Source organism: Faecalibacterium langellae (genome assembly GCF_002549775.1).
GTDB classification, from domain to species: Bacteria; Bacillota; Clostridia; order Oscillospirales; family Ruminococcaceae; genus Faecalibacterium; species Faecalibacterium langellae.
The window spans coordinates 741818-972503 of record NZ_NMTR01000021.1 but is presented as its reverse complement, the minus strand read 5'-3'; the positions used below and the strand labels follow the sequence as shown (position 1 = coordinate 972503).

213 protein-coding genes, 4 tRNA genes, 2 other RNA genes, 1 pseudogene and 1 riboswitch (2 of these 221 cut by a window edge) are annotated in these 230686 nt (G+C 59.2%); of the genes and pseudogenes, 128 read left to right on the top strand and 92 right to left on the bottom strand.

Annotated elements, in window-relative coordinates; genetic code table 11:
• A protein-coding gene (locus CGS49_RS13100) for an excinuclease ABC subunit UvrA (RefSeq protein WP_097802228.1) crosses the window boundary here: on the top strand, window positions 1-43 show its 3' portion. It extends 2438 nt beyond the left edge of the window; 43 of the gene's 2481 nt are visible here — the last part of the coding sequence; its start codon lies beyond the left edge, outside the window; the stop codon is at window positions 41-43.
• Between the two features lie 133 nt (window positions 44-176).
• Here the strand turns inward: CGS49_RS13100 and CGS49_RS13095 are convergent, their stop codons facing one another.
• The 3 genes from CGS49_RS13095 to CGS49_RS13085 all read right to left on the bottom strand — a co-directional run bounded on the left by CGS49_RS13095 (window position 177) and on the right by CGS49_RS13085 (window position 4956).
• Window positions 177-2597 (bottom strand): autotransporter outer membrane beta-barrel domain-containing protein, encoded by a 2421-nt coding sequence (locus CGS49_RS13095; protein WP_097802227.1) that lies wholly within the window; start codon window positions 2595-2597, stop codon window positions 177-179.
• 206 nt (window positions 2598-2803) lie between these two features.
• The gene (locus CGS49_RS13090) at window positions 2804-3892 is read right to left on the bottom strand and encodes a sugar kinase (protein WP_097802226.1); all 1089 of its coding nucleotides are present in this window, start codon (window positions 3890-3892) and stop codon (window positions 2804-2806) included.
• A gap of 143 nt (window positions 3893-4035) precedes the next feature.
• Window positions 4036-4956 (bottom strand): radical SAM protein, encoded by a 921-nt coding sequence (locus CGS49_RS13085; RefSeq protein WP_097802225.1) that lies wholly within the window; start codon window positions 4954-4956, stop codon window positions 4036-4038.
• 153 nt (window positions 4957-5109) lie between these two features.
• On the opposite strand from CGS49_RS13085, the gene CGS49_RS13080 reads away from it, so the two are divergent.
• The 3 genes from CGS49_RS13080 to CGS49_RS13070 all read left to right on the top strand — a co-directional run bounded on the left by CGS49_RS13080 (window position 5110) and on the right by CGS49_RS13070 (window position 9548).
• A complete protein-coding gene (locus tag CGS49_RS13080; protein ID WP_097802224.1) occupies window positions 5110-7128 on the top strand; it encodes a fructose-1,6-bisphosphatase in 2019 nt (672 codons plus the stop codon).
• A 274-nt stretch (window positions 7129-7402) separates the two neighbouring features.
• Complete coding sequence (gene murA / locus CGS49_RS13075; RefSeq protein ID WP_097802223.1) at window positions 7403-8686, top strand: UDP-N-acetylglucosamine 1-carboxyvinyltransferase; 1284 nt, start codon at window positions 7403-7405, stop codon at window positions 8684-8686.
• A 73-nt stretch (window positions 8687-8759) separates the two neighbouring features.
• Window positions 8760-9548, top strand: coding sequence for an MBL fold metallo-hydrolase (locus CGS49_RS13070; RefSeq protein ID WP_097802222.1), 789 nt, complete (start codon window positions 8760-8762; stop codon window positions 9546-9548).
• A gap of 38 nt (window positions 9549-9586) precedes the next feature.
• Here the strand turns inward: CGS49_RS13070 and CGS49_RS13065 are convergent, their stop codons facing one another.
• The 7 genes from CGS49_RS13065 to CGS49_RS13035 form a co-directional block, all read right to left on the bottom strand.
• Window positions 9587-10564 (bottom strand): ATP-binding protein, encoded by a 978-nt coding sequence (locus CGS49_RS13065; RefSeq protein ID WP_097802221.1) that lies wholly within the window; start codon window positions 10562-10564, stop codon window positions 9587-9589.
• A 9-nt stretch (window positions 10565-10573) separates the two neighbouring features.
• On the bottom strand, window positions 10574-11488 hold the full coding sequence (locus CGS49_RS13060) for a DnaD domain-containing protein (protein WP_097802220.1): 915 nt from the start codon (window positions 11486-11488) through the stop codon (window positions 10574-10576).
• Window positions 11489-11492: 4 nt separating this feature from the next.
• Window positions 11493-11858 carry a hypothetical protein gene (locus tag CGS49_RS13055; RefSeq protein WP_097802219.1) on the bottom strand — a complete coding sequence of 122 codons (366 nt, stop codon included), beginning with the start codon at window positions 11856-11858 and terminating at the stop codon, window positions 11493-11495.
• Between the two features lie 138 nt (window positions 11859-11996).
• Entirely contained in the window at window positions 11997-12251 is a 255-nt protein-coding gene (locus tag CGS49_RS13050; protein WP_097802218.1) for a type II toxin-antitoxin system RelE family toxin, read from the bottom strand.
• Window positions 12248-12460 (bottom strand): hypothetical protein, encoded by a 213-nt coding sequence (locus CGS49_RS13045; protein ID WP_097802217.1) that lies wholly within the window; start codon window positions 12458-12460, stop codon window positions 12248-12250. The genes CGS49_RS13050 and CGS49_RS13045 overlap by 4 nt, the downstream gene beginning before the upstream one ends.
• A 157-nt stretch (window positions 12461-12617) precedes the next feature.
• Window positions 12618-12693, bottom strand: a tRNA-Gly gene (locus CGS49_RS13040).
• Window positions 12694-12745: 52 nt separating this feature from the next.
• On the bottom strand, window positions 12746-14314 hold the full coding sequence (locus CGS49_RS13035) for a peptide ABC transporter substrate-binding protein (RefSeq protein ID WP_097802216.1): 1569 nt from the start codon (window positions 14312-14314) through the stop codon (window positions 12746-12748).
• Window positions 14315-14571: 257 nt separating this feature from the next.
• On the opposite strand from CGS49_RS13035, the gene murD reads away from it, so the two are divergent.
• The 4 genes from murD to CGS49_RS13015 all read left to right on the top strand — a co-directional run bounded on the left by murD (window position 14572) and on the right by CGS49_RS13015 (window position 19256).
• Window positions 14572-15975: a UDP-N-acetylmuramoyl-L-alanine--D-glutamate ligase gene (gene murD / locus CGS49_RS13030; protein WP_097802215.1), complete on the top strand. Its 1404-nt coding sequence runs from the start codon at window positions 14572-14574 to the stop codon at window positions 15973-15975.
• Entirely contained in the window at window positions 15972-16727 is a 756-nt protein-coding gene (locus CGS49_RS13025) for a GNAT family N-acetyltransferase (protein WP_097802214.1), read from the top strand. The genes murD and CGS49_RS13025 overlap by 4 nt, the downstream gene beginning before the upstream one ends.
• A gap of 12 nt (window positions 16728-16739) precedes the next feature.
• Complete coding sequence (locus CGS49_RS13020; RefSeq protein WP_097802213.1) at window positions 16740-18008, top strand: methionine gamma-lyase family protein; 1269 nt, start codon at window positions 16740-16742, stop codon at window positions 18006-18008.
• Window positions 18009-18077: 69 nt separating this feature from the next.
• Window positions 18078-19256, top strand: coding sequence for a pyridoxal phosphate-dependent aminotransferase (locus CGS49_RS13015; protein ID WP_097802212.1), 1179 nt, complete (start codon window positions 18078-18080; stop codon window positions 19254-19256).
• 233 nt (window positions 19257-19489) lie between these two features.
• Here CGS49_RS13015 and CGS49_RS13010 read toward each other — a convergent pair whose 3' ends face one another.
• The 4 genes from CGS49_RS13010 to proC all read right to left on the bottom strand — a co-directional run bounded on the left by CGS49_RS13010 (window position 19490) and on the right by proC (window position 23199).
• Entirely contained in the window at window positions 19490-19936 is a 447-nt protein-coding gene (locus CGS49_RS13010; RefSeq protein WP_097802211.1) for a methylglyoxal synthase, read from the bottom strand.
• 406 nt (window positions 19937-20342) lie between these two features.
• Window positions 20343-21605 (bottom strand): glutamate-5-semialdehyde dehydrogenase, encoded by a 1263-nt coding sequence (locus CGS49_RS13005; protein WP_097802210.1) that lies wholly within the window; start codon window positions 21603-21605, stop codon window positions 20343-20345.
• A gap of 3 nt (window positions 21606-21608) precedes the next feature.
• The gene (proB, locus tag CGS49_RS13000; protein ID WP_097802209.1) at window positions 21609-22385 is read right to left on the bottom strand and encodes a glutamate 5-kinase; all 777 of its coding nucleotides are present in this window, start codon (window positions 22383-22385) and stop codon (window positions 21609-21611) included.
• A 7-nt stretch (window positions 22386-22392) separates the two neighbouring features.
• Window positions 22393-23199, bottom strand: a complete 807-nt coding sequence (gene proC, locus CGS49_RS12995; protein WP_097802208.1) for a pyrroline-5-carboxylate reductase — start codon at window positions 23197-23199, stop codon at window positions 22393-22395.
• Between the two features lie 145 nt (window positions 23200-23344).
• Between proC and CGS49_RS14245 the strand changes: the two genes are divergently transcribed.
• The 3 genes from CGS49_RS14245 to CGS49_RS12985 all read left to right on the top strand — a co-directional run bounded on the left by CGS49_RS14245 (window position 23345) and on the right by CGS49_RS12985 (window position 25765).
• Window positions 23345-23521: a hypothetical protein gene (locus CGS49_RS14245; protein ID WP_179859083.1), complete on the top strand. Its 177-nt coding sequence runs from the start codon at window positions 23345-23347 to the stop codon at window positions 23519-23521.
• Between the two features lie 73 nt (window positions 23522-23594).
• Window positions 23595-24176, top strand: coding sequence for a TetR-like C-terminal domain-containing protein (locus CGS49_RS12990; protein WP_097802277.1), 582 nt, complete (start codon window positions 23595-23597; stop codon window positions 24174-24176).
• Window positions 24177-24331: 155 nt separating this feature from the next.
• Window positions 24332-25765 carry a radical SAM/SPASM domain-containing protein gene (locus tag CGS49_RS12985; RefSeq protein WP_097802207.1) on the top strand — a complete coding sequence of 478 codons (1434 nt, stop codon included), beginning with the start codon at window positions 24332-24334 and terminating at the stop codon, window positions 25763-25765.
• 130 nt (window positions 25766-25895) lie between these two features.
• Here the strand turns inward: CGS49_RS12985 and CGS49_RS12980 are convergent, their stop codons facing one another.
• Together CGS49_RS12980 and CGS49_RS12975 are read right to left on the bottom strand one after the other, a co-directional pair.
• A complete protein-coding gene (locus CGS49_RS12980) occupies window positions 25896-27155 on the bottom strand; it encodes an AI-2E family transporter (RefSeq protein ID WP_179859082.1) in 1260 nt (419 codons plus the stop codon).
• Between the two features lie 48 nt (window positions 27156-27203).
• Entirely contained in the window at window positions 27204-28550 is a 1347-nt protein-coding gene (locus tag CGS49_RS12975) for a butyryl-CoA:acetate CoA-transferase (RefSeq protein ID WP_097802205.1), read from the bottom strand.
• 509 nt (window positions 28551-29059) lie between these two features.
• Here CGS49_RS12975 and coaD point away from each other — a divergent pair.
• From coaD to guaA, 21 genes are all read left to right on the top strand, one after another.
• Complete coding sequence (gene coaD, locus CGS49_RS12970) at window positions 29060-29566, top strand: pantetheine-phosphate adenylyltransferase (RefSeq protein ID WP_097802204.1); 507 nt, start codon at window positions 29060-29062, stop codon at window positions 29564-29566.
• Between the two features lie 77 nt (window positions 29567-29643).
• A complete protein-coding gene (locus tag CGS49_RS12965; RefSeq protein ID WP_097802203.1) occupies window positions 29644-30861 on the top strand; it encodes an acetyl-CoA C-acetyltransferase in 1218 nt (405 codons plus the stop codon).
• Window positions 30862-30983: 122 nt separating this feature from the next.
• Window positions 30984-31769 carry an enoyl-CoA hydratase-related protein gene (locus CGS49_RS12960; protein WP_097774828.1) on the top strand — a complete coding sequence of 262 codons (786 nt, stop codon included), beginning with the start codon at window positions 30984-30986 and terminating at the stop codon, window positions 31767-31769.
• Window positions 31770-31811: 42 nt separating this feature from the next.
• Complete coding sequence (locus CGS49_RS12955; RefSeq protein WP_005940172.1) at window positions 31812-32684, top strand: 3-hydroxyacyl-CoA dehydrogenase family protein; 873 nt, start codon at window positions 31812-31814, stop codon at window positions 32682-32684.
• 105 nt (window positions 32685-32789) lie between these two features.
• Window positions 32790-33965, top strand: a complete 1176-nt coding sequence (locus CGS49_RS12950; RefSeq protein WP_005940174.1) for an acyl-CoA dehydrogenase family protein — start codon at window positions 32790-32792, stop codon at window positions 33963-33965.
• A 17-nt stretch (window positions 33966-33982) separates the two neighbouring features.
• Entirely contained in the window at window positions 33983-34777 is a 795-nt protein-coding gene (gene acrB, locus CGS49_RS12945) for an acryloyl-CoA reductase electron transfer subunit gamma (RefSeq protein WP_097802202.1), read from the top strand.
• 21 nt (window positions 34778-34798) lie between these two features.
• Complete coding sequence (gene acrA, locus CGS49_RS12940) at window positions 34799-35893, top strand: acryloyl-CoA reductase electron transfer subunit beta (RefSeq protein ID WP_097802201.1); 1095 nt, start codon at window positions 34799-34801, stop codon at window positions 35891-35893.
• Between the two features lie 205 nt (window positions 35894-36098).
• Window positions 36099-38051 carry an aconitate hydratase gene (locus tag CGS49_RS12935; RefSeq protein WP_097802200.1) on the top strand — a complete coding sequence of 651 codons (1953 nt, stop codon included), beginning with the start codon at window positions 36099-36101 and terminating at the stop codon, window positions 38049-38051.
• A 179-nt stretch (window positions 38052-38230) separates the two neighbouring features.
• On the top strand, window positions 38231-38851 hold the full coding sequence (locus CGS49_RS12930; RefSeq protein ID WP_097802199.1) for an IMPACT family protein: 621 nt from the start codon (window positions 38231-38233) through the stop codon (window positions 38849-38851).
• Window positions 38852-39014: 163 nt separating this feature from the next.
• Entirely contained in the window at window positions 39015-40013 is a 999-nt protein-coding gene (locus tag CGS49_RS12925) for a deoxyguanosinetriphosphate triphosphohydrolase (protein WP_097802198.1), read from the top strand.
• 26 nt (window positions 40014-40039) lie between these two features.
• Complete coding sequence (gene dnaG / locus CGS49_RS12920) at window positions 40040-41815, top strand: DNA primase (RefSeq protein ID WP_097802197.1); 1776 nt, start codon at window positions 40040-40042, stop codon at window positions 41813-41815.
• 49 nt (window positions 41816-41864) lie between these two features.
• Window positions 41865-42944, top strand: a complete 1080-nt coding sequence (gene rpoD, locus CGS49_RS12915; protein WP_097802196.1) for an RNA polymerase sigma factor RpoD — start codon at window positions 41865-41867, stop codon at window positions 42942-42944.
• 566 nt (window positions 42945-43510) lie between these two features.
• Window positions 43511-47353 carry a DNA-directed RNA polymerase subunit beta gene (gene rpoB / locus CGS49_RS12910; RefSeq protein ID WP_097802195.1) on the top strand — a complete coding sequence of 1281 codons (3843 nt, stop codon included), beginning with the start codon at window positions 43511-43513 and terminating at the stop codon, window positions 47351-47353.
• A gap of 132 nt (window positions 47354-47485) precedes the next feature.
• A complete protein-coding gene (gene rpoC, locus CGS49_RS12905; RefSeq protein WP_097802194.1) occupies window positions 47486-51058 on the top strand; it encodes a DNA-directed RNA polymerase subunit beta' in 3573 nt (1190 codons plus the stop codon).
• Between the two features lie 278 nt (window positions 51059-51336).
• Window positions 51337-51765 carry a 30S ribosomal protein S12 gene (rpsL, locus tag CGS49_RS12900; RefSeq protein ID WP_097802193.1) on the top strand — a complete coding sequence of 143 codons (429 nt, stop codon included), beginning with the start codon at window positions 51337-51339 and terminating at the stop codon, window positions 51763-51765.
• 165 nt (window positions 51766-51930) lie between these two features.
• Window positions 51931-52401, top strand: a complete 471-nt coding sequence (rpsG, locus tag CGS49_RS12895) for a 30S ribosomal protein S7 (RefSeq protein WP_005930552.1) — start codon at window positions 51931-51933, stop codon at window positions 52399-52401.
• A gap of 24 nt (window positions 52402-52425) precedes the next feature.
• On the top strand, window positions 52426-54552 hold the full coding sequence (gene fusA, locus CGS49_RS12890) for an elongation factor G (protein WP_097802192.1): 2127 nt from the start codon (window positions 52426-52428) through the stop codon (window positions 54550-54552).
• A gap of 174 nt (window positions 54553-54726) precedes the next feature.
• Window positions 54727-55929, top strand: coding sequence for an elongation factor Tu (gene tuf / locus CGS49_RS12885; RefSeq protein ID WP_097802191.1), 1203 nt, complete (start codon window positions 54727-54729; stop codon window positions 55927-55929).
• Between the two features lie 218 nt (window positions 55930-56147).
• Window positions 56148-56531 (top strand): MmcQ/YjbR family DNA-binding protein, encoded by a 384-nt coding sequence (locus CGS49_RS12880; protein WP_097802190.1) that lies wholly within the window; start codon window positions 56148-56150, stop codon window positions 56529-56531.
• The gene (locus CGS49_RS12875) at window positions 56521-57150 is read left to right on the top strand and encodes a GyrI-like domain-containing protein (protein WP_097802189.1); all 630 of its coding nucleotides are present in this window, start codon (window positions 56521-56523) and stop codon (window positions 57148-57150) included. The genes CGS49_RS12880 and CGS49_RS12875 overlap by 11 nt, the downstream gene beginning before the upstream one ends.
• Window positions 57151-57250: 100 nt before the next feature.
• Window positions 57251-58798 carry a glutamine-hydrolyzing GMP synthase gene (gene guaA / locus CGS49_RS12870; protein WP_097802188.1) on the top strand — a complete coding sequence of 516 codons (1548 nt, stop codon included), beginning with the start codon at window positions 57251-57253 and terminating at the stop codon, window positions 58796-58798.
• Between the two features lie 114 nt (window positions 58799-58912).
• On the opposite strand, the gene CGS49_RS12865 is transcribed toward guaA, so the two are convergent.
• The 8 genes from CGS49_RS12865 to CGS49_RS12830 all read right to left on the bottom strand — a co-directional run bounded on the left by CGS49_RS12865 (window position 58913) and on the right by CGS49_RS12830 (window position 69205).
• Entirely contained in the window at window positions 58913-59668 is a 756-nt protein-coding gene (locus CGS49_RS12865; RefSeq protein ID WP_097802187.1) for a carboxymuconolactone decarboxylase family protein, read from the bottom strand.
• A 132-nt stretch (window positions 59669-59800) separates the two neighbouring features.
• Complete coding sequence (locus tag CGS49_RS12860; protein ID WP_097802186.1) at window positions 59801-60478, bottom strand: TenA family protein; 678 nt, start codon at window positions 60476-60478, stop codon at window positions 59801-59803.
• A complete protein-coding gene (gene thiD / locus CGS49_RS12855; RefSeq protein ID WP_097802185.1) occupies window positions 60471-61271 on the bottom strand; it encodes a bifunctional hydroxymethylpyrimidine kinase/phosphomethylpyrimidine kinase in 801 nt (266 codons plus the stop codon). Before thiD ends, CGS49_RS12860 begins: the two co-directional genes overlap by 8 nt.
• A 308-nt stretch (window positions 61272-61579) precedes the next feature.
• Window positions 61580-63223, bottom strand: coding sequence for a CTP synthase (pyrG, locus tag CGS49_RS12850; protein ID WP_097802184.1), 1644 nt, complete (start codon window positions 63221-63223; stop codon window positions 61580-61582).
• A gap of 51 nt (window positions 63224-63274) precedes the next feature.
• Entirely contained in the window at window positions 63275-63853 is a 579-nt protein-coding gene (locus tag CGS49_RS12845; protein WP_097802183.1) for an ANTAR domain-containing response regulator, read from the bottom strand.
• A 39-nt stretch (window positions 63854-63892) separates the two neighbouring features.
• A complete protein-coding gene (locus CGS49_RS12840; RefSeq protein WP_097802182.1) occupies window positions 63893-65212 on the bottom strand; it encodes a glutamine synthetase family protein in 1320 nt (439 codons plus the stop codon).
• A 148-nt stretch (window positions 65213-65360) separates the two neighbouring features.
• Window positions 65361-67448: a glutamine synthetase III family protein gene (locus tag CGS49_RS12835; protein ID WP_097802181.1), complete on the bottom strand. Its 2088-nt coding sequence runs from the start codon at window positions 67446-67448 to the stop codon at window positions 65361-65363.
• 527 nt (window positions 67449-67975) lie between these two features.
• Window positions 67976-69205, bottom strand: coding sequence for a class I SAM-dependent rRNA methyltransferase (locus CGS49_RS12830; protein ID WP_097802180.1), 1230 nt, complete (start codon window positions 69203-69205; stop codon window positions 67976-67978).
• Window positions 69206-69329: 124 nt separating this feature from the next.
• Here CGS49_RS12830 and CGS49_RS12825 point away from each other — a divergent pair, with 124 nt between their 5' ends.
• The 11 genes from CGS49_RS12825 to CGS49_RS12775 all read left to right on the top strand — a co-directional run bounded on the left by CGS49_RS12825 (window position 69330) and on the right by CGS49_RS12775 (window position 79511).
• Window positions 69330-69818, top strand: a complete 489-nt coding sequence (locus CGS49_RS12825; RefSeq protein ID WP_097802179.1) for a CYTH domain-containing protein — start codon at window positions 69330-69332, stop codon at window positions 69816-69818.
• Window positions 69815-70447 (top strand): rhomboid family intramembrane serine protease, encoded by a 633-nt coding sequence (locus tag CGS49_RS12820; protein WP_097802178.1) that lies wholly within the window; start codon window positions 69815-69817, stop codon window positions 70445-70447. The genes CGS49_RS12825 and CGS49_RS12820 overlap by 4 nt, the downstream gene beginning before the upstream one ends.
• 478 nt (window positions 70448-70925) lie before the next feature.
• A complete protein-coding gene (gene trpE, locus CGS49_RS12815) occupies window positions 70926-72398 on the top strand; it encodes an anthranilate synthase component I (RefSeq protein WP_097802177.1) in 1473 nt (490 codons plus the stop codon).
• Entirely contained in the window at window positions 72395-72961 is a 567-nt protein-coding gene (locus tag CGS49_RS12810) for an anthranilate synthase component II (RefSeq protein ID WP_097802176.1), read from the top strand. The genes trpE and CGS49_RS12810 overlap by 4 nt, the downstream gene beginning before the upstream one ends.
• 2 nt (window positions 72962-72963) lie before the next feature.
• A complete protein-coding gene (trpD, locus tag CGS49_RS12805; RefSeq protein WP_097802175.1) occupies window positions 72964-73995 on the top strand; it encodes an anthranilate phosphoribosyltransferase in 1032 nt (343 codons plus the stop codon).
• Window positions 73992-74774, top strand: a complete 783-nt coding sequence (gene trpC, locus CGS49_RS12800; protein ID WP_097802174.1) for an indole-3-glycerol phosphate synthase TrpC — start codon at window positions 73992-73994, stop codon at window positions 74772-74774. The genes trpD and trpC overlap by 4 nt, the downstream gene beginning before the upstream one ends.
• A 1-nt stretch (window position 74775) precedes the next feature.
• Complete coding sequence (locus CGS49_RS12795) at window positions 74776-75384, top strand: phosphoribosylanthranilate isomerase (RefSeq protein ID WP_097802173.1); 609 nt, start codon at window positions 74776-74778, stop codon at window positions 75382-75384.
• Window positions 75385-75402: 18 nt separating this feature from the next.
• Entirely contained in the window at window positions 75403-76593 is a 1191-nt protein-coding gene (gene trpB, locus CGS49_RS12790; RefSeq protein WP_097802172.1) for a tryptophan synthase subunit beta, read from the top strand.
• Window positions 76586-77359, top strand: coding sequence for a tryptophan synthase subunit alpha (gene trpA / locus CGS49_RS12785; RefSeq protein ID WP_097802171.1), 774 nt, complete (start codon window positions 76586-76588; stop codon window positions 77357-77359). Before trpB ends, trpA begins: the two co-directional genes overlap by 8 nt.
• Window positions 77360-77645: 286 nt before the next feature.
• A complete protein-coding gene (locus tag CGS49_RS12780; RefSeq protein ID WP_097802170.1) occupies window positions 77646-79028 on the top strand; it encodes an ABC transporter ATP-binding protein in 1383 nt (460 codons plus the stop codon).
• A 141-nt stretch (window positions 79029-79169) separates the two neighbouring features.
• Window positions 79170-79511, top strand: a complete 342-nt coding sequence (locus tag CGS49_RS12775) for a NifB/NifX family molybdenum-iron cluster-binding protein (protein WP_097802169.1) — start codon at window positions 79170-79172, stop codon at window positions 79509-79511.
• A gap of 62 nt (window positions 79512-79573) precedes the next feature.
• Here the strand turns inward: CGS49_RS12775 and CGS49_RS12770 are convergent, their stop codons facing one another.
• Genes CGS49_RS12770 through CGS49_RS12760 form a run of 3 tightly spaced genes read right to left on the bottom strand, consistent with a single transcriptional unit; the run spans window position 79574 to window position 81640 of the window.
• Window positions 79574-80428 carry a bifunctional 5,10-methylenetetrahydrofolate dehydrogenase/5,10-methenyltetrahydrofolate cyclohydrolase gene (locus tag CGS49_RS12770; protein ID WP_097802168.1) on the bottom strand — a complete coding sequence of 285 codons (855 nt, stop codon included), beginning with the start codon at window positions 80426-80428 and terminating at the stop codon, window positions 79574-79576.
• Window positions 80429-80441: 13 nt separating this feature from the next.
• Window positions 80442-81077, bottom strand: a complete 636-nt coding sequence (locus tag CGS49_RS12765) for a cyclodeaminase/cyclohydrolase family protein (RefSeq protein WP_097802167.1) — start codon at window positions 81075-81077, stop codon at window positions 80442-80444.
• The gene (locus CGS49_RS12760; protein WP_097802166.1) at window positions 81068-81640 is read right to left on the bottom strand and encodes a 5-formyltetrahydrofolate cyclo-ligase; all 573 of its coding nucleotides are present in this window, start codon (window positions 81638-81640) and stop codon (window positions 81068-81070) included. Before CGS49_RS12760 ends, CGS49_RS12765 begins: the two co-directional genes overlap by 10 nt.
• Before the next feature lie 238 nt (window positions 81641-81878).
• Here CGS49_RS12760 and glyA point away from each other — a divergent pair, with 238 nt between their 5' ends.
• Window positions 81879-83132, top strand: coding sequence for a serine hydroxymethyltransferase (gene glyA / locus CGS49_RS12755; protein WP_097802165.1), 1254 nt, complete (start codon window positions 81879-81881; stop codon window positions 83130-83132).
• 136 nt (window positions 83133-83268) lie between these two features.
• Here glyA and CGS49_RS12750 read toward each other — a convergent pair whose 3' ends face one another.
• Window positions 83269-83685, bottom strand: coding sequence for a YbaN family protein (locus CGS49_RS12750; RefSeq protein ID WP_097802164.1), 417 nt, complete (start codon window positions 83683-83685; stop codon window positions 83269-83271).
• A 223-nt stretch (window positions 83686-83908) separates the two neighbouring features.
• Between CGS49_RS12750 and CGS49_RS12745 the strand changes: the two genes are divergently transcribed.
• The 4 genes from CGS49_RS12745 to CGS49_RS12730 all read left to right on the top strand — a co-directional run bounded on the left by CGS49_RS12745 (window position 83909) and on the right by CGS49_RS12730 (window position 86805).
• Complete coding sequence (locus tag CGS49_RS12745; protein WP_097802163.1) at window positions 83909-84424, top strand: cob(I)yrinic acid a,c-diamide adenosyltransferase; 516 nt, start codon at window positions 83909-83911, stop codon at window positions 84422-84424.
• Between the two features lie 271 nt (window positions 84425-84695).
• Window positions 84696-84956 carry a heavy-metal-associated domain-containing protein gene (locus tag CGS49_RS12740; RefSeq protein ID WP_097802162.1) on the top strand — a complete coding sequence of 87 codons (261 nt, stop codon included), beginning with the start codon at window positions 84696-84698 and terminating at the stop codon, window positions 84954-84956.
• Window positions 84957-84986: 30 nt separating this feature from the next.
• Window positions 84987-85949: a ketopantoate reductase family protein gene (locus tag CGS49_RS12735; RefSeq protein WP_097802161.1), complete on the top strand. Its 963-nt coding sequence runs from the start codon at window positions 84987-84989 to the stop codon at window positions 85947-85949.
• A gap of 88 nt (window positions 85950-86037) precedes the next feature.
• The gene (locus tag CGS49_RS12730) at window positions 86038-86805 is read left to right on the top strand and encodes an alpha/beta fold hydrolase (RefSeq protein ID WP_097802160.1); all 768 of its coding nucleotides are present in this window, start codon (window positions 86038-86040) and stop codon (window positions 86803-86805) included.
• A 52-nt stretch (window positions 86806-86857) separates the two neighbouring features.
• On the opposite strand, the gene CGS49_RS12725 is transcribed toward CGS49_RS12730, so the two are convergent.
• The 3 genes from CGS49_RS12725 to CGS49_RS12710 form a co-directional block, all read right to left on the bottom strand.
• Window positions 86858-89350, bottom strand: a complete 2493-nt coding sequence (locus CGS49_RS12725) for an ATP-dependent DNA helicase (protein ID WP_097802159.1) — start codon at window positions 89348-89350, stop codon at window positions 86858-86860.
• 657 nt (window positions 89351-90007) lie between these two features.
• Window positions 90008-91093: a hypothetical protein gene (locus CGS49_RS12715; protein WP_097802157.1), complete on the bottom strand. Its 1086-nt coding sequence runs from the start codon at window positions 91091-91093 to the stop codon at window positions 90008-90010.
• A gap of 59 nt (window positions 91094-91152) precedes the next feature.
• Window positions 91153-91728 carry a uracil-DNA glycosylase gene (locus CGS49_RS12710; RefSeq protein WP_097802156.1) on the bottom strand — a complete coding sequence of 192 codons (576 nt, stop codon included), beginning with the start codon at window positions 91726-91728 and terminating at the stop codon, window positions 91153-91155.
• Window positions 91729-91924: 196 nt separating this feature from the next.
• On the opposite strand from CGS49_RS12710, the gene pta reads away from it, so the two are divergent.
• From pta to ssrA, 7 genes are all read left to right on the top strand, one after another.
• Window positions 91925-92950 (top strand): phosphate acetyltransferase, encoded by a 1026-nt coding sequence (gene pta, locus CGS49_RS12705; RefSeq protein WP_097802155.1) that lies wholly within the window; start codon window positions 91925-91927, stop codon window positions 92948-92950.
• 272 nt (window positions 92951-93222) lie between these two features.
• Window positions 93223-93321: signal recognition particle sRNA small type (ffs, locus tag CGS49_RS12700), an RNA gene on the top strand.
• A 78-nt stretch (window positions 93322-93399) separates the two neighbouring features.
• Complete coding sequence (gene dnaX, locus CGS49_RS12695) at window positions 93400-95310, top strand: DNA polymerase III subunit gamma/tau (RefSeq protein WP_097802154.1); 1911 nt, start codon at window positions 93400-93402, stop codon at window positions 95308-95310.
• A gap of 21 nt (window positions 95311-95331) precedes the next feature.
• Window positions 95332-95670 carry a YbaB/EbfC family nucleoid-associated protein gene (locus tag CGS49_RS12690; RefSeq protein ID WP_097802153.1) on the top strand — a complete coding sequence of 113 codons (339 nt, stop codon included), beginning with the start codon at window positions 95332-95334 and terminating at the stop codon, window positions 95668-95670.
• 19 nt (window positions 95671-95689) lie between these two features.
• Window positions 95690-96289 (top strand): recombination mediator RecR, encoded by a 600-nt coding sequence (gene recR, locus CGS49_RS12685; RefSeq protein ID WP_097802152.1) that lies wholly within the window; start codon window positions 95690-95692, stop codon window positions 96287-96289.
• Window positions 96290-96391: 102 nt separating this feature from the next.
• A complete protein-coding gene (smpB, locus tag CGS49_RS12680; protein ID WP_005941729.1) occupies window positions 96392-96874 on the top strand; it encodes an SsrA-binding protein SmpB in 483 nt (160 codons plus the stop codon).
• Between the two features lie 64 nt (window positions 96875-96938).
• Window positions 96939-97289: a transfer-messenger RNA gene (gene ssrA, locus CGS49_RS12675) on the top strand.
• A 296-nt stretch (window positions 97290-97585) separates the two neighbouring features.
• Here the strand turns inward: ssrA and gdhA are convergent.
• Entirely contained in the window at window positions 97586-98938 is a 1353-nt protein-coding gene (gene gdhA / locus CGS49_RS12670; RefSeq protein ID WP_097802151.1) for an NADP-specific glutamate dehydrogenase, read from the bottom strand.
• A 36-nt stretch (window positions 98939-98974) separates the two neighbouring features.
• On the opposite strand from gdhA, the gene CGS49_RS14060 reads away from it, so the two are divergent.
• Window positions 98975-99169 (top strand): hypothetical protein, encoded by a 195-nt coding sequence (locus CGS49_RS14060; RefSeq protein WP_143405869.1) that lies wholly within the window; start codon window positions 98975-98977, stop codon window positions 99167-99169.
• Window positions 99170-99365: 196 nt separating this feature from the next.
• Here CGS49_RS14060 and CGS49_RS12665 read toward each other — a convergent pair whose 3' ends face one another.
• Window positions 99366-100199 carry an Mrp/NBP35 family ATP-binding protein gene (locus tag CGS49_RS12665; protein WP_179859081.1) on the bottom strand — a complete coding sequence of 278 codons (834 nt, stop codon included), beginning with the start codon at window positions 100197-100199 and terminating at the stop codon, window positions 99366-99368.
• A 202-nt stretch (window positions 100200-100401) separates the two neighbouring features.
• Between CGS49_RS12665 and CGS49_RS12660 the strand changes: the two genes are divergently transcribed.
• The 4 genes from CGS49_RS12660 (at window position 100402) to CGS49_RS12645 (ending at window position 105746) form a co-directional block, all read left to right on the top strand.
• Entirely contained in the window at window positions 100402-101985 is a 1584-nt protein-coding gene (locus CGS49_RS12660; protein WP_097802150.1) for an oligosaccharide flippase family protein, read from the top strand.
• Between the two features lie 108 nt (window positions 101986-102093).
• The gene (locus tag CGS49_RS12655) at window positions 102094-103992 is read left to right on the top strand and encodes a polysaccharide biosynthesis protein (RefSeq protein WP_097802149.1); all 1899 of its coding nucleotides are present in this window, start codon (window positions 102094-102096) and stop codon (window positions 103990-103992) included.
• A gap of 44 nt (window positions 103993-104036) precedes the next feature.
• Entirely contained in the window at window positions 104037-105323 is a 1287-nt protein-coding gene (locus tag CGS49_RS12650; RefSeq protein WP_097802148.1) for a diaminopimelate decarboxylase, read from the top strand.
• 24 nt (window positions 105324-105347) lie between these two features.
• Entirely contained in the window at window positions 105348-105746 is a 399-nt protein-coding gene (locus CGS49_RS12645) for a hypothetical protein (protein WP_097802147.1), read from the top strand.
• 46 nt (window positions 105747-105792) lie between these two features.
• Here CGS49_RS12645 and CGS49_RS12640 read toward each other — a convergent pair whose 3' ends face one another.
• From CGS49_RS12640 to CGS49_RS12630, 3 genes are read right to left on the bottom strand one after another with little or no spacing between them, the layout of a single operon-like run.
• Window positions 105793-106413: a CatA-like O-acetyltransferase gene (locus CGS49_RS12640; protein ID WP_097802146.1), complete on the bottom strand. Its 621-nt coding sequence runs from the start codon at window positions 106411-106413 to the stop codon at window positions 105793-105795.
• Window positions 106414-106419: 6 nt separating this feature from the next.
• Entirely contained in the window at window positions 106420-106794 is a 375-nt protein-coding gene (locus CGS49_RS12635; protein ID WP_097802145.1) for a PAS domain-containing protein, read from the bottom strand.
• Between the two features lie 4 nt (window positions 106795-106798).
• Complete coding sequence (locus tag CGS49_RS12630) at window positions 106799-107806, bottom strand: RluA family pseudouridine synthase (RefSeq protein WP_097802144.1); 1008 nt, start codon at window positions 107804-107806, stop codon at window positions 106799-106801.
• Between the two features lie 149 nt (window positions 107807-107955).
• On the opposite strand from CGS49_RS12630, the gene CGS49_RS12625 reads away from it, so the two are divergent.
• The 6 genes from CGS49_RS12625 (at window position 107956) to CGS49_RS12595 (ending at window position 115789) form a co-directional block, all read left to right on the top strand.
• Window positions 107956-108675, top strand: coding sequence for a JAB domain-containing protein (locus CGS49_RS12625; protein ID WP_097802143.1), 720 nt, complete (start codon window positions 107956-107958; stop codon window positions 108673-108675).
• Window positions 108676-108786: 111 nt separating this feature from the next.
• Complete coding sequence (gene uvrB, locus CGS49_RS12620; RefSeq protein ID WP_097802142.1) at window positions 108787-110844, top strand: excinuclease ABC subunit UvrB; 2058 nt, start codon at window positions 108787-108789, stop codon at window positions 110842-110844.
• Window positions 110831-113692, top strand: a complete 2862-nt coding sequence (gene uvrA / locus CGS49_RS12615; protein WP_097802141.1) for an excinuclease ABC subunit UvrA — start codon at window positions 110831-110833, stop codon at window positions 113690-113692. Before uvrB ends, uvrA begins: the two co-directional genes overlap by 14 nt.
• A 137-nt stretch (window positions 113693-113829) precedes the next feature.
• Window positions 113830-113907: transfer RNA gene (locus CGS49_RS12610), tRNA-Pro, on the top strand.
• 514 nt (window positions 113908-114421) lie between these two features.
• Window positions 114422-115117, top strand: a complete 696-nt coding sequence (locus CGS49_RS12600; RefSeq protein WP_143405868.1) for an alpha/beta hydrolase fold domain-containing protein — start codon at window positions 114422-114424, stop codon at window positions 115115-115117.
• Window positions 115118-115408: 291 nt separating this feature from the next.
• Window positions 115409-115789 (top strand): SIR2 family NAD-dependent protein deacylase, encoded by a 381-nt coding sequence (locus CGS49_RS12595; RefSeq protein ID WP_207653405.1) that lies wholly within the window; start codon window positions 115409-115411, stop codon window positions 115787-115789.
• 317 nt (window positions 115790-116106) lie between these two features.
• Here the strand turns inward: CGS49_RS12595 and CGS49_RS12590 are convergent, their stop codons facing one another.
• From CGS49_RS12590 to CGS49_RS12540, 11 genes are all read right to left on the bottom strand, one after another.
• Window positions 116107-116292 carry a hypothetical protein gene (locus tag CGS49_RS12590; protein ID WP_097802138.1) on the bottom strand — a complete coding sequence of 62 codons (186 nt, stop codon included), beginning with the start codon at window positions 116290-116292 and terminating at the stop codon, window positions 116107-116109.
• Window positions 116293-116294: 2 nt separating this feature from the next.
• Window positions 116295-116609: a hypothetical protein gene (locus tag CGS49_RS12585; RefSeq protein WP_179859080.1), complete on the bottom strand. Its 315-nt coding sequence runs from the start codon at window positions 116607-116609 to the stop codon at window positions 116295-116297.
• 55 nt (window positions 116610-116664) lie between these two features.
• Entirely contained in the window at window positions 116665-117330 is a 666-nt protein-coding gene (locus tag CGS49_RS12580; RefSeq protein WP_242975468.1) for an alpha/beta hydrolase, read from the bottom strand.
• 86 nt (window positions 117331-117416) lie between these two features.
• A complete protein-coding gene (locus CGS49_RS12575; protein ID WP_097802136.1) occupies window positions 117417-118157 on the bottom strand; it encodes an N-acetyltransferase in 741 nt (246 codons plus the stop codon).
• Between the two features lie 18 nt (window positions 118158-118175).
• The gene (locus tag CGS49_RS12570) at window positions 118176-118349 is read right to left on the bottom strand and encodes a cysteine-rich KTR domain-containing protein (RefSeq protein ID WP_097802135.1); all 174 of its coding nucleotides are present in this window, start codon (window positions 118347-118349) and stop codon (window positions 118176-118178) included.
• A complete protein-coding gene (locus tag CGS49_RS12565) occupies window positions 118342-118791 on the bottom strand; it encodes a hypothetical protein (protein WP_097802134.1) in 450 nt (149 codons plus the stop codon). The genes CGS49_RS12570 and CGS49_RS12565 overlap by 8 nt, the downstream gene beginning before the upstream one ends.
• A 10-nt stretch (window positions 118792-118801) precedes the next feature.
• On the bottom strand, window positions 118802-119239 hold the full coding sequence (locus tag CGS49_RS12560) for a LytTR family DNA-binding domain-containing protein (protein WP_097802133.1): 438 nt from the start codon (window positions 119237-119239) through the stop codon (window positions 118802-118804).
• A gap of 197 nt (window positions 119240-119436) precedes the next feature.
• Window positions 119437-119880 carry a helix-turn-helix domain-containing protein gene (locus CGS49_RS12555; protein ID WP_097802132.1) on the bottom strand — a complete coding sequence of 148 codons (444 nt, stop codon included), beginning with the start codon at window positions 119878-119880 and terminating at the stop codon, window positions 119437-119439.
• Complete coding sequence (locus CGS49_RS12550; RefSeq protein ID WP_097802131.1) at window positions 119867-120958, bottom strand: acyltransferase family protein; 1092 nt, start codon at window positions 120956-120958, stop codon at window positions 119867-119869. The genes CGS49_RS12555 and CGS49_RS12550 overlap by 14 nt, the downstream gene beginning before the upstream one ends.
• A gap of 126 nt (window positions 120959-121084) precedes the next feature.
• The gene (locus tag CGS49_RS12545) at window positions 121085-121984 is read right to left on the bottom strand and encodes a D-isomer specific 2-hydroxyacid dehydrogenase family protein (protein ID WP_097802130.1); all 900 of its coding nucleotides are present in this window, start codon (window positions 121982-121984) and stop codon (window positions 121085-121087) included.
• Window positions 121985-121999: 15 nt separating this feature from the next.
• A complete protein-coding gene (locus CGS49_RS12540; protein WP_097802129.1) occupies window positions 122000-122800 on the bottom strand; it encodes an aspartate dehydrogenase domain-containing protein in 801 nt (266 codons plus the stop codon).
• A gap of 119 nt (window positions 122801-122919) precedes the next feature.
• Here CGS49_RS12540 and CGS49_RS12535 point away from each other — a divergent pair, with 119 nt between their 5' ends.
• Both CGS49_RS12535 and CGS49_RS12530 read left to right on the top strand, forming a co-directional pair.
• Window positions 122920-123492, top strand: a complete 573-nt coding sequence (locus tag CGS49_RS12535) for a chromate transporter (RefSeq protein ID WP_097802128.1) — start codon at window positions 122920-122922, stop codon at window positions 123490-123492.
• Window positions 123489-124061: a chromate transporter gene (locus CGS49_RS12530; RefSeq protein ID WP_097802127.1), complete on the top strand. Its 573-nt coding sequence runs from the start codon at window positions 123489-123491 to the stop codon at window positions 124059-124061. The genes CGS49_RS12535 and CGS49_RS12530 overlap by 4 nt, the downstream gene beginning before the upstream one ends.
• 21 nt (window positions 124062-124082) lie before the next feature.
• On the opposite strand, the gene CGS49_RS12525 is transcribed toward CGS49_RS12530, so the two are convergent.
• Window positions 124083-124538, bottom strand: a complete 456-nt coding sequence (locus CGS49_RS12525; protein WP_097802126.1) for a MerR family transcriptional regulator — start codon at window positions 124536-124538, stop codon at window positions 124083-124085.
• 136 nt (window positions 124539-124674) lie between these two features.
• On the opposite strand from CGS49_RS12525, the gene CGS49_RS12520 reads away from it, so the two are divergent.
• On the top strand, window positions 124675-125208 hold the full coding sequence (locus CGS49_RS12520; protein ID WP_097802125.1) for an LOG family protein: 534 nt from the start codon (window positions 124675-124677) through the stop codon (window positions 125206-125208).
• Window positions 125209-125315: 107 nt separating this feature from the next.
• Here the strand turns inward: CGS49_RS12520 and CGS49_RS12515 are convergent, their stop codons facing one another.
• Entirely contained in the window at window positions 125316-125585 is a 270-nt protein-coding gene (locus CGS49_RS12515) for a hypothetical protein (protein WP_097802124.1), read from the bottom strand.
• 351 nt (window positions 125586-125936) lie between these two features.
• On the opposite strand from CGS49_RS12515, the gene CGS49_RS12510 reads away from it, so the two are divergent.
• The gene (locus CGS49_RS12510; RefSeq protein WP_242975467.1) at window positions 125937-126689 is read left to right on the top strand and encodes a ZIP family metal transporter; all 753 of its coding nucleotides are present in this window, start codon (window positions 125937-125939) and stop codon (window positions 126687-126689) included.
• 272 nt (window positions 126690-126961) lie between these two features.
• Entirely contained in the window at window positions 126962-128476 is a 1515-nt protein-coding gene (locus tag CGS49_RS12505; protein WP_097802123.1) for an alanine/glycine:cation symporter family protein, read from the top strand.
• 56 nt (window positions 128477-128532) lie between these two features.
• On the opposite strand, the gene CGS49_RS12500 is transcribed toward CGS49_RS12505, so the two are convergent.
• Complete coding sequence (locus CGS49_RS12500) at window positions 128533-129615, bottom strand: mechanosensitive ion channel family protein (RefSeq protein ID WP_097802122.1); 1083 nt, start codon at window positions 129613-129615, stop codon at window positions 128533-128535.
• A gap of 168 nt (window positions 129616-129783) precedes the next feature.
• A riboswitch (FMN riboswitch) is annotated at window positions 129784-129904 on the top strand.
• Window positions 129905-130055: 151 nt separating this feature from the next.
• Here CGS49_RS12500 and CGS49_RS12495 point away from each other — a divergent pair.
• Window positions 130056-130655, top strand: a complete 600-nt coding sequence (locus tag CGS49_RS12495; protein ID WP_097802121.1) for an ECF transporter S component — start codon at window positions 130056-130058, stop codon at window positions 130653-130655.
• A 343-nt stretch (window positions 130656-130998) separates the two neighbouring features.
• Here CGS49_RS12495 and CGS49_RS12490 read toward each other — a convergent pair whose 3' ends face one another.
• Window positions 130999-132417 (bottom strand): MATE family efflux transporter, encoded by a 1419-nt coding sequence (locus CGS49_RS12490; RefSeq protein WP_097802120.1) that lies wholly within the window; start codon window positions 132415-132417, stop codon window positions 130999-131001.
• Window positions 132418-132583: 166 nt separating this feature from the next.
• Here CGS49_RS12490 and CGS49_RS12485 point away from each other — a divergent pair, with 166 nt between their 5' ends.
• Entirely contained in the window at window positions 132584-133537 is a 954-nt protein-coding gene (locus CGS49_RS12485; RefSeq protein ID WP_097802119.1) for an MraY family glycosyltransferase, read from the top strand.
• Window positions 133538-133614: 77 nt separating this feature from the next.
• On the opposite strand, the gene CGS49_RS12480 is transcribed toward CGS49_RS12485, so the two are convergent.
• Complete coding sequence (locus tag CGS49_RS12480) at window positions 133615-135561, bottom strand: glycerophosphodiester phosphodiesterase (protein ID WP_242975466.1); 1947 nt, start codon at window positions 135559-135561, stop codon at window positions 133615-133617.
• Between the two features lie 382 nt (window positions 135562-135943).
• Between CGS49_RS12480 and CGS49_RS12475 the strand changes: the two genes are divergently transcribed.
• From CGS49_RS12475 to CGS49_RS12380, 21 genes are all read left to right on the top strand, one after another.
• A complete protein-coding gene (locus CGS49_RS12475; RefSeq protein WP_097802118.1) occupies window positions 135944-137263 on the top strand; it encodes a carboxyl transferase domain-containing protein in 1320 nt (439 codons plus the stop codon).
• Window positions 137264-137313: 50 nt separating this feature from the next.
• Entirely contained in the window at window positions 137314-137694 is a 381-nt protein-coding gene (locus tag CGS49_RS12470) for a biotin/lipoyl-containing protein (RefSeq protein WP_097802117.1), read from the top strand.
• Window positions 137695-137710: 16 nt separating this feature from the next.
• The gene (locus tag CGS49_RS12465; protein ID WP_097802116.1) at window positions 137711-139114 is read left to right on the top strand and encodes an oxaloacetate decarboxylase subunit alpha; all 1404 of its coding nucleotides are present in this window, start codon (window positions 137711-137713) and stop codon (window positions 139112-139114) included.
• 162 nt (window positions 139115-139276) lie between these two features.
• Entirely contained in the window at window positions 139277-139618 is a 342-nt protein-coding gene (locus CGS49_RS12460; protein ID WP_097802115.1) for a transposase family protein, read from the top strand.
• A gap of 223 nt (window positions 139619-139841) precedes the next feature.
• Window positions 139842-140720, top strand: a complete 879-nt coding sequence (locus CGS49_RS12455) for a YicC/YloC family endoribonuclease (protein WP_097802114.1) — start codon at window positions 139842-139844, stop codon at window positions 140718-140720.
• 24 nt (window positions 140721-140744) lie between these two features.
• Complete coding sequence (remA, locus tag CGS49_RS12450; protein ID WP_097802113.1) at window positions 140745-141023, top strand: extracellular matrix/biofilm regulator RemA; 279 nt, start codon at window positions 140745-140747, stop codon at window positions 141021-141023.
• Window positions 141013-141585 carry a guanylate kinase gene (gene gmk / locus CGS49_RS12445; protein WP_097802112.1) on the top strand — a complete coding sequence of 191 codons (573 nt, stop codon included), beginning with the start codon at window positions 141013-141015 and terminating at the stop codon, window positions 141583-141585. The genes remA and gmk overlap by 11 nt, the downstream gene beginning before the upstream one ends.
• A 21-nt stretch (window positions 141586-141606) precedes the next feature.
• Window positions 141607-143868 carry a replication restart helicase PriA gene (gene priA, locus CGS49_RS12440; protein ID WP_097802111.1) on the top strand — a complete coding sequence of 754 codons (2262 nt, stop codon included), beginning with the start codon at window positions 141607-141609 and terminating at the stop codon, window positions 143866-143868.
• Between the two features lie 16 nt (window positions 143869-143884).
• Window positions 143885-144421, top strand: coding sequence for a peptide deformylase (gene def / locus CGS49_RS12435; RefSeq protein WP_097802110.1), 537 nt, complete (start codon window positions 143885-143887; stop codon window positions 144419-144421).
• Window positions 144421-145341 (top strand): methionyl-tRNA formyltransferase, encoded by a 921-nt coding sequence (gene fmt, locus CGS49_RS12430; RefSeq protein WP_097802109.1) that lies wholly within the window; start codon window positions 144421-144423, stop codon window positions 145339-145341. The genes def and fmt overlap by 1 nt, the downstream gene beginning before the upstream one ends.
• Window positions 145341-146663 (top strand): 16S rRNA (cytosine(967)-C(5))-methyltransferase RsmB, encoded by a 1323-nt coding sequence (gene rsmB / locus CGS49_RS12425; RefSeq protein ID WP_097802108.1) that lies wholly within the window; start codon window positions 145341-145343, stop codon window positions 146661-146663. The genes fmt and rsmB overlap by 1 nt, the downstream gene beginning before the upstream one ends.
• Before the next feature lie 50 nt (window positions 146664-146713).
• On the top strand, window positions 146714-147754 hold the full coding sequence (rlmN, locus tag CGS49_RS12420; RefSeq protein WP_097802107.1) for a dual-specificity RNA methyltransferase RlmN: 1041 nt from the start codon (window positions 146714-146716) through the stop codon (window positions 147752-147754).
• A 15-nt stretch (window positions 147755-147769) separates the two neighbouring features.
• A complete protein-coding gene (locus CGS49_RS12415) occupies window positions 147770-148522 on the top strand; it encodes a Stp1/IreP family PP2C-type Ser/Thr phosphatase (RefSeq protein ID WP_097802106.1) in 753 nt (250 codons plus the stop codon).
• On the top strand, window positions 148515-150413 hold the full coding sequence (gene pknB / locus CGS49_RS12410; RefSeq protein ID WP_097802105.1) for a Stk1 family PASTA domain-containing Ser/Thr kinase: 1899 nt from the start codon (window positions 148515-148517) through the stop codon (window positions 150411-150413). The genes CGS49_RS12415 and pknB overlap by 8 nt, the downstream gene beginning before the upstream one ends.
• An 11-nt stretch (window positions 150414-150424) precedes the next feature.
• Entirely contained in the window at window positions 150425-151303 is an 879-nt protein-coding gene (rsgA, locus tag CGS49_RS12405; RefSeq protein ID WP_097802104.1) for a ribosome small subunit-dependent GTPase A, read from the top strand.
• Window positions 151304-151321: 18 nt separating this feature from the next.
• Entirely contained in the window at window positions 151322-151963 is a 642-nt protein-coding gene (locus CGS49_RS12400) for a thiamine diphosphokinase (protein WP_097802103.1), read from the top strand.
• Window positions 151964-152313: 350 nt separating this feature from the next.
• Entirely contained in the window at window positions 152314-152466 is a 153-nt protein-coding gene (locus CGS49_RS14240; protein ID WP_179859079.1) for a hypothetical protein, read from the top strand.
• The gene (locus CGS49_RS12395) at window positions 152448-153818 is read left to right on the top strand and encodes a sodium-dependent transporter (protein WP_097802102.1); all 1371 of its coding nucleotides are present in this window, start codon (window positions 152448-152450) and stop codon (window positions 153816-153818) included. The genes CGS49_RS14240 and CGS49_RS12395 overlap by 19 nt, the downstream gene beginning before the upstream one ends.
• Before the next feature lie 136 nt (window positions 153819-153954).
• Window positions 153955-154677 carry a LytR/AlgR family response regulator transcription factor gene (locus CGS49_RS12390; RefSeq protein WP_097802101.1) on the top strand — a complete coding sequence of 241 codons (723 nt, stop codon included), beginning with the start codon at window positions 153955-153957 and terminating at the stop codon, window positions 154675-154677.
• Complete coding sequence (locus tag CGS49_RS12385; protein ID WP_097802100.1) at window positions 154670-155971, top strand: sensor histidine kinase; 1302 nt, start codon at window positions 154670-154672, stop codon at window positions 155969-155971. Before CGS49_RS12390 ends, CGS49_RS12385 begins: the two co-directional genes overlap by 8 nt.
• Before the next feature lie 674 nt (window positions 155972-156645).
• On the top strand, window positions 156646-158526 hold the full coding sequence (locus tag CGS49_RS12380; RefSeq protein WP_097802099.1) for an autotransporter outer membrane beta-barrel domain-containing protein: 1881 nt from the start codon (window positions 156646-156648) through the stop codon (window positions 158524-158526).
• A gap of 101 nt (window positions 158527-158627) precedes the next feature.
• Here the strand turns inward: CGS49_RS12380 and CGS49_RS12375 are convergent, their stop codons facing one another.
• From CGS49_RS12375 to CGS49_RS12365, 3 genes are read right to left on the bottom strand one after another with little or no spacing between them, the layout of a single operon-like run.
• Window positions 158628-159065 (bottom strand): aspartate carbamoyltransferase regulatory subunit, encoded by a 438-nt coding sequence (locus tag CGS49_RS12375; RefSeq protein WP_097802098.1) that lies wholly within the window; start codon window positions 159063-159065, stop codon window positions 158628-158630.
• Between the two features lies 1 nt (window position 159066).
• On the bottom strand, window positions 159067-160008 hold the full coding sequence (gene pyrB / locus CGS49_RS12370; RefSeq protein ID WP_097802097.1) for an aspartate carbamoyltransferase: 942 nt from the start codon (window positions 160006-160008) through the stop codon (window positions 159067-159069).
• A 16-nt stretch (window positions 160009-160024) separates the two neighbouring features.
• Window positions 160025-160780: a GntR family transcriptional regulator gene (locus CGS49_RS12365; protein WP_097802096.1), complete on the bottom strand. Its 756-nt coding sequence runs from the start codon at window positions 160778-160780 to the stop codon at window positions 160025-160027.
• Window positions 160781-160989: 209 nt separating this feature from the next.
• Between CGS49_RS12365 and CGS49_RS12360 the strand changes: the two genes are divergently transcribed.
• Window positions 160990-161538, top strand: a complete 549-nt coding sequence (locus tag CGS49_RS12360) for a GNAT family N-acetyltransferase (RefSeq protein ID WP_097802095.1) — start codon at window positions 160990-160992, stop codon at window positions 161536-161538.
• Window positions 161539-161682: 144 nt separating this feature from the next.
• Here CGS49_RS12360 and CGS49_RS12355 read toward each other — a convergent pair whose 3' ends face one another.
• Together CGS49_RS12355 and CGS49_RS12350 are read right to left on the bottom strand one after the other, a co-directional pair.
• Window positions 161683-163050, bottom strand: a complete 1368-nt coding sequence (locus CGS49_RS12355; RefSeq protein ID WP_097802094.1) for an MATE family efflux transporter — start codon at window positions 163048-163050, stop codon at window positions 161683-161685.
• A 155-nt stretch (window positions 163051-163205) separates the two neighbouring features.
• Window positions 163206-165221 (bottom strand): glycoside hydrolase family 31 protein, encoded by a 2016-nt coding sequence (locus CGS49_RS12350; RefSeq protein ID WP_097802093.1) that lies wholly within the window; start codon window positions 165219-165221, stop codon window positions 163206-163208.
• Window positions 165222-165481: 260 nt separating this feature from the next.
• Between CGS49_RS12350 and CGS49_RS12345 the strand changes: the two genes are divergently transcribed.
• The 3 genes from CGS49_RS12345 to spoIVA all read left to right on the top strand — a co-directional run bounded on the left by CGS49_RS12345 (window position 165482) and on the right by spoIVA (window position 169470).
• On the top strand, window positions 165482-166090 hold the full coding sequence (locus tag CGS49_RS12345) for a sugar transferase (protein WP_097802092.1): 609 nt from the start codon (window positions 165482-165484) through the stop codon (window positions 166088-166090).
• A 258-nt stretch (window positions 166091-166348) separates the two neighbouring features.
• Window positions 166349-167683 (top strand): aspartate--tRNA(Asn) ligase, encoded by a 1335-nt coding sequence (aspS, locus tag CGS49_RS12340; protein ID WP_097802091.1) that lies wholly within the window; start codon window positions 166349-166351, stop codon window positions 167681-167683.
• A gap of 296 nt (window positions 167684-167979) precedes the next feature.
• Window positions 167980-169470, top strand: coding sequence for a stage IV sporulation protein A (gene spoIVA, locus CGS49_RS12335; protein WP_097802090.1), 1491 nt, complete (start codon window positions 167980-167982; stop codon window positions 169468-169470).
• Window positions 169471-169740: 270 nt separating this feature from the next.
• On the opposite strand, the gene CGS49_RS12330 is transcribed toward spoIVA, so the two are convergent.
• Both CGS49_RS12330 and CGS49_RS12325 read right to left on the bottom strand, forming a co-directional pair.
• Window positions 169741-170292 carry a DUF4364 family protein gene (locus CGS49_RS12330; RefSeq protein ID WP_097802089.1) on the bottom strand — a complete coding sequence of 184 codons (552 nt, stop codon included), beginning with the start codon at window positions 170290-170292 and terminating at the stop codon, window positions 169741-169743.
• 51 nt (window positions 170293-170343) lie between these two features.
• A complete protein-coding gene (locus CGS49_RS12325) occupies window positions 170344-171279 on the bottom strand; it encodes a S1 RNA-binding domain-containing protein (RefSeq protein ID WP_097802088.1) in 936 nt (311 codons plus the stop codon).
• Window positions 171280-171473: 194 nt separating this feature from the next.
• On the opposite strand from CGS49_RS12325, the gene CGS49_RS12320 reads away from it, so the two are divergent.
• From CGS49_RS12320 to CGS49_RS12290, 7 genes are all read left to right on the top strand, one after another.
• Complete coding sequence (locus tag CGS49_RS12320) at window positions 171474-171662, top strand: DUF951 domain-containing protein (RefSeq protein ID WP_097802087.1); 189 nt, start codon at window positions 171474-171476, stop codon at window positions 171660-171662.
• Between the two features lie 50 nt (window positions 171663-171712).
• Window positions 171713-172795 carry a peptide chain release factor 1 gene (prfA, locus tag CGS49_RS12315; protein ID WP_097802086.1) on the top strand — a complete coding sequence of 361 codons (1083 nt, stop codon included), beginning with the start codon at window positions 171713-171715 and terminating at the stop codon, window positions 172793-172795.
• Window positions 172796-172888: 93 nt separating this feature from the next.
• Complete coding sequence (locus CGS49_RS12310) at window positions 172889-173917, top strand: L-threonylcarbamoyladenylate synthase (protein WP_097802085.1); 1029 nt, start codon at window positions 172889-172891, stop codon at window positions 173915-173917.
• Window positions 173914-174531, top strand: coding sequence for a dephospho-CoA kinase (gene coaE / locus CGS49_RS12305; RefSeq protein WP_097802084.1), 618 nt, complete (start codon window positions 173914-173916; stop codon window positions 174529-174531). Before CGS49_RS12310 ends, coaE begins: the two co-directional genes overlap by 4 nt.
• Window positions 174528-175199 (top strand): lytic transglycosylase domain-containing protein, encoded by a 672-nt coding sequence (locus CGS49_RS12300; protein WP_097802083.1) that lies wholly within the window; start codon window positions 174528-174530, stop codon window positions 175197-175199. The genes coaE and CGS49_RS12300 overlap by 4 nt, the downstream gene beginning before the upstream one ends.
• Before the next feature lie 16 nt (window positions 175200-175215).
• The gene (locus CGS49_RS12295) at window positions 175216-176619 is read left to right on the top strand and encodes an aminopeptidase (protein ID WP_097802082.1); all 1404 of its coding nucleotides are present in this window, start codon (window positions 175216-175218) and stop codon (window positions 176617-176619) included.
• A 116-nt stretch (window positions 176620-176735) separates the two neighbouring features.
• Window positions 176736-177581: a MerR family transcriptional regulator gene (locus tag CGS49_RS12290; RefSeq protein ID WP_097802081.1), complete on the top strand. Its 846-nt coding sequence runs from the start codon at window positions 176736-176738 to the stop codon at window positions 177579-177581.
• A gap of 14 nt (window positions 177582-177595) precedes the next feature.
• On the opposite strand, the gene CGS49_RS12285 is transcribed toward CGS49_RS12290, so the two are convergent.
• Window positions 177596-178441, bottom strand: coding sequence for a polysaccharide deacetylase family protein (locus tag CGS49_RS12285; protein WP_097802080.1), 846 nt, complete (start codon window positions 178439-178441; stop codon window positions 177596-177598).
• Between the two features lie 187 nt (window positions 178442-178628).
• Here CGS49_RS12285 and CGS49_RS12280 point away from each other — a divergent pair.
• A tRNA-Leu gene (locus tag CGS49_RS12280) sits at window positions 178629-178712 on the top strand.
• 175 nt (window positions 178713-178887) lie between these two features.
• Window positions 178888-179103, top strand: a complete 216-nt coding sequence (locus CGS49_RS12275) for a hypothetical protein (protein ID WP_143405867.1) — start codon at window positions 178888-178890, stop codon at window positions 179101-179103.
• A 43-nt stretch (window positions 179104-179146) separates the two neighbouring features.
• On the opposite strand, the gene CGS49_RS12270 is transcribed toward CGS49_RS12275, so the two are convergent.
• A tRNA-Leu gene (locus CGS49_RS12270) sits at window positions 179147-179228 on the bottom strand.
• 133 nt (window positions 179229-179361) lie between these two features.
• Between CGS49_RS12270 and spoIVB the strand changes: the two genes are divergently transcribed.
• The 9 genes from spoIVB (at window position 179362) to CGS49_RS12225 (ending at window position 190168) form a co-directional block, all read left to right on the top strand.
• Window positions 179362-180585: a SpoIVB peptidase gene (gene spoIVB, locus CGS49_RS12265; RefSeq protein WP_097802078.1), complete on the top strand. Its 1224-nt coding sequence runs from the start codon at window positions 179362-179364 to the stop codon at window positions 180583-180585.
• Between the two features lie 130 nt (window positions 180586-180715).
• Window positions 180716-181474, top strand: a complete 759-nt coding sequence (gene spo0A / locus CGS49_RS12260) for a sporulation transcription factor Spo0A (protein WP_179859077.1) — start codon at window positions 180716-180718, stop codon at window positions 181472-181474.
• 316 nt (window positions 181475-181790) lie between these two features.
• Window positions 181791-182786 (top strand): glycosyltransferase family 2 protein, encoded by a 996-nt coding sequence (locus CGS49_RS12255; protein ID WP_242975464.1) that lies wholly within the window; start codon window positions 181791-181793, stop codon window positions 182784-182786.
• Window positions 182761-184218 (top strand): lipopolysaccharide biosynthesis protein, encoded by a 1458-nt coding sequence (locus CGS49_RS12250; RefSeq protein WP_097802076.1) that lies wholly within the window; start codon window positions 182761-182763, stop codon window positions 184216-184218. The genes CGS49_RS12255 and CGS49_RS12250 overlap by 26 nt, the downstream gene beginning before the upstream one ends.
• A 25-nt stretch (window positions 184219-184243) precedes the next feature.
• Window positions 184244-185455 (top strand): ATP-grasp domain-containing protein, encoded by a 1212-nt coding sequence (locus CGS49_RS12245; RefSeq protein ID WP_179859076.1) that lies wholly within the window; start codon window positions 184244-184246, stop codon window positions 185453-185455.
• Window positions 185448-185942: a GNAT family N-acetyltransferase gene (locus tag CGS49_RS12240; RefSeq protein ID WP_097802074.1), complete on the top strand. Its 495-nt coding sequence runs from the start codon at window positions 185448-185450 to the stop codon at window positions 185940-185942. Before CGS49_RS12245 ends, CGS49_RS12240 begins: the two co-directional genes overlap by 8 nt.
• Window positions 185935-187044 (top strand): DegT/DnrJ/EryC1/StrS family aminotransferase, encoded by a 1110-nt coding sequence (locus CGS49_RS12235; RefSeq protein ID WP_097802073.1) that lies wholly within the window; start codon window positions 185935-185937, stop codon window positions 187042-187044. The genes CGS49_RS12240 and CGS49_RS12235 overlap by 8 nt, the downstream gene beginning before the upstream one ends.
• A 434-nt stretch (window positions 187045-187478) precedes the next feature.
• On the top strand, window positions 187479-188576 hold the full coding sequence (gene uxuA / locus CGS49_RS12230; protein ID WP_097802072.1) for a mannonate dehydratase: 1098 nt from the start codon (window positions 187479-187481) through the stop codon (window positions 188574-188576).
• A gap of 5 nt (window positions 188577-188581) precedes the next feature.
• The gene (locus CGS49_RS12225) at window positions 188582-190168 is read left to right on the top strand and encodes a mannitol dehydrogenase family protein (RefSeq protein ID WP_097802071.1); all 1587 of its coding nucleotides are present in this window, start codon (window positions 188582-188584) and stop codon (window positions 190166-190168) included.
• Window positions 190169-190329: 161 nt separating this feature from the next.
• On the opposite strand, the gene CGS49_RS12220 is transcribed toward CGS49_RS12225, so the two are convergent.
• The 6 genes from CGS49_RS12220 to asd form a co-directional block, all read right to left on the bottom strand.
• Window positions 190330-191127: a PTS sugar transporter subunit IIA gene (locus tag CGS49_RS12220; RefSeq protein ID WP_179859075.1), complete on the bottom strand. Its 798-nt coding sequence runs from the start codon at window positions 191125-191127 to the stop codon at window positions 190330-190332.
• Window positions 191128-191243: 116 nt separating this feature from the next.
• Window positions 191244-191711 (bottom strand): ACT domain-containing protein, encoded by a 468-nt coding sequence (locus CGS49_RS12215; protein ID WP_097802069.1) that lies wholly within the window; start codon window positions 191709-191711, stop codon window positions 191244-191246.
• A 128-nt stretch (window positions 191712-191839) separates the two neighbouring features.
• Entirely contained in the window at window positions 191840-193147 is a 1308-nt protein-coding gene (locus CGS49_RS12210; protein ID WP_097802068.1) for a CapA family protein, read from the bottom strand.
• A gap of 44 nt (window positions 193148-193191) precedes the next feature.
• Complete coding sequence (gene dapB, locus CGS49_RS12205) at window positions 193192-193950, bottom strand: 4-hydroxy-tetrahydrodipicolinate reductase (protein ID WP_097802067.1); 759 nt, start codon at window positions 193948-193950, stop codon at window positions 193192-193194.
• Between the two features lie 94 nt (window positions 193951-194044).
• On the bottom strand, window positions 194045-194938 hold the full coding sequence (dapA, locus tag CGS49_RS12200) for a 4-hydroxy-tetrahydrodipicolinate synthase (protein ID WP_097802066.1): 894 nt from the start codon (window positions 194936-194938) through the stop codon (window positions 194045-194047).
• Window positions 194939-194980: 42 nt separating this feature from the next.
• Window positions 194981-196063 (bottom strand): aspartate-semialdehyde dehydrogenase, encoded by a 1083-nt coding sequence (gene asd, locus CGS49_RS12195; protein ID WP_097802065.1) that lies wholly within the window; start codon window positions 196061-196063, stop codon window positions 194981-194983.
• A 170-nt stretch (window positions 196064-196233) separates the two neighbouring features.
• On the opposite strand from asd, the gene queA reads away from it, so the two are divergent.
• From queA to CGS49_RS12160, 7 genes are all read left to right on the top strand, one after another.
• Window positions 196234-197262 (top strand): tRNA preQ1(34) S-adenosylmethionine ribosyltransferase-isomerase QueA, encoded by a 1029-nt coding sequence (gene queA, locus CGS49_RS12190; RefSeq protein ID WP_097802064.1) that lies wholly within the window; start codon window positions 196234-196236, stop codon window positions 197260-197262.
• A gap of 128 nt (window positions 197263-197390) precedes the next feature.
• Complete coding sequence (tgt, locus tag CGS49_RS12185; protein ID WP_097802063.1) at window positions 197391-198536, top strand: tRNA guanosine(34) transglycosylase Tgt; 1146 nt, start codon at window positions 197391-197393, stop codon at window positions 198534-198536.
• Between the two features lie 73 nt (window positions 198537-198609).
• Window positions 198610-198927: a preprotein translocase subunit YajC gene (yajC, locus tag CGS49_RS12180; protein ID WP_097802062.1), complete on the top strand. Its 318-nt coding sequence runs from the start codon at window positions 198610-198612 to the stop codon at window positions 198925-198927.
• Window positions 198928-198994: 67 nt separating this feature from the next.
• The gene (locus CGS49_RS12175) at window positions 198995-199390 is read left to right on the top strand and encodes a TIGR04086 family membrane protein (protein ID WP_179859074.1); all 396 of its coding nucleotides are present in this window, start codon (window positions 198995-198997) and stop codon (window positions 199388-199390) included.
• A 152-nt stretch (window positions 199391-199542) separates the two neighbouring features.
• Window positions 199543-200187 (top strand): hypothetical protein, encoded by a 645-nt coding sequence (locus tag CGS49_RS12170; protein WP_143405865.1) that lies wholly within the window; start codon window positions 199543-199545, stop codon window positions 200185-200187.
• An 86-nt stretch (window positions 200188-200273) separates the two neighbouring features.
• Window positions 200274-201686 (top strand): DNA repair protein RadA, encoded by a 1413-nt coding sequence (gene radA, locus CGS49_RS12165; RefSeq protein WP_097802059.1) that lies wholly within the window; start codon window positions 200274-200276, stop codon window positions 201684-201686.
• Window positions 201687-201695: 9 nt separating this feature from the next.
• A complete protein-coding gene (locus tag CGS49_RS12160) occupies window positions 201696-202940 on the top strand; it encodes a tyrosine-type recombinase/integrase (RefSeq protein ID WP_242975463.1) in 1245 nt (414 codons plus the stop codon).
• A 594-nt stretch (window positions 202941-203534) separates the two neighbouring features.
• Here CGS49_RS12160 and CGS49_RS12150 read toward each other — a convergent pair.
• From CGS49_RS12150 to CGS49_RS12125, 6 genes are all read right to left on the bottom strand, one after another.
• The gene (locus tag CGS49_RS12150; RefSeq protein ID WP_097802057.1) at window positions 203535-204383 is read right to left on the bottom strand and encodes an N-acetylmuramoyl-L-alanine amidase family protein; all 849 of its coding nucleotides are present in this window, start codon (window positions 204381-204383) and stop codon (window positions 203535-203537) included.
• Between the two features lie 123 nt (window positions 204384-204506).
• Complete coding sequence (locus CGS49_RS12145) at window positions 204507-206918, bottom strand: endonuclease MutS2 (protein WP_097802056.1); 2412 nt, start codon at window positions 206916-206918, stop codon at window positions 204507-204509.
• 16 nt (window positions 206919-206934) lie between these two features.
• Window positions 206935-207681 (bottom strand): DNA repair protein RecO, encoded by a 747-nt coding sequence (gene recO / locus CGS49_RS12140; protein ID WP_097802055.1) that lies wholly within the window; start codon window positions 207679-207681, stop codon window positions 206935-206937.
• Window positions 207682-207862: 181 nt separating this feature from the next.
• Window positions 207863-208801 carry a GTPase Era gene (gene era / locus CGS49_RS12135; RefSeq protein ID WP_242975462.1) on the bottom strand — a complete coding sequence of 313 codons (939 nt, stop codon included), beginning with the start codon at window positions 208799-208801 and terminating at the stop codon, window positions 207863-207865.
• Window positions 208802-208860: 59 nt separating this feature from the next.
• Window positions 208861-209352, bottom strand: a complete 492-nt coding sequence (gene ybeY / locus CGS49_RS12130) for an rRNA maturation RNase YbeY (RefSeq protein ID WP_097802054.1) — start codon at window positions 209350-209352, stop codon at window positions 208861-208863.
• Between the two features lie 55 nt (window positions 209353-209407).
• On the bottom strand, window positions 209408-210367 hold the full coding sequence (locus CGS49_RS12125) for a PhoH family protein (protein ID WP_097802053.1): 960 nt from the start codon (window positions 210365-210367) through the stop codon (window positions 209408-209410).
• Window positions 210368-210680: 313 nt separating this feature from the next.
• Between CGS49_RS12125 and CGS49_RS12120 the strand changes: the two genes are divergently transcribed.
• The 4 genes and pseudogenes from CGS49_RS12120 to CGS49_RS12110 all read left to right on the top strand — a co-directional run bounded on the left by CGS49_RS12120 (window position 210681) and on the right by CGS49_RS12110 (window position 211862).
• Window positions 210681-210995, top strand: a complete 315-nt coding sequence (locus CGS49_RS12120) for a PadR family transcriptional regulator (RefSeq protein WP_097802052.1) — start codon at window positions 210681-210683, stop codon at window positions 210993-210995.
• A pseudogene (locus CGS49_RS14620) lies at window positions 210995-211165 on the top strand (DUF2812 domain-containing protein); the annotation flags it as partial. The gene CGS49_RS12120 and the pseudogene CGS49_RS14620, both read left to right, overlap by 1 nt.
• Before the next feature lie 61 nt (window positions 211166-211226).
• Window positions 211227-211496, top strand: a complete 270-nt coding sequence (locus CGS49_RS14495) for a DUF2812 domain-containing protein (protein WP_242975475.1) — start codon at window positions 211227-211229, stop codon at window positions 211494-211496.
• Between the two features lie 171 nt (window positions 211497-211667).
• Complete coding sequence (locus CGS49_RS12110) at window positions 211668-211862, top strand: DUF3873 family protein (protein ID WP_097802051.1); 195 nt, start codon at window positions 211668-211670, stop codon at window positions 211860-211862.
• Between the two features lie 80 nt (window positions 211863-211942).
• Here the strand turns inward: CGS49_RS12110 and yqeB are convergent, their stop codons facing one another.
• From yqeB to CGS49_RS12060, 10 genes are read right to left on the bottom strand one after another with little or no spacing between them, the layout of a single operon-like run.
• Window positions 211943-212758, bottom strand: coding sequence for a selenium-dependent molybdenum cofactor biosynthesis protein YqeB (gene yqeB, locus CGS49_RS12105; RefSeq protein ID WP_097802050.1), 816 nt, complete (start codon window positions 212756-212758; stop codon window positions 211943-211945).
• Window positions 212755-213810 (bottom strand): XdhC family protein, encoded by a 1056-nt coding sequence (locus CGS49_RS12100; protein WP_097802049.1) that lies wholly within the window; start codon window positions 213808-213810, stop codon window positions 212755-212757. The genes yqeB and CGS49_RS12100 overlap by 4 nt, the downstream gene beginning before the upstream one ends.
• A 19-nt stretch (window positions 213811-213829) precedes the next feature.
• On the bottom strand, window positions 213830-214060 hold the full coding sequence (locus CGS49_RS12095) for a putative Se/S carrier protein (RefSeq protein WP_097802048.1): 231 nt from the start codon (window positions 214058-214060) through the stop codon (window positions 213830-213832).
• A gap of 1 nt (window position 214061) precedes the next feature.
• A complete protein-coding gene (locus CGS49_RS12090; protein ID WP_097802047.1) occupies window positions 214062-215201 on the bottom strand; it encodes an aminotransferase class V-fold PLP-dependent enzyme in 1140 nt (379 codons plus the stop codon).
• Entirely contained in the window at window positions 215198-215806 is a 609-nt protein-coding gene (yedF, locus tag CGS49_RS12085) for a sulfurtransferase-like selenium metabolism protein YedF (RefSeq protein WP_343215873.1), read from the bottom strand. Before yedF ends, CGS49_RS12090 begins: the two co-directional genes overlap by 4 nt.
• A gap of 15 nt (window positions 215807-215821) precedes the next feature.
• On the bottom strand, window positions 215822-216856 hold the full coding sequence (gene selD, locus CGS49_RS12080) for a selenide, water dikinase SelD (protein ID WP_097802046.1): 1035 nt from the start codon (window positions 216854-216856) through the stop codon (window positions 215822-215824).
• Window positions 216853-217560: a selenium cofactor biosynthesis protein YqeC gene (yqeC, locus tag CGS49_RS12075; RefSeq protein ID WP_097802045.1), complete on the bottom strand. Its 708-nt coding sequence runs from the start codon at window positions 217558-217560 to the stop codon at window positions 216853-216855. Before yqeC ends, selD begins: the two co-directional genes overlap by 4 nt.
• Window positions 217557-219848 (bottom strand): xanthine dehydrogenase family protein molybdopterin-binding subunit, encoded by a 2292-nt coding sequence (locus CGS49_RS12070; protein WP_097802044.1) that lies wholly within the window; start codon window positions 219846-219848, stop codon window positions 217557-217559. The genes yqeC and CGS49_RS12070 overlap by 4 nt, the downstream gene beginning before the upstream one ends.
• Window positions 219845-220315 carry a (2Fe-2S)-binding protein gene (locus CGS49_RS12065; RefSeq protein ID WP_097802043.1) on the bottom strand — a complete coding sequence of 157 codons (471 nt, stop codon included), beginning with the start codon at window positions 220313-220315 and terminating at the stop codon, window positions 219845-219847. The genes CGS49_RS12070 and CGS49_RS12065 overlap by 4 nt, the downstream gene beginning before the upstream one ends.
• A complete protein-coding gene (locus CGS49_RS12060) occupies window positions 220316-221119 on the bottom strand; it encodes an FAD binding domain-containing protein (RefSeq protein ID WP_097802042.1) in 804 nt (267 codons plus the stop codon).
• Window positions 221120-221238: 119 nt separating this feature from the next.
• Between CGS49_RS12060 and CGS49_RS12055 the strand changes: the two genes are divergently transcribed.
• Window positions 221239-221898 carry a nucleotidyltransferase family protein gene (locus CGS49_RS12055; protein ID WP_242975461.1) on the top strand — a complete coding sequence of 220 codons (660 nt, stop codon included), beginning with the start codon at window positions 221239-221241 and terminating at the stop codon, window positions 221896-221898.
• A 3-nt stretch (window positions 221899-221901) separates the two neighbouring features.
• Here CGS49_RS12055 and CGS49_RS12050 read toward each other — a convergent pair whose 3' ends face one another.
• The 9 genes from CGS49_RS12050 to CGS49_RS12010 all read right to left on the bottom strand — a co-directional run.
• Window positions 221902-223251, bottom strand: a complete 1350-nt coding sequence (locus CGS49_RS12050; protein ID WP_242975472.1) for a uracil-xanthine permease family protein — start codon at window positions 223249-223251, stop codon at window positions 221902-221904.
• A gap of 319 nt (window positions 223252-223570) precedes the next feature.
• Window positions 223571-224413 carry an SDR family oxidoreductase gene (locus CGS49_RS12045; protein ID WP_097802040.1) on the bottom strand — a complete coding sequence of 281 codons (843 nt, stop codon included), beginning with the start codon at window positions 224411-224413 and terminating at the stop codon, window positions 223571-223573.
• 97 nt (window positions 224414-224510) lie between these two features.
• Window positions 224511-224816, bottom strand: coding sequence for an AzlD domain-containing protein (locus CGS49_RS12040; protein ID WP_097802039.1), 306 nt, complete (start codon window positions 224814-224816; stop codon window positions 224511-224513).
• Entirely contained in the window at window positions 224806-225591 is a 786-nt protein-coding gene (locus tag CGS49_RS12035; RefSeq protein WP_097802038.1) for an AzlC family ABC transporter permease, read from the bottom strand. The genes CGS49_RS12040 and CGS49_RS12035 overlap by 11 nt, the downstream gene beginning before the upstream one ends.
• A 136-nt stretch (window positions 225592-225727) precedes the next feature.
• Window positions 225728-227248 (bottom strand): DUF3794 and LysM peptidoglycan-binding domain-containing protein, encoded by a 1521-nt coding sequence (locus CGS49_RS12030; protein ID WP_097802037.1) that lies wholly within the window; start codon window positions 227246-227248, stop codon window positions 225728-225730.
• A 111-nt stretch (window positions 227249-227359) separates the two neighbouring features.
• Complete coding sequence (locus CGS49_RS12025; protein ID WP_097802036.1) at window positions 227360-228775, bottom strand: Orn/Lys/Arg family decarboxylase; 1416 nt, start codon at window positions 228773-228775, stop codon at window positions 227360-227362.
• On the bottom strand, window positions 228772-230223 hold the full coding sequence (gene scfB, locus CGS49_RS12020; protein WP_179859073.1) for a thioether cross-link-forming SCIFF peptide maturase: 1452 nt from the start codon (window positions 230221-230223) through the stop codon (window positions 228772-228774). The genes CGS49_RS12025 and scfB overlap by 4 nt, the downstream gene beginning before the upstream one ends.
• A 67-nt stretch (window positions 230224-230290) precedes the next feature.
• Window positions 230291-230437 (bottom strand): six-cysteine ranthipeptide SCIFF, encoded by a 147-nt coding sequence (gene scfA / locus CGS49_RS12015; protein WP_005926683.1) that lies wholly within the window; start codon window positions 230435-230437, stop codon window positions 230291-230293.
• A gap of 129 nt (window positions 230438-230566) precedes the next feature.
• On the bottom strand, window positions 230567-230686 hold the final stretch of the coding sequence (locus tag CGS49_RS12010; RefSeq protein ID WP_097802034.1) for a DUF2508 domain-containing protein. The gene runs 168 nt beyond the window's last position; only the last 120 of its 288 coding nucleotides appear in the window; its start codon lies off the right edge, out of view — the gene reads right to left on this strand; the stop codon is at window positions 230567-230569.

Below are 230686 nucleotides of genomic sequence, written 5' to 3'. Positions count from 1 at the left end.
GGTGAAGCAGGACCCGGAGAGCATCACGGGACGGTATATCTGAATCAGACAAGCAAAAACGGACAGCTGTGCAGGCAATGCAGGGCTGTCCGTTTTGTTTGCGGCCGCAGCAAAAATCCCCGCCGGGGAGAACACCCGACGGGGATCAGAGCGCGCGTAAGAGGGAAAGGGGGCGCTTACAGCAGCTCGTTGTGCACGGTGCCGCCCACGGTCAGGGTGGGCACATCGCCGGTGTGAAGGAGCTGGGCTTCGTCGTCCTCGCCGCCCAGAGCCAGCAGAGCGGAAAGACTCAGGGTGGTGGTCTTAAGGTTGGTCACAAAAGTGATGCTCTCCGCGCCGGAAGCCTGCAGCTCGCGCAGCACGGGCAGCGGCGCAATGAGGGTGGCGGTGTCCAGGCCGTCGCGGCGGGCATCCACGATGTAATTGCCGCTCTCGGTGCGGGTCTCAAAGGTCACATCTGCGCCGTTGGCATCCACCACGCGCAGGTGCAGGGCAGCGGGCACGGCAGCGGCGGTGGTGTCATTGCTGGGGGTGTCGGGCTGGTCCGGCTCCGGCTGGGGGATGGTGCGCTGCAGGTGGCAGATGGTGCACTCCTCATAGGTGCCGTCTTCGCTGGTGACCCACTCGTGCTTCATGGCGTCAAAGGTGGAACCGGCCGGGATGGGCAGCTCAAGGTCTTCCACACCCGCATCATTGCAGTGCCAGATGATGGTACTGTCGGTGCGGGAAGCAATGGTGTACACGTGGTCGCCGCGCACATAACGGAACGGCTCACCGGTCACAGTAACAGAGCCGTCTTCGTTCTGAACCACAGCAGAATGGTTGTAGTAGACGATCCCGCTGTCTTCTGAGACAACGAGTCGATCGGAGCGCGCTATGTTATACTCCGAGTCACCGGGTTCATAAACAGAAAACGTTTCGCCATCGGAAATGTAGTAGTTCTTTATGAGCTCAGAAGAAATATCGAAGGAAGAACCGTTTTTACTGCTTCCGCTTCCGCCCACCGCGGTCAGACTGCCGGAAACCAGATGCACGTCGTTATTGCGTTCGTTATAGTAATTGGCGTTGTTATAGTAACCGCCGCCGCCGGTCGCAGTTCCGCTTTCGGACACTGCATTGCCGCCTGCCACGGTGACTGCACTGTCCGAGATCGTTATTTTGCCGGAGTTGCGATCGATTCCCCTGCCGCCGGTCGCGTTGCCGGAGCCGGAAGCCTGCGCATTCCCGCCCTGCGCAAGGAGAGTGACGTGATCGATCTGGTAGCTGTCAGCGGCAGTACCTATAATATTAGCACCTGTGCCGCCAGTAGCATTTTTTCCGCTACTGCTGCTGTTTCCACCGATCGCAGAAATATGGCTGTCAGAAATGTTGGATTTCAGACCATCGTAATTGCCAATACCGAGGCCGAGACCGCCGCTGGAGTAGTCGTCAGTGGAGTTGTTCACACTTCCACCGGTCGCAGAAAGAGAAGACCCGGTCATGTTGAGGACATCTGCAGACAGGCCGGTTCCGCCGTAGGATAATGAGCCGCCGACATCGCCGCCGACGGCAGTGATGGAAGTGTCAATGATTGACAGATCTTTGGCGTAGATCCCGTCGGAGCTAACATAGCCAGAGTCTTTGGAATATCCCCCTTTGGCGGTCAGAGATCCACCGTCCTTGTCAGCATCGGTGAGGGTGAGGGTTCCGTCGAGGAGCCCGCTGTGCAGGCCGGCGAGAGAGCCGTGTGCAGAATCATACGTGCTGCTGCCGCTGATCAGCTCATTTTTGCCGTCCAGCTCCAGCGTCACGTCGCCGGTGCCGGAGATGTTCATGGCGTCTTCCTTCGAGGTGCCCGCATCCACCTTCAGGTTCCGCAGGATGATGTTCAGCGCATCTTTATAATTGTTGACGATCTTGACCACGTTCTCCACCACCGAGCTGACGACCGACGTGTTCTCCTCGGCCGGGGCTTCGTAGGTGACGGTCTCGTCTTCGGGGTCGGCGGCTTTTTCGGCCGGTGCGGCGGCTTCCGGCGCGGGTTCGGGCTTCGTCACCTGCACATCGGGGTCCACGGTGTAATCGCCGTATTCGATCACGGTGCCGTCCTCGGTCTCGGTGACGGTGCGCTCCGGCTCGGCGGGGGTGTCCTCAGCTTCGTCGCCGGTATCCACGGCCGGGGCAGACAGCTCCAGCGTTGCGGGCTCAGCGGCCGCATCCTCTGCGTCGGCATCGTCCGCTGCGGCATCTTCGGTGCCCTCTGCGTCAGCGGTTTCGGGCGCTTCAGCTTCGTCAGCCGGGGCTGCATCTTCTTCGGCCGGGGCTTCCTCGTCCTCGGTCTCCGCCGGTGCGGGTTCGGCGGCGTCGTTCTGGGAGGCAGGTGCCTGGGTGTTGTCGCCGGTGATGATGATATCATCCGTGCCGTCGCCGTCGTCCTCCACCTTCTGGCCGCCCACCTGGATGGTCTTGCTGCCGTCTGCATCCACAGTGATGTTCACACTGCCCTGGCTGACATCACAGATGTAGGCCGCCGTGACGGCGGGGGCTGCCGCAGACAGCGCCATGCTCAGAGCCAGCGTTGCGGCGGCCGTTCGTTTGAGTGTTTTTCGCAACCGCATAAGAAAAAACCTCCTGTGTGTTCAATGTCTGGATGCTCCTGAATTTTAGCGGAATGGACAAAAAACGGGGGCACCTCTTAAAACATTTTAGCATAGGGGGGGGGGGCAAAATCAAGAGAAACGTGAAAAAAAGTAAAGAAAAACACGAAGAATCGCGCAAAAAACGCCTCCCGGGCTTTCCGGGAGGCGTCGGCGCGTATAAGGGTTTACCGCTTGATATCGTAGTTCATGTTCATCAGGTTGCGGATGGAGCTCACATCGTCGGTGATGTTGGCATCGCCGTGGATGGTATGCTTGATGGCGCTGCTTGCCACCGCAAAGTTGATCATGTCCATGGCGCGGTAGTTGTGCAGCATGGCGTAGATCAGGCCGCTGGCAAAGGCGTCGCCGCCGCCCACGCGGTCAAGGATGTTAAAGGTGAACAGCTTGCTCTCGAAGGTGTGGCCGTCGTACCACATAAAGGCCTTCAGGCTGTTCTCGCTGCCGCTGTGGGCGTAGCGCACATGGCGGGCGATGCACTTGAGGTTCGGGTAGCGCTCAATGAAGTGCTGGAAAATCTCGTCCTGCTGCTCGTAGCTGGGCTGCAGGGGCACGCCGTCCTTCCAGTCGCCCTTGCTGTGGTCGTTCTCGTCCTTCCACAGGTGGTAGGGCTCGATGCCCAGCAGCACGTCCACATAGGGCAGGCACTCGGTGCAGAAGTCGCGGGCTTCCTCCCAGGTCCACAGGGTGGAGCGGAAGTTGCCGTCGAAGCTGACGGTCAGACCCTTCTTCTTGGCCACCTTGAGCATATCCAGAATGAGGGTACGGCAGTTGGGGGCCAGTGCCGGGGTAATGCCGCTCAGGTGCAGCCAGTCGAAGCCGTCCAGCAGGGCGTCCAGGTCCACCTGCGAGAAATCGTACTCGGTGATGGCGCTGTGCTTGCGGTCGTAGATGACCTTGGAAGCGCGGATGCCGTAGCCGGTCTCGAGGTAGTAAGTACCCAGACGGTTGGAAGGGGTCTCGTCCGGCTCGGTGAGGATCATGGGCGTGCAGTGCACATCGTTGGAGCGCAGCCAGCGCACCGCGCTCTTGCCCAGACTGTTGTTGGGCACCACGCTGAAGAAGGTGCTGTCCACGCCCAGGTTTGCCAGCGCCAGCGCAATGTTGGCCTCGCTGCCGCCATAGCTGGCCTCAAAGCTGGACGCCATGCGGATCTTTTCATAGTTCGGCGGGGTGAGACGCAGCATGATCTCGCCGCAGGTGATGAACTTCTGCCCGTTGGGTTCGCTGCCAAGGATGGGATTGTAGTGTTCCATAACGCTCCTCCTGAATATTGATAAGCTCACGAGCTCTGTTAACACATCGTTGTATCCATTATAATCCGCCGCAGCCGGGATTGCAAGCACTTGCGCGGAAATGCAAGAGAAAATAATCGCCCTTTTTTGGAAGATTTGACGAATTATACCCCCGTCAAATCAAAGCTGGGCGTATATTCCTCCTTCGCGCTGCTTTTCTGCTGCATATACCCCTGCACAAGCCCCTTGTCCATGGCGTAGTTCACCACTCGGCGGTACTCGTAGGTGGTGATGCGCCGCCCGATTCCGTGCTCTGCGGCCTTGTAGAAAGGGGTATACTGGCTCATGACGCTGGGCAAGAAGCACCCCGGGTCGGCGTCGTTCCAGGCGGCCATCTGGTCCAGCACCGCAAAGCTGTCGTCCACATGGCCCGGCAGGGCAAGGTGCCGCAGGATGACGCCCCGCTGCAGGATGCCGTCTGCGTTGAACACCGGGTGCCCGGCCTGCGCCATCATGGCTTCAATGGCGGGCTTTGCCTGCGCGAAGTAGTCCGGCGCGGAGGAAAGCTCGGCCGAGAGGGCAGAGGACACATACTTTAGATCGGCCAGCCAGATGTCGATGTACCCGCGCCATGCTTCCACGCTTTCCACCGTCTCGTAGCCGCCGGTGTTGCACACGATGGGCAGGCGCAGGCCCTTTTCCCGGGCAATGTCCAGCGCGGCGATGATCCATGGCCGCCACTGGCCGGGCGTGACCAGATTGATGTTGTGGGCACCCTGCGCCTGTAAGCTGAGAAAAATCTCGGCCAGGTGTTCCACGGTGATCTCTTTGCCCAGCCCTTCGGCGCTGATGGGGTAGTTCTGACAGAAGCAGCACTTGAGCGTGCAGCCGGAGAAGAACACCGTGCCGCTGCCCTTTGTGCCGCTGATGCAGGGCTCCTCCCAGTAGTGCAGGGCCGCGCGGGCGGCTTTCAGGGTGCCGCCTGCCCCGCAGAAACCGGTGCGCCCGGCGGCACGGTCAGCCCCGCACCGGCGCGGGCAGAGGGTGCAGTGGGTGGGAATGGAAACGAAATCGCTTTTCGGCATAATATCCAAAGTCCTTTGCAGAAAGTTTGCCAGCCCCAGTATACCACTTTTCGCCCCGGACGTGCTATACTATAGAATAAGGAAAAAATAATACATGAAACGCAACATCTTTGCAAGGCCCGGCGGCGGGCCGCAGGCAGAGCGCTGTTGGCGATGGAGGAGACCATGCGCACCGAGACCGACGAGATTCGTGACAACCTGAAATACCTGACCCTGCTCTCGCGGGATTACCCATCGCAGGCGGCAGCGGCCAGCGAGATCATCAGCACGCAGGCCCTGCTCAAGCTGCCCAAGGGCACGGAACACTTCATGAGCGACCTGCACGGCGAAAACGAAGCTTTTGTGCACATCCTGAACTCGGCCTCCGGCGTCATCCGCGAAAAGGTGGATCAGGTGCTGGGCGAGGCTGTGCCGGAACACACCCGCGCTGAACTGGCCACCCTGATCTATTACCCGAATGAAAAACTGCCCCAGCTCAAGGCCCGCTGTGCCGACGAAGAAGTGCTGGACCAGTGGTATACCGAAACGCTGCTGCGGCTCATTGACATCTGCCGTCTGGTGTCCTCCAAACACACCCGGGAGCATGTGCGCAAGTGCCTGCCCGCCAGCTGCGGCTACATTCTGGACGAGCTGCTCCACGCCCATTTCGAGGACCACGACAAGGACCTGTACTATGGTCAGATCGTGGGCAGCATCATTGAAAACGGCCGTGCCGACCGCTTCATCGTGCGGCTGTGTGAGCTCATCAAGCACCTGGCTGTGGACAAGCTGCACATCGTGGGCGATCTGTTCGACCGCGGGCCGCGCCCGGATATCATCCTCGATCTGCTCATGCGCCACCATAACGTGGACATCCAGTGGGGCAACCACGACGTGGTGTGGATGGGCGCGGCGGCCGGCAGCCCCATCTGCATCTGCACCGTGCTCAAGACCACGCTGGCCTACCACAACCACGGCATGATCGAGGATTGCTACGGCATCAACCTGCGCCACTTGCAGCGTATGGCCGAGCAGTATTACGGCGAGGACGACCTTTCCATCTGGATGCCCCACACCGACGCTGCCCGCGGCCCCTATACAAAAGGAATGCTGCACCGCTGTGCCGTGATGCACAAGGCCATCAGCATCCTGATGTTCAAGCTGGAGTGTCAGGTCATCGACCGCAACCCGGACTTCCAGATGCAGGGCCGCGACTACCTGCGCCGCATCGACTGGGAAAAGCACACCGTGAAGATCGGGGAGAAGGAGTACCCCCTGCGGGATGCATCCTTCCCCACGGTGGACCCCGCCGACCCGGCGGCGCTGAACGCGGACGAGCAGCTGGTGCTGCGCAAACTGGTGAGCTCTTTCCGCCAGAGCGAAAAGCTGCAGCAGCATGTGGAGTTCCTGTACGCCAAGGGCAGCGTGTACCACATTGAAAACGGCAACCTGCTCTACCACGGGGCTGTGCCCATGACCAGCCGGGGTGCCTTTGCCATGGAGCGATTCGAGGGCCATCGCTACTCCGGCCGGGCCCTCATGGACTACTGCGACGCCCGTGCCCGCCGGGGCTACTATGCGCCCGAGGGCAGCGCCGCCCGCCAGAGCGGACAGGACTTTTTGTGGTATCTGTGGTGCGGCAAGCTTTCGCCGCTGTTCGGCCGCAGCGCCATGACCACCTTTGAACGGCTCTATGTGGAGGACAGCTCCACCCACACCGAAGTGAAGGACCCCTATTATACCTGGTACAACGACGAGGCTGTCTGCCGACGCATCCTTGCCGAGTTCGGCTTGCCGGGCTCGAGCCACATCGTCAACGGCCATGTGCCCGTGCGCGAAAAGAACGGCGAGAGCCCCATCAAGGGCGGCGGGCGTCTGGTGGTGATCGACGGCGGTTTCTGCCGCGCCTACCACGAAAAGACCGGCATCGCGGGATACACGCTGGTGTATTCCAGCCGCACCATGTCCCTGCGCACCCACCAGCCCTTTGAGAGCGCTGAAAAGGCCGTGAAGGAGAACCTGGACATCATCTCGCAGAAAAACATTCTGGAAACGGAAAATCATCGCATCCTCGTGGAGGACACAGACGAAGGCGAAGTGCTGCGGGAGCGGGTGCACGACCTCAAACAGCTGGTGACGGCCTACCAGCTGGGCTGGATCACCGAGACCCGGTGCGAGGATCATGTGTGGTAAAGTGCGACGGCAGCGTGATTTTTTGCCCGTTTTTCTGTAAAATTTCTGAAAAAGAAATCAAATTTTCCGAATAATCGTCGTGATTATGGGCAAAACAGAAAATAATGAAACTTTACCAAACGGGACTTTGCTTTTTTGTGAAAGTTGTGTATAATAAGATAGCTGTAACTGCGCGGCACTGTTTGCTGTGCCCGCGCGGCAGCCAACGTAAAAATGCTTTCACGAACCTTAACAGGCCTGCTGCGACCGGGCCTTTGACAAGGAGATCATAAAATTGGAGAAATTTGTTATTACGGGCGGCAAGCCCCTGCACGGCGAAGTTACCATCTCGGGTGCAAAAAATGCGGCGGTGGGCATTCTGCCGGCCACCATTCTGGCTGCGGATGTCTGCGTGATCGAGAATCTGCCGGACATCAGTGATGTGGCGGTGAGCCTGAAGATCCTCAGCGTGCTGGGTGCACAGATCAAGATGCTGAACCGCAACACCTACGAGATCGACACCACCCACCTCACCGGTACCAATGTGCCGGACGATCTGTCCCGCCAGATGCGCGCCAGCTATTACTTCCTGGGCGCACTGCTGTCCCGCTTTGGCAAGGCACAGGTGGCCATGCCTGGCGGCTGCAATCTGGGCCCCCGCCCCATCGACCAGCACCTGAAGGTGTTCAGCGCACTGGGTGCAGAGGACAGCGTGGACTACGGCATGATCACCGTGCGCGCCAAGGAGCTGAACGGTGCCCACATCTTCTTTGATAAGGTCAGCGTGGGCGCGACCATGAACGGCATGCTCTCCGCTGTGATGGCAAAGGGTCAGACCATTCTGGAAAACTGCGCCAAGGAGCCCCATGTGGTGGACCTGGCAAACTTTTTGAACATGTGCGGTGCCGACGTGCGCGGCGCAGGCACCGATGTCATCAAGGTGCGCGGCGTGGAAAAGATGCACGGCTGCACCTACAGCATCATCCCGGACCAGATCGAGGCCGGCAGCTACATGGTGGCAGCCGCGGCCACCGGCGGTGACGTGCTGGTGAAGAACGTCACCCCGAAGCACCTGGAGCCCATCACCGCAAAGCTGCGCCGTGCGGGCGTGGAAGTGGAAGAATTCGACGATGCTGTGCGCGTGCGCCGCACCGGCGACCTGCTGCCGCTGAAGATCAACACCATGCCGCACCCGGGCTTCCCCACCGACATGCAGCCCCTGATGGGCGTGCTGCTGAGCGTGGCGAAGGGCACCAGCACCATCACCGAGAGCGTGTGGGACAATCGCTTCCGCTATGTGGACGAGCTGCGCAAGATGGGCGCCAATGTGCAGGTGGACGGTCAGGTTGCCGTGTTTGAGGGCGTGGACAAGCTCACGCCCGCGCCGCTGCGTGCGCTGGACCTGCGTGCCGGTGCCGCCATGGTGGTGGCGGGCCTGATGGCCGACGGCACCAGCGAGATCGAGGAGATCGGCCACATTGAGCGCGGCTACGAGAACATCGTGGAGAAGCTGCAGGCTCTGGGTGCGGACATCAAGAAGGTGGACCGCACCCCCGCAGCGCTGGAACAGGCACTGTAAACCGTTCATAACAAAAACAAACAGCCTGCTGCATCACGCGGTAGGCTGTTTTTGAGTACATCAGAGGTCCTTCATGGCAGAATTCATCTCGTTATATTCCGGTTCCTCCGGCAACTGCAGCGTGGTGCGCTGCGGGCAGCGGTATCTCATCGTAGACATGGGCAAGGGGGTGCGCACCACTTCGGCGGCGCTCAAGGCGCTGGACCTTGCCATCAGCGACTGCGACGGCATTCTTGTCACCCATGAGCACAGCGACCATGTGAAGGGGCTTTCCACCTTCCTCAAAAAGAACCCGCTGCCGGTGTACGGTGCGGCGGCTACGCTGGATTTTCTGGACGCCAACGGCATCGTGCCCGCCGCCTGCGAGCTGAACACGCTGGAGGGCAGGGAAGAAGACGTGGGTGCCTTTGGGGTGCAGAGCTTCCCCACCAGCCACGATGTGCCCTGTGTGGGCTACCGCATCCACACCCCGGACGGCAAGACCATGACCATCGCCACCGACCTGGGCGTGCTGACCCCGCCGGTGCACGAGGCGCTTTCCGGCTGCGACCTTGTGGCGCTGGAAAGCAACTACGACCTGCACATGCTGCGCACCGGGCCGTACCCGTACTATCTGCGCAGCCGCATCGAGAGCACCCGGGGGCATCTCTCCAACGACGAGTGCTCGGCAAAACTGCTGGAACTCATTCAGGAAGGCTGCAAGCGGTTCGCCCTGTGCCACCTCTCGCAGGAGAACAATACACCGGCATTGGCGCTGCAGACCGTGTTCAACACGCTGGGCGCAGCGGGCGTTGTGCCGGAAAAGGACTGCGTGGTGCAGGCCCAGCGGCGCAACGAGATCAGCCCGGTATTGGAGTTCTGAGTAAAAGAAAAAGCAGCGCGTATGCGCTGCTTTTTCTTTTACTCATTTGCCTTTTGGGTGCGAATGTCGTCGCCCGCAAACAGGCAGGGGACGAAAGCGGAAAGGCGGCTGGAAATTTTTTCGGTATACAGCTTTTCCAGCAGGGCACCGTCGGTGATGTTGGTGGTGACGATGGTGGGCAGCTTTGCGCCCAGACGGTTGTTGAGCAGGCTGTACAGGCTGCTGATGAGGAAGGCTGAGTTGAACTCCGAGCCGAGATCATCCAGAATGAGCAGGTCGGCATTTGCGGCAGTCTGCAGCAGCGTTTCTTCCTCGTCGGCCGGGTCGGAGCCGAAGTGCAGGCCTTCGAGCTTGGAGAAAAAGTCCGGGCTGGAAACGTAGATCACGTCATAGCCTTTTTCCAGCACGATGCCTGCAATGGCAAGGGCGGCGTGGGTCTTGCCGAGGCCCGCGTTGCCAAAGAGCATCAGGCTCTCGCTGTGGTGGTCAAAATCTTCTGCGTAGCTGCGCAGATCGGCCAGCAGGTCGGCCATGTATGGACGGATGGCACCGCCCACCTTATCGTCGGTGCGGCTGGGGTAGTAGCGCAGTTCCATGGTGTCGAAGCTGGAAATGGACAGGCTGGACAGCGCTTCGATCTCCCTGCGGCGCAGCTGCTGCATCACCTTGTGGACGCATTCGCAGGTGCGGCCGTTCACGCTGCCGGTGTCTTGACATTTCGGGCAGGTAAAGTGCGGTTCCAGCGCGTCGGCGGGGCGGCCGCTCTCGGCCAGCAGGGCGGTCAGTTTCTGGCGGGCGTCGGCCAGGGCGGCGGCGGCTTCGGTGCGGTCTTTGCCCGCAGCCCCGGCCAGTGCACAGCGGATGCCCCGGATGCGCACTTCTTCTTCCGCGTGGCGCAGGGCGGGCACAGCGGCTTCGGCCTGGGCGCGGGCGTCCTCGGCGCGGGCGCGAGCCATCTGCCGCCGGGCGGCTACGGTACGCAGGGCTTCCTGATACAGTTCATTTTTGGTACGCATGGCTTCTCCTTATTCCGGCTTCTTTTTCAGCGGGCGGCGGCGGGCGGCGTTCTTGAGGAAGTCGTTGCCGCTGGGGGCCTCGCGGTCCACTCGGATGTTCCGGCTGGCCCCTGCGGCGGCCACCGGGGCACGCACATCGTGCACGGTGCGCAGCCCCTTGGCGTTCCAGGTCTTGAGGATGCTGTTCCAGTACCACAGGTCGCGCTTCGGCCCAGCCTGCACGGCGGCTTCCTGCACCATGGCGTCGTCGTAGCCGTATACCTCGTACCAGCGGGCAATGGCCTTGCGCCCGCCGAGGGTCAGCTCGGTCTCCGGGATGCCCAGCAGGCCGCTGACGTACTGCTCGCGGCTCTGGCGCAGGGCCAGCAGCTGCAGGTGGGCGTCGGCCTGCTCGCCGGTCTCCACGCCCTCGGCACGCCAGACTTTCAACTCGTGCAGCACCGAAGCCATGGTGCGCTTGCCCCGGCCCGCCATGTAGGCCACGCAGAGCATGACCGTCTCGGGCGCGTAGCCCTCCTGCACATAGAGATTGACCAGCTTTTCCATCTCGCCGTGGGTCAGGGCGCGGCCAAACCCGGCCTGTGCGCAGTCGATGAGGCTGGAGATCATGGGGTCGGTGCGGCTGGCGGCGGCGATCTCGGCCCAGGTCATGGGTGCGGGGGCACTGGGCTCCTCGCCCGGGGCGGCATTTTCTTCATATTTTTCCAGCAGCCCTGCGCCCGCCCAGAAGGAAAGGGCGCTCTCGGCACTGATGCGGCTGCGCAGCTTGAGGTCTGCACAGATCTTTTCCGGGTCGGTGATGCCGGTGGCCAGCACATACAGCGCCACCCGCACATTGTATTCCTCGGCGATGCCCAGCTTGGAAAACACCAGCTGCGGCACGGCGATGGTGTCGCCCTTGAGCTCTTTCAAACGATAGATCATTCTTTTATTCCTCTGCTTGTTCTTCGGCGGGCGGCTCCCACGGGTCACAGTCCATCATGTCCGGGCAGTGCTTCCAGCGGTCCGGCTCGGCGTTGAAGGCGTCCTGCAGGCACTGGGCGGCAGCGGCGCGGCCCTCGTCGGTCAGCGGGAACACCTGCTGCATCCGCAGGGCTGGGTCGGTCTTTTCCAGCGTCCAGGGGTCCGGCCAGTAGTCCACGGTGAGGATGGCTTCGTCCTTGATGGCACCCTCGCCGCCGTCCGGGTCGGGCACGCTGCGCTTGCCCGGGGTGAGCCGGTAGCGCAGGCCGTATTCGTTGCCGCTGTAAGTGTTTTTGCATTTGAAGTAATGCAGCAGGGGAACAAAGATCATGATGCAGAAGGTCCTTTCCGGCAAAAGGCATGGCCCTTTGCGCAATCAATTCTATTATAAGGCCACCGGGCCAAAATGCAACTGCTTTTGTGAGGACGAGGGCAAAAAAAGAGCACCCGACAGGGGCGCTCCTGAAAATCAATAGCGGTTATAGATCTGCCCACGGTTGCCGATGTCGATCACACAGACGACCAACTTGCCGTGATCGACCGTATAAATGATCCGGTAAGAGCCGACGCGTAGACGGAACAATTCAGCGTGACCTTTCAGCTGCTTGATATCACCGCGCTCCGGCAGTGCATGGATGGCTTCCATGATTCGGCGCTGCTGCTCCTCGGGCTGCTTTTTGAGAAACTTGACCACTGCTTTTTCATACAGGATCGTATAACTCATAAAGCAATGCCGAGTTCCTTGCAGACCTCGTCCTCGGTGTAAGTCTGGCCCCGCTCCGGGTCGTTGAGATAATGCTGATAAAGTTGCTCGCAGTAAGCATCATCGGCATCTTCATCTGCAGTCAGGCCCTGTACATAGGCGAGGACATAACCCAGTTTATAGGCAGGTACTTCGTCCAGAAGCTGAATGATGCGCTCTCTGTCACTCATAAAAACACCTCCCAAACGATGCTTGAACTCTACGCTCATTGTATTGTAATTTGCGCGGGATGTCAATATAAAAATCGTGAAATTTGCGATGCTTCGTCATGAATAGGTAAAAATAAAAAACGGCAGGACGTCTGACAACAACGTTCTGCCGTTCATTTGGAGCAGGGTACGGGACCCGAACCCGCCGCCTGCTGCTTGGGAAGCAGCCGCTCTACCGGATGAGCTAACCCTGCATTGCTCATTTATTGTAGCAAAGCAGGGCGGGCTTGTCAAGAGCGAAACGGGTCAGTTCTTCTCGGCAAAGGTCACATCCACCACCGGCGTGAAGGGGTCGAACACCAGCCCGGAGATGCCGTCCGCGATCAGCAGGCGCTTTTGCTGGGCCAGCAGCGGCACCACGGTGCAGCCGTCCAGCAGCTGGCGCTCACACTGGGCAAGCAGCGCACAGCGGGAACTGCCGGTCTGGGCGGCGCTCTCCGAAAGCAGCTGGTCGTAAAGCGGGTCGTCGCAGCCGGTCAGGGAAGTCTCCCCGCCGAACTGCTGCAGCATCTGGTACACGCTGCCGCCCTCGGCCTGGATGGGGGCCAGTGCAATGGTGTAATTGCCGGCGGCAAGGCGCTTGGCGAACTCCTCCTGCGGCACTTCCTCAATGGAGAAGAACAGGGAGCAGTCCTTCTGCCAGGCACCGTTGATCTGCTCGGCCAGTTCAGTCAGGCCCGCTTCCTTCGGCACCAGCAGCGTCACGCCGGAAAAGTCCGAGCTGGCCATGCCCTGCCGGGCGTTCAGGTAAAGCGTGCGCGGGTCGGTGATGGTGGGCAGCGGGTCACCCGCAAAGGTGCGGTAGTCGATGCCGTCCACGGTCAGCCTTGTGGGCACAAGGCCCTCGGCGGCGGTGTACAGGCCGGAAGACGGCACCGTGACCGTCTCCCGCGCGATGCCCGCCAGCGCCTGCCGCAGCTCGGTGTTGGAGAACACGCTGCCCTCGGTGCTGTTGAACAGCAGTGACCATGTGGTGTCGGAGTAGCTCACCGACTGCAGCGCGGTGGCCTCGCCGGTGTCGTCCAGCGCGGCGGAGCACTTTTCGTCCGCGATGAGCTGGGCCGCGCTCTTGCCGGAATTGCTGGTGTTCTGCACCAGACGCAGGCTGCCGATCTGGGGCGCGGAAACGTCCCGGCGCAAAAACAGGCCGCTGGCCGTCCAGTTGTAGAGGTAAAAGCTGCCGCTGGAAAGGGTGGTCTTGGCGGTCAAGCCGTAGGTGCCCCGGGTGCTGTCGAAAAATTCCTCGTCGCAGGGCATGGCACCGGGCAGGGTGAGCTTGGCAAGGAAGTTGTCGTCCTTTTCACTCAGGCGGAACACCAGTGTCAGCGGGCCGCTGGCCGAGACGCCCAGAGTGCTTGCGTCGGCTTCGCCTGCCAGCACAGCGGCACTGTTTTCAAGGGCAGAAAACTCCACGGCATAAGGGGAATTCGTCTGCGGCTGGAAGATGCGCCGGAAGGCAAATACGAAGTCCTCAGCAGTGATGGCGTAGTCGGTGGAAGCGCCCTTGACGGCCCGGTAGGTCAGGCCGTCCTTCAGCTGGAAGGTGTAGGTCTTTCCGTCCGGCGAGACGGTCCAGCTCTCGGCCAGATCGGGCACGATCTCGCCGTCGGAATTCTTGCGCACAAGGCCGCTGTAAAGGTTCTCGCAGGCAATGACGTCCGACGCGGCCGACGCCACCTGTGGGTCGAGATTTGTGGGAATGGTATCCACGAACCATGTAAAGCTGGCGGCACTGGAACTGCCGCCGCAGCCCGTGAGGGAAAACAGAAACGCAGCAGCAAGCACCGCTGCGGTAAAACGGAAGAAACGCTTCAAAAGAGATGACCTCGTTCTATGGTGATGTTCAAAGACAGACGTTTCTTGTATACAAAAAGCGCTCTGCTTCGACAAGTGTAGCAGAAACGGCGGCAAAATACAATTGAAGAATTATGAATTTGCCGCGCTTTTTGGTGCAAAAGGGCTGTTTTCCGTTGCCAATTGCGAATAAATGGACTATAATGGTACAGTGAAACATCTCAGCACCCACGGGTGCGTTACATATGACCAATACTACGCAAGGAGGAACTGTTTTTATGCAGAAGGATCAGCAGAAGCTTGTCGATCTGATCAAAGGCAAGAAGGTGGCCTTCATCGGTGCCGGTGTCAGCCACAAGACCCTCATCAAGGAGTTCGTGGAGCTGGGGGCACACGTCACCCTGTGCGACCAGAAAAAGAGCGTGGAGGACTTCGGCGACTACGCTGCCACCATCAAGGAGCTGGGCATCGGCCTGAGCCTGGGCGAAAATTATCTGGACGGCTTCAAGGGCCAGGACATCATCATGCGCACCCCGGGTTTTGTGGGCTACTTTGAAAAGCCCCTGCAGGATGCCATGGCCGCTGGTACCATGGTCACCAGCGAGGTAGAACTGTTCTTCGATTTCTGCCCCTGCGAGATCGTGGCTGTAACCGGCTCCGACGGTAAGACCACCACTACCACCCTGATCTCCAAGTTCTACGAGGCCGCAGGCCGCAAGGTGCATCTGGGCGGCAACATCGGCGCGGCCCTGCTGCCCATGCTGCCCGAGGTGGCCCCGGATGACGTGGCTGTGGTGGAGCTGTCCAGCTTCCAGCTCATCAGCATGCACTCCAGCCCCAACATTGCAGTCGTGACCAACGTCACCCCGAACCATCTGGACCACCACAAGGACATGCAGGAGTACATCGACGCCAAGCGCAACATCCTGCTGTACCAGAAGCAGCCCTGCCGCGCCGTGCTGGGCTATGAGAACGAGATCAGCCGCAGCATGCAGAAGGACTGCAAGGGCAAGCAGGTGTGGTTCACCCGCCTGCACGACACCGACAACGGTGCCTTCCTGCGCAAGGAGGACAACATGCTCTGCATGGCCGAGGACGGCGTTGTGACCCCGTTCCTGGCCCAGAAGGACGTGAAGCTGCGCGGCCTGCACAACATCGAGAACCTGCTGGCTGCTGCCGCTGCCGTGTGGGGCGAGGTGCCCGTGGAAGCCATCCAGAAGGTGGGCAGCACCTTCACCGGCGTGGAGCACCGCATCGAGCCGGTGCGCACGCTGGACGGTGTGCTGTACTACAACGACTCCATCGGCACCAGCCCGACGCGTACCATCGCCGGTCTGCGCAGTTTCAACCAGAAGGTCATCCTCATCGCGGGCGGCTACGACAAGCACATCCCCTATGAGCCCCTCGCACCGGAAGTGGTGGCTCACGTGAAGAACCTCGTGCTGATGGGCGCTACCGGTCCCCGCATTGAAAAGGCTGTGCGTGAGGACCCCGGTTTTAACGAAGCCGAACTGCCCATCCAGCACGCTGACAACATGCAGCATGCCGTGGAGCTGGCCCGCGCCTGCGCAAAACCCGGCGACATCATCATCCTGTCCCCGGCCAGCGCGTCCTTTGACCTGTACCCCAACTTTGAGGTGCGCGGCCGCGAGTTCAAGAAGATCGTCAACGAGCTGAAGTGATCGCGCAGGTCAACACGAAAGAACGCCGTGCCCGCTTTGCAAACGCCTGCCGGGGCAAACCGGTGCTGGGGGCAACGCTGCCGCTGGACCTCGCGCTGTTCGGCAAAAGCCAGCCCTGGCGGTTCTACGCCGGGCCCACGCTGGCGCTGGAACTGAGCGGCAGTATGGCATGGCTTGCCGGACACGCAAACCCCGAAGAACTGGCCAGCTTTCTGGCCTTCTGCGGGTGCGAGAGCGTGATTCTGGACGAAGCGGAATGCCTGCCGCCAAACGGCTGGCAGAAAGCCGAAATGCTGACGGTGTTCGGCCTTGCCCCCGGCAGGACGCTGCCGCTGCCCGCAGCAGACGAAGCTCTCTGGGAGCAGCTGACCCTTGACCGGGAGCCGCCTGCCATGGCGGTGGCCCGGGCGCTCTACCCGGCGGATACTGCCCGGCAGGAGGATTTTTACTCCGAACTGTGCTCGAAGCGCGCCCGCGGCAAAGCCCTTGCATGGACGCTGCAGCGGGGGAGCGAGACGGTCTGCACTGTGGGTGCCTATGCCCTCGCCAACGGGCAGGCCTACATGGCCTGCGGGCAGACGGACCGGCCTTTGCGCGGCAAAGGCATCGGTGGGCGCCTCATCGTCCGGATGGCAAATGAGCTTGCTGCAGAAGGGTACCGCCCGGTTTTTCTCTGCAGTCCGGAACGAGTGCACTTTTATACCCGGCTGGGATTTGCAAAGCTGGGGGAGTATGCAAAATATAACAATTAAGGAACCACTATAATGTCAATTCTGAACCACTTTTTCGATTACAAACCCGAAGTTCTGGCGCTGGACGAAAAGGCCATGGAACTGTGCCAGCCCTACTTCCGCCATATGGAGGAGATCCGCGATTTTAACCAGCTCAAAATGCTGAAAGCTTTCGCGGACACCCAGATGTCCTCCACCGATATGCTGGGCACCACCGGCTACGGCCTGTGGGATACCGGCCGCGCAAAACTCGAGCAGATCTTTGCCGAGGTGATGGGGGCCGAGGATGCCCTCGTGCGCAGCCAGTTCCAGAGCGGCACCCACACGCTGGCCGTGGCCCTGTTCGGTCTGCTGCGGGCAGGGGATACCCTGCTGGCCGCCACCGGCCGCCCCTACGATACGCTGGAAGGCGTCATTGGTCTGGACGGCAAGGGCAAGGGTACCGGCACCCTGATGGATTACGGCGTGAAGTATGACGAAGCACCCCTCAAGGCCGACTTCACCCCGGATTACGACCTCATTGCCAAAAAGGCACCCGGGGCCAAGGTGTGCCACATCCAGCGCAGCCGCGGCTACCTGCAGCGCAATGCCTTTGATCTGGATACCATCAAAAAGATCACCGACACCGCCCGCGCCGCCAACCCGGAGATTATCATCTTCGTGGACAACTGCTATGGCGAGTTCACCCAGACGCAGGAACCGTGTCAGGTGGGTGCGGATATCGCAGTGGGCAGTCTCATCAAGAACCCCGGCGGCGGCATTGCCCCCACCGGCGGCTACATCGTGGGCCGCAAGGACCTTGTGGAGCTGTGCGCCTACCGCCTGAATGCTCCGGGTTTGGGCAAGGAGCTGGGCTGCACGCTGGAAACGCCCCGTGATATGTATCTGGGCTTCTACTACGCCCCGGGCGTGGTGTGCGAGGCCATCAAGACTGCCATTTACGCCCAGTGCATGCTGGAACTGCTGGGCAAGAACCCGGTGCCCCGTTACTGCGACGACCACAACGACATCGTGACCTGCTTTGACGCCGGCACCGCCGATGCCCTGATCGGCTTCTGTCAGGGCATTCAGGCGGCCAGCCCGGTGGACAGCTATGCCGCCCCGGAACCTTCCCCGGAGCCGGGCTACACCGATGAAGTGGTCATGGCAAGCGGCAGCTTTACGCAGGGCAGCACCATCGAGCTTTCCTGTGACGGCCCGCTGCGTGAGCCCTACACCTGCTACCTGCAGGGCGGCCTGAACTTCGCCGCCAGCCGTGCAGGCGTGCTGCTGGCCATCCAGAAAGCGTATTTTAAGGATTGAGTCAAGCCGATCAGCTCTCCCCGGTGCGGGAGAGCTTTTTGCGTAAAACAGTAGAAAAGGGGAAAGTATATGCCTGTTTTAAGTGGCCGTGTGGGTACGTTTACAGATTCCGTCATCCGCCGCATGACCCGCATCAATAATCAGTACGATTCCATCAACCTTTCGCAGGGCTTCCCGGACTTTGACCCGCCCCAGCAGCTGCTGGATGCGCTGGCAAAGACCGCCTACAACGGCCCCCACCAGTACGCCGTGACCTTCGGCGCGCAGAACTTCCGTGAGGCACTGGCGAAAAAGACCAGCCCTGCCCTGCACCACGAGGTGGATCCCAACACCGAGGTCTGCGTGACCTGCGGCGGTACCGAAGCCATGATGGCAGCCATGATGACCATCTGCAACCCCGGCGACAAGGTGATGATCTTCTCGCCGTTTTACGAGAACTACGGGGCCGACGCCATTCTTTCCGGGGCAGAGCCCATTTATATCCCGCTGGTTCCGCCGACTTATGAGTTTGATATTTCTCTTATCGAGAAAGGCTTTGCCGAGGGCGCCAAGGCACTGATCCTGTGCAACCCCTCCAACCCCTGCGGCAAGGTGTTCCGCCGGGACGAGCTGGAAGCCATTGCAAAGCTGGCGATCCAATACGACGCCTTTGTGGTGACCGATGAAGTGTATGAGCACATCATCTATGCGCCCGCTGAGCACATCTGCATGGCCAGCCTGCCCGGTATGTTCGAGCACACCATCACCTGCAATTCGTTGTCCAAGACCTACTCTATCACCGGCTGGCGTCTGGGCTACCTCATCGGACCCGCCGAGGTCATCGAGGGTGCCCGCAAGGTGCACGACTTCCTCACCGTGGGCGCGGCAGCACCCCTGCAGGAGGCTGCTGTGGCCGGGCTGCAGCTGCCGGAAAGCTACTATAAGGAACTGCAGGCCATCTACACCGCAAAGCGCGACCACTTCCTGGCCGGGCTGGACCGGGTAGGGCTGAAGCACAATATCCCGCAGGGTACCTATTTCGTGATGATCGACATCTCGGACTTCCTGGCTCTGCCGCAGTTCAAGGGCTGGACCGACCTCGAGTTCTGCGAGTGGATGATCAAAGAGATCGGCGTAGCTGCCGTGCCGGGTTCCAGCTTCTTCCGGGAGCCGGTGAACCATCTCATCCGCATGCACTTTGCCCGCGGCACCGACGTGCTGGACGAAGCCATCCACCGGCTGGAAAAGCTGGCAGACCTGCTGAAATAAAAGTGGGCTCGCCCTCTCCGTCATTGCTTACGCAATGCCACCTCTCCCAGAGGGAGAGGCAAGAACGTAACGGTTAGGCTTTTGGCTTTTCCCATGGGAGAGCCGTCGAGCAAAAGCGAGACTGAGAGGGCGAGGACGCTTACAATAAAACATTGTAACAACACAACAGCGCCGCAGGAGATTCTTGTCTCCTGCGGCGCTGTTTCTTTCCCTTACTTCTCTATACACAAAACTCAGGCCGTTACGCGGCGGGGCATGGCTGCGGGCATCGGCTCCACGAGAGCCGGATGCATCCCTTCGCGGTAATCCAGGTCGCCCTGATCCATGCCGCGCAGCAGGACCTCGGCAGTTGCAATGTTGGTGGCGATGGGCACGCTGTGCATATCGCACAGGCGGAGCAGGTTCTGCTCGGTGATGCTGGCGGCATCTGCCTTCAGCGGGTCGCGGAAGAACAGCACCAGGTCCACTTCGTCGCAGGCAACGCGGGAGGTGATCTGCTGTACGCCGCCCAGTTTGCCGGAGAGATAGCAGTGCACGGGCAGGCCGGTCGCCTGTGCCAGCATCCGTCCGGTGGTGCCGGTGGCAATGACGGTATTTCTGGACAAAATGGCGCTGTAAGCAGTGCAGAACTGCAGCGCAAGCTCTTTGCGGGAATCGTGTGCAAGAATGGCGATGGTCATAATGCTCTCTCCTTTGTTCTCAGTATAGTGTTGTGAGCGGCGGACGGTTTTATACGATTGAATGAAAAGCAGGTGAAATCGTTATCAAATTTTCCGATATAGTTTTACCGCACCGATATAGGGCTTGTCAAGAGGTTTTTTGGCATTTTTACCGTGTAAAACCGGGAAAGTAATACTTTAACTTTGTGATAAATGCAGAATTGTTGGATACAATCCTCCATGCAACAGAGCAAGATTTTATAAAAAAGTGAAAACATGATCCAAAAATTGTTTTTCGGATGAATACAACTTGCACGCGAAAAACAAAAAAGCAGACCGAAGCGGGCTGCATCGGTCTGCAGGAGAAAAAACTTTTCAAAAAATTGTATCAAGAAAGGAACAAATGGACAAATGACGCACGCGCCGGTCAGCGAATCTGTCCGTTGCCGTGGATGACGTACTTGTAGCTGCACAGTTCTTCCAGCCCCATGGGGCCCCGGGCGTGCAGCTTCTGGGTGGAGATGCCCATTTCGCAGCCCAGGCCGAACTCGCCGCCATCGGTGAAACGGGTGGAGCAGTTGACATAGACGGCGGCGCTGTCCACAGCTGTCGTGAACAGATCGGCGTGGGCAGGCGTCCGGGTCAGGATGGCTTCGCTGTGACCGGTGGAGTGCTCGGCGATGTGGCCGATGGCATCTTCTACACTGTCCACCACCTTGATGGCCAGGATGTAATCCAGAAACTCGGTGTCGAAGTCCTTCGGCCCGGCCGGGGTGCCCGGGATGAGGGCCGCAGCGCGCGCATCCAGCCGCAGTTCCACCGGGTGCAGGCCCCGGGCCGCGCGGTCCGGGCCGAGACGCTGCGCGAGACGCGGCAAAAACTCCGCCGCGATGGCAGAATGCACCAGACACACTTCCTCGGCGTTGCACACACTGGGGCGGCTGGCCTTGGCGTTCTCGATGATGTCCAGCGCCTTGTTCAGATCGGCAGTGTCGTCCACGTACACATGGCAGATGCCGGTGCCGGTCTGGATGCAGGGGACTTTGGCGTTCTCCACACAGGCGCGGATGAGCCCGGCACCGCCGCGGGGGATCAGCAGGTCCACATAGCCCACAGCGGTCATCAAGGCGTTGGCCGAAGCGTGGGTGGTGTCCTCGATCAGGCACACCGCTGTTTCGGGCAGACCGGCCTTGCGCAGGCCCTGTCGCAGAGCGGTGACGATGGCGTGGGCACTGCGCCAGGCTTCCTTGCCGCAGCGCAGGATGCAGGCGTTGCCGCTCTTGATGGCGAGGGCTGCGGCGTCGCTGGTCACGTTGGGACGGCTCTCGTAGATGATGGCGATGACGCCCATGGGCACGGCGGTCTTTTCGATGACCAGGCCGTTGGGCCGCTCCACCCGGCGCAGCACCTTGCCCACCGGGTCGGGCAGGGCAGCCACTTCCCGGATGCCCTGGGCCATGGCCTCGATGCGCTGTTTGGTCAGGGCCAGCCGATCCAGCATCACATCGCTGATGTGTCCTTTGGCGGCAGCCATATCCTCGGCGTTGGCGGCGAGGATAGCGGCCTGATTCTGTGCCTCGCACAAAGCGTCTGCCATGCCCAGCAGGGCGGTGTTGCGTGCGGCGTTGGAAGCAAGTGCCAGCGCACCTTTGGCGCTGCGGGCGGCTTCCAAAATTTGCTGTGTTGTCATAGGTCAGACCTCCTTATGGCCTGCAAAACGGGTGCCTGCGGGCTTGCCTGCAGCGATGTCGTACAAAAGCTCCGGGTGTGCGCCGTTGGCGATGACCATGTCTGCGCCGCTGCCGGTCACCATGCGGGCGGCACGCAGTTTGGTGGCCATGCCGCCGGTGCCGAGGGCCGAACCGGCCCCATCGGCCAGCGCCATCACCTCAGGGGTGATCTCCTCCACCAGTGGGATGAGCTTTGCATCCGGGTGGGTGTGAGGATTGGCCGTGTACAGGCCGTCGATGTCGCTCAGCAGCACCAAAAGGTCTGCCTTGGCGCAGCAGGCCACGATGGCGGCCAGCGTGTCGTTGTCGCCGATGGAGGTGATCTCGTCGGTGGCAACGGTGTCGTTCTCATTGATGATGGGCAGGGCACCCAGCTCCAGCAGGCGGGACAGGGTGTTCTGGAAGTTCACGCGCCGCTCGGTGTGCTCCACGTCCACGCCGGTGAGCAAGATCTGCGCCACAGTGTGGTTGTAGGCGTTGAACAGCCGGTCGTAGGTGTACATCAGCTCACACTGACCCACAGCGGCACAGGCCTGCTTGGTGGTGGTGTCCTTGGGGCGGGCAGGCAGCGACAGCTTGCCCACGCCCATGCCGATGGCACCGGAGGATACCAGAATGACCTCGTGGCCCTCGTTTTTCAGGTCGCTGAGCACTTTGACCAGCTGTTCGGTGTGGCGGATGTTCAGCCGCCCGGTGGCGTATGCCAGGGTAGAAGTGCCTACTTTCACAACGATGCGCATGTTTCCGTTAACCCTTTCCCATTTCCTTCGTTTTATTGTACGACGCGATCACTGCGTCCATCACGGCACCCCGCAGGCCGTGCTCCTCCAGCACGCGGACGCCCTGAATGGTGCTGCCGCCGGGGCTGCACACGGCGTCCTTGAGCTCGCCGGGGTGTTTGCCGCTTTCCAGCACCAGCTTTGCGCTGCCCAGCACCATCTGGGCGGCATATTCCTGTGCTTTGGCACGGGGCAGGCCGCAGGCCACGCCGCCGTCGGCCAGTGCCTCAATGAACTGATACACCCATGCCGGGCCGCAGCCGGAAACGCAGCTGGCCGCGTCGATGAGGCTTTCCGGCACAGCGTCCAGACGGCCTGCCGGGGCCATGATCTTCAAAAATTCCTGTTCTTCCTCGGCGGTGACGTTGGCGGAGCAATACTGGATCATGCCTTCGCCCACCGAAGCCGGAGTGTTGGGCATGATGCGGATGACCGGGAAATCTTCACCGGCCATCTCCTGGATGCGGGCGATGGAAAGGCCTGCCGCCATGCTGCACAGCACGAAGCGCTCCGGGCGCTCGTCCAGCGTGAACTTGAGCGGCTGGAGCAGCGCTTCCATCATCTGGGGCTTTACGGCCAGAAAAATCAGATCGCACCCCCCGGCCACTTCGGCGTTGGTGGCTGTTTTGCAGCCCAGCTCCTTGGCAAGGGCCTGCGCCTTGGCCGCGGTACGGTTTGCCAGAAAGACCTTCTTCGGGTCAACGGCCTTGCACACGGCGCGGGCGATGGCACCGCCCATGTTGCCGCAGCCCAGAAAACCAATGGTATCCATCATAAATCATACCCTCCCTTATGGCAGGCATTTCACGTCTGCTTGCTCCCATTCTAAGCGCATGGAGGGGTAAAATCAAGGGCCTTTGCTGCATTTTTGCTCAGGCTCGTGGAATTGACGATTCCGGGGCCGGAAGGAAAGGCTTTATTTGGCTGAAGTGCCCTTTGCGGCGGCGGAAAACAGCATGGCAGCCATACCGATGCCGTATGGCACACTTCACGGAGGAACCCGACGTTTTGCGATGCAGGGTGGAAAATCTTACAAAGAATTCAAAAAACAGCCCAAAAGGACACTTGAAATACTGTGCACTTTTGCGGTAAAATAAGATATGGACAATCTTCTCACGGGATTCAACCGCACACGGCAGGGAGACACTCTGCCGGGAAAGGATGGTTTTTGTGTCACAGACAACCAAACGGGCACTGGAGGCATCGCTGAAAAAGCTGCTGCTGGAAAAGCCCCTGAACAAGATCACGATCAATGATATCACCGAGGACTGCGGCGTGAACCGCATGACCTTCTACTACCATTTCAAGGATATCTACGACCTGGTGGACTGGATTCTCGTGGAGGATGCCGCGAAGGCGCTGGAAGGCCGCCAGAGCTTTGAGACCTGGACGGAAGCTTTTCTGGACATTTTGCACCAGATCCAGGAGAACAAGGTGCTGGTGCTGAACGTATACCGCTCAGTGGGGCGGGAGCAGGTGGAACAGTACCTTTATAAAATGTTGGACCCGATGCTGAAGGACTTTGCCGACCGCGAGTGCCGCGATATCACCGTGCAGGACGATGACAAGCAGTTCGTGGTGGATTTCTACAAATACGCGCTGGTGGGCGTGGTGCTGGAATGGGTGCGCCGGGACATGAAGACCGACCCGGCGGTGATCGTGGAACGTATGGGGCGGATGCTGCAGGGCGATATGCGCCGGGCGCTGTGCCGTCTGGCCAGCAACAAAATACACATGGTGCAGGAGAACTGAACGAAGGCCTGCGCGGCAAAATTTTATCATAATCTGCGCCGTGATGGGTTTTCCATCACGGTGCTTTTTCTGTTTATGGCAGGTTTGCCTTAAAAATGGTATGATGTCAGCAATAAAAAAGGATTTCCGAACATATCGCTTGGAGGAAAAGGATAATGAATACTTCGATTGAGAATCTGACACATAAAATGCAGCGCGCCGCCGTCGGCAAGATGGTGGACGTGGTGCTTTCTCATGCCGATAAAGATCGTCAGAAGACCATGGGCCAGCTGGTGGACGTGGCAAAGCAGTTCTACGGCGGGGCCTTCAGCGATGAGACCTACGAGCACGCAAAGCAGACCCTGACCGACCCGGACAGCAAGTGGTCCAAACTGATCAACTGCGTGCTGGACCAGACCGACCCCAACGTGGCCCGCACCATGGCGCTGAACCTGGGCTACGAGGCCTTCTTCCGCGGCACCAAGATGATCCGCGAGAACCGCATCAAGTACCAGTGCAACATCCCCTGGCTGATCCTGTTCGACCCCACCAGCGCCTGCAACATGCACTGCGTGGGCTGCTGGGCCGGTGAGTACGGCCATAAGAACAACCTCAGCTTTGATGATATGGACAAGATCATCACCCAGGGCAAGGAGCTGGGCGTGTATCTGTACATGCTGACCGGCGGCGAGCCGCTGGTGCGCAAGGCCGATATCCTCAAGCTGGCCGAGAAGCACAACGATGTGCAGTTTGCCATCTACACCAACTCCACCCTCATCGACGAGCCCTTCTGCAAAGAGGTGGTGCGTCTGGGCAACATCGCCTTTATGCTGTCCATCGAGGGCACCCCGGAGACCAACGACGCCCGCCGCGGCGACGGCCACTATGCCGCTGTCATGCACGCCATGGACCTGCTCAAGGAGCACGGCATCGTGTTCGGCACCTCCATCTGCTACACCCGCGACAACATCGAGGCCGTCACCAACGACGAGTTCATGCGTTTCCTGTGCGAGAAGGGGGCTCACTTTGGCTTCTACTTCCACTACATGCCGGTGGGCAACGATGCGGCGCCGGAGCTGATGCCCACCCCGGAGCAGCGCCAGTACATGATCAAGCGCATCCGCTACCTGCGTTCCTCTGAGTGTGATATCCCGTTCTACCCCATGGACTTCCAGAACGACGGCGAGTTCGTGGGCGGCTGCATTGCCGGCGGCCGCAACTACTTCCACATCAACTCGGCCGGTGACGCAGAGCCCTGCGTGTTCATCCACTACTCCAATGCCAACATCCACGACCAGAGCATTCTGGAGATCCTGCACAGCCCGCTGTTCATGGCTTACCACAACGGCCAGCCCTTCAACAAGAACCACCTGCGTCCCTGCCCGATGCTGGAGAACCCCGAGCTGCTGCAGAAGATGGTGCACGAGACCGGTGCCCACAGCACCGACCTGCAGTCCCCCGAGACGGTGGAGCACCTGTGCGAGAAGTGCAAGAGCTACGCCGCCAACTGGCAGCCCACCGCCGACGAGATCTGGTCCCACACCAAGATCCGTGAGAGCCGCTACGAGAACTATAAGGACTGGAAGCCCTCGCAGCCCATTGAAAAGTAATCAGCAAGGCATCATATAGACAAGGCAAAGGCCCCGCGCTCGAAAGAGTGCGGGGCCTTTGTACGCCGCGAATGCGATACACAATAGAAAAGCCCCGCGCCTTTTTGGGCACGGGGCAGGGAAGATACGGTTACGGTTTCTCAGCGGGCGGTTCCGGGGCAGCGGGTGCTGCGGCCGGAACATCGTCGTCCGGGTCGCCAAACTTGTCATGATAGGTGCTGAGCAGGTCCAGCTCATCGTTGCGGCGCAGGCCGTGGATGACCAGCTTTTTGATCACATCGTAGATGACGGCGAACAGCGGCACGCCCACGATCATGCCCACAAAGCCCCACAGGCCGCCGAACAGCAGGATGGCGAACAGTACCCAGAAGCTGGAAAGGCCGGTGGTGTTGCCCAGGATTTTGGGGCCGATGATGTTGCCGTCCAATTGCTGCAAAACCAGCACGAACAGCACGAACCACAGCGCTTTGATGGGGTCCTGGATGAGGATGAGCAATGTGGCCGGGATGGCACCGATGAACGGGCCGAAGAAGGGGATGACGTTGGTCACACCAATGATGACCGACACCAGCAGTGCACTGGGGAACTTGAAGATCGAGCAGCCAATGTAGCACAGCACGCCGATGATGGCGGAATCCATGATCTTACCGTTGATAAAGCCGCCGAACATCCGGTCAGCGTACTTCACTTCCTCGGTGATCAGCTGCGCCCAGCGGGGGCGGACGATGCTGTGCAGCACCAGCTTGCCCTGCTGCACGAACCGCTTGCGGCTGGCCAGCATATACACCGCCACGATGATGCCGATGATCAGGTTCTTGGCCACCGTCACTACGTTCAGCACACCAATGGCTGCGCCGCTCACAATGTTCTGCATGGAGGGCAGCAGGGTGTTCTTGATCCATGTGTCCAGATTGGTGGTCATGGTATTGTAGGCGGAGTTCAGCAGGCTCATGATGGTTTCGTTGTTTTCAATAAACTCCACATGGTTTGCCCACTGCACGAACTTTGCAAAGTTGCGCTGCGCAGTGTAGTACAGGGAGGTCACGCTGGTAATGAGCTGCGGCACGATCATCATGACCAGCGCGTAGATCAGCAGCAGACCAAACAGGATGGTGAGTGCTACGGACAGAACGTTGATGAGCCCTTTCATCTTTTCCGGGATGAACCGGCGCAGAAAGCCTTCAATGGTGTTGCACACCGGCTTGAGCAGGTATGCGATGACGGCACCGTAGATGAAGGGCATCAGGATGCTTGTCAGCGTCGAGATAGCGTCGCCGAAGCCGTCAAAGCGGTAGATCAGGAAGAAAAAGATGATGCTCAGGGAGATCGCTCCGAACCCGGCCAGCATCGCGTACAGATAGGGTTTGATGTGCGGTTTTTTGTCCATCATGACAAACTCCATTCCTGCCGCGGGAAGCAGGAATCCCCGCGACACTGATTAAACTTTGTTGCTCCTGCGCCAGATATGCATCTTTTCGGCTTCCTTGATCAGGTCCTCACGGAAGTCGGGATGTGCCACATTGATGAGGGCTTCGGCCTTTTCCCAGGTGGTCAGGCCCTTCAGGTTCACGCAGCCGTACTCGGTGCACAGATAGTGGATGTTGGCACGGGTGTCGGTGACGACGCTGCCATTCTCCAGGGTGGGACGGATGCGGCTCTCCAGCTGGCCGGTCTTCTTATTAAAGAAGGTAGAAGACAGGCAGATGAAGCTCTTGCCGCCCTTGGAAAGGTAGGCACCCAGCACGAAGTCCAGCTGGCCGCCTGCACCGGAGATCTGCTTGATGCCGGCAGTCTCGGCGTTCACCTGGCCGAACAGGTCGATGTCCACGGCATTGTTGATGGAGATGAAGTTGTCCAGTGCGGAGATGCTGCGGATATCGTTGGTGTAGTCCACGGGGGCGGACATGCACTCCGGGTTATCGTTCAGATAGTCGTACATCTTCTGGGTGCCGGCACCGAAGGCGTAGACCTGGCGGCCCTTGTCCAGCTGCTTGCGGGCACCGGTGATCTTGCCGGCTTTGGCGATGTCCACGAAGGCGTCCACGTACATCTCGGTGTGCACGCCCAGGTCTTTCAGGTCGCTCTGGGCGATCAGGCTGCCGATGGCGTTGGGCATACCGCCGATGCCCAGCTGCAGGCAGGCACCGTTGGGGATCTGCGGAACGATCAGGTTTGCCACCTTCAGATCGACCTCAGTGGCAGCACCGGGTGCGGCCATCTGGCCGATGGGCGGGTTGTCGCCCTCCACGATGCCGGTGACCTGGGAGATGTGGATGCAGTTCTCCATGCCGCCGAGGCAGCGGGGCATGTTCTTGTTGACTTCCACGATAATCTTCTTGGCCTTCTCGCACACGGCACCCAGGTGCGAGGCGCTGGGGCCGAAGTTGAAGTAGCCGTGCTCGTCCATGGGGGTCACCTGGAACACTGCCACATCCAGCGGATCCGGGCTCTCGCGGTAGTAGCGAGGCAGCTCAGAGTAGCGGATGGGGCTGTAGAAGGAGAAGCCCTGTGCAATGGCCTTGCGCTCAATGCCGCCCATGTGCCAGCTGTTCCAGGTCATGTGGGCAGCGGGGTCGTCGATCTGGAAGATCGCGGGCACCCACATCAGGATGCCGCCGCGGAAGTTGACGTTCTCCAGCTCCGGCAGGCGCTTTGCAAGCTCGGCGTCCACGGCAACGGGGGTATTCACAGCCCAGCCGTAGTCCACCCAGTCACCGCTTTTGACCAGAGCGGCAGCCTGCGCGGCGGTCATCTTCTTCTGAGCATACAGTTCCGTAAAATCCATTATAAACCATCCTCTCCTATAATAACATAAAGGAATTGTAAATTTATCATTTACCCTTCCTGTTCGGACAAATCTTTGCAGGATGTTTACCATCTGTTGGCATTTCCAACACAAGGCTGACACAGCCGGATGCTATCCTGAACACAGCCGGGGAAGGCCGGGGACCAGCAGCAGACCTGCGTAACTTAGTTATAACATTAACAATGTGCAGAATCAATAGTTTATCGTGAAAATTTTGGCCGACTGGCAATATGGACAAAATTTGTAGCTTTTTTGGACAATTGTTTGGTACGACTAAAACAAAAATCTTTGCAAAAAGACTTGATAAAATTTTGACGATGTGGTTTACTTATAGCGTAGCAAGCAGCTGCCAGGCAGTGCGGCGTCGATTGTTTAAAAATTAACGATAAGACGCGCTCCAAAACGGCAAGGCTTGCACCCAGAACTGGAAAGTGCTATCATGGCAGAACCAAAATGCGCTTTTCACAGCGCTCAAGGAGGAAACGCCGATGGCAACAGCAGTCTACCCGGGTTCGTTCGACCCGGTCACCAAAGGGCACCTTGATATCATCAAGCGTGCCGCGAAGATCAACGATCACCTGATCGTTGCGGTGCTCATCAACAGTGCAAAACACCCCCTGTTCACCGTAGAGGAGCGGGTGGCCATGCTGCAGGAGTGCTGCAAGGGCATCTCGAACGTCAGCGTGGAGAGCTTTGACGGCCTGACCGTGGAGTTCGCCAAAAAGAAACACGCTTCCGTGATGGTGCGGGGCCTGCGGGCGGTCACTGACTTCGAAAATGAGATCCAGCTGGCGCAGACCAACCACGCACTGATGCCCGGCATCGAGACCATGTTCCTGGCCACCAGCATCAAGTGGAGCTACCTCTCCTCCACCATTGTAAAAGAGGCAGCGTACTACGGCAGCGACATCAGCAAGTTCGTGACGCCCAACGTGGAAAAGGCCGTCAACGAAAAGTATGCGCTGATCCGGCAGGGGAAAGACCCCGAAATCTAATTTGCAGAAACGCCCACAGGCGTTTTGATAAAATGGCTTACGAAAAGTAACAATACACAATTCAGGAGGCTATTCACATGAAAAAGATCGTTATCGCATCTGCATGCCGTACCGCTATTGGCAAGTTCGGCGGCACCCTGGCAAACGTTCCCGCAGCTGAGCTGGGCTCCATCGTCATCAAGGAAGCTCTGAACCGCGCAAACGTCAAACCTGAGCAGGTTGATCATGTTTACATGGGCTGCGTTATCCAGGCTGGTCTGGGCCAGAACGTTGCTCGTCAGGCTTCCCTGAAGGCTGGCCTGCCCATCGAGACCCCGGCTGTCACCGTCAACGTGGTGTGCGGTTCCGGTCTGAACTGCGTGAACATGGCTGCCCAGATGATCGAGGCCGGCGATGCCGACATCGTGGTCGCAGGCGGCATGGAGAACATGGATATGGCTCCCTTCGCAATGATGAAGGGCCGCTACGGCTACCGCATGGGTTCTCCCATGGGCAAGAGCGAGCTGGTCGATACCATGGTCAACGACGCTCTGTGGGATGCATGCGGCTTCAACAAGCACATGGGCATGACCGCTGAGAACGTCTGCACCAACGAGACCTACCAGAAGAAGTACGGCTACAGCCCCATCACCCGTGAGCAGCTGGACGAGTTCTCCTACAACAGCCAGGTCAAGGCTGACAAGGCCATCAAGGACGGCGCTTTCAAGGAAGAGATCGTTCCTGTTGTGATCAAGGGCAAGAAGGGCGACACCGTGTTTGATACCGATGAAGGCCCCCGTCTGACCCCGGTCGAGAAGCTGGGCACCCTGAAGCCCGCTTTCACCAAGGACGGCATTGTGACCGCCGGCAACTCTTCCGCCATCAATGACGGCGCTGCTGCTCTGGTCATCATGAGCGAGGAGAAGGCAAAGGAGCTGGGCGTGAAGCCTCTGGCTACCTGGGTCGCCGGTGCTCTGGCAGGCGTTGAGCCCGAAGTCATGGGCCTGGGCCCCATCGCCGCTACCAAGAAGGTCATGGCAAAGACCGGCCTGACTGTTGCTGACATGGATCTGATCGAGGCCAACGAGGCATTTGCTGCTCAGTCTGTGGCTGTCAGCCAGGCTCTGAACTTTGATATGAGCAAGGTGAACGTCAACGGCGGCGCAATTGCTCTGGGCCACCCGGTCGGCGCTTCCGGCGCTCGTATCCTGGTCACCCTGCTGTATGCTATGAAGCATCGCGGTGCACACAAGGGCCTGGCTACCCTGTGCATCGGCGGCGGCATGGGCTGCGCTACCATCGTTGAGATGGACTAAGTTCCACCTCTTGGAATCCTGACTGAATGACAGACCCGGACGGGGAAGGGAACCGGAGAGCCTTTCCTCCGTCCGGGGGCTGTTTGTGATAATTGATAAGATTTGAATAGGAGGTTTTCACAATGGCATTTGTAAAAACCGAGGTGCAGGGTGCAGTTGAGATCATTACCATCGACCGCCCCAAGGCACTGAATGCCCTGAATCCCGAAGTTCTGGCAGACCTGAAGGCAGCTTTTGAGGCTGTGGATCAGGAGACTGTCCGCTGCATCGTTCTGACCGGCGAAGGCGATAAGAGCTTCGTGGCAGGTGCAGATATCGGTTCCATGAGCACCATGACCAAGGCAGAGGGTGAGGCCTTCGGCAAGCTGGGCAATGATGTGTTCCTGATGATCGAGAGCTTCCCCATCCCCGTTATTGCAGCCGTGAACGGCTTTGCACTGGGCGGCGGCAACGAGCTGGCTATGAGCTGCGACATCCGCATCTGCTCTGACAACGCTGTGTTCGGCCAGCCGGAAGTGGGTCTGGGCATCACCCCGGGCTTCGGCGGCACCCAGCGTCTGGCACGTCTGGTCGGCATGGGTATGGCAAAGCAGCTGGTCTACTCTGCACTGAACATCAAGGCGGACGAGGCTCTGCGTATTGGTCTGGTGAACGCTGTGTATCCTCAGGCTGAACTGATGGAGAACGTGCTGAAGCTGGCCGGCAAGATCGCAAAGAATGCACCCATCGCTGTACGCAACTGCAAGAAGGCAATCAACGGCGGCATCAGCCTGCCCATCGAGAAGGCTGTTGAGGTCGAGGAAAAGCTGTTCGGCAGCTGCTTCGAGACCCACGACCAGAAGGAAGGCATGGCCTGCTTCCTGAGCCGTGAGAAGCCGAAGCCCAAGGCAGTGTTCACCAACAACTAATCCATTACTACATAATTTTTGATATTAAAGGAGAGGTTTCCTATGAAGATCGGTGTTATCGGCGCTGGCACCATGGGCCAGGGCATCGCAAAGGCATTTGCACAGGTTGAGGGCAACACCGTTGCTCTGTGCGACATCAAGCAGGAGTGGGCCGAGAATGGTCTGGCAAAGATCAAGAAGGGCTACGAGAAGCTGGTTGCCAAGGGAAAGATGACGCAGGAAAAGGCAGACGCTATCGTTGCTGCCATCACCCCGGGCCTGAAGGAAGACCTGTGCGCTGACTGCGATCTGGTCGTTGAGGCTGCTTTTGAGGATATGAAGGTCAAGCAGACCACCTTCGGCGAGCTGGATAAGATCTGCAAGCCCGAGTGCATCTTCGCTTCCAACACTTCTTCTCTGTCCATCACCGAGATCGGCAAGGGCGTTAGCCGTCCGCTGGTCGGCATGCACTTCTTTAACCCCGCAGACCGCATGAAGCTGATCGAGGTCATCGCAGGCTGCAACACTCCCGCTGAGACCGTTGAGAAGATCAAGGAGATCTCTGTTGCCATCGGCAAGCAGCCGGTTCAGGTCAATGAGGCTGCAGGCTTCGTTGTCAACCGCATCCTGATCCCCATGATCAACGAAGCAGCCTTCATCAAGATGGAAGGCGTTTCCGATATCGCCGGCATTGACACTGCCATGAAGCTGGGTGCCAACCACCCCATGGGTCCCCTGGAGCTGGGCGACTTCATCGGCCTGGATATCTGCCTGGCCATCATGGATGTGCTGTACAAGGAGACCGGCGACAGCAAGTACCGTGCCTGCCCGCTGATCCGTAAGATGGTCCGTGGCGGCAACCTGGGCTGCAAGAGCGGCAAGGGCTTCTACGTTTACAACGCAGACCGCACCAAGACCCCTGTTGACCAGCTGTAAATTCTGATAAACGTTTCTCCCGACCGTGAAAAAAGCGGCCGGGAGGAATTTGTTTGCACCGGGCAATTCCGGTAAATGAAAAAGACCCGTTAGGAGGATATAGCGATGGATTTTACTCTGTCCAAGCAGCAGCAGATGGTACAGAAAATGTACCGCGAGTTTGCTGAGAACGAAGTCAAGCCCCTGGCAAAGAAGGTTGATGCGGAAGAGTACTTCCCCAAAGAGACCGTCGAAAAGATGGGCAAGCTCGGCATGATGGGCATTTATTTCCCGACTGAGGTCGGCGGTGCAGGCGGCGATGTGCTGTCCTACGTCATGGCAGTGGAAGAGCTGAGCAAGGTCTGCGGCACCACCGGTGTCATCGTCTCTGCTCACACCAGCCTGTGTGCTGCTCCTATTTATGAAAATGGTACTCCCGAGCAGAAGGCAAAGTATCTGCCGAAGCTGTGCAGCGGTGAGTGGCTGGGTGCTTTCGGCCTGACTGAGCCGGGTGCCGGCACCGATGCACAGGGTCAGCAGACCTTTGCAAAGCAGGACCCCGAGACCGGTGATTGGATCCTGAACGGTTCCAAGATCTTCATCACCAACGCCGGCTACGCAAACGTCTTTATCGTTATTGCTGTCACCGATATCGTGCCCGACAAGAAGGGCCGTCCCACCAAGCAGTGCTCCGCCTTTATCGTGGAGCGCACCGACCCGGGTTTCTCCGTCGGTAAGGCTGAGGACAAGATGGGCATCCGCGGTTCTTCCACCTGCGAGCTGATCTTTGAGGACTGCCGCATCCCTGCTGACCGTATGCTGGGTGTGCGTGGCCGCGGCTTCCAGCTGGCTATGGCTACTCTGGACGGTGGCCGTATCGGTATCGCATCTCAGGCTCTGGGCATTGCCGAGGGCGCTCTGGAAGAGACCGTTGCTTACGTCAAGGAGCGCAAGCAGTTCGGCCGCAGCATTTCCGCATTCCAGAACACCCAGTTCGAGCTGGCTGAGATGAAGGCACGCGTTGAGGCTGCAAAGTATCTGGTCTACGCTGCTGCTCTGAAGAAGCAGGAAGCAATGGATGGCAAGAAGGTCCGCTACAGCGTCGAGGCTGCTCAGGCCAAGCTGATCGCAGCCCGCACCGCCAGCGACGTGACCCGCCGCTGCCTGCAGCTGTTCGGCGGTTACGGCTACACCCGTGATTACCCCATCGAGCGCATGATGCGTGATGCCAAGATCACTGAGATCTACGAGGGCACCAGCGAAGTGCAGATGATGGTCATTTCCGGCGCGCTGCTGAAGTAAGGGAGGCAAGAGTTACAATGAAAGCAATTGTTTGTGTAAAGCAGGTTCCTGATACCTCCGGCAAGGTCGCCGTTAAGGCAGATGGCACTCTGGATCGTGCATCCATGGCCACCATCACCAACCCCGATGACCTGAACGCTCTGGAGGCTGCTCTGAAGCTGAAGGACGCTACCGGCTGCGAAGTCGTTGTCGTCACCATGGGCCCCCCGCCGGCAGAGGGCATGCTGCGTGAGCTGCTGGCCCGCGGCGCGGATAAGGCTGTTCTGGTCTCCGGCCGTGAGTTCGGCGGTTCCGATACCTTTGCAACCAGCCAGATCCTGGCTGCTGCCGTCAATAAGATCGGCGTCGGCCCCGAGGACGTTGTGTTCTGCGGCCGTCAGGCAATCGATGGCGATACCGCACAGGTCGGCCCCCAGATCGCTGAGAAGCTGCATCTGCCGCAGGTCACCTACGTTGCCGACATCCAGAAGGACGGCAACACCCTGACTGTGAAGCGTATGCTGGAAGACGGCTACATGATGGTCAAGGTGCAGACTCCCTGCCTGCTGACCTGCATCAAGGAGCTGAACCAGCCCCGTTACATGAGCGTGAACGGCATCTTCACCTGCTACGACAAGCCGATGGAAGTGTTCGATTACAACGCACTGAAGGACGATCCGCTGATCGAGGTCGATACCATTGGTCTGAAGGGTTCTCCGACGAATGTCTTCAAGTCCTTCACTCCTCCGCAGAAGGGCGCAGGCACCATGCTGAAGGGCGACGATGTCGCTGCCCAGCTGGCTGGTATCCTGGCCAAGAAGCACCTGATCTGATGAAAGGAGCATAGGATTACAATGGCTGATTTTAACGAATACAAGGGCGTTTGGGTCTTCTGCGAGCAGCGCCAGGGCGCACTGATGCCCACCGATTTTGAGCTGGTGAGCGAGGCCCGCAAGCTGGCTGACGAGCTGGGCTGCGAGGTCACCGGCCTGCTGCTGGGCGACAATGTGGAAGGCATTGCCAAGGAGCTGGGCGGCTATGGCGCTGATAAGGTCATGGTCTGCGACAGCCCTCTGCTGAAGGATTACACCACCGATGCATACGCCAAGGTCGTGTGCGACATGGTCAACGAGTACAAGCCCGAAGTCCTGCTGATCGGTGCGACCAACATCGGCCGTGATCTGGGCCCCCGCTGCGCAGCTCGTCTGCACACCGGCCTGACCGCTGATGCTACCCATCTGGACATCGACACTGCAAAGTACATTGATTTCCTGAAGGAGAGCTCCACCATCGACCTGTCCAAGCAGAAGTTCGATATGGAAGACCGCAACCTGAAGATGACCCGTCCCGCTTTCGGCGGCCACCTGATGGCTACCATCATCTGCCCCCGCTTCCGTCCCCAGATGTCCACCGTGCGTCCCGGCGTTATGAAGAAGGCTCCCTTCGATCAGGCCAAGGCCGATGCCTGCCAGATCGTGAAGCCCGCCTTCGCCCTGACTGCTGACGACATCAAGACCGAAGTGCTGAGCGTGGAGAAGGCCGCTGAGAAGCTGGTCGATCTGATCGGCGCAGACGTGATCGTCTCCGTGGGCCGCGGCATCAGCAAGGATGTCAACAAGGGCATCGAGCTGGCTGAGCAGCTGGCTGCCGCTCTGGGCGGCGGCGTCGTAGGTGCATCCCGTGCCGTCACCGATGCAGGCTGGATGAGCGCTGACCATCAGGTTGGTCAGACCGGCAAGACCGTGCATCCCAAGATCTACGTGGCTCTGGGTATTTCCGGTGCTATCCAGCACACCGCTGGTATGCAGGATTCCGAGTGCATCATTGCCGTGAACAAGAATGAGAGCGCACCCATCTTCGGTGTGGCCGATTACGGCATCGTGGGCGACCTGTTCAAGGTCGTGCCCGAGCTCATCAAGCAGATCGAGGCAGCCAAGGCTGCTCAGTGATCGCCTGACGCGGCGTCTTTTCAATAGCATAGCCTGAATTGTGGGAGGGCGGTTCTTCGGAGCCGCTCTCCTTTTTTGTGTGCGGCAAACCCGAACCGGGGCTTGCATTCGGCAGAAAGCGGCGGTAGGATAAAGGGGCAAAGAATGCTCAAAGGAGGGGAACGGATTGGAACAGTAGAAACAGCGGCCGAAGCAGGGCCGCTCGCTGACCCGGAAGATCATCGAAGCGCATTATGTGAAGGGCAGTCTGACGCCCGGGGAAGAAGTTTTTCTCCGGGTAGACCAGACCCTGACCCACGATATCAACGCGGTGATGACCTATCTGGCCTTTGAGGCCATCGGTCTGCCCCGAGTGCGCACGGAATGCAGTGTGAGCTACCTGGACCACAACCTGCTCTACATCGACCATAAAACGCCGGACGACCACATCTATCTGCAGTCGGCTGCGCGGAAGTACGGCGTGTGGGTCTCGCGGCCGGGCAACGGCATCTGCCATGCAGTGCATGCGGCCCGCTTTGGCGTGCCGGGCAAGATCTGCATGGGTGGCGACAGCCACACGCCCCACGGCGGAGCCATCGGAATGCTCTGCATCGGTGTGGGCGGCATGGACGTAGCCACAGCCATGACCGGTGTGCCCATGCGGCTGAAGATGCCAAAGGTGGTCAACGTCCGGCTCACCGGCAGCCTGCGGCCCGGCGTCAATGCGAAGGAAGTCATTCTAGAACTGCTGCGCCGGGTGAGCATCAAGGGCGGCCTGGGCAAGGTGTATGAGTATACCGGCCCCGGCGTGGAAACGCTGGAGGTGCCGCAGCGCGCCACCATCGCCAACATGGGTGCCGAGATGGGCGCGACCAGCTCCATTTTTCCGGCAGACGCACAGGTGAAAAAGTTTTTGACCGCACAGCACCGGGCCGATGCCTACACGGAACTGCTGCCGGACCCGGATGTGGTGTACGATGAAGTGATCGAGCTGGATCTGTCTGCGCTGGAACCGCTGGCGGCCTGCCCGCATCAGCCGGACAACGTGAAGCCGCTGCGGCTGGTGGAAAAGCAGCCGGTGCAGCAGGTGTTCATTGGCAGCTGCACCAACACCAGCTATGCGGATGTGGCAAGGGCGGCGCTGGTGTTCCGGGGACATCACGTCAACGAGAATGTCAGCTGTACCTGCGGCATCGCGTCCCGCCAGACCTACCGGGAATTGATGCGGGACGGCTACATTGATATGCTGCTGGCGGCCGGGGTGCGGATGCTGGAGATCGCCTGCGGACCATGCTGTGCCATCGGGCAGACACCGGCCACTAACGGCATCGCGGTGCGCACCTCGAACCGCAACTTCAAAGGCCGCGCGGGCAACCCCAACGCGAAAATTTATCTGGTCAGCCCGGAAAGCGCGGCGGCCACGGCCATCTGCGGAACCTTTGCCTCGGCCGAGGATGTGATGGGCCCGGATGTGGCACAGCTTGCAGCGATCCATGAGCCGGAACAGTATCTGGTGGATGACTCCATGCTTTTGCCGCCGCTGCCGTCGGAAGAAGCCGCCCGGGTGGAACTCGTGCGCGGGCCGAACATTCAGCCGCTGCCCGTGCCGGAAGCGCCGGCAGACCATCTGGAAGCGCCGGTCAGCCTGAAAGCCGGGGACAATGTTTCTACCGACGACATCACCCCGGCCAGTGCCGAATTTTCCAGCATGCGGTCCAACATCCCGCTGATGAGCCGTTACTGCTACCATCGCTACGACCCGGGCTTTGCCGAACGGGCCAAAGCGATGGGCAGAAGCATCATCGCGGGCGGCGAGAACTATGGGCAGGGCTCATCCCGCGAACATGCAGCCATCAACCCGATGTACTTGGGTGTGAAGTGCGTCCTTGCCAAAAGCATCGCCCGCATCCACAAGGGAAACCTGGTGAACCATGGCATCGTGCCGATGCTGTTTGCCGACCCGGCCGATTATGACCGCATCGGGCAGGAAGATGTACTGGAGATCGAGCACTTCCGGGCGCAGATCGCCGCCCGCCGGGTGACGGTGCGGGACAAGACCCGGGGCTTTGCGTTTGAAGCGGTGCTGGACCTGACCGACAGCGAGGTGCAGGTGGTGCTGTGCGGCGGGCAGCTGCGCTATCTGAAGCAGCAGCTTGCAAAGGAAACAACGGAAAACTGACCGGCTCCAAAACGCTTCTGCGCCGGACGCCGAGAAAATCATACGCTGCAATAAGCAATGAGAAGAAACAGCCGGAAAGGGAAGCTGGGAAAGCATAGCCCCCTTCCGGCTGTTATTTGCCTTGCACAAATGGTGATTTATGTTATACTTATTCTGAATAAGATGCAGGAGGAACCACTGTGGAGGATTACCGCACCATCCGGGGCACGGCCACCGGAGAATATGAGGAGAAAAAGAGCCGCTTCATCGCGTCGCTCTCGTTTGCCGACAGCGAGGAAGCTGCCGTTGCGTTCCTGGAGCAGGTGCGCGCGGCCAACCGCACGGCGCGGCACAACGTGTATGCCTACCGCCTGCGGGAGGGCAACCGGGAGCGCTATTCCGATGACGGCGAACCGGCCAAGACGGCAGGCACCCCGGCGCTGGAGGTGCTGCAGCACAGCGGCCTGACCGACCTGATCGTGGTGGTGACCCGCTACTTTGGCGGGGTGCTGCTGGGCACCGGCGGCCTTGTGCGCGCCTACACCACGGCCACGGCCCGGGCACTGGAAAATGCCGAGGTGGTCACGGTGCGCAGCGTGGTGGAGCTGCAGGTCACGGTGGATTATTCGCTGTACGAGCGTGCTTCGCTGCTGATCGACGCAGCGGGCGCAAAGCAGGCGGCCCCGCAGTTCACCGACCGGGTGACCCTGTGCTGGCAGATGCCGGAGCACACCGAGGGCCCGCTGCTGGAACAGCTGCGGGAGCTGACCCGGGGCAGCGCACAGGTGACGGTGTCGGACCCGTTCTATGCGCCGTTCTGAGCGGCAAACTGAAAAAGCAAGCATTTTTTTGTGAAACGACAGACTGTTTCCCCCTTCGACAGACCGGATGTGCTACAATTGCCGCGGGCGCAGCAATTGGGATCGGCTGTGCCGAAATTGCGCGGAAGGGAAGGGGGGAATGCGGACGAAGGGAGGAACCTGCATGAATGTACGACAGCGGACCGAGGAGATCGAACACCTGACCTTTGCGGACTGGGCGACCTTCAGCGACGCCAGCCGGGGCCGTGCGGTGCCGGAGGAACAGGACCCTATCCGGCCTGTGTTCCAGCGGGACCGCGACCGGGTGCTGCACTGCAAGGCATTCCGCAGGCTCAAGCAGAAGACGCAGGTGTTCCTCTCGCCGGAAGGCGACCTTTACCGCACCCGGCTCACCCACACGCTGGAAGTTTCGCAGATCGCCCGTACCATTGCCCGGGCGCTGCGGCTGAACGAAGACCTGACCGAGGCCATCAGCCTGGCCCACGATCTGGGCCACACGCCCTTCGGCCACGCGGGCGAGCGGGCCCTGAACGAGCTGTGCCCGGGCGGCTTCAAGCACTACATGCAAAGCCTGCGGGTGGTGGACAAGCTGGAAAAGGAAGGCGAGGGCCTCAACCTGACCTGGGAGGTGCGCAACGGCATCGTGACCCACACCAAGGGCACCTGGGCGGCTACCCCGGAAGGGCGCATCGTGCGCATGGCAGACCAGATCGCCTACGTCAACCACGACATCGAGGACGCGGTGCGTGCCGGTGTGCTGGACCCGGCGATCCTGCCAAAGGACTGCACGGCCGTGCTGGGCCAGACGAAATCTGCCCGCATCACCACCATGATCAACAGCATCCTGAAAAACAGCGACAGGGATGTGAAGGTGGGCGCGGAGGAGAACGAAGCCTTCCTGGCCCTGCGGGATTTCATGTACGCTACCGTGTATGTGGACAAGACCGCAAAGCGGGAGGAGCAGAAGGTGGATAAGGTGATCGGGGAGCTGTACGATTACTACCTGAACCACATCGACCGGATGTCCAACTTCTACGTTCAGCTGGCGTACCAAGAGGGCCGGGAGCGCGCCGTCACCGATTATATCAGCGGCATGAGCGACGAATTTGCCATCCGCACCTTTGAACAGCTTTTTGTGCCGCAGAAGTGGCATGTCCTGTAAAATAGGAAAGGTCGTTTGAAAGATCCATGATCCCACACGAATACATTGAAGAACTGACCCGCCGCACCGACATCGTGGAGCTGGTGGGCAGCTATGTGCAGCTCAAGCGTAAGGGGCGGCTGTACGGCGGGCTGTGCCCGTTCCACAGCGAGAAAACGCCCTCGTTCTACGTCTACCCGGACACCCAGAGCTTTTACTGCTTTGGCTGCGGCGCAGGCGGCGATGCCATCGGCTTTGTGCGCAAGATCAACAGCATCGACTACACGGAAGCCGTCAAGATGCTGGCGGCCCGGGCCGGAATGCCGGAACCCCAGGACGACGACAAGACCGGCCGGATGCGCAGCCGCATCCTCTCCATGAACAAGGAAGCGGCCCGCTTCTTCCACGCCTGCCTGAACTCCACCGTGGAGGAAGCCCGGCAGGCCCGGGCCTACTGGCGGCGCCGCGGGCTGGACGACAAGACCATCGTCCGGTTCGGGCTGGGCTATGCGCCCGACGACGGCCAGGCGCTGTACCAGTACCTGCGCGACAAGGGCTACAACCGGCAGGAGCTGGACGCCAGCGGCCTGTTCAAGCGCAGCCAGTCCGGCCGCGTCTACTGCCTGTTCTGGCGGCGGGTGATGACCCCCATCTTTGACCTGCGCGGCAACATCATCGCGTTTGGCGGCCGCGTGATGGACGACTCCAAGCCGAAGTACGTCAACAGCCCGGAAACGCTGGTGTACCACAAATCCGGGACGGTGTTTGCGCTGCAGATCGCAAAGCGCAGCGCGTCCCGGCGGTTCGTGCTGTGCGAGGGCTACATGGATGTCATCAGCATGCACCAGGCGGGCATCGACACGGCGGTGTGCGCCTGCGGCACGGCCCTGACGCCGGATCAGGTGCGGCTCATCAGCGAGTATGCGGACGAAGTCATCCTGAGCTACGACTCGGATGAAGCGGGCCAGAAGGCCACCCTGCGCTCGCTGGAGATGTTCCGCAACAGCCCGGTGAAGGTGGGCGTGTTGCAGATCCCCGGCGCGAAGGACCCGGACGAGTACATCAAAAAGTATGGAGCTGAGCGCTTCAAGGCTTTGCTGGACGGCGTGGGCAACGCGCTGGATTTCCGGCTCAAACGCCTGCGGGACAAATATGATCTGGCGCAGGATGCCCAGCGGCTGGAATATGTGAAGGACGCCGTGGACATGCTGGCCGAGCGTTCCAGCCCCACCGAGCAGGAGGTGTATGCGGGCCGTCTGGCCGAGGAGACCAACATCTCGAAAACGGCGATCATGACCCAGCTGGCCGCCGCCGTGAAAAAGGCGGGCAGCAAGCGCCGGTGGGAGAAAAACAACGCGGTGCTGCGCTCCGGCGAGATGGACCAGATCAAACTGCCCTACAGTGTGGGCGGGGGCAAGGCGCTGGGCATTGCCAGCGCGCAGCAGCGGCTGCTGGCGGCCATTTTGCGGGAGCCGCACTATCTGGACCTGGTCAAGGACCAGCTGCCTGCGGAACGGTTCATCCAGCCGCAGCAGAAAGAACTTTACGAGGCCATGCTTCGCTGCAGGCAGGAGGGCATCGAGATCAGCCTGACCACCCTGCACGCCTTTGTCAGCGAGGAAGCCTTGAATGAATTGAGCCACCTTGCGGCACAATACAGCGACGTGAACTGCACGCCGGATGATATCCGGCTGTATCTGGACCGCATTGCCCGGGGGATGCCCCTGGCCCAGAAGGCGGCGGAAATGTCCGACGAACAGCTGAACGATTTTATCCAGTCGATGCGCGAAAAAAAGCAGGGAAATCTGCCGCAAGAAGAATGATCCCGGCTTTCCCCTCCGGCTGGAGCAGGAGAGGAAAGGAGCAGGGATCATGCAGAAATTGTCGCAGACAGAAGAACTGGCCCGGGAGCTGGCGGCGCACGCCCGGCGGCACACCGTGACGCCGGAGCAGCTCAGCCGTGCCATGGACGAACGGGACTTTGACGTGGCGCAGCTGGACGAACTGTACACCGCGCTGGAGGCCCGGGGCGTGCATCTGGCGGAAGCCGACGACGAGCTGCTGCCGCTGGACGAGGGGCAGATCGGCAAGCTGGAGCACGAGCTTTCGGCCGAGGGCGTGGCGCTGGACGACCCGGTGAAGACCTATTTGAAGGAGATCGGCCGGGTGCCGCTGCTGACGGCGGAGCAGGAAGCCGACCTTGCCCGAGCCGCGCAGGCCGGGGACGAACAGGCCCGCCGCGCCCTGAGCGAGGCGAACCTGCGGCTGGTGGTGTCGGTGGCAAAGCGCTATGTGGGCCGGGGACTGCCGTTCCTGGACCTCATCCAGGAGGGGAACCTCGGCCTGATGAAGGCAGCGGAGAAGTTTGAGCCGGAGCGCGGCTTCAAGTTCTCCACCTATGCCACCTGGTGGATCCGGCAGGCCATCACCCGGGCCATCGCGGATCAGGGCAGGACCATCCGCATCCCGGTGCATCTGGTGGAGAGCATCAACCGGGTGAAAAAGGCGGCGGGTGAGCTGCTGCGCAAAAACGGCAGGGAGCCCACCGCAGAGGAAATCGCCGTGCAGCTGGAGATGGAGCCGGACCGCATCCGGGAGCTGCTGCAGCTGGCGCAGGACCCCATCAGTCTGGAAACACCGGTGGGCGAGGAAGAAGACGCCCATCTGGAGGACTTCATCCAGGATGAGGAAGCAGGCGTCCCGGTGGACGAAGCCGGGCGGCAGCTGCTGCGCCGGGAACTGCTGAACGTGCTCAAGAGCCTGACGCCCCGGGAGGAGCGGGTCATCACCCTGCGGTTCGGGCTGGAAGACGGCCGCGCCCGCACGCTGGAAGAACTGGGGAAGGAGTTCAACGTGACGCGGGAGCGGGTGCGGCAGATCGAAGCAAAGGCCCTGCGCAAGCTGCGGCACCCCAGCCGGGCAAAGCGCCTGCGGGATTATCTGGATGAGTGAACGATTTTAATTGCCGCCGTGTGCGCTCTGGCAATCAATAGCGGAAAATTTATTTTTTATATTTGCAGCTCAGAAAAGCCTGCGGGCTTTTCTGAGCTGCTTTTTCACGAGAAGGGGCTGTAGGGGACAACGGCATATCCGGCCTGCGGGCTGTGGATGCCGGCAGAAAAGTCATACTCCAAAACACAAGAGCAAAGATAGACAAATTGCACAAGGCGATTATGAACAGGAACGTGCAAAATAAAAAAATCAAGCCCTAAAACAGCAATATACTACACGCTTCCGGGCGTGCGAAAATGAACGGAAAAATAAATTTATTTTGGTGAAAATCTGAAAAATGGCTTGACAGCAAGACTTTTAGGGTGTATACTGCATTAGTATCACATAATGGACTAGTGCGCCAAAAAGGGGAGTACGCAGGCGGCAGCTGGAAGGGTCAAACCGGAAAGTTTGTGAAAAACGCCGAAACGCTCCCTTCGACGCGGGTCGAATTATGTGTGTCTGCTCAAATTTGACCCGTGTATACGACATCCCGTAGAGTATAAAAGTAAGGAGTGGTTGATTTTATGATGAAAGTCAAGCCCGTCAAGCTCGGCAAAACCGAGCGCATGAGCTTCTCCCACATCGACGAAGTCATCAGTATGCCGAACCTGATCGAGGTTCAGAAGAACTCGTATCAGTGGTTCCTGGACGAAGGCCTGAAAGAGGTCTTCCACGACATCGGCACCATTGAGGACTACACCGGCAATCTGGCACTGAGCTTTGTGGACTTCCGCCTGGACAAGGAGCCGAAGTACAGCATCAAGGAGTGCAAAGAGCGCGACGTGACCTATGCGGCTCCCCTGCGCGTCACCGCCCGTCTGCTGAACAAGGAGACCGGTGAGGTGAAGGATCAGGAGATCTTCATGGGCGATTTCCCGCTGATGACCGATGCCGGCACCTTTGTGATCAACGGTGCAGAGCGCGCCATCGTCAGCCAGCTGGTCCGTTCTCCCGGCGTTTTCTACGGCGATGCCAAGGATAAGGTGGGTAACGACCTGTACAGCGCCACCATGAACCCCAACCGCGGTGCATGGCTGGAGTACGAGACCGATGCTTCCAACGTGTTCTATGTCCGCATTGATAAGAACCGCAAGCTGCCCGTCACCGTGTTGTGCCGTGCACTGGGCCTTTCCACCAACGAGGACATCCTGAACTTCTTCGGCGACGACGAGCGCATCCTCGCCACCCTGGAGAAGGATACCACCAAGAACCAGGACGAAGGCCTGCTGGAAGTTTACCGCAAGCTGCGCCCGGGCGAGCCTCCCACGGTGGAGTCCGCTACCAGCCAGATCAACATGCTGTTCTTCGACCCGCACCGTTACGACCTGTCTCGTTTCGGCCGCTACAAGATGAACAAGAAGCTGTCTCTGGCCCGCCGCATCACCGGCCATGTGGCCGCTGAGAATGTGGTGGCTCCGCTGACCGGCGAGCTGCTGATCGAGGCCGGTGCCAAGATCACCCGCGAGATGGCCGAGAAGGCGGACAACGCCGGTGTGAATCTGGTCGTGCTGAAGATCGAGGATTCTCTGAAGGAGGAGGCCAAGAAGGTCAAGGTCATCACCAATGGCTGTGTGGATGCACAGGGCTTCTTCTCCTTCGACGTGAAGGAGTGTGGCATCAACGAGCGCTGCTCCTTCGACGAGATCAAGAAGATCCTGGACACCACCTCGGACGTGGAAGAACAGAAGGAAATGCTGCGCCGCAACCACGACCAGCTGATCGGCCGCACCGTCACCGTCGCCGACATCCTGTCTTCCATCAACTACCTGAACGGCCTGGGCCACGGCATCGGCACCACCGATGATATCGACCACCTGGGCAACCGCCGCATCCGCAGCGTCGGTGAGCTGCTGCAGAACCAGTTCCGCATCGGCTTCTCCCGCATGGAGCGCGTCATCCGTGAGCGCATGACCCTGCAGAGCCAGGACCAGAGCGTCATCACTCCGCAGGCCCTGATCAACATCCGCCCTGTGGTGGCTGCCATCAAGGAGTTCTTCGGTTCTTCTCCGCTGTCCCAGTTCATGGACCAGAACAACCCCCTGGCGGAGTTGACCCACAAGCGCCGTCTGTCTGCTCTGGGCCCCGGCGGTCTGAGCCGTGACCGCGCAGGTTTCGAGGTCCGCGACGTTCACTACAGCCACTACGGCCGTATGTGCCCCATCGAGACTCCTGAAGGCCCCAACATCGGTCTGATCTCCTATCTGGCATCTTACGCCAAGATCAACGAGTACGGCTTCGTGGAAGCTCCGTACCGCAAGGTGAAGAAGACCTACGACGAGAACGGCCGTCTGATCGACCAGGTCGTTACCGACGAGGTCGAATATATGACCGCAGATGTCGAGGATGAATACGTCGTCGCACAGGCCAACGAGCCGCTGGACGAAGGCAAGCACTTCATCCGTCCCCGCGTTTCTGCCCGCCGCCGCGACGAGATCCTGGAAATCGACGCAGAGAAAGTCGATTACATGGACGTTTCTCCGCGAATGATGGTCTCTGTCGCTACCGCCTGCATCCCCTTCCTGGAGAACGATGACTGTAACCGTGCTCTGATGGGTTCCAACATGCAGCGCCAGGCAGTGCCTCTGATGGTCACCCAGCAGCCCATCGTGGCTACCGGTATGGAGTACAAGGCAGCTACCGACTCCGGCACCGCTGTTCTGGCCAAGAACGACGGTATCGTTGAGAAGATGGATGCCGACCATGTTGTTGTCCGCAACAACAAGGGTGAGCTGGAGGATTATCCTCTGGTCAAGTTTGCCCGCTCCAACGCAGGCACCTGCATCAACCAGCGCCCCATCGTCGAAGTGGGCGAGACCGTCAAGGCCGGTCAGGTGCTGGCCGACGGCCCTGCAATGCGCAACGGCGAGATCTCTCTGGGCAAGAACGCTCTGATCGGCTTCATGACCTGGGAAGGCTACAACTACGAGGACGCCGTCCTGCTGAACGAGAAGATCGTCCGCGAGGATGTGTACACCTCCATTCATATTGAAGAATACGAGACCGAGTCCCGCGACACCAAGCTGGGACCCGAGGAGATCACCCGCGACATCCCCAACGTTTCGGAGGATGCGCTGAAGGATCTGGACGAGCGCGGCATCATCCGCATCGGTGCCGAGGTCAAGAGCGGTGATATCCTGGTCGGCAAGGTCACCCCGAAGGGCGAAACCGAGCTGACCGCCGAGGAGCGCCTGCTGCGCGCCATCTTCGGCGAGAAGGCACGCGAAGTGCGTGATACCTCTCTGCGTGTGCCCCATGGCGCATACGGCATCATCGTGGACGTCAAGGTGTTCACCCCGGAGAACAGCGACGAGCTGCAGCCCGGCGTGCGCGAGGTCGTCCGCTGCTATATCGCCCAGAAGCGCAAGATCAGCGTCGGTGATAAGATGGCAGGCCGTCACGGCAACAAGGGTGTCGTTTCCCGCATTCTGCCGCAGGAGGACATGCCCTACCTGCCCGACGGCACCCCGCTGGATATCGTGCTGAACCCCCTGGGCGTTCCTTCCCGTATGAACATCGGTCAGGTGCTGGAAGTCAACCTGGGCTACGCTGCCAAGGCATGCGGCATCAAGGTCATGACCCCCGTCTTCGACTCCGCCCGTGAGAACGATATCGGCGATACCTTCGATACCGCCCGCGAGATGTGGCACGGCGAGAATGCGCCTGCCTATCCCACCAAGCTGCCCAAGATCATGGGCGAGAAGGGCCACATCATCGACTTCTCCAAGATCGAGCTGGACCGCGACGGCAAGACCACCGTTTACGACGGCCGTACCGGTGAGAAGTTCGACAACCGCGTTACCGTCGGTTATATGTACTACCTGAAGCTGCATCACCTGGTCGATGATAAGATCCATGCACGTTCCACCGGCCCCTACTCTCTGGTCACCCAGCAGCCTCTGGGCGGCAAGGCCCAGTTCGGCGGCCAGCGCTTCGGCGAAATGGAAGTCTGGGCACTGGAAGCTTACGGTGCTGCTTACACCCTGCAGGAGATCCTGACCGTCAAGTCCGATGACGTCGAGGGCCGTGTCAAGACCTACGAGGCCATCGTCAAGGGCGAGCCCATCCCGCAGCCCGGCATCCCCGAGTCCTTCCGCGTCATGCTGAAGGAGCTGCAGTCCCTGGGTCTGGACGTCGTGGTCCAGGACAAGGACGGCAACGAGATCGACATGCGCCAGAACTTCGACGACGAGGAGACCGGCTTCGACATGCGCGATGTGGCCGGCACTGAGACCGTCGTGCAGGAGAGCGAGCTGCTCAACGATTACAACATTAAGGACGCCGATGCCGGTTTCGATGATCCTTCCGTGCTGGAGGACGATAACTCCGGTGCCGAGGCTCCGGCTTCTTCCGACGAAGTGGATTTCTGATCCAGATGAATAAACACAGGTCTTTCTGCCCCTGTCCCGCGTGCTGCGGCAGGGGAGAGGACGCTGTGATCTGAGAAAAGAAAAGCCGCCTGTATCATCGAGACAACTAGAGATTAAGAAAGGGTTCGTTTCATGGAAAACAACGTTTTCGATTCCATCAAGATCGGCCTTGCCTCCCCGGAGCAGATCCGTGAATGGAGCTACGGCGAGGTCAAAAAGCCCGAGACCATCAACTACCGCACCCTGAAGCCGGAGCGCGACGGCCTGTACTGCGAGCGCATTTTTGGACCCACCAAGGACTGGGAGTGCCACTGCGGCAAGTACAAGCGCATCCGCTACAAGGGCAAGATCTGTGACCGCTGCGGCGTCGAGGTCACCAAGGCCAAGGTCCGCCGTGAGCGCATGGGCCACATCGAGCTGGCCGCTCCCGTCAGCCACATCTGGTACTTCAAGGGCATCCCCAGCCGCATCGGCCTGATGCTGGACATCAGCCCCCGCCTGCTGGAGAAGGTGCTGTACTTTGCAAGCTATATCGTTACCGATCCCGGCCGCACCCGTCTGGAAAAGAAGCAGCTGCTGACCGAGAGCGAGTACCGCGAGATGCGTGAGCACTACGGCGACGAGTTCGAAGCCGCCATGGGCGCCGAGGCCATCCAGGACCTGCTGAAGGAGATCGACCTGGATCAGCTGAGCGCTGAGCTGACCGCCGAGGTGGAGAAGTCCTCCGGCCAGAAGCGCGTGCGCATCCTGAAGCGTCTGGAAGTGGTCGAGGCATTCCGCATTTCCGGCAACCGCCCCGAGTGGATGGTCATGGACGTGCTGCCCGTGCTGCCGCCTGACCTGCGCCCCATGGTCCAGCTGGACGGCGGCCGTTTCGCCACCTCCGACCTGAACGACCTGTACCGCCGCGTCATCAACCGCAACAACCGTCTGCGCCGTCTGCTGGAGCTGGGTGCTCCGGACATCATCGTGCGCAACGAGAAGCGTATGCTGCAGGAGGCTGTGGACAGCCTGATCGACAACGGCCGCCGTGGCCGCCCGGTCACCGGCCCCAACAACCGTGCCCTCAAGAGCCTGTCCGACATGCTGAAGGGCAAGCAGGGCCGCTTCCGTCAGAACCTGCTGGGCAAGCGTGTTGATTACTCCGGCCGTTCCGTTATCGTCGTCGGCCCTGAGCTGAAGATGGACCAGTGCGGTCTGCCCAAGGAGATGGCACTGGAACTGTTCAAGCCCTTTGTCATGAAGGATCTGGTGGAGAAGGGCATCGCCAACAACATCAAGTCCGCCCGCAAGATGGTCGAGCGCGCAAAGCCCGAAGTCTGGGACAGCCTGGAGACCGTCATCAAGGGTCACCCCGTTCTGCTGAACCGTGCACCTACCCTGCACCGTCTGGGCATTCAGGCCTTCAACCCGGTGCTGGTGGAAGGCCGTGCCATCAAGCTGCACCCGCTGGCATGTACCGCATTCAACGCCGACTTCGACGGCGACCAGATGGCAGTCCATCTGCCCCTGGGCGAGGATGCCTGCCGTGAGGCCAAGATGCTGATGCTGGCTTCCGGCAACCTGCTGAAGCCTTCTGACGGCGCACCCGTCACCGTGCCCACCCAGGATATGATCCTGGGCAGCTACTACCTGACCACCGTTCGTGAGAACGACGAGGGCGCAGGCAAGATCTTCCGCGATGAGAACGAAGCCCTGATGGCTTACGCTGAGCACATCGTCACCCTGCACGCACCCATCAAGGTGCGCCGCACCATGACCATTGACGGCGTGGAGCGCACCGGTCTGGTGGATGCCACCGTCGGCCGCATCATCTTCAATAACCCCGTTCCCCAGAATCTGGGTTATATCGACCGTACCGATCCCGAGCACTGGCTGGAGTACGAGGTCAGCTTCCGCGTGACCAAGAAGACCCTGCCCGACATCATCTCCCGCTGCATGACCCGCAACGGCACCCGCAAGTGCGCAAAGATGCTGGACGCCATCAAGGCACAGGGCTACAAGTACTCCACCCTGTCCGCGATCTCCGTCGCTGTGTGCGACGCCGTGATCCCGCCGCAGAAGCAGGAGCTGATCGCTGAGGCGGACCAGCAGATCGCCAAGGTCGGCAAGCTGTTCAACCGTGGTCTGATCTCCGACAACGAGCGTTACAACCAGACCATCGCCATCTGGCAGGCAACCACCGATAAGGTCTCCAAGGCTCTGGCAGACAACCTGCCCAAGGACAACGAGATCTATATGATGGCGGACTCCGGTGCCCGTGGTTCTATGAACCAGATCAAGCAGCTGGCCGGTATGCGCGGCCTGCTGGCAAACACCGCCGGTCACACCATCGAGATGCCCATTCGTGCGAACTACCGCGAAGGTCTGAATATTCTGGAATATTTCGTCTCTGCCCGTGGTGCTCGTAAGGGTCTGGCCGATACCGCTCTGCGTACCGCTGACTCCGGTTACCTGACCCGCCGCATGGTCGATGTCTCTCAGAGCGTCATCGTGCGCGAGATCGACTGCGGCACCACCGACGGCCTGTGGGTCTCTGAGATCCACGAGGGCAAGGAGAAGATCGAGAGCTTCCGTGAGCGTCTGATCGGCCGCTTCGCTGTGGGCGATGTGGTCAACCCCGTCACCGGCAAGGTCATCGTGCCCGAAGGCAAGATGATCGACCTGTACGATGCCAACGAGATCGAGGCCGCAGGCATCACCCGCCTGAAGATCCGCAGCCTGCTGACCTGCCGTGCAAAGACCGGCGTCTGCGCACGCTGCTACGGTTCCGATATGGCCAACGGTGAGCCGGTCCGTCTGGGCGAGTCTGTCGGCGTTATCGCTGCAGAGTCCATCGGCGAGCCCGGTACTCAGCTGACCATGCGTACCTTCCATACCGGCGGTATCGCATCGGCTGAAGATATCACCCAGGGTCTTCCCCGTGTTGAGGAGCTGTTCGAGAGCCGCCGTCCCAAGAGCATGGCCATCATGAGCGAGATCTCCGGTGTCGTTTCTCAGGACGATACCAAGAAGAACGTCGTCATCAAGGTGACCGGCAAGGACGACAACGGTGCCGAGGTCGTCAAGAGCTACTCCATCCCGTTCACCCAGCATTCCCGCGTGATGCCGGGCGACCGTGTGGAGAAGGGCGACATCATCACCCGCGAAGGTGTTCTGTATCCGCAGGATATCCTGGCCATCAAGGGCCTGGAAGACGTGCAGAACTACCTCATCAACGAGGTCCAGAAGGTCTACCGTCTGCAGGGCGTTGAGATCAACGATAAGCATATCGAAGTCATCGTCCGTCAGATGTGCAACAAGGTCCGCGTGACCGACTCCGGTTCTTCCGACCTGATCGGCGGCGCTCTGGCAAGCCGTCTGGAAGTGGAGAACATCAACGCCGATCTGCAGAAGCGCATCGACGCCGGTGAGGAAGGCCTGAAGCTGGTCGAGTATCAGCAGGTGCTGCTGGGCATCACCAAGGCTGCTCTGGCCAACGACTCCTTCCTGTCCGCTGCATCCTTCCAGGAGACCACCCGCGTGCTGACCGAAGCCGCCATCAAGGGCAAGGTCGATCCGCTGGCCGGCCTGAAGGAGAACGTCATCATCGGTAAGCTGATCCCCGCCGGTACCGGTCTGCCGGAAGTCCGTGAGGATCTGAAGAACCGTGAGGCTGAGCGCGACGCTGAGATCGCTGCCGAACTGGCAGCTGCCGCACAGTAAGCGCAGGACTCCCTTTCTGAAATAAAACTATGAGCCGCTCTGTGGGCATCCGCCTGCAGGGTGGCTTTTTGCGTGTGCGCAAGAGCCTTCCCCCAAGGGGAAAGCCATATAAAACGCCGCAAAAAATTTCTGCGAATAAAACAAAAAAATCTTGAGAAAACTGTTGACATTGCAGTCCAAAGCGAGTATTATATAACTGTTGCGCGTCCCTCATGGGGATAGTGCGGCAAAAAAGTCGGAAAAAGTCCGATGTTCATCATTAAGAAAGGAGAAACAAAATGCCTACTTTTAACCAGCTTGTACGCAAGGGCCGTCAGGTTCTGGCTACCAAGAGCACCGCTCCCGCACTGCTGAAGAACTACAATTCTCAGAAGAAACAGTATTCTGATCTGAACAGCCCCCAGAAGCGTGGTGTCTGCACTGCTGTTCGTACCATGACCCCCAAGAAGCCCAACTCTGCTCTGCGTAAGGTTGCTCGTGTCCGCCTCACGAATGGTATCGAGGTCACCTCTTACATTCCCGGTATCGGCCATAACCTGCAGGAGCACTCCGTCGTGCTGATCCGTGGCGGCCGTGTTAAGGACCTGCCCGGTGTGCGTTACCACATCATCCGTGGTACCCTGGATACTCAGGGTGTGGCAGGCCGTAATCAGGCCCGCTCCAAGTACGGCGCAAAGCGTCCTAAGGCCGGTGCTGCAAAGAAGTAATTGAGGAACGAACCGCCATAAACGGCTTTCCATTATATAAATAACAAGTCCGCTTGCAAAAAGCGGAGGGCAACAGTTTATGTAAAGGTCAGCTCTTTGTGACACAACGGGAGTTTTATTACTTTCGAGTACCGATGATATCATTCTGTGAAGGAGGGAAGAAAGATGCCTAGAAGAGGTAACATTGCTAAGCGCGATGTCTTAGCTGATCCTATTTACAATTCCAAGATGGTCACTCGTCTGGTCAACAGCGTGATGCTGGATGGCAAGAAGGGCGTCGCTCAGAAGATCGTTTATGAAGCTTTCTCCATGATTCAGGAGAAGACTGGCAACGATCCTCTGGAGACTTTCGAGAAGGCGATGGAGAACATCATGCCCAGCCTCGAGTGCAAGACCCGCCGCGTCGGCGGTGCTAACTACCAGGTCCCCCTGGAAGTCAGCCCGGCTCGCCGTGAGACCCTGGGCCTGCGCTGGCTGACTGCCTACAGCCGCAGCCGTGGTGAGAAGACCATGGCTCAGCGTCTGGCTGCTGAAATCATGGATGCTGCCAACAACACCGGCAACGCCGTGAAGAAGCGTGAGGATACTCACAAGATGGCAGAAGCTAACAAGGCTTTCGCTCATTTCCGTTATTGATCTGTTCTGTAGGAGGTTAATTTCATGGCTACACCCAGAGAAGTTTCTCTTCAGATGACGAGAAATATCGGCATTATGGCCCACATCGATGCTGGTAAGACTACGACTACCGAGCGTATTCTGTACTACACCGGCATCAACCACAAGATCGGCGAAGTTCATGATGGCGGCGCTACCATGGACTGGATGGTTCAGGAGCAGGAGCGTGGTATCACCATCACTTCCGCTGCTACCACCTGCTACTGGAGCCACTCTGAGACCCAGAAGGATCCGGTCGCATTCAAGAAGAACCGTCACCGCATCAACATCATCGACACCCCGGGCCACGTGGACTTCACTGTTGAGGTCCAGCGTTCCCTGCGCGTTCTGGACGGTTCTGTGACCGTTCTGGCTGCTAAGGGCGGTGTCGAGCCGCAGTCTGAGACCGTCTGGCGTCAGGCTGACGAGTACAAGGTCCCCCGTATGGTGTACGTCAACAAGATGGATACCATGGGTGCTGACTTCTTCCGCTGCATCAAGATGCTGCACGATCGTCTGCATGCCAACGGCGTGGCCATTCAGCTGCCCATCGGTCAGGAGGATACCTTCCGTGGTATCGTTGACCTGGTCGATATGAACGCTGAGGTCTACTACGATGACATGGGCAACGACATGCGCACCGAGCCTATCCCTGAGGATATGGTCGAGCAGGCCGAGGAGTACCGTAACATCCTGGTCGAGGCTGTTGCCGAGAACGACGAGGAACTGATGGAGAAGTACCTCGAGGGTGAGGAGATCACCCGTGAGGAGTTGAAGAAGGCTATCCGCAAGGAGACCATCGCAAACACCCTGGTTCCCGTTGTCTGTGGTTCTTCCTACAAGAACCGCGGCGTGCAGAAGCTGCTGGACGCTATCGTTGACTATATGCCCGCTCCTACCGATGTCCCTGACATCAAGGGCGTGAACCCCGAGACTGAGGAGGAGGAGACCCGTCCGTCTTCTGACGACGCTCCCTTCGCAGCTCTGGCCTTCAAGATCGCTACCGACCCGTTCGTTGGTAAGCTGGCATACTTCCGTGTTTACTCCGGTAAGGTTGAGGCTGGTACTACCGTCTACAACTCCGTGAAGGACAACAAGGAGCGTATGGGCCGCATCCTGCAGATGCACTCCAACCACCGCAAGGATATCGACTGCTGCTATGCAGGTGATATCGCTGCTGTTGTCGGTCTGAAGAACACCACCACTGGTGATACCCTGTGTGATGAGAATCATCCCATCATTCTGGAGTCCATGAAGTTCCCCGAGCCCGTTATCCGCGTTGCTATCGAGCCCAAGACCAAGGCCGGCAACGAGAAGATGGGCATCGCGCTGGCTAAGCTGGCCGAGGAGGACCCGACCTTCAAGACCTACACCGATGAGGAGACCGGCCAGACCATCATTGCTGGTATGGGCGAGCTGCACCTGGAGATCATCGTTGACCGTCTGCTGCGTGAGTTCAAGGTTGAGGCAAACGTGGGTGCACCCCAGGTTGCTTACCGTGAGACCATCCGCAAAGAGGCCAACCAGGAGACCAAGTACGCACGTCAGTCCGGTGGTAAGGGCCAGTACGGTCACGTTAAGATCAAGATCGAGCCCAACGAGCCCGGCAAGGGTTACGAGTTCGTCAACGCCATCGTGGGCGGCGCGATCCCGAAGGAATACATCCCGGCTATCGACAACGGTATCCAGGGTGCTATGAAGTCCGGCGTCCTGGCTGGCTATCCTGTTGTTGATGTCAAGGTCACCCTGTGGGATGGTTCTTATCATGAGGTCGACTCCTCTGAAATGGCCTTCTCCATCGCTGGTTCTATGGCATTCAAGGATGCTATGCGCAAGGCTGATCCCATCATCACTGAGCCTATCATGAAGGTTGCAGTTATCGTCCCCGATGAGTATCTGGGCGATGTTATCGGCGACCTGAATGCACGCCGTGGTCAGATCCAGGGCATGGAGGCTATGGCCGGCACCCAGCGTGTCAACGCATTTGTGCCTCTGGCTCAGATGTTCGGCTATGCTACCGACCTGCGTTCCAAGACCCAGGGCCGTGGCCAGTACGTCATGGAGCCGTCTCACTACGAGCCGGTGCCCAAGAACATTGCTGACCAGATCATTGCTGGCCGCACCAAGGCTTGATCGCCTTAAATTTAAAATGAATTTTGCCGGGGTAGTGTAACTCCGGCAAAATTTCCTGTAAAAGCACTTGATTTTACAGGGCAAATTTAGTAGAATAGCCTTGCAATGCAATGTCTGCATCCGCAGGGTTGTTGTAACCAAATATCAAAACCGAAATTAAGGGAGGATATTCCAATGGCTGAAAAGGCAAAGTTCGACCGTTCTAAGCCGCATGTGAACATCGGCACCATCGGTCACGTTGACCACGGCAAGACCACTCTGACCGCTGCTATCACCAAGTACCTGGCACTGAAGGGTGACGCAGAGTTCATGGACTATGCCAACATCGATAAGGCTCCCGAGGAGCGCGCTCGTGGTATCACGATCAACTCCGCTCACGTTGAGTACCAGACCGAGAAGCGCCACTACGCTCACGTTGACTGCCCGGGCCATGCTGACTACGTTAAGAACATGATCACCGGTGCTGCTCAGATGGACGGCGCTATTCTGGTCGTTGCTGCTACCGATGGTCCCATGCCCCAGACCCGTGAGCACATCCTGCTGGCTCGTCAGGTCGGCGTGCCCTATATCGTTGTGTTCATGAACAAGTGCGATATGGTCGACGACGAAGAGCTGCTGGATCTGGTCGAGATGGAGATCCGTGAGCTGCTGACCGAGTACGACTTCCCGGGCGACGACACCCCGATCATTCGTGGTTCCGCTCTGAAGGCTCTGGAGGCTCCCAACGATCCCGAGGATCCTGCTTACGCTTGCATCAAGGAGCTGATGGATGCTGTTGACTCCTACATCCCCAACCCGGATCGTGAGGAGGACAAGCCCTTCCTGATGCCCATCGAGGATGTCATGACCATTTCTGGCCGTGGTACCGTTGCTACCGGTCGTGTTGAGCGTGGTATCGCCAAGGTTGGCGACGCTATGGAGATCGTCGGCATCAAGCCCGATCGTCTGAGCACCACCATCACCGGTCTGGAGATGTTCCGTAAGTCTCTGGACTTCGCTGAGGCTGGCGATAACATCGGCGCTCTGCTGCGTGGTGTTGATCGTACCCAGATCGAGCGTGGCCAGGTTCTGGCTAAGCCCGGTTCCGTGCACCCCCACAAGATCTTCGAGTCTCAGGTGTACGTTCTGACCAAGGACGAAGGCGGCCGTCACACCCCGTTCTTCTCCAACTATCGTCCTCAGTTCTACTTCCGCACCACCGACGTGACCGGTATCATCACTCTGCCCGAAGGCACCGAGATGTGCATGCCCGGCGATAACGTCATGATGCACGTTGAGCTGCTGACCCCTGTCGCTATGGAAGAAGGCCTGCGTTTCGCTATCCGTGAGGGTGGCCGTACCGTTGGTTCTGGCGTTGTCGGCAAGATCATTGAGTGATTTTGACCCTTCGCGCCTTTCCTAAGGCTAAAGGTTAAATTTACGAGAGTCCTTCCCGTTCCGGAGAGCGGGAAGGACTCTTTTTGTTTTATCATCCTCTGTCCGTATGGGCAGGGGATTTTTTGATGGCATACTAACAACTTATTGTTTACAAAATAATGTTGTTGTGATATACTGGGAATTGGGAGAGCGAATCTTGTTGGATGGAGGAATCGTAGATGAAATATCCTTGGATCGATGAATATTTGCTGGCAAAACCCAGTGTGACAAAGGACTTGCAGGCAGAATGGAACGGGATTCGCTATCAGATCGGTGGTAAACTGTTTGCAGCCATCTGTCTGGATGATGCGACCGGAAAGGCCGTCTACATTACCCTCAAACTCGACCCGGCAGAAGGGGAGTTCCTGCGCCGACAGTATGAGGACATCATTCCGGGCTACTACATGAATAAGGTGCATTGGAACTCGATCAAAGCGGATGGAAGCGTTCCAGACGACCTGCTGCGGGAAATGCTGGAGAAGTCCTATCAGCTGGTGCTGAGCGGTTTCAGCAAAAAGAAGCAGAAAGAACTTCTGGAAGGGGAAAAGAACGATGCCGTTTGATTATAAGAAAGAGTATAAGGCGTTTTACCTCCCGCCGAAAAAGCCGCATCTCATAACAGTGCCGCCCATGAATTTCGTGGCGGTGCGCGGCAAAGGCGACCCGAACGACCCGGCAGGGGAGTATCAGGCGGCCATGGAGGTGCTGTACGGTATTGCGTTCACCATCAAGATGAGCTATAAGGGAAGCCATAAGATCGACGGCTATTTTGAGTATGTGGTGCCGCCGCTGGAAGGTTTGTGGCGGCAGCAGGGCGTGGAAGGCGTGGACTACGCTCATAAGGAAAATTTCGAGTGGGTATCCATGATCCGCCTGCCGGAGTTCGTCACCCGGGAAGAATTCGACTGGGCCGTACAGGAAGCGACGCGCAAAAAGAAAAAGGATTTCTCCAGGGCGGAATTCTTCGCCTACGACGAGGGGCTCTGCGTGCAGTGTTTACATGTGGGTGCTTACGATGACGAGCCGGAGACGCTGGCACAGATGGATGCCTTTGCGGCCGAGCAGGGTTGTGTGCTGGACTTCTCGGAAACACGCCGCCATCATGAAATTTATCTGGGTGACCCGCGTCGAACCGCTCCGGAAAAGCTGAAAACCGTGCTGCGGCATCCGATTCGAAAATAAAAACAGGAAAATTCACAAATGATGTCGCTTTTATTTGTCAGATGTGCTATACTAAATCTATCTATAGAAAACACATTGAGTGAAAAGGGAGGAGAACATCATGCAGCATGAAACTGTCATCGTGCTGGACTTTGGCGGCCAGTACAATCAGCTGATCGCGCGCCGTGTCCGCGAGAATAATGTCTACTGTGAAATCTATTCCTATAAAACCGATCTGTCGGTCATCAAGGCGAAGAACCCCAAGGGCATCATCTTCACCGGCGGCCCCAACAGCGTCTATCTGGAGGATTCCCCCACGATCGACCCCGAGATCTTCAACTGGGGCGTGCCTGTGCTGGGCATCTGCTACGGCAGCCAGCTGATGATGCATCTGCTGGGCGGTCACGTCTGCCGCGCACCGGAGCGCGAGTACGGCAAGACTGAGGTCTTTGTGGACAACAGCAGCAAGATGTTTGCGGATGTTCAGCCTTCTACGATCTGCTGGATGAGCCACAATGACTACATCGAGCAGGCTGCGCCCGGCTTCAAGATCACGGCCCACACGGTCAACTGCCCGGTGGCAGCGGCAGAGAACGCTGAGAAGGGCCTGTATGCGATCCAGTTCCACCCGGAAGTGCTGCACACTGCCGAGGGCAAGAAGATGCTGCACAACTTCGTGTACAACGTCTGCGGCTGCACCGGCGACTGGAAGATGGACTCCTTCGTGGAGAACAACGTCAAGGCTCTGCGCGAGGAGATCGGCGACGGCAAGGTGTTGTGTGCACTGTCCGGCGGCGTGGATTCTTCCGTGCTGGCCGCCATGCTGGCAAAGGCCGTGGGCAAGCAGCTGACCTGCGTGTTCGTGGACCACGGCCTGCTGCGCAAGAACGAGAAGGAAGAAGTCTGCGCGGTGTTCGGCCCCGGCAACCCGAACTTTGATATCAACTTTGTCTGCGTGGATGCCCGTGAGCGCTACTTCAGCAAGCTGGCAGGCGTCACCGAGCCGGAGCGCAAGCGCAAGATCATCGGCGAGGAGTTCATCCGCGTGTTCGAGGAAGAAGCCAAGAAGATCGGCAAGGTCGATTTTTTGGCACAGGGCACCATTTATCCTGACGTGGTCGAGAGCGGTCTGGGCGGCGAGTCCACCGTCATCAAGAGCCACCACAATGTCGGCGGCCTGCCCGACACCGTGGACTTCAAGGAGCTGGTGGAGCCCCTGCGCAACCTGTTCAAGGATGAGGTGCGTCAGGTCGGCCGCGAACTGGGCCTGCCGGAATATCTGGTCAGCCGTCAGCCGTTCCCCGGCCCGGGCCTGGGTATTCGTATCATCGGCGAAGTGACCCCCGAGAAGGTCGCCATCGTGCAGGATGCCGACGCCATCTGGCGTGAGGAGATCGCGAAGGCCGGTCTGGATAAGGAGATCAACCAGTACTACGCAGCCCTGACTAATATGCGCAGCGTGGGCGTTATGGGCGACGAGCGCACCTACGACTATGCTGTGGCTCTGCGCGCTGTCACTACCACCGATTTCATGACCGCTGAGAGCTATAACATGCCCTGGGATGTTCTGGGCACGGTCACCAGCCGCATCGTCAATGAGGTCAAGCACGTCAACCGCGTGTTCTACGATTGCACCGGTAAGCCGCCGGCAACGATTGAGCTCGAGTAACCCCTGAACAACCCCTTACTACAAAACAAACCGCCCCACTGAAAGCGTCTTACTTTCAGCGGGGCGGTTTTCTGCATTTATTTGCCAGCCGACAGGGGAGGGCAGGCGTGCAGCTTACTTCAGCTTGCTGTACTCCTCATCGGTGACGGGCTCGCACCACTCGTTGGAGCACTCGGTGCCGGGCACCTCGACGGCGAGGTGGGAGAACCAGCTGTCTGGGGCGGCACCGTGCCAGTGCTTGACCTCGGCGGGGATGTTGATGCAGTCGCCGGGGTTCAGCTCCACGGTGGGCTTGCCTTCCTCCTGGTAGTAGCCGCGGCCGGCCACGCAGATGAGGATCTGGCCGCCGCCGGTCTTTGCATGATGGATGTGCCAGTTGTTGCGGCAGCCCGGTTCAAAGGTCACGTTGTGGATGCCCACCTGCTGGGTGGAGATGGGGGCCAGATAGCTCTGGCCGATAAAATACTTCGCATAGGCCACGTTGGGCTCGCCGATGGGGAACACCATGGACGCCTGGTGCTTTGCCCGGGCGCTGCCGTCCTCCGGCTCCACCGCCCAGATCTCCTTTGCCATGTTGAACACGGCCCAGCCCTTGGGCCAGCCGACGTAAAACGCAACGTGGGTGATGATGGCGGCGATCTCCTTCTGGGTCACGCCGTGGTTCTTGGCGTTCTGCAGGTGATACTTCAGCGAGGAATCGGTCACGCCGGAAGACATCAGCGCAACCACGGTGAGGATGCTGCGGGTCTTCAGGTCGATGGCATCATCGTTCCAGTTCTCGCCAAAGAGAACGTCGTCGTTGTAGTGAGCAAATGCCGGTGCGAATGCGCCCAGCGCATCGCGGCCAGCGGTCTGTACGATCTTTTCCATAAAAGCTGCCTCCTGTGACGATGGGCCGATCCCGGGCGGGCCGGAACCGGTCGATTTTCAACAGCTTTATTGTAGTACTTGAAGTTTACTTTAAGTCAAGGGCTTTTGGCAATTTTTTGCGGTTTTGATGGTTCAGAGGTCGCTGCGCGGCTGGTTCGCCATGCGCCAGAAGCCCAGCTCAAACTCCGAGCAGGCCTTGAAGATCTCGCGGCAGCGGGCAGCGCGCTCCGGCGAAAGGCCGGCGCAGGCTTTTTCCGCGTAGTCAGCCCAGGCTTGGCAGGCGTCGCCGTAGCCGTCGGAGGCGTAGTCCTTCACCAGCGGACCAAACACCGTATCCAGCACACCGGGCGAGCGCTTCAGAAGCCGCCGGAAGATCCAGAAATAGCTCAGCATGCAGGGCAGCACGGCTGCAATGCACTCGGCTTCGCCCTCACCGTTCTTTGTGGCCTCGATCATGTAATCGGTGTAGGCGCGGTTTGCAGGGCGCTGCGGCAGGCTCTGGATGTCGTCGTCGGTCAGGCCGTAGCGCTTGAGATACTGAAGGCGGGCTACATCCTCGTTCTCGTTCACAAAGGAGAGCAGGGAGTAGTAGTTGCGCATGGCAGCCATGGTCTGCGCCTTGGTCATACCCCAGGCAAACACCCGGGCGTATTCCCGCAGGTACAGGCTGTCATCCACGATGTAGCCCTTGAAACAGTCCTCGTCCAGCGTGCCGGCCTCCAGCCCGCGCAGAAAGTCCGAATCCAGGCACTGCTGCCAGATGGGCAGGCTCTCCTGCACCAGTGCATCCACAAAAGGCGTCTTACTCACGAACGAACTCTCCTTTCAGAGCAAACATGTGGTCCATCGGGCCGGAGCCGTGGCCCAGGTCCAGCATGGCAGACAGGCAGCCGGAAATGTAGGCCTTGGCACGCTCCACCGAGGTGTCCAGATCATAGCCCTTGGCCAGGTTGGACGCAATGGCGCTGGAAAGGGTGCAGCCGGTGCCGTGGGTGTTGGGGTTCGCAATGCGCTTGCCGTGGAACCACTTGCCACAGCCGTCCCGCCACAGCAGGTCGTCGGCGTCGTTGATCTGGTGGCCGCCCTTGCACAGCACAGCGCAGCCGTACTTCTCGCTGATGCGCTTGGCCGCAGCTTCCATCCCGGCGGCGTCGGTGATGGTCATGCCGGAGAGGATCTCTGCCTCCGGGATGTTCGGGGTGAGCACCTCGGCCATGGGCAGCAGCTTTTCGGTCAGAGCCTGCACGGCGTCGTCCCGCAGCAGCTTGGAGCCGGAGGTGGCCACCATCACGGGGTCCACCACGATATGCTTTGCATCGTAAGCCTTGAGCTTTTCGGCAATGACGCCGATCAGCTCCGCCGAGGACACCATGCCGATCTTGACGGCATCGGGGTAGATATCGGTGAAGATGGCGTCGATCTGCTCGCCCAGGAACTTCGGGGTGGTCTCAAAGATATCGGTGACGCCGGTGGTGTTCTGGGCCGTGAGGGCGGTGATGGCGCTCATGGCAAACACGCCGTTGGCGGTCATGGTCTTGATATCGGCCTGGATGCCTGCGCCGCCGCTGGAATCGCTGCCGGCAATGGTCAATGCTGTTTTCATCTGTCACAACTTCCTTTGTATAAAAATAAAAGATGCGGACATGCCCGTAAAGACATGCCCGCACCTTTGGTGTTCAAAGCTGCAGCGGTATTTCCCTACGTTGGCATGATCCAAATCAGGTCACAGGTCTGGGCGACACAGCCCACTCTCAGCCTGCTTTGGCAGACTCCCTTATTTACCGCTCTCAGCATACCACAATCCGGCCGGATTTGCAAGGCTTGGCGGGCAATGCAGGGGGCCGAAAGCCCGGATGAACGCCGGGCAAAAAAAGAATGCCATGCGTTTCGGCATGGCACTCTTTTCACGGATCACATGTGCAGCAGGCTGCGCTGCTCGCTGGCGCGGAACTTCAGAGCTGCGGCGATGAAACCCTTGAACAGGGGGTGCGCGTGGTTCGGGCGGCTCTTGAACTCGGGGTGGAACTGGGCACCCAGATGGAAGTCGCGGCCGGGCAGCTCCACGGTCTCCACCAGACGGCCGTCCGGGCTGGTGCCGGAAATGACCAGTCCGGCGTTTTCCATCTCCTGACGGAAGTCGTTGTTGAACTCGTAACGGTGGCGGTGGCGCTCCCAGATCTCGGCCTCACCGTAGCACTCGGCCATTTTGGTGCCGGGCTTGACGGCGCAGGGATACTTGCCCAGACGCATGGTGCCGCCCTTGGGGATGTTGCCCTGCTGGTCCGGCATCAGGGAGATGACGTTGTGGGCACCGTCCGGCGTGAACTCGCTGGAGTTGGCGTCCTTGTAGCCCAGCACACCGCGGGCAAACTCCATCACCATGATCTGCATGCCCAGGCAGATGCCAAAGTAGGGCACATGGTTCTCGCGGGCGTACTGTGCGGCCTGGATCATGCCCTCAATGCCGCGGTCGCCAAAGCCGCCGGGCACGATGATGCCGTCCACGTCCGCAAAGGCTTCCTTGCAGGCGGCCTGATCGGTCAGGTCCTCGCTTTCCACCCAGCGGATCTCCACCTGGCTGTCGTTCTCAAACCCGGCGTGGTACAGGCTTTCCATCACGGAGAGGTAAGCATCGTGCAGCTTGACGTACTTGCCCACCAGTGCAATGCTGCAGGTCTTGCTGCGGGTGGCAATGCGGCTCACCACCTGCTTCCACTCGGTCAGGTCGGCAGGGGGCACGTCCAGCTTCAGCTTCTTCACAACCACGTCGTCCAGACCGTTGGTGTGCAGCATCAGCGGGCACTGGTAGAGGCTGGGCATGGTCAGGTTCTCAATGACGCACTCCGGCTTTACGTTGCAGAAGGTGCTGATCTTGCGGCGGATCTCGCCGCCCACGCTGCCGTCGGCACGCAGGATGATGATATCCGGGTTCACGCCCATGCCCTGCAGCTCCTTGACCGAGTGCTGGGCAGGCTTGGATTTGTACTCGTCCGAGCCGGAAATGTAAGGCACCAGCACCACATGGATGAAGCAGCAGTTGTCCCGGCCCTGCTCCAGGCCCACCTGACGGATGGCCTCCAGGAAGGGCTGGCTCTCGATATCGCCGGTGGTGCCGCCGATCTCGGTGATGACCACATCGGCTTCGGTGGAGGAAGCCAGATTGTAGATGTAGCTCTTGATCTCGTTGGTGATGTGGGGGATGATCTGCACGGTCTGGCCGAGGTAAGCGCCCTGGCGCTCCTTGTTCAGCACGTTCCAGTACACCTTGCCGGTGGTCAGGTTGGAATATTTGTTCAGGTTTTCGTCGATGAAGCGCTCATAGTGGCCCAGGTCCAGGTCGGTCTCGGTGCCGTCGTCGGTGACGAACACCTCACCGTGCTGCAGGGGGCTCATGGTGCCGGGGTCCACGTTCACATAGGGGTCCAGCTTCTGGCTGGCCACCTTCAGGCCGCGGCACTTCAGCAGGCGGCCCAGCGAAGCAGCCGTGATGCCCTTGCCAAGGCCCGACACGACGCCGCCGGTGACGAAAATAAATTTGGTCTGTTTTTCTGCCATAAAATGTCCTCCTCTATTTTTTCCTTTTTGAGGTTCTTTCCCAATCCAATATTATACACCCATGTCCTCATAATTTTCAAGGATTTCCTGGGCAATTTCGGTGCGGTCACGGCGGGTGTCCATGGCCTGCTTTTCAATATAACGGTGCGCTTCGGCCTCGGTCATCTGTTCGTGCTCCACAAGGCAGCATTTTGCCCGGCTCACCAGCCGCACCTGCGCGATCTTTTCCTGCAGGCGGGCATTCTCCTGCCGGGCGCGCTGCAACCGGTGGTTGCTGGCTTCCGCCATGTGCATCACCTGCATGAAGAACGCCGTGTTGAAGGGCTTTGACAGCAGCAGCACGCCCTGATCGCTCAGGGGGCCCATCAGCTGGTCGGCCTGTGCTGCTTTGACCAGAAACACCACACCGGCATCCGTTTTCTCTACGGCATTGATGCACACTTCGTGCCCGAATTCATCGGGCAGGGGAGAGTTGACCACGATCAGCTCAAAGTCCGATTCGGTCATGCGCCGCCGGGCTTCGGCTCCGCTTGGAATGATCACCGGGCGGCTGTAGCCCATCTCGGTCAGCCGCGCGGAGATGTACTCGTTGGAGCTTGCACCGGCGCTTACGATCAGTGCACGTCCCATTTCCTTCGCTCCTTTCTCCTATACGCTTTTGGATAGGGGTCAGATGGCGTTGAAATAATGGACGCGCTCATACTCGGCGGGGTCGGCAGCGTTTTTCAGAGCTTCGCAGCGCTTGAGTTCCTCGGTGAAGTAGCGGGCGGCCAGCTCATCCGGCAGCACCCGGTGCAAAAATTCGCTTTCCTGTGCGGCCTGCACGGCCTCCTCCAGGCTGGCAGGCAGGGTCTCAAGGCCCAGGCCTTCCGCCTCGGCGGGGTGGAACAGGTTGCGGTTCACAGGTGCCTGCAGCACCATGCGGTTCTCGATGCCGTCCAGCCCGGCGGCCAGCACCAGGCCGATGGCCAGATACGGGTTGCAGGCGGGGTCCGGGCTGCGCAGCTCCATGCGGCAGTTGTCGCCCTTCACCTGCGGGATGCGCACCAGCTGGCTGCGGTTCTGGCGGCTCCAGCTCACATAGCGGGGTGCTTCGTCGCAACCAAAGCGCTGGTAGCTGTTGGGCAGAGGATTGGTGAACACGGTCAGCTCCCGGCTGTGGGCCAGCACACCGGCCATGAAGCTGCCTGCGATGCTGTCCGGGGCAATATCGCCTTCGAACAGGTTGCGGCCGTCCATGTAGAGCGACAGATTGATGTGCAGGCCGCTGCCCGCCTGGTCCGGCAGGGGCTTGGGCAGAAAGCTGGCGTGCAGGCCGCTGCGCATGGCAATGGCGCGCACGATCTGCTTGAACATCATCACATTGTCGGCGGTCTTGAGGGGACCTGCATGGTGGCAGTCGATCTCGTTCTGGCCGTTGCCGCTCTCGTGGTGGCTGTGCTGGGGGCTCATGCCCATCTGCTCCATGGTCAGGCAGATGTCGCGGCGGATGTTTTCACCTGCGTCCAGCGGGGCCACGTCAAAGTAGCCGCCGAAGTCGATGGGGATGCGGGTGGGGCGGCCTCGGTCGTCGTTCTCGAACAGATAGAACTCGCACTCGGCACCCACGTTGCAGGTGAGGCCCAGCTTTTTGAACTTGCGGTTCATGCTGCGCAGAAAGCCGCGGCAGTTGCCGCCGAAGGCCGCGCCGTCCGGCTTTTCCACATCGCAGAAGAACTGCATCACCCGGCCCTCGGTGGGCCGCCAGGGCAGGATGGTCACGGTGGACAGGTCCGGCCGCAGCACAAGGTCGCTTTCTTCCACATGCATGAAACCGGCGATGGAGCTGCCGTCGAAGCAGACACCGTCTTCCAGGGCCTTGGGCAGGTCGCTGGCCAGCACGGCAATGTTCTTCTGGGTGCCAAAGATATCGCAGAAGGCGAAACGGACGAATTTGACGTTGTTGTCCTCCACGAAATCCAGGATGTCCTGTTGGGTCGAATAACTCATAAGAATTTCCCTTTCAAATAAAAACGCCTAAAGGCCTGCCCTCAGAATGGGAGCAGGTCTTTAGGCTGGTGTAAGAAATAGGAAAAGGAGAATGGCAAATTTTAGATTCCGCAGCCTACGGATGCTATTCGGTTACGCTGTTTTGCGATCAGACGTAGTAGAGCATCTTGCTGTAGCTGGGCAGAGGCCAATAATCCTCGCCGCAGATGGTCTCGGCATCGTCGGCCGCGGCACGCAGGGCGTCCATGGCGGGCAGCACGTTGTCGTGGAAGGCAACGGCCTTGTCAGCCTCGCTGGGCAGGGCCTTGGTGGCATCCACGGCATCCTGCAGGGTGTCGATGGCATCGCTCATGGCGTCGGCGTCGGCGGAGAGCTTGGTCAGGGTCTTGGTCTCGCTGCGCACGCTGATGTTCTCGCTGACGGCCAGCTTGGAGGCGGCGGTGTTGGCCAGCTCGCTCATGTAGGAGTTGACGGCAGGCAGCAGCTGCTTGCGGGCCATCTCCAGCATGGTCAGGGCTTCGATGTTGATGATCTTGGAGTAGTGCTCCATCTCAACTTCGTAACGGCTCTCCATCTCCACCTTGGTCAGCACGCCGAACTCCTCCATCAGCTGGATGTTCTTCGGTGCGATCAGAGCGGGCAGGGCAGCCGGGGTGTTCTTCTTGTTGGGCAGACCGCGCTTTGCAGCTTCTTCCTCCCACTCGGCGGTGTAGCCGTTGCCGTTGAAGATGACGCGGCGGTGGTCGCGGATGGTGCGCTTGACCAGAGCAATCACGGCACTGGTAAAGTCCTCAGCGCCCTCCAGCTCGTCGGCGTAGCCCTTCAGTTCCTTGGCGACAGCGGTGTTCAGGATGGTGTTGGCGTCGCTCAGGTTCTCAGCAGAGCCGGGCATACGGAACTCGAACTTGTTGCCGGTGAAGGCGAAGGGAGAAGTGCGGTTGCGGTCGGTGGTATCCTTGCTGAACTTGGGCAGGACATCAACGCCCAGATCCATCTTCATCTTGACGGGGCCTGCGTAGGGAGAATCGGAGGCAATGGCGTCGATGACGGCTTCCAGCTCCTCGCCCACGAAGATGGAGATGATGGCCGGAGGTGCCTCGTTGGCACCCAGACGGTGATCGTTGCCGGGAGTGGCAACGGAGGTGCGCAGCAGATCGGCGTACTCGTCCACAGCCTTGATGACAGCAGCCAGGAACACCAGGAACTGCAGGTTCTCCATGGGGGTGTCGCCCGGGTCGAGCAGGTTCTCGTGGGTGGTGGACATGGACCAGTTGTTGTGCTTGCCGCTGCCGTTGACGCCCTCGAAAGGCTTCTCATGCTGCAGGCAGACCAGACCGTACTTGGGAGCGATCTTCTTCATCATCTCCATCGTCAGCAGGTTGTGGTCGATGGCAACGTTGGTGGTGTCAAAGATGGGGGCCAGCTCATGCTGGCAGGGAGCAACTTCGTTGTGCTTGGTCTTGGCGGGAATGCCCAGCTTCCACAGCTCCTCGTCCAGATCCTTCATAAACTCGGAGACCTCGGGACGAATCACGCCGAAGTAGTGTTCTTCCAGCTCCTGACCCTTGGCAGAGGGAGCACCGAACAGGGTGCGGCCGGTGAGGATCAGATCCTGACGGGCCTCGTAATCTTCCTTCTTAATGAGGAAGTACTCCTGCTCGGGGCCGACGGTGGTGGAGACGTAATCCACATCCTTGCCGAACAGCTTCAGGATACGAATTGCCTGATTGGACAGTGCGTTCATGGAACGCAGCAGCGGGGTCTTCTTATCCAGAGCCTCGCCGGTGTAGCTGACGAATGCGGTGGGGATACACAGCACGTCATCCTTCACGAATGCGTAGCTGGTGGGGTCCCATGCAGTGTAGCCGCGGGCTTCGCAGGTGGCACGCAGGCCGCCGGAGGGGAAGGAGGAAGCATCGGGCTCGCCGCGCACCAGCTCCTTGCCGGAGAACTCCATGATGGCAGTGCCGTCGCCCACGGGGGAGACGAAGCCGTCGTGCTTCTCACTGGTGATGCCGGTCAGCGGCTGGAACCAGTGGGTGTAGTGGGTGGCACCCAGCTCCATGGCCCAGCGCTTCATCACGCTGGCCACGACGTTTGCCACTTCGATATCCAGAGGAGCGCCCTTGTGCAGGGTGTTCTTCAGGCTCTTATAAGTAGCGCTCGGCAGGCGCTCCTTCATCACATGTTCGTTAAAGACCTTGCTGCCGTAGATTTCCATAACATTTGCTGCCATAAATCCTACTCCTTACTTGATCTTATTTTCTTTCCCTTCCGTCTACGTTTGGTTTGCCGCAATGCCGCACCCCAAAGCACGAAAGCCTTTCTAACAAAAACGGCGCTGCGAGTCAGGAGGTGACCCACAGCGCCGTTGCTGTCTATGGTTTGATTATAGTCTCTGCCAGGCAAAAACGCAATTGACAAATCTGACGATTCTGCACAAACAGGCTCTCGGATTTTTGGCGCTTCTGAGCTTGGTATGACTTTTGAGGAAGAAGAGACCATTTGAAATGGCCGCCGTTTCACTCTGGCCATATTCAGAGGAATCTTTCTTTTTTATTTTGAGGTTCAAGAAAAATCTGCGGATTTTTCTGAACCTCTTTTTCACAAGAAAGGTCGAAGCGAAAAGATGCATTTCTCCGCAAGGGCCCTTCTCGTGAAAATGTGTTTGGAGCGTCCCGCAGGACGCTCCAAACACGAAAGTATAAAATAAAATTACCTTAATGAATTGCAGAGCGAAGCGGAGCAATTTTTAAATCGTCGTCAAATAACCTGAAAGAGGAAGAACTTTAGATAATTCGTCTCCGGCACGCCCCACAGGATGGGGTGGTCCGGTGCCTGCTGCTTCACTTCGATCTGCCGCAGCTGGCGGTGTGCATCCTTTGCAGCGGCCCGCAGCATCTTGATGAACAGCTCCTCGGTGGCAAAGTGGGAGCAGCTGGCCGTGGCCAGATATCCGCCGCGGGGCAGCAGCTTCATGGCGCGGTAGTTGATCTCCTTGTAGCCGCGCATGGCGTTCTCCACGGTGCGGCGCGCCTTGGTGAAGGCCGGCGGGTCGAGGATGATGAAGTCGTAGGGGTGCCCCTCTTTCTCCAGGCGGGGCAGCAGCTCAAAGGTGTCCTCACAGAGAAAGTCCATATTGGTCAGACCGTTGCGCTGGGCATTGCGCTGGGCCATGGCAATGGCCTCGGCGCTGATGTCGGCGGCGGTCACGCGGGCAGCACCGCCCTTGGCGGCATTCAGCGCAAAGCTGCCGGTATGGGTAAAGCAGTCCAGCACGGTGTGCCCGGCGGCAATGCGTGCCACGGCCCGGCGGTTATACTTCTGGTCCAGGAAGAAACCGGTCTTTTGGCCGTTCTCAAAATCCACATGGTAGTAGACGCCATTTTCGCAAATTTCGGTCTGGGTGCTTGCCGGATGAGTCTCACCGGGCAGCTCAAACCAGCCCTTGTTCTGTTCCAGCCCTTCCTTGGCGCGCAGGGCTTCGTCGTTGCGCTCGTAGATGCCGTCAATGGTCTGACCGTCAGCGCGCAGCACATCCGCCAGAATAGGGAACAGCACGGGTTTTAACTTTTCCATGCCCACGCTCAACGTCTGGGTGACGAGGATATTGCTGAACCGGTCCACGGTCAGGCCCGGGAACTGGTCTGCTTCGCCAAAAATGACGCGGCAGGCGGAAAGGTCGGCGGGTTCCAGCACAGTTTTGCGGTAGTTCCATGCATATTCCACCCGACGGCGCCAGAAGGCGGCGTCAAAGGTATCGTTGGCGTTGCGGGAGATCAGCCGCACGCGAATTTTGCTCTTGAGCGAGACGAAACCGGTGCCGAGGTAGGAACCTTTTGTGCTGACCACATCGGCCAGCGTGCCGTTTTCGGGTTCGGTCTCCGGGGCAGCGAGGATGTCGTTCTCGTACACCCAGGGGTGGCCGCCTACCAGCAGGCCCTCGGCGTGTTTGTTGACGGTATAGATGGGGTAAGTGCGTTCTGCTTTCATGGATACTCCTTATATAAGTAGAAAAGTGAAAATACTTCAATGCAAATCTACCCTTTATAATAGCATAAAATCATGGTATTATAAATAAGAAATGCCAAAATTCCGCACGAAAGAGGGAAGCATCATGGAAATTGAACGCAAATGGATGGTGAAGGGCTGGCCGGAAGGTTTGCCGCTGAAGGAAGAATTTGCCATGCGGCAGGGGTATATCAGCGTGCGGCCCACCGTGCGCATCCGGGAAGAAGCGCTCACCGGCGGCAAAACGGACTATATCCTCTGCTTCAAGTCCGGCGGCGGTCTTGCCCGTGAGGAGATCGAGCGCAGCATCGACAAAGCGCTGTTTGACGATCTGGAACACAAGATCATCGGCAAGCCCCTCATCCCGAAGCTGCGCCGCAGCTACATGCTGCCGGACGGCATGGTGCTGGAAGTGAACCATGTGGACGAAGGGCAGCCGACGGAGTTCTGGTATGCCGAGGTGGAGTACCCCACCGTGGAAGCGGCGCTGGCCTGGCAGCCGGACAGCTGCGGCCTTGGGGACTACCTCAACGATGAAGTGACGAACCAGCCCGGCCAGAGTATGGGCGAATACTGGGTGGAGACGAGAGGATGAAAAAAGTAAAACTCAAACTGGAACTGCAATACAACTCCCCGGTCATCCTCACCTTTTTCCTGCTGTCACTTCTGGTGCTGTTCCTCGACCGGTGGACTGGCGGCTGGACCACCATGCACCTGTTCTGCGTCTACCGCTCGTCCCTCAAAGACCCGCTGTTTTATATCCGGCTGTTCGGCCATGTGCTGGGCCATGCCAACTGGGACCACTTTCTGAACAACATGCTGCTGCTTCTGGTCATCGGCCCGCCTATGGAAGAAAAGTACGGCAGCAAGCCACTTTTGTGCGGCATGGTGCTCACGGCGCTGGTCACCGGCGTGCTGCAGTGTGTGCAGTTCCCGCGCTCGGGGCTGCTGGGCGCGTCCGGCATCGTGTTCATGCTCATCATGCTGTCGTCGCTGGCGGGATTCTCCGGCGGCATCCCGGTCACCATGCTGCTGGTGGCGGCGCTGTACTTCGGCCAGCAGGTGTATGACATCATTTTTGTGCACGACAATGTGGCAAACTTCATGCACATCGTGGGCGGCCTTTGCGGCACGGCATTCGGCTATTACAGCGCCCTGCACAGCCGCCGCAAACCGGCCAAGGCGGTCAGGTTTACCAGCTCGAACCGCCGCCGGAAACACTGAACCTACCGTGAACATGGGTTGAATTTGAAAAATTTCGCGGCAGGGTATTGACAAACGAAAATTTCGTGGTTTAATATAGCCAAATTTAATACACTAAACCGTTGAAGCGGAGATAACGGCGAACCATGCCTGTACAGAGAGCCTGCGCAGCTGAGAAGCAGACCGGAAACAGTTCGTCAAGGAAAGTGTGACTTTGCGTCACTTTTTCCCGAAATGGACCGCTGAGGGTGCAGGGAACTGCGGTGCTTTCACCGCACAGTATTCTGCAACGTGGGGGCATACGTCAGTTGCCGGGGATGTGTTGGCATCTCGTCAAGTGCATGGGGTCATGCCCATGAAGTCAGGGTGGCACCGCGGATATTGTTTTAACTTTATTCGTCCCGGACAGAAGAAGGTTTCTTCTGCCTGGGGCGTTTTTCTTTTCCTCCTTCGGCAGAACGAGCCGGGGGAGTTTTTGTTTTACCGGGAGGGAAAAGCCATGAAGATACGGCCCACACTGGACGAAGTAAAAACCATTGCATTGGCAGGCGGGTATGATGTGCTGCCGGTCAGCTGCGAGATTCTGGCAGACATCTGCACGCCCATTGAAGCGCTGAAAATTCTGAAGAACGTCTCCACTCACTGCTACCTGCTGGAAAGCGCCCAGCCCAGCGAAAAGTGGGGACGCTACACCTTCCTGGGCCTTGACCCCAAAATGGAGATCACCTGCCAGAATGGCCGGATGAAAGCCGGAGAGCTCACCTTTGCAACGCAGAACCCCTCGCAGACGCTGCGGGAAATTCTGGCGCAGTACAAGAGCCCGCGCTTCGCCTATCTGCCGCCCTTCACCGGGGGCCTTGTGGGATATTTCTCCTACGATTACCTCGGCTACAGCGAACCCAAAGCCCGCACAAACGCGCAGGACACCGAGAACTTCAAGGACGTGGACCTGATGCTGTTCGACCAGGTCATTGCCTTCGACAACCTGCGGCAGAAGATCGTGCTGATCGTAAATATGCCGCTGCAGCGGGACGCACTGGAAACGAACTACAACAAAGCCATCCTGCGGCTGAACCAGCTGGCACAGCTGCTGCAGACCGGCACCCCGAAGCAGGAACCGGCGGGCAGGCTGCTGGGCGAAGCAAAGCCCCTGTTTGACAAAGATGCCTACTGCGCAATGGTGGAAAAGGCAAAGCACGCCATCCATGAGGGTGAAATATTTCAGATCGTGCTTTCCAACCGGCTGGCGGCACCCTTCGAGGGCAGCCTGCTGGGTGCCTACCGGATGCTGCGCACCATCAATCCTTCGCCGTACATGTTCTATTTTTCCGGCACGGACGTGGAAGTGGCCGGTGCTTCGCCGGAAACGCTGGTCAAACTGGAGGACGGCGTGCCGCACACCTTCCCGCTGGCAGGCACCCGCCCCCGCGGCAGGACCGACACGGAGGACAAGGCGCTGGAAGCGGAGCTGCTGGCGGACGAAAAGGAACTGGCAGAGCACAATATGCTGGTAGACCTTGGTCGCAACGATCTGGGCAAGGTGAGCCGCTTCGGCACCGTGGAGGTGGAAAAGCTGCACTCCATCGAGCGGTATTCCCATGTGATGCACATCGGCTCCACCGTGCGCGGTCAGCTGCGGTCGGAATGCGATGCACTGGACGCCATCGAAGCAGTGCTTCCGGCAGGCACTCTTTCCGGTGCACCCAAAATACGCGCCTGCCAGCTGATCGGAGAACTGGAAAACAACAAGCGCGGCATCTACGGCGGGGCCATTGGCTACATCGACTTCACTGGCAACATGGACACCTGCATCGCCATCCGCATCGCCTACAAGAAAAACGGACAGGTGTTCGTCCGCAGTGGTGCCGGCATCGTGGCGGACTCGGTGCCCGAGAAGGAATATCAGGAGTGCATCAACAAGGCGCAGGCCGTGGTCAGCGCACTCCGTCAGGCACAGGAGGAAGGGGTATGACGCTGCTGATCGACAACTACGACAGCTTTTCCTATAACCTCTACCAGTTGGTGGGCGAGCTGGACCCCGGCATCCGGGTCATCCGCAACGATGAGCTGACCTTGGACGAGATCCGCGCTTTGCACCCGGCGCACATCATCCTTTCGCCGGGGCCCGGCAGACCGGAGGATGCGGGCATCACGCTGGAAGCTGCCCACACACTGGGCAAAGAGATTCCCACGCTGGGCGTCTGCCTTGGGCATCAGGCTATCTGCGCGGCCTTTGGGGCTACGGTCACCTACGCAAAGCAGCTCATGCACGGCAAGCAGTCCGAGGTGGAATTTGACCCCGCGTGCCCGCTGTTCCGCGGCTGCGAAGCCCCGCTGCTGGTGGCGCGGTATCACTCGCTGGCGGCAGACCCCGCCACCCTGCCGCCGGAACTTAAAATCACGGCCCGCACCGCCGACGGCGAGGTGATGGCGGTGCAGCACACGAAATACCCCATCTACGGGGTGCAGTTCCACCCGGAATCCATCCTGACCCCGCAGGGTCGGCTGATTTTAAAGAATTTTATGGAGGGTTAAAAATGATCAAGGAAGCCATTGTAAAGATCGTCAATAAGCAGGATCTGACCTACGACGAAGCCTATGCCGTGATGAACGAGATCATGAGCGGCGAGACCACACCCACCCAGAATGCAGCTTTTCTGGCAGCGCTTTCCACCAAGAGCGCCAAGGCTGAGACCACAGATGAGATCGCAGGCTGCGCCGCCGCCATGCGCGACCACGCCACCAAGGTGGACACGGGCATGGACATCTTTGAAATCGTGGGCACCGGCGGCGACAATGCTCACAGCTTCAACATCTCCACCACATCGGCGCTGGTGGCGGCGGCAGGCGGCATGAAGGTGGCAAAGCACGGCAACCGGGCGGCTTCTTCCCAGTGCGGTACCGCCGACTGTCTGGAAGCGCTGGGCGTGAATATCCAGCAAAGCCCCGCCCGCTGTGTGGAGTTGCTGAACGAAGTGGGCATCTGCTTCTTCTTCGCCCAGAAGTACCACACCTCCATGAAGTACGTCGGTCCCATCCGCAAGGAGCTGGGCTTCCGCACCGTGTTCAACATCCTTGGACCGCTGACGAACCCCGGCTCGCCCGCCATGCAGCTGCTGGGCGTCTACGATGAATACCTTGTGGAGCCGCTGGCACAGGTGCTCATCAGCCTGGGCGTCAAGCGCGGTATGGTGGTCTACGGCAAGGATAAGCTGGACGAAATTTCCCTCAGCGCGCCCACCAAAGTCTGCGAGATCAAAGACGGCTGGTACAAGTGCTACACCATCACGCCGGAGCAGTTCGGCCTTGCACGCTGCGAAAAAGCCGACCTCGTGGGCGGTGCCCCGGCGGAGAATGCCGCCATCACCCGTGCCATTCTGGCAGGCGAGAAGGACCCGAAGCGGGATGCCGTTCTGCTGAACGCGGGTGCATCCCTCTACATCGGCGGCAAGGCCGACACCATGGCCGATGGCATTGCACTGGCCGCTCAGCTCATCGACAGCGGCAAGGCCGCCGCTGTGCTGGAAAAGTTCATTGAGGTGAGCAACCGCCCGGAGGAGACCGCATGAACATCTTAGACCAGCTGGCCGCACACGCCCGGCAGCGGGTGGAAACGGCAAAGCAGCAATTGCCGCCCGCCGAAGTGAAACGGCAGGCGCTGGCCCTGCCGATGGGCGGCTTCCGCTTCGAAAAAGCGCTGGCAAAGCCGGGCCTTGCCTTCATCTGCGAGTGCAAAAAGGCGTCGCCCTCCAAGGGGCTGATCGCACCGGATTTTCCGTACCTGCAAATTGCGAAGGAGTACCAGGCCGCCGGGGCGGACGCCATTTCGGTGCTGACCGAACCGAAGTGGTTCCTCGGCAGCGACACCTATTTAAAAGAAATTGCATCCGCCGTCTCCACGCCCTGCCTGCGCAAGGACTTCACGGTGGATGAATACATGATCTATGAAGCAAAGCTTCTGGGCGCTTCGGCGGTGCTGCTCATTTGTGCGATCCTCGATGATGCGCAGCTCAAGGAATACCTCGCCATCTGCGACACACTGGGCCTTTCCGCACTGGTAGAGGCCCACGACGATGCCGAAGTGGAACGGGCGCTCAAAGCCGGGGCGCGCATCCTCGGTGTGAACAACCGCAACCTGAAGGACTTCACGGTGGACACGGCCAACAGCCGCCGCCTGCGCGCCCGCATCCCGAAGGATGTGCTCTTTGTCTCGGAAAGCGGCGTGAAGACCGCCGAGGATGTGGCCCAGCTGGCTGCCATCGGCGCGGACGCGGTGCTCATTGGTGAGACGCTCATGCGGGCCCCGGACAAGACCGCGAAGCTGCAGGAATTGAAAGGGCTGTTGTAAGATGACCAGGATCAAACTGTGCGGCCTGACCCGCCCGGAGGATATCGCGGCGGCAAATGCGCTGCAGCCGGAATACATCGGCTTTGTGTTTGCGGCCAAGAGCAAACGGGCGGTTTCCCGGGAAATGGCGGCTGCATTGAAAGCCCAGCTTTCACCCCAAATTCAGGCTGTGGGCGTGTTCGTGAACGAAGCGCCAGAAACGGTGGCGGGCCTGCTGAATGATGGAATCCTCGACCTCGCCCAGCTCCACGGGCAGGAGGACGAAACCTACATCCAATGCCTGCGAAAATTGACAAACAAACCGCTGATTCAGGCCTTCCGTGTGACGGATGTCGCAAGCCTTGCAAATGCTCAAAAAAGCCCGGCAGACCTCATTCTGCTGGACTCCGGCGCAGGCGGAACCGGCACGGCTTTTGACTGGACCGTTTTGGACAAATTCAGCCGCCTTTATTTCCTTGCCGGAGGGCTTGGCCCGGACACCGTAGGGAACGCCGTAAAGCGGTTTCACCCTTATGCGGTGGACGTGAGCTCCGGCATTGAAACGGCAGGGAAGAAGGACCCCGCAAAAATGGCGGCATTCGTGGCCGCCGTGCGAAAAAACGACAAATGACGAAAGGAATGAAACGCCATGACGAACCCCAACGGACGCTTTGGCATCCACGGCGGACAGTACATCCCCGAAACGCTGATGAATGCCGTGATCGAATTGGAGGAAGCCTACAACCATTATAAAGATGACCCGGAGTTCAACCGCGAACTCACCGAGCTGCTCAACGAATACGCAGGCCGCCCCAGCCGCCTGTACTACGCCAAGAAGATGACCGAGGACCTGGGCGGTGCAAAAGTTTACCTCAAGCGCGAAGACCTGAACCACACCGGTGCACATAAGATCAACAACGTCCTCGGGCAGGCACTGCTGGCGAAGAAGATGGGCAAGACCCGGCTCATCGCCGAGACCGGCGCGGGCCAGCACGGCGTGGCCACGGCCACCGCCGCCGCCCTGCTGGGCATGGAGTGCGTGGTGTTCATGGGAGAGGAAGACATCAAACGGCAGGCCCTGAACGTCTACCGGATGCGCCTGCTGGGTGCCGAGGTTATCCCCGTTACCAGCGGCACCGGCACCCTGAAGGACGCCGTGTCCGAAGCCATGCGCGAGTGGACCGGCCGCATCAGCGATACCCACTACTGCCTTGGCTCGGTGATGGGGCCGCACCCGTTCCCCACCATCGTGCGCGACTTCCAGGCCGTCATCTCCAAAGAAATCAAAGAGCAGATGCTGGAAAAGGAAGGCCGCCTGCCGGACGCTGTCATTGCCTGCGTGGGCGGCGGCTCCAACGCCATCGGCAGTTTCTACAATTTCATCGAGGATAAGAGCGTGCGTCTCATCGGCTGCGAAGCAGCAGGCCGCGGCATCGACACCTTTGAGACGGCTGCCACCATCAACACGGGGCGTCTGGGCATTTTCCACGGTATGAAGTCCTATTTCTGCCAGGATGAATACGGCCAGATCGCACCGGTCTACTCCATTTCGGCGGGTCTTGATTACCCCGGCATCGGCCCGGAGCACGCATGGCTGCACGACATCGGCCGCGCCGAATATGTAGCAATTACCGACGATGAAGCCGTGAACGCCTTTGAGTATCTGGCACGCACCGAGGGCATCATCCCGGCCATTGAGTCGGCCCATGCGGTGGCCCACGCCATCAAGCTGGCACCCACCATGGACAAAGACAAGATCATCGTCATCACCATTTCCGGCCGCGGCGACAAGGATTGCGCCGCCATCGCCCGCTACAGAGGGGAGGATCTTCATGAGTAACATTGCAAAGGCCTTTGCTGGTGGCAAGGCATTTATCCCGTTCATCACCTGCGGTGACCCCGATCTGGCCACCACCGCCGCAGCCGTCCGTGCCATGGCGGCAAACGGTGCCGACCTCATTGAGCTGGGCATCCCCTTCTCCGACCCCACCGCCGAGGGCCCGGTCATTCAGGGCGCGAACATCCGGGCGCTGAAGGCAGGCACCACTACCGATAAGGTATTCGATTTCGTCCGCGAGGTGCGCAGGGATGTGACCATCCCCATGGTGTTCATGACCTACGCAAACGTGGTGTTCTCCTACGGGGCCGAGAAGTTCATCTCCACCTGTGCAGAGATCGGCATCGACGGCCTGATTTTGCCCGACCTGCCCTATGAGGAAAAGGACGAATTTCTGCCCATCTGCCGCAAATATGGCGTAGACCTCATCTCGATGATCGCGCCCACCTCCGAAAACCGCATTGCCATGATCGCCAAAGAGGCCGAGGGCTTTTTGTACATCGTGTCCAGTCTGGGTGTCACCGGCACCCGCAGCGAGATCAAAACCGACCTTGCGTCCATCGTGAAGGTGGTGCGGGAGAATACCAAAACGCCCTGCGCCATCGGTTTTGGCATCTCCACCCCGGAGCAGGCCACCACGATGGCCGGCATCGCCGATGGTGCCATCGTGGGTTCGGCCATCATCAAGCTGCTGGAACAGTACGGCACCGACGCCCCGGAACACATTGGTGCCTATGTGAAAAGCATGAAGGACGCCATCCGCGCATAAACCGCTTCTGCTTTTTTGAAGAAATAGAAAACTGTACACCTTCTCTGCGCACCCGGCAGAGAGGGTGTTTTTTGCTGTGTGCCCGGCGGCCAAAACTTGAAAACCAATTGGAGCAGAATGGACCGTTCCGGGCTGGAAAAAGAAGGAGGGGCCCGGTATAATAAAAGCGGCCGAAAGGCTTTTTTCGGGCTAATAAAGTTAGTGCAAACTAATCTTTTTGAGCGAAAAGCCGGACGGAACGAAATACATCGGGAGGAAACCTCATGAAACAAAAAAGTCGAGCTGGATGAGCGCCCTGTTCGCCTACGCAAAAAATGCAAAAGGGGAGCTGGGACTGTCCGTTGTGCTGTCAGTCGTCAGCATCCTTCTGGGGCTGGTGCCGTTTTTCTGCATGTACCGGGTCATCTGTCTGTTCGCTGCGGGCACGGCCGCGAAGGCTGCCGTCATCAGCTGGTGCGCGTGGTCGCTGGCAGCGTATGCGGGCAAGGTGCTGTGCTTCACCCTTTCCACCGGCATCTCTCACCACGCGGCCTACAATATTCTGGAGGGGCTGCGCTTGCGGCTGGTGGAGCGTTTTCTCCATGCACCGCTGGGCGAGGTGCAAAAGCACTCCATCGGCGAGATCAAGAGCATTCTCGTGGACAAGATCGAGAACATCGAGCCGCCGCTGGCCCACATGATCCCGGAAGGCGCGGGCCACATCGTGCTGCCCATCGTCAGCTTTATTGCGCTGTTTGCCATCGACTGGCGGCTGGCGCTGGCGGCGCTGGCCGTGATGCTGTCCATGTCCATGGTGGGGTCGCTGGCCAAGCTGGAAGTGTTCTCCGAGAACATGCGGCAGGTGAAAGCCACCGTGGAAAGCCTGGAAGCGTTCCTCGAAATGCCCGCCCTGCCGGAACCGGCCCAGCCTGCCGCTTTGCAGGGCACCGGTGTGGAGCTGAAAAACGTTCATTTTTCCTATTCGGCAGACGGCCCGGAGGTGCTGCACGGCATCGACCTGACCCTGCCGCAGGGCAGCTTCACGGCGCTGGTGGGCCCCTCCGGCGGCGGCAAATCCACTGTGGCAAAGCTAATCGCCCGGTTCTGGGATGTGACGCAAGGCTCCATCACCATCGGCGGGGTGGATGTGCGCCAGATGCCGCTTGCCCAGCTTTCCGGCCTTGTCAGCTTTGTGACGCAGGATAACTACCTGTTCCACTGCTCGCTGCTGGAAAACATCCGCCTGGGCAACCCCGCTGCCACGGATGAGCAGGTGAAGACCGCTGCCCGGGCCGCCCAGTGCGAGGAGTTCATTGCAAAGCTGCCGCAGGGCTACGACACCCCGGCGGGCGAAGCCGGCAAACGGCTCTCCGGCGGCGAAAAGCAGCGCATCAGCATTGCCCGCGCCATGCTGAAAGATGCACCCATCGTCATTCTGGATGAAGCCACCGCCAACGTGGACCCCGAGAACGAGGACCGTCTGCAGAAGGCCATTGAAGCTCTGACCCGCGACAAGACCATCATCATGATCGCGCACCGGCTCAAGACCGTGTGCCACGCTGACCAGATCCTGGTGGTCGACCACGGCCGCATCGTCCAGCAGGGCACCCATGAGCAGCTGATTGGTCAGCCCGGCATCTACGCCGCCTTTGTGGGCGGCCGCAAGCAGGCCGAAGGCTGGAAGCTGTAACCCTGCACCCCGGCGGAAAAACGCAAAAACGGCCGACCGTTTTCTCTTGAGACGGTCGGCCGTTTGCTGTGTGCAGAGCGCTTGCATTGCCGTGCGGATTGTGGTACAGTGGGGGAGAAACACCGGAAAAGGAGCATCATTATGAAAATCGCAGTCAATTACGAGAACGGCCAGATCTTCCAGCATTTTGGCCAGACGAAGACCTTCAAGGTCTATACCGTGGAGAACAACGCCGTCACCGGCACCGAGCTGGTGCCCGGCGCACCGGAGGGCCACCACGCCTTGGGCCGTCAGCTGGCCGCCATGCAGGTGGACGTGGTCATCTGCGGCAGCCTGGGCATGCCTATGCTGGAGCTGCTGCAGGGTGCGGGCATCAAGGTCTGCGGCAACGTCACCGGCAGCGCCGACGCGGCCGTGCAGGCCTATCTGGACGGCACGCTGGTGTCCAGCACCAAGGCTCATGCCTGCGGCTGCCACCACTGAGCAACGCACAAAAAGAGGCGGTTCCCCGCAAAAGGGAACCGCCTCTTTTCATATTGTGTATGTTACAGCCCGGCCTTTTTCGCAGCGGCCTGCACCACATGGCCCACCAGCACCGAGGTGGTCACGGTGCCCACACCGCCGGGCACCGGGGTGATGGCGTCCACCACCGGCTCCGCTTCGGCAAACTTTACGTCACCGCAGAGCTTGCCCTCCTCGTTGACATGGATGCCCACATCCACGACGGTCTGGCCTTTGCGCAGGCAGTCGGCACCCACCGCGCCCATCTTGCCCATGGCCACCACCACCACGTCCGCTTCCCGGCAGAGGGCGGGCAGGTTCTGGGTGCGGGAGTTGCAGAGGGTCACGGTGGCATTCTCGCGGTCCAGCATCATGGCGGCAGGCTTGCCCACCACCAGGCTGCGGCCCACAACCACGGCGCGCTTGCCGGAGAGGGGAACGCTATAATACTTCAAAATTTCGAGACACGCCTGTGCCGTGCAGGGCGCATAGCCGAGGTCGGTGTTGGTGAACACACCGGCCAGCGAACCGTCGGTGATGCCGTCGATGTCCTTTTCCGGGGCAAGGGCCGCGCGCACGGTGCGGTCGTCGAACTGCTTGGGCAGCGGGCGGAACAAAAGGCACCCGTGGATGGCGTCATCGGCGTTCACTTCAGCGATGACCTTCAGCAGGTCGTCCTGCGAAGCGTCGGCGGGCAGCAGGAACTGCTTCACCTCCACGCCCACCTTGCCGCAGCGGGTCATGACGCCGCGCTCATAGGAGAGGTCGTCTTCACGCTCGCCCACACGCACCACAGCCAGCGTGGGCACCACGCCCTTTGCCTTGAGCTGTTCGCACAATGCGGCGTTGCGTTCGTTCATGGCGGCCACCACCGGCGCGCCCTTCAAAATCGTTGCCATAATCGTTTCTCCTTTATTTACTGCGGAGTTTTTCGTTGACATAATGGAACGCTTCGTCTGCATAAGAAGTCCCTGCGTCCAGTAACTGCTCTGCTGTGTGTTCCAACGCTGTGGCAAATTCCCGATTGGTCATCAACTTTGTGTTGACAAAAACATTCAGGCTTGCAGCCTGTAGGGCGGCTTTGCACAACACTGCGGCACAGCCTGCATCCGAGATGGCCATTGTACTGCCATCAACAGCGTAGGAATATGCAAGCGTGATGCCCTCCAGGCATTTCTGCATGATCTTGATCGGGACGAGCGCGGCCCGAGTCAAAGCTGTTTCCATAACGCGCTCTTTGTCGGCGGCCTGTTCCGGCGTGTCCTTCGGCAGGCCGTAGGCGGCGGCCAGCGGCGCAAAGGCCTCCGCATCTTCCTGCACCAGTGCTTCCAGCTCTTTGCGCAGGGTCTCGGCCTTGGCGTTCAGGGCCTGGATCTTTTCCTCCACGGCGGCATACTTCTTTTTGCCGGTGGTCAGATTGCCCACCATGTTGCCCAGGGCGACGCCTGCCGCGCCCACCAGCGCGGCTGTTCCGCCGCCGCCCGGTGTGGGTGCTTTGCTGGCCAGCTCTGCCAGGAACTGGCTGCAAGTTCGTTCCATCATTTCCATGTGTAGATACCCCTCTCTGTTGCATAGGCGTCCAGCCGCTGGTCGTGCTCGTCCACGGCGGCGCGGTCCACCCGCTGCACCTCAAATGCAATGCCGATCTTCGCCGCGTTTTTGCAGCGGGGCAGATACCGATCGTAGTAGCCCTTGCCCATGCCCACCCGGCGGCAGTCCGCGTCAAAGGCGGTGCAGGGCACGAGCACAAGGTCCAGCGCTTCCGGTTCCAGCAGCTCCGACCGCTCCGGCACCGGCGTGCGGATGCCGTAAAGCCCCGTCTCCCAGCCGTCCGGGCCGGGCACGGCGGCCGTGAGCGAATATCCCTCGCCGCACACCGGGTAGGCGAGCACTTTGCCCTGCCGCAGTGCTTCCTCAGCAAAGGAGGCAAGGTCGGCTTCGGCCCCGAAGGCCGCATACAATAAGATGGTGCGGGCCTTCTGCACGGCATCCAGCTGCCAGAGGTTCGCGCACAGGGCGGCATTGGCGGCGGCCCGCACCTCGGGCGAAAGGGCCTTGCGGGCGGCGCGGCCTGCTTTGCGTTGGGCCTGCTTTTCTTCACTGACCGTCACTGGAGAACACCTCGCTTCATCTCTGACCGGGCAACCTTGAAAAATATACAAAAACGACACTGCATTTTTATACAAGTATAATAAACACTTCAGGCAAAAAAAGCAAGCCTTTTGGCGAAAAGAGGATTGAAGGTTTTGCAGCTTTCTGCTATGATAAGAGAAAGCAATTGCGGTTCAGTGCGCGGGAGCCGGGTGCTTGAAAAGACGATCTGTCTGTATCAAGAGAGGGGTAATTAGAATGTACAACGAAATGATGGATACCATCGGCCTGGTCAACAGCGTGGACCCGGAACTGGGCGCGGCCATGGACCGTGAGCTGACCCGTCAGCGCCAGAACATTGAGCTGATTGCCAGCGAGAACATCGTCTCTCCGGCTGTCATGGCCGCGATGGGCAGCATCCTGACCAACAAGTATGCCGAGGGCCTGCCCGGCAAGCGCTACTACGGCGGCTGCGTCTATGTGGACGAGGTGGAGAACATCGCCATCCAGCGCGCCTGCAAGCTGTTCGGTGCCAAGTATGCCAATGTGCAGCCCCACTCCGGCGCACAGGCCAACCTGGCCGTCTACTTTGCACTGCTGGACCTGGGCGATACCGTCATGGGCATGGACCTTTCTCAGGGCGGCCATCTGACCCACGGTTCTCCGGTGAACATGTCCGGCAAGAACTACCACTTCGTCTCCTACGGCGTCAATGCCGACGGCGTCATCGACTATGTGGAGCTGGAAAAGCAGGTGAAGAAGGTGCGCCCCAAGCTGATCGTGGCCGGTGCATCCGCTTACCCCCGCGCCATCGACTTTGAGAAGATCGCCGAGATCGCCCACGGCTACGGCGCCTACCTGATGGTGGATATGGCCCATATCGCCGGTCTGGTGGCAGGCGGCCAGCACCAGAGCCCCGTGCCCTATGCCGATGTGGTGACCACCACCACCCACAAGACTCTGCGCGGCCCCCGCGGCGGCCTGATCCTGACCAACAACCCGGTCATCGCAAAGCGCATCAACTCCGCGGTGTTCCCCGGCACCCAGGGCGGCCCGCTGGAGCACGTCATCGCGGCAAAGGCCGTCTGCTTCGGCGAGGCGCTCAAGCCCGAGTTCAAGGAATATGCCCGCAAGATCGTTGAGAACGCACAGGCTATGGCCGCTGAGCTGCAGGCCCGGGGCGTCAAGCTGGTGTCCGGCGGCACCGACAATCACCTGATGCTGATCGACCTGCGCGACGAGGAGTGCACCGGCAAGGAGCTGGAAGCCCGTCTGGACAGCGTGCATATCACCGCCAACAAGAACACCGTGCCCGGTGAGACCCGCAGCCCGTTCGTCACCTCCGGCGTGCGTCTGGGCACCCCGGCCGTTACCACCCGCGGTATGGGCCCCGCGGAGATGAAGGTCATTGCGGACTGCATCGCGGACTGCATCTGGCACTACGACGAGAAGAAGGACGAGATCAGCGACCGTGTGCTGAAGCTGACCCACGACTTCCCGCTGTACGAGTAAAAATAATTCTTATATAGAGAAAAGCACCTGCAACGCTGAAACGCTGCGGGTGCTTTTTGCTTGGACCCTCTCAGTCATCGCTGTGCGATGCCGGCTCTCCCTTCGGGGGAACTGGCGCGGAGCGCCTGAGAGGGTTTTAATCTTCCAGTGCTTCCGCCATGGCTTCGTCGGCTTCCTGCTGGGTGATGGTCTGCACCTTGAAGCCGAAGTAGAAGATGTGTCCCACCCAGACCACCAGCATGATGGCGCGCCCCACGGGCACCTTGTCCATCAGGATGAAGCCCGGCACCATGATGGCGGTCACGGTGCCGATGAGCAGGCACTTGGCCTTTTTGGTCATGCCGCGGCGGCGGAAATAGCTGCCGATGTACTTTTTATACACGGTGGTGTGGATGAACCAGTCGTGCAGCCGTTCCGAACTGTTGGCAAAGCAGAAGGCCGTGAGCAGGTAGAACGGCACCGTGGGCAGGATGGGCAGCACGATGCCGATGGTGCCGAGGGCAAGGCTGACGCAGCCGAGCGCGATGAAAAAGGCTTTTTTGAGGTGATGCATAACAGGTGTCCTTTCTGTGGTTGGCAAAAATGGGCAGATGAAAATGTTAGAATATACTAACTTTCTGGCAAAAAGAAACGCCGCTCCAACGGAAACGGTGAGTTCGCTTTTACAAACTTTGCACAGTGTATCATAAAAAAGCGTCGTTTGTCAAGCGGCAGGCATTGTTTTTGGCCGCAGGGCGTGGTAGGATAAAACAAAACGATGCGGAGGGGGAAACAAGATGGAACAGATGGGACTTTTGCATCTGTACTACGGCGACGGCAAGGGCAAGACCACGGCCGCCATGGGCCTTGCGCTGCGGGCGCTGGGCAGCGGGAAACGGGTGGTCATCATACAGTTTTTAAAGGGCGGCCGCAGCGGGGAAATCCCGCTTTTGGAACAGCTGGGCGCAAAGGTGTACCGGGGCAAGGCCGGGCAGAAATTTGTTTCCCAAATGAACGAAGCCGAAAAGGCCGCCACCCGCGCGCTGCAGGACGCAAACCTTGCGGCAGCCATGGCAGAACCGGCCGACCTGCTCATCCTCGACGAGGCGGGCAGTGCCTGGGAACTGGACATGGTGGACCCGGAACTTTTACAGCGGGCAGTGCGGGAGCGCCCGGCCGGGCAGGAGTGCGTGCTGACGGCCCACGCGCCTGTGCAGTGGATGCTGGACGCGGCGGATTACGTCACCGAGATGAAGTGCCGCCGCCACCCGTACCAGAAAGGCATTGCAGCCCGGCAGGGCATCGAATACTGACCTTTTCCGAAACGGAAGTGTGGATCCTGCGCATCTGCAATAAACACCGGGACGGGGTATTTTTTGCCTTGCATTTAGCCCACCGGTGTGATATGATAAGTGCAAGAAACCATGCGTGCATTTTTTGAGCAGACCCGCCATAAAAACAGGGAATCGCTCCGCACCGCTGCCGGGGCTGGCCCTGACAGCGTTTTGTTTGAAGCGGCGGTTAGCACTCCCTAACAAACCGGCGCAGGCCGTGCAGTGCATGTAGACACTGGAGGGGAATAAAATGATTGAAACAACTGTATATGTAGATGGTATGATGTGCGGCATGTGCGAGAGCCATGTCAACGATGCTGTGCGCAAGGCCTTCCCGGAGGCGAAGAAGGTGTCTTCTTCCCACACCAAGGGCCAGACGGTCATCCAGTCGGAGCAGGAGCTGGACGAGCAGAAGCTGCGCGACGCCATCAATGCCACCGGCTATGAAGTGAAGGGCGTGAAAAGCGCTCCTTATGAAAAGAAGGGCTTTTTCTCCTTTTTGAAAAAGTAACCCCGGAAAACGACCGAAGGAGGCAATGGTATGAGGATCCTGGTTTACGGTGCGGGCGTTTTGGGCTGCGAGCTGGCTCATGCGCTGATCCAGAACAAAAAGAACGTTGTCACGCTGCTTGCGCGCGGTGAGTGGAAGGAAATGATCGACCAGAAGGGCCTGACCATCCGCCACTGGGTGCAGCGGAAAACCACGGTGGACCGTGTGCAGACCATCGACACCCTGGCCCCGGACGACTGCTATGACCTTGTGTTCGTGGTGATGCAGGCAGGCCAGCTGCCCCAGGTGCTGCCCATCCTCAAGGAGAACAAGAGCTCCTACTTTGTGTTCGTGGGCAACGATCCGCAGGCAAAGCAGGTGCTGGAAGCCATGCAGCGCCCGGCGGATAAGGTGGCGTTCGGTTTCCAGAACACCGCAGGACGCCGCGAACACGACCGCGTGGTCAGCGTCTATGCCAGCGCAGGCATGACGGTGGGCGGGGCCACGGCACCGCTTTCCGGTGCCTTCCGCACCCGGCTCAAGACCGCTTTTGACGGTGTGAAGTACAGGCTGAGCTTCTACGGCGATATGGACGAATGGCTCAAGTGCCATGCGGCCTTCATCCTGCCGATCTGTTACGTCTGCTACGCCTGCAACGGCGATCTGCGCCGTGCCACCAAGCAGCAGCGCGGTGCGATCCTGGATGCCGCCTATGAGGCCTGCGAAATGCTCAAGGCCATCGGCATCCCGGTGAACGATGCAGACAACACCGAGAACTTCAAGCCTGGCACCGCGGGCCGCCGCCAGATGGAAGCCATGCTCTTTGTCATGGCCAAAACGCCGCTGGGCCGTCTGTGTGCTTCCGACCATGCGATGCACGCCGTGGGCGAGATGCATTACCTGGACGATGCCTTTGAGGCCATGCGCAAGCAGGCGGGTACGGCCATGCCCATGTGGGAGAAACTCCGCAGCGAAATGCCCTCCTGGGACGCTCTGCAGAAGACGAACGGATAACAAGACCCGGCGCAGGCAGAAACCTTCTGTCTGCGCCATTTTGCGGCATGAAGTTTGTATAAACAAACAATGAAAACAGGAGGAGATCATGAAGGTATATTCTCTGGGAAACAAGGCGGGCCCCACCCTGATGCTGCTGCCCGGTACCTGCTGCCACTGGAAAAGCAATTTTGCGCCGGTGCTGCCGCTGTTGGAGCCGCATTTTCACGTCCTGTGCGTCTCCTACGACGGCTTTGATGAGACAGAACCGGACACCACTTTCCCCACGATGGAGGAGGAAGCGGCAAAGATCGAAGCCTACATCAACGAGAACCTGGGCGGCCATCTCCACGCGGCCTACGGCTGCAGCCTGGGCGGCAGTTTCGTGGGCCTGCTGGCGGCACGGCAGAACATCCGGCTGGAGATCGGCATCCTCGGCAGTTCAGACCTGGACCAGGCATCTCCGTTTGTTGCAAAGCTGGAAACGGACATTGCCCTGCCGCTGATCTACCCGGTGGTGCGGGACGGCAGATTCAAGTCGAAGCTGCTGAACAAAAAGATGGAGAAGCGCAAGCAGGAAATGCCGGGCTATGTGGACAAGTTCATGGAGATCATGGGCGGTGCCCGGCCTTATGTTTCGCTGCAGAGCTGCAAAAACCAGTTTTACTCGGACATGATCACCCCGCTGCCGGACCACTGGGACGGCCCCACGGCCATCCACATTTTCTATGCCCTGAAAATGGGCGAGAAGTACCGCGCGCGGTATGCGCAGCACTACGCTCACCCGATCATCCATGAGCAGGATATGCAGCACGAAGAATTGCTGGCCTGCCACCCGGAGCAGTGGGCAGCACTCGTCAAAGAGATCTGCCTGTAAAAACCAGAAGGAACCAGAAAGGCCGATGCAGCTGCATCGGCCTTTTGTCGTATCAATTCTGCCAGAAATGATGCAGCTGTTGTTCCAGCTCGTCATTGCTGCGCAGATAACGGATGTGCCGCCAGTGGGGCGGGAACAGCCGGGCGTATTCCGGCAGGGCGAACCGGTCGTCCAAAAGCAGCACCACGCCCTTGTCTTCCGGCGTGCGGATGACCCGCCCGGCTGCCTGCAGCACCTTGTTCATGCCGGGGAAGCGGTAAGCGTAGTCAAAACCGCAGCCATTCTGTTCGTCATAGTAGCGGCGCAGCATCTCCTGCCGGGGGTTCACCTGGGGCAGGCCCACGCCCACGATGGCGCAGCCGATGAGCCGGTCCCCGGCCAGGTCCACACCCTCGCCGAACACACCGCCCAGCACCCCGAACCCCAGCAGAGTTTCTTTGGGGTCCGGCACAAATGCGGCGAGAAACTCTGCCCGTGCGGCATCGTCGGCTTTGCTCTCCTGCGCAAGGGTGCGGATGCCTGGATACCGTGCCGCAAAGTCCTCGCGCACCTGCCGCAGGTAGGCATAGCTGGGGAAAAAGGCCAGATAGTTGCCGGTTTTGCTCAGCGCCAGTCGGGCCAGAGCGTCCGAAACCGCCTGCACGCTGGCGTCCCGGTCGCGGTAGCGGGTGGAGATATTCGGCAGGCAATACAACCCGAGATTTTCTGCCGGAAATGGGCTTTCCAGCGCCACGGCCCGGGCGTCCGGGCAGCCCAGCACACCCCGGTAATAGCCCGGCGGGGCGAGGGTGGCGCTGAACAGCGCGGCGCTGCGCCCGGCGGCAAGGCTGGCGTCCACAAAGGGTGCCGGGTCCAGGCAGAGCAGGTGAAGGGTCAGGTCACTGCCGTAGGCGGAAAGCTGGGTGACAAAGTGGCTGTCGTAGCGTTCGGCGGCGCGGGTGATGTCCTGCACGGCAAAATAGAGGTCCAGCAGCTGGGCATGGGCGTCCGCATCCGGGTTTGCTTCCAGCCAGTCCTGCAAAGGGGCCTGCACAGCCCGCAGCGGCGTGAGCAATGCGGCGGGCAATTCCCGGAGAAACACTGTGCCTTCCCGGGCAAAGATCGGCTCCGGCAGTTCCAGTGCGGGCGCATCGGCGGGTCCGGGCAGAAGGCTGGTCTGGGCGGCTTCTTCCGGCGCGGTTTCCAGTGCAGCACGCCGGGGTGCCAGCTTTCCGCAGAGTTTTCGCGCCTCCAGAAAGGCCTTGTCAGCCTTGCTCAGGGCGGTTTTCAGGGAACTTTTGCCCTTGCCGAGGGCGCGCTTTGCGTCGGTCAGGCTGCTTTTGGAAAAGCTGGCGGAGTACATCGCCCGGGCACGGTCCGGCAGGTTGTGCGCCTCGTCAATGAGGAACAGCCAGTCGCCGGAAGCATCAAAGAACCGCTTCAGATGCACCACCGGGTCGAACAGGTAGTTGTAGTCGCCAATGACCACATCGCACCACTCGCTCAGATCCAGCCCCAGCTCAAACGGGCACACCGAGAACTGCCGGGCGGTGTCGGCCAGAGCGGCACGGTCAAAGCTGCCGGGGCCGTCCAGCAGGGCGGCCAGCACGTCCTTCACCCGGCTGTAGTAACCATTGGCGAAGGGGCACATCTCCGGCAGACAGGCCGGGCGGCCTTCGGCGTCCGGGTGCAGGCAGACCTTTTCCTTGGCGGTCAGGGTCACGCTGCGCAGCGCAAGGCCGGGGTCCGCTGCCCGCAGCCGGGCGATGGCGTCCTCGGCGGCGGCCTGGGTCGTGTTGCGGGCGGTGAGGTAAAAGAGCTTTTCGCCGCTGCCTTCGCCCATGGACCGCAGGGCGGGAAAGATGGCGCTCATGGTCTTGCCGATTCCGGTGGGTGCCTGGCAGAACAGCCGGGTGCCGCCCTTGTGGTCGGCGTCCTTTCCGGCGCGGCAGGCGCGGTATACTTCGCCCGCCAGTGCCCGCTGGCCGGGGCGGTATTCAGCAAACGGAAACCGCAGTGCGGAAAGGCTTTCGGCCCGCCGGACACTCCAGTCCAACTGGCGCTGCGCCCAGGGGGCATATTGCTGCAAGAGCCCGCGCAGGAAGGTGTCCAGTTCTTCCCGGGAAAAGTGCCGCACGAAGCGGATGATCTGGTCGGTGTCGATCTGATAATAGGTCAGCCGCACGTTGATTTTGGAAAGGCTTTGCTGGTCGGAATAAATGGCGGCATACACCATGCCCTGCGCCCAGTGGCAGGGGTTCATCTCCTCGGTGATCTCCTCAAAGGGGACGGCCGTGGTCTTGATCTCGTCGATGGTCACGGGGCCGCCCTCGTCCGTAAAAATACCGTCGGCCCGGCCTTCCAGCGTGAAAGCAATGCCGTCCGCTTCCCGTTCGGCAGAGAGGAACACCTCGGCTTCGTAGCCCTCTCCGGCGGCTTTCTGCAGCCTGCGGTGGATGCGGGCACCTTCCAGCGCGCGGTCAAACCCTGCAAAACGGCTGTCGATGCTGCCGGTGTGCAGCAGAAATTCCACCAGCTGCCGGATGGGAAGATGGATGGCGGGCATAGAGTTCACTTCCTTTTAGATGAAAATGCTTCTTGTGCAGAGTGCAGTCGCGTAGGGCAGGTCTGATGGCTTTTATGAGAAACATCTCCGCCGGATATGTTCTCTTTTGCCGCACAAAAGAGAACCAGAAAGGACGGCGGTGCCCGGAGGGCATGAAAGCCCCAGTGGGGCTTTTAAGCCGCAGACCGGTTTGCGGAGCAAATGCTGCGTGTTCAGCGCAGCAAGGTCACAGCGATTTCGACGCGCTGGATCCGACGGGTTGCGGCCCCCTAGGTCTGCTTCGTGCCTTGGGCGGCACTCGCATCCTGCAGGCCGCTGCCCCAACAGCTCCTCCCTGTATCCGCCACTGGCGGCGGTCGTCGCCGTTGCAAACAAGGGGCTGCTCGCCCTTGATAATCCCAAGGCAGAGGTCGAAACGAAAAAATGCCAGCCGCTTCGCTCAACGCATTTTTTCGCTTCTCCGATTCAAAAGCCCCTCAGTCGCTGCGCGACAGCTCCCCGCAGGGGAGCGGGTGCAGCAGATACCTCTGTCTCCGTCACGACCCCACCCGTGAAAATGCGTTTGGAGCGCCCCGCAGGGCGCGACAAACGCGAATATAAAAATAATTTTTCCACTGATTATGGCCAGAGCGCACGCGGTGGCCATTTCAAATAGTGTTACTCCAGCCCAAACAACCCGGCACATTCTTTGGCGGCTTCATCTACCTTTGCAAAATCCACCGCCGCACGGTAATAGGTCTCCAGTTCGTCGTGGCAGCTCTTGGCCTGGGCCATCAGGGCGCAGGCCTGCTCCAGCAGCTCGGCGGCGGCGCGCTCGTTGAACCGCAGCCGTGCGCGGTAGGCGGCAAGATTCTCCCGGTCCAGGAAGCGGGTGCAGCGCACGGCCTGCACACCGGGCAGCTGTACCGGGTGCCACCGGTTGTCGGTGAGGAAGGCCAGCCGCAGTTCCGGGATGAGGATGTGGTCGATCTTATCCTCCGGGTGCATGGCGCAGGGGCAGGTGATGATGTGGTGGCCGCGGGCCAGCGCTTCGGCGCGGATCAGCTCCAGCAGCAGGCGGGAAACGGCCCCGTAGTCGTCGCGGAACACCACGAACTTGTCGGCCAGTGCCTGGGCGGTGCCCTGGTAGAACACTTCGCCCTTCGGCGTGATGGCCGAAAGCAGCCGCAGTTCTTCGCTGCCAAAGGTCTCGGTGCGGGGCAGCACCCGGGCACACAGGCGCTTGACGTAGCGGCGCACTTTTTCAAAGTTTGCACTGCAGGCTTCGGCCCGGCGGCTGTCCAGCAGCAAACTCCCGGCCGAAGCGATATACCGCGCCGCCCGGCTGCGCAGCATGGCGTTGCGGGCGAACAGGGCCCTCACATCGTCGGCGTGGGGGTGCAGTGCCTCGGCGTCGATGGTGTGGTACAAGCTCACCACCACCTCGTCCGCGCCGGGGGCATCCGGCTCCATCACATGGGGCGCAGTGGCGTCCACGATGGCCTTGTGCCGCGCGGGCAGGATGACGCCGTCCAGGCTGTCGGGGTCGCTGGCGCAGTGGACGCGCTCCACGGTCTCGCCCTGCTGTTCGGCGGTGCGGGCCAGCCGCTTCATCAGGGTGGATTTGCCGCAGCCGGGGCCGCTTTTGATCAGGTACATCTGCATCCCGGGTTCACGGCGCAGCGGCTCAAAATAGCCCTTGAACCCGGCGGGCGTGGTCGCGCCCAGGAAAAAATCCACGGAAACAGGTCTTGCGTTTTCCATAGTGTCACACCTCTCTTTTGCTTTAGAGTATGCAAAAGAGAGGTGTTTGGTTCCGTATTTCAATCGCCCTGGTAGGTGTGCTCGCACACAGTACCGATCGTGTCCCGCAGGGCGGCAAAGTCTGAAAAGGCGGCGGGCTTGTTCTGCGGCTGGCGCAGCAGGGCGGCCGGATGGAAGGTGCCCATGAACAGGATGCCGCCTTTCTCAAAGAACTGCCCGTGCTCCCGAGTGACGGAAAAATCCGGTTTGATCATCCGCTGGGCGGCGATGCGGCCCAGGCACACGACGATCTTCGGCTTCAGCAGGCGGAACTGCTCCCGCAGCCAGGGCATGCAGGCTTCGCTTTCTTCGGGCCGGGGGTCGCGGTTCTGGGGCGGGCGGCACTTGACGATGTTGGCAATGTAGCAGTTCCGGCTGCGGTCCAGATCAATGGCGAACAGGTACTTGTCCAGCAGCTGGCCGCTGCGGCCCACGAAAGGCAGGCCCTGCTCGTCCTCGCTCTGGCCCGGGCCCTCGCCCACAAAGAGGACCTCGGCGTTCTGCGCGCCCTGCCCAAACACCACATTCGTGCGGGTTTGGCACAGCTCACACTTCGTGCAGGCAAGGCATTCTGTTTTTAATGTATCCCAATCCATGGCGGTCGATCTCCCTCAGAAACAGTATGATATTTTATTCACAAATGAAAGCGCTTTTTCTCTTAAAATAATAGCACAAAAAGCCAATTTTGTCTTGAACTTTTTGCCGTCTGTGCTAGAATAAAAGAGAAAGGCATCCTTGTGTCCAACACGCGCGGGGTGCGAATTTTGGAAAGTAAATTCGGAGGTAATCACAATGGCTGATATGTTTGCGCCGCTGGTAGCACAGCTGAAGGCAAATCCCAAGACGATCGTTTTCACCGAGGGCAATGATCCCCGCATCCTGGAGGCTGCTGCAAAGCTGCTGGCTGAGGGCGTGCTGAAGGTCGTCATGGTGGGCAACGAGGCTGAGTGCAAGGCTGCTGCTGCCGCCGGTAACTTTGATATTTCCGCTGCCGAGATCATCGACCCCGAGAACTACGCCGGCTTCGATGAGATGGTCAACACCATGGTGGAGCTGCGCAAGGGCAAGCAGACCGCTGAGGAGTGCACCGCTCTGCTGAAGAAGTCCAACTACTTCGGCACCATGCTGGTGAAGATGGGCAAGGCCGACTGCCTGCTGGGCGGCGCTACCTACTCCACCGCCGACACCATCCGCCCCGCTCTGCAGCTGGTCAAGACCAAGAAGGGCGCACATCTGGTGAGCTCCTGCTTCATTCTGGACCGTGACTGCGGCGAGGAAGGCCTGAAGCGCATTGCCATGGGCGACTGCGCCGTCAACATCGACTACACCGATACCATTGATAAGGCTACCGGCGAGGTCAAGGTCGCTGCTTCCGCAAAGCTGGCTGAGGTCGCCATCGAGACCGCCAAGACCGCAAAGCTGTTCGGCATCGACCCGAAGGTGGCTGTGCTGAGCTTCTCCACCAAGGGCTCCGGCAAGGGCGGCACCGTCGCTCTGAGCCACGATGCTGTCATCAAGGCACAGGAGATGGACCCCGAGCTGGCTGTGGACGGTGAGCTGCAGTTTGACGCTGCCGTTGCTCCCGAGGTCGCACAGGTCAAGTGCAAGGGCAGCAAGGTCGCTGGCCAGGCCAACACCTTCATCTTCCCCAACATCGAGGCCGGCAACATCGGCTATAAGATCGCACAGCGTCTGGGCGGCTATGCTGCTTACGGCCCCATCCTGCAGGGCCTGAACGCTCCCATCAACGACCTGTCCCGTGGCTGCAACGCCGACGAGGTCTACAAGATGAGCCTGATCACTGCCTGCCAGTCCTGATTGGTCCTTCATATAATTAAATAATGCCTTGAGAGCGGAATGGCTGTGGTCATTCCGCTCTTGCTTTTTCTGTGAAAACTGCGTAATTCGCGGCATGCGGGCCGCGAATTACGCTAAAATAAAAATAAAATGACCGCTGTTATTATCAGAGCGAAGCGGAGATGATTCCAAATCGTTTTGCCCCTCTTGCAATCTGCCCCCATTTATGGTACAATATTCTGGCATTCAGAAGAATGTGTCGGACAGCGCCTGCTGCGTGGTTCGGCATACGGATGCGGGTCCTGTACGATGGATTCGCTGTGAACCAGGTCAGGTGGGGAACCAAGCAGCCTTAAGCAGTGCGTTCGTGCGTTTCAGTCAGCCTGCATCCGTATGCCGAGTTACGCAAGGCGGGGACAAAACCCCGTCAAGCGCTGTCCTTTTTATTTTGCCGGAAAGGGGAGAGGACTATGTATCGCGCCTTATACCGCAAGTGGAGACCCCAGCGCTTTGAGGACGTGGTGGGCCAGCGTGCCATCGTCACGGCCCTGAAGAACCAGATCACGGCAAACCGCGTGGGCCACGCCTATCTGTTCACCGGCGTGCGCGGCACCGGCAAGACCACCTGCGCAAAAATTTTCGCCAAGGCGGTCAACTGTCTGCATCCGGTCAACGGCGACCCCTGCGGCGAATGCGAAATTTGCAAGGGCATCGACAACGGCAGCATCCTCGATGTGGTGGAGATGGACGCGGCTTCCAACAACGGCGTGGATGACATCCGCGACCTGCGCGACGAAACCGCCTACACCCCCAGTGCCTGTCGATATAAGGTATACATCATCGACGAGGTGCACATGCTGTCCACAGCGGCCTTCAACGCCCTGCTGAAGACGCTGGAAGAACCGCCTGCTCATGTCATCTTCATTCTGGCCACGACCGAAATTCAGAAGGTGCCCGCCACCATTCTTTCGCGCTGTCAGCGGTACGACTTCACCCGCATCGGGCCGGAGGATATCGCCCGCCGGGTGGAATATATTGCGGGGGAGGAAAAGCTGGAACTGACCCCGGACGGTGCGGAGCTCATTGCCCGCCTGGCCGACGGTGCCCTGCGCGATGCGCTGTCCATTCTGGACACCTGTGCCGGTGTCACGGCAAAGATCGACGCCGACGTGGTGCGCCGTATGGCGGGCGTCACCGACCGCAGCTACCTGTTCCACATTTCGGACGCGCTGGAAGCGCAGGACGGTGCCACGGCGCTGGCCGAGCTGGCCCAGCTGCGCCAGCAGTCGGTGGATGTGAAGCGCCTGACCGAGGAACTCATTGCCCATTACCGCGCCCTGATGCTGGCGGCACTGCCCGGCGGGCAGGCGCTGCTCTCTGGTGTCTCTCCGGAAGAAGAAGCGCTTTATCTGGAAAAAGGCCCGCAGCTGGGCCAGCGGGAGGCCATCCGGGCAATCCGCACGCTGGGCAATGCGCTGGAACATATGACCCGCGGCAGCGACCAGCGCATTGAGCTGGAGCTGGCGCTGTTCAGCCTGTCTGAGCCGCCGCTGCAGCCGGTGTATCAGGCTGCACCCGTGCAGACAGCAGCAGCGCCTGCGCCGCGTCCTGCGGCCCCGCAGCCTTTTGCGGCGGCCCCGGTGCAGCCCTTTGCCCGTGCACCGGCAGCCGAGACGGCACAGCCGGTGCCTGCGGCAGAGCCGGTGGTGCAGCCTGCAGCGAAGGCAGAACCGTCTCAGGTGCAGACGCAGGCAGCCCCCGCTGCTGCGCCGGTGAAAGAGCCCTCTGCACAGGCAGAGCTCGCTCCCGCCCCGGCCGACGATGTGCCCCCTATGCCCGAGGAGCCGCCGCTGCAGGCAGAGGCCGCCCCGCCCTGGGACGAACCTGCCGCGCAGAGCCCACCGTCCGCAGAATCTGCCGAACCGCCCGCGCAGCTCCCGCAGGAGCCGGAACCGGCGGCCAGACCGGAACCTGTGCCCGTGCCGGAAAACCCGGCAGACCCGGTGCTGAACAAGCCTCGCAAGGTGGCGCAGGAGGGGGTCAACCCCTTCCCGTATTGGGAAAAGGTGGTGCAGCAGCTGCAGGAAAAGGACCCCATGCTCTACACCTACCTGCGCAAGTCCAAAGCCTACTTCGACGGCACCCGCGTGCTGATCGACGGCGGCAAGACCTTCCGGGATTTCATCCGCGCCAACAAGGACAGCCAGCGGCTGATCAAAAAGCTTATCAAGGATGTGTCCGGCGTGGCGGTGCCCATCGGCCCTTATGAGCCCAAGAACACTGCAAAGCACACTTCCAACGCCGAGCAGTCGCTCCACGCGCTGGAAAAACTGGGCCTGGAAGTGACCATTGAAGATACCGAACGAAAAAAGAAATCGTAACGAATAAAAGGAGAACCAATTATGAAAGCAAGAATGCCCGCAGGCTACGGCCGCCCCGATATGAACGCCCTCATGCGCCAGGCACAGAAGATGCAGGACGATATGAAGGCAAAACAGGCCGAGCTGGAAGCCGCCGAGTACACCGGCAGCGCTGCTGGTGAGATGGTCACCGTGAAGATGAACGGCAAGCACGAGGTGCTGTCCATCACCATCAAGCCCGAGGCTGTGGACCCCGACGACATCGAAATGCTGGAAGATATGGTGGCGGCTGCCATCAACGCCACCGTCAAGCAGGTGGACGAGACGGCCGAAGCCGAGATGGGCAAGCTGACCGGCGGCCTGAATATCCCGGGTCTCTGATCCGGCAGGAGGGACGAACATGGGTTATACGGCTGCCCCGCTGGAACGGCTGATCGAAGAATTCAGCAAATTCAAGGGCATCGGGGCCAAAAATGCCACCCGCATGGCGTACCAGGTGATGAGCATGACCGACGAGGAAGCGCAGAAGCTGGCCGAGGCCATTCAGGGCGCCCATACGCGCATCCACCGCTGCCGCATCTGCCAGAACTACACCGAGGCGGACGTCTGCCCCATCTGTTCCAGCGCAAAGCGGGACGATTCGGTGATCTGCGTGGTGGAAAAGCCCCGCGATGTGCAGGTGTTTGAGCGCACCCGCGAGTACAATGGCCTGTACCATGTGCTGCACGGCCTGATGGACCCCATCAACGGCGTCACGGCCGAGCACATCTGCGTCAAGGAACTGCTGGCCCGCCTGCACGGTGACAAGGTGAAAGAGGTCATCATGGCCATGAACCCCACGGTGGAGGGCGAGGCTACGGCGATGTACCTGGCAAAGCTCATCAAGCCTCTGGGCATCAAGACCACCCGTCTGGCCCAGGGCCTGCCCGTGGGCGGAAACCTGGAATACGTGGACGAAAACACCCTTTACCGGGCACTTTCGGACCGCGCAGAGCTGTAAACTGGGAACAATTTACAGTTTTTTCAAAAAATCCTCTTGAAAATCAGAGGAAACATGGTATACTGATACAACAAACCGGAATGGAGAAAGGAGGCGCGCACCATGGCACCCACCAAAGAGCGTCCGGCGACCAAAACCATCGCCACCAACCGTGAAGCGCGCCATGAATACTTCGTTCTGGAAGCGCTGGAGACCGGCGTGGAGCTGAAAGGCACCGAGGTGAAAAGCCTGCGTGCCGGCGGCGTGAACCTGAAGGACAGCTGGGTCGATATCGAAGACGGCGAGCTGCTCGTGAAGGGAATGCACATCAGCCCTTACGACCACGGCAACATGTTCAATCAGGACCCCATGCGGGTGCGGCGTCTGCTGGCCCACAAGAGCGAGATCCGGCGGCTGCACCAGCAGTGCAAGCTGCAGGGCTACACCCTTGTGCCGCTTTCGCTCTACTTCAAGCATGGCCGCGTCAAGATGGAAGTGGGACTTTGCAAGGGCAAAAAGCTCTACGACAAGCGTGCCGACGCCGCACAGCGCGACGCCAAGCGCTCCATCGACCGCGCAATGAAATCCAACGGCAAATACTATTGATCCTTTCAGACTGCGTCTCAACGCAAAACCAAAGCTTTCCGCACGCTTTCGGGCGTGCTTTTATGGGGGCGTAAAGGTTTCGACGGGGGGAGCAAGGTCTGGGCAGCGGGTAGCAGTGGGGGAACTGCTCTATAACTCCTCCGAAAAAATTAACTGACAACAACAATTATCAGTTGCTCGCAGCCTGAGTGCTGCGCGTTCCGCCCACTCTTGTGTCGTGTGGGGCCGGGGCGTCCTTTAGACACAGCACCTGAACGGACCTAAGCTTTGCGGACCGGCAGGAACTCATGAAGCTACCAAAGCGCTAGCCTGACGATCGGCGTGGCGCGGCGGGAATGTTGTAGATCGCCTGCACCCGGAGACACCTGCACTGAGCTCTTTTCGGACATGGGTTCGACTCCCATCGCCTCCACCAACCGCAACGCGGTAGAACCCGCAGAATTCGACGAAGACTCGCCGGATTCTGCGGGATTTTTGTTTTTAGAGGAGTCGGAGAACGGTACAAAAATGTGGTCGGCGTCGTCGGTGCCGGAGGTGCAGAAGTTGAAGCAGACGGTAGCCCACGCTTCACAACGCAACAGTCCCCCACGGCCTTACCGACTGCGGGGGACTGCTTTTATCTTTTACATTAAAACAGAGCGCACAAACAAAACGAGGGCCGACCCTGCACATAACAGGATCGGCCCTCGCGGTTTAACTCACCAGAAAATCTTAGTAGGTGATGCCCTGTGCCATCATGGCGGTAGCAACCTTCAGGAAGCCAGCGCAGTTTGCACCGACCATCAGGTTGCCCTCGGAACCGGCAGCCACAGATGCGTCATAGGAAGCGTGGAAGATGCCCTCCATGATGCCCTTCAGCTTGGCATCCACTTCCTCGAAGGTCCAGCTCAGGCGCTCGGAGTTCTGGCTCATCTCCAGACCGGAGGTAGCCACGCCGCCGGCGTTGGAAGCCTTTGCGGGTCCGTACAGAACGCCGTTGGACAGGTAGACCTCGATTGCCTCGGGAGTGCTGGGCATGTTAGCGCCCTCGCACACGACAGTGCAGCCGCCCTTCACCAGAGCCTCAGCGGACTCCTTGTTGATCTCGTTCTGGGTTGCGCAGGGCAGGGCGATGTCGCAGGGGACAGTCCAGACCTTGGTGCAATCAGCCACATAGGTAGCACCAGCGTGGGTCTCGGCGTACTCCTTGATACGGCCGCGGCGGACTTCCTTCAGATCCTTGACGTAGGCCAGATCGATGCCGTTGGGGTCGTAGACGTAGCCGTTGGAGTCGGACATGGTCACGACCTTGGCACCCAGCTGGGTGGCCTTCTCGCAGGCGTAGATGGCTACGTTGCCGGAACCGGAGATGACCACGGTCTTGCCCTGGAAGCTGTCGTTGCGCATGCACTTCAGAGCCTCAGCGGTGAAGTAGCACAGGCCGTAGCCGGTAGCCTCGGTGCGGGCCAGAGAACCGCCGAAGGTCAGGCCCTTGCCGGTGAGCATGCCGCCCTGGAAGCTGTTGGTCAGGCGCTTGTACTGGCCGAACATATAGCCGACCTCACGGCCGCCGACACCGATATCACCGGCGGGGCAGTCCACGAACTGGCCGATGTGGCGGTACAGCTCGGTCATGAAGCTCTGGCAGAAGCGCATCACTTCCATGTCGCTCTTGCCGTGGGGGTCGAAGTCAGAGCCGCCCTTGCCGCCGCCCATGGGCAGGGTGGTCAGGCTGTTCTTAAAGGTCTGCTCAAAGCCGAGGAACTTCAGGATGCCCTGATTGACAGAGGGATGGAAGCGCAGGCCGCCCTTGTAGGGGCCGATGGCGCTGTTGAACTGCACACGGTAGCCGCGGTTCACCTGAACCTTGCCCTGATCGTCAACCCAGGGTACACGGAAGGTGATGATGCGCTCCGGCTCGACCAGACGCTCGATCAGAGCGGCCTTCTCGTACTCGGGGTGCTTCTCCACAACGGGCTGGATGCTCTCCAGAACCTCGCGCACAGCCTGCAGGAACTCAGGCTCGTTGGCATTGCGCTTTTCCAGACCTTCGTAAACGCGCTTCAGGTATTCATTCGTCAGCATAGTAGAATACTCCTTTTCCCAATTACTCTATAAAATTTGAAAAAGACGAAACCGCCCGGCCCGCCGCACAGCGGACGCGCTGCTAAAACGCTTTGGGACGATTCCGGATTTCCATTCTTACACACCGGCCTGCTTATGGCTGCAGACCGCTTTATTATTATAAAGCATTTCTGTGGGTTTGACAATAGCGAGAAAGCAGAAAATGCTTCAAAAAAACAGATGAAAAGTTGAGACCGCTTCACAAAACGAAAAATAAAAGAGAAAAACGGCACAGAACCTTGTTTTTTAAAGCGCTGGCAGAACAAAAGAAATACGGAAAAGAACGTCTTTTCTCCATTTTGCTGCATTCTGCAGGCGCAGAAAGCCATATTTTCTGCAAACAAAAAGCCCTGCACCGCGCAAACGGCACAGGGCAGAGAAACGATTTTTACTTCTTCAGCAGCTTTTCGCAGGCATCTGCGGCACCTTCCAGATACTCGCCGCCGTAGGTCTCAATCATGCCGGCATCGGAAAGAGCCGCCAGCTGCGGGTCGATGGGGCACTTGGCCAGCACGGGCAGGCCGTGCTTCGCTGCCACCTCGTCCACATGGCTGTTGCCGAACACGCTGATCTTCTTGCCGCAGTCCGGGCAGACGATGTAGCTCATGTTCTCCACGATGCCCAGCATGGGCACCTTCATCATCTCGGCCATGTTCACAGCCTTTGCCACAATCATGCTTACCAGCTCCTGCGGGCTTGCCACCACAACGATGCCATCCACCGGCAGGCTCTGGAACACGGTCAGGGGCACATCACCGGTGCCCGGGGGCATATCCACGAACAGGAAGTCCACGTCCTTCCACACCACATCGGTCCAGAACTGCTTGACCGCGCCGGCAATGACCGGGCCGCGCCACACAACGGGGTCCTCCTCGTTCTCCACCAGCAGGTTGATGCTCATTACATCAATGCCCATGCGGCTCTGGATGGGCCAGCAGCCCTTGTCGTCGGCCATGGCACGGCCATGGATGCCGAACAGCTTCGGGATGGACGGGCCGGTGATGTCCGCGTCCAGGATACCGCAGTGGTAGCCGCGGCGGGCCATGGCACAAGCCAGCAGGGCGCTGGTCATGCTCTTGCCGACACCGCCCTTGCCGGACACCACGCCGATGACCTTTTTCACACTGCTGTTGGGGTTCGGGGCGTCGTGCTGGGGCGCTGCATTGCGGGAAGAACATGCTGCTCCGCAACTGGAGCAGTCATGGGTACATTCTTCGCTCATTCTCTTTTTGCGCACGGCGGGAAGAAAGGCCCTTTGCCGTGTGCTTCCTCCTTGATAGTATACGGCCGGGGAAGGCCGCCCCCTTACTATACCATAAAAATGTACGGGAAACAACCCGCCGCGCCGCTTTGCTTTTGCAGAGCATATCCCACGCGGCCGTTTCATATGCTGGAACCGGAACATTCTGGGCAGGAGGTGCGCCATGCGGCAGAGCTATTTGAAGAATGCGGCACTGCTCACCGGAGCGGATGTGGTGCTGCGGCTGGCAGGGCTCGGCCTGCGCATCTGGCTGGCAAACGCGCTGGGCGGCGAGGGCATGGGCCTGTATCAGCTGGTTCTAGCGGTGTATTCGCTGTTCGTCACGCTGGCCACGGCGGGTGTGTCGGTGGCGGCAACGCGGCTCATGGCGGAGGAGCTCAGCACGCCGGAACACAGCGGCAGCGCCCGGGGGATGCTGCGACGCTTGCTGGCGGCCGGGCTGGCGCTGGGGTTTGCGGCAACTGCGGCACAGCTGGCCACGGCTGGCCTTGCGGCAAAATGGTGGCTGGGTGATGTACGCGCCGCCGGTGCACTGCAGGCCTCGGCACTGGGCATGCCCTGGATGGCGGTGTCGGCGGTGCTGCGCGGCTTTTTTCTGGCCCGGCGGCGGGTGACGCCCAATGTGCTCAGCCAGCTGGCCGAGCAGGCGGTGCGCATTGCGCTGGTGGTGCTGGCCCTCACCCGCACGGCAGGGGCAGATGTGGGGCTGCGCTGCACGCTGGTGCTGGCTTCCACGGCAGCCAGCGAGGCGGTTTCTTCCGTGTTGATGCTGCTGTTTTACCGGCAGGAAGCCCGGCGCTGCTTTGCCGGGCAGAAGGCCGTCCGCCCTGCCGACCCGGGCCGCCGCCTGTGGGACATCCTGTGGCCGGTGGAAGGCGGCAGGGCACTGGCCAGCGCCCTGCACACGGCTGAGAACATGCTGGTGCCCGCCTGCCTTGCGGTCTATCTGGCCGGGGCGGGCGGGCGCAGCGCGGCACTGGAGCAGTATGGTGAGCTGAAAGGCATGGCCCTGCCGCTGCTGACCTTTCCCTTCGGGCTGCTGGGCAGCCTTTCGGTGCTGCTGATGCCGGAGATCACCCAGGCGCACATTCTGGGCCAGACAAAAAGGCTCAACGCGCTTCTGGACCGGATGCTGCGGCTCACCGGCTACTTCTCCGCGCTGGCCGGGGCACTGTTCTGGGTGTGGGGCCGTCCGGCAGCACAGCTGCTGTACCAGAGCGCGGACGCCGGGTTTTACCTGGAAACGCTGGCCCCGGCCATGCCGCTGATGTATCTGGAAAGCATGGTGGACGGGGCCATGAAGGGGGTGGGGGAGCAGAAGGCGGCCTTCCGCTACAGCGTGTGGGACTCCATCCTGCGCATCGCGGGGGTAGTGCTTTTGCTGCCGCGCTTTGGCATGAAAGGCTTTCTGGCGGTGATCCTGCTCTCCAGCCTGTACACCTGCACGGCCAACACCGGACGGCTGCTGTTTTCCAGCGGGACGCCCCACGCGTTCTTCCGCTGGCTGGGGGCACCGGCACTGGCGGCGGTGCTGGCGGCTGCGGCGGGTGTGGGCCTGCGGACCGTTCTTGCCGACCCGCTGACCGCCGAACTGCCGCTTCAGCTGGCGGTCCTTGCGGCAGGCGGCAGCGGCATGGCAGCCGTGTTTCTGCTGGCGGCCTGGCCGCTGGGGCTGGGCAAAGAGCTGTGCAGCATTTTCCACGGACGGGAAAAACGTAAAATTTCTGGACACGGTGTGCAATTGTGAGTATAATACAGGAGTGGGAGCATATCGTCTCCCTGCAGCCGGACCGGGTCCGGCAAAAATAGCGGCGCAGGAAGTGTGCCTGCGCTGAGGGAAAAAGAGGACTTTTTCGTGAAAGAGAAAACCAAGAACACGCCGCAGGTGCTGGCACGCCGGGCGGTGCTGGTGCTGCTGGATGCGCTGATCGTGGCGTTCAGCTTCTACTTTGCGCTGCTGCTGCGCGCCGATGGTGCGGTGGAGGCCGCCTGGTGGCCCCACAACCGTGCCATCCTGTATGCGAACCTGCCCTGGATCGTGGCGGTGTATGTGGCCTGCTTTCTGGCGGGCGGACTGTATTCGGTGCTGTGGAAGTACGCCGGCGAGCGCGATCTTCTCCGTCTGGCGGGAATGATCGCGGTGCCCACCGGCATCGTGTATGCGGTCAACCGCCTGTGCATCCACGGCGTGCTGTTCAATTCCGCCAACTGCATGGCGGCAGTGCTCATCTTTCTGCTGGTGGGCGGCAGCCGTCTGGCGTGGCGGTTGTTTTTGAACCACCCGCTGGGCGAACGCCTGCGCAGGGTCCCGGCCAAGGACCCCAACCGCCCCGTGATGATCGTGGGTGCAGGCGAGGCCGGTGCCTGGGCCATCAATGTGTGCAAATCCAACAAGGAATACGGCCACGCGGTGGTGGCGGTGGACGATGACCCCGCCAAGCGGAACCAGACCATTCACGGCGTGCCGGTCAAGGGCACGCTGGAGGAGATCCCGGAGCTGTGTAAGCGCTACGGCATCCACAGCATCATCATTGCCATCCCCACCCTGAAGGGCAGCCGCCTGAACCATGTCATCGACCTGTGCGTCAGCACCCACTGTGCGGTGCAGGTGCTCAGCGACCCGCAGCTGGTGGGCACCGGTGCACCGCAGCAGGGAGCCTTCCGGGAACTGAACCCGGCAGACTTCCTCTCTCGCGACGAGGTGACGCTGGATACCGACAAGATCTCCGGCTACCTCACCGGCAAGACGGTGCTGGTGACCGGCGGCGGCGGTTCCATCGGCAGTGAGCTGTGCCGCCAGGTGATGCGCTTCCACCCCGGCAAGCTGCTCATTTTTGATATCTATGAGAACTGCGCCTATGAGCTGCTCATGGAGCTGCAGCAGAAGTACGGCCGGGATATCCCGGTGACGGTGCTCATCGGTTCCATCCGTGACAAAAAGCGTCTGGACGAAGTTTTTGAGACCTACCATCCCACGGTGGTGTTCCATGCGGCGGCCCACAAGCATGTGCCGCTGATGGAAGTCAGCCCGGCCGAGGCCGTGAAGAACAACGTGCTGGGCACCAAGAACCTGCTGGTGAGCGCCAGCGAGCACGGCGTGGAGCGGCTGGTACAGCTGTCCACGGATAAGGCTGTCAACCCAACCAGCGTCATGGGCTGCACCAAGCGCATCTGCGAGATGCTCATCCAGACCTTTGCGGGCAACACCGACATGAAGTGCGTGGCCGTGCGCTTCGGCAATGTGCTGGGCAGCCATGGCAGCGTTATCCCGCTGTTTGAGGCCCAGATCAAAAAGGGCGGCCCCGTCACCCTGACCGACCCCAATATCGAGCGCTACTTCATGACCATCCCGGAGGCAGCCCAGCTGGTGCTGCAGGCGGGTGCCCTGGCCGAAAGCGGCAACATCTATGTGCTGGACATGGGCGAGCCGGTCAAGATCATGGACCTGGCCAAGCAGCTCATCCGCTTTTACGGCTATGAGCCGGACGTGAACATGGAGATCAAGATCGTGGGCCTGCGCCCGGGCGAGAAGCTCTACGAAGAACTGATGATGGATGAGGAGCAGGACAAGATGCGCCGCACCCAGCACAACAAGATCTTCGTGGCAAGTCCGCGCACCATCGACCTGGCCGAGTTCTACGAGCAGCTGCAGGCGCTGGAAGCCGCCGCTGCCCACAACGATGAAGGCGTGGTGCAGCAGCTGGCGAAGATGATCCCCACCTTCACGCCGACACGACAGAATCTGAAGCTGTAATGCGGTAATGGGCCGCGTGCATATAAAATGAGAGGGATGTAACTATGGAAAAGAAACCGTTTCTGACCGAGGAAATGGCGCAGGCGATCATTGAGGATGTGCCCACGCCCTTCCATGTTTACGACGAAAAAGGCATCCGCGAGAATGCTCGCCGCATCAACAAGGCGTTCAGCTGGAACAAGGGTTTCAAGGAGTATTTTGCCGTCAAGGCTCTGCCGAACCCCGTCATCCTGCAGATCCTCAAGGAAGAAGGCTGCGGCGTGGATTGCTCGTCCCTGACCGAGCTCATGCTCAGCGAGGCCTGCGGCTTCACCGGCAGCGACATCATGTTCTCCTCCAACCAGACCCCTGTGGAGGATATGAAGAAGGCCTATGAGCTGGGCGCTTACATCAACTTGGATGACGCCACCATGGTGGAATTCCTGGAGCGTGTGGCCGGTGTGCCCGAGAATATCTTCTGCCGCTATAACCCGGGCGGCACCTTCAGCCTGGGCGAGAGCGAGGAGGGCTTCCAGGTCATGGACAAGCCCGGTGATGCCAAGTACGGCATGACCGAGGAGCAGATGATCGAGAGCTATAAGAAGCTGGCGGCCAAGGGCGCCAAGAACTTTGGTATCCATGCCTTCCTGGCTTCCAACACCATCTCCGACGAATACTATCCCGAGCTGGCCGGTATCCTGTTCCAGATGGCTGTCCGTGTGCAGAAGGCCACCGGTGTGCACATCGGCTACATCAACCTGTCTGGCGGCGTGGGCATCCCGTACCGCCCCGAGCAGACCGAGAACGACATCATGGCCATCGGTGAGGGTGTGCGCAAGAAATTTGAGGAGATCCTCGTCCCCGCAGGCATGGGCGATGTGGCCATCTTCACCGAGATGGGCCGCTTCACCACCGGCCCCTACGGCGCACTGGTGGCCACTGCCATCCACGAGAAGCACATTTATAAGGAGTACATCGGTCTGGACGCCTGCGCGGCCAACCTGATGCGCCCGGCTATGTACGGCGCTTACCATCACATCACCGTGCTGGGCAAGGAGAATGCCCCCTGCGACCACATGTACGATGTGGTGGGCGGTCTGTGCGAGAACAACGACAAGTTTGCCATCGACCGCATGCTGCCGAAGATCGACATCGGCGATATCGTCTATATCCACGACACCGGTGCACACGGTTCTGCCATGGGCTACAACTACAACGGCAAGCTGCGCAGCGCCGAAGTGCTGCTGTGCGAGGACGGCAGCCATCGCCTGATCCGCCGTGCCGAGACCCCGCGTGACTATTTTGCAACGCTGGACTTCCTGCCTTTCATGAAGCCGTTCTTTGAGGATTAACCGACAACACACGAGGTACCACCGATGTTTTTTGGCTTTCAGCTCACCCTTGGCCTGATGATGGTCTTTTACGGCTACTCGGTCATGAAAAATCCCCGTGTCTGGGGCGATCAGGGCCGCCGTGCCGTCAAGGCCGAACACTTTGAGGAATACTGCCGCCAGAATGGCCTGTTCTTTCTAAAGGCGGGCTGCGTGGTAGCGGTGATCGGCGCGCTGGATGCCCTTGTCACGCTGGATGCCCTGTTGTATGCGCTGCTCTACATCTTCGGCCTGGCCTTTGCGTTCTACCCGCTCACCCGCTGGTGCAAAGCCAACGAGGGCTTCACCTGGCCCTGGCCCCACGTCCAGAGCGAGAAAAAGCGCATCAAAGAGCTGCGCAAAAATCAGGGATCCCAGGAAGCGCAGGAACAGGATAAAAAGTAACACATAACAAAAAAATCTGCCGTACAATGTGCGGCAGATTTTTTGTTTATAATGCATCAATATTCGCTTGCAGATGTTTGTAAAACAGCCCCAGGTGGTACCCATCAATGAACCGGTGGTTCACCTCAAGGCTCATGCCCAGTGTTTCGCGGCCATTTTCCGGGACATATTTGCCCCAGGTGATGCGGGGGATGTTGTCGTCCTTATCAAAATCCCGCTCGTTGGTGCAGCCGGTCAGGTCGAACCACGGGGTGCAGGAAATGTAGATGAGGTCATCCGGCTCACCGCTCTGGTCCAGAAAGGTTTTCTGCGCGTCACTTTTGGCTTTGGCCGCCCGGCAGAATTCGTCCAGCGTGCCGGTCTTCGGCAGGGTGACGATGTGGAACTGCTCGCTGCTGAGTTTCCGGTCGGTCAGGCTGGGGATGCGTTCATCCAGCAGCCACACTTCACCCGCCCGGATGGTATAGCGGAAGTTCTCCACGGCATTCACGGCGTCGGTCACCAGATATCCGAGGGCATAATAGAAGGAGATGCCGTGGGCCTTCGCGTAGGCGTGGAGGTTCGTCACGTCCACCCGGAAGGTGACGCTGTAAAACGGCTGCGACACCCCGGAAAAGAACCGGAACAGCTCTGCCCGGGGCCAGGTGGAAAGGTCGATCTTCTGCATGAAATCTTACTCCATATCGTACCGCTTCATGGTCTCCCGCGTGCGGGACTCGTGCTTCTCGTAGTAGCCGATGAGGGTACCGTCGTCGTCCCGCAGAGCCACCATGTAGACGTCCCGGTCATGCTTTTCATCGTAGTGGGTAAAGATGAGGTTGTGGCTCTTGTCGGCGGCAAACCAGTCCACCACCTTCTGGATGGCGGCCACAGACTGCGGGTTGTGGCAGTTCATCAGGCTGCGGCCCAGCAGGGAAGCGCCGCCGTATTTGGCGTAGTCCCGGATGGCCGAGGGGTTCATATAAAGGATGGTGTGGTTCAGGTCGCAGATGACCACATGCTCACGGTCCTGCTCGATGATGCTTTTGAAGTAGGCGTTCAGTTCCATGGTATTATTCTCCTTTGGCAGGTTCAGTCTTGTTTTTGTCCAGCGCATCAAACTGCTTCACGATCTGCGGGTCCTTCAGCTTGATGACTTTGCCGGAGAGGTAATGCAGGGTGTTTTCCTCCGGGATATCGAGGAAGCTGATGCGCACGGCGCACAGGGCCTGCGTTTTGGTACCGGTGCGCTCGTTCATCTTGCGGTTGCCGTACTTGATGTCGCCCAGCACCGGACGGCCCAGGTAGGCCAGATGGGCACGAATTTGATGGGTGCGGCCGGTGATGAGCCCGATCTTGCACAGCGCAAAGGGCCCGGCGGTGCGCAGCACGTCCACATCGGTGATGATCTGTTTGCGGCGCTCGTCCTGCGACTGGTGGGCGTGGATGCTCACCTTGTTGTTTTTCTCGTCGTGCTCCCACCACGCGGTGAACCGCCCGCTCTGCGGAATGCCCACCGTGATGGTGTAGTATTCCTTCTTGAGCAGGTCGGTGCGGATGATCTCGTTCATGTCCCGCAGGGCGGCGTAGCTCTTGGCGGCAATGACAAGACCTTCGGTGCCGCGGTCCAGCCGGTTGCAGACGCCAGGCTTGAAGCGGTTCTCGCCGTGGGGGTCATACTCGCCCTTTTCGGCCAGATACTGGGTGAAGGCATCCACAAGGTTCGCGTCACCGGTGCGGTCGCTGTGGCACAAAAGGTGGGTGGGTTTATACAGCACAGCGATGTTTTCATCCTCATAAATGACGGTGACCTTGGGCTGATTCTGCTTTTTCTTCGGGGCGGCTTTCGGCACGGCGGGCTTTGCGCCCTCGGGCGGGAAGAACTCGTCGTTGATGTACAGCTCAATAAGGTCGCCTGTCTGCAGGCGGTACTCCGGCGCAGCTTTTTTGCCGTTTACCTTCACCCGCTTATTGCGGAAGCTTTTGTACAGCAGGCTGGTGGGAAAGTCGCGGGTCACGCTCTGCACAAAGCGTGAGAGGCGGACACCGTCGTCGTTGGCGGTTGCGGTATATTGTTTCATAAGTGTTCCTCAATCTATAAAGTGTACTTTTATAGTAATACAGCATCTGCTGCAAGTCAACGCGCAAAAATATATTTTCCCGCAAGCCTTGAGTTCTGGCGGCAAAATGGGTACTATTATAAGGAACGAACCAGAAAAGGAGAACCGTCATGGCAGAACAAAAACGGCACAAGGGCCACCGCCAGCGGATGCGGGAGCGGGTGCAGAACTACGGGCTGGACAGCCTGGCTGAGCACGAAGCGCTGGAGTACATCCTCTACCTGACCAATGCGCAGAAGGACACCAACGGCATCGCCCACGACCTGATCGACCGCTTCGGCGATTTTGCCGCCGTGCTGGAGGCCAGCGAGGAAGAACTGTGCACCGTGGAGGGTGTGGGCCCGGCCAGTGCCCGGATGCTGCATCTGCTGCCGCAGATCTGCCGCTACTATGGCCGCAGCCGCACCAGCACCACCCGCTGCATCAAGACCACCGAGCAGATGGGCAGCTACCTGATGGCAAAGTTCGCCTGGTCGGACTACGAGCGCGCCATGCTGGTCAGTCTGGACAGCCGCAGGCGGGTGCGTGCCGCCGTCTGGCTGCGGGAAGGCACCTCCGACCGGGTGAGCCTGGACATCAAGGATGTGGTAGCGGCGGCCATCAAAGGCGGAACCGATGCTGTGGTGCTCTGCCACAACCACCCCAACGGCGTGGCGCTGCCCTCCATGGAAGACATGGACGCCACCGGCAGCATCGCCCGGGCGCTGGGCCTGGTGAAAATTCATCTGCTGGACCACTTCATCCTGACAGATACCGAGTATTTCTCCATGCGGGATGCGAACCGCCTGCCCATCTTCGATTTCAAGACCGGCACGCTGTTCTGGCCCTGACGGGTCGGACAACAAAAAACTGTTTACATTATAAAACTGCTGTGCTATAATCATAGCGTGAAATACAACTGATTGTGGTTCTTTGCGCGAGGGCCGGAGAGGAGAGGGAAGATGGCAGACGAAAAATTTGAACTGGTATCCTCTTACCAGCCCACCGGCGACCAGCCGCAGGCCATTGAAACACTGGTAAAGGGCGTAGAGCGGGGGGACCGCTGCCAGACTCTGCTTGGCGTCACCGGCAGCGGCAAGACCTTCACCATGGCCAACGTCATTGCCCAGTGCAACCGGCCCACACTGGTGCTGGCGCATAACAAAACACTGGCGGCCCAGCTGTGCACCGAGTTCCGGTCCTTCTTCCCGAACAACGCGGTGGAGTACTTCGTCAGCTACTACGACTACTACCAGCCGGAAGCCTATATTCCCAGCACCGACACCTATATTGAAAAGGACAGTGCCATCAACGACGAGATCGACCGCCTGCGCCACTCGGCCACGGCGGCCCTTTCCGAGCGGCGGGATGTCATCATTGTGGCGTCGGTATCCTGCATCTACTCGCTGGGTGACCCTATCGACTACCGCAGCATGGTCATCAGCCTGCGGCCCGGGATGCAGATGGAGCGGGACGAGCTGTGCCAGAAGCTGGTGACACTGCAGTATGAGCGCAACGACGTGAATTTTGTACGCAATAAGTTCCGGGTGCACGGCGATATCGTGGACATTTACCTTGCCTATATGAGCGAGCTTGCCATCCGGGTGGAGTTCTTCGGGGACGAGATCGACCGCATCACCGAGTTCAATCCGCTTACCGGCGCGAAGCAGAACGTGGTGAAGCATGTGGCCATCTTCCCGGCCAGCCACTATATTGTCAGCGCCGAGAAAAAGGCCGCAGCGCTGGAAAAGATCCGCGCCGAGTGTGATGCGCAGGTGAAGCAGTTCACCGCCGAGGGCAAGCTCATCGAGGCTCAGCGCATCGCCCAGCGCACCAATTACGACATCGAGATGCTCAACGAGGTGGGCATGTGCAAGGGCATCGAGAACTATTCGGCGGTGCTCTCCGGCCGCGCGCCGGGCAGTATGCCGACCACCCTGCTGGATTATTTCCCGGACGATTTCCTGCTGTTCGTGGACGAGAGCCACGTCACTCTGCCGCAGGTGCGCGCCATGTACGGCGGCGACTACGCCCGCAAAAAGACGCTGGTGGAGTACGGCTTCCGTCTGCCGTCGGCGTTCGACAACCGCCCGCTGAAGTTTGAGGAAGTGGAGTCCAAGCTCAACCAGATGATCTTCGTCTCGGCTACCCCCGGCGACTATGAGCGCCAGAACAGTACCCAGGTGGCCCAGCAGGTCATCCGGCCCACCGGTCTGCTGGACCCGCTCATTTCGGTGCGCCCGGTGGAAGGGCAGGTGGTGGACCTGTTGGGCGAGATCAACACCCGCATCGAGCGGCACGAGCGCGTTCTGGTGACCACTCTGACCAAAAAGATGGCCGAGGACCTGACCGATTATCTCACCGAGCAGGGCATCAAGGTCAAGTATATGCACCACGAGGTGGACACCTTTGAGCGCATGGAGATCATCAAGGACCTGCGTCTGGGCTCCATCGACGTAGTGGTGGGCATCAACCTTCTGCGTGAAGGCCTCGACCTGCCCGAAGTGAGCCTTGTGGCCATTCTGGACGCCGATAAAGAAGGTTTCCTGCGCAGCGAGACCAGCCTCATCCAGACCATTGGCCGCGCTGCCCGCAACGCCGAGGGCCTTGTTATCATGTATGCGGACGTGGTCACCGACAGCATGGACCGCGCCATCACCGAGACCGAGCGCCGCCGCGCCATTCAGATGGCCTACAATCAGGAGCACGGCATCGTGCCCAAGACCATCGTTAAAGCCATTGCGGACAGCATCGAGATCAGCGATAAGGCTGAGAACGCCAAGCTCAACACCCGCCGCATGGGCAAACTGGAGCGGGAAGCCGCCATTGAGCGCCTGACCCGCGAGATGAAGGAAGCGGCAAAGCTGTTGGAGTTCGAGCACGCGGCCTTCCTGCGTGATCAGATCGACCGCTTGCGCCGGGGCGAGAACCCCACCGTGGACTCTGCCGCCGAGACGGAGCGCAAACAGAACCATTCACAGACACAACGAAAAGGGAGAAAATACCTTGGCAAACGATAAGATCGTCATCAAAGGTGCCCGCGAGCACAACCTGAAAAATGTCAGCCTGACCCTCCCGCGGGAAAAGCTGATCGTCATGACCGGCCTTTCCGGTTCGGGCAAGTCGAGCCTTGCTTTCGACACCATCTACGCCGACGGTCAGCGCCGCTATGTGGAGAGCCTGTCCAGCTATGCCCGTATGTTCTTGGGCCGCATGGACAAGCCCGATGTGGACGAGATCACAGGCCTTTCACCGGCCATCTCCATCGACCAGAAGACCACCAGTCACAACCCCCGCTCCACCGTGGGCACCGTGACCGAGATCTACGATTACCTGCGCCTGCTGTATGCCCGCGTGGGCGTGCCCCACTGCCCGGTGTGCGGGCGGGTCATCAGCCAGCAGACCGTGGACGAGATGGTGGATGCAGTGCTGAAACTGGACGAAGGCACGAAGTTTCAGGTGCTGGCCCCGGTGGTGCGCCAGCGCAAGGGCACCCAGCAGAAGGAGCTGGATGCCGCCCGCCGCGGCGGCTATGCCCGTGTGAAAATTGACGGCAACATGTACGATCTCGACGAGGAGATTAAACTGGAAAAGAACATCAAGCACACGGTGGAGATCGTCGTGGACCGCCTTGCCCTGCGCAAGGGCATCCGGGGCCGTCTGGCGGATTCGCTGGAGACGGCGCTGGCCCTCACCGGCGGCATCGCTGAGGTGGATGTCATCGGCGGCGAGTGCATGACCTTCAGCCAGAACTTTGCCTGCCCGGAACACGGCATCTCCATCAGCGACCTGTCACCTCGGCTGTTCTCCTTTAATAATCCGCTGGGTGCCTGCGAAAAGTGCACCGGCCTTGGCACCTTCATGCGAGTGGATGAGGAGCGCATCCTGCCCAACCGGAACCTGTCCATCCGCGAGGGTGCCATCAAGGCCAGCGGCTGGTATTATGCAGAAGGCTCTGTGAGCGAGATGTACTACCTAGGCCTTGGGAAAAAGTACGGTTTCACGCTGGATACGCCCATCAAAGATATGAGCACCGAAGCCGTCAACGCCCTGCTCTACGGCACCAATGGCGAGAAGATCGAGATGCACCGCACCAACGAGTTCGGCAGCGGTGTATACTACAACACGTTTGAGGGCATCGTGGAGAATCTGGAGCGCCGCTTCCGCGAGACCAACAGCGAGTGGATGAAAGAGGAGATCGGCAGCTTCATGTCCGGTGTGGAGTGCCCGGACTGCCACGGCAAGCGTCTGAAACCGGTGGTGCTGGCCGTGACCATCGGCGATAAGAACATCAGCGACTTCTGCGAGATGTCCATCCGGGATGAGCTGGCGTTCATCAAGGAAAATGAGCCGAATCTGACCGAAAAGCAGCGCCAGATCGGCGGCCAGATCATGAAGGAGATCAAGAACCGCCTGCAGTTTTTGCAGAGCGTGGGTCTGGATTACCTCACGCTGGCCCGGTCGGCGGGCACGCTGTCCGGCGGTGAGAGCCAGCGCATCCGCCTGACCACCCAGATCGGCAGCGCCCTTTCCGGTGTGCTGTATGTGCTGGATGAGCCCAGCATCGGCCTGCACCAGCGCGACAACGACAAGCTGATTGCTACGCTCAAAAATCTGCGCGACCTTGGCAATACGGTCATTGTGGTGGAGCACGATGAGGACACCATGCGCAGCGCAGATTATATCGTGGACGTGGGCCCGGGTGCCGGCGTGCACGGCGGCGAGATCGTGGCCGCAGGCAGCGTAAAGGATATCTGCAAGGCCAAGCGCAGCATTACCGGCGACTATCTCTCCGGCCGCAAGCGCATTGCAGTGCCCCAGACCCGCCGCACCGGCAACGGTCACTGCCTGACCGTAAAGGGCGCACGGGAAAACAACCTGCGCAATATCGATGTCAGCTTCCCGCTGGGGGAGTTCATCTGCGTCACCGGCATTTCCGGTTCGGGCAAGTCCAGCCTCATCAACGAGATCCTGTACAAAACGCTGGCCAGCGAACTGAACGGTGCCCGCTCCCGCGCCGGCAAGTGCGATGGGGTAGAGGGGCTGGAGTTCGTGGATAAGGTCATCGGCATCGACCAGCAGCCCATCGGCCGCACCCCACGCTCCAACCCCGCCACCTACACCGGCGTGTTCAACGATATCCGCACCGTATTTTCCCAGACGCAGGACGCCAAGATGCGCGGCTACGGCCCGGGGCGGTTCAGTTTCAACGTCAAGGGCGGTCGCTGCGAAGCCTGCGAGGGCAACGGCATTCTGCAGATCGAGATGCACTTTTTGCCGGATGTATATGTGCCCTGCGAGGTGTGCAAGGGCGCGCGCTACAACCGGGAAACGCTGGAAGTAAAGTATAAGGAAAAGACCATTGCGGATGTGCTGAACATGACCGTGGAGGAAGCGGTGGTGTTCTTTGCCAACCAGCCCAAGATCGCCCGCAAGCTGCAAACGCTGCTGGACGTGGGTCTTGGCTACGTCACCTTGGGGCAGAGCGCCACCACCCTTTCCGGTGGCGAAGCCCAGCGTGTGAAGCTGGCCAATGAGCTGGCCCGCCGCAGCACCGGCAAGACGGTGTATATCCTCGACGAGCCCACCACCGGCCTGCACATCGCAGATGTGCACCGACTGATCGAGGTGCTGCAGAAGCTGGTGGACGCGGGCAACACCGTCATCGTCATCGAGCACAACCTGGATCTCATCAAGTGTGCCGACCACATCATTGATCTCGGCCCCGAGGGCGGCAGCGCCGGCGGTGAGATCGTGGCCGAGGGCACCCCTGAGCAGGTGGCCGAGGTGCCCGGCAGCTTTACCGGCCAGTACCTGAAACCGCTGCTGGAAAAAGATAAGCAGCTGCAGGCGGAGCAGGGCAAATAAAACGGCGTATGTGCGTATAAATCAGACTTTTCTTCAAAAAACACGAAAAAATTCAAAAAAGCGGTTGACAAAACCACTGCATCTGAGTATAATATTTCTTGTCGCCGATGCTTCGGTAGGGAGGCAGAGGACGATATCCGGGTGTAGCGCAGTTTTGGTAGCGCGCTTGAATGGGGTTCAAGAGGCCGTGAGTTCGATTCTCGCCACTCGGACCAAAAATCCAACGATTTCACGTTAGAAATCGTTGGATTTTTTTCGTTTGTGGGCTGACCTCATTTGGTTTTGACCACAATTTTGACCACAATGCGGGCGGTTTTATCTGGTCTAATTAGTGCCGTTCCTGCCTCCATTTTCATTTTATAAGCAAAACCTTCGCAGCCGCTTTTATTGAAATAAGTCCCATCAAAAACATGCGAGAACGTCTTGCTTTTTCTGAAGGACAGTGTTATAATGGTTAGAAATGACTAACGCTGGATGAATGAAAGTGGTGATATAGGATGAGCCTTCTATATAGTATATTAAAACCAATCGTAAAGACGGTGGTGAAGGGCAGTTCCCTTCACAAAGAGGAGTCCTATGAGGAGTTTAAGCAGGCATCCTATGACATCCAGCGAAAATTCAAGTTTTCTCTTCCGAAAATCAAGGGATTTGAGTTTCGGGACGAAATAATGGACGGATTTCACGTCATCGTGGGAAAAAAAGACCGGAACCAAGCCGGATTGCGCGGTTGTGTACTTCCCCGGCGGTGGATCGAGGCGATGGCAGCTTCCGTATAGGGGGTCTATCAGGAATTATATTGAGGGAACAGGAGCGGAGCTCTGGATACCGCTTTATCCGCTGCTGCCGGACTATGATCTTATGGACGAAACGGAGTTTACTATTCGACTGCATGAGAAGATGCTGAAAAGGTTTCCTGCGGAGAACATCGTCTGGCTTGGAATTTCCGGCGGCGCGGATGTCCTGATGCAGGCAGGACGGCACATGGTTAAAAAATATCCAGAGCTTCCCATGCCGGGACTGATGCTACCCGTTTCTGTGTCAGGACTATTGATGAGCGAGGATGCGAAAACGCGGATGAGAGGGATTGATTCCCGCGATCCGATCCTCCACTGGGATATGTTTGAGACGATGGTAAAGTATTATAACCCGAACGGAGATCTTCCGCAGTACATTCTCGGCAAGGCGGATGAGGACGATTACACAGGCTTCCCTAAAATCATCATGTACTTTGGCGGAGATGAGGTTTTTGCCGGAATCGCGCCGGATTATGAAAAATCCTTCATCCGCTGCGGGGTGAAGGATTATGAGATCAAAATAAAAGAGGGTATGCCGCACGCTTATCCAATGTTCACGTTCCTGAAAGAAGGGCGCGAGGGCGAGAGGGAGATTATAGCGGACATCAATCGCTATTTTGAAAGTTGCTAACGGAGAAATTACAGTGAGTACATATAACGACATAGAGGTCGGCAAAGTGATCTCTACTCTAAAGGTCATTATTGACCGCGTCTATGTAATCGGCGATGGAGAAGAGCATAAGGTCAATGTATTCCTGAAGGGTGAAGACTTCGAATATGCCGAACCAATGTAGACCACTGTTTTCAGAAGGCTGGCTTTGATAAAAAGCGGCTGTTCTATACGCAAGGAGATTACGGCCTGTTCCAATGCAGTGAGCCGTGCTGTCAGGAGACTTTCGATAACGAAGCCGTGATCCGTGAAATGGTCAAGCGGCAGGAAAATATGAAAATACCATCTGAACTTCTGCCGGTCTGCCCTCACTGTGGCAAGCCTATGACCATGAATCTCCGCTGCGATGATACCTTTGTGGAAGACGAAGGCTGGCACAGAGCAGCGGAGCGGTATGAGAACTTTCTCCGCACCAGAAGTGGGCAGAGCATTCTCTTTCTGGAACTGGGTGTAGGCTACAATACGCCGGTCATCATCAAGTACCCCTTCTGGCAGATGACGGCGAAGAACTCCCATGCCACTTATGCCTGTATCAATCAAGGGCAAGCAGTTTGTCCGCAGGAGATAGATCGGCAGGCGATCTGCATTGATGCAGATATTGGAACCACACTGAGCATTATAGTGGGAGAGTGAATAGCAGAGAGGTGTTCCATGCTCCGTCACGATAAATGCACCCCCCTAAATTGAGAACTGCACCCCCTCTGAACCGAAGTTGCACCCCCTTTAAGGTTTTCTATCAAAATTACGGTTCTTTGCCAAATAAAAATAATCCGAACTTGTCTCCGATAGGAGATGGGTTCGGATTATTTGTTTTATAGGGAAAATCTAACAAAGTCGTGAATTTTGGACATGGGTTCGTTCAACCCACTTCGAGATTGTTTGTCCTGATAGAGAACAGTACACTTTCGCAATAGGATGGATCTTTTCGAATTTTTGCACACACTCAAAGTTCAATCCTCGTGAGGTTCATCGTCATTCTCCGCGTCTCTGAAATTCAAAGCGGCGACCAGGCAGCCAAATGCGCCCGACCAGATCAGCCCGGCATAGATCCACGATTGGGCAAATCCGAAAAGGGTGCCCGCAATCAGCAGCAGAGCCGCTGCGGTCAATAACAAGCGCACGGATGATTTTTTCATGCTCAGCAGCTCCTTTCGGTGCGAAGATAATATTCTACTCGGTGCACGTCCTCTGGATGTACGGAAACATACCACAGGGAGCGTGACGCTGCACAGGAAGGCATCGGTGCATTCAGCGGCACCGGGAGCAGTGCAGCCCGCACTTTATACGGAATATGGTTTTCAACCATGAAGAAGCGCAGCTGTTCCAGCCGCTCGATGGAGTACAGCGTATCAAATTCGATCCATTTTTCTCTTTTCGGAAAAAGAGCTTTCAAAAAGTTCATAAAAGTATCCTTTCTCAAAGCAAAAGACGCAGGGCAGCTTGATTTTTTCAAGTTCTGCTCTGCGTCTTTGCGTCTGGCATATCGTATTATTGTGTCAGGGTCAGGTTCAAAAAACTTTGCACCGCTTAAAATGTATCCCTGAACGGCATTGTGATCTTCTTTCCAAAAGCATGGGCTGATTTTTCAAAATCCAGTTGTCTAAAAACTGCAGCTGTTCTTTCGTATGAAACCAATGCTCTCCGCTAGGCATAACGGTCAGCTCTGCATTGATTTTTTCCGCAAAGGCCTTTATGGTTTCCTTGGAGGTCAGATTGTCATTTTCCCCATACAAAATGCACGTAGGGATTTTCCATGAAATCGGATGCTCCCGGACATAGCAGAGATATTTCCACGACAGCGTTTCGCCAAATGTTGTGGGAATTTCCAGTTTCTCTGCAAGTTCGGATTCGGAGACGCCAGCCCATTGCATCATGTTGCAAATCAGCTGTTCCATATCGACCACTGGAGAAATAAAATAAGCGGTATCCACCAATTTTTCATCCAGTGAGGACAAAGAGAAAAACGCACCAATGCTGTTTGCTACCAGCGTGATGGAATCCTCGCGTTTCCGCAGTGCCGCAAAAAATCCGGGAAATTCCTCCGTGGCTTCCCATGGAGCTTGTGCGCGGTAGTCGAAACCAATGACTTCACGGTCAGGGAATAGGGCGTTATAATGCTCGGCCTCTTGCGCCGAACCGCCCTTTCCGTGAACGTATACAACGATTTCTTTCATATAAGATCCTCCAAAATAAAAACGTAGCGCACCCCAATTCCATGGGCTGCACTGCGTCTAAGCATCTGGCGTCTTGCTTGATTCCATTATTCTGCTGCCAATTTCAAAAATTTCTTGTCCGACTGGATGCCCTGCATCACAAATTTTCCGTCCCGGAACAGTGCGTAGGTGGTGACAGGTGCAGGCAGGTTCCGCGCGGTTTCTTTGTCGGTGATATGAACCACCTTGAGCGGAATGTTGTGTGCCTGCGCCGTTTCCTGCACTTTCGGCACCCAGTAAGCTGTAAAGGGGCATTGATCGGTGTAGTAAAGCACAAAACCGTCCTCGTCCATCTTGGGGTGCTTTGCGCAGGATTTGAATTTCGGCAGTTCGGCATCCGGCATAAGCGGCAGAGCCATCAGGTTGATGCCGCAGTCTGAAACATCCGCAGATACAAAGCCCTGATGTGCCAGAAATTTCGGGTCGCCCAGAAACTCCCGCTTCCGGCCCTCGGCGGACAGGATGCACAGTCCTTTCCGGCCCTGCGTCTTGGCATCCCGGATGCACTCGGAGAGCAGATCGTTGGAATATCCGTGGCCCTTCATGGAGCCGGAAACCCACAGGCAGTCGATGTACAGCCAGCCGTCTGCTTCAATGGGCACCCAAGCATTTTCTGCCGGGATGTATTCAATAAAGCACTTGCCGCGCTCTACGCTGCGGTAGAAAACAAGGCCCTCGTCAAACCGCTGCTTGAGCCATTCTTTTTTGGCAAGGCTCTGCTTGTCGGACATGGCACAGCAGATGTGTTCCTTGTCGATGTTTTCTTTTGTAATGCGGATATATTCCATCGAAGCTTCCTCCCAACTTTATGCCTTTTCCGGCACGGTTTCTTCCATTTTTCCGTCTTTGAAGCGAATCACGCAGGTGTATTTGCATTTGGGGCAAAACAGCGGAAAATCTTCCAGCACCGTATGCTCCCGAATCATCGTGCGCGTTTTGCTGCCGCACTTCGGGCATCGTATCCAATCCGTTTTAGCCATTTGCGGCGTCCTCCTTGTTGCGTTCTTCCAGCTTTCTCTGCCGGATCTGTTCATTCAGCTGCGTGGCGGTGTAGAAGCTCTGCCCGAAGTCGATCAGATGCCACAGAATCTTCGCAGCCAGAATAAACGAGCCGTAGATCACGCCATCCAGCGCATTGTACCAAAAGCCCCAGCTATGGGCGAGTGGAAGCAGTATCGCTTCCAGGAAAGCCGCGTGCAGGATGGTGCGGAACCACCACGCCCGGTTTGTCAGTTCTTCACTGGAAGCATATACGATGAGCGTGGCCATGCTCACCAGCGTCAGCAGGATGCAGCGGCCAAAAAAGCGGACGACCGGCAGCTCGCTGGTGGGGTTGAACAACAGGCACATGAAAAAGGTGATGAGCATGACAAGGCCGTAGACAAACACAAACCGATGCAGCCAGAATTCGATTTTTTTCATACGCTCCTCCTTATCGCCCCAGCAGCCGTTTCAGGGCACTGACATATTGCCGGGAAATCATGACCTTTTCGCCGTTGTCCAGCACCGCTTCAAAGCGGCCGGAAAGGGAAGGGAGAATAGAATCAATTTTTCCGGCATTCAAAATCATGGACTTGCTGCATCGGAACAACATCGTGCCGATGCACAGCGCTTCAAATTCATAGAGCTTCTGTTTGCAGGAGAACACTTCTTTCTGGCAGTACAGAAACGAGTTTCCCTCTACCACTTCAAAATAGTAGATGTCACCGAGCTTCAAGCGGCACATCTTTCCATCCAGAACGCCATTCACCGTGATCTGCCCAGCGGCAATGTTCTGCACCTCACTGACCCACGGTTCTTCGGGGTCGTGGCAGCGGATCAGCACTTCTTCTGGCGTTTCGGTCGTGACTTGTTCAACGGTCAATTTCATGTCGTCCCTCCTCCCTCTGAAAATACTATAGCATAGAAAGCCCGGATGCACCATGATGGGAGCGGTAAGCTGTAAAAATCAGGGGGTAAGCTGCAAAATGCCGTGCTGTCAATGGAGCTTTCCAAAGGCAGCACGGCATTTTTAGAACTTGATTTTAATGGCAGTTTCTTTTGAGAAAGCATTTCCGCGGCGGTCGATCATTCACCGGATCCCATGTGCCGCATCTGCTCCATCAGCCGGAGCTGTTCCAGAAACTTTTTCTCTTTGAGGATGGCGATGCCTTGCTCCTCATCGCCCAAAATCAACAGATTGTCGCCCGGCTGGATGTCAAAAATTTTCCGCGCATTGGCAGGGATAACGATCTGCCCTTTGTCGCCCACCTTTACCATGCCGAAAATGTGTTTGCCTTTGGGCGGCACTTCCAACCCCATGTTTTCCCGGTCGGTTTTCTCGTAGTTCACCAGATCATCCATGGAAACGCCGAAAATATCCGCCAGCTGTTTGCACCGTTCGATGTCTGGCAGCGATTCCCCAGTCTCATACTTTGAAAGGGTCTGGCGGGTCACGCCGATCTTTTCGGCCAGCTCGTCCTGCGAAAGGCCGTTTGCCCTGCGGAGCGAGATGAGATTATCCTTGAACACGTTCTTTCTCCTTTCGCAGCCCGAGAACGCACCAGCGCAGAACGGGGATCCGGCTGATCAGTGCATTCAGCAGGTACGCGCCCGCAAAGGCACCGATGCCCACGAGCAGGTAAACCAGCACTTCCGGGGCGTTCGGGGCGTGCTCGCGCAGTCCGCACGCAATCACTGCAATGGGCAGGTAATGGAAGATGTAGAGCCCCCACGACTGGCTTGCCATCCAGCGGGTGAAGCTGTTTGCGGTGTCGGCATAGTGTTTCATGGTCGTGAGGATGCCCAGGATGGCAAACCAGCAGTAGGCGCAGGCATGGATATTGTTCAGCACGGGCGCAACGGCGTAGTTCTCGCCCAAATAGCGCAGGGTGTACGAGATGCCAAGCACAGCCGCCGCTAAATCAAACATCCACCACCACTTGCACAGCCGCTCCATGACTTCATCGTGGGAGAACAGGAAATACCCGGCGAAGAAGCTGAACCCGTAGATGCCGAACCGATATACCGTAACGACGGGGGTGTTCAGCACCTGCGCAGAGCCATAAACAACGATCACCAGCAGTGCGATGCTCCAGACCGGTGCCTTGGAACAGAAGTTCCAGAACCGGTCTTTTTCCATTTTCCGCACGGCCAGCAAGAGCACAGAGAACAGCCAGAGCATCTGGATGTACCACAGCGGCCCCACGCCGGACAGCACCGCAATCAGATACAGCACCGGCTTCGGGATGGCGGAAAAGTCCACGCCGCCGCCAATTTTTACGTTGTAAAGGCCGAGGATCCACTGGAACACGAACAAGCCGATCGTGGACGGGACCAGCAGCTTGCGCGTTTTGTCCTTCAAAAACTGCTTCGTGGTGTGGCTTTGCAGGCAGTACCGCGCGCTCATGCCCGACACAACGAACAGCAGTGCCATGAACCAGGGGTAGACCAGATACAGGAAACCATCCTGGAACTGATGCTCCCGAAACGGTCCGATGACGCCAAAGGGCTGCACGCCGTTGAACATGTAGATCACATGGTAGATCACAACAAGGACGACAGTCGCCCAGCGGATGTTATCTAGATAGGGTTTTCGCGAGGAACTCATATTATTCCCACCTTTGCAATGATTTTTAACATAGTATAGCACGAAATCAATGAATACGCGACCAACTTTTCTTGGCGGAAATTCGGCTTTCTTGTTAAAAATCGTTGCGGCGGACCGGGCGGGGACTCAGCCCTCGTGCAAGGCGGTGCGGATGTTCGCCAGCACCTTCTGGCTCAGCAGCACAAAGGCCTGTTTGGTGCGGCCTGCGGAGACATTCGCGCAGTGGACGTTCTCTTTTTCAAAGAACCCCTCGCTGACAGGCCCGGCGGCGGCGCGGGTGTCGCAGAAGAAGTGGGTGCCCGGCAGGGTGAGCCAGTCTTCCAGTGCTGCAGAATCAAAGCCCGGGCCGATGGAGGTGTTGAACAACACTTTGCCTGCGCCCAGCTGGGCGAACTCCTCACGGCCCAGCAGCAGCACGTTCTTGTTCAGGCAGGTGAACACCACTTCGCTCTCGGCCAGCAGCTGGGCCAGCGGCTTGTAGGCCATGCCGGCAGCTTCGGCGTCCGGCTTGCGGCTGCGGCTGTAATAGCTGATATCCGCACCCATGAACTGCAGCGCATCGGCGATCATCCGGCCGGACACGCCCAGGCCCACGATGCCCACCTTCAGCCCGGTGATCTCCACCGGCTCGTCCCGCAGCATGGGCATCCCGAAGCCGTGCAGCAGGCCGGTCAGCTCGTGCAGCACATACTCCACCACGCCGCGGTCGCCGTAATCCCGGATGCCCAGCACCTGGATGCCCCGGGTGCGGGCGTAGGCGATGTCCACATTGGCGCTTTCCTCGGAGTAAAGGCTGCAGCACATGCCGATGTAGCGGATGTTCGGGCAGCGCTCAATGACGCTCTTGCCCATGCGGGAGGTGTAGCTCAGCAGCACCGCGTCGGCGTCCCCGATGCGGCGGACGATCTCGTCCTCGTCGGCGGGGATGTCGGGGTAGAGCACGACTTCCTTTGCGTAGGCGTGCAGTTCTTCCTCGGCAGAGGGAATCAGGCTGACGGGCTCAATGGCAACCAGCTTTTCAAACATCACAAGGCACCTCCTTTAATAGAAGCAGACCGGGGAGGCCAGGTTGCGCAGCAGGGCCACCACGCTCCAGCCGGCGATGGCGCTGGTGGAGGAGCAGATGTCCACAGTGGCCTTCACGCCCTCGATCTCGGCGGTGATGCAGTGGTCGTCGCCCACCCAGCCGGGCACCGAGTGCATGGTCACGCCGGTGATGTCCGGGCCGGTGGTGGCCAGCGAGGTGGCCACAGCCACATTCACGCGGCGGGGGAAGGTGGCAATGGCCTGCTTGGCATTGCCGGTGAAGACGGTGGTCTTTTCGGTGTCGGTCAGCAGGTGGTCTGCCCACACGGGCGTGTTGCGGAAGCCCTTGGCACCGGTGTGGGTCTCGATGCCGGCGGTCTCGGCCAGGTGCTGCGCTTCGGCCATCAGGGTGACGGTCTGCAGCACGTCAAAGCCGCCGATGGCACCGCTGGCCAGATGCACCTTGGCCCCGCCTTCCACGGCAGCAGCCTTGACATCGGCATAGAAATCAAGGTCTGCAAAGGCACCGATGGAGATGATGACGAGGTTCACACCCTTTTTCAGCACGGGGATGGCCATGGCGCGCACGGCTTCGACGGAAGCGGTCTCCACGATGTACTCCGGCTCCAGTGCCAGCAGGGCGTCCACATCGTCGCAGACGGCGCAGCCCACGGTGGCAGCAGTCTTTTCGGCCGAAGCGCGGGTGCGGCTGGTGACGCCCACCAACTCATAGTCCGGCAGCAGGCCGTTCTTCCATGCGTCGGCCACGATGTTGCCCAGAAAGCCGCAGCCCACGATGCCAAATTTTGTTTTCATATCCGTATCCTAAACTCCTTTTTTCTGCTTTTTCCAAAGAAAGCAGCATATTCCTTTTTTAAAGTATACCATAGAAGCTGGAAAAATGATATAATGAAGCGAAAGAAGGGTGGAAGGGTATGTCAAAGACAAAAGAGCTTTTTACGACATTTTTCAAGATCGGCTCGTTCACCTTTGGCGGCGGCTACGCCATGGTGGCCCTGCTGGAGCACGAATTTGTGGAGCAGAAGCAGTGGGTGAGCCGGGAAGAATTTCTGGATATGGTCGCCATTGCCGAGTCCACCCCGGGCCCCATGGCGGTGAACAGCGCCACTTACATCGGCTACAAGATCGGCGGCTTTTCTGGCGCGGCAGCCTCCACGCTGGCCGTGTGCATCCCGTCGTTTGCAGTCATCTACATCATCTCGCTGTTCTTCGACCAGTTTCTGGCGCTCTCGGTGGTGGCAAGCGCCTTCCGGGGCATCCAGGCCTGTGTGATCTATCTGATCCTTTCGGCGGGGCTGAAGATGCTGAAAAATCTGGAACGCACTCCCTTCAACCTGCTGGTGCTGGCGGCGGTCGTGGCGGCCATGGTGAGCTGCTCGGTGCTGGCGGTGTCCTTCTCGTCCATCTTCTACATCCTGCTCAGCGGGGCCGCCGGGCTGGCGGTGTACCTTGTACGGCAGCTGCGGAAAGGGGGCAAGCGCGCATGATCTGTCTGGAACTGTTTCTCAACTTTCTCATGATCGGTACGCTGTCTTTCGGCGGCGGCTATGGCATGATCTCGCTGGTGCGGGAGGTAGTGCTGGGCCACGGCTGGCTGACTGAAGCGGAGTTCCTCAGCTTCATTGCAGTGTCGGAGTCCACGCCCGGGCCGCTGGCGGTGAACATGGCAACTTTCATTGGCTCCTCGCAGGCAGGCTTTGCCGGGGCGCTGTGCGCGACGCTGGGGGTGGTGCTGCCGTCCTTTGGCATCATCCTGCTGATCGCGGCGGCACTGAAAAGCCTGCTGAAATACCCGGCTGTGGAAGCCATCCTCTCCGGGGTGCGGCCCTGCGTGGTGGCCATGATCCTTGCCACGGCCATCACCATGGCGCTTTCGACGCTGGGCGGCTTCCAGAGTCTTGCGGGCGGCTTTGCGCCGGATGGACGTTCCATCTTTGTATTTGCACTTTTGTGGGCAATACATCTGCTCTACAAAAAGAAAACGCAGAAAGCGCCGTCTCCCATCGGGATGATCGTGCTTTCTGCGGTGTTGGGTGTCATATTGTGGGGCGTATAAAGGAACGAAACGGAGAGGGTCTTACTTCTCCGGCATTTTCTGCAGTTCCTGCCGGATGACGCGGAACTGCTCTGGGATCTGCTCCAGCGGCATATACTTCGGCGTGTCGATGGTGCCGGTGGCCTGCGCCGTTTCGTAATACCAGCACTTGTAGTCCACCATGCTCATGGTGTGCTGCAGCTCTGCCATCTGGGCTTCCAGCACTTCGCGCTGGTGGCGGAACATGGCAAGCCGCGTGTCAATGGTGTCGTTGCCCTGCATGGCCAGTTCAATGTACTGCCGGATGTCCTTGATGGACATGCCGGCTTTTTTCATGCAGCCGATCACCCGCAGCCATTCCAGGTCGGAATCCTGAAACAGCCGGATTCCGCCGGAGGAACGCGCCACAAAGGGCAGCAGACCTTCTTTATCATAGTAGCGCAGGGTGGATGCGGGAACATCCAGCATTTTTGCCATTTCTCCAACGGTGTAGGGCATGGGGCATCCTCCTTTGTAAAAACCAGACATCACAATTATGATATACCGGCACGGTCTGCCTGTCAAGAGCGGGCGGCGCTTTGCGTTTTGGGGCAGATGTGCTATAATCAGTTCAAAGTGAAAGGGGAGAAAAACGATGAAGATCACCGTATATCTTGGGGCCAATGAGGGCAGCGACCCTGCCCTGAAGCAGGCTGTGCAGGAGCTGGGCAGCTGGATCGGCCAAAGCGGCAACGCGCTGGTCTACGGCGGCTCCCGCAGCGGGCTGATGGGCACGCTGGCGGAAAGCGTGCTGGCAGCGGGCGGCGAAGTGACCGGCGTGGAGCCGCAGTTCTTTGTGGACCGGGAGCTGCAGCACGACGGCCTGACACAGCTGATCGTGACAAAGGACATGACCGAGCGCAAAACAAAAATGATCGAGCTGGGCGATGCGTTCATCGCATTCCCCGGCGGCACCGGCACATTGGAGGAGATCGCTGAGGTGATGAGCAAGGTGTCGCTGGGCCAGCTGGACGCCCCCTGCATCCTGTATGATCTGAACGGCTACTACAGCGGCCTGAAAGCGCTGCTGGCAGAGATGATCCGCAAGGGGCTTTCCTCGCCAGAGCGGCAGCAGGGCATCTGCTTTGCACGCGATCTTGGCGAGATCCGCGCGGCGCTGCATGCCTGAAAACGCAGCCGCCGACAAACGAAAAAAGGTGCCGCTCCCGTAGAGAGATCCCTGCGGGAGCGGCACCTTTTATTGCTTATCAGAAGTTGGACGTGCTGTCAGCCAAATCAGGCGGCAGTAGAAGCAGCGACCTCAGAAACAGCCTCGGACTCAGCAGCCTCGGAAACAGCCTCAGACTCGGCAGCCTCGCTGGAAACGGCCTCGGACTCAGCGGTCTCGGAAACAGCCTCAGACTCAACAGCCTCGGAAGAAGCAGCAACGCTGGAAGCAGCCTCAGAGGAAGATGCAGCAGTGGAGGAAGCGGAACCGCCGCAAGCGGTCATACCAACAGCCAGAGCCAGAGCAACAACAGCAACAGCAACATTCTTGAGTTTCATATCTAAAATCTCCTTACTTTTCCTGAAAAATTTCTCTTGCAGAGCCCCTACAGGAAGGACTGCTCTGCAAGACAGTATTCTATCGCATTTTACAAAAAAATCAAGTGGAATTTAGGCATAAAATGCACAAATCGGGGAGAATCTACGCTTTTGTTATAATTTTATGCCAAAAGTCAAACACTTTTTGTCAAAATGTCCCCAGGGCGGGAAATACTGGAAAAGAATCTTTGCCGGCTTGTAATTACTTTGTAAATTTCTTCCGAACAAGCTTTTCTTAAATGTGGTCTGAAACGTGCGTTCTGCACCTTTTTGCTCCGGCGTACATACACCGAAGCAAAGGGGGAATGCATCTTGAACCAGATCTTATTGACCGCCTGGGTGCTGCTGTTCCCGGCGGGGTGCACGGCATTGGGGGCTGCCGGGGTGTTTTTGCTGCGGCGCACAGCCCGGCCCTGCACCCAGCGCATCTTGTGCGGTATGGCGGCGGGCATCATGCTGGCAGCCAGCGTGTGGAGCCTGCTGCTGCCCGCTATCGAGCGCGCCCGGCAGCAGGCCATCCCGGCCTGGATCGCGCCTTCGATAGCGCTGGTGCTGGGGGCCGTGGGCCTTTTGCAGCTGGAGCAGGCAGCAGGGGAGCTGCTGGCAGGCGGGAGCGGGCACGGCGGCCGCATGGTGCTGGCGGTGACGCTGCACAATCTGCCGGAGGGCATGGTGGCGGGCCTTGCCGCTGCACTGGCCCTCACCGGAGAGCCGGACGCCGTCAGCGGGGCGCTGGCGCTGAGCATCGGCATCGGCCTGCAGAACATCCCGGAGGGCGCAGCGGTCAGCCTGCCGCTGTTGCACAGCGGCCGCACCCGCGGGCAGGCGTTCTGGGCCGGGGCAGCGTCCGGCCTTGTGGAGCCGCTGGGGGCGGTGCTGGCCTTTGCACTGGCCGAGTGGGTCGGCGCGGCACTGCCCTGGCTTATGAGCGCGGCGGCAGGGTGCATGGTCTGCGTGACGGCGCAGGAGATGATCCCCCAGGCGGTGGAAGCTGACGAGCCCGCCGGTGTGGTGAGCATCGTGCTGGGCTTTGCGCTGATGATGGCGCTGGATGTGGCGCTGTAACGGGAGAAAGTCATACAAAAGAAAAATTCAGCCGCCTCAAAATACAGCTGAAAATTCAGCAACTTACAGAAGGAGTTCTTGCACGGAGGCGGATTTTATGGTATCCTGTCTGCAACGTATCCGCGAGGAATACGGGGCAAGAACAAATGGACACAACGGTGTGGCTGCCTGCTGAAAGGTACCGCACCGGTGTGCGGAATCAAGCATCCTGCAATGCGGGCAGAGCCACAAAAGGTTCTGCCCGCATTTTTTACAAAGAGGGGGAATACAGGATGCTGGAAACCATTACGAGCATCAACGGCACGGTCAATGGAGTGGTCTGGGGGCCTGTGGGTCTGGCGCTTCTGTTCGGCACGGGTCTGGTCATGACGGTGCGGACCGGGGGATTTCAATTCGGGCGCTTCGGCCACTGGATGAAGAACACCATCGGTGCGATCTTCACCAATAAAAATGTGACGGCGCATACCACGAAGGAGGATATGGCCATCAGCCAGTTCCAGAGCCTTTGCACGGCGCTTGCCGCCACCATTGGTACGGGTAATATCGTGGGTGTGGCCACGGCCATCATCAGCGGCGGCCCGGGTGCCATTTTCTGGATGTGGATCATGGCCATCCTTGGTATGATGACCAACTATTCGGAAAATGTTCTGGGCATCTTCTACCGCCGCAAGAACGAAAAAGGTGAGTGGAGCGGCGGTGCCATGTATTACCTTGCCGACGGTCTGGGCGCAAAGAAAGGCTGCAAGACTCTGGGCCGGGTGCTGGCGGTGCTGTTCTCCTGTTTCTGCGTGCTGGCGTCGTTTGGCATCGGCAACATGAGCCAGATCAACTCCATTGCCGGCAACATGAACACTGCGTTCAGCATTCCCAATGTGGTTACCGGCATTGCATTGGTCATCCTTTCTGCGCTGGTCATTCTGGGCGGCCTGAAGCGTGTGGCAGCTGTCACCGAAAAGATCGTTCCGGCAATGGCGGTCATGTACATTGTGGGCGCCCTGATCGTGGTAGGTGCACACTTCACGGCCATTCCTGCGGCATTTGCAGCCATCTTCAAGGGCGCATTCGCGCTGCCCGCAGCGGGCGGCGGCATTCTGGGCTACGGCGTTTCGCAGGCCATCACCTGGGGTTTCAAGCGCGGCGCATTCTCCAACGAAGCGGGCCTCGGTTCGTCGGTCATGGTGCACTCGTCTTCCAATGTGCGGGAGCCGGTGCAGCAGGGCATGTGGGGCATCTTTGAGGTCTTTGCGGACACCATCGTTGTCTGCACTCTCACGGCACTGGTGGTGCTCACCTCCGGCTTTGTGGACCTGGATACCGGCCGGATGCTCTCCGATGTGCAGGGCAGTGCGCTGGTGGGCCAGGCGTTCTCCACGGTGTTCGGCCACTACGGCCCCAAGTTCATTGCGGTGTCCATCCTGCTGTTCGCGTACTCCACCGTGCTGGGCTGGAGCCATTACGGCACCAAAGCGTTTGAATATCTTTTTGGTACGAAGGCCAGCGTCGGCTACAAGGTCGTGTTCGTGGGCATGGTGATGGTGGGTGCCACCATGAAGCTGGGCCTTGCGTGGGACCTTTCCGACACCTTCAACGGCCTGATGATGCTGCCGAACCTGATCGGTGTGCTGGCCCTGTCCGGCACGGTGGCAAGAATCACAAAAAATTACATCGACCGCAGGCTCCATGGCAAGAACGTGGCACCGCTGTGGTCAGCGTTTGAGGAGTATCAGCGGGAAGAAGAAGCACAGGAGGCTGCAGAGGTGCAGCTGGATAAAGCCGCAAATGAATAACGAAAAATGCCGCCCCGGTTCAGGCCGGGACGGCATTTTTCTGCGCGCAGGGGCGCTTATTTCTTTTCGATGTACACGCTGGTGGAGGGGAAGGCAAAGTCCACGCCGTCCGCCTGCATGATGTCCATGATGTTCAGGTTCAGATCGTTCTGCATCTGCAGAAATTCCGTGTAGGCATTGGTGGTCAGATATGCCGATACCAGAATGTTGATGCTGGAATCGCCGAAGCTCACCAGCTGCACGATGTTGGTGCCCTTGTTTGTGTAGGGACTTTCGTCCAGCATGGCTTTCAGGTCGGCCATCAGCTGTTCGAGCTTGGGGCGGGTGGTGCCGTAGGTGACGCCCAGGTTGAACTTGTAGGGCCGCATGGTGCGCAGGGCAGCGTTCTGCACCGTAGAGGAACAGATCTTGCTGTTGGTCACCACGTTGATGGTCTTATCCAGTGAACGGATGCGGGTGGAGCGGAAGTTGATGTCGATCACTTCGCCTTCCACATCGCCCACCGTGATCCAGTCGCCCACCGAGAAGGGCTTGTCCAGCAGGATGACGATGCCGGAGAACAGGTTTCTGGCACTTTCCTGCGCGGCCAGCGAGATGGTCAGGCCGACAAGACCGGCACCGGCAACGATGCTGCCAATGGGGAAGCCTACTTCCTGCGCCAGCGCGGCCACGCACAGCACGACGACCAGCACCTTGTAGCTGGTGTCCAGCAGGGAGAGCAGGGTCTTGTTGGAGCGAATCTCCGGGCTGCAGGAAGCCAGCAGCAGGTCGGCCAGGTCAGAGGCTGCATACAGGCCCTTGCATGCCAGCAGGGTCATGGCCAGCTGAAAGACCACTAGCGCCAGTTTGTAGAGGCCGGGAATGGCCCAGGGCAGGCTGACGGCAGCCAGATAGAACCCGGCAGCGGTGCACATGCGCTGGACCGGCTCGGCAAAGCTGCGCAGCAGGATGGGTGTACCGGCAAAGTGCCAGCTGCGGGCCAGCAGGGCAGGAAAGCCCTTTTTTGTCAGCCAGCGGCGCACCAGCCATGCTGCCAGCAGAATGAGCAGGGCACAGAGGACACGGGCGGCAAAGGCCAGCCAGCCTTCCAGAAAGAGGGAGCCCAGCTCAAAAGAAAGATCACGGATCGAGAAAATCATGGAAAACCTCCTGAATTTTTTACAGCTGCCTTATGATACCATATTCCGCGCAGCGGGACAAGGCGCACGAAGACCGCCGGGAGAAAAATATGACTTTGATAAAAATTGCACAAATTGAAAATTCGGTCTTGACAAGTGCGGCCTGCCGGGCTATACTCTGTGCCAGAAAGTTCGTTTCAGGGCGGGGTGTGATTCCCCACTGGCGGTAAAGTCCGCGACCACCTTTCACAGGTGCTGACCCGGTGCAACTCCGGGACCAACGGTATAGTCCGGATGCAAGAAACGGCAGGCAAATCGTTGTCTACGCGCCCTGTTGCAGTGTTTTTTTGTTGCAGCAGGGCGCTTTTCTGTTTTGTCCTTCCCGTTCCAGAATATAGACGAAAAGAGCTTTCGGAACAAATTTTGCAAGGGGCGCAAAGCCCCGGGAAGGAATCAAAACCATGAAAAAGAACACGACCCACAACATTACCGTTGCCGCCATGCTGAGCGCGGTGGCCTTTATCCTGATGTTCATCGAGTTTCCCATCCCGATGCTCATCCCGTCCTTCGTCAAGATGGACTTCTCCGACCTGCCCGCCCTACTGGGTGCATTTGCCCTCGGCCCGGTGTACGGCGTTGTCATCAGCTTTATGAAGAACCTGCTCCACATCATCATTAAGGGCACTTCCACCGCCGGCGTCGGCGAGCTGTGCAACTTCATGCTGGGTGCGGTGTTCTCCGCCGTGGCAGGCTTCATCTACAAGCACCACAAGAGCCGCAAGACCGCCATCATCGGCGCGGTTGCCGGTGCCGCCGCCATGGCCATCTTCAGTGTGCCCTCCAACTACTTCATCACCTATCCGGCCTATGTGCAGTTCTATCACATGCCGCTGGAAGCCATCCTCGGCATGTATCAGGCCATCCTGCCTTCGGCTGACAGCCTGATCAAGTGCCTGGTCATCTTCAACATGCCCTTCACCCTGGTCAAGGGTCTGCTGGACGCCGTGCTGTGCATGCTGATCTACAAGCCGCTGTCTCCCATCCTGCACGGCCGCAAGTAATTCTGACATTCTCCTTTTTCTTCTTTTTCTCAAATCAGGCCACAGCAAAACTCCCCGGTCAGGTCCCGCAGTGCGGTTCCCGGCCGGGGAGCTGTTATTTTATAGTTAAGGCTGCAGGCCGGAAGTTTCTCCGAAGACCGTCCGCTGGGGTGGGACCCTGTTGCCGTCAGGCAATAGGGCGGGCGATGGAATGGCCTGCAACAACTGCGACTGCGGCCAGTGGCCGAAGCAAGGAGCAGTTGTTGGGGCAGCGGCCAGCAAGACGCAAGCGTAAGCGAAGCGGATGCTGGGAGCCGCAACCCGTATTTCGTGTCCGAGGAGAAAGCTGCCGGCACACGGCCAATCAGGCCAATGCTCCTTTGTCCAGCCACTTGCCCCGCGCCATGCGCACAAGGAACAGCACGCCGCGCATGGTCAGCTCAAAGCTCATGGCGAACCACACGCCCACCAGCCCGAACCGGGGGGCAAGTAGGGTGGCGAGGGTGAGCCGGATGCCCCACATGCTGACGAGGTTCAGTACAAAGCAGCCGGTGCTGTCGCCCGCGCCCTGCATGGCACCGCTGGCCACGATGCTGGCACCGAACATCGGCTCGGCCAGCGCTTCAATGCGCAGCACCTGCGCACCCAGCGCGATGACCGCCGCGTCGGCCGTGAAAATGCCCATCAGCTGCGGCGCAAAAATGTACATGCCAACGCCGGTCAGCGCCATGATGCCCACGCCCATGCCGGTGCACAGCCAGGAAAAGCGCTTGGCCATATCCCGGCGGTTCGCGCCCACGGCCTGGCCCACCAGGGCAAGGGTGGCGTCCTGGATGCCGTAGCCAGCCATATAGCACAGGCTCTCGGCGCTGACGCCCAGGCTGTTGGCCGCAATGGCGGTGGTGCCCAGACCCGACACGATGCGGATGAGCAGCACCTGTGCCGAAGAAAGGGCCGCACGCTCGGCGGCCAGCGGTGCGCCCACCTTCCACAGGTTCTGCAGGCAGGCTTTGGTGATGCGCCAGGAGCCGGGCTTGCGGATGCACAGCGGGCCGTCCCGCAGCAGCAGGATGGCAAGGGTCAGCACGCCGCTGACGATGGTGGCCAGAGCGGTGCCCAGTGCGGCACCCGGCACGCCGAGGCCTGCGCCCCAGACGGTCACGCCGTGGCCGAACAGCTCCATCTGCCGGGTGGGGTTGATGAGGAAGAAGTTGAAGATCACGTCCAGCACGCAGGTCAGCACGCTGATGAGGCCCGGCGTCAGGGCGTCGCCGGCAGAGCGCAGCATGGAGGAATAGGTGCCCATGGCCATGGCAAAGGGCAGGGAAGCGGACCAGATGGCAAAGTAGGCCGAGGCATCTGCCTGCAAAGACGGGTCCGCGCCCAGCCACCCGGGCAGGAAGCGGCTGATGCCGATGCCGAAGGCTGCCGCCGCGCAGCCCACCACGAGATTGAAAATCATGGACTGGCGCAGCACGCCCCGGGCATCGTCCTGCCGGTCGGCACCCAGATACTGCGCCACCTGAATGGCAAAGGACATGTACAGGCCCGCCAGCATCCCGTGCAGCAGCCAGGTGCTGGAGCTGACGATGCCGATGGACGCCGTGGCCGACGCACCGATGTGGCCCACCATGGCCGCGTCGATGTACTCCATGGCCGTGACCACGATCTGCTGCAGGATGGACGGGATGCTCAGCGTGAGCACCACCTGCAGGGTGTGCCGCAGCGGCACCTGTTCGCCCCGGCGCATCTGCGCCGAAAGCTGTTCGAGAGAGATGGACATAGATTCTCCTTGTATAATACCTTATAATAACAAACTAATATACCATTATAGGTGCAGGAATGTCAAAAGTCAATCTGCGGCACATTTTTCGCTGCGGGAGATTGATTTTTTCAGGGCAGCGTGATACACTTCTCTCACAACAACAAAAGAAAGAGGAATTTTGAAGATGATCGAAATGTTGCTTTCGGTCGTGGGGCAGCGCGGCGTGGACGCTCTGGCGTTCCTGCTGGCCTTTGTCCTCACGGCTCTGATGGATTCGGTATTCCACGATAAACTTCCCCATGACCACGGCCGCGAGTTTGCGGTCAACGGCGGCCTGTCCAAGGGCAAGGCCCGCGGCTCCGGCCTGATCTTCGTGCTGTGCATCGCGCTGGTGTCGCTGGCATTCCTGCCGTTCAAGGTGGAGTATATCATCTACACGGTGCTGCTCATCGCGTCCATGCTCTCCGGCTACTTCGACGATGCCGCCGAGACCGCCTGGAACGAGTACAAGAAGGGCATCATTGATTTTGTGATCGCCATCGTGGCCGGTGTCACCTACCTGAACTTCAACGGCTGCGGGGTGCAGTTCCTGCAGTGGAGCTTCACGCTGCCTTATGCCGTGTACCTGCTGCTGATCGTCATCCTGATTTGGGCCAGCATCAACGTGGTCAACTGCACCGACGGTGTGGACGGCCTGTCCGCCAGCGTGGCCGTTGTGACCATCGGCACCTACCTGCTGGCCTATAAGGAGGAGCTGGGTGACTACGGCACCGCAGGTGTCGTGTTCATGGGTGCGCTGCTGGCCTACCTGTGGTCCAACGCAAAGCCCTCCAGCCTGCTGATGGGCGATGCCGGCAGCCGTGCCATGGGCTTCTTCATCGCGATCCTGTCGCTGAAGTGCGGCCATCCCTTCGCCTTCCTGCTGGCGGCCATCGTGTTCATCGTGGACGGCAGCCTGGGCATCCTGAAGATCAGCCTGAAGCGCTTCCTGCACATCTCCATCCTCAAGAACACCCGCACCCCGCTGCACGATCATGTGCGCAAGAACAAGGGCTGGAGCGACGAGCAGGTGGTGGCCCGCTGGCTCATTCTGCAAAGTGTGGCTTCGGCACTGCTGCTGCTTCTGGTGCGCGGCTGAAATGGTTGACCAATAAAGCTGTATCAAAAAACGCCTGACGGATTGTTCCGTCAGGCGTTTTCTCATGCTATAGAATTTCAGGCTTCGTCCAGCAGCTCATCCGGGTCCTCGATGGCTTCTTCAATGATCTCGTCGGTGGAGTCGTCGTCCACGCCGTCCGGTGCGGCGAAGAAGTCGCGGATGACATCGCGGATCAGCAGCAGGTCGTCGTCCAGTTCGGCGTCCTCGCGCAGCAGGTCCTGCACCATGGCGGGTTTGTCGGTGATGACATCATCCACACCCAGGCTCAGCATGTTGCTGGCATCCTCGTCGCGGTTGATGGTCCAGGCCGAGATGGTCTTGTCACGCTTGTGGATCTGCTGCACCATGCCGGAGGTGATGAAGGTGCCCTCCACGCTGAAGAAATCGGCAGCGGGCAGGTCGTAGTAACTGCCCACGCCCATCGCGAGGATATAGCCCGTTTCGATCTCCGGGGCCAGCTCCTTCACCTTGCAAAGCGTCTCATAGCTCTGGGAGGTGATGACGCAGTCGTGAGCAAAGCCCTTTTCTTCGATGATGCGGATGGTCTCGGCTTCCAGCGCCGGGGTGGCGGCGTTGGGCTTGATCTCAATGTTCAGCTGAATTCTGCCTTTGCACAGGTCCAGCACTTCTTCCAGCGTGGGGATCTTCGTCCCGGCGTATTTCGCGCTGAACCACCGCCCGGCATCCAGCTTGCGCACCTCGTCAAAGGTCAGGTCGTAGATGTTGGTGTTCCGTCCGGTGCAGCGGCGCAGGCTGGTGTCGTGGGTCACCATCACCACGCCGTCTTTGGTCATCTGCACGTCCAGTTCGGCGCGTTCGCAGCCCTGGTCGATGGCCAGCTGAAAGGCTGGCAGGGTGTTCTCCGGCGCGGCAGAGGAGTAGCCCCGGTGCGCCGTGATGATGGGTGCCGTGCCGCCCAGCATGGTGCGCAGCTCGTCGCCTGCGGGCAGGATGATATACACGGCAGACAGCACAAAAGTGAGCAGCGTTGCGCCTGCAACGGCCGCAGCCAGGAGCTTCCGGGTGCTGAAGCGGCTGCCCGGCAGTGCATCTTCTTCCGGGGGTGTGTCTGTCTGCAGGCGGGCATACAGCAGCGCAAGGATGGTGCATTGGCCCAGAAGGATGATACAGTCCGCGAGAAACTCAAAGAAGGGCAGCTCCACCACCAGTGCAGCCCGGGACATGGCGAACATGGCCTGCGTGCTCTCCAGCCCCACCGCAAGGATGATCCCATACAGCGGCACGGCCACTGCCAGCAGCCGCAGCGCTGCGCCGACGGCCACCGAAAGGTTCCAGCGTGTCAGCAGCAGAAAAACGCGGAAAAACCGCCCGCGCACAAAGTCGAAGCTCTCCCGGGCGGCCTGCCACAGGCTTTTGCGCTCCAGCACGAACAGCGGCAGCACCAGCGCCCCGCCGACCCACAGCGCCAGAAGCACCAGTGCCCCGGCCAGATAGAGCGCGTGGTACCGGGCGTTGGCCCGGATGACACCCAGAATGTATTCCGGCACAGCCAGCTGGGTGATATAATCCGAAGCGAGGAAAAAGCTCGTGAAGGGAATGAGCAGGGCACTGTAGATCAGGATGAGCCAGTTCTGCGGCAGCCATGCGTGGGCGATATCCCGGAGCGAATCGCCCAGCAGGGGAAGCAGGCGGAGCGTCTCGCCCCGGCGGGCGCGGTCCAGCCCGTGCAGCAGGATGGAAAACCCGTACAGGGCCCAGAACGCAGTCAGAACAGCGATGGCCGCGATGCAGCCGACGATGGCAGGGGAGGTGAAGATGTCGGAAGCGTTGCTGTTGTTCAGGTAATGCATCGGCGCGAACCGCAGCGTCAGCGACCAGATCTGCTGCATCAGCGGCACGAACAGGAAGCTGGACGCGGCCCGGTACAAAACCGCTGCGGCCAGCACGGCGGGCCCGGCCCGGTGCATGATGCTGTGCGCAGTTTGCCGGAAGGAACCATAAGTCTGGTTTGCATGCCGGAGCGATGTGAAAAGCTTTTTCAATTTTGATTTGACCTTCTTTTGCGTCCAGAGTGCGGCGGGAGCCCCGCTGCATGGAGCTTTGACATTTTTTCTGTTTGCAATTTACTATTTATATATAGTGTAACACACTCTGCGCGAAAAGCAAATGCGTGCACGGCAGGCACCATCACCAAAAATAAGAGCAATTTTTTGGTGCATGCCAGGCGGGGCAGGACACAAGGAAGTATTTTTGGAAAAACAGCAGAAAATGTCATCACGCGATACATCGTTAAAAATTTGGAAAGCACTATGCGAGAGATGTTGATTCACATGGATTTTTATAGAATCTCTTGCAATTTTTAGGGAAATTCAGTATAATAAAACCAATTTTGAAAGCTCACACAGACAACCAGGAGGTCTTATCATGGCTTCAAAGATCAATAAGGGAGAAATCCTCGCCAAGTTTTTTGATGACGGGGAATACACTGCGCTGTTTGCTGATGGCGCAGTGAGCGCTGCCTGCGGCTATGCGGCAGGTCAGCAGGCTTATGCTGTTTACCAGAATGGTGAAGCTGTCACCGTGAAGGACGTTGAGAAGAACATCAAGGTCCTGGAGATGGCTGCACAGACCGGCTGCCCGGTCGTCACGTTCTACAACTCCGTCGGCGCAAAGCTGGCCGAGGGCCTGGACGTGCTGACCGCCACTGCCAAGCTGAATGCGCAGATCGCAAAGGTTTCCGGCGTGATCCCGCAGGTGGCTGTGGTTCTGGGTGTCTGCGGCGGCACCAGCGCACTGAGCGCTGCCAACGCAGATGTCTGCATCATGGCTGAGGGCGCAGAGCTGTTCTTCACCGCTCCGTTCACCTCCGCTGCCAAGGGCGACAAGGTCGCAAATGCCGGCACCGCAGCCGCTGCTGCAAAGGCTGGTGTGGCCACCATCGTGGCTGCTGACGCTTCCGAGGCTGCCGAGAAGGCTGCCCACATCGTGGGCCTGCTGCCGGCCAACAACCTGACCGGCCCGGCGATCTTTGAGTTCGAGCAGCCGGTCGCTGCCCTCACCGCCGGCGCAGAGCCCGCAAAGGCTGCTGCCGCTGTGGTGGATAAGGACAGCGCTGTGGAGCTGTTCGCAGGCTTCGGCACCTCTGTCTACACCGCATTCGCTACCGTCGGCGGCAACGCCGTGGGCGTTGTGGCTACCGGCAAGACCCTGTGCCACAACTGCGTGGCAAAGGCTTCCCGCTTTGTGCGCCTGTGCGATGCCTTCAGCGTGCCGGTGATCACCATTGTGAACACCGAGGGCTTTGTGCCCAGCGCTACCGATGACATCGCAGGCGGCATCCGCGAGGCTGCCCGTCTGGCTGCCACCTATGCCGATGCCACCACTGCAAAGGTCACCGTTCTGGCCGGCAAGGCTGTGGGCCCTGTCTACACCGCTCTGGCCGCTGCAGACCTGCGCATCGCTGTGGAAGGCTGCGTCGTCAGCGCACTGGAGCCCAGTGCAGCTGTCAGCGTCCTGTACAAGGATGAGATCGACGCTTCCGACAACATCATTGCCGCCACCAAGGCAAAGGCTGCTGCTTACACTGCTGAGGTGTGCAGCGCAGCAAATGCAGTGGCTTCCGGTGCTGCTGACATGACCTGCGACGCCGCCAATGTCCGCGCCAGCGTCGTGGCTGCTCTGGAGCTGCTGAGCACCAAGCGTGCTGCCCGCCTGCCCAAGAAGCACGGCAACATGGCCCTGTAATCGTTTGTAATATACAGTTCAGATACGATTTTGATTTGGAGGATCCTTCCATGAAGTACTACAATATTACCGTCAATGGCGTTGCTTACAGCGTCTCCGTGGAGGAGACTGCCGCAGGCGCAGCTCCTGTTGCTGCTGCAGCTCCCGCTGCACCGGCTGCCCCCAAGGCGGCTCCGGCTCCCGCTGCTGCTCCCAAGGCTGCCGCAGGCGCAGCCGGTGCTGTCACTGTTAAGGCTCCCATGCCCGGCAACATCCTGGATGTCAAGGTCCAGGCCGGTGCATCCGTGAAGGCTGGCGACGTGCTGGTCATCCTGGAAGCTATGAAGATGGAGAACGAGATCCTGGCTCCCCAGGACGGCACCGTGGCTTCCGTCAACGTGAACAAGGGCGACACCGTCAACTCCGGTGACGTTCTGGTTTCCATGAACTAAGGGAGAGGTGACAATCATGGCCAAAAAGCCGATCAAGGTTACCGAGGTCGTCCTGCGCGATGCCCACCAGTCTCTGCTGGCCACCCGTATGACGATGGATGAGATGCGTCCCATCCTGCCGGAAATGGATAAGATCAACTACTTCTCCGTGGAGTGCTGGGGCGGCGCCACCTTCGACAGCTGCATCCGCTTCCTGGACGAAGACCCCTGGGAGCGCCTGCGCATCCTGCGCAAGGAGCTGCCCCACCAGAAGCTGCAGATGCTGTTCCGCGGCCAGAACATGCTGGGCTACCGTCCCTATGCCGATGACGCTGTTGAGTACTTCGTGCAGAAGTCCGTTGCAAACGGTATCGACGTCATCCGCATCTTCGACGCACTGAACGACCCCCGCAACCTGCAGACTGCCATCAAGGCAGCCAACAAGGAAGGCGCTCATGTGCAGGGCTGCATCAGCTATACCCTGAGCCCCGTGCACAACAACGAGTACTTTGCAAACTACGCCAAGACCCTGGAGGAGATGGGTGCAAACTCCATCTGCATCAAGGATATGGCCGGTCTGCTCACCCCCTATACCTGCTATGATCTGGTCAAGAAGCTGAAGGAGACCGTCAGCATCCCTGTTGATATCCACAGCCACTACACCGCAGGTCTGGCTTCCATGTCCATCCTGAAGGGCATCGAGGCAGGTGCCGATATCATCGACACCGCCATGAGCCCCCTGAGCCTGGGCACCAGCCACATGCCCACCGAGAGCCTGGTCGCTGCCCTGCAGGGCACCGATTACGACACCGGTCTGGACCTGAAGCAGCTGAACGTCGTCCGCGCATACTTTGCAAAGCTGCGCGAGAAGTACATCGCCAACGGCCAGATCAGCCCCAAGTCTCTGGGCGTCGATGCCAACACCCTGCTGTATCAGGTGCCGGGCGGCATGTTCTCCAACATGCTCAAGCAGCTGAAGGATGCCGGCAAGGAAGACAAGCTGGATGAAGTGCTGGCCGAGATCCCCCGCGTCCGTGAGGATGCAGGCTATCCGCCGCTGGTCACCCCCACCAGCCAGATCGTTGGCACCCAGGCTGTGTTCAATGTCATTCTGGGCGAGCGCTACAAGATGGTCACCAAGGAGTTCAAGGGCCTGGTCCATGGCGACTACGGCAAGACTCCCGCACCCATCAGCCCCGAGTTCACCAAGAAGATCCTGGGCGACGAGCAGCCCATCACCTGCCGCTTTGCCGACACGCTGGCTCCCGAGATGGACAAGCTGAAGGCCGAAGCTGCCAAGTGGGCAACGCAGGAGGAAGACGTGCTGACCTACGCCATGTTCCCGCAGGTCGCACCCAAGTTCTTCGAAAAGCGCAATGCCAAGAAGCAGGGCGTCGATGGTGATCATGTGGATTACACCAACCAGTCTCACCCCGTCTAATTGAGCGCATTCAGGGCTTCCCGCCGCTGGTGGGAGGCCCTTTTTGCGTCCATCGCCCGGAAAATGGCGCGAGATGGCATTGACTTGCCGCAGCACAGCTTTTATAATAGGTTGCATAAAACAGAACGGAACCGGAAAACAAGAGAAACAGGGAGCAGGAACATGAGAAAGATTACGGTCGAGCGGCTTGCAGAATTTACAGAGCGGGATTATCAGCTTGCCTTTGGCATTTCGAAGGACGAGTTCGACCAGATGCTGGCTGCGCTGGAAGAAGCATATGCCAGGGAGCATAAGCGGAAGCCGCGCTTCACCAAGATCACGATCAAGGATAAGCTGATCCTTACCCTGATCTACCGCCACGAATACCGCAGCATGGACAGCGTTGCCAACGAGTACGAAGTTTCCCGCGATACCATCGCAGATAATGTCCACTGGGTGGAGCAGACGCTGCTGAATGCGGATCTGCTGGAGACCAGCGTCACCTGCGTGTATAAAACCAATTGATCGCATTGCCTTGAAGCCGAGCCGCAGGGCCCAGGCTTCAGGGCTTTTTTCATTTGCGCGCGCCATATGCGGTGTACAGGCCCGCAAAGCCTGCACTGCACCTTGAATTTTTCGGGAAAGAATAGTAAAATGATGCTATATGTATCGTAACATGGGTGTGTGTACCCCAAAGCGGATACATATGCGAAAAACCGAATCAGAAATGAGAGAACAGGAGAGCGTTATGATCTTAAGCATGACCGGCTTCGGCCGGGGGACTGCTGTGCGCAATGGCCGTGAGATCACGGTGGAATTGCGCAGCGTGAATTCCCGCTACTTTGAGTATTCCTCGCGCATCCCGCGCACCTGCAGCTATCTGGACAGCCGCCTGAAAAAGCAACTCAACGAGCGCATCACCCGCGGCAAGGTGGAGCTGAGCATGACCATCCAGAACGTGGACGCGGCGGATACCGTCGTCACCGTCAACATGGAGCTGGCCCGCAGCTATCAGCAGGCCATGCGGGATATCTCCGAGCAGCTGGGCGTCAAGAACGACATCTCTGCCGGTATCCTGACCCGCTTCCCGGATGTGCTGGCCACCCGCCACGCCGATGTGGACGAGGAACAGCTGTGGGAAGATGTTTCTGCCGTCACCGCGCAGGCACTGGACCGCTTCGTGGAGATGCGCGCCGCCGAAGGTGCCAAGATGAAGGCAGACGTGGAAAACCGCCTGAACTTCCTGGAGGAGTGCGTCGGCCGGGTGGAGAGCCTCAGCGCAGGCCGGGTGGAAGCTTACACCAACCGCCTGTATGAAAAGCTCAAGGTCATTCTGGAAGACCGCGACATCGACGATGCCCGTGTGCTGACCGAGGCCGCCATCTTCGGCGATAAGACCGCTGTGGACGAGGAGACCGTCCGCCTGCGCAGCCATATCTCGCAGTACCGCGAGATCCTGCAGCTGAACGAGCCGGTGGGCCGCAAGCTGGATTTCCTCACCCAGGAACTGAACCGCGAGACCAATACCATCGGCTCCAAGTGCCAGGACCTGGACATCACCCGCATCGTGGTGGACATGAAAGCGGAGATCGAGAAGATCCGCGAACAGATCCAGAATCTGGAGTAAAACGGAAAACGTTCGGAGGAGTTTATGAAGCTCATCAACATCGGCTTTGGCAACATGGTCAGCGCAGGCCGCGTGGTGGCGGTGGTCAGCCCGGATTCCGCCCCGGTCAAGCGCCTTGTCAAGGAGGCGCGGGAGCGCGGGATGCTGATCGACGCATCCTATGGGCGCAGCACCCGCGCGGTGCTCATCATGGACTCCGATCATGTGGTGCTCTCGGCACTCCAGCCGGAAACGGTGGCCAACCGTGCGGCCGGGCAGGAGGGCAAAGCGATGACAGAGGAGGAAACGTCCCATGGCGAATGATAAATATCTGTTTGTGGTCTCCGGTGCAGCCGGCACCGGCAAGGACAGCGTGGTAAAGGCCCTGCGTGAAGCACACCCGGAGATCGAGAAGACCGTCTCCGCCACCACCCGCGCCCCGCGCCCCGGTGAGCAGGAGGGCGTGGATTATTACTACCGCACCCGGGAACAGTTCCAGCAGCTGATCGAGAACGATCAGGTGGTGGAGCACAACTTCTACAACGGCAACTACTACGGCACCCTGAAGGCTGAGGTGGAAAAGCGCCTGGAAGCCAAAAAGGTGGTCGTACTGGTCATCGACGTGCACGGCGCGGAGAATATCCGCCGCATGTTCCCGGGGGCGACCACCGTGTTCCTGCTGCCGCCGTCGGAGCAGGAGCTGGAGCGCCGCCTGCGCGGCCGCGGCACCGAGACCGAGGAGAGCATCCAGGAGCGTCTTGCCACGGCAAAGCAGGAACTGGCCCAGCAGGACAAGTTCACCCTGAAGCTGGTCAACAACGAGGTGGACACCTGCGCAGAGGAGCTCTATCAGGTCATCTGCCAGCGCGCCGGTCTTGCAAAATAACAACTTGAAGGAGCTGTGCGAATGCCCAAAACGGTAGGCGTTGCCGTCAGCAATGCGACCTTCCACTTTGATAAACTCTACACTTATGCCGTTATGCCGGACCAGCAGGATACCGTCCGGCTGGGCAGCATGGTGCTGGTGCCCTTTGGCCGGGGCAGCCGTGCCCGCATGGGCGTGGTGCTGGCCTGCGACGCCGAACCGGAGAGCGCGAAGCTGAAATTCCTGTTCGACGTGGCCCCGGCTTCCGCCTGCCTGACGCCCGAACTGCTGCGGCTGGTGTACTTTCTCAAGGAGCGCACCTTCTGCACCTATTACGAGGCCGTCAAGGCGGTCATCCCCTATGGGGCGCAGTACAAGCCCGCTGTGGTGGCAGACGGTGTGACGCCGGTGCTGCAAAAGCAGCTCACCCGCCACACGGAAAATTCTTACCGCCTTGTGGGCACCCTGCAGCAAAAGCCGAAGCCGACGGCAAAGCAGCTGGTGGCTGTGGCATTGCTGGGCGGCGGGCCGCGCACCCTGAACGAGCTGGAAGAAAAAGGCATCAGCCGCGCGGTGCTGGACAACCTGTGCACCAAAGGCGTGCTGGAATGCAGCAAGGTGAACAAGTCCATTGACCTGTATTCGTCCATTCCGCTCAAAAATGACCCCATCGACCTGACCGCTGAGCAGCAGGCTGCTTACGACGCCTTGCTGCCAAAGCTGGAAGACGATGCGCCCCACTCGGCCCTGCTCTACGGCGTGACCGGCAGCGGCAAGACGCTGGTGTTTTTAAAGCTCATTGCCCGCTGCCTGGAGCTGGGCCGCAGGGCACTGGTGCTGGTGCCGGAGATTAGCCTGACGCCGCAGATGATCCTGCGGCTGAAAAGCCAGTTCGGCCGCAGGGTGGCGGTGCAGCACTCGGCCCTCAACCACACGGAACGCCTGCTGCAGTGGCAGATGATCCAGGACGGCGGCGCCGACATCGTGGTGGGCACCCGCAGTGCTATCTTTTCGCCGCTGGAAAACATCGGCCTTGTCATCATTGACGAGGAACAGGAGCACACCTACCGCTCGGAATCCGCGCCCCGCTACTCCGCCCACGAGGTGGCCCGGCAGCGCGCGGCGGAAAACGGCGCACTGCTGCTGCTGGCCAGCGCCACCCCCAGCACCGAGAGCTTCTACGCGGCCCAGCATGGCCGTACCCAGCTGGTGCGGCTCACCCAGCGCTACGGCGGCAATCCGCTGCCGAAAGTGCAGATCGTGGATATGCGGGCCGAGCTGGCGGCAGGCAACCCCCGCGAGATCAGTCTTGCGCTGGAGGATGCCATCCGCCACAATCTGGACGCAGGCAAGCAGACCATTCTGCTGCTGAACCGCCGCGGCTACCAGACCATGGCCCAGTGCGAGGACTGCCGCGAGGTGCTCAAGTGTCCGAAGTGCAGCGTGCCCATGGTCTACCACAAGGCGGCGCACAAAGTGTTGTGCCACTACTGCGGCAGCCAGATGGACCCGCCGCCCACGGTGTGCCCCACCTGCGGAGGCAAGCTGCAGTACCGGGGCTTTGGCACCCAAAAGGCGGAAGAAGAACTGGCAAAGCTGTTCCCGGACGCCCGGGTGCTGCGGATGGATCAGGATTCTACCGCCGCCAAGGACGCCCACGAAAAGCTGCTGGCAAAGTTCGCAAACCACGAATACGACATCATGGTGGGCACCCAGATGGTGGCCAAGGGCCTTGATTTTGAGGATGTGACGCTGGTGGGCGTGCTGGGCATCGACTCGCTGCTGTTTGCGCAGGGCTTCCGCGCCTACGAGAACGTGTTCAGTCTCATCACGCAGGTGGTGGGCCGCAGCGGCCGGGCCAAAGACCCCGGCTTTGCCATCATCCAGACCACCGACCCGGATAACCCGGTGCTGAACCTCGCCGCTGCGCAGGACTACGATGCCTTTTTTGAGCAGGAGATCGCCTACCGCAAGCTGGGCCTGTATCCGCCTTTCTGCGGGCTGTGCGTCATCGGCTTTGCCGGGCCGAAGGAGATCGAGGTGGCGCGGGCGGCAGCCCGCTTCTCAGCCCTGCTGGGCCAGCTGGCGGCAAAACAGCCGGACCTGCCTTTGCGGGTGCTTGGCCCCACGCCCGGCAGCATTGAAAAGATCAACGACACCTACCGCTATAAACTCACCATCAAGTGCCGCAGCGACCGTCGCTTCCGCGACCTCGTGCGCAGCACACTGGAATTGTACGAACAGGAAAAGCTCCCGTCCCGGGCCACCGTTGCGGTGGACCTGCACTCGGACGGTGACATCTGATTTGGAGGTACTATAAATGGCAATCCGTAACATTGTAAAAGAGGGCGACCCCATCCTGAACAAGGTCTGCCGCCCTGTGACCAACTTCGACGATCGTCTGGCCACCCTGCTGGACGACATGCACGAGACCATGATCGCTGCCGACGGTGTGGGTCTGGCCGGCCCGCAGGTGGGCATGCTGCGCCGCCTGTTCGTGGTGTGGGACACCACCGACGCCCCGGAGGAGATCCCTGAAGATTACGAGTATAAGTTCATCGACTTCATCAACCCGGAAATTCTGGCCGTGTCGGAGGAGGAGGAGACTGCCTACGAGGGCTGCCTGTCCTTCCCGGGACACAATGGTGCCGTGACCCGCCCGGTGGCGGTCAAGGTGCGCGCACAGGACCGCCACGGCGAGTGGTTTGAGCTGGAGGCCGAAGGCCTGCTGGCCCGCTGCATCCAGCACGAGAGCGACCATCTGGACGGCATCACCATCATGCAGTCCAGCGAGTATTTCTACGAGGACACCGAGGAGGGCAAAAAGGCTGCCCGCGAAGCGAAAGGAAACAACTGATGCGCATTCTGTTCATGGGCACGCCGGACATTGCCGCCGAGTGCCTGAAAGCACTGTACGCCGCCGGGCACGAGATCTGTGCGGTGTACACCCGGCGGGATAAGCCCGTTGGCCGCAAGCAGGTGCTGACGGCCCCGCCGGTGAAGGAAGTGGCTTTAGAGCACGGCACGCCGGTGTTCCAGCCCCGTACCCTGCGGGACGGCAGCGAGGACGAGAACATCCGCGCACTGGCCCCGGAGCTGATCGTGGTGGTGGCCTATGGCTGCATCCTGCCGAAGTCTGTGCTGGAAGCCCCGAAGTACGGCTGCATCAACCTGCATGTTTCGCTGCTGCCCAAGTACCGTGGCAGCGCCCCGGTGCAGTGGGCCGTGCTGAACGGCGACGCCGAGACCGGCGTTTCCATCATGCAGATGGATGAGGGCCTTGACACCGGCGATGTGCTCTGCTGCGAGAAGATCGCCATCGACCCGGAGGAGACCAGCGGCGAACTGTTTGACCGCGTGACGGCTGTGGGTGCCCGTGTGCTGTGCGAGGTGGTGCCCGCCATCGCCGCCGGTACCCTCAAGCCCCAGCCGCAGGACCACGAAAATGCCTGCCTTGCTCCCATGCTCAATAAGGAGATGGCGGAGTTCAAGCTCACCGAAACGGCTGCCCATATCCACAACTGGGTGCGCGGCATGAACCCGTGGCCCGGTGCATGGTTCGTCACCGCGGGCGGCAAAAAGCTCAAGGTGATGGAATGCCGTGCGGTGGCTTCGAACGGCGAAGCGCCCGGCATGGTGCTGGCCACCAAGCCCCTCACCGTGGCCTGTGGAGAAGGTGCCATCCAGCTGCTGCAGGTGGTGCCTGAGGGCAAAAAGCCCATGGACGGCACCGCCTTTGCGGCTGGTCAACGCCTGAAGACGGGGGATACCCTCTGATGGCGGCGAATCCCCGCGCGGCGGCAGTGGCGGCGCTGGTGCGGCAGGAACAGGATGGCTTTTCGAACCTCGTCCTGGATGCCGAGCTCAAGCGCCAGAAGCTGGAAGGCCGCGATAAAGCATTTGCCAGCGCCATTTTTTACACGGCGCTGGAGCATCGGGGCACATTGGACTACATCTTGGAGCAGTTTCTGCCCAAGGGCCTTGCCAAACTGGACGCCCCGGTGCGCGAAATTCTGCGTGCCGCGCTGGCGCAGGCCCGCTATATGCAGGTGCCGGTGTCCGCTGCGGTGAACGAAGCCGTCAAGCTGACCCGTGCCTTTAAAAAATCCAGCGCATCGGGCCTCGTCAACGCCGTGCTGCGCCGCGCCTGCAATTATGACCTGAGCACAGCCGTTTTCAAAGATGAGACCAAACGGCTCATGGTGCTGGGCTCTGCCGGGCGGGACGTGGCAGAATTTCTGCGTAAAAACTATCCGGACGAAGCGCTGGACATCCTTACCTACAAGGTCGACGGCGGCCTGTCCAGTCTGCGCGCAAACCCGCTCAAAGCAAGCGCTGAGGAGCTCTGTGCAAAGCTGCTGGCTTCCGGCGCAAGGGAAGCGCGCCCGGGCGTCGTGCCCGGCAGCGTGCTGGCTCGGTTCGAAGGCAGCCCGGCAGAGAACGAGCTGTTCCGGCAGGGATATTTCCATGTGGAAGGACAGGCCAGCCAGCTGGCAGCGCTCTCTGTGGAAGCAAAGCCCGGCGAGACGGTGCTTGACCTGTGCGCGGCACCCGGCGGCAAGACCATCCTGCTGGCCGAGCAGATGCAGAACACCGGCAGGCTTTACAGCTGCGACGCCGCCGAGAATCGCGTGGGCTTGATCCGCACGGCGGTGCAGCGCATGGGGCTGACCAACGTCGAAGCCCTCTGCAACGACGCCACAAAGGTGAACCCGGCCCTGCCGCAGGCAGACCGCATTCTGGCAGACGTGCCCTGCAATGGTCTGGGTATTCTGGCAAAAAAGCCGGACCTGCGCTATAAAACGCTGGACCCGGCCCGCGAGGCTGAATTATTGGCCACGCAGTCGGCCATCCTCGATACGGCGGCTGCATTGCTCAAGGCGGGCGGCAGACTGGTCTATTCCACCTGCACCATCGACCCGACCGAGAATCAGCAGCAGATCGCTGCATTCCTTGCCCGCCACCCGGAGTTCTGCGTGGCAGAACCCGCTGTAGCTTTGCCTGCCGGGATGACGGCAGGGGAGCACGGCACCCTTTCGGTGCCCACCCGCACCGGCATGGACGGCTTTTTCCTCTGTGCGATGCAGAAAAAGGGCTGACCACTGCAAGGAAACGGGCTTTCCGTTCGTAAAAACAATAGGAGAACACAATGGAACAAAAACGCTGTATTTCCTCGCTGACGCTGGCAGAGCTGACCGCTGAACTGAAGGCGATGGGTCAGCCGGGCTTCCGGGCAAAGCAGATCTTCCACTGGGTGCACCAGAAGCTGGTCACCGAGTTTTCTGCCATGACCGACCAGCCCAAGACCCTGCTGGCAAAGCTGGAAGAAAGCTTTTATATCGCTGCGCCCCAGATCGAGCGCCGGCAGGAAGCGAAGGACGGCACGGTGAAATATCTGCTGCGCATGGCCGACGGCAACTGCATCGAGACGGTCGTCATGCGCTACCACTACGGCAACACGGTGTGTGTGTCCACCCAGGTGGGCTGCCGCATGGGCTGCCGCTTCTGCGCTTCCACCCAGGCGGGCCGTGTGCGTAATCTGGAAGCAGGCGAGATCTGCTCCGAGATCTACACTGCCCAAAAGGATATCGGCGAGCGCATCTCGCACATCGTGCTCATGGGCATCGGCGAGCCGCTGGACAACTTCGACGAAGTGATGAGGTTTCTGGAGAACATCACCTCGCCCGAAGGCGTCAACATCGGTATGCGCAACATCAGCCTTTCCACCTGCGGCCTTGTGCCCAAGATCGACCTGCTGGCCGAGAAAAAGCTGCAGCTCACTCTTTCGGTGTCGCTGCACGCGCCCAATAATGAAATTCGCAGCGGCATGATGCCGGTGAACGACGCCTACCCTGTGGAGGTGCTCATGCAGGCGGTGCGCCGCTATCAGGACACCACAGGCCGCCGCGTCAGCTTTGAATACTCTATGGTGCGCGGCGTCAACGATTCCGACGCCTGCGCAAAACAGCTGGCAAACCTCATCCGGGGCATGGGGGCCCATGTGAACCTGATCCCCATCAACCCGGTGGACGGCAGCCCCTACTCGGCCACGGACGCAGCCAATGTGCGCCGCTTCCAGCAGAAGCTGGAAAGCCTTGGCGTCAACGCCACCGTGCGCCGCCGCCTGGGCAGCGAGATCAGTGCCGCCTGCGGCCAGCTGCGCCGGGACGAAATGAACGGGAAGGCATAACAAAGGGAGAATCCTATGAAACTTGCAGGAAAAACGGATGTCGGGCGGGTCCGCCAGGACAATCAGGACGATTACCGCGCCGGCAAACTGCCTGGCGACGCCGCATGGCTGCTGGTCTGCGACGGCATGGGCGGCGCGCGCGGCGGCCGGGAAGCCAGCCAGGGCGCGTGCAATGTCATTGAGCGCTGCTTTCAGGAGCAGTATGCTTCCAAATGTCTGCCCGGCGAGGAGGAGACGTTCCTGAAAAAGACGCTGCTCAGCGCCAACCGCTTCGTGTTCCAGAAGGCCATGCAGGACGAAGCATTGGCCGGCATGGGCACCACAGCGGTGTGTGCACTGGTGCGCTCCGGCCGGGTGTACCTGTGCCATGCGGGCGACTCCCGCGCATACCTGTTCCGGGACGGCCGGCTCACCCAGCTCACCCACGACCATTCCTATGTGCAGGAACTGGTGGACTGCGGCACCATCACGGTGGAAGAAGCCGAACACCACCCGCAGAAGAACATCATCACCCGGGCGCTGGGCGTGGACTACCGTCTGGACTCGGAGTTTACCTGCCAGGAGCTGCAAAACGGCGATCTTCTGCTGCTGTGCTCGGACGGCCTGACCAACGCCGTCCCGCGCGACCAGTTGGAACAGCTGCTGGGCACCGGCTCGTTCTACGACCTGCCGGACCAGCTCATCCGCACGGCCAACGAGAACGGCGGCCCGGACAACATCACTGCGCTGCTGCTCAGCGTGGAACCGATGGAGGTGCGCAATGGATAACCTGATCGGCAAACGGCTGGACGGCCTGTACGAGGTGCAGGAACTGATCGGCTCCGGCGGCATGGCGAACGTCTACAAGGCCGTCATGCGGGGCCACAACGGCCCGGTGCCTGCCGGGACGGTGGTGGCAGTCAAAGTGCTGCGGCGGGAGTTCATGCACGACCCGGACCTTGTGCGCCGCTTCAAGAACGAATCCAAGGCCATCTCGCTGCTGAATCACCCGAACATCGTCAAGGTGTACGATGTCTCGGTGAACGATGACCTGCAGTATATCGTCATGGAGTATGTGGACGGCATGACCCTGCGCGAGTACCTCAACGAGCGCGGCGGCAAGCTGACCAGCCGGGAGACGGTGCACTTCATCTCCCAGATTTTGAAGGCGCTGGAACATGCCCACGCCAACGGTGTGGTGCACCGGGACATCAAGCCCCAGAACATCATGCTGCTGGACAATGGCCAGCTGCGTATGATGGATTTTGGCATCGCGCGCATCTCCCGGGCCGAGAACCAGCTTTCCGGCGGCAAAGCCATGGGCAGCGTGCACTATATCAGCCCGGAGCAGGCCAAAGGCGACGAGACCGACTGCACCAGTGATATCTACTCGGTGGGCGTCATGATGTACGAGATGCTCTCCGGGCATCTGCCCTTTGACGCCGACGATATGGTGGAAGTGGCCATCAAGCAGATCTCGGACACCCCGAAGTCGCTGCACGAGCTGGCCCCGGAGGTGCCGAATGCGCTGGTGGAGATCACCGAGAAGGCGATGGCAAAGCTGCCGCAGAACCGGTACGCCTCCGCCCGCGAAATGCTGAATGCGCTGGACACCTATGTGCAGAACCCGTCTGTACAGTTCGAATATCAATATATCACAGAAGATGCTCCTGAAAAGGTGGTGAAACGTACCATGAACCAGAACCGGGCAAACCGCCGGGCAGAAACGCCCGCCCCCCACAGCAAAAAGGCGGCGCCCCGCAAGAAGCGCCGCACCATCTTCCTGCCTGCGCTGTTTGGCATCACGGTGGCTTTTGTCATCGCGTGCCTTGCGCTGTGCTGGATGATCCTGAACGATTCCTCCAACCTGATGAACAACAAGGCGGATGTCACGCTGGGTGATTATGTCGGCATGACCCGTGACGAGGCACAGGCCGCAGAACAGGTCGTCTCCGGCCAGATCACCGTGAACTGGGAGGAAGAATACAACAGCAATTACGCCGCAGGCTATGTCTACAAGCAGTCGCCTGTGGCAGGCCGCACGGTGCGTGAGGGCCAGAACGTGACCCTTACCGTCAGTCTGGGCACTCAGTATGTCACAGTGCCGGACCTGACCAACTATGTGCAGGCCGATGCCGAGCAGCAGCTGAAGAACCTGGGCGTTTCCGTGCTGGTGACCCAGGCCGTGGAACCCTCGGTGGCGTCCGGAGCGGTCATCCGCACCGACCCGGCGGCGGGCAGCCAGGTGGCGGCGGGCAGCACCGTTGTGGTGTATATCAGCCGCCCGCAGGTGTCTACCACCACCAAGGTGCCTTCGCTGGTGGGCATGACCACTGATGATGCCCGCACCCTGCTGGTGCAGAACCACCTGGGCCTGGGCAGCCAGTCGGAGCAGTACAGCGACCAGCCCGAAGGCACGGTCATCAGTCAGGACCCGGCAGCGGGCAGCACCGCCAAGCTGAATGGCCGCGTGAACATCGTGGTCAGCGCAGGGCCGGAGCCCGAACCGGAACCGGAAGCACCCAGCGACAGCACCGGCGGCGATTGGTGGAGCGGCCTGTGGGGCGGCTCGTCGTCCTCCAGCAGCACGGCCACGGGCGGCGACCAGGGCGACGGCAGTGGTGACGGCCAGACCGACGGCGGCGGCATCACCGACTGGTGGGCTTCGCTGTGGGGCTGACGGAGGCGTGCATGAAGGGATATATCACCAAAGGCATCGGCGGCTTTTATTATGTAAAAACGCCGGACGGCATCGTGGAATGCAAGCCCCGCGGCATCTTCCGCAAGCAGAAGATCACCCCGGTGGCGGGCGATGAGGTGACGCTGGAGACCGAAAACGGTGCTTCGGTCATCGCTGAGATCGCACCGCGCAAAAACGTGTTCGTGCGTCCGCCGGTGGCAAACCTGGATGTGCTGTTCCTTGTGGCCAGCACCACTCAGCCCACCCCCAGCACCCTTGTGCTGGATAAGCTCTCGGCCATCGCGGTGGATAAAGGCGTGCAGCCGGTCATCGTCTGCACCAAGGGCGACTTGGCCGAAGCAGAATTCCTGCGCTCTGCCTACGAAAGATCCACCCTGCCGTTCATCCGCATCGACTACGAGACCGGTGCCGGGCTGGATGAGGTAAAACAGTGGATCGCGGGCCGTCTGTGCGCTTTCTGCGGAAACTCCGGCGTGGGCAAATCCACGCTGCTGAACCATCTGCTGCCGGAAGCCGAGCGCGAGACCAGCGCCATCAGCCAGAAGCTGGGCCGCGGCCGTCACACCACCCGCGAAGTGACCATCTTTGAGGCTTTCGGTGGGCGCATCGCTGATACTCCGGGTTTTGCCAGCCTGGAAGCAAACCGCGCGGGCTTCATCCCAAAGGAAAACCTGGAACATGCGTTCCCGGAGTTCGGCCCCTATCTGGGCGAATGCCAGTTCACCGGCTGCTCTCACCGCAGCGAAAAAGGCTGCGCTGTGCGGGCTGCGCTGGCAGAGGGCAAGCTCTCCCAGACCCGGTATGACAGCTACTGCGCTATGTACGAGGAAGTCAAGGACGTGAAGGACTGGCAGCGTCCGAAAGTTTGAAAGTAAGGAAGGATTTCCATGTCACGCTGTGTGATCATTTCCGCCTGTCCGGTCTCGCCGGAGCTGACAAAGGCTCTGCGCCCGGATGATTTCATCATCGCCTGCGATGCAGGCTACCGCAACTGCGCACCGCTGGGCTGCAGGCCCAACATCATCGTGGGCGATTTTGACACCGCCCCCTGCCCGGAACAGCAGGACGACGATATCGTGGTCCTGCCCCACGTCAAGGACGACACCGACACCGAGTACGCCGCAAAGCTGGCCTCGGAGAAGGGCTTCGACGAGGTGCTGCTGCTGGGGGGTCTTGGCGGCAAACGGATAGAGCACACTCTTGCGAACCTGTGCACCGGCCTTGGCCTTGAGCAGCGCGGCGTGCGTGCCACCCTGCTGGACGAGTACAGCCGCATCACCTTTGTGATGCCCGGCGAGACCCGCCGCTACCCGAAGGAAAACTACTTCTTCTTCTCGGTCTTCCCGATGGAGGGCAGGGCAGAGGGGGTCTCGGAGCATGGCTCCTTCTACGAACTGGACGACGCGCAGCTGACGGCCGGTTATCCGCTGGGCATCAGCAACGAGTATGCTGAAGGCTCGGACTGCATCACCATCGCTACCCGCACCGGTGCGCTGGTGGTGGTGGAGACCCTTGCAGACAACACCTGAGCCGGAACATTTCCGGCCTGTTCTGCGTAAAATAGAGCAGAAAGGCAGGGGTTGATATGCAGATCATCGTCATCCGAAGCCCGAAGTGCCTGCGCGGCCTTTTGCGCAGATTGTTCGGCATCAAAAAAGAACAATAAAGGGGAAACTCCTCTCCGTGCAAAGCACTGCATGGATGGGAGCTTTTCTTTTTGTCCGGTAAGAGGTGAAGAAGTATCATATCTTCACCTCTGAGGTGAACAAAATTGTATCAAAGTGTGACTTTGATGTGAAATAAACATAGCTTCGACGAAAGCTGGAAAGGATGCGCGGAGAAAGCAGAAGTGTTTTGCCGGGAAAAACAAAAAAGACTTTTGACAACAAAAGTTCATCTTTCTGAAGCAGCCCTGTTCTTCGACGGAATTTGTGCTATAATACAGGGGCAACGCTTTGCCCAGCCTTTGGATGCGGCGCAAAAGCAGAACTGGAAACAAGGAGTTTTGGAATCATGGAAAGAGAGACCCTGAAATCACGTCTGGGCTTCATTCTGCTGTCGGCAGGCTGTGCCATCGGCATCGGAAACGTCTGGAAATTCCCTTATATCGCCGGACAGGACGGCGGCGGCGCATTCGTACTGTTTTATCTGATCTTCCTGGTCATTCTGGGCCTGCCCATCATGACTATGGAATTTGCGGTGGGCCGCGCCTCCCGCAAGAGCCCGGTGCGCGCTTATCAGGCACTGGAAAAGCCGGGCCAGAAGTGGCACATCCACGGCTACCTCACCCTCATCGGCTGCTACCTGCTGATGATGTTCTACACCACCGTGGCAGGCTGGATGCTGCACTATTTCTACATGACCGCCACCGGCAAGCTGGCGGGCCTTGACGCCGACCAGGTGGCCGGGAAGTTCACCGAGATGCTGGCAAACCCCGGCGTCATGACCTTCTGGATGGTATTCGTGGTAGCCCTGGGCATCCTCGTGTGCGCCAAGGGTCTGCAGAGCGGTCTGGAGCGTGTGACCAAGGTCATGATGATCGCCCTGCTCATCATCATGGTCATCCTGGCCATCAACAGCCTGTTCATGGACGGCGCGAAGGAAGGCCTGCGCTTCTTCCTCGTGCCGGACTTTGCGCGCATGAAGGAAGTGGGCGTGGTGAACACGCTGGTGTCCGCCATGAACCAGGCCTTTTTCACCCTGAGCCTGGGCATCGGTGCCATGGCCATCTTCGGCAGCTACATCGGCAAGGAGCATTCCCTGCTGGGCGAGTCGGTGCGCATCGTCATCCTGGGTACCTTCGTGGCCATCACCGCAGGCCTCATCATCTTCCCGGCTTGCTTCACCTACCATGTGGACCAGACCAGCGGCCCCAGCCTGATCTTCATCACCCTGCCCAACATCTTCGCCAACATGGCGCTGGGCCGTCTGTGGGGCAGCCTGTTCTTCCTGTTCATGGCATTCGCAGCTCTGTCCACCGTGCTGGCTGTGTTTGAAAACATCATCTGCTGCGGCATGGAGCTCACCGGCTGCAGCCGCAAGAAGTCCAGCCTGGTCAACTTTGTGCTCATCACGGCACTGTCGCTGCCCTGCGTGCTGGGCTATAACCTCTGGGCATGGGACGGCTTCGCCGTGTTTGGCGGCGCTGTGCTGGATTTTGAGGATTTCCTCGTCAGCAACCTGTTCCTGCCGCTGGGCAGCCTGGTGTACCTGCTGTTCTGCGTCACCCGCTATGGCTGGGGCTGGGACAACTATAAGAAGGAAGTCAACACCGGCGAGGGCCTGAAGATGAAGGACTGGATGCGCGGCTACCTGACCTATGTGCTGCCGGTGATCGTGCTGTTCATCTTTGCGTTCGGTATCTACGATAAATTTTTTGCATAAATAAGTTACGCCTTCCGTTATTCCTTCGCTAATGGGCTCCCTCGTTGAGGAGGCTGTCGAGCGGATGCGAGACGGAAGGAGTTCGTGGGCTCCTCTTGCAATAAGGGGAGCCTTTTGCGGCAGAAAGGAATTTGGGATGCACGTTCTGATTTGTGACGACGACGCGGCGTTCGGTGCGCGTATGGCAGACTATATCCACGATTATTTCGAAGCTCGGTCGGTCCAGCTGCAGACCGTCGTCTGCACCGGTGCGGCCGAGGCGCTGCGCACGCCGTATCTGGAGCTGTATCAGCTTGCGTTTCTGGATGTGGATATGCCCGGCACCAATGGCATCGCACTGGGGCGGGAGCTCAAGCAGAGAAGCCCCGACATTCGGCTGGTCTACGTCTCGGCCTATCTGGAATTTGCCCCCGAAGGCTACACGGTCAATGCCTACCGCTACCTGCTCAAACGGGACATTGCCCGGATGCTGCCCAAGTGCCTGGACGATCTGCTGGCGGCCTTTACCGACCAGCACCGGACCCTGACCGTGCACCACAACCGCGCCACCAGCGAGATCCCGCTGTACCAGATCTATTATCTGGAAAGCGCTCTGCGCCAGATCGACATCTACGGCGACATCCCGCACCGGCCCATCTGCACCTTTTACGGCAAGCTGGCCGAGCTGCCCGCCATGCTTTATGAGAATGGTTTTTTGCAGGTGAGCCGCAGCGATGTGGTGAACATGAGCCATGTGCACAGCATCCGCAATTATAAAGTGGAGCTGAAGAACGGCGTGGAGCTGGGCGTCAGCCGCCAGAGCTATGCAGCCATCCGCAACGCCTGGCTGGAATGGAAGGGGCAGTTTGCCGATGAATGATACACTTCTCTGGACACTGCTGGGGCACCTGGTCTGCATTGCACAGTGGGCCGCCTTCATTCTGGTGGACTACGCTTACCTTGGCAAAAACAAAAAGGTACGCTATCCCTGCATCTGGGCGGCTGTGCTGGCGGCGTGCGTGCTGTTCGTCTCGATTCGGTGGGATCTGGGTTTTTTCAACACGGCCTCCATTGCCACCAACGTGGTGTACCTGCTGCTGGCATCGCTGCTGTTTGGCGGTACACCCAACCAGAAGCTGACGGGCAGCCTCATCAACGGTGTGATGTGTCTGCTGACCGAAAATACCGTGAGTTTCCTCTTTGCCTGGTTCCTCGGCGTGCCCACCGGCAGCGTCTGGCGCTATAAGAGCTGTCTGGCCGCGCTGGTGGTCTCCATTCTGGCGGTGGGGCTGCTGGTGGCGTACTTCATGCGCCGCTGGAACAGCACCTGCGCGCTGGAGCCGCTGCAGGCGGCCGTGATGAGCTTTTTCCCCGGAGTGGTCGTGGCGCTGAACATGGGCCTGATGGTCTCGGCCAACCGCCAGAAGCCCACCTTGATGAACATGGTGCTGACCGTCGGCCTGACGGTGGCCGTGCTGGTGCACATCGCCATCGTGCAGATGTTCAACGACCAGGTGGTGCAGCGGCAGAGCTCCCGCTTCCGCGCCCAGCTGGAGCAGCAGCGGGCGGAAGCCCTGCTGGATTCCTACACCGCTCAGCGCCGCCTGACCCACGAGTTCACAAACCATATGAGCGCCCTCAGCGCCTTGCTGAATCAGGGCGACATGGAAGGCGCGCGGGCCTACATTGCCGGTGTGAGCAAGGCAGTGGCGGCGGGCACCACCATCATGGACACCCATAACCCATTGCTGGATTCCATCCTGAGCAAAAAGTACGAGGAAGCCGCGCACAAGGGCGTGACGGTCTATTTTGACCTGTGCGACCTCAAGCGTCTGCCCTTTGACAGCACGGACATGGTCATCGTCATCTCGAATCTGATGGATAATGCCATCCGTGCAGCGGCAGAAGCGCTGCCACCGGAGGTACATGTGCGCATCCGCAAGACCCCGGACGAATACCTCATCTCGGTGTGCAACCGTGTGCAGCAAAATCTGGAGATCGAGGACGGCCGCCTGCCTGCCACCACCAAAAAGGAGAGCGGCCATGGCATGGGCCTTGTGAACGTGCAGGAGATCCTGCGCAAATATGGGGCCGAGTATACGGTCAGCTGCCGGGACTGCTGGTTCCGCTTCACCTGTTCGCTGCCGGTGGCGCATTCCACCGACAATTCATGACATGCGGACCGGCAAAATATGACATTTTGTCTGCTGCGGCGGTGCGGTTTTGGTATAATAAGAACAGTAAAGGAAGACCTCCGTGCAGGCAATGGATCGTTGCGGTGGGGAGAGAGGGGAAGCCCTTCTCCTGTAAAAGAGCTTTGCTGCAAGATGGAGCATGTCGGCTGCAGTGCGTGTAAGCAGCTGACGCGATCACCTTTGCTTTTGCTGCGGGTCCAAGGGGACCCGGTAGAGTGCATCTGGCGGGACTTTCAACGGCGGTTCTTTGGGGATTGCTGTTCATAAAGTCACTCACTGCGTCGCATTTTCCCGTTCCGTTCCGGCTGCGTGTGGGAACACAGCCGGTCAAGCCCGGTTCGGGAGCTTTATCTGCGTCGGGGAGAGTTCCGTCAGATTTTTTATTGCAATAGAAAACGGCTGCTGTACATGAATTTGTGCAGCAGCCGTTTTGCATGATAAGATTTCACTGGAGTTTTCGGCACACAATATGGAATTTTGACGAAAAACATGTTATAGTGGATGCAGCAGATAAAATTTGCATAAAAATGGCAACCCGTGCAGAAAGCCTGCACGGGTTGCCGAATATGAAGGAGGCCTGCAGTGTTATGATCCCTTATCGAAAGCTTGCAATGCGTGTTTTGAATCACACTCCGATGTTAGGGGGGGGGGGTATGGCAAGGCCGCTTGCACAGCGCCTTGCCGCATTGACTGTCGTCGCCGCACTGATGGCGGGACTCTCCGTCCCGGCCTTTGCAGCAACCTATAACATTGGGGATGGCAGCATCACTATTGAAGCCAACGGCGATGGCACAGCCAAGGTGACCCAGAACGAGACCGTGAACGAGAAAGATGACGATGTCATTGTCAAGGGCAGCGGCGAGACCACGAGCAATGTGATCGAAGTCATCAACAACACGGAAGACGACTTGAAAATCACTCTTTCGGATGTGGACATTGCCGATACTAAAGGCAAGGCGCCCTTGAGCGTTTCGGGCACCGGGGATACGACCATTGAACTGGACGGCAATAACTCGCTGACTGGAAGCGGCTGGAGCGCCGGTTTGGAACGGAACGAGGAAAAAGACGCCGCCGGAAACGTAGTCAGCGGAAAATTGACCATTCAGGATGAGAATAAAAACGGCAGTCTGGAAGCCACCGGCAATTACGGAGGTGCAGGCATCGGCGGAGGAAACCTCAAAAATTCCGGTGAGATTGAGATCACCGGCGGCACCATCACAGCCACTGGTGCGCTGGACGGTGCAGGCATTGGCGGCGGCGGTAGCGGCGGCGACGGCACGGTGACCATCTCGGGCGGCAATATCACGGCCCGGGGAGGCTCCTCAGACAACCCGAAAGCCATCTGCGGTGCGGGCATTGGCGGTGGCGGCGGCTACGGCAACGCCACGGTGACCATCACCGGTGACGCTGTGATCGAGGAAGCCACCGGCGGCGGCGCATGCGCAGGCATTGGCAGCGGTTATTACAACTCCAAGACCGACATCACCATCTCCGGCAATGCCGAGGTGAAAAACGCACAGGGCGGCGCACAGGGTGCAGGTATTGGCGGCGGCGGCTTCGGCGGCACGGGCACGGTGACCATCACTGACAATGCCAAGGTGGACAATGCCACCGGCGGCGAGGGTGCTGCGGGCATTGGCAGCGGTGTGCTTGGCGATGTGACGGTAAATATCTCCGGCAATGCCACGGTCAACGCTGAGGGCGGCGCGAACGGCGCAGGCATCGGCGGAGGTTACGCATCGGCAGGCGACGTGACCATTGAAGGCGGCACGACGGTCAAAGCCGAAGGCGGTGTTGGCGGCGGTGCCGGTATCGGCGGCGGCGCAGACCTGGAAGCAGACGAGGACACCCAGAACCGTGTCACCATCCGCAGCAGTGAGGACGGCTCGCCGGACGTGACGGCCGTGGGCGGTGCCCCGGAGCCCGGCGAGGATGGCACCGAACTCAGCAAGGGCGGTGCAGGCATTGGCAGTGGTGCGCTGATCGAACCGGATGAAGGTGACCGGGAAGCGGATGCCATCATCAGCATTGAGGGCAAAGTGACCATCAAGTCTACGGCGGGCAAGGACAATGCAGCCATTGGTGCGAACGGCGAGGAGCAGGTCATCGAGGGGCTGCTGCCGGGGTCGTCCATTGACCGCCGGGATGCAGACGGCAACGATATCTCGCTGCCGGGCGATAAGCAGCAGCCCGCAGATAGCAGCGAGCAGAACAGCGATGCGCTGGAAGGCCTGACCGTCACCGATGCGGCGGGCAAAACGCTGCCGTACACCGTGGAGTGGCAGGGCAGCACGGTCGTTGTGACCGCAAAGTATCCCTTTGCCTCGCTGCAGATGACCCATGAGACCCTGCTTCAGCTGCAGAAGCAGGGCGCACAGACGCTGCGATTCTGTACCGAATCCCGCACCGCGTCGGCATCGGTCGCTGAACTGTTGAATGTGAGTATGGCGGGCGCAAAGATCGTCTGGAGCCATGACGGTGCAGCGTCGGCCCTGCAGGTGAACGGCGCGGACCACAACGAACTGCTGAAGTAAGCTCGATCAAAGTTACATAGAACTGATAAAATGAAAAGCGACTGCCGCTGCGGGAAAATGCTCCCACAGAGACAGCCGCTTTTTAATGTTTGAAAAATCGTTTACTCCGGCTTGACCTGCAGCTCCTGCTCGCAGTAGATGCAGCGGTACTTGCCGTTGGAGCTCAGCTCAAAGATCTGGTCGCATTCTTCCTCGATGGAGGAGATGCAGCGGGGGTTTTTGCACCGCACGATGTTCACCAGACGCTTCGGCGGTTTCGGCTTTTCCTTGCGCACGGCCTTGCCGTTTTCGATGATGGTCACGCTGATGTCCGGGTCCAGGTAGGCCAGCACATCCAGGTTCAGCCAGGAAGAGTCGCCTTCCACCTTGATGATATCCTTGCGGCCGCTCTCGCTCTTGCTGCTGCGGGCGTTCTGGATCAGTGCCACGCTGGCGGTGCGGTTGCCCTTGATGCCCAGCAGGTCCATCAGGCCGATGGCGGTGCCGGCCTTGATGTGGTCGATCACGATGCCGTTCTGAATTTCGTCGATGTTCAGCATATCAGTTCTCCTCCTTGGGTGCCTTGGGGTCGCAGAGGCCCAGCAGGGTCATGATGAGCGCCATGCGCACGTACACACCGTTCTGCACCTGCTCAAAATAAGCGGCACGAGGGTCGTCGTCTACATCCAGCGCGATCTCGTTGACGCGGGGCAGCGGGTGCAGCACCGCCATGTCCGGCTTTGCCAGGCCCATCTTCTCCTTGGTCAGGATGTAGCTGTTCTTCAGGCGGATGTAGTCTTCCTCGTTGAAGAAGCGCTCTTTCTGCACACGGGTCATGTACAGGATGTCCAGCTCCGGCATGGATTCTTCCAGGCTGCGGGTCTCCTTGTAGGGGATGCCGTTGGCTTCCAGCACATCGGTGATGATGTAGTCCGGCACGCGCAGCTCCTCCGGGCTGATGAGCACGAAGCGGATGTTCTTGCAGCGGGCCATGGTCTTGATGAGGGAGTGGACGGTGCGGCCGAATTTCAGATCGCCGCACAGGCCGATGGTCAGATCATCCAGACGGCCCTTGCGGCGGCGGATGGTCATCAGGTCGGTCAGGGTCTGGGTGGGGTGCTGGTGGCCGCCGTCGCCCGCGTTGATCACCGGGATGCGGGAATAACGGCTGGCGCGCAGCGGGGCACCCTCTTTCGGGTGGCGCATGGCGACGATGTCGGCGTAGCAGGACACCACGCGGATGGTGTCGGCCACGCTCTCGCCCTTGGTGGCGCTGGACACGTTCTCGCTGGGGAAGCCCAGCACATGGCCGCCCAGGTTCAGCATGGCGGCTTCAAAGGAAAGGCGGGTGCGGGTGGACGGCTCGTAGAACAGGGTGGCCAGCTTTTTGTGCTGAGCCACTTCTTGATAGGCGGCCGGGTCGTCATGGATGCGGTCGGCAAGATCGAGCAAGGTGCAAATTTCTGAGTGGGTGAAATCCAACGGGTCGATCAGATGACGCATGTGTAATGTACCTCCGTTAAAGCAGTTTGCGTAAAATGGAAAAATCAAAGAAGTTCGTGTAGTAGCTCAGTGAGCGCATCACCGGCTTGCACAAACGATTGAAACATACTTCATCCAGCAGCAGCATGGCCTCGCCGGGGGCCAGACGCATGGCCGAGCGGATGGCTTCGTCGCCGCAGCTGGCCTTCAGGTGGGCCACATTGGAGGAGATCTGCTGGTGACACTCCCGCTCCAGGATATCGAAGATGCTGCCGGTCAGGTCGATGCGGGTGTAGTCCCGACCGTTGAACAGGGCTTTGGGCAGGTAGTCCACCGACCAGATCACCGGCGTGGTGTCGGCGAGGATGCGTTTTTTGATGCAGATCACTTCGTCGCCCGGCTCGATCTCAAGGTTGTGGGCCAGTTCTTCGCCTGCGCGGATGGGGTAGACCTGAATGCCGTCTGCGTGGGGATAGCTGCCAAAGCTGCGGATCAGCGGGTAATATTCCAGCTTCTGGTCCAGGCGGCTGCGCAGGTTCAGCACAGAGCGGTTCACCACCGTGCCAATGCCGCGCACGCGCTCCACATAACCGGCGCGCTCCATCTCGCTCAATGCGTCGCGGATGACGGTGCGGCTCACGCCCAGCTCGGCGGCAAGGTCCACCTCGGCGGGCAGGCGATCGCACCGGGCATACCGTCCGGTGCGCAGTTCCTCAAGCAGGCTGGCAACCACACGGTCGCTGATGACCGCGCCGCCCAGTCGGCTGGAAGAAGCAAGTGCAGAATCTTTCATGGTTCGGTTCCTCCGTTCACAGGCAGGGCTTTTCGCCCTTGCCGGGACTTCCGGTGCCTGTGCCGCGCTGCCGCTTTTCGTTTGCGACCACCGGCATGCTGCCGCACAAACACCTTCACTTTATTATAGCATAAATTGACATTTAGAAAAGCGGCATTTATACTGGAATCGACTCAAAAGTACGATTTTATTTTGGAGGGGAGAGCAAGATGGAAGTTTTTCTGCACAAAATCGGCGGCAAAGAGGTGCCCAAACCGGTCCGGGCAGAGCTGCGCCGCTGCACGGCAGCCGAAGCCCCGGCGGTGTATGCACTGCAGAATGAGGTGCGCGCCGCCATGCCGGACCCAAGCCAGTTCGTGCCGGACACGCTGGAAAACATTACGGCCTATGTCCAAAAGGACCTGTGCATCGGCATGTGGCAGGGCGGGCGGCTGGGCGCCTATGCCATTGTGCGCTTCTGCGGCGAGAGCGAGCACAACTACGCGGCCTTTCTGGGCATCCCGCGTGCGGAATGGCCGCACTGGGCCAACGCGGACAGTGCCATCGTCCACCCGGACTACCGCGGCAACGGCCTGCAGCGGCTCATGCTGCAAGCGGCGCTGCCGCTTTTCCCGGGCAATATCACCCACATCGGGGCCACCGTCAGCCCGGAGAATCAATACAGTCTGCGCAACGCTCTTGCGTCCGGCTTTGCCATTGCGGCCCGGCGGGAGATGTATGGCGGCTATGACCGCTATCTGCTGGTGAAAGAACTGTAACCCTCTCAGTCAAACCCTGCGGGTTTGCCAGCTCTCCCGAAGGGAGAGCCTTATTCGAGAAAACCACAAACAGCAAAAAGCTCCCCCTTTCGGGGGAGCTGTCGAGCGTATGCGTGACTGAGAGGGTCAAGCAACGCGGTATTTTTAATTTTCGATGGCCAGCTTTAATTTGTTCTTCATCTTGTGGCGCACCACCAGCAGGCAGGCCAGATGCACGGCAGCGGTCAGGATCCAGCTGATGGGGTAGCTGATGTACAGCATGAAGGGCGTGCGATTCAGCTGGAAGATGGTCGCGATCCACACCAGACGCAGCAGGCAGCTGCCGATCAGGCTCACCACCATGGGCAGCACGCTGTAGCCCAGACCGCGCAGGCTGCTGGCCAGTACATCCATGATGCCGCACAGCAGATAGGTGCCGCAGATGATGCGCAGGCGGTCGTATCCGGCAGCGATGACGGCAGCGTCCGAGGAGTAGAAGTGCAGCAGCTGATTGCCTGCCAGCACGGCACCGCCGCCCAGCACAACACCGGTAACGATGGCGCACAACAGGCAGTTGATGACCACGCGGTTCAGGTTCTGGTACTTGCGCGCGCCCATGTTCTGGCTGGTAAAGGTGACGGCAGCCTGTGCAAAGGCGTTCATGGCCGTGTAGACGAAGCCCTCGAGGTTGGCCGAAGCCGAACTGCCTGCCACCACGGTGGAGCCAAAGGAGTTGATGGCCGACTGGATGACCACATTGGACAGGCTGAACACGGTGCTCTGCAGGCCGGCTGGCAGACCGATGAGCAGGATCTGCTTGAGGGAACCGGCATGGAAGCCCAGCTTGCGCAGATCCAGGTGCAGCGGGCCCTGCTCCTTCATCAGCATGCGGGTGACCATGCAGGCAGACACGGTCTCGCTGATGATGGTGGCCAGTGCCACGCCCGCCACGCTCATGGAGAAGCCGATGACGAACACAAGGTTCAGCACCACATTGATGACACCGGCTGCAGCCAGGCAGTACAGCGGGCGTTTGGTGTCGCCCACAGCCCGCAGCAGCGCCGAGCTGAAGTTGTACAGCATGGTCATGGGCATGCCGATAAAATAAATTTTGAGGTACAACGACGAAAGGTCGATGACATCTTCCGGGCAGCTCATGAGCTCCAGCAGGCCCCGCGCGGCGAAAAAGCCCACCACGGCCAGCAGCACGCCGCTGACAAGGCCCAGCGTCACCGAGGTCTGCACGGTGTCCTGCACGCCGCGCTCATCCTTTGCACCAAAGCAGCGGGCTGCCACGACGTTTGCACCCAGCGAAAGGCCCACGAACAGATTCACCAGCAGGTTGATGAGCGAACCGTTGGAGCCCACTGCCGCCAGCGCCGTGCTGCCTGCAAAGCGGCCCACCACCACCACGTCAGCCGCGTTGAACAGCAGCTGCAGAATGCTGGACGCCGCCAGCGGGATGGAAAACAGAATGATCTTTTGAAGCATCGGGCCGCTGGTCAGGTCGGCGGAGCGGGTCGTCTGTGCCATGAAATGCTGTACCTCCTCTATCGCAAATGAAAAATTTTTGTAAATTTACAAATGGAACCGAAGGCATATTATAACGCGCCGCGCACAAAAATACAAGTGGCACCGCCGAAAAACTGCAGATTTTTCGGCAGTGCCACGAAACATGAAAAAATATGTTATTTCAGTTCCAGCACCTTCCAGTGCTCCGGTGCGGCGTAATCGCTGGTCTCGCCGTCATCGGAGTACATCCGGCAGCCGGCCTTCCCGTTTTCATCCGGGCAGGCCCAGAGGGTGAGGTCTGCTTCGTCCAGCTGCGCGGTGCAGCTGGCGGGCTTTGCCACCGGCACAACATGGCCCGGGCGGATGAACAGCAGCACCTCGTTCAAGGCGCAGCGGATGTAGTGGTGCCCGGCGGGCAGCAGTTCGGTGTCGCAGTCGTCCACGCTGCGGATGCGGTAGAGCTTCATGGGCTCTGGCAGGTAGACATGGCGGCCGGAGGCGTTCTGGGTGTAGACAGGGGCCACCATCACGCCGTCGCCCAGCAGCAGCTGGTCCTGCACCTCGCGGGCGTCCGGGTCAGCGGGGAAGTCGAAGCCCAGCGGCCGGAAGTAGCTGGTGCCCTCCAGCGCGGCCTGCATGAAGGTACTATAAAGGTAAGGCAGCAGGGCATAGCGCAGGCGGAGCATGCTGCGGATGGCAGGCAGCTGGTCTGCAAAGCGGTAATACTCTTGCGGGCGGGTGCCCCCGGCGGCATGGTTGCGCATCAGCGGGGTGAACAGGCCGAACTCCAGCCAGCGCAGGGCGAGGTCCGGTGTGGTGTCGTTGGCAAAGCCGCACAGGTCTGCGCCGCTGTACAAGAAGCCGCACATCTGGACGTTCGGCATCATCTGGATGTTGGCCAGCAGCTGCTCCCAGCTGGAATGGTTGTCGCCCAGCCAGATGCCGCCATAGCGGTGGCTGCCAATGATGCTGGAACGGCTGTACAGCAGGGTGCGCTTGCCGGGGCGCAGGTCGGCAAAGGCTTCCCCGGCAGCGCGGGTCATGCTGCCGCCGTAGAGGTTGTGGACTTTATCGTGCCGCACCCGCTGGCCGTTCACCTCGTGGTAGAAGCTGGCGTAGTCCTCGGGGGCGTTCATCAGCCCCATGGCCCCGCCCACGACCCGGGCGAAAAATTCCTCCTGCACGATGTTGTCCTGGCCGCGCAGCTCATGCATCGAGTCCAGGAAAGCTTTCAGCCGGTCCGGGGAATAGAACAGAGCAGGCTCGTTCATGTCGTTCCAAAAGCCTTCGATGCCGCAGTCGGTCAGCACCTTGTAGCGGTGGCCGAACCACGCCCGCACTTCCGGCCGCAGAAAGTCTGCGAAGTAAGCTTTGCCGGGCCACACGGCTGCCACGAAGGGCGTGCCGTCTTCTTTTTTGCAGAAATAACCCTTTTCCAGCCCTTCGGTGCAGGTGGGCTCCTCGGGGTCAATGCGCACACCGGCGTCAATGATGGGCACCAGCCGGATGCCCTGTGCTTTCAACTCGGCAGCCAGCGCAGCCAGATCCGGGAAGCGTTCTTTGTTGATGGTAAAGTCGGCATAATCCTGCATGTAGTCGATGTCCATGCAGATCATATCCAGCGGCAGATCGTTCTCTTTGTATTGGCGTGCCACCTCCCGCACATCCTCGGCGGTCTTGTAGCCCCAGCGGCTCTGCTGCAGGCCGAAGGCCCATTTGGGCGGGATGTAACTGCGGCCGATCAGCTGGCGGAACTGGTGGGCAATGTCGTTCAGGTCTGCGCCAGTGAGGATGTAAAGCTCATAGTCCGGCTCCTCTGTGGCAAAGCGCAGGGTGTCGTGCACCGTGTAACCGATGTCGTAGTGCACTTTGCCCGGGAAATCCACGAAGACGCCAAACAGATCGCCGCCGGGGCCGCCGTCGATCAGCAGAAAATTGTGGGCACCATAGTAAGAGACCTTGTTCTCACCGTGGTGGGATTCATCGGTGTTGTTGGCGACATAGTGCCAGCCGCGCTTGTTGATGCCGCGGGGCATCTCGCCCAGACCGTACACGATGGCATCCGGAACCATTGTATACACCCAGCCGTCTGCGTCAGCCGTGAGGAACGGAACGGCATCGGACGAAACAGGAATATCCTGCACAACGCTATCGGTGCGGATGGGAGAACCAAAACGAAAATGCTGGATCATAGAGGAAACCTCCATCGACAAATAGATCGGAATCGGCGTCCACGCTTTTCCGGCTGATCGCACAGGCAAAGGCGCAGACAACATTTGTTGTCATTATCTTACTTCCTCTTTCCGGGTAAAACAAGAGACAAAACCGGCGCTTTTTTACCACAAAACCGGCAAAACGCGCCAGATGCATAAAAATACCGGCGTGCGATTGCAAAAAACGGCCCATACTGGTATACTGAAACAGTAAATTGTAAAAACGGAGGGAAAACCCCATGTATCGCAATGGGATCAAGCGCCTGCTGGCTGTCGTGCTGTCGCTGTGCGGCATGGTCTGCCTGTTCTGGCTTTTTCTGATTCTTGCCATCGCCATCAAGATCGACTCACCCGGCCCGGTGTTCTTCAAACAGAAGCGGGTGGGCATCGGCAAAAAGCACTTTTCGATTTTAAAGTTCCGCACCATGCGCATCGACACACCCCACGATATGCCCACCCATCTGCTCCACGACCCGGACCAGTATATCACCCGCATGGGCCATTTCCTGCGCAAGACCAGCCTGGACGAACTGCCTCAGCTGTGGAACATCTTTGTGGGCGATATGGCGGTCATCGGGCCCCGGCCCGCGCTCTGGAACCAGTACGACCTGCTGGCTGAACGGGACAAGTACGGTGCCAACGATGTGCGCCCGGGCCTGACCGGCTGGGCGCAGATCCATGGCCGCGACGAACTGGAGATCGCCGAAAAGGCAAAGCTGGATGGCTGGTATGTCCAGCACATGAGCTTTGGGCTGGATGTGAAGTGCTTCTTCGGCACCATCGCAGCGGTGCTGCGGCACGACGGTGTTGTGGAGGGCGGCACCGGCACCCTGCACGATGAAAAATGAGGTTTGCTACGCAAAATGATGTGCTGGCGCAAGGATACTCCGGCTGTGCCGGAATGATGTGCGCTGCGGCGCATGACGGGCGATAACCGGGAATGTGTTGAAAATCAGGCGGCTCCGGGTGGACTGCGGTCTGCCTGCAGCCGCATTTTTGTGTAAAGCATAGCGCAGAGCGGCTGAAATCACCATATCTCTTGATTTATCCCCGGAAAAGCGTATAATAAAACAGTACACAAGACGTTAAAGGAGGATTCCTGTATTATGGAACGCACCTATATCAACGAGGCTCAAAAGGCCATCGGCGGCACGGTCAAGGTGCAGGGCTTTATTGAGAACCTGCGCAACAGCAAGTATATGGCCTTCATCGTGCTGAAGGATATTACCGGCAAACTGCAGATCACGGTCGAGAAGGCCGACCACCCCGAGCTGGTGGACACCATCGACCAGCTCACCCCGGATTCCGTCATCACCGTCACCGGCAAGGTGGTGGCAAACGATTACGTCAAGATGGGCGGCGTCGAGATGATCCCCGAGACCATCGAGATCGAGAGCATCGCCGATGCGCTGCCCATCGTCCGCAAGGAGATCGCAGCCACCAAGAAGAAGAAGGCTGTCGAGCGCTCCAGCATTGATCAGCGCATCGACTACCGCTGGATCGACCTGCGTACCGACGAGAACCAGCTGATGTTCAAGGCACAGAGCTGCTTTGTCAACGCCATGCGCAAGTTCCTGCTGGACCGCAACTTCATCGAGATCCACACCCCCAAGCTGATCGCTGCGGCCAGCGAGAGCGGCTCTGAGGTGTTCAAGGTGGATTACTTCGACCGTAACGCTTATCTGGCGCAGAGCCCGCAGTTCTACAAGCAGATGGCCATGGCCGCCGGTTTTGAGCGCATCTTCGAGACCGGCCCTGTGTTCCGTGCGGAAAAGAGCTACACCAACAAGCACTCCACCGAGTTCTCCGGTTTCGACCTGGAGTTCAGCTACATCACTTCCTTCAAGGACGTCATGAAGATGGAGGAAGAACTGCTCACCGCCGGTCTGCAGGCCGTCAAGGACAACTACGGCGACCAGATCAAAGAGCTGTTCGGCCAGGAAGTCATCGTCCCCACCACCCCGTTCCCGGTGGTCAAGCTGGCCGACCTGTACAAGGGTCTGGAAGAAGAATTCGGCTATACCGTCGATGAGAGCGAGAAGGGCGACCTGACCACCGAGGCCGAGCGCCTGAGCTACGAGTGGGTGAAGAAGCACTACGGCCACGAGTTCCTGTTCATTACCGATTACTCCGCCGAGAAGCGTGCCTTCTACCACATGCGCGACGAGAACGGCGTGCCCCAGGGCTACGACCTGATCTGGCGCGGTGTCGAGATCACCACCGGCGCCCAGCGTGAGCACCGCTACGACGTGCTGAAGAAGCAGGCCGAGGAAAAGGGTCTGGCCGAGGATGTCAAGTTCTATCTGGAGTTCTTCCAGTACGGCTGCCCGCCCCACGGCGGCTTCGGTCTGGGCATCGACCGCCTGACCATGCTGCTGTGCGGCCTGACCATCAAGGACGCAGAATTCCTGTTCCGCGGCCCCAACCGTCTGACTCCGTAATTTTATCCTTATATTTTGTAAAAGGGAAGTATCTGCGGATGCTTCCCTTTTACTTTTTATAAAAATGATGATGCCGTTTCTGTTTACAGCCTTTCTGGTGAAAAGCGCATTTGGAGCGGCCCGCAGGCCGCGACAAATACTAAAATATAAAAGGTATTTCCGCTAAGAATGGCAGAGCGAATGCGGAGCCATTTCAAATGGTTTTCGTCATAATAAAAGCGCTCTCCTCATACGATACAACGAGCGGACCGGCACAAGTCCGGTGCACAGCGCAAACGGGAAGGGGAGACACAGCTTTGGCAAATCAGGAACAGAATGGCATCTGCCGCGAGATCGGCGCACGCACCGGCGGAGATATCTACATCGGTGTGGTGGGCCCGGTGCGCAGCGGCAAATCCACCTTTATCAAGCGGTTTATGGAGCAGCTGGTGCTGCCGGCCATCGGCCCGGCGGCTGCGCGGGAACGTGCCCGGGACGAGCTGCCCCAGTCGGCGGCGGGGCGCACCATCATGACCACCGAGCCGAAGTTCATCCCGGAAACAGCCGTGCCACTGCAGCTGGAAGGCGGCGGCGAGTGCCGGGTGCGGCTCATCGACTGCGTGGGCTACATGGTGGAAGGGGCCATGGGCCACGAGGAGGACGCAAAGCCCCGCATGGTAAAAAGTCCGTGGTTCGACCACGAGGTGCCCTTCGACCTTGCCGCCGAGACCGGCACCCGCAAGGTCATCTGCGAGCACTCCACCATCGGCATCGTGGTCACCACCGACGGCACAGTCAGCGACATTCCGCGTGCAGGCTATGCAGCCACAGAAAAACGCATCATCGAAGAATTGGACGCGCTGGGCAAACCCTACATCATTCTGCTCAACAGCACCCACCCGGATGCCCCGGAGACCAGACAGCTGGCCGAGGGCATGGCACGGGATTATGACCACACTGTTCTGCCGGTGAGCTGCGTCGATTTGGATGCCGCGGCGCTGGGGAATATCCTGCGGCAGGTGCTGTACGAGTTCCCGGTGCAGGAGCTGGATTTTGCCTTGCCGCGCTGGGTGACTATGCTGGAAAACGGCCACTGGCTGCAGACGCAGGTGTATGACGCGGCCATGCAGCTGGCCGGGAAGGTCGCCCGCATGAAGGATGTGCCTGCTGGAAACGACGCACCTGCGCTGGAATGCGACGCGGTGCAGCGGTCAGCCATCAGCGGCATCGATCTTGCAAACGGCATCGTGCGCATCACGGTGGAGCTGAAACCGGAAATTTTCTATCAGGTGCTCAGCGAACAGACCGGCCTTGCCATTGGCGACGAAGCGGGCCTGATGCCCTGCATCATGGAGCTGGCAAAGGCCAAGCGCGAGTATGAGAAGGTGCGCAGCGCCCTTGAGCAGGTAGAGGCCACCGGCTACGGCATCGTGATGCCCTCGGTGAGCGAGCTGCGGCTGGAGCAGCCCGAGATCGTGAAGCAGGGCTCCAGCTACGGCGTCCGGCTGGAAGCCAGCGCACCATCTATCCAGATGATGAAAGCCACCATCCACACCGAGCTCAGCCCCATCGTGGGCACCGAGAAACAGAGCGAGGATCTTGCACACAGCCTGCTGCAGGGCTTTGCGGACGACCCGGAAAAGCTCTGGGAATCGAACATTTTCGGCAAAAGCCTGCACGAGCTGGTAAACGAAGGATTGCAGAACAAGCTGCTGCACATGCCGCAGGAGGCCCGCACCCGCCTGCAGGAAACGCTGGAACGGGTCATCAACGAGGGCTGCACCGGGCTCATCTGCATTCTGATTTAAAATGGCCGCCGCGTGCGCTTTGGCCATATTCAGCGGAAATCTATTTTATTATATTTGCGGTTTGGGCGCGTCTGCGGACGCTTCCAAACCGCTTTTTTCACGTAAAAAGCCCCAATTGCGAAGTTTATCATCTTTAAAAATGTTGTTGTCCCTGCGGCCTCTTGATGGTGAAAGCAAAAACAGGAAAAGCCCGCAGGCTTTTCCTGTTTTTAAAAATAAAAATAATTCCGCTAATTATGGCCAGAGCGAAGCGGCGGCCATTCAAAATCGTTACTTTTCTTCTTCGGTCAGTTTATTGATGAGCAGCTGATAAATTTCGTTACCCTTGAGAATGAACTGCTTTTTCACCAGTTCGGCGGTCAGCCGGTCCGGCGTGCCCAGGTCCAGGCAGAACAGGTCTTCGTCCAGCCCTTTGACGGTGCAGCGGATGGAACAGTGCCCATCCGCTTTTTCGGTGATGCTGGCGCTGTACTTGGCTTCCTTCCGGGCCCAGGTCTGGCAGCGCAGCACGGCGGCCACAGCCCGCTCCCGCACACTGCGGGGCAGGTCATAGGCCAGCTCCTGCGCCACCTTGCGGCCTTTTTCGGTGATGGCATAGCTGCCGTTCGTCAGGGTGACGAGCTGCTGCTTTGTGATATCGTCCAGGCACGAGCCGATCTCAAAGTAATTGACCAGTGCCTCCTCCATCAGGGCGTTCTCGATCTCCTGCCGGGTAATGGGGCCGGCATTCTTTACCAGATAGCACAGCAGCAGCCGGATCTCGGTGCTGCTGGTCAACCCGCCGGGACGTACACCGGCAGTAAAAGCATCATTGGCGGTCATCGTTCCATACATCCCCTTTGCATTTTCTGTTCCTTCTTAGTATAAAGGCTTTCACACCGGATTGCAAGCCGAAGCGGCAAAATCCGTCTCGATCCGTTTCGGGCTTTCCGGCGTGGAATACACCCAGCGGTCGAGATGCCCTTCGGTGATGAAATATTTCAGCTCGAACCGGTGCCGCTGGCTCAGGGCGTGGTTCACGATCACCAGCTTGATCTTCATTTTCTCCGGCAGGATGTTTTTGATGTAGACGCTCACGGCCTGTCCCGGGGTAAGACCGGTACAGCTCTCGGCAAGGCCCGCCAGGTTGGGCGCGATCTCAATGAAGGTACCGTAATCCTCCACGCTGCGCACGATGCCCACCACGGTTTCGCCCACGGTGAACCCGGCCGCGTTCTCCTCCCAGGTGCCCAGCAGCTCCCGGATGGTCAGCACAAAACGGCCCTGCACGTCCCGGTTCTTGATGGCGCACAAAATTTGCTGCCCCACGCTGACCCGGTCGGCGGGGGAGGAGATGCGGCTCACCGACATGCAGTCGATGGGCAGCAGGGCACTGATGCCGCAGCCCACGTCGCAGAAGGCACCGAAGGGTTCAATGTGAGTCACAGTGCAGGGCAGGATATCGCCGGGCTGCAGCGTATCCAGATAGTCGGCCTTGCACATCCGCTGCGCCTCTGCGCGGGAGAGACGATACACGGGCTGGCCGTTCTCGTCTGTATCCAATGCATCAATGACGAAGCAGGTGGGCCGCCCCACCCGGGTCAGTACAGCGATATCCCGCACGGTGCCGCTTTCGGCCCCATCGGCACACTGTGCGAATGGCATCATGGCCTTCACACCGCCCAACTCGAAACGCAGCTGGCGCTGGGTGTCAAAGGCCAGGGCGGTGGCCTGCAGAATTTCGCGGTTCGCCATGGCGGCGCGCAGCTCGGCGGCGGTCAGGCGGGCAGCGCAGCGGTAGTTGCCTTCGGTACGATATGCTTGCATCATCTTTCATTCCTCTTTCTCTGTTGTTTTTGGTTACTATTAAAACCTATGCATCCGCCCCGGCGGATATTTGCATTTTGTGTGGCTTTGCATTATACTATATCTGTATGTGCGGCGCTGCCGGAACGTTCCGGCCGTGCGGCACACAGCGCCCGCCTGTGTTTTGAAAAAGGTGGGCAGAAGGGAGAACCAGAGCTATGGATATCGCTGTGGGAGATACCATCCTCACCCGCAAGAAGCACCCCTGCGGTGCGCAGAGCTTTGAAGTGCTGCGCGTCGGCATGGATTTCAAGATCCGCTGCACCGGCTGCGGCCGCGAAGTGATGCTGCCCCGTGCCAAGATCGAAAAGAACATCAAAAAGGTGATAAAGCCCGGGCAGGGCTAGACCTGCCGGTGCACGCATGATTTGAGAATGTAAGGAGAACTGCAGGAACAATGAACCTGTTTGCCCAAATGGATGCGGTCTGTCACCGGTTTGAAGAACTTTCCGTCCGTCTGAACCAGCCCGAAACGGCTGCCGACCCGGCGCTGTTCCGAAAGCTGATGCAGGAGTATCACGACGCTGAGCCAGCCGTGCAGGCCTACCGGGAATGGAAGACTGCACAGGACCATCTTGCTCAGGCGAAAGCCCTGCTGGAGGAGCCGGGGGCTCTTGAGCCGGACTTCAAGCAGATGATACAGCAGGAAATCAGCGAAAAAAGTCAAGATGTGGCAAAGCTGGAAAATAATCTCAAAATTTTGCTGCTGCCCAAGGATGTGAACGATGGCAAAAATGTCATTGTGGAGATTCGCGGCGGTGCGGGCGGCGAAGAAGCTGCGCTGTTCGCTCACAGCCTGCTGCGCATGTACAGCATGTACGCGCAGAGCAGGGGATGGAAGTTGGAAATGCTCAACCTCAACGAGACGGAACTGGGCGGCGTGAAGGAAGCCATCTTCTCGGTGGACGGCGACGGGGCCTACAGCCGCCTGAAATACGAGAGCGGCGTGCACCGGGTGCAGCGAGTGCCCGAGACCGAGACCCAGGGTCGCATCCACACTTCCACCGCTACGGTGGCCGTGATGCCCCAGGCGGAGGAAGTGGATTTTGCGCTGGACATGAAGGACCTGCGCATCGACACCTTCCGCTCCTCCGGCGCAGGCGGCCAGCACATCAACAAGACCTCCAGCGCCATCCGTGTGACACATCTTCCCACCGGCACGGTGGTAGAATGCCAGAACGAGCGCAGCCAGTTTCAGAACAAGGACAAGGCACTGGAAATTCTCCGCAGCCGCCTGCTGGCCCAAAAACAAAAGGAACAGCAGGACGCCATCAACTCGGAACGGCAGGGACAGGTGGGTACTGGTGACCGCAGCGAGAAGATCCGCACCTACAACTTCCCGCAGGATCGCTGCACGGACCACCGCATCGGCTTGACCGTGCACAACCTTTCCAAGATCATGGATGGCAATCTGGACGATGTGATCGACGCCCTTGCCACCCGGGAACAGGCCGAAAAGCTGCAAAAGCTCAACGGGTGAGCGCTTTGAAAGTGATTCTGAAATAATACGTTATCCTGTCGATATCTGCCGCAAAGCAGAAATACTTTACAGATAGAAAGAACGATGATTCGTATGAAAATGAAAACTAAAATTCTGCCCGCCGACCGGGCTGAAAGCATTGCCAAAGCCGCGCAGCTGCTGCAAAACGGTGAGCTGGTAGCCCTGCCCACCGAGACGGTCTACGGCATTGCCGCCGACGCCCGCAACGGCGAGGCGGTCAAGAAAATTTTCGTGGCGAAGGGCCGCCCGCAGGACAATCCCCTGATCGTCCATGTGACCGGGCCGGAGATGCTGCCGGGTCTTGTCAGCGAGGTGCCCGAGCGTGCCCAGCTGCTCATGGCGGCGTTCTGCCCCGGCCCGCTCACCATCATCATGCCCCGCGGCCCGGAGGTGGCGGCGGAGTGCTGCGCCGGTCTGGACACCGTGGGCATCCGCATGCCCAGCCACCCGGTGGCCCGCGCGGTCATCCAGCAGAGCGGCTGCGCCTTTGCGGCCCCCAGCGCGAACCTTTCCGGCAAGCCCAGCCCCACCAATGCGCAGGATGTGTTCACCGATATGGACGGCCGCCTGCCGCTGATCCTGGATGGCGGCGAGTGTGACGTGGGTGTGGAGAGCACCGTGGTGTCGGTGGTGGGGGATAAGCCCACGCTGTTCCGCCCGGGCCACATCACGCTGGAAGACCTCGAGCGCGCCCTCGGTGAGGAAGTGGAGGTCTCCAAGGCTATCCTCGAAAAGCTGCCGGAGGGTGCTGTGGTGCGCAGCCCCGGCATGAAGTATAAGCACTATGCTCCCAAGGCCGATGTGACCCTACTGAACGGCACCTTTGAGCAGTTCAAGGCCTATGTGGATGCACACGCCGACCAGAATCCCAGCTGCCTGTGCTTCACCGGCGAAGCCGAAAAGCTGGGTGTACCCTGCGTGGAATATGGCCGCGAGGGCGACGGTGCTGATCAGGCGAAACACATCTTCCGCTCCCTGCGCGCGCTGGATGAGCAGGGCGATGCCGTGGTCTATGCCCGCTGCCCGCAGAAGGATGGTCTGTCCATGGCGGTGTACAACCGCCTCATCCGTGCGGCGGCTTTCCGGGTGATCGATTTATGATCACGCTGGGTATCACAGGCCGCAGCGGCTGCGGCAAATCCACCGTTACGGCGGTGTTTTCGGCCCACGGTGTGCCGCTGGCCGACGCCGACCAGATCAGCCGCGAGATTCTCCTGCCCGGTTCGCCGCTGCTGCCCGCACTGGCCCAGCGGTTCGGGGCGGATATCCTTTTGCCGGACGGCACGCTGGACCGCCGCCTGCTGGCAGACCGCGCTTTTGCCACGTCTGAGGGCAAGCGGGCGCTGGACAGCCTGACCCATCCGGAAATCGTGCGGCGCATCCGTGCGGCAAAGCAGTCTGCGCAGGAAGCCGGTGCGGCACTGTTCGTGCTGGATGGCGCGGTCATCGTGGGCACGGCGGCACAGCCCGAGTGCGACCGCCTGTGCGTGGTCACGGCCCCTTTTGCAACCAGCGTGGCGCGCATCGTTGCCCGGGACGGCATCTCGGCCGAGATGGCTGCCCGCCGCCTGAATGCGCAGATGCCGGAAGAATCCCTGACCGCGCAGGCGGATTATGTCCTGCACAACGATGCCGACCTTGCCCATCTGCAGGCCGAGGCAGAAAAGCTGTGCGAGAAGCTCCTGACGGAAGGAGGTGCGGGAGAGCGGCTTTGAACGAACAATACAAGAAACGAGAGGACACTGCCCCGCAGTACGACCCGGAAGCCGCTCATTTGCGCCGTGCTGTCCGCGCCGAAAAGGCCCGCCGCCGCAGAAAAAAGCGCATCCGTCGTCTGATCCTGCTGGCTCTGGCGGTGCTTCTTGCACTGGTGGTGCTGCCCCGTGCCTGGGACGGCGCCGAACGGCTGCTCTACCCGTGCAAATACGAAGCCCTTGTGGACCAGTGGGCCGAGACCTACGACCTCGATCCGCTGCTGGTGGATGCCTTCATCCGCACCGAGAGCGGCTTTGATCCGCAGGCCACTTCCACCGTGGACGCCCGGGGTCTGATGCAGATGACCGAGGAGACCTTCATCTGGCTGCGCAGCAAGATCGCCCCGGACGAAGGGCTGACCTTTGCCGATCTGTATGACCCGGAGGTGAGCATCCGTTTCGGGTGCTACTACCTGCACCTGTGCCTGACCCGCTACAACGGCGATGTGGCCACGGCTGCGGCGGCCTACCACAGCGGCTGGGGCACGGTGGACAATCTGCTACAGATGGAGGAACACTCCGCTGACGGCGTCACCCTGCAGGGTTTTCCCTATAATCAGATGAACCATTACGTCAAAAAAATCACTTCCTGCTATGCTGCGTATCAGCGCATTTATGCGGGAAACTGAGAGGAGATAAACGAACATGAGCGAAATGCTTACCGCAAAGCAGGCAGCCGAACAGCTGCTTTATCAGCCGGAGTATGCCGCCGACAAGAACGCGGATGTCAAGGCAAAGGCCGCTGCCTTTGCCGAAGGCTACAAGACCTTCCTGAACGCCGCCAAGACCGAGCGCGAGGCCGCTGCAGCCAGCGAGAAACTGCTGGTGGAAGCAGGCTACGAGAAATTCGAGCCGAAAAAGACCTATGCCCCCGGCCAAAAGATCTATTTTGTGCAGGAACACAAGGCCGTCGTGGCCGCCACCATCGGCCAGAAGCCCTTTGAGGAAGGCTTCCGTCTGGTCATCGCCCACATCGACAGCCCGCGTCTGGACCTGCGCCCGAACCCGCTGTACGAGTCCAACCACTTCAGCTACTTCAAGACCCACTACTATGGCGGTATCCGCAAGTATCAGTGGGGCACCATTCCGCTGGCCATCCACGGCGTGTTCACCCGTGCCGACGGCTCCAGCGTGTCCTTTGCGGTGGGCGAGGACGAGAACGACCCGGTGTTCTGCATCACCGACCTGCTGCCGCATCTGGGGGCCGAGCAGAACGACCGCAAGCTCAGCGAGGGCATCAAGGCCGAAGAACTGAACGTGCTCATTGGGTCCGACGCCGTGGAGGATGCCGACATCAAGGAAGCTGTTAAGCTGAACACCCTGATGCTGCTGCACGAGAAGTACGGCGTCACCGAGCGCGACTTCACCCGCGCCGAGATCGAAGTGGTGCCCGCCCACAAGGCCCGGGATATCGGCTTTGACCGCTCCATGGTGGGCGGCTACGGCCACGATGACCGCGTGGATGCCTACCCGGCCCTGATGGCAGAGATCGAGACGAAGGACCCCCTGCACACCACCGTCTGCGTGCTGACCGATAAAGAGGAGATCGGCTCCGACGGTGTCACCGGTATGCAGAGCATGTATGTGTTCCACTTCCTGCAGCTGCTGTGCCGTGCCGCCGGGCAGGACGATATTATTGCTTTCCAAAACAGCGTGTGTCTGTCTGCCGACGTGACCGCCGCCTACGACCCGTCCTGGGCAGGCGCTTTTGAACCCCAGAACGGCACCTATGCCGGCCGCGGCGTGGCATTCTTTAAGTATACCGGAAGCCGCGGCAAGAGCTCAGCCAGCGATGCCAACGCCGAGCTGGTAGGGAACATCACCCGCCTGCTGGACGCCCACGATGTGGCATGGCAGATCGGTGAACTGGGCCGTCTGGACCTTGGCGGCGGCGGCACCATTGCCAAGTATGTGGCAAACCGGGGCATCCCCGTGCTGGACATCGGCGTGCCGGTGCTGTCCATGCACTCTCCCTTTGAGGTCATCCACAAGACCGACCTGTACATGGCCTACCGCACCTTCTCGCTGTTCTGCCAGAACGCTGAATAAAGATTTAGCCCCGGATCGCCCGCAGCAGCAGGTTTTCCGGGACTTTTTTTTTTTTTTTGAAAAAACTTGACCTTCAAGCGTCTTTAAGGTGTAATGTGAGTGCGGAGGTGAAGCAAATGAACATCAAACAGGCTTCGAAACAAAGCGGGGTGGCCGCCCCCAATATCCGATTCTATGAAAAAGAGGGACTTCTGAACCCTGCCCGACTGCCCGGCAACGATTACCGCGACTACACAGAACAGGATGTCCGCACCCTCCGGTTCATCCGGATGCTGCGAATGCTGGATGTGCCGCTTCCGGTCATCCGGTCCGTGCTGGCGGGCGATGCACCGCTGGGGAATGTTTTGCGGGAGCAGCAGACCGCACTGGAGCAGCGCGCAAAGCAGCTGGAAGGGGCGGCGCGTTTTTGCGCAGAACTGGCCCGGCAGGACCCGTCTGCGGCGTCGCTGGATGTGGACGCCTGCCTGTCTCGGATGGAAAATCCCGCACAGCCGCAGACATTTTTCTCCGGCTGGGTGCAGGATTACCGCACGCTGGCGCAGGTGCAGCATCAGAAGCACTTTTTCTTTATCCCGCAGGGCAGCATCAACACGCCGCAGGAGTTTACGGCAGCCCTGCAGGCGTATGCAGAGGAGCGCGGGATGCAGCTCGGCCTGACCAAAGAGGGAATGTACCCGGAATTTTCGCTGGACGGGATCCCGTACAAGGCCTACCGCAACCCGGGCAAGTACCGTGATGAGATCTGCTGCGACGCCGTCCATCCGGAACAGCTGAACACCGGGCTGCCGTCCCGCCGGGAGCGGCAGCTGCGGGGCCTGCGGGTCCTTCTGCCTGCGGCATGCACCTTTGCCGCCATCCTGACAGCAGGCTGGATGGCGACCGGAGGGACAGACTGGCTCTGGCTGGCGGCACTGGCAGCAGCGGGTGTCCTGCTGGGCCGCTGCTTTGAAAACCGGCTGTGACTGGGCCAGCCTGCTCAGCTCAACGGCAGAGCCTCGGCCACAGTTAAAAAGGTATAGCCATTGTCGGTGTACCACTGGATGATGTCGGGCAGGGCTTCGGCGGTGGTGCGGGTGGAGGCGGAATCGTGCATCAGAACGATGCAGTTCGTCTGCTGCCCAGTCTCCCGCACCACGTTGCGGTAGATGGTGTCTGCGCTGGGGTGACCGCCCACAGCGTCCTCGGCGCAGACGTTCCAGTCTACCCACTGCAGACCTTTCTGTTCCACCTCGGCTTTCAGCTGTTTCATCAGCCCTTTGCCGCCGTAGCGACGGCTCACGGTGTTGGTGCTGCCGCCGGGGAAGCGCAGATACCGGATGCTTTCCACGTCCACATAGGGCGCGATGCGCTCTTTCAGCAAGGCAATGTCCTCCCAGTAAGCATCAGAGCTCTGGTAAATGTCACTGTATTCGTGGGAGGCAGAATGCAGCGCGATCTGGTGCCCGGCGGCAGCCGCCTCGGTGAGCAGGGGAAGATACTTTTCGTTGTAGTCGGTGGCCACCACAAAAAAGGTGCCGTGCACCCCGGCAGTGTTCAGGGCGGCCAGGACATCCGGTGTGGTTTTGCTGGGACCGTCGTCGAAGGTCAGGCAGACCCACTTTTCCGGCAGGGGTTCTTCGGTGGCAGAACCGGAGCCTGCCTCGGCAAAGGCAGTGGCAGCGGGGGAGAAGGCGGCCGTGTCCGGCACGGGGGTCAGGTCCTGCGTGCTGCAGCCGACAAATTCTGGCTGTGCCCCGGCGGTGAAGCCTGCAATGAGAGCAAGCAGCAGGGCGGACAGGAGCAAGGTCCTGTTGCGCCGAAAACGATGTGCGGAGAGCTTCATTCGGAAAACCTCCCTTGTACGTTGTTTTGCGGAGAGAACGTTATTTATATAGATATGACCGGCGGGAAAATCTATGAAAAACCGGAAAAAAGCTTGACTGTCCGGGAGGAATGTGGTAATATATTCAAGCAGTCCGCGAGACGGCCTCAAGCCTCAGAGATCGGATGGACGGCAGAAAACAGGATATGCGAGGGTGGCGGAACTGGCAGACGCGCACGTTTGAGGTGCGTGTGGTTTATCCTTGGGGGTTCGAGTCCCCTCCCTCGCACCATCGACCAGTACACATCGTGTGCTGGTTTTTCTTTTGCAATGCGGGAGAACGCTGGACCGGCAGCGGCCGAAGGGCCTCAGTTTTTGCTGCTGCAGAGCCGCCGCGGCTTGCACAGAGACCAAGAACATGGTACACTGTGCCTATGCACAATGGTGTACGAAAGGCTGTGAATTGCTTGAAGGAAGAACAGGAAGACCGGAGAGGCTCGCTGGATCAGACCGTATTCCCGGATACAGCGGCCTTAAAGGAGTGCCTGAAGGGCGTGAACCGGAATGAAGATGGTTATTATACCGTCTCTACACTGGCAGAGATGGCCTATGTCCTGCGAAAACTGCAGGAAGAAAAGGCTCGTCAGGAAGCGGCCGAGGAACGCCGGAAACGGGGAAAATAAGAAAAGTGCGATGATAAAAACATATCATCGCACTTTTTGTTTATGCGGGTAGTGGGGGTCGAACCCACACGCCTTGCGGCACAGGAACCTAAATCCTGCGCGTCTGCCAATTCCACCATACCCGCGTCTGTAATCTCTCCGGGAGATATCTTTAATATAGTAGCAGGTCCGATGGAAAATGTCAATCTTTGCAGCCTATGATATTCCGGCCGCTTTCTGCGCATACTGCCCTTGAACAACATCGGAAAGGAGCTTTTTATGCGCAGGTCAAGGGTTCGCCGCTGGTGCGGCATGGCGGTGGTTTACCTGCTGGTCGCGGCCGCAGCGGCGCTGGGATGGCTGTGGCACAGCCTGCCGTCCGAGGTCTGCCTGGAGCCGGGCCAGGCCCTGACCCTGCCGCGCTTTGCCTGGGTGGAGCCACTCCACCCCAGCGGGACACGCAACGCTGCCAGCACCCGGGCCGCGGGCAGCTACCGGACGACACTGTCGCTGGGCGGGTGGCTGCCGGTCAAAACGATCCGCGCACTGGTGACCGACCGGCCCACTGTGACCGTCTGCGGGACACCCTTTGGCGTCAAAATGTTCTCAGAAGGGGCGCTTGTGGTGGGCTTTTCGGACATTGTAACCGCAGACGGCACCGTGAATCCGGCCAAGCAGGCTGGCCTGCGGCTGGGCGACCGGGTGATCCGGCTGGGGGCGGCGGCAACCGAAACGAACGATGCCGTCCACGAAGCGCTGGAAGCGGCCGAAGGCCAGCCGCTGGAGCTGGTCTATGTCCGGGACAACGAACAGCGGCAGACCGTTCTCACCCCTGTGTGGGATGAAGCCGCCGGGCAGTGGCGTGCCGGGATGTGGGTGCGGGATTCTTCGGCGGGGGTCGGTACCATGACCTTTGTGGATGCAGAAAACGGCGTCTTTGCCGGGCTGGGACACCCCATCAGTGACAGTGACACCGGCGAGAGCGTTGCGCTGCGCAGCGGCGAGATCGTGCCATGCCAGATCGTTGGCTGCACCAGCGGCACCGTAGGCAGCCCGGGCGAGCTGAAAGGCCGCTTTTTGAGCACACACGCGCTGGGCACGATCTGCATCAACGGAGAAAACGGCGTCTATGGCCGGACCCGGGCAGATTTTTCCGGGCAGCAGATGGAGATGGCCTTTGCACAGGAAGTCGTGCCCGGCGAGGCCGAGATTTGGACGACCGTCTCCGGCGAACAGCCGCAGGCTTACACGATCCGCATCGAAAAGGTCAGCGATGCTGCACCGGGGCGCAACATGGTCCTGCGGGTCACAGACAAGCGGCTGCTGGCCCGGACCGGCGGCATCGTGCAGGGGATGAGCGGGAGCCCCATCGTGCAGAACGGACGGCTGGTGGGGGCAGTGACCCATGTTCTGGTCAACGATCCGACCCGGGGCTACGGGATCTTTGCCGAAACCATGCTGCGGCAGACCCAGGCGGTGGCAAAAATGGACCCGGATGCGTGAGCCTGGCCGGGAAAAATCACACATTTGACTTTCTTTGCCAAAATTTGCCAATAAAAACCGTTGAACAATCTGGAAAAATATGGTAAAATCCATGGTGTTAAGGGAACTGCACACATTGGAGGAAACAACCATGGACAAAGTGAGATTTTTGATGTCGGATACCAGCACTCAGATCACCGAAGCCTGCCGTGAGGCGCTGGAGCAAAAGGGCGTAGAAGTGACCGTCGTCGAAAAGGACGGCAACAAAGTTCTGCAGAAAATGCTCGCGGTTCATCCGCACGTTGTTCTGCTGGACGCCTTTATGCCCGGGCTGGACGCGCTCGCGGTAAAGCAGCGCTACAATGCGGCAGGTGAGCGGCACACGTCCTTCTTCGTCACCGGTGCATTCCAGAGCGAGGAAATGGTGCAGGAGCTGCTGGACGAAGGGTTTGCCTACTACTTCGTCAAGCCCTTCGACGAAAACGTTCTGGCGGCACGGGTGCTGAAGGTGGCTCTCGGGCAGGAAAAGCGCATCCTGCACACCAGTGTGGACAGTGATGAGCTGACCGTGACCGAGATTTTGCACCAGATCGGTGTTCCCGCCCACATCAAGGGCTACCAGTTCCTGCGGGATGCCATCCTGCTCACCATGAACGAGCCGGATTACATCAACGCGGTGACGAAACGCCTGTATCCAGAGATTGCCAAGCGTAATGGTACCACCGCCAGCCGTGTGGAGCGCGCTATCCGCCATGCCATCGAGGTGGCGTGGGACCGGGGTGATGTGGATACCCTGAACAGCTATTTCGGGTATACCATCCATAACCTGAGAGGAAAGCCCACGAACAGCGAGTTCATCGCGATGATAGCTGACAAGATGCGCCTGGATAAGCGGCAGAGGGCGGTGTGACAGAGAAACGGTAAAACGTCTGAAATTATTCCATAATATTCCAACTGTGGGAACTGTACCAATAAATAAAGCGAAAAACGTTGTGGAAATATGGAACCAGACCAATCAATAACTTGAATCTAAGGCAAAAAATCTCCTGTATTTATTTGGCATACGGCCTGATAATGCAGGAGATTTTTTTGTTGAGCTTCCATCGGGACGATTCCGAAAGATAGCGGTTGAACGAAAAGAGCTTATGTGCTATGATATAAACAGTTATGGCCGGACGCCAAAGAGCGGAAGGACCTGAATGAGGATCGGACAAAGGAGAATGCGGATGGAAGACGGGATCGTGGTTTCGGTGTATTGCCTTGCATACAATCACGAGCAGTATATCCGGGACGCGTTGGAAGGATTTGTGCGCCAGAAAACGAACTTCCGCTATGAGGTTCTGGTCCACGATGACGCGTCGACCGACAATACCCCTGCGATCATTCGGGAATATGCGCAGAAGTATCCGGATATTATCAAACCGATTTTTCAGACGGAAAACCAGTATTCAAAGGGTGTGAAAATCTTACCGGAGATCATTCACCCGAAGTCCTCCGGGAGATATATTGCATTTTGTGAAGGCGACGACTACTGGTGCGATGAGAACAAGCTGCAGCGGCAGGTGGATTTTCTGGAGACACACCAAGAAGGCTACTCGGCCTGTGTACACAACACAAAAGTGCTGGATTGCAGAAACGGCGAAACATACCTCAAAAATCGCTCCAGGAAGGATAGGGACCTGACGTTCCGGCAAGTTGTAAAGTACGGAAGCTCAGAGTTTCAGGCATCTTCATTGATGCTCAGGCGAGAGTTTTTCAATGCCCCTAAAGAGATCCGAGTAAGAAGCTTTGGCGATTACACGCTGGCGGTCCATCTGGCGTTTATGGGGAAGATTCGATACCTCAAAGAAACCATGTCGGTGTACCGTATGTTCTCGGCAGGCTCCTGGACATCCCGGAATCTGGGAAATGTTTCGGAGGAGCGCTTCATCCGCACGCAGGCGGAAACGACCGAATTTACGACGAAGCTGTATCGGTATGGCAGAGAACAAAATATTGCAGCCTGGCAGCTGGACGAGATCAAGAAGGTGAATGACCGGAATCTGCTGCAGCTTTATGTGCTGGAAAACGGCTTGAAGGGACTTTTCTCGACGGCAGAGCGCAGAAAAATGTTCTGGCATCTGGATGCCGAGCAGAAGTATTGGGTCATTGACACAGAATTTAAAAAGAGAAAGCGGATAAAACAAAGGGAAGAAAATGAAAAAAACGGGCGTCATCAGTAATTTTATCTGGCGCTTTGCAGAGCGCTGCGGTGCACAGCTGGTCACGGGTATCGTGTCGCTGCTGCTTGCGCGCATCCTGGCCCCGGCAGACTACGGACGGATCGCACTGGTGGAAGTGTTCATGAACATCCTGTATGTGTTTGTGGACTGTGGCTTGTGCACGGCGCTGATCCAGAAAAAAGAAACGGATGAGCTGGATTTTTCATCTGTATTTTATTTTAACCTTGCGACATGTATTGTGCTGTATGCGATCATATTTCTGGCGGCACCGTACATTGCAGCTTTTTATAAGGATGCAGAGCTGACGGCAGTCGTGCGCGTCATTGGTCTGATGCTGATTTTCGCCGGCCTGAAGGGAATACAGCAGGTGTATGTTTCCCGGAACATGATCTTCAAGCTGTTCTTTTTCTCGACACTGGGCGGCACCGTATTCTCGGCGGTCGTGGGCCTGTGGATGGCTTATTCCGGCTTTGGCGTCTGGGCACTGGTGGCGCAGCAGCTTGCCAATACGGCGGTTGACACGCTCGTTTTGTGGCTTACCGTCGGCTGGCGACCGAGAAAGCTGTTCTCGTGGCAGCGGTTGAAGGGACTGCTTTCCTACGGCTGGAAGCTGCTGGCGTCCTCGCTGCTGGATACCGTGTATAACAATCTGCGCAGCCTGCTGATCGGCCGCGTTTATACCTCGGCAGACCTTGCCTATTACAACCAGGGCCGGATCCTGCCGGATGCCATTGCCGTCAATGTGGACAGTTCCATTGACAGTGTTCTGCTCCCGGCCATGGCGGCCGCACAGGACGATCTTTCGCAGGTGAAGAATATGACCCGCCGCGCCATCAAGATGAGCGTGTATCTGATCGCGCCGTTGATGATGCTGATGACTTTCTGCGCAGAGCCTCTCGTCCGGCTGGTGCTGACCGAAAAATGGCTGCCCTGCGTGCCGTTTCTGCGTATCTGCTGCATCACCTATATGTTTTACCCCATTCATACGGCGAACCTGAATGCCCTGAAGGCCATGGGACGGAGCGATCTGTTCCTGAAACTGGAGATCCTCAAAAAGATCGTCGGATTGGTGCTGCTGTTGATCACTTACCGCATCAGCGTGATGGCGATGGGCTACAGTCTGCTGGTGGCCAGCGCGCTGAGCCAGCTCATCAACTCCTGGCCAAACAAAAGGCTGCTGCACTACAGCTACCTGGAGCAGCTCCGCGACATCCTGCCCAGCCTTCTGCTGGCTGTTTTGGCAGGCGGATGCGCTGGCCTGGTCGGTCTGCTCCCGCTGCCGGACCTTGTGACGCTGGTGCTTCAGATCTTGCTTGGCCTGGCGCTTTATGTGGCAAGTTCTGCAGCCTTGAAACTGGATACCTTTGCATTCCTGTGGGATGTGGTAAAGCCTCGGCTGCTGAAAAAGCCCTGGGCAAACAGCGAAGACTGAGCGACGGGAAAGGAACGTGAGAGGAGTGCCGAAAAAGCTTCTTCTTCTGGGCGGCTCTGCACAGCAGGTCATTGCGATCAAAACCGCAAAACGGCTGGGGTGCGAAACGATCCTGTGCGATTATCTGCCGGATAATCCGGGCCGATGCGAGGCAGACCGGTTTTACCTCGTCAGCACGACCGATGAGCAGGCTGTGCTGAAGGTGGCCCGCAGAGAACAGGTGGATGGCGTTTTGGCCTATGCTTCTGACCCGGCGGCTCCCACAGCGGCATATGTGGCCGAGAAACTTGGCCTGCCGGGGAATCCGTATAAATCGGTGGTGACCCTCTGCAGCAAAGACAAGTTCCGCAAATTTCTTGTGGAAAATGGTTTCGCAGCACCGAGTGCATGGGGATGCCCGGACATGGAAACGGTCCTGAAGAAACGGGAACAGTTTCACTACCCGGTCATCGTCAAGCCGGTGGATTCTTCCGGCAGCAAGGGTGCGACCGTGCTTCGTTCGGCAGATGGTCTGGAGCGTGCGGCTGAATTTGCTTTTTCCTTCTCGCGCTGCCACCGCATCGTGATAGAGGAGTTTGTGGAACAAAAACATCCCTTCCTGATAGGCGGCGATGTTTTTGTAAAAGACGGAAAAATCGTTTTGTGGGGGCTGCTGAACTGCCACAGAGACCCGCGCGTCAACCCGCTGGTCCCTGTGGGCAAAAGCTATCCGCTGCGATTGGAAGCGGGCGACATTCGGCGCGTGAAAGATACCTTGTCTGCCATGGTGGAAAAACTCGGGATCCGCAATGGGCCGATGAATGTGGAGTTGATCGTGGACAAAGAAAACCGGGTCTTTCTCATTGATGTGGGGCCGCGCAGCGGCGGCAATATGATACCGGAGCTTTTGGGCGATCTGTTTGGCGTGAACGCTGCAGAAATGTCCATCGAAGCTGCCATGGGGCTGTCCATCCACGGCGGGTTCCATGCGCCGACCGGATTTTATGCTACGCACAATCTGCACAGTGACCGCAGCGGCGTTTATCAAGGTGTCCGCTTCGCGCCGGAGCTTGAGCGCTATATTTACCGCAAGTGTCTGTACAAAAAGCCGGGAGATGCAGTTGAATTTTTTGACAACGCCTCAAAATGCCTTGGCATTGTTTTTATGAAGTTCCCGTCGGCAGAGGAAATGCAGCGATATCTTGACGATATTTCCCGTTATATCACGGTCGAAGTGCGAGGCAGCGAACATGAATGAGGGCGCAATGCAGGAAAGGATCGTGCTGTGCCGGACGCCGGATGAGATCCAGGCCCTTCTGGAACGATTTCATATGGTCCTGCCGTCGCTAAAACGAGGGAAAGCATTTCGTGCAGCAATGGCAGAAAAGTTCTTTCAGCACGGAAAGGTCGTTTTTATACCGGAAGATGGCCGGGCAGTGGGCTTTGCGGCGTTTTACTGCAACGACCATGTGGAGCGGAAAGGCTACTTGTCCATGATCGCGGTATACCCGGACATGCAGGGAAAAGGCTGCGGGAAAGAGCTGCTGACATATGTTGAGCACACGGCAAAAGATTGCGGGATGCGTACCGTATGGCTGGAAGTTTCAAAGGCAAACGGTTCGGCCAGGAGTTTTTATCGAAAAAACGGGTATGTTCCGGTGGAAATGCGGCCAGAAAGCATGATCTGCGCCAAAATGCTGGAAAATGCATCGGATGAATGGACAGAGGATACGCACGATGTCTGAACAGATTTTAGTGACGCGGTCTTCCATGCCGACCATGGAGGAATACATCGAAGAAATCCGCCCCATCTGGGAGAGCCACTGGCTGACCAACATGGGCGAGAAGCACGAAGCATTTCAGCTCGAACTGCAGAAGTACATGGGCGTGCCCAATGTGGAACTGCTGACCAACGGCCACATGGCGCTGGAGCTTTCGCTGCAGGCAATGAACCTGCAGGGCGAGGTCATCACGACGCCGTTCACCTTTGCGTCCACCACCCACGCCATCGTACGCAACGGGCTGGAACCGGTGTTCTGCGATATCGACCCGGAGACCTACACCATGGACGTGACCCGGATCGAGCGGCTCATTACCGACCGCACCTGTGCCATCCTGCCGGTGCATGTCTATGGCAACATCTGCAATATGGAGGAGATCGAGCGCATCGCCCACAAGTATGAGCTCAAGGTTGTGTACGATGCCGCCCATACCTTCGGCGAGACCTACAAGGGCCGCGGCATCGGCAATTTTGGGGATGCATCCTGTTTCAGTTTCCACGCCACAAAGGTGTTCAATACCATCGAGGGTGGTGCGGTCTGTTACCGCGACCCGGAGATGGGCCGCCGCCTGTATGAGCTGAAAAATTTTGGCATCCACGGCCCGGAAGAAGTGGATGCTGTGGGTGCAAACGCCAAAATGAATGAGTTCTGCGCGGCCATGGGCCTGTGTAACCTGCGCCATGTGGACGAGGAAATCGCCAAACGCAAAGTTGTGGTGGAGCGCTACCTCGAGCATCTGGAAGGAGTCGAAGGTCTGCACCTGAGTCGGCCGCAGCCGGAAGTGCGTTCCAATTACGCGTACTTCCCGGTGGTGTTTGACGAAAAGCTGTTTGGTGCCAGCCGCAACGAGGTGGATGACGCGCTGGCGAAAAACGGCATCGGCGCACGGAAGTATTTCTACCCGCTGACGAACACCTTTGAATGCTTCCACAACAAGTATGACGTGGACGAGACGCCGGTGGCTCTGCATGTGGCAAAGCGGGTGCTGACCCTGCCGCTGTATTCTGACCTCGCACTGGAAGATGTGGATCGCATCTGCAAGATCGTTCTGGAACTGAGACGGTAACACGCAAAGCCCTTTGTACCTGCGCTGCGGTGGGTGCAAAGGGCTTTTGTGCATCCGTTGCCGCTCCTATTATATAAGGTTATAAAAAGACATATCAGCCGTCGCGAAAATCCCGGCAGGGGAGAAGACTTGTACGGCGCGAAGGATACAACTGCCATTTCAGTTGTGTGAAGTGCAGCCCAAAAATGCTTGATAAAAATATGGCAATCCTGCACAAGAAAGACCTGGCAAAAAATCGGATATAAGCGAATTTGCCGGAGAAAAAGGGGCTTTTTCGTCCTTTTGTCTAAAGTATACAAGAATAAACACGGAAATTCGGCATTGCGTCCATTGAAAAAAGAACACTGATATACTAGAATATAAGTCAGAGAGCGCGGCACAAGGCCGCGTGAAAAGCAAGGCTAAAAAGAAATAAAAATCAGGAGGAACCCACTATGCCTATGAAAATGGGTTGGCGCTGGTATGGCGAGGGCAATGACCCCGTCAGCCTGAGCGACATCAAGCAGATCCCTGGTGTGACCAGCATCGTCTGGGCACTGCACAACAAGATGCCCGGCGAGATTTGGGAGATCGACGAGATCCAGAAGGTCGCCGATCAGATCCACGCTTACGGCTTCGATATGGATGTGGTCGAGTCCGTCAATGTCCACGATGACATCAAGATCGGTCTGCCCACCCGCGACAAGTACATCGAGAACTACAAGCAGTGCATCCGCAACCTGTCCAAGTTCGGTGTCAAGGTCATCTGCTACAACTTCATGCCGGTCTTCGACTGGACCCGCACCGATCTGTTCCATCCCGTGGGCGACGGTTCCACCGCTCTGTTCTACGAGAAGGCAAAGATCAAGGACGACTACAAGTCCATGGCTGAGTACATCATGTCCTTCACCGAGAAGTACAACATGACCTTCCCCGGCTGGGAACCCGAGCGTATGGCAAAGCTGGATGAGCTGTTCAAGGCTTACGCTCCTGTCACCAAAGAAAAGCTGTGGGAGAACCTGAAGTACTTCCTGGAAGCTATCATGCCCACCTGTCACGAGTGCGATATCAAGATGGCCATCCATCAGGATGATCCTCCTTGGGATATCTTCGGCCTGCCTCGTCTGCTGACCGATTCTGACGCCATCGACCGCTTCCTGAGCATGGTGGACGATCCGTACAACTGCCTGACTCTGTGCTCTGGCAGCCTGAACGCAAACCCCAACAACAATGTTGCTGCCATCGTCCGCAAGCACTGCGACCGTATTGCATTTGCCCACATCCGCAACATCCATCACTTCGAGAACGGCGATTTCTGCGAGGCTGCTCACCGCGATTGCTGCGGCGAGACCGGCATCATCGAGATCCTGCGCGCTTACCATGACTGCGGCTTTGAGGGCTACATCCGTCCCGACCACGGCCGTCAGCTGTGGGAGGAAGGCCCCGGCAGCTGCCGTCCCGGCTATGGCAAGTATGACCGTGCTCTGGGCATTCAGTATATGCTGGGTGTATGGGATCTGCTGGATCGTCTGGATGAGGAAAAGAAGGGCTGATTATCATGAAGCTGACTGATATTAAGAACGGCAATCTGTCCGCCGAGTGGGCAGAAAAGGGCTACGAGCTGCCCAAGTTTGACATCGAGGCCGTCAAGGCCAAGACCCACGCCGAGCCCACTTGGGTGCACTTCGGTGCAGGCAACATTTTCCGCGCTTTCCCCGCAGCAGTGCTGAACGATGCACTGAACAGCGGCGAGTATGACCGCGGTGTCATCGTGGCCGAGAGCTTCGACTACGAGATCATCGACAAGGCTTATCGTCCCTACGACAACATGAGCCTGCTGGTCTGCCTGAAGTCCACCGGCGAGATCGAGAAGAAGGTCGTGGCTTCCGTTACTGAGAGCCTGAAGGCTGATCCTTCCTTCACTGAGGACTGGGCACGTCTGGTCGAGATCTTCCAGAACCCCAGTCTGCAGATGATCTCCTTCACCATCACCGAGAAAGGCTACGGCGTTGCTCCTGCTGATCTGGAGCGCGGCCTGACCCCCGTGTTGGCCATGGGCAAGGTCACCGCTCTGCTGTACGAGCGCTTCAAGGCCGGCAAGCTGCCGCTGACCGTCCAGAGCATGGATAACTGCTCTCACAACGGCGACAAGGTCAAGAATGCTGTCCACACCTACGCCGCTAAGTGGGTGGAGCAGGGTCTGGTGCCCGCTGAGTTCCTGGCATACGTGCAGGACGAGACCAAGGTCACCTTCCCCTGGAGCATGATCGACAAGATCACCCCGCGCCCGGACGCAAAGGTGCAGAAGATGCTGGCTGACGACGGCTTTGAGGATAACTACACCATCGTCACCGAGAAGCACACCTTCACCGCTCCCTTCGTCAACGCCGAGGAGACCCAGTACCTGTGCATCGAGGACCACTACACCAATGGTCGTCCTCCGCTGGAACTGGGCGGCGTGCTGTACTGCGACCGTGAGACCGTCGATAAGATCGAGAAGATGAAGGTCTGCACCTGCCTGAACCCGCTGCACACCGCAATGTCCATCTACGGCTGCATGCTGGGCTACACCCTGATTTCTGCCGAGATGGCTGATGAAGACCTGCGTGCCTTCATCCAGAAGATCGGTTACATTGAGGCTATGCCCGTCGTGGTCGATCCCGGTGTGCTGAACCCCTACGAGTTCATCGGCGCTGTCATCAACCGTCGTCTGCCTAACCCCTTCATGCCCGATGCTCCCCAGCGTATCGCAACCGATACCTCTCAGAAGCTGGCCATCCGCTTCGGCGAGACCATCAAGGCATACGAGGCACGCGGTCTGGACAAGTCCAATCTGATTCTGATCCCGCTGGTACTGGCAGGTTATGCCCGCTACCTGAAGGGCATCGACGATAACGGTCAGGCTTTCGAGCCCTCCACCGATCCGCTGCTGGCTGAGCTGCAGGCAATCGTGGCTCCACTGGAAGTCAAGGAAGGCGAGCAGGACTTCAGCTGCCTGAAGCAGCTGTACAGCCGCACCGATGTGTTCGGCGTTGACCTGTATGCCGTTGGTCTGGGCGAGAAGATCGAGTCTATGGCCAAAGAGCTGTTCGCAGGCCCCGGCGCTGTGCGCAAGACCCTGCACAAGTACACCCTGGCTCGCTGATTGCCTGAGTTGCACTAAGCTATCTTCGTTCCCACGCTGCGCTTTGCTTTGCCGCAGCGTGGGATTTTTTATATGCAAAGACCCCTGCTCACTTCAAGCGAGCAGGGGTCTTTGTGTCTTCGGTGATTTTGTTTTTTGCCAGAAGATGCGGCAGGGGCCTGTCAGCAAAGCAGCAGTAGTTTTTGTCCTTCGGTCACGGTGCCGCTGGCAATGACCTGCACAGATTTAAATGCGGCGGTATTGGTCACAACGACCGGCGTGGTCACGCGGTATCCGGCGGCTGCAATTGCGGTGCGGTTGAACTTCAGAAGAAGCTGACCCTGCTTTACCCTGTCGCCCACTTGCACCTGCGGGGCAAAGCCCAGGCCTTTCAGTTCCACGGTATCCATGCCAACATGGATCAGAAGTTCAACTCCGGTTTCGCTGCGCAGGCCGACGGCATGCTTCGTCTGCGCGATCTGCTCCACAACGCCGTCAAACGGTGCCACGATGGCATCGCCGGACGGCTCAATGGCGCAGCCTTTACCCAGTGCTTCGCTGGAAAAGACCGGATCCTCGATCCGGGGCAGGGGGCGCACTCTGCCGGAAACAGGTGCATAGATCAGGATACCGTCGGCGGCAGTCGGTTCCATTTTGCGGCCGCGATGAAAAAGCCGCGCCAGAAATGCAGCGGCCGGGTGGGCGGCACCTGCCGGTCTTCCTTTGCCATCAAGATGCGCTGCGCGGCAGACGGCATCATAAACTTCCGTGACATGACGCCCGATCACGACCATATACTGCCTGCCGCTGCGAATGACAGTCACGACACCGGCAGTGCCAGACAGGGCACTCGTCTGTGCCTTGCTTTCATCCAGGAGCCGGAACCGCAGCCGGGTCGCACAATGGGTCAGCGATGCAATGTTTGCGCGGCCGCCGACATCTTGAATGATGATTCTGGCAAGATCATCATATTTGCTCATAGAAACTTCTCCCAATCGTTTTCTCGCAGCAGCGAGCATTTCACATTTCAAATGAACGCGAAGGAGACCCGGACCGCAGCAAACTGCATGTCCGGGTCTCGCGCAGGATGAAAAAATCAGAGCTCGTATGCCTTTTTCAGTGCTTCATAAGCGGCATCTTCATTTTCTGCATGGACCAGCAGAGAAATATCCAGGTCACTGGTCGTGACCAGAAGCACCTCGATGCCAGCAATTGCAAGGGCATTCAGCGCGCGGGCAGCTACGCCGCAGCTGGTGACCATCTCCTCGCCAAACAGGTTCAGCTTGGAGTAGCCGACACTGATCAGGGGAGAAGCCTTTGCGTCCTTATCCAGGTTTGCGGCCGAGATCGCCTTCATCACCAGCGGCAGGTCGCTGCTGGATGCCGTAAAGCTGAAATCAATGGTCGTGCCGTGGGGAGCACTCTGGCTGATCATATCCACGACAACGCCGTTGTCGGCAAAGATCTGCAGGTAACGTGCCAGGCCATTGCCTTTGAACTCAACATCCTGCACGCTAATCATCATCAGGCTGGGTTCAATGTTGATCTTCGATACTCCGTACATAAGAGCCTCCGTTCTGCCCGGGACCGGGCGCTTTGAGCGATCCTTTTTGGATGAGACGGCAACATCGTTGGACCGCATAGCAAATATGCCGTTTTGGAATGCAAGGGTCCTTGAATTCGGATGGGGTTTTACGTGGATGCCAGAAAATCGCCGGTAATGTTCTGCTGCACGATGCTGCGGACCGCCTCCAGGCTGAACGCCGGGTAAGCTTCCCGCACGCCGTGTGCCTTGGCCAATGCATCGGTGTAATCTGCCAGCAGATAGGTCCGCACGTTGGATTTGCCTGCATCATAATGCGTGACGGTGGGGTGGAGCTTCGGCTCCAGCACGGTGCACTGCGCACTGCCGTCCGGGTCCGTCACCTTCTGCAGCTGCACCGTCAGGATCGCACCCACCAGCTGATCCGGCTGGTTCTGCGTGCTGAGAAAATTCCCCAGCGAGTAGGCAGTGAACACCTTCCGGCCATCCTCCGCTGTGAGCCACTCGGCATCCTGCAGCACATGCGGATGGGTGCCAATGATCAGGTCCGCGCCCCAGTTGGCGAGGTTTTGTGCCAAAGTTCGCTGCGAATCCACGATGGTGTGGCTGTTTTCCACGCCCCAGTGCACGCCCACCACCACAAAGTCCGCCTGCTGCCGTGCCGCACGCACCTGCTGCTCGATCACATCGGTCTGGCTGGTGTAGATGATATTGGCGGGCATGGCACTGCTTTGCGGGATGCCGTTTGTGTGCTCTGTGTAGGAAAGGTAGGCGATGGTCACGCCGTTGATGGTCTGCAGCGGGATGCGGCCGTAATCCTCCGTGCCGCGCCAGAGGCCTGTGGTCACAACGTCTTCCGGCATACTCTCCCAGAAACGCAGGGTCGCTGCAATGCCTGCTGCACCCTTGTCATAGGTGTGGTTGTTGGAAAGGCTGAACACCCGGACTCCGGCGCGGTAAAGTGCCCGTGCGCAGTCACCCGGCGTGGAGAAGCAGGGATAACTGGAAGGCTCCAGCTCATCGTTGCAGAGCGTTTCCTGGTTGATCCAGTTGACATCCTGCTGTGCATAGAAAGGCGCGATGTGCTCATAGCAGTAGTCAAAGCTGTATTTTTCGGTGCCGGTGGCGCGGCGCTGCGCCTGTTTGTAGATCGGCGAATGGATCAGGTCGTCGCCCGTTGCAGAAAAGCGGATCGTCTCCACCACTGGTTCCGGCTCCTTTTCGGGTTCGGGTGTTTCCTCCGGGACGGAGCCTGCGGTTTCCTCAGCACGGGCCGGAAGTGCAGCGACGCTTGCCGAGTCTGCCACAGGGATCGTCCCCTGGAACAAAAGACGCGGCAGGCAGGCGATGCACAGCAGAATGACCGCGGCGGCTGCCCCCAGTGTCCAGAGCGCCTGCTTTTTGGCCCGCCGCTTTGCGGAAGGGCGGCGGCGGGGCGAGGCTTCATGTTGATTCATGGCGTTCACATCTTTCTGCGGCGCATTCCGGCTTTTCGAAAAGATCAGAGGGCGGCGATCATGTCACCCATGTTGTACAGGCCCGGCTCCTTCTTTGCCAGATAGACGGCGGCGTTGATGGCACCGTTGGCAAAGATATTGCGGGAGTAAGCGGTGTGCTTGAGGGTGATGACCTCGTCCGGGCCGCAGAACAGTACTTCGTGGTCGCCCACGATGCTGCCGCCGCGCACAGAGCTGATGCCGATCTCCTTCGGGTCACGCTTCTGGCGGACAGAAGAACGGTCGTATACATAGTGGTAAGCGCCGTCGTTCTGCTCGTTGATCGCGTCGGCCAGCATCAGGGCAGTGCCGCTGGGAGCATCCAGCTTGTTGTGGTGATGCTGCTCCACGATCTCAACGTCGTAGTTCACACCCAGAATGGCCGATGCACGCTTGCACAGCTCGGACAGCACGTTGATGCCCATGGACATGTTGGCGCTCTTGAACACCGGAACGGTGCGGGACAGCTGCACGACCTTGAGCTGCAGTTCTTCCGAAAGGCCGGTGGTGCACACCACGATGGGCAGCTTGTGGGCTTCGCAGTAGGGCAGAGCCTTTTCCACAGCGGCCGGAGAGCTGAAGTCGATGATGACATCACCCTTGCCGTCCAGCTTTTCCAGACTGTCGTATACAGGGATACCGTTCTGCTCGCCGTCCTTCACGTCGATACCGGCGATCACGCGGCAGTCGTCGCGCTGCGCGATCATCTCGCACAGCACATGGCCCATGCGGCCGCCGATGCCCTGAATCACAATTTCCGTCATAGTTTTTATCCTTTCCCACCGCAGTTTTCCCCGCGGCGAATACGGCAAAATGCCCGGGCTGGAATTTCCGCCGGGCATTCGCGCGCAAATGAATTTATTCCTGGATGAGGCCTGCTGCCTGCAGAGTCTTTTCGATCTGCTCCTTGTGGGCGTCGCTGGGCTCCACCAGCGGCAGGCGGCACTCGCCGGCCTCCCAGCCCAGCACGTTCATGGCGTACTTCACCGGGATGGGGTTCACCTCGCAGAACAGTGCATCGGCCAGCGGCAGCATTTCCAGCTGCAGGTCGCGTGCCTTGGCAGTGTCACCGTCAAAGAAGGCCTGGCAGCAGTCGTGCACCAGCTGAGGCTTGACGTTGGAGACGACGCTGATGACGCCCTTGCCGCCCAGAGCCAGCAGGGGGACCACCTGATCGTCGTTGCCGGAGTAGATGTTCAGCTCGTCACCGCACAGCTGTGCGATCTTGGCCACCTGGGAGATGTTGCCGGAAGCTTCCTTGATGCCGTTGATCAGCGGGTGCTTGCTCAGCTCCAGAGCGGTCTCAGGCGCAATGTTCAGGCCGGTGCGGGACGGCACATTGTACACGATCACCGGAATGCCGCCGGCCTCTGCCATGGCGGTAAAGTGGGCCACCAGACCAGCCTGCGTGGTCTTGTTGTAGTAGGGGGTGACCATCAGCAGGGCGTCGGCACCGCACTCGGCAGACTTTGCAGCCAGGGCGCAGCCGTGGTCGGTGTCATTGGAGCCGGCACCTGCAATGACGGGCACACGGTGGTTGACGACATCCACAGTGTACTTGATGGCAGCCAGCTGTTCCTCGTCGGTCATGGTGGAGCACTCGCCGGTAGTGCCGCAGATGACGATCGCGTCGGTGTGGTGTGCGATCTGATCCTCAATGATGCGGCCCAGCTCGTCAAAATTGATGCTTCCGTCCTCGTACATCGGGGTGATGATGGCAACACCCGCGCCGGTAAAGACAGGATTCTTCATAACCTAAAAACTCCTTTGTATGCGTTCTCACGCAAAATATACTCAGTCAAAATAGCCCTTTGCGGCCAGCAGCTCGGCCAGCAGCACGCCGCCGCCTGCAGCACCGCGCAGGGTGTTGTGGCTCATGCAGGCAAACTTGTAATCGAACAGGGTGTCCTCGCGCAGGCGGCCGATGCACACAGCCATGCCGTTCTCGGTGTTGCGGTCCAGCTTGGGCTGCGGACGATCCGGCTCGGTGAAGTAGTGCAGGAACTGCTTGGGTGCGCTGGGCAGGTTCAGCTCCTGAGCGGGGCCGCGGAACTTCTCCCAGGCTTCGATCATCTGCTCTTTGGTGGGCTTCTTGTCAAAGCTCACGAACACGGCAGCGGTGTGGCCGTCGGAAACCGGTACGCGGAAGCACTGTGCGGTGATGACCGGCTTCTCGGCATTGACGATGTGGTCGCCCTCAATGTGGCCCCACAGCTTGAGCGGCTCGCGCTCGCTCTTTTCTTCCTCGCCGCCGATGTAGGGGATGACGTTATCCACGATCTCGGGCATGCGGTCAAAGGTCTTGCCGGCACCGGAGATGGCCTGATAGGTGCACACCAGCGCCTTGCTGACGCCGAAGTCCTTCATCAGCGGGTGCAGGGCGGGAACATAGCTCTGCAGGCTGCAGTTGGACTTGACAGCGATGAAGCCGCGCTTGGTGCCCAGACGCTTGCGCTGAGCGGCAATGATCTCGATGTGATCGGCATTGATCTCGGGCACCACCATGGGCACATCCGGGGTAAAGCGGTTTGCGCTGTTGTTGGAGACCACCGGGCACTCGGCCTTTGCATAGGCTTCTTCCAATGCCTTGATCTCATCCTTCGGCATGTTGACGGCGCAGAAAATGAAATCCACCTGAGAGGCAACTTCTTCCACCTTGGAAGCGTCTGCCACGATCATCTTCTTCACGCTCTCCGGCATGGGGGTGGTCATGGCCCAGCGGGGGCCAACAGCCTCCTCATACGTTTTGCCTGCGCTGCGGCCGGATGCGGCCACGACGGTCAGCTTGAACCAGGGGTGGTTCTCCAGCAGCGTCACAAAACGCTGGCCCACCATGCCGGTTGCGCCTACGATACCCACTTTATACTGTTTTTCCATTTCCGGTACCCTTCCTTTCGAAAAAGAGAACTCAATAAATATTTCTATTACACAGATTCACGGCTTGCAAACCGGACACCGATGCAATATAATAGATACTGCTTATACAGATTTTATGATATCATTGATACGGTGTCCGTGTCAATCATCGGAAAGGCAAATTGAGTCCTATGTTGAAAAAAGATTTTTGGTATGATTTACCCAAAGAACTTATTGCGCAGGAACCGGCAGACCCCCGCGACTCTGCACGGCTGATGGTTTTGAGCCAGAAAGACGACAGCATCCAGCACAAGATCTTCCACGACCTGCCGGATTACCTGGAACCGGGCGACCTGCTGGTGGTGAACAATTCCAAGGTGCTGCCGGCACGCATCGTGGGCATCAAGCAGCCCACCGGTGCCGTGTGTGAGCTGCTGCTGCTGCGTCAGGTCAAGGGTGATCAGTGGGAATGCCTGGCAAAGCCCGGCAAGCGGATGCAGCCCGGTACAAAGGTGAGCTTCGGCGACGGGTCCCTGACCGCCGTGGTGGACGAAACGCTGGAAGACGGCAATAAGTACGTTACATTTTATTACGATACAGAGACGCTTTATGAAAAGCTGGACGAATTCGGCAAAATGCCGCTGCCGCCCTACATCACAAAGCAGCTGGAGGACCAGAGCCAGTACCAGACCGTTTACGCGAAGGAGCTGGGCAGCGCGGCAGCCCCCACGGCCGGCCTGCACTTCACCCCGGAGCTGATGGATACCATCCGCGCCAAGGGTGTGAATATTGCTGAGGTGACCCTGCATGTGGGCCTGGGTACCTTTCGCCCCGTGCAGGAGGACGAGATCACCGACCACAAGATGCACAGCGAGTGGTACTGCATCGACGAAAAGACTGCGCAGATGATCCGCGACACCAAAGCTGCGGGCCACCGCGTCATCGCCGTGGGCACCACCAGCTGCCGCACGCTGGAAGCTGTTGCCGCAAAATACGGTGAGATCCGTGCCTGCAGTGGCAATACCTCCATTTTCCTGTATCCGGGCGTCAAGTTCAACTGCATCGACGGCCTCATCACAAACTTCCATCTGCCCGAAAGCACCCTCATCATGCTGGTGTCGGCCTTGTACGGCTACGAAAAGACCATGGCAGCTTATAAGGTTGCCGTTCAGGAACGTTACAGATTTTTCTCTTTTGGCGACGCCATGGTCATCTTGTAATTTTATGACGGTGCTGCGTTGCATTTTTGCAAAAAGAGACGAAATCTTCTGTGGCTGAAAAAGTCCGCTCCGGGCTTTTTCGTTGAGATCGCACGGCTGTTTTCCGTGCACAGAAAGGAACAAAAATCATGCCTTCTTTGACGACTTACAAACTGCTCAAGCAGGAACACGATGCCCGGCGGGGCGAGTTCAAGACCGTGCACGGCACGGTGCAGACGCCCGCTTTCCAGAACGTGGCCACCGCAGGTGCCATCAAGGGCGGCCTGTCCGCACACGACCTGAAGGACATCGGCGCGCAGGTCATGCTGTGCAACACCTACCATCTGCATTTGCGCCCCGGCGACAAGCTGGTGGCCGACATGGGCGGCCTGCACAAGTTCACCCGCTGGGATGGTCCCATCCTGACCGACAGCGGCGGGTTCCAGGTGTTCAGCCTGGCCAAGCTGCGCAAGATCACCGAGGAAGGCGTGACCTTTGCCTCCCATCTGGACGGCCACCGCATCTTCATGGGCCCGGAGGAGAGCATGCAGATCCAGGCAAACCTCGGCTCCACCATTGCCATGGCCTTTGACGAGTGCGTGGAGAACCCTGCCCAGCACGACTACTCCGAGGCCAGTTGCGCGCGTACCACCCGCTGGCTGAAGCGCTGCAAGGCTGAGATGGCCCGCCTGAAGCACGAAGGCATCTCGGTCAACCCGGATCAGCTGCTGTTCGGCATCAACCAGGGCTGCACTTTTGCAGACCTGCGCGTGGAGCACATGAAGCAGATCGCTGACCTTGACCTTGACGGCTATGCCATCGGCGGCCTTGCCGTGGGTGAGCCCACCGAGGTGATGTACGAGATCATCAGCCAGGTGGAGCCCTACATGCCTAAGGATAAAATTCGTTATCTGATGGGTGTGGGCACCCCCGGCAACATCATTGAGGCAGTCTCCCGTGGTGTGGACCTGTTCGACTGCGTCATGCCCAGCCGCAATGCCCGTCACGGCCATCTGAACACCTGGGGCGGCATCATCAATATCAAGAATGCCAAGTACGAGCGCGATGAGCGCCCCATCGACCCGCTGTGCGGCTGCCCGGCCTGCCGGAACTATTCCCGCGCCTATATCCGCCACCTGTTCAAGGCCGAGGAGATCCTTGGCATGCGTCTGGCCGTGATGCACAACCTCTGGTTCTACAATCATCTGATGGAGCGTATCCGCGATGAGCTGGATGCAGGTACCTTCACGGCCTTCCACGACAAGTATGTGAAGCTTCTGGACACCCGAATTTGAGAATAAACCTTGAAACGGGTCGTTTAAAAAGGTATAATAGTTTTATCTGAATTTTGAGAGGAGACTTTGCACCATGCAATTTCTGACCACCACGTCCGAGGGCTACATCAGCCTGTTCTTCACGCTGGCACTGATGCTGGTTCTGCTGTACTTCATGATCTATCGTCCCCAGAAGAAGCAGGAAAAGAAGGATGCCGCCATGCGCAGCAGCCTGGAGATCGGCGATCAGGTCACCACCATCGGCGGTGTGATCGGCCGCGTCGTTGCCATCAAGGACGACACCTTTGTTCTGGAGACCGGCGCAGACCGCGTGAAGATCCGCTTCACCAAGACTGCCATCGCTTCTGTTGAGAAGCTGAACATGGACAAGGCTGGCTCCGACAAGAAGTAAGCCTTTCCCGCCAATGCATAATGAACACGCCTCCCTGCATAGAGTTCTGGCAGGGAGGCGTGTTTTTATGTCTGAAAAGAAGAATTTTGTATCGGTGCTTCGGGTCTGGCTTCTGGCAGGCCTTGTTGGGGTCCTGGCATCGGCCTGCAGCCTGCTGGGGTTTGCTGCATGGATGGCGTCACACCATTGTTCCGGCTCTGTGGCCGTGCCGCTGGCCGCAGCTGCGGTGGGGTTTGGCAGCTTTTGCAGCGGATGGGTGACGGCGTTCTGCAAACGGGAGCGCGGTCTTTTCTGCGGCATCGCACAGGGGCTCTGGTTTGCGGCGCTGCTGTTCGTGCTGGCGCTGCCGTCCGGCGTGTTTATGGAAAGCGCGGCATGGATGCGCTTTGCAGCGGTCATTCTGTGCGGCAGTCTGGGCGGCTTCCTTGGTGTGCGCAGCCACCCGAAAAAACATCTCGGCTGAGGGAAGGGGAACGAACGATGTGGATCTATGAACCGGATGCCCCCCTTGCAAATCACACTGCACCGGATGCGGCAGAACGATCGCTGCTGCCGGTCCCGGCATGCGATGCGAACACATTCGAAAATGAGGCCCCACAAGAAGCACCCGGCACAGTGCAGCCGGAAGTGCATGCAACGGCCCCGGCAGCGCCCGTCCCTGCCCGGCGGGGTGCTGCGCAGGCCTTTCCGGGCAGTGGAATGCTGGCGGCGGCTTTTCTGGCCGGGAGCGCTGCGGCCGGTGTCCTGTACGCGCTGTGCAATGCGCCGCAGCTGGAATGGCTGCGCGCTTATCTTCAGAGCTGGCTTGCGCTTTTTTCGGCTTCCGGTACCCATGCGGCGGCAGCGATCTTTACGGCAGAATACATCACCCTGTTGGCCGCGGCGACCTGCCTGTTCCTGCTGGGATTTTCCGCTTTTGGGCCGGTGCTGATCGTTCTGTTCATGATGCTTTATGGGGCCGGGAACGGCATCCTGACGGTCCAGCTTTTTTCCGGGACAAGCCTTGGCGGAAAAGCTCTGCTCCTTTTGCTTACCGCAGTTCCGGCATCTGCGGCGGCGGCCTGCCTGTGCCTTCTGGGTGCGGCAGCTCTGCGTGTCAGCGGCCGCATCCGGGCATACTCTTTCCGGACGGTGCATCCCGGTGCGGAACGCCCGGGCGCGGCAGTGTTATTCCGCCAGTACCTGCTGACGCTCGTTCTCTTTTTGCCCTTGTGCGGGGCGGCAGCCGGTCTGGCCTGCCTGGAAAGCAGGCTGTTCTGAACAAAACGCAGCTGCTTTTCTTGCAGGAAGAACCGCAGTGTGCTACAATAATGAAAAACATTATGTGAAACAGCAGGAGAATATCCATGAAAGAACCGAAGCTGAAAACTGTATACGTCTGTTCCAACTGCGGGGAGACAAGCCCTCGCTGGATGGGCCGCTGCCCCAGCTGCGGCAGTTGGAACACGATGAATGAGGATGTTGTGGCCGAAGCCCCGAAGGCGGGCACCACGGCCGCCCGGCAGGCGGCCGCTGCCAGACAGGAAGGCGTGACGACCCTGACGGCAAAGCGCCTTTCGGAGATCAGCACCACGGAAGAAAAAAGCCGCATTTTGACCGGCATCTCTGAGCTGGACCGCGTGCTGGGTGGAGGTATCGTGCTGGGTGGCGTGGTGCTGCTGAGCGGTGAGCCGGGCGTGGGCAAATCCACGATGCTGCTGCAGCTGTGCGGTGCAATCTCGAATCAGCACACGGTACTGTATATCACCGGTGAGGAGTCGGTGCGGCAGGTCAAGCTGCGGGCGGCCCGGCTGAAGGTGCCGCAGGAGAACATCTTTCTGGCCGCCGAGAACGATGTGGACGAGATCTGTGGCCTGATCGAAAAGGAAAAGCCGGACCTTGTAGTCATCGACTCCATCCAGACCATGCGTTGCATGGACATTGCGTCTTCGTCCGGTACGGTCAGCCAGGTGAAGGAGAGTGCCGCGCGGCTGCTGGCTGTGGCCAAAAAGCAGGAGATCCCCATGTTCATCGTGGGCCATGTGAACAAGGACGGTGCCATTGCGGGCCCGAAGGTCATGGAGCACATCGTGGATACCGTGCTGTACTTCGAGGGCGACAAAATGCTGCCGTACCGCATTCTGCGTGCGGCCAAAAACCGCTATGGCTCCACCAATGAGCTGGGTATGTTCGACATGACCGGGCAGGGCCTTGCCGAGATCGAAAACCCGTCCCAGATGCTGTTGGAAGGCCGTCCGCTGGGTGTCTCCGGCAACTGTGTGGCCTGCACCATTGAGGGCAGTCGGCCCATTCTGAGCGAGATCCAGGCACTGGCCACCAAAACGAATTTTCCGGCCCCGCGCCGTGCCTGCAGCGGTTACGACTACAACCGCATGAACCTTCTGATCGCCGTGCTGGAAAAGCGTGCAGGCTATTTCTTCGGCAATCTGGATGTTTATGTCAACATTGTCGGCGGTATCGCTCTGCGGGATACCGCCTGCGACCTTTCCGTCTGCCTGAGCATGGTCTCGTCGCTTCTGGACCGCCCCGTCAGCGATAAGCTGATCGCCATCGGCGAAGTAGGCCTGGGCGGTGAGGTGCGCAGTGTGCCGAATCTGGAGCAGCGTCTGCATGAGGCAGAGCGTATCGGTTTTGAGCGGGCTGTCATCCCGAAGCACAGCCTGAACCACCTGAACCCGGCGGATTATCCGGGAATGCAGCTGATCGGTGCGGCTTATATCAGCGATGCCATCAACGCACTGAAAACCGACCGCTTGTAAGAGGGAACTATGTCGATCTACCTTGATGAAAAAAATCCGGGCAAGCACAAGCCCTTTGAGGATGCCTCGCCGGACGTCGTGGCCTATGTGCGCTATCTGGAAGTGATCGCGGGCAAGAGCGCAAACACCGCCTTCAGCTATTACTGCGACCTGCGCGGGTTCAGCCGCTTTATGAAGCGTCGGCGCGGGCTTGTCCCGGCGGACTGCGAATTGAAGGATATCGACCCGAAAGGCTTGGATGCCGCGTTCTGGGCCAGCGTGACAAAGGAAGATATCTACGAATATCTGTACTTTCTGGGCAGCGAATGCGGCAACAAAAAGTCCTCGACCGCTCGGCGGCTCGCCAGCCTGCACGGCTTCTATGATTATCTGGTCAATCAGGTCAACAAGCTGGAAGCTGACCCCACAGCCGCCATCCATCCGCCTAAACAGGATAAAGTCCTGCCTAAATATCTGACGGCAGAGCAGTCCATGGATCTGCTGGAAAGCACCCAGTTCCAGAGCGACTTCCCGGAGCGGGATTACTGCATGGTGGTACTGTTTTTGAACTGCGGGATGCGTCTGGCAGAGCTGGTGGGCATGGATCTGGAAGACATCGATATGGAAAACCGTCAGATTCGGCTGTTTGGCAAGGGCCATAAAGAGCGCATGGTCTACCTGAACGATGCCTGCATGGAGGCGCTGCAGCTGTACCTGAACAAGCGCAACACGATGGAAGGGCTTTTGCCGAAGGAGCGTGCGGTGTTCATCACCCGGCGGCGCAAGGAGCGCATCGGCAACCGAAGGGTGGAACAGCTGGTGACCGGTGCCATGAAAGCAGCCGGGCTGAAGGGCTTTTCCACCCATAAGCTGCGCCACACCGCTGCCACGCTGATGTACCAGACCGGCAATGTGGATATCCTGACCCTCAAGCAGCTGCTGGGCCACAGCAGCGTTTCCACGACCCAAATTTACACGCACCTACAGGAATTTCAGGTGCGGACGGCTATTGAGGAAAATCCGCTGGGCAAGGTCTCGCGTAAGAAGACCTCTCGTGCAAGCTTGGATACAACAGGAACCGAGGCAGGGAAGGCCCTTGGGGAATCTAATGCGTCTTTGAATGAAAGCAACGTATCTTCGCCGGAATTCCAAGACGAATCGGATGAGAATGCCCCTGCACCAGAGCTTACAGGTGCCGCCAAGGAAGGCTTTGGCCTGGATCTGCCTGAAGGTGCGCTTTCGGAACCATCGGATCCGACATCGGGAGCCCGATGAACCGTGGGTCATGTGTACGGATTTTTACTTAACGCAGATGAACGATTGGAACTCCTGACAAACACTGTCGGACAGACAGATGCTTGCCGGGAGTTTTTTGATGGTGTTTGCAAAGCCAATGTGAACGGTAAAAAGAAAACCACGCCGCGAGAATATCATAATATCATAATAATGAAAACAAACGGCGAACGGATAAAGAAAGATTGCGTTTGAATGGAAATGGAAAAACAAATAAAACAGAACTTGTAACAACAAAAATGATAACTAAAGCAAAACTAGGCTCAAAGAGTCCGCAGAGCCCAAATGGAGCCAGACAGCCGAAAAAGGCTCAAAAACCGGAAAAGTGGCTTTTTTCACTTCCCTATATTTCGCATAACGTGCATTATACGAAATGATGATTATCAAAAAAAGCTGCCGCCCTTCTCTCTTTCTACAGAGATTCCGGCGGCGGTTCATGGTGCTCCGGGCGTATTCCGGCATCGTTTTGTAAAACGGTTCGTTCATACTTGTATTCCCGGGTGGATGCCGTGTTCTTTATAAAGGAGCTTCAAAGGAGCGAAGCGCACTTTTTCTTCTTTGGGGATGCGATGTTTTTTATTCCGGCAATGGCTGTGTGCCAAAGTATGCACAGACCGCTTCATAATAGATTCGCGCCACCTTCCGGCAGCCTTCCTCACTGCCAAAGCGTTCCACATCCTCTGCACTGGTCACAAAGCACTGTTCGGCCAGAACGGCCGGGCAATCCACATCTTCCAGCAAGGTGAAGCTGCGCTCTGCCCGCACTTCGGTGTGGGTACTTTCCACAAGCTGTTTCTGGTCGTTTTCCAGATAATAAATGTATCGGACTCCCCCGCGCCCGCGCAGCGAAGCCCCGGCAGCCTGCATTCCGCTGGCCAGCAGCCGCGCAAAGTAAAAGCTTTCCGCGTGCCATGTGCGGCCCGGCACCGACGGATAGCACTCAAAGCCTGCCGCGGTGGAGCCATTGGCTGCGGAGTTTGCATGGACGGAAAGCAGCAGCTGCGGGGCCTGCGCCCTGGCCGCAGCTGCACGCTCGGCGGGTGTTGCGGTCACATCAAAGCTTTCCCGCGTCTGCAGCGGGATATAATTGGAGTCCTGCTCCAGCCATTGGAGCAATGCAGAGGCCGTCGCTGCGGTAACATCTTTTTCTTCCACGACTCCCCTTGCGCCCGGGTCGCTGCCGCCGTGCCCGGCGTCGATCGCCACGCGGTATGGCGGGTCACCGACCTGCGGGCGGAAGTCGTCGTCTGAGCCGGTTTGACGTTCCGGCACCTGCGTGGAGGTCCGGAGCGCTTCCTGCCAGAGAAAACCGGCAAACACGAAGGCCAGCGTGCAAAAGCACAGCACGAGCGCTGTGCCGAGGAGCGGGCGTTCCTTCCGCTTGCTTTTTCGTTTTCGGTGCGGTGCTGCGTGACGATTGGCCATGGGATGTACTTCCTGTCTGTTTTACTCGATTTTATTATAATACGAGTATACTCGGCTTTTTCTTGCCATGCAAGCAAAAACTGCCCGGGCAGAACGCTCAGGCAGTTTTTGAAAAGTTCAAATTTACTTCAGCTCGACCACGGTCACGCCGCTTTCGCCCTCGCCATAGCGGCCCAGACGGAAGCTCTTGACCATGCGGTTGCCGCGCAGATGCTTGTGGATCGCCGTGCGCAGGGCACCGGTGCCGTTGCCGTGGATCAGGTAGACCACTGTCTGCCCGTTCAGGATGGCACGGTCGATGAAGGAATCCACCTCTGGCAGAGCTTCATCCACGGTCAGACCCAGCAGGTTGCACTCCATCTTGGCCGTGCGCTGCACCCGCTCTACCCTGCCGTTCGGCCGGTTTGCGTCGCCAGTCAGGCGGGAGTAGCGCTGCTGTGCCTTGGTCTGCGGCTTCTTCTCTTTCACCAGTTTTTCCGGCTGCTTCAACCCCTTGAGCGGGACCTTCGTCTTGATGATGCCCGCACGCACCAGCACGTCGCCGTTTTTATCCGGCAGTGCCATCACAGTGGCCAGCTGGTTCAGCTCGGCAATGCAGACCTCCTGCCCCACCTTGACCTCTTTCAGCGGCACGAACTCCTTGACGGGGTTGTGCACTACCTCGGTGCCCATAAAGAGCTTTTCAGACTCCTTCTTGGCGATCTCGCGGGCGCGCTGGGCCTTCTGCTGGGTGCTCATGCGCTCATCCTTTTGCAGCTGACGCAGCTCGTCCGTCAGAGCATAGGCCTGGCTCTCCACCTGCTGTGCCAGTGCACGGGCCTTGGCACGGGCTGCTTCCAACTCATTTTCGCCCTGCTGGATCAATTCATCGCGCTTCTTCTGGGCCGCTTCCAGCTGGTGAGAAGCTTCGTTTTTCAGCTCCTCGACCTCGTTCTGGCTCTCTTTTAGCTGCAGTTTCAAATCATCCAGCTGGCCCAGAACGGCATCCAGCCGCTTATCTTCGGCAGAAAGATGCTGCTGTGCCGCTTCGATGACCCGCTCCGGAATACCCAGCTTTTCGCTGATGAGAAATGCATTGGATTTGCCCGGCACGCCGACGCTCAGTTTGTAGGTCGGGCGCAGGGTTTCCAGATCAAACTCACAGCTGGCATTGACGACACCCTTTGTTTCCAACGCGAAGACCTTCAGTTCTGCGTAATGGGTGGTGGCCATCAGCAGTACGCCGCGGCGGCGCAGTTCTTCAATGATGGCGACGGCCAGCGCAGCACCCTCGGCCGGGTCCGTACCGGCACCCAGCTCGTCTAACAGGACAAGGGTGTGCGGCATGGCCAGTTCCAGAATGCCGGTGATCTTTTTCATGTGGCCGGAGAAGGTGGAAAGGCTCTGTTCAATGCTCTGTTCGTCGCCGATATCCACCAGGAATTCATCAAACACGCAGATCTCGCTGCGCTCGTCGGCCGGGATAAGAAAGCCGCACTGTGCCATAGCGCACAGCAGACCGGCCGTTTTCAGGGTGACGGTCTTACCGCCGGTGTTCGGGCCGGTGATGATGAGGGAATCATATTCCCTACCCAGTGCGATATCCACCGGCACACACTTTTTGGGGTCGATCAGCGGGTGGCGTGCACGGATGAGCGAGAAGGAATTGTCGGTGCGAACGGCGGGTTTGAAGGCTTTGAGGTCCAGCGCCAGACGCGCCTTTGCCAGCAGCACGTCGATGTCCAGCATGGCCTTGTAGCTGTACTGGAACTGCGGTTCAATGGCTGCCACCTGTGCAGTGAAAGCTACCAGGATGCGCTCGATCTCCTGCGCTTCCTGGGCGCGGTACTGCAAAATGCGGGCGTTGGCCTCCACAACGGCCTGGGGCTCCACAAAGACCGTGGCACCGGTGGACGACACATCGTGGATGATGCCGCTCACCTCGCCGCGGTACTCGCTCTTGACCGGCACAACATAACGGCCGTTGCGCATGGAGACCACGCTCTCCTGCAGGTACTTGGAGGTGTCCATGTTGCGCACCATGCTTTCCAGCCGGTCACGGATGCTGTTCTCGGTGGCGCGGATCTTCTTGCGCAGGTCGTTCAGGGTGTAAGAAGCGGTGTCTGCCATGGCGTCCGGTGCCAGAATGGCGCTGGAGATCTGCTGCTCCAGCCCCGGCTGCGGTGCCAGAGCATAGAACAAATCGTCCGTCGGCAGGGCGTCGTGTTCCGAAGCGCCGTACCAGCTGGTCAAGTTCTGGAAATTGCGCAGGGCACCTGCCACCATCAGCAGTTCGCCCATGGACAGCACACCACCCTTGACGGCGCGGGCTGCCAGCTGGCTGACGCCCTCGACCCCGCCAAAGCGCGGGGAGCCGTTTTTGATCAGCAGCGTGTTGATGGCATCGGTCTGCTCCAATGCATAGCGCACTTCGTCCGGGTCGCACTGCGGCTCCAGCGCCAGCAGCTTTTCCCGGGCCTCTTTGCACACACAGCCTTCGGCAGCGCGGGCAATGATCTTATCCAGTTCCAGTGTCTTTAAGTAACTTGTTTCCATAGATATTCCTTTTGGGTCAGGGCAGGACCGATTTCAGAAAGCTGTAGCTTTTCAGCGGCTTGTCCAGATGGACCAGCGCATAGTGCTCTGCCACTGCGGAAAGCTTTGCCAGGCTGCCCAGAGAGATTTTGAATGCAAATATTTTTTTGTCGTCCACAAGGCAGATGTGCCGCAGCGCATACAGCGCACCGAGGTCCAGGTTGCAGCTCTTGCCTGCTTTGGCAGCGCAGTCTGCACACAGCAGATGCCCTTCCTGCACGTCCAGATAGAACATGTCGCCCTCGTAGGCACCGCAGTCCCGGCAGCACGCAAGCTGCGGCATAAAGCCGCATTCACTCATGGTGCGCAGCTCAAAAACAGCCTTGACCACGCGTGGGTCTACTTTGCCTTTGCTGATCATGTACAGGCAGTTGAGCAAAAGCCGGAGTTCCTTTTCCGCCTCCTGCCCGGTGGGCGAAAGGGTGTAGGTCATTTCGGCCAGATACATGGCTACGCCTACGCCCTCCAGACTTTTGGAGACATCATAAAAGACGTTCTCAACGTCTGCCTCCTGCACCACATACATGCTGCGGCCCTTTACCAGTGTGAACTCGGAATAACAGAACAAACCGCAGCCACTGAACAGCTTATTGGTGACCCGCATGCTGTTTTTGGCCAGTGCCGAGATCACCCCCAGCTTCGGGGTCAGGATCGTAAGGATCCGGTCTGCTTCCCGGTATTGTGTTTCTTTCAGCACCAGGCCCATCGTCACAAAGGGTTCCATCGTCTGTGCCTCCTGTCGGCTGTTCCTGATGTTTATAGTCGAGATACCGGAGAATGTTCCCCGTGCAGGCAAACGCCTGCCAGCTGGCCTGAACGTTCATGGGGCACCCCGCCTTCCCTGCATGTGCTTTTGGATAGTGTCCGGTATTCCCCGGGTATTCATGCAAGGAAAATCTGCCCTGTCAACGGTTGTTGCTGTTCTGCTTGAAGCCGAAGTTGTTCAGCAAAAACTCGTTGTCCCGCCAATCCGACTTTACCTTCACCCAGCACTGCAGGTTGACGCGGCAGCCGAGGAACTCCTCGCAGTCGGCACGGGCGGCGCTGGCGATCTTTTTCAGCATGGCACCGCCTTTGCCGATGACCATCCCCTTGTGGCTCTCGCGCTCACAGTAGATGTTCACGTCGATGTCGATCAGGTCCGTGCCCGGGCGCTCTTTGAAGCGCTCCACCACCACGGCGATGCCGTGCGGGATCTCGTCCCGCATGTAGAGCAGGGCTTTTTCACGGATGACCTCTGCCACCAGCTCTTTTTCCGGCATATCGGTGTAAGCGTCATCGTCGAAGTAATGCGGGCCCTCCACAGCGTAGCGGCTCAACGCATCGAACAATGCTTCGCAGCCGTCGTTATCGCGGACGCTGACGGTGTAAATGTCATCGAATACGCCCAGCGCCTTCAATTCTTCTTTGCGCGCTTCCAGATCGGCAGGCTCTTTGACGAGGTCGGTCTTGTTGATGACCGCAATGGCCGGGCCGCCGCTGCTGCGCAGCATCTCCACAAGAGTCATTTCCGATTCATTCAGCGCACCGTAGGGCTCGAACAGCATCATGGAAACATCCACATCCGCGATGGAATCGCTTGCAGTCTTGTCCATTCGCTTGCCCAGCTTGTTGCGGGCCTTGTGCACGCCCGGGGTGTCCAGCAGCACATACTGCAGCGGGCCGCGGGTGATGACGCCGGTGATACGGGTACGGGTGGTCTGCGGCTTGGAGGTGACGATGGCCACCTTTTCGCCCACAAGCAGGTTGGTCAGGCTGGATTTGCCCACATTGGGGCGGCCGATCACGGCGACGAAAACGGAAGATGTATCATAATGGCCCTGAATGGGTGTAGCGTTACTCAAAATCAAGCTCCTGTCTGTTGTTCGTGCGGCATCCGCACAGTGATTTCCGATCGTTTGGCTTACTCCGTGTAGCTGACGGTGCGGGGCAGACCCAGCTGCAGCAGAACGGCTTCCTCTTTTTCGCGCATCCGCATGGCCTCCAGGCCGCCGTTCTCGTGGTCGTAGCCCAGCAGGTGCAGCATGGAGTGCACGGTCAGAAAGGCTACTTCGCGCTGCAGCGGATGGCCGTAGAGATTTGCCTGCTCCAGGGCACGCTCCATGCTGATGACGATATCGCCCAGCATCATGCAGCCGTTGTTCTCGTCCACGTCGTATTTGCCGTTCTCGCCCAGAGGAAAGCTGAGCACGTCGGTGGGCATCGGCTTGTTGCGATACTGGTTGTTCAACTCGGCGATGGCCGCATTGTCCACGAAGGTGACGCTGATCTCGGCGGGTGCATCAAAATGCTCGTATTCCAGCACTGCGTTGCAGGCGCGGCGGATCAGGATGCGCAGGCCCGAAGGGACCTTCACGGCCTTCTGGGAGTTGGTGATCAAAACTTTATTGGACATAAATCAGTCCACTCCTTTCCATTTTTTCGATCAGAGTTCTGTCTGTTTTTTTTTTTTATTTTTCCGGGTGTGCAGCTTTTTCATACGCTTTGATGATCTCCTGCACTAAGCGGTGGCGTACAACATCTTTTTCGGTGAAATAGCACTGCGCGATGCCGTTGACATTTTTCAGCACATGCAGTGCATCCACAAGGCCGCTGCGGGTGCGTTCCGGCAGGTCGATCTGGGTCACATCGCCGGTCACGACCACCTTGGAGCCCACGCCCATGCGGGTGAGGAACATCTTCATCTGCTCGGGCGTGGTGTTCTGCGCTTCATCCAGAATGATGAAGGAATCATCCAGCGTGCGGCCGCGCATATAGGCCAGCGGCGCCACTTCAATGATCTGCTTTTCCACCAGCCGCTCATAGGTCTCGGCACCCAGCATATCGAACAGGCCATCGTACAGCGGGCGCAGGTAGGGGTCCACCTTCTGCTGCAGGTCACCGGGCAGGAAACCCAGTTTCTCGCCGGCTTCCACCGCCGGGCGGGTCAGCACGATGCGGGACACGTCCTTGGCCTTGAAGGCTTTCACCGCCATGGCCACGGCCAGGTAAGTTTTGCCGGTTCCCGCCGGGCCGACGCCGAAGGTGATAGCGTTGGTGCGGATAGCGTTCAGGTATTCCTTCTGGCCCAGCGTCTTCGGGCGGATGGGCCGCCCTTTCACCGTGACCGTGACAAAATCTTCGGTCAGCTCCTTGACCCGCTTCTCTGCCCCATCGTGCGCCAGGCTGATGCAGTAGCGCACGGTCTGATCTTCCAGCGGCGTGTGGTTCTCGATGAGGAGAAGCATGCCTTCCACAGCGCGGTTCGCGGCCGCAACATTGGCGGCTTCGCCCGAAAGGCGGAGCTGCGTGCCCCGGCAGACCGCCGTGACGGAAAACTCCTTTTCCAAAAGGCGGATGTTCCGGTCACAGTTGCCAAAAACGGCAGCCGCGATCTCCACACTATCCAGTTCGATATTCTTTTCTGCCATGTGCTCCTCCCGAAAAGACCTAGTTTGATGCTCCTATTGTACCACCAAAACATCAATTAGAAAACTGTGAAAATTGCACAAAATATTTTTCTCTCCTCCATCGCTTTTTCCATACACACGATCAGGACTTCTGCTGCGGAAGTATTTCTTTCGTGCAGGGGCAAAAATGCTGTTTTGGACAGAGTGCTGCGTTTACTGCAGCAAAATTTTCAAAAAAGGGGTTGACAAATTATATCGTCAAGCGATATACTGAATTTGCGATATATCGCTTGACGATACATCGAGCTTCGATAGAACGGAGGTGAACCCTGCAATGGAGAACCTTGCATTGACCGAATCCACCTATTACATTCTGCTTTCTCTCTACCGCCCACAGCATGGTTACGGCATCATGCAGCAGACCGAGCAGCTTTCCGGCGGGCGGGTCCGCCTTGCCGCCGGGACACTGTATGGCGCGCTGAACTCCCTTTGTGAAAAGGGCTGGATCCGCCAGCTGCCAATTGAGCATGGCAGCCGCAAAAAAGAGTATCAACTGACCGACGAGGGTCTGCTGATTTTGAAGCACGAACTGGCTCGTTTGCAGCAGCTGGTTGCAAACGGCGAGAGCATCTTACAGGAGAAATTGTGATGAGCGAACGAAAAACCATCCACCGGGTCTTTTGGGAATGGGACTTTGAAAAAGAGGAGCGCTGGCTGAACGAAATGGCAATGAACGGCTGGGCGCTGGAAAAGGCGTATTTCGCCACCTATATCTTTGCGCCTTGCGAGCCGGGCGAGTATATTTTCCGCATGGAGATGAACTCCAATAAAGACTACCGCAGCTTTGTCGAGGGACTGGGTGCCGAATACGTTGGCAGCTGTGATCTGGATGTATTTCCGCCGCAAAGCGGAGCTGGGTGCATTCGATCTATTCTCAGACATCGACTCCCGCATTGCACATCTGGACCGTATCGGCAAGACCACCTGGCTGCTCTGCCTTGCGAACCTGCTCATCGGCGTTGCCAACCTGCTCGGCGGGCGGACGATTTCCATCATCAATCTGCTGTGTGCCGCACTGCTGTCCTATGGCCTTGGACGCATCCACGGCAAGAAAGAAAGCCTGGAAAGTGAGCGCCTTCTGCACGAATGACTTTGTCAAGCCTTTTTGCGCCACAACCGCATAGAAAAACAAAACGTATCTTTGGGCAAAACGGCAATGGCAACTTTTCCTCCCATGTGCTACAATAGCAAGCGTTGTGCGGCCTGCGTTCCGGCAGCCGCATTCGCGTTATAGAGAAGAAAGCACAAAGGAGAAGGAACGATGGAACAACTTTTTCTGATGCCCGGCGAAGAACGCTGCGAACGCTTCAAGGATGGCAACGGTGTTCCAAAGGTCCATTACTCCTACTGCTCCATGCGCGGTGCATACTTCGACTGTGAAAGCCGCAGCCTGGAAGAAGCACAGCGTCTGTGTGAGGACTGGCTTGTCGGCCAGGACCGGTGCTATCGCAACTGAACCATATAACAAACCAGAGCCTTCGCTCCCCTTTCGGCAGAACGCCGGAAACAGGGGCGAAGGCTCTTTTTTCGTTTGTATCAGGTCCAAAGCTGCGCGCAGACAAGCTCCAGCACACTGCCCGCGATGCAGCGGGCCTTATCGGAGATCAAGAAGCAGTTGGAGAGTTCTTCTTTGCGCGGGTCCACATCGGCCACCTTGAAACCGGGCACGACCGGGTACCCGCTGCGCAGCAGACCGCGCAGGATGCCGGTGATCTGGGTGGTCACAGGCGTTACCGTTCCGTCTTCTGATTCGATGTGGGCAATGGTCTCACCCGCTTCCACGATGTCGCCGATCTTCCGCACATCCACAAAGTTGCCTGCTGTCTGCGCATGGATGACCCGCTCTTTGCCGTAGCCGCCGATCACGCCGGGGATGCCAGTATTCGGGATGGCAGTGCCCTCCCGGATGATGCGGCCCAGACGATGCCCGCGCTTTGTTTCCACCACCACGTCCACATCCTGCCCGGCGGTAAAGCCCGGGCCAAGGGCGATGGTCAGCGGGGCCATATCGCGGGTCGTGCCGAGGTTCTTCTTGGCAAGGATAGCGTCGATCACAATCTCCGGCTTTGCCTGCCGGATGCTCTCGCCCGCCGGGTCCACCAGAACGGGCACCGCATTCGCAGCCCAAACGGCCTGCGCCTGTTCCAACGTGTCAATGCGGACAGCACGAAGCCCTTCGACCGTCGTCTCGCCCTCATAGACCGCTTCGCACAGCGACACCTGCCGCCGGATGGCTGCCGGGTGCTCTGCTTCCAGCACAAGGATTCGCAGGCCTGCGCTCCACAGCCGGTGGATGGTGCCGGTGGCAAGGTCGCCGCCGCCGCGCACAAGGATCAGAGAATCTTTTTTCATGAAAGTGCCTCTCCTGTTTCCAACAGCGTGAGCAAAAGCTCCATGGAGCCGCCGCAGGCCGCCACCGCTGCATCTTCGTTTTTGCCGTCCGCAGAAAAATGAACGGTCTGGTGCGCCGGTGCCTTGCCCGCCAACATCTCCTGCGCGGCAAGGATGGTGCGGTGCTCCATGATGCCGCCGCCCACGCTGCCGGTCAGCGTGCCATCCTGTGAGATCAGCATTTTTGCACCCACCTCCCGCGGGGTGGAGCCGTGCCGGGCAATGATAACGGCAAGCACCGCTTTCTGTCCGCTCTGGTCTGCGTGCTGCATCGCATCCAGCAGTGCGGACGAAAAGCCCTCGGTCTGCGGGCGGGCGTTCTTGACCGAGACCACCTGTGCCAGAATGGAAAGTGCAATTTCCTCTGCCGTCTGGGAGCCAATGGGCAGACCGATGGGGGCACAGAGTGCTTCCACACGCGGCGCATCCATGCCCTGCTCCAGCAGTTGACGGCGCACCAGTGCGGCACGGCCTTTGCTGCCCATCATGCCCACATAGGCGGCAGGTTTGCGCAGGATCTTTTCCAGGCACACCACATCAAAGGCGTGAGCACGGGTCACCACCACAAAATAGGTCTCAGATCCGCCGGGCACCTGCTCCAGCGCCGCTTCGAAGGGTTGGCAGAGCACGGTGTCTGCGCCAGCTGCCCGCAGCTGACCGGCATATTCTTCGCGGTCATCCATTGCCAGCATCGGCAGGCCCAGCAGCTTTGCCAGACGGACTACAGCCGTGGCCACATGACCGCCGCCGCAGACGACAAGCTGCGGCACGGCACCAAAGCGCTCCACAAAGACCCGCTGCCCGCTGATCTCCTGCACACCGGTCGCCGTGCAGCTTTGCAGCGCAGGCAGATTTCGGCGAAGGAGTTCCGTCTCGCCGCACTGCCACACCGGCACACCCTCACATAATAATAGCTGTTCCCCAGCGCATTCCCCATTCAGCACACAGGCCAGCGTACGGCCGCCCTCAGCCCGCCTGCTTTGGACCGCCTGATAAAGCGGCGTTTCGTTCATCGTTTCGTCCCTCCTGGTCTCACTGTTCTACTGCAGCTACTGCATCATAACGGGCCGGGTCCAGCTTGTGCTGCCACTGCTCAAACTCCTCCGGCAGCATCCGCCACGCAAGACCGCAGCCCGCCGAGATCTCGCGCGGGAGCGGGATGATCCGCCCCGGGACACCGCATTCTGCGCACTGCTTTTCCCACTCCATCGCTTCCAGCGTTGTATGAAAGGAAAGCACGACATAGGTCTTTTTTATCCGCATCTTATGCCTCCTGTGCAAGCTCCCGCACGGCAGCGGCAGCCTGCAGAACTTCGGCTTCCGTGTTGAAGTGCGAAAAACTGAACCGAACCGTGCCCTGCTCCGCTGTGCCAAGTGCCTTGTGCATCAGCGGGGCGCAGTGGGCACCGGCCCGCACGCAGATGCCGTATTCTTCCCACAGAATATCCGCGATGCGGGCGGAATCCTCATCCCCGATGTTCAGCGAGACGATGGGTGCACGCGGCGTCATCTCCGGGTCACCGTAAATTTTCACGTTCGGCAGGTCCCGGATACGCTCATAAAATAGCACAGTCAATGCCTGCTCTCTCCGGGCAAGTGTTTCCACACCCTGCGCCAGAATCCACTCCACCCCGGCACACAGGCCCGCAAGGCCCGGCACATTCAGGGTGCCCGCTTCCAGTGCGGTGGGCATCTGTGCCGGGTGCTGCTCGTCAAAGCTGTGCACACCGCTGCCGCCAACCACCAGCGGCCGAACGGAAAGCCCCGGGCGTACATACAGCCCACCGGTCCCCTGCGGGCCCAGCAGGGCTTTGTGGCCGGTGAAACACAGCACGTCGATGCCGAGAACCTGCACGTTCAGAGGCAGTTCTCCGGCCGTCTGCGCCGCATCTACGATCAGCAGCAGGCCGTGCCGGTGTGCAAACTCCGCCGCGCGAGCAAGGTCGGTTCCGTTGCCGGTCACGTTGGAAGCGCCGGTCACCACCAGCGCACGGGTCTCCGGGCGCAGGAAGCCTTCCCACTGGTCATACCGCAGGCGGCCTTTTTCGTCCACACCGGTGAAGCTGAGGTTTACGCCGATTTCCCGCAGATGGTACAGCGGCCGCAGGACCGAGTTGTGCTCACAAATGGTCGTGATAATATGGTCGCCCTGGCGGAACAGTCCGCCCAGCGCCGTGTTCAATGCCTGGGTAGCATTGGATGTGAATGCAATGCAGGAAGGGTCCGGTGCATTCAGCAGCTTTGCCACTGCGCACCGCGCCGCATACACCAGACGGCTGGCGTGCAAGGTCGGCTCGTGGGCACCGCGTCCCGGGTTGCCCGCCGTGCGCAGAGCGTCCAGCATGGCCTGTTCCACCTGCAGCGGTTTGTGCAGAGTGGTGGCGGCATTGTCCAGATAGATCACGGCTTCACCACATTACCGGCCTGGGTCAGCTTTTCCACGATGGTGTACATATTGGTCACACTGCCGACGGCCAGCTTTTCGGTCAGGCCATAGAAGTTCAGGCAGGTGCCGCAGGTCATGATCTCCACGCCCTGCGCTTCCAGTGCCTTCAGGTCTTCCAGCATGGGGGAGCCCTCACAGGTCAGGGATGCGCCGCCGTTGTAGAACAGAATCGTTTTGGGCAGCTGATCCTGCTGGGTGAGTGCAAAGACGAACGCCTTGAGCAAAGTCTTGCCCAGTTCCTCGGCACCAATGCCCATTTTGTCCGATCCGATGGCCACCACAGTATCGGTGCGGGTATCCGGTGCGCAAACCGGTGCTTCTTCGGCAGGTGCGTCTGCCGCTTCACCTACGGTAAACAGCACGCGGTATTCCCGCTCTGCCAGCTTTTCGGCACTGTACTGGTAGCCCTTCTGCTGGGCCATTTTGGTCAGATTCTGCACGGCGATCTCGTTATCCACCAGCACTTCCACCTCACCGGCACCCTTCAATTCGGAAATCGCCTTTTTTGCCTTCACAACGGGCAGCGGGCAGGCATCACCACGGGCATCGACGTTCAGCATCATTATTTTGTCCTCCAGTTAATATTTTACGGTAATTTCCTGTTCGGTCTTGGGAATGATCTCGCCCACGATTTTTGCGGGCAGACCGGCCGCCTGCAGCTCTGCTTCCAGTGCGACGGCATCTTCCGGCGCAGCGGCCAGCAGCAGGCCGCCGGAAGTCTGCGGATCAAACAGCACTTCTTCCATGGCAAAAGGCACCTGTTCAAAGGTGACGTAAGGCCCGGTATGGTTGCGGTTGCGCTGCCCGGCAGCGGTATAGAGAAAATCGTCGGCTGCTTTTTCGGCACCCGGCAGCACCGGCACTGCATGTGCGTCGATGATGCAGGAAAGTTTTCCGCCCATCATCTCGTGCAGATGGCCCAGAAAGCTGAACCCGGTCACATCCGTGGCAGCATGGACGGTATAGCGTCGGCTGATCGCGGCAGCGGTCTTGTTCAGCATCGTCATGGACGCGATGGCACCGGCCATGTGTTCCGGGGCAGCTTCGCCCACACGGTTTGCCGTGCAGATCAGGCCAACGCCCAGCGCCTTTGTCAAAATCAGCTTATCGCCGGGCTGGCCGGAGTCGTTCGTATACATTTTTTTCGGGTCCACAAGGCCGGTGACGGACAGGCCGTATTTCACGCCGGTATCCGCGATGGAATGGCCTCCTGCAAGGCTTCCGCCCGCTTCAGCCACCTTCTCGGCCCCGCCGCGCAGGATCTCGCCCAGAATGTTCAGATCCATACTCTCGGGGAAGCAGACAAGGTTCAGTGCCGTCTTCACTTCGCCGCCCATGGCGTAGATATCACTCAGGGCGTTGGCTGCGGCGATCTGCCCGAAGGTATACGGGTCATCCACCATTGGCGGGAAAAAGTCCACCGTCTGAACAAATGCAATATCGTCTGTGATGCGGTACACCGCCGCGTCATCCCGGCTGTCGTAGCCTACCAGCAGGTCCAGGTCTTTTTCGCCGCGCGGCAGCTTTTCCAGAATGCGGCTCAGTACGCCCGCGCCCAGCTTGGCCGTACATCCGCCGCCGGTGCAGAATACAATTTTTTCTTCCTTGCTCATGCACGCTCTCCTTCTTCAAAATGCGTCAGGACGCAAGGCACACCGTATTGCTTTTTTAGAAGCTCGGCGGTCTGCCGGGCCAAAGCAGTGCGTTCATCTGTGTCCACCTGATTGATCACCGCATAAAAGCGGCGGCTGCCCACAGCCTTTCGGCCGCCCGCTTCGCTTGCCAGCAGCTTTGCCAGCAATGCGGGCGTCAGCAGCGTATTGCCCGGGACATGCAAAAGCGGCCCGGCAAGCTCTGCTCGAAAACAAACTTCTTCCAGCGGCTTTTCCAGTGCCGAAGTGCCTGCCACCGCCAGCACGATATCGCACTGCGGCAAAAGCACCGGCTCATGCGCCGCCGGGGCCTTGCAGGGCATCCGCTTGGCACCGTCCGCTTCGATCAGAACGAGGTCGGCAATTGCCATCCAGCGTTCCAGCTGCTCCTGCGGCGGGGCGGTCAGTTTGCCACCGGGCGCGGGCGTTCCGGCCACGGCATAGCTGCCGCGCTCCCACAAGCGGAAAAGGTCTGCGTCTGTCTGCGCAAAGACTTCGCCCGGCGGCTGCTGGATGTGGGTGGTGGTCGCTGTCAGTACACGCCAGCCCTTGCGGGCGCCGTGCGCAGCCATGTTATACATGAGGGTCGTCTTTCCGCCGCCGCCCACCAGCGAGATCACATGACCTTTTTCGGCCAGAAACGGGAACTGCAGTTCGTCGATCATTTCTGCTTTTCTGCCACCGCCATGGCGATCTGTTCCGGCGTGATGGGCAGCTCGTAGAACCGGGTGCCGATGGCATTATAAATGGCGTCCGAAATGGCGGGCAGCGGCGTGTTGATGACGATCTCGCCGATGGACTTTGCACCAAAGGGACCGTTGGGCTCGTAGCTGCTCTCGAATTCGACATTGATCCTGCCCACATCGGTGCGGGCAGGGATTTTGTACTGGAACAGCGAGTTTTCTTCCGGGTAACCGTTTTTATCGTAGGTGATGTTCTCGGTCAGGGTCATGCCGATGCCCTGCAGCAGGCCGCCTTCCGCCTGCACACGGGTCAGGTTGGGGTTGATCGGCGTACCGCAGTCCACACAGGCGTCAAATTCCAGCAGCTTCACTTCGCCGGTCTCGGTGTCCACTTCCACCTCGGCGGCACCGGCCATGAACGGCGGCGGCGACAGGGGCGAAGTGTGGGTCTCGGTGGCTTCCAGCGGCACCATGTGGCCGAACTGAGAAGCATAGGCAATTTCCGACAGAGACTTTTTCTGTGCCGGATCTTCGCTCTTGAACACGTCTTTTCCGTCAAACTCCACTTCGTCCTCGGCGCATTCCAGCAGCTCGGCACCCAGCTTACAAATTTGAGCGCGCAGCTTCATGGCGCATTTTTCGGTGGCTTTGCCGGTGACATAAATGGTGCTGGATGCATAGGAACCGGAGTCATAGGGGGACGTATCCGTATCCGCACCAAACACCGTGATATTATCCAACGGGCAGTCCAGCACTTCGGCGGCGATCTGCGCAAGCGTGGTGTCACAGCCGGTGCCCATATCGGCGGCACCGATCATCAGGGTATAGAACCCGTCATCGTTCAGTTTCAGGGTGGCGCTGCCCACGTCCATGCCAGAAATGCCGGAGCCCTGCATCGCCATGCCCATGCCGACGGCGCGTACTTTGCCGTTGCCCATATCGCGCATGGGATACTTGTGCTCCCAGTCGATCATCTCCCGCACCTTGACAAGGCAGCGGTCCAGCGCACAGCTGGTGTTCACCGCGCCATAGTAGGCCGGCATCACGTCACCCTCCTGCACGGTGTTTTTCAGCCGCAGTTCGAAGGGGTCCATGTTCAGTTTGTGGGCCAGCTCGTTCACGGCAGATTCCACCGCAAACAGGCCCTGGGTCGCGCCGTAGCCGCGGTAGGCACCGGCAGACATATGGTTGGTGTAGACGACATCACTGACAAAGCGGAAGGCCTCGGCCTTGCCGTACAGCGGGATGGACTTGTGGCCGGAAAGGCCCACCGTCGTGGGGCCATGCTCACCGTAAGCGCCGGTGTTGGACAGGGTGTACAGGTCGATACCTTTCACGATGCCGTCTTTGGTGGCACCCAAGCGGACGTGCATCTCCATCTCATGGCGCGGTGAAGATGCGATCTGGCTTTCCACGCGGCTGAAGATGATCTTGGAGGGCTTCTTGGTCTTCCAGGTCACAAAGGCCGGATACACCTCACTGACCGCCGTCTGCTTGGCACCAAAGCCGCCGCCGATGCGGGGCTTTGCCACGCGTACCATGCTCTTGGGAATATGCAGGGCGTTTGCGATGTTGCGCCGCGCATGGAACACGATCTGTGTCGAGCTGAGCACGTTCAGGCGGCCGTAGGTGTCAATGGAGCAGTAGGTGCGGAAGGTCTCCATCATGGCCTGCTGGCAGGCTTTGGTGTGGTACACATGGTCGATGATGATATCGCTGGCAGCCAGCACGGCATCAATGTCGCCGGAGCTGCTCTCGTCATGGGCGCAGAGGTTGCGCTTGTTGTCGGCCCCCACCGGACACAGACTGACCCAATTGTCCTCCGGGTGGACAAGAACCGGGTTATCCTTGGCGGTGTGGTAGTCCAGCACGGCCTCCAGAACCTCGTACTCCACCTTGATGAGCTTGAGGGCCTTGTCCACGCATTTCTCGTCCTTACCGGCCACGATGGCCACCACATCGCCCACAAAGCGGACATGGCGGTCGATGAGCAGACGGTCGCGCGGGCTGGCTTCCGGGTAGGTCTGGCCCGCCTGGGTGTAGCGGGGCGCATCCTGCGGCACATCCTCCCAGGTGAAGATAGCTTCAATGCCGGGCACCTTTTTTGCCACAGTGGTGTTGATGGTCTTAACAATGGCGTTCGCGTGGGGTGAGCGCAGGAGCTTGACGATGAGACAATCCTGCGGGATCACATCATCCATATAGACGGGCTGGCCGGTGACCAGCTGCATAGCGTCCTTTTTGCGGAAGGGCTTATTGACAGTGTTCATTCCGCGGCCTCCTTCTGTTTTTTCCAGGCCAGAAAGTTCATAATGCCGCGCAGCTGGCCTTCGTAGCCGGAGCAGCGGCAGAGGTTGCCGGAAAGATATTCCTTGACTTCTTCCTCACTGGGGTACGGGTTCTCGCGGAAAAGCGCCAGTGCATTCATGATGAAGCCCGGGTTGCAGAAGCCGCACTGCTCCGCGCCCTGGTCAGCGATGAAGGCACCGAATTCGGCGGCTTCTGCCTGCAGGCCTTCCAGCGTGGTGACCTGATGACCGCTGGCCCGGGCCGCCAGCACTGAGCAGGAAAGCACCGGCTTGTCGTCCAGAAATACCGTGCACAGGCCGCAGTTGGAAGTCTCGCAGCCGCGCTTGACGCTCTTGCAGCCATGGGCGCGCACAAAATCGATCAGAAGCATATCGGCCGCCACATCTTCTGTGACCTTGATGCCGTTCAATGTAAGGGTGATCTGCATTTAGTTTTCCTCCTGTACCGCGCGTGCTTCCAGTTCCACAACGGCACGCTTTGTCAGCACACCTGCCAGATGGCGGCGGTACTCGGCGCTGCCGCGCATGTTGGAGCCGGTGACGACCTGCCGTGTCACTTCGTCAGCCAGTTTTCGGGCAAGCTCCTGTGCGGGCACGCCTGCCTGTGCCGGGAACGCATAGAGCAAGGCCTTCAGCGGGCGGGCACCGATGGCGATGCGATAGCTGCCGTCTGCCAGCCGGGCCGCAGCGCAGGTCAGCACCGGGATATCGGTCTGACTGTTGCGCACGGACTGATAGAAAAATTCGGCTTTTTCTTTTTTCACGATCAGGCGCACGAGAATGTCACGGTCGTAAGGACGCTCGGCATAGTCGCGCAGCGGTACGATGCCGCCCTTGTACAGCTCCACGGAGCAGTCCATGGCCATGAACAGGGTGAGCACGTCCGAAAAACCGAAACGGCTGTAGATGCTGCCGCCCACGGTGGCAAGGTTGCGCAGCTGCACGCCCACGATGTGGCGCAGGGCTTCCTTTACGGCACCGTGGGTATAAGCGGCAAGGCCGGGGTGCTCCTCCAGCTGGCGCAGTGTGACCATGGCCCCGATGGAAAAGCCGTCTTCCGTTTCTTCAATGGTGTCCAGCCCCAGGCCGGACAGGTCGATGGCTGTGCCGACATTGATGGTCTCCATCTTGAGCCAGATCATGCCGCCCAGCACGCGGTTGGGCTTTTTCTGGTTCAGCTGCCAGGCTTCTTCCAGACTTTCGGCCCGTTTATATTCGCGGATCGTCATCATAGATGCAGGTTCCTCTCTTTTTTTATTGCTTCTTTTATTTTAGCACAGATTGCGTTTGAATTACAACTTGCGTTATAATGTTCTCGGAAAGATTTTGTCAATGGACGGAGGATACAGGAATGGAAAACCAGCTTGCTGCAGGGTGTGTGATCATGGCATCCGGCCTGAGCCGCCGCTTTGGCTCCAACAAGCTTCTGACGGAATTTTGCGGTCAGCCCATGCTCTGCCGTGCTTTTGCCGCAACGGATACACAGGTGCTTGCCGCCCGCATCGTGGTGACCCGCTCTGCCGAAGTGAAAGCCCTGTGCGAAGAACACGGCGTTCCGGTGCTGCTGCACAGCCTGCCCGGGCGCAACGATACCGTGCGGCTGGGGCTGACAGCGCTCCTTGAGCAAATGCCGGGGCTGTTCGGCTGCATGTTCCTGCCCGGGGATCAGCCCCTGCTGTGTCGGGAGACGGTGGAGGCTATGATCGGCATCTCCGGCTGGGATCATGAGACCCGGCTGGAACGGCAAAAAGAAACAGAACGGGAGATCTTCCGTCTCGGGCATCGGTTCAAAAATGACCCAGATCCCCTTGTCGGAAGCCCCGTTCTGTTTGAGCGCGGATATTTTTCCGAGCTGTGCGCCCTGCCGGAGGGCAAGGGCGGCAATGTTCTGCTCAAGAAATACCCGGAACATGTTCATACGGTCTACATTGCGGACCGGAATGAGCTGGCAGATGCCGACACGCCCGAAGCGCTGGCAAAGCTGGAAGCACTTGCCCGGCGGAACGGCTGAGCGTTACGCAGCCTTGTCATCCTTCGGCAGCAGCACGTTCAGCAGGATGGCCACGAACGCAGCCGGGACGATGCCGGACTCGCCGCAGATCAGCTGGAAAGCGTGCGGGGCCTGTGCCAGAATGCCGCTGTTGGCACCCATGCCGTAGCCCACACCCAGAGCCACCGAAACGATGGTGAGCTGACGCGGGGTCATCTTTTCCTTGGTGATGAGCTGGATGCCGCTGACCACGATGGAGGAGAACATCATGACGGCAGCACCGCCCAGAACGGCCTGCGGCATGATGGAGATCAGTGCGCCCAGCTTCGGGATCAGGCCGCACAGGATCAGGAAGATGGCACCGGAAGCCAGTGCCATGCGGTTGACCACCTTGGTCATGGCCACCAGACCCACGTTCTGGCTGAAGGAAGTGTTGGGCAGCACGCCGAACAGAGCAGCAAAGGTGGAACCCAGGCCGTCGCAGATGACGCCGCCGGAAAGCTCCTTATCGGTAGGCTCACGGTCCATGCCGCCCTCCATGACACCGGAGATGTCGCCCACCGTCTCCACAGCGGTGACGATGAACATGATGAGCACCGGCAGAATGGCGCGCATATCAAATACGATCTTGACCGGGATCAGCTTGGGAATGGCAAACCAGGAAGCCTGCGCCACCTTGTCCCAGTTGAGCACCCATGCCTTGGTGAACTCCACGCCGTCGGCGGTGACGCCGGTGGTGGGCAGAACAAGGCCCATGACAAAGGCTGCCACATAACCGGCCAGAATGCCGATCAGGATCGCGGAAGAGCTGAGGAAGCCCGTGGTCCAGTGTTTGAAGATCAGGATGACCACCAGCACAAACAGCGCCAGCAGCAGGTTCTCCATGGAGCCGAAGTCCTTGGCGCTGTTGCCGCCGCCGAAGGAATTGATGCCGACAGAGATCAGCGAAAGGCCGATGGAAAGCACCACCGTGCCAGTGACCACCGGCGGGAAGAACTTGCGCAGAGGCTTCAGGAAGAAACCCAGCACACTTTCAAAGATGCCGCCGATGATGGATGCGCCCATGATGGCACCATAGGCCAGCACACCGCCGCCCATGCTGCCGACAACGCTGTTGAACACGCCGATAAAGCCGGAACTGGTGCCCATGATGATGGGCACGCCGCCGCCCACGGGGCCGATGGTGAACAGCTGCACCAGCGTGACCACACCGGCCACGAACATGGCGCTCTGCAGCAGGGTGACCTGCAGGTCTGCAAACTCACCGCCCGCGATGCCGCAGGCGCTGGTGATGATCAGCAGCGGGGTCAGGTTGCCCACGAACATGGCGCAGACATGCTGCAGACCCAGCGGGATGGCCTGTTTCAGGGACATCTTGGCGTCGAACTGATATGCCGACTCCTCGAGCTTGACTTCCTTCAAATGTTCCACTCTCCTCAGACTTTGACAAAATATGATGATTTTCGGAAGCTTTACAAAAAGCGGATTCATTATAACAAAATGGCAGATTCTTGTAAATTAAGTATGACTTTTCTGTGAACACCCAATTTGCGGCACAGGCATCTGTTTTTTGATCAAAAACACAAAAAAGCAGGAAGAATGCGCATCTGCCCCGTTTTCAGAGAGGGGGCTTTCGCGCAGTTCTTCCTGCTTTTTGCTTCAATTCTTTTGATTTTTGTGCGATATGGAAATTTTACTCTTTCGCAAGGCCATAATCCCGCAGACAACGCCGGATGCCCTGCTGTGTGGTGTCGAACCGGATGCCGAAGCGTTCCAGTTTGGCGGTATCCATGACAAGATTGCGATGCCAGGTATCTTCTTCGATCTGCACCGTGACGCCCAGTGCTTCCGCAAACTGCCGGGCCGTGCACACCATATCCCCGGCATTGCCGCTGCCAAAGTTGTACACACCGCCGGGCAGTTCCATGGCGGGTTCCAGGTTTTCGATCACCTGCCGCACATAGGTCACGCCGCGGTGGTCGTTGCGGGAAAAACGCACGCTCTCCCCTTTGAGTGCCGCGCGCAGAAGATTCAGCGGTAGATTGCCCCGGATCGGCAGGCCGTAGCCAGGCAGGTCGTACATCCATGCCGCACGCAGGTGCACAGAATCCGGGCAAAGAGCTAGTACCTGCTGCTCTGCTTCCAGCTTGTATTGGCCGTAAACATTCGCGGGGTGCACATCCAGCGTTTCCGGCAGCGGACCGGTCTGCTTCACACCGGCATAGATCTGATCGGAGCTGAACGCCACCAGCTTTGCGCCGACCTGCCGGGCAGCCTTTGCCAGCCAGACCGGCAGCTCTACATTGGCACGGTAGGCTTCGGCCGGGTGCTGAGTGCAGTACCCGGTATCGGAGATAGCTGCCATGTGAAGGATGATGTCCGGGTGTTCAAATTGGATCACCTGCCGGACGGAAGCTTCGTCCGCTGTGCGCAGAAAGCCCCTTGGCAAGGTGCAGAGCTCATATTTTCCCTGCCACTGTTGACAAATGCGGGAACCGACGAAGCCGCCCGCACCGGTAAGCAAAATCTTTTTCATGGAACCTGCTCCTTTCTGGAAAAAGTATAGCATATCGGCGCGCAAAACGCAAAACTGCCCGGGAACGCCGCAGCTCCCGGGCAGTCTCATGGAACGATCAAAGGAAAAATTCCAGCACAAAAACCACGGCGCAGCAGGCAACGGATACCTGGAACAGGCTTGCGCCGAACCATGCCGCCGCAATGCCCACCACCAGTGCCATGGCACCTGCCACCGGGCTCTGGGTGGCATTGACGATGGCCGGGAAGGTCATCACTGCCAGCGTCACATAGGGCACATAGTACAGAAACGACTGGATGAAGCGGTTCTTGATGGGCTTGCGGATCAGCGTCAGCGGCAGGATGCGGATGGCATAGGACACCAGCGCCATGACCGCGATGTAGATATAATTGTTATGCGTCATGCTCTGCCTCCTGCTCGTCTTGATTTACAGGGAAAAGGACCGCCGCCGCGCTGGAGATCGCCACGGTGAGCACGATGGTGCGGGTGCCCTCCGACAGGGCCGAGATGCCCGGCAGGTAGTTGCACACAAAGCTCAGTGCAAAGCTGATGGCGACCAGTGCCGCCACCACCTTGCTCTTGCGGGCCGGCGGGATGATGATGGCCAGGAACATGCCGTACAACGCCACGCTCAGCGCACTGACTGCCCGCAGGGGCAGCAGGTTGCCTGCAATGATGCCCAGCGCCGTGCCGGTAGCCCATGCCGGTGCCGCCAGCACAATGGCACCATAAGTATAATACGGGTTCAGACTGCCCGGACGCGCAATGGTGATGCCGAACAGCTCATCCGTGACATCGTAACCGATGACGAGCCGGTGCCAGAACGGCGTACCCGGCGCAAAGCGCTGTGCCAGAGCACAGCTCATAAGCAGATAGCGTGCATTGGCGATCAGGGTGATGACCGCCACCTCCAGATAGGTCGCATTCGCCATGATGATGGCAAACGCGGCGTACTCACCCGCCGAAGCATTGTTCAGCAGGCTGACCAGAAAACCCTGAAATGGGGTAAAACCTGCCCGGCGGGCCGCAATGCCCAGCGAGAAGGACACCGCAAAATAGCCCAGCGCAATCGGTACACCGTCGCGCATGCCTTCGCAGAAGGTCTTTTTGCTGAACGCCCAGACAGGCTTTTTGACATTGACAAGCTCCGGGGTAAGGATCTTTGCTTCAGAATCCATTTACACTTCTCCTTTCCTATTTCAAAACACCAAAGCCTATTATACTCCCCTGCTTTCGGAGAAGAAAGAGGTTTTTGCTTTATTTGGCACGCAAAAAAGAGAACGCCGCCGGGAAACGGCAGCGTTCTTCGTCAATTTATACACCCGGCACCAGAAAATGCTGCGCCTGCGGCAGGGTCTGCATGTCTGCATCCAGACCGTTGGCCGCCCGCATCTGCGCCGGTGAAACATGGAAGCGGCGCGCAATGGCGAACAGCTCCTCGCCTGCCTGCGCGTAGTAGATGCGCAGGGCGATCTCCGGGTCCGGCGGGGTCAGTTCATCGCCCAGCTCGATGCTGCCAATGCCCTGCTGCACCGTGCGGCAGAGAATGGCGCCCTCCGCCCGGGCTGTGACCGTGACTTCCAGCGTGCCGCCCGCGCAGCTGCACTGGACGTTCTCGGTGCTCAGCCAGCACTCGGCACTGAGCTGGGCCCCCGGCGGGCACTCTGCCGCCAGCGGAAAACGCAGCTCCATCGTTTTTTCATAGCTTTCCAGCTCACCCAGGCTGTTCTCGGCAAAGGCAGTGGCAACGGCCCGGGCAGTGAGCACAGCCCCTTCTGCCGTCATGGATGCCTGCGCCGGGCCGTAGGATACAAAACAGGCCCGCAGCTGTGCCCCGGCGTCCGGCAGCGGGCCGGAAGCAGTGGCTGCAGCCGTCTCGTTCAGGGTACAGGCCAGCTGCTCCACCGCAAGCTCCTGCGGCGTGATGGCGGTCTCGAACTGGGTCGAAAATGCATCCGCCACTGTCTGCAGCTGGAAGGGCCGCCAGGCGTGCAGATGCATCATCACGTTGACGGTCAGCTGGCTTGCAGCGTCCTGCTCGCCTTCGGCAAGGGTGAAGCCCACCGGTTCCAGCACGCACAGGCATCTGCAGTCCTCCGTGACGCCGTCCAGGTCCACGACCTGATTGAATGGCAGAGCTGCCGCCTGACTTTGCAGCGCCGTCTCGCCCTCAGCACGCCAGGCGCACAGGGCACGGATCTCGCCCTTGACCACTGCCTTGCCGGACAGCAGCTTTATCTCCCGCACAGACGCTGTACCGGTGATATCCAGAATGGCGGCGGGGCGCTTTGCAAACACCAGCTCTCCTTCGACAGTGACCAGCTTTTCCAGCACGGCGGCACTGCGCACACCGGTGAGCGTCTGCAGGCGCTGCTCGATGCCACCATCGGCCAGCGCTGTGATGACTTCGGCCGGGCTTTGGGTGCGCAGGGTGACGATGAGCCCAAAGGCCCCGCGCACTTCGATGCGGTGTGGGTTCACTGCCCGGCAGTTGAGGTATTCGGTCTGGCCCTCCACCAGCGCTGTCCAGCTGGCGGCAGGCAGCTCCGGCACTTCCAGCTGTTTTGTGAAGGGCAGTTTCTGCTCGGTCTGGCACAGACCGGCCCCGTCCTCGCCCTGATAAAACACGGTGCAGCGCAGATAGCCTTCCAGCGTCAGCCGCCCGGGCTGCAGCTGCTTTTGCAGCACCACCGGCTTTGCAAAGCACTTGACCAGCTTGAACACCGGCGGCAGATAGTCGGAAATCAAAATCTCCGTTTCCAGCGGGAGCTCTGCCTTGACGGTGCAGTCTGCGCCCGCCTGCGGCAGGGTATCCCGAAAAATCTTCAGTTCCATGCAGTGTGCTCCTTTCCCTGTCCGTCTCTACTGGAAAGGTATGCACCTGCCGGGTGCCGTATGCCACAAAAAAGAGAGCACAGGCAAAACACTGTGCTCCCTTGCAAAAAATCAGTTTTCCCGGAGGACTGAGACTTCCGTCACATGGTAACGCTGCATCAGCCGGACGGCGGCGGGCGTGATGACCTCGCCGCTCACCGCGATGGGAATGGCCGGCGGGCAGGACACCGTCGGCATGGCGCAGACGCGGCCCTCGGCCTGTGCCACGGGCAATCGTTCCTGCGGCGCAAAAACGGCCTGTCGGATGCTGCAGCGGGTGTGCAGCTGCTGTTCCAGCGCGGCAAACTCGCCCTGCAGCGCTTCCGGCTGCGGGAGTTCGTCCGGCAGGGCCGCAATGATCTCCCGCATGGCTGAGAGCAGCCGCTTGCCGTCGCGGGGTGGGTTCTCCGGCGTGAACATCAGCACCAGATAGCGCGGGTCGGCATACTCGCACTCGATGGCGGCACGGCGCAGTGCATCGGCCAGCTCGGTGCCGGTCATGCCTAGCACGGCGGCGTCCAGCGTGACCTTGAGCGGTTCGCCGTCCAGCGCCAGCGGGCCCGGGCAGTGCCTGGCCTCAGCGGCTTCGTTCAGCTCCCGGCGCAGGCGGGTCAGGTAACCGCAGCACTGCAAAAGACGCAGCGGATAACCCTCGGATAGCACCTGATTGCACTTATCCAGCGACTGCAAAATGAGGTAAGACGGGCTGGTGGAGCCAAACAGTGCCAGCGCATTGCGCACGGCCGCTTCGTCCTGAATGGGGGCGTTTTTGCCCAGATGCAGGTACGCACCGCCTGTGACCACCGGCAGGGTCTTGTGGCCGGAATCGCAGCACATGGCTGCGCCCAGTGCGATGGGGTGCCGGTTCTCAGGCAGAAAGCGCAGGTAGGCACCGTGAGCGTTATCCACCAGCAGCGGCACGTCCTGCGCCCGGCATACCGCTGCCAGCGCGGCAATATCCTGCACACCGCCCAGATAATCCGGGCTGGTGACATAAACGCCAAAGGGCTTTCGATCCTGCTGTGCCAGTGCGTGCAGGGCGTCCGCCAGCTTGGCGGCAGGCACCGGGCAGCTGCACAGCGCACCAGAATCTTCCGGCGCAGGCCAGAGCCACTCTACATCAAAATCCAGCAGTGCCGCCGCATACAGCAGCGCCTTGTGGGCGTTGCGGGCCGCCAGCAGGACCGGGCGTTTGCCCGTCTGCGGGGCGGCCTGCAGGGCCAGAAACAGCATGGCCCGGATGCACTGGGACGAACCCTCGGTGCTGTAATAGGTGTGGGCCGTGCCGAAAAGCCGGGTAGCGTTGGCCTCACTCTGCGCAATGATGCCCTCGGCTTCGTACAGCTCGTCCGCACCCTTTATTTCGGTGATATCCCACGGTTCAAAGCCCAGCAGGCTCTGGCCCTTGTGGCCGGGCATGTGCAGCCGGGAGGTACCAGATTGCGCATAGCGGCGCACAAAATCCACAATGGGCGTGGTCATGCTCATTCGCAGGCTTCGCCGTCGGCGCAGGCGTTGCAGGTGGAGCCCAGCTCGATGGGCACTTCGATGCCCTTGGCGGCAAGTTCCTGGTTCTCGGCCACCTTGATCATGATGGCGCACTCCATGCGCTTGCGGAACAGCTCACAGCCGTATTCGTACACGCCCGTGATGTTGCCGGTAGCGTGGTAGGAGTTGGCCGCGCAGCCGCCGGAGCAATAGAGCTTTGCCCAGCAGTCCTGGCACTCCTTGCGGGCGTAGGCATTGCAGTGCTTGAACTCATCGCGCACGGCGGTGTTGGTGACACCCTTCCAGATGTCGCCCATCAGGTACTTCGGGTCGCCCACGAACTGGTGGCAGGGGTACAGGTCGCCCCAGGGGGTGACGGCCATGTACTCGGTGCCGGAACCGCAGCCGGAGATACGCTTATAGATGCAGGGGCCGCCGGTCAGGTCGATCATGTAATGATAGAAGGTAAAGCCGCGGCCTTCGCGGTCACGCTTGATCATCTCTTTGGCCAGGATCTCGTACTGCTCCTTCAGGATGGGCAGATCTTCCTCGGTCAGGGCGCTGGGCTCGCCGGGCTTGGACACCACCGGCTCCATGCTCAGTTCGGTGAAGCCGAGGTCGGCCATGTGGAAGATATCGTTGGTGAAGTCGGTGTTATAGTGGGTGTAGGTGCCGCGCATGTAGTAGTTCTTGTCGCCGCGCTTTTTCACGAACTCCTGGAACTTGGGCACGATGGTGTCATAGCTGCCATGACCGGCGTAGTCCTTGCGGAAACGGTCGTTGACCTCTTTGCGGCCGTCCAGACTCAGAACGACATTGTGGCACTCCTTGTTGCAGAAATCAATCACATCGTCGTCGATCAGCATGCCGTTGGTGGTCATGGTGAAGCGGAAGTTCTTGTTGTGGATCTTCTCCTGCTCGCGGCAGTAGGCCACCAGCTTCTTGACCATATCAAAGTTCATCAAAGGTTCGCCGCCGAAGAAGTCCACTTCCAGGTTGCGGCGGGTGCCGCTGTTCTCAATGAGGAAGTCCATGGCGCGCTTGCCCACCTCAAAGCTCATCAGCGCGCGGTCGCCGCAGTAGCGGCCCTGCGAAGCAAAGCAGTAAGAGCAGCTCAGGTTGCAGGTGTGGGCAACGTGCAGGCACAGGGCCTTGACCACGGTGTTGCGGTTCTTAAAGTCGAAAGCCATGTCCTTGTAGACATCCGGGGTCCACAGCTTGCCGGCCTCTTTCAGGCTGGTCACATCGTCGATGCACTGGCGCAGGTCTTCCTCGGTAACGTCCTCACGGTCGCCGTACTTTGCCATCATGGCGGCAACGATCTCGTCGGCGGTGTGCTCCGGGTACATGGCAATGACATCGTATGCCACGTCGTCCACCACATGCACCGAACCGCTGCAGGTGTCCAGCACGATGTTATAGCCGTTCAATTGATACTGGTGTACCATTTTACTCTCCATTCCAAATTACACAAAAAAATGCCGCCCGGCAAAGGCGGCATAGGGTTTGCAGAAATTACTTGTTGCTGTTCTCGCACTGCTGGTTAGCCACGCCGCAGGAGGTCTTGCAAGCGGACTGGCAGGAAGTCTGGCACTCGCCGCAGCCGCCGGTCTTAACGCTCTTGGTCAGGTCACGAGTAGCAATGGTCTTAATACGTTCCATAATAGAAAACCTCTCTAACTCTCAAAATTTCATCGCGCCGGGCAAGGCCCAGTACGCATTTATCTTTGCTTATGATAACACGCAAGGGGCTTTCTGTCAAGAATTTTATGCCGCTAACCTTTGGGAACGTCAGCCGATGGGCTGATATTTCGTCAGAACGGTGTGCAGGCCCAGCTCCCGGGCACGGGCCAGTAAGTACCGGTAGCGGCACAAAAGCGCCTGCCGCTCGTAGATGCGCTGTTCGATCAG

Coding starts and splice junctions, on each gene's coding strand:
- CGS49_RS13095 (WP_097802227.1), bottom strand. CDS start 2,597: ATGCGGTTGCGAAAAACACTCAAACGAACGGCCGCCGCAACGCTGGCT.
- CGS49_RS13090 (WP_097802226.1), bottom strand. CDS start 3,892: ATGGAACACTACAATCCCATCCTTGGCAGCGAACCCAACGGGCAGAAG.
- CGS49_RS13085 (WP_097802225.1), bottom strand. CDS start 4,956: ATGCCGAAAAGCGATTTCGTTTCCATTCCCACCCACTGCACCCTCTGC.
- CGS49_RS13080 (WP_097802224.1), top strand. CDS start 5,110: ATGGAGGAGACCATGCGCACCGAGACCGACGAGATTCGTGACAACCTG.
- CGS49_RS13070 (WP_097802222.1), top strand. CDS start 8,760: ATGGCAGAATTCATCTCGTTATATTCCGGTTCCTCCGGCAACTGCAGC.
- CGS49_RS13065 (WP_097802221.1), bottom strand. CDS start 10,564: ATGCGTACCAAAAATGAACTGTATCAGGAAGCCCTGCGTACCGTAGCC.
- CGS49_RS13060 (WP_097802220.1), bottom strand. CDS start 11,488: ATGATCTATCGTTTGAAAGAGCTCAAGGGCGACACCATCGCCGTGCCG.
- CGS49_RS13055 (WP_097802219.1), bottom strand. CDS start 11,858: ATGATCTTTGTTCCCCTGCTGCATTACTTCAAATGCAAAAACACTTAC.
- CGS49_RS13050 (WP_097802218.1), bottom strand. CDS start 12,251: ATGAGTTATACGATCCTGTATGAAAAAGCAGTGGTCAAGTTTCTCAAA.
- CGS49_RS13045 (WP_097802217.1), bottom strand. CDS start 12,460: ATGAGTGACAGAGAGCGCATCATTCAGCTTCTGGACGAAGTACCTGCC.
- murD (WP_097802215.1), top strand. CDS start 14,572: ATGCAGAAGGATCAGCAGAAGCTTGTCGATCTGATCAAAGGCAAGAAG.
- CGS49_RS13020 (WP_097802213.1), top strand. CDS start 16,740: ATGTCAATTCTGAACCACTTTTTCGATTACAAACCCGAAGTTCTGGCG.
- CGS49_RS13015 (WP_097802212.1), top strand. CDS start 18,078: ATGCCTGTTTTAAGTGGCCGTGTGGGTACGTTTACAGATTCCGTCATC.
- CGS49_RS13010 (WP_097802211.1), bottom strand. CDS start 19,936: ATGACCATCGCCATTCTTGCACACGATTCCCGCAAAGAGCTTGCGCTG.
- CGS49_RS13005 (WP_097802210.1), bottom strand. CDS start 21,605: ATGACAACACAGCAAATTTTGGAAGCCGCCCGCAGCGCCAAAGGTGCG.
- proB (WP_097802209.1), bottom strand. CDS start 22,385: ATGCGCATCGTTGTGAAAGTAGGCACTTCTACCCTGGCATACGCCACC.
- proC (WP_097802208.1), bottom strand. CDS start 23,199: ATGATGGATACCATTGGTTTTCTGGGCTGCGGCAACATGGGCGGTGCC.
- CGS49_RS12985 (WP_097802207.1), top strand. CDS start 24,332: ATGAATACTTCGATTGAGAATCTGACACATAAAATGCAGCGCGCCGCC.
- CGS49_RS12980 (WP_179859082.1), bottom strand. CDS start 27,155: ATGATGGACAAAAAACCGCACATCAAACCCTATCTGTACGCGATGCTG.
- CGS49_RS12975 (WP_097802205.1), bottom strand. CDS start 28,550: ATGGATTTTACGGAACTGTATGCTCAGAAGAAGATGACCGCCGCGCAG.
- coaD (WP_097802204.1), top strand. CDS start 29,060: ATGGCAACAGCAGTCTACCCGGGTTCGTTCGACCCGGTCACCAAAGGG.
- CGS49_RS12965 (WP_097802203.1), top strand. CDS start 29,644: ATGAAAAAGATCGTTATCGCATCTGCATGCCGTACCGCTATTGGCAAG.
- CGS49_RS12960 (WP_097774828.1), top strand. CDS start 30,984: ATGGCATTTGTAAAAACCGAGGTGCAGGGTGCAGTTGAGATCATTACC.
- CGS49_RS12955 (WP_005940172.1), top strand. CDS start 31,812: ATGAAGATCGGTGTTATCGGCGCTGGCACCATGGGCCAGGGCATCGCA.
- CGS49_RS12950 (WP_005940174.1), top strand. CDS start 32,790: ATGGATTTTACTCTGTCCAAGCAGCAGCAGATGGTACAGAAAATGTAC.
- acrB (WP_097802202.1), top strand. CDS start 33,983: ATGAAAGCAATTGTTTGTGTAAAGCAGGTTCCTGATACCTCCGGCAAG.
- acrA (WP_097802201.1), top strand. CDS start 34,799: ATGGCTGATTTTAACGAATACAAGGGCGTTTGGGTCTTCTGCGAGCAG.
- CGS49_RS12925 (WP_097802198.1), top strand. CDS start 39,015: ATGAATGTACGACAGCGGACCGAGGAGATCGAACACCTGACCTTTGCG.
- dnaG (WP_097802197.1), top strand. CDS start 40,040: ATGATCCCACACGAATACATTGAAGAACTGACCCGCCGCACCGACATC.
- rpoD (WP_097802196.1), top strand. CDS start 41,865: ATGCAGAAATTGTCGCAGACAGAAGAACTGGCCCGGGAGCTGGCGGCG.
- rpoB (WP_097802195.1), top strand. CDS start 43,511: ATGATGAAAGTCAAGCCCGTCAAGCTCGGCAAAACCGAGCGCATGAGC.
- rpoC (WP_097802194.1), top strand. CDS start 47,486: ATGGAAAACAACGTTTTCGATTCCATCAAGATCGGCCTTGCCTCCCCG.
- rpsL (WP_097802193.1), top strand. CDS start 51,337: ATGCCTACTTTTAACCAGCTTGTACGCAAGGGCCGTCAGGTTCTGGCT.
- rpsG (WP_005930552.1), top strand. CDS start 51,931: ATGCCTAGAAGAGGTAACATTGCTAAGCGCGATGTCTTAGCTGATCCT.
- fusA (WP_097802192.1), top strand. CDS start 52,426: ATGGCTACACCCAGAGAAGTTTCTCTTCAGATGACGAGAAATATCGGC.
- tuf (WP_097802191.1), top strand. CDS start 54,727: ATGGCTGAAAAGGCAAAGTTCGACCGTTCTAAGCCGCATGTGAACATC.
- CGS49_RS12880 (WP_097802190.1), top strand. CDS start 56,148: ATGAAATATCCTTGGATCGATGAATATTTGCTGGCAAAACCCAGTGTG.
- CGS49_RS12875 (WP_097802189.1), top strand. CDS start 56,521: ATGCCGTTTGATTATAAGAAAGAGTATAAGGCGTTTTACCTCCCGCCG.
- guaA (WP_097802188.1), top strand. CDS start 57,251: ATGCAGCATGAAACTGTCATCGTGCTGGACTTTGGCGGCCAGTACAAT.
- CGS49_RS12865 (WP_097802187.1), bottom strand. CDS start 59,668: ATGGAAAAGATCGTACAGACCGCTGGCCGCGATGCGCTGGGCGCATTC.
- thiD (WP_097802185.1), bottom strand. CDS start 61,271: ATGAAAACAGCATTGACCATTGCCGGCAGCGATTCCAGCGGCGGCGCA.
- pyrG (WP_097802184.1), bottom strand. CDS start 63,223: ATGGCAGAAAAACAGACCAAATTTATTTTCGTCACCGGCGGCGTCGTG.
- CGS49_RS12845 (WP_097802183.1), bottom strand. CDS start 63,853: ATGGGACGTGCACTGATCGTAAGCGCCGGTGCAAGCTCCAACGAGTAC.
- CGS49_RS12840 (WP_097802182.1), bottom strand. CDS start 65,212: ATGAGTTATTCGACCCAACAGGACATCCTGGATTTCGTGGAGGACAAC.
- CGS49_RS12835 (WP_097802181.1), bottom strand. CDS start 67,448: ATGGCAGCAAATGTTATGGAAATCTACGGCAGCAAGGTCTTTAACGAA.
- CGS49_RS12830 (WP_097802180.1), bottom strand. CDS start 69,205: ATGAAAGCAGAACGCACTTACCCCATCTATACCGTCAACAAACACGCC.
- CGS49_RS12825 (WP_097802179.1), top strand. CDS start 69,330: ATGGAAATTGAACGCAAATGGATGGTGAAGGGCTGGCCGGAAGGTTTG.
- CGS49_RS12820 (WP_097802178.1), top strand. CDS start 69,815: ATGAAAAAAGTAAAACTCAAACTGGAACTGCAATACAACTCCCCGGTC.
- trpE (WP_097802177.1), top strand. CDS start 70,926: ATGAAGATACGGCCCACACTGGACGAAGTAAAAACCATTGCATTGGCA.
- CGS49_RS12810 (WP_097802176.1), top strand. CDS start 72,395: ATGACGCTGCTGATCGACAACTACGACAGCTTTTCCTATAACCTCTAC.
- trpD (WP_097802175.1), top strand. CDS start 72,964: ATGATCAAGGAAGCCATTGTAAAGATCGTCAATAAGCAGGATCTGACC.
- trpC (WP_097802174.1), top strand. CDS start 73,992: ATGAACATCTTAGACCAGCTGGCCGCACACGCCCGGCAGCGGGTGGAA.
- CGS49_RS12795 (WP_097802173.1), top strand. CDS start 74,776: ATGACCAGGATCAAACTGTGCGGCCTGACCCGCCCGGAGGATATCGCG.
- trpB (WP_097802172.1), top strand. CDS start 75,403: ATGACGAACCCCAACGGACGCTTTGGCATCCACGGCGGACAGTACATC.
- trpA (WP_097802171.1), top strand. CDS start 76,586: ATGAGTAACATTGCAAAGGCCTTTGCTGGTGGCAAGGCATTTATCCCG.
- CGS49_RS12780 (WP_097802170.1), top strand. CDS start 77,646: ATGAGCGCCCTGTTCGCCTACGCAAAAAATGCAAAAGGGGAGCTGGGA.
- CGS49_RS12775 (WP_097802169.1), top strand. CDS start 79,170: ATGAAAATCGCAGTCAATTACGAGAACGGCCAGATCTTCCAGCATTTT.
- CGS49_RS12770 (WP_097802168.1), bottom strand. CDS start 80,428: ATGGCAACGATTTTGAAGGGCGCGCCGGTGGTGGCCGCCATGAACGAA.
- CGS49_RS12765 (WP_097802167.1), bottom strand. CDS start 81,077: ATGGAAATGATGGAACGAACTTGCAGCCAGTTCCTGGCAGAGCTGGCC.
- glyA (WP_097802165.1), top strand. CDS start 81,879: ATGTACAACGAAATGATGGATACCATCGGCCTGGTCAACAGCGTGGAC.
- CGS49_RS12750 (WP_097802164.1), bottom strand. CDS start 83,685: ATGCATCACCTCAAAAAAGCCTTTTTCATCGCGCTCGGCTGCGTCAGC.
- CGS49_RS12745 (WP_097802163.1), top strand. CDS start 83,909: ATGGAACAGATGGGACTTTTGCATCTGTACTACGGCGACGGCAAGGGC.
- CGS49_RS12740 (WP_097802162.1), top strand. CDS start 84,696: ATGATTGAAACAACTGTATATGTAGATGGTATGATGTGCGGCATGTGC.
- CGS49_RS12735 (WP_097802161.1), top strand. CDS start 84,987: ATGAGGATCCTGGTTTACGGTGCGGGCGTTTTGGGCTGCGAGCTGGCT.
- CGS49_RS12730 (WP_097802160.1), top strand. CDS start 86,038: ATGAAGGTATATTCTCTGGGAAACAAGGCGGGCCCCACCCTGATGCTG.
- CGS49_RS12725 (WP_097802159.1), bottom strand. CDS start 89,350: ATGCCCGCCATCCATCTTCCCATCCGGCAGCTGGTGGAATTTCTGCTG.
- CGS49_RS12715 (WP_097802157.1), bottom strand. CDS start 91,093: ATGGAAAACGCAAGACCTGTTTCCGTGGATTTTTTCCTGGGCGCGACC.
- CGS49_RS12710 (WP_097802156.1), bottom strand. CDS start 91,728: ATGGATTGGGATACATTAAAAACAGAATGCCTTGCCTGCACGAAGTGT.
- pta (WP_097802155.1), top strand. CDS start 91,925: ATGGCTGATATGTTTGCGCCGCTGGTAGCACAGCTGAAGGCAAATCCC.
- dnaX (WP_097802154.1), top strand. CDS start 93,400: ATGTATCGCGCCTTATACCGCAAGTGGAGACCCCAGCGCTTTGAGGAC.
- CGS49_RS12690 (WP_097802153.1), top strand. CDS start 95,332: ATGAAAGCAAGAATGCCCGCAGGCTACGGCCGCCCCGATATGAACGCC.
- recR (WP_097802152.1), top strand. CDS start 95,690: ATGGGTTATACGGCTGCCCCGCTGGAACGGCTGATCGAAGAATTCAGC.
- smpB (WP_005941729.1), top strand. CDS start 96,392: ATGGCACCCACCAAAGAGCGTCCGGCGACCAAAACCATCGCCACCAAC.
- gdhA (WP_097802151.1), bottom strand. CDS start 98,938: ATGCTGACGAATGAATACCTGAAGCGCGTTTACGAAGGTCTGGAAAAG.
- CGS49_RS12665 (WP_179859081.1), bottom strand. CDS start 100,199: ATGAGCGAAGAATGTACCCATGACTGCTCCAGTTGCGGAGCAGCATGT.
- CGS49_RS12660 (WP_097802150.1), top strand. CDS start 100,402: ATGCGGCAGAGCTATTTGAAGAATGCGGCACTGCTCACCGGAGCGGAT.
- CGS49_RS12650 (WP_097802148.1), top strand. CDS start 104,037: ATGGAAAAGAAACCGTTTCTGACCGAGGAAATGGCGCAGGCGATCATT.
- CGS49_RS12645 (WP_097802147.1), top strand. CDS start 105,348: ATGTTTTTTGGCTTTCAGCTCACCCTTGGCCTGATGATGGTCTTTTAC.
- CGS49_RS12640 (WP_097802146.1), bottom strand. CDS start 106,413: ATGCAGAAGATCGACCTTTCCACCTGGCCCCGGGCAGAGCTGTTCCGG.
- CGS49_RS12635 (WP_097802145.1), bottom strand. CDS start 106,794: ATGGAACTGAACGCCTACTTCAAAAGCATCATCGAGCAGGACCGTGAG.
- CGS49_RS12630 (WP_097802144.1), bottom strand. CDS start 107,806: ATGAAACAATATACCGCAACCGCCAACGACGACGGTGTCCGCCTCTCA.
- CGS49_RS12625 (WP_097802143.1), top strand. CDS start 107,956: ATGGCAGAACAAAAACGGCACAAGGGCCACCGCCAGCGGATGCGGGAG.
- uvrB (WP_097802142.1), top strand. CDS start 108,787: ATGGCAGACGAAAAATTTGAACTGGTATCCTCTTACCAGCCCACCGGC.
- CGS49_RS12595 (WP_207653405.1), top strand. CDS start 115,409: ATGGTCAAGCGGCAGGAAAATATGAAAATACCATCTGAACTTCTGCCG.
- CGS49_RS12590 (WP_097802138.1), bottom strand. CDS start 116,292: ATGAAAAAATCATCCGTGCGCTTGTTATTGACCGCAGCGGCTCTGCTG.
- CGS49_RS12580 (WP_242975468.1), bottom strand. CDS start 117,330: ATGAAAGAAATCGTTGTATACGTTCACGGAAAGGGCGGTTCGGCGCAA.
- CGS49_RS12575 (WP_097802136.1), bottom strand. CDS start 118,157: ATGGAATATATCCGCATTACAAAAGAAAACATCGACAAGGAACACATC.
- CGS49_RS12570 (WP_097802135.1), bottom strand. CDS start 118,349: ATGGCTAAAACGGATTGGATACGATGCCCGAAGTGCGGCAGCAAAACG.
- CGS49_RS12565 (WP_097802134.1), bottom strand. CDS start 118,791: ATGAAAAAAATCGAATTCTGGCTGCATCGGTTTGTGTTTGTCTACGGC.
- CGS49_RS12560 (WP_097802133.1), bottom strand. CDS start 119,239: ATGAAATTGACCGTTGAACAAGTCACGACCGAAACGCCAGAAGAAGTG.
- CGS49_RS12550 (WP_097802131.1), bottom strand. CDS start 120,958: ATGAGTTCCTCGCGAAAACCCTATCTAGATAACATCCGCTGGGCGACT.
- CGS49_RS12545 (WP_097802130.1), bottom strand. CDS start 121,984: ATGTTTGAAAAGCTGGTTGCCATTGAGCCCGTCAGCCTGATTCCCTCT.
- CGS49_RS12540 (WP_097802129.1), bottom strand. CDS start 122,800: ATGAAAACAAAATTTGGCATCGTGGGCTGCGGCTTTCTGGGCAACATC.
- CGS49_RS12535 (WP_097802128.1), top strand. CDS start 122,920: ATGTCAAAGACAAAAGAGCTTTTTACGACATTTTTCAAGATCGGCTCG.
- CGS49_RS12530 (WP_097802127.1), top strand. CDS start 123,489: ATGATCTGTCTGGAACTGTTTCTCAACTTTCTCATGATCGGTACGCTG.
- CGS49_RS12525 (WP_097802126.1), bottom strand. CDS start 124,538: ATGCCCTACACCGTTGGAGAAATGGCAAAAATGCTGGATGTTCCCGCA.
- CGS49_RS12520 (WP_097802125.1), top strand. CDS start 124,675: ATGAAGATCACCGTATATCTTGGGGCCAATGAGGGCAGCGACCCTGCC.
- CGS49_RS12515 (WP_097802124.1), bottom strand. CDS start 125,585: ATGAAACTCAAGAATGTTGCTGTTGCTGTTGTTGCTCTGGCTCTGGCT.
- CGS49_RS12505 (WP_097802123.1), top strand. CDS start 126,962: ATGCTGGAAACCATTACGAGCATCAACGGCACGGTCAATGGAGTGGTC.
- CGS49_RS12500 (WP_097802122.1), bottom strand. CDS start 129,615: ATGATTTTCTCGATCCGTGATCTTTCTTTTGAGCTGGGCTCCCTCTTT.
- CGS49_RS12495 (WP_097802121.1), top strand. CDS start 130,056: ATGAAAAAGAACACGACCCACAACATTACCGTTGCCGCCATGCTGAGC.
- CGS49_RS12490 (WP_097802120.1), bottom strand. CDS start 132,417: ATGTCCATCTCTCTCGAACAGCTTTCGGCGCAGATGCGCCGGGGCGAA.
- CGS49_RS12485 (WP_097802119.1), top strand. CDS start 132,584: ATGATCGAAATGTTGCTTTCGGTCGTGGGGCAGCGCGGCGTGGACGCT.
- CGS49_RS12475 (WP_097802118.1), top strand. CDS start 135,944: ATGGCTTCAAAGATCAATAAGGGAGAAATCCTCGCCAAGTTTTTTGAT.
- CGS49_RS12470 (WP_097802117.1), top strand. CDS start 137,314: ATGAAGTACTACAATATTACCGTCAATGGCGTTGCTTACAGCGTCTCC.
- CGS49_RS12465 (WP_097802116.1), top strand. CDS start 137,711: ATGGCCAAAAAGCCGATCAAGGTTACCGAGGTCGTCCTGCGCGATGCC.
- CGS49_RS12460 (WP_097802115.1), top strand. CDS start 139,277: ATGAGAAAGATTACGGTCGAGCGGCTTGCAGAATTTACAGAGCGGGAT.
- CGS49_RS12455 (WP_097802114.1), top strand. CDS start 139,842: ATGATCTTAAGCATGACCGGCTTCGGCCGGGGGACTGCTGTGCGCAAT.
- remA (WP_097802113.1), top strand. CDS start 140,745: ATGAAGCTCATCAACATCGGCTTTGGCAACATGGTCAGCGCAGGCCGC.
- gmk (WP_097802112.1), top strand. CDS start 141,013: ATGGCGAATGATAAATATCTGTTTGTGGTCTCCGGTGCAGCCGGCACC.
- priA (WP_097802111.1), top strand. CDS start 141,607: ATGCCCAAAACGGTAGGCGTTGCCGTCAGCAATGCGACCTTCCACTTT.
- def (WP_097802110.1), top strand. CDS start 143,885: ATGGCAATCCGTAACATTGTAAAAGAGGGCGACCCCATCCTGAACAAG.
- fmt (WP_097802109.1), top strand. CDS start 144,421: ATGCGCATTCTGTTCATGGGCACGCCGGACATTGCCGCCGAGTGCCTG.
- rsmB (WP_097802108.1), top strand. CDS start 145,341: ATGGCGGCGAATCCCCGCGCGGCGGCAGTGGCGGCGCTGGTGCGGCAG.
- rlmN (WP_097802107.1), top strand. CDS start 146,714: ATGGAACAAAAACGCTGTATTTCCTCGCTGACGCTGGCAGAGCTGACC.
- CGS49_RS12415 (WP_097802106.1), top strand. CDS start 147,770: ATGAAACTTGCAGGAAAAACGGATGTCGGGCGGGTCCGCCAGGACAAT.
- pknB (WP_097802105.1), top strand. CDS start 148,515: ATGGATAACCTGATCGGCAAACGGCTGGACGGCCTGTACGAGGTGCAG.
- rsgA (WP_097802104.1), top strand. CDS start 150,425: ATGAAGGGATATATCACCAAAGGCATCGGCGGCTTTTATTATGTAAAA.
- CGS49_RS12400 (WP_097802103.1), top strand. CDS start 151,322: ATGTCACGCTGTGTGATCATTTCCGCCTGTCCGGTCTCGCCGGAGCTG.
- CGS49_RS12395 (WP_097802102.1), top strand. CDS start 152,448: ATGGAAAGAGAGACCCTGAAATCACGTCTGGGCTTCATTCTGCTGTCG.
- CGS49_RS12390 (WP_097802101.1), top strand. CDS start 153,955: ATGCACGTTCTGATTTGTGACGACGACGCGGCGTTCGGTGCGCGTATG.
- CGS49_RS12385 (WP_097802100.1), top strand. CDS start 154,670: ATGAATGATACACTTCTCTGGACACTGCTGGGGCACCTGGTCTGCATT.
- CGS49_RS12380 (WP_097802099.1), top strand. CDS start 156,646: ATGGCAAGGCCGCTTGCACAGCGCCTTGCCGCATTGACTGTCGTCGCC.
- CGS49_RS12375 (WP_097802098.1), bottom strand. CDS start 159,065: ATGCTGAACATCGACGAAATTCAGAACGGCATCGTGATCGACCACATC.
- pyrB (WP_097802097.1), bottom strand. CDS start 160,008: ATGCGTCATCTGATCGACCCGTTGGATTTCACCCACTCAGAAATTTGC.
- CGS49_RS12365 (WP_097802096.1), bottom strand. CDS start 160,780: ATGAAAGATTCTGCACTTGCTTCTTCCAGCCGACTGGGCGGCGCGGTC.
- CGS49_RS12360 (WP_097802095.1), top strand. CDS start 160,990: ATGGAAGTTTTTCTGCACAAAATCGGCGGCAAAGAGGTGCCCAAACCG.
- CGS49_RS12355 (WP_097802094.1), bottom strand. CDS start 163,050: ATGGCACAGACGACCCGCTCCGCCGACCTGACCAGCGGCCCGATGCTT.
- CGS49_RS12350 (WP_097802093.1), bottom strand. CDS start 165,221: ATGATCCAGCATTTTCGTTTTGGTTCTCCCATCCGCACCGATAGCGTT.
- CGS49_RS12345 (WP_097802092.1), top strand. CDS start 165,482: ATGTATCGCAATGGGATCAAGCGCCTGCTGGCTGTCGTGCTGTCGCTG.
- aspS (WP_097802091.1), top strand. CDS start 166,349: ATGGAACGCACCTATATCAACGAGGCTCAAAAGGCCATCGGCGGCACG.
- CGS49_RS12330 (WP_097802089.1), bottom strand. CDS start 170,292: ATGACCGCCAATGATGCTTTTACTGCCGGTGTACGTCCCGGCGGGTTG.
- CGS49_RS12325 (WP_097802088.1), bottom strand. CDS start 171,279: ATGATGCAAGCATATCGTACCGAAGGCAACTACCGCTGCGCTGCCCGC.
- CGS49_RS12320 (WP_097802087.1), top strand. CDS start 171,474: ATGGATATCGCTGTGGGAGATACCATCCTCACCCGCAAGAAGCACCCC.
- prfA (WP_097802086.1), top strand. CDS start 171,713: ATGAACCTGTTTGCCCAAATGGATGCGGTCTGTCACCGGTTTGAAGAA.
- CGS49_RS12310 (WP_097802085.1), top strand. CDS start 172,889: ATGAAAATGAAAACTAAAATTCTGCCCGCCGACCGGGCTGAAAGCATT.
- coaE (WP_097802084.1), top strand. CDS start 173,914: ATGATCACGCTGGGTATCACAGGCCGCAGCGGCTGCGGCAAATCCACC.
- CGS49_RS12295 (WP_097802082.1), top strand. CDS start 175,216: ATGAGCGAAATGCTTACCGCAAAGCAGGCAGCCGAACAGCTGCTTTAT.
- CGS49_RS12290 (WP_097802081.1), top strand. CDS start 176,736: ATGAACATCAAACAGGCTTCGAAACAAAGCGGGGTGGCCGCCCCCAAT.
- CGS49_RS12285 (WP_097802080.1), bottom strand. CDS start 178,441: ATGAAGCTCTCCGCACATCGTTTTCGGCGCAACAGGACCTTGCTCCTG.
- spoIVB (WP_097802078.1), top strand. CDS start 179,362: ATGCGCAGGTCAAGGGTTCGCCGCTGGTGCGGCATGGCGGTGGTTTAC.
- spo0A (WP_179859077.1), top strand. CDS start 180,716: ATGGACAAAGTGAGATTTTTGATGTCGGATACCAGCACTCAGATCACC.
- CGS49_RS12255 (WP_242975464.1), top strand. CDS start 181,791: ATGGAAGACGGGATCGTGGTTTCGGTGTATTGCCTTGCATACAATCAC.
- CGS49_RS12250 (WP_097802076.1), top strand. CDS start 182,761: ATGAAAAAAACGGGCGTCATCAGTAATTTTATCTGGCGCTTTGCAGAG.
- CGS49_RS12240 (WP_097802074.1), top strand. CDS start 185,448: ATGAATGAGGGCGCAATGCAGGAAAGGATCGTGCTGTGCCGGACGCCG.
- CGS49_RS12235 (WP_097802073.1), top strand. CDS start 185,935: ATGTCTGAACAGATTTTAGTGACGCGGTCTTCCATGCCGACCATGGAG.
- uxuA (WP_097802072.1), top strand. CDS start 187,479: ATGCCTATGAAAATGGGTTGGCGCTGGTATGGCGAGGGCAATGACCCC.
- CGS49_RS12225 (WP_097802071.1), top strand. CDS start 188,582: ATGAAGCTGACTGATATTAAGAACGGCAATCTGTCCGCCGAGTGGGCA.
- CGS49_RS12220 (WP_179859075.1), bottom strand. CDS start 191,127: ATGAGCAAATATGATGATCTTGCCAGAATCATCATTCAAGATGTCGGC.
- CGS49_RS12215 (WP_097802069.1), bottom strand. CDS start 191,711: ATGTACGGAGTATCGAAGATCAACATTGAACCCAGCCTGATGATGATT.
- CGS49_RS12210 (WP_097802068.1), bottom strand. CDS start 193,147: ATGAATCAACATGAAGCCTCGCCCCGCCGCCGCCCTTCCGCAAAGCGG.
- dapB (WP_097802067.1), bottom strand. CDS start 193,950: ATGACGGAAATTGTGATTCAGGGCATCGGCGGCCGCATGGGCCATGTG.
- dapA (WP_097802066.1), bottom strand. CDS start 194,938: ATGAAGAATCCTGTCTTTACCGGCGCGGGTGTTGCCATCATCACCCCG.
- asd (WP_097802065.1), bottom strand. CDS start 196,063: ATGGAAAAACAGTATAAAGTGGGTATCGTAGGCGCAACCGGCATGGTG.
- queA (WP_097802064.1), top strand. CDS start 196,234: ATGTTGAAAAAAGATTTTTGGTATGATTTACCCAAAGAACTTATTGCG.
- tgt (WP_097802063.1), top strand. CDS start 197,391: ATGCCTTCTTTGACGACTTACAAACTGCTCAAGCAGGAACACGATGCC.
- yajC (WP_097802062.1), top strand. CDS start 198,610: ATGCAATTTCTGACCACCACGTCCGAGGGCTACATCAGCCTGTTCTTC.
- CGS49_RS12175 (WP_179859074.1), top strand. CDS start 198,995: ATGTCTGAAAAGAAGAATTTTGTATCGGTGCTTCGGGTCTGGCTTCTG.
- radA (WP_097802059.1), top strand. CDS start 200,274: ATGAAAGAACCGAAGCTGAAAACTGTATACGTCTGTTCCAACTGCGGG.
- CGS49_RS12160 (WP_242975463.1), top strand. CDS start 201,696: ATGTCGATCTACCTTGATGAAAAAAATCCGGGCAAGCACAAGCCCTTT.
- CGS49_RS12150 (WP_097802057.1), bottom strand. CDS start 204,383: ATGGCCAATCGTCACGCAGCACCGCACCGAAAACGAAAAAGCAAGCGG.
- CGS49_RS12145 (WP_097802056.1), bottom strand. CDS start 206,918: ATGGAAACAAGTTACTTAAAGACACTGGAACTGGATAAGATCATTGCC.
- recO (WP_097802055.1), bottom strand. CDS start 207,681: ATGGAACCCTTTGTGACGATGGGCCTGGTGCTGAAAGAAACACAATAC.
- ybeY (WP_097802054.1), bottom strand. CDS start 209,352: ATGTCCAATAAAGTTTTGATCACCAACTCCCAGAAGGCCGTGAAGGTC.
- CGS49_RS12125 (WP_097802053.1), bottom strand. CDS start 210,367: ATGGCAGAAAAGAATATCGAACTGGATAGTGTGGAGATCGCGGCTGCC.
- CGS49_RS12120 (WP_097802052.1), top strand. CDS start 210,681: ATGGAGAACCTTGCATTGACCGAATCCACCTATTACATTCTGCTTTCT.
- CGS49_RS12110 (WP_097802051.1), top strand. CDS start 211,668: ATGGAACAACTTTTTCTGATGCCCGGCGAAGAACGCTGCGAACGCTTC.
- yqeB (WP_097802050.1), bottom strand. CDS start 212,758: ATGAAAAAAGATTCTCTGATCCTTGTGCGCGGCGGCGGCGACCTTGCC.
- CGS49_RS12100 (WP_097802049.1), bottom strand. CDS start 213,810: ATGAACGAAACGCCGCTTTATCAGGCGGTCCAAAGCAGGCGGGCTGAG.
- CGS49_RS12095 (WP_097802048.1), bottom strand. CDS start 214,060: ATGCGGATAAAAAAGACCTATGTCGTGCTTTCCTTTCATACAACGCTG.
- yedF (WP_343215873.1), bottom strand. CDS start 215,806: ATGATGCTGAACGTCGATGCCCGTGGTGATGCCTGCCCGCTGCCCGTT.
- selD (WP_097802046.1), bottom strand. CDS start 216,856: ATGAGCAAGGAAGAAAAAATTGTATTCTGCACCGGCGGCGGATGTACG.
- yqeC (WP_097802045.1), bottom strand. CDS start 217,560: ATGATCGACGAACTGCAGTTCCCGTTTCTGGCCGAAAAAGGTCATGTG.
- CGS49_RS12070 (WP_097802044.1), bottom strand. CDS start 219,848: ATGAACACTGTCAATAAGCCCTTCCGCAAAAAGGACGCTATGCAGCTG.
- CGS49_RS12065 (WP_097802043.1), bottom strand. CDS start 220,315: ATGCAGATCACCCTTACATTGAACGGCATCAAGGTCACAGAAGATGTG.
- CGS49_RS12060 (WP_097802042.1), bottom strand. CDS start 221,119: ATGATGACGATCCGCGAATATAAACGGGCCGAAAGTCTGGAAGAAGCC.
- CGS49_RS12055 (WP_242975461.1), top strand. CDS start 221,239: ATGGAAAACCAGCTTGCTGCAGGGTGTGTGATCATGGCATCCGGCCTG.
- CGS49_RS12050 (WP_242975472.1), bottom strand. CDS start 223,251: ATGTCCCTGAAACAGGCCATCCCGCTGGGTCTGCAGCATGTCTGCGCC.
- CGS49_RS12045 (WP_097802040.1), bottom strand. CDS start 224,413: ATGAAAAAGATTTTGCTTACCGGTGCGGGCGGCTTCGTCGGTTCCCGC.
- CGS49_RS12040 (WP_097802039.1), bottom strand. CDS start 224,816: ATGACGCATAACAATTATATCTACATCGCGGTCATGGCGCTGGTGTCC.
- CGS49_RS12035 (WP_097802038.1), bottom strand. CDS start 225,591: ATGGATTCTGAAGCAAAGATCCTTACCCCGGAGCTTGTCAATGTCAAA.
- CGS49_RS12030 (WP_097802037.1), bottom strand. CDS start 227,248: ATGGAACTGAAGATTTTTCGGGATACCCTGCCGCAGGCGGGCGCAGAC.
- CGS49_RS12025 (WP_097802036.1), bottom strand. CDS start 228,775: ATGAGCATGACCACGCCCATTGTGGATTTTGTGCGCCGCTATGCGCAA.
- scfB (WP_179859073.1), bottom strand. CDS start 230,223: ATGGTACACCAGTATCAATTGAACGGCTATAACATCGTGCTGGACACC.
- scfA (WP_005926683.1), bottom strand. CDS start 230,437: ATGGAACGTATTAAGACCATTGCTACTCGTGACCTGACCAAGAGCGTT.